The 227,758-nt window shown below is 71.0% G+C and carries 201 protein-coding genes and 3 pseudogenes (1 of these 204 cut by a window edge); 101 read left to right on the top strand and 103 right to left on the bottom strand.

Annotated features, from left to right (window positions below; translation table 11 throughout):
* The 8 genes from ABZ893_RS14015 to ABZ893_RS13980 form a co-directional block, all read right to left on the bottom strand.
* Positions 1-191, bottom strand: partial view of a DUF6069 family protein gene (locus ABZ893_RS14015; protein ID WP_361401914.1) — the 5' portion only. The gene continues 376 nt to the left of window position 1, outside the view; 191 of the gene's 567 nt are visible here — the first part of the coding sequence; its start codon is at positions 189-191; the stop codon falls past the left edge of the window.
* Between the two features lie 150 nt (positions 192-341).
* Positions 342-971 carry a TetR family transcriptional regulator gene (locus tag ABZ893_RS14010; RefSeq protein WP_361401911.1) on the bottom strand — a complete coding sequence of 210 codons (630 nt, stop codon included), beginning with the start codon at positions 969-971 and terminating at the stop codon, positions 342-344.
* Between the two features lie 87 nt (positions 972-1,058).
* Complete coding sequence (locus ABZ893_RS14005; protein ID WP_361401908.1) at positions 1,059-1,580, bottom strand: DinB family protein; 522 nt, start codon at positions 1,578-1,580, stop codon at positions 1,059-1,061.
* 94 nt (positions 1,581-1,674) lie between these two features.
* Positions 1,675-2,328, bottom strand: coding sequence for an SRPBCC family protein (locus ABZ893_RS14000; RefSeq protein WP_361401905.1), 654 nt, complete (start codon positions 2,326-2,328; stop codon positions 1,675-1,677).
* 291 nt (positions 2,329-2,619) lie between these two features.
* Entirely contained in the window at positions 2,620-4,302 is a 1,683-nt protein-coding gene (locus ABZ893_RS13995; protein ID WP_361401902.1) for an AMP-binding protein, read from the bottom strand.
* 145 nt (positions 4,303-4,447) lie between these two features.
* Entirely contained in the window at positions 4,448-4,960 is a 513-nt protein-coding gene (locus tag ABZ893_RS13990) for a PaaI family thioesterase (protein ID WP_361401900.1), read from the bottom strand.
* 86 nt (positions 4,961-5,046) lie between these two features.
* On the bottom strand, positions 5,047-6,864 hold the full coding sequence (locus tag ABZ893_RS13985) for an alkyl sulfatase dimerization domain-containing protein (RefSeq protein ID WP_361401897.1): 1,818 nt from the start codon (positions 6,862-6,864) through the stop codon (positions 5,047-5,049).
* 65 nt (positions 6,865-6,929) lie between these two features.
* Positions 6,930-7,313, bottom strand: a complete 384-nt coding sequence (locus tag ABZ893_RS13980) for a DUF488 family protein (protein WP_361401894.1) — start codon at positions 7,311-7,313, stop codon at positions 6,930-6,932.
* Positions 7,314-7,446: 133 nt separating this feature from the next.
* On the opposite strand from ABZ893_RS13980, the gene ABZ893_RS13975 reads away from it, so the two are divergent.
* Positions 7,447-8,079 (top strand): HdeD family acid-resistance protein, encoded by a 633-nt coding sequence (locus ABZ893_RS13975; protein WP_361401892.1) that lies wholly within the window; start codon positions 7,447-7,449, stop codon positions 8,077-8,079.
* A 23-nt stretch (positions 8,080-8,102) separates the two neighbouring features.
* Here ABZ893_RS13975 and ABZ893_RS13970 read toward each other — a convergent pair whose 3' ends face one another.
* Entirely contained in the window at positions 8,103-8,984 is an 882-nt protein-coding gene (locus tag ABZ893_RS13970) for a GNAT family N-acetyltransferase (RefSeq protein ID WP_361401889.1), read from the bottom strand.
* A gap of 183 nt (positions 8,985-9,167) precedes the next feature.
* Between ABZ893_RS13970 and ABZ893_RS13965 the strand changes: the two genes are divergently transcribed.
* The 3 genes from ABZ893_RS13965 to ABZ893_RS13955 all read left to right on the top strand — a co-directional run bounded on the left by ABZ893_RS13965 (position 9,168) and on the right by ABZ893_RS13955 (position 11,919).
* On the top strand, positions 9,168-9,614 hold the full coding sequence (locus tag ABZ893_RS13965; RefSeq protein ID WP_361401886.1) for a ferredoxin: 447 nt from the start codon (positions 9,168-9,170) through the stop codon (positions 9,612-9,614).
* Between the two features lie 191 nt (positions 9,615-9,805).
* Entirely contained in the window at positions 9,806-10,996 is a 1,191-nt protein-coding gene (locus ABZ893_RS13960; protein ID WP_361401883.1) for an acyl-CoA dehydrogenase family protein, read from the top strand.
* 53 nt (positions 10,997-11,049) lie between these two features.
* Positions 11,050-11,919: an oxygenase MpaB family protein gene (locus tag ABZ893_RS13955; RefSeq protein WP_361401880.1), complete on the top strand. Its 870-nt coding sequence runs from the start codon at positions 11,050-11,052 to the stop codon at positions 11,917-11,919.
* Positions 11,920-11,932: 13 nt separating this feature from the next.
* Here the strand turns inward: ABZ893_RS13955 and ABZ893_RS13950 are convergent, their stop codons facing one another.
* Entirely contained in the window at positions 11,933-13,741 is a 1,809-nt protein-coding gene (locus tag ABZ893_RS13950; RefSeq protein ID WP_361401877.1) for a serine hydrolase, read from the bottom strand.
* Positions 13,742-13,903: 162 nt separating this feature from the next.
* Between ABZ893_RS13950 and ABZ893_RS13945 the strand changes: the two genes are divergently transcribed.
* Both ABZ893_RS13945 and ABZ893_RS13940 read left to right on the top strand, forming a co-directional pair.
* On the top strand, positions 13,904-15,004 hold the full coding sequence (locus ABZ893_RS13945; protein WP_361401874.1) for a nitronate monooxygenase family protein: 1,101 nt from the start codon (positions 13,904-13,906) through the stop codon (positions 15,002-15,004).
* Between the two features lie 222 nt (positions 15,005-15,226).
* Positions 15,227-16,783, top strand: coding sequence for an acyl-CoA synthetase (locus ABZ893_RS13940; RefSeq protein ID WP_361401870.1), 1,557 nt, complete (start codon positions 15,227-15,229; stop codon positions 16,781-16,783).
* Between the two features lie 54 nt (positions 16,784-16,837).
* Here the strand turns inward: ABZ893_RS13940 and ABZ893_RS13935 are convergent, their stop codons facing one another.
* The gene (locus ABZ893_RS13935) at positions 16,838-19,261 is read right to left on the bottom strand and encodes a penicillin acylase family protein (RefSeq protein WP_361401867.1); all 2,424 of its coding nucleotides are present in this window, start codon (positions 19,259-19,261) and stop codon (positions 16,838-16,840) included.
* Between the two features lie 136 nt (positions 19,262-19,397).
* On the opposite strand from ABZ893_RS13935, the gene ABZ893_RS13930 reads away from it, so the two are divergent.
* Together ABZ893_RS13930 and thrS are read left to right on the top strand one after the other, a co-directional pair.
* The gene (locus ABZ893_RS13930; RefSeq protein WP_361401864.1) at positions 19,398-20,918 is read left to right on the top strand and encodes an acyl-CoA synthetase; all 1,521 of its coding nucleotides are present in this window, start codon (positions 19,398-19,400) and stop codon (positions 20,916-20,918) included.
* Positions 20,919-21,201: 283 nt separating this feature from the next.
* Positions 21,202-22,464 carry a threonine--tRNA ligase gene (gene thrS, locus ABZ893_RS13925; protein ID WP_361401861.1) on the top strand — a complete coding sequence of 421 codons (1,263 nt, stop codon included), beginning with the start codon at positions 21,202-21,204 and terminating at the stop codon, positions 22,462-22,464.
* A 93-nt stretch (positions 22,465-22,557) separates the two neighbouring features.
* Here thrS and paaK read toward each other — a convergent pair whose 3' ends face one another.
* The 3 genes from paaK to ABZ893_RS13910 all read right to left on the bottom strand — a co-directional run bounded on the left by paaK (position 22,558) and on the right by ABZ893_RS13910 (position 26,562).
* Positions 22,558-23,853, bottom strand: coding sequence for a phenylacetate--CoA ligase PaaK (gene paaK / locus ABZ893_RS13920; protein WP_361401858.1), 1,296 nt, complete (start codon positions 23,851-23,853; stop codon positions 22,558-22,560).
* A gap of 177 nt (positions 23,854-24,030) precedes the next feature.
* Positions 24,031-24,813 carry a GNAT family N-acetyltransferase gene (locus tag ABZ893_RS13915; protein ID WP_361401856.1) on the bottom strand — a complete coding sequence of 261 codons (783 nt, stop codon included), beginning with the start codon at positions 24,811-24,813 and terminating at the stop codon, positions 24,031-24,033.
* A 132-nt stretch (positions 24,814-24,945) separates the two neighbouring features.
* Positions 24,946-26,562: an acyl-CoA synthetase gene (locus ABZ893_RS13910; RefSeq protein ID WP_361401854.1), complete on the bottom strand. Its 1,617-nt coding sequence runs from the start codon at positions 26,560-26,562 to the stop codon at positions 24,946-24,948.
* 205 nt (positions 26,563-26,767) lie between these two features.
* On the opposite strand from ABZ893_RS13910, the gene ABZ893_RS13905 reads away from it, so the two are divergent.
* The 8 genes from ABZ893_RS13905 to ABZ893_RS13870 all read left to right on the top strand — a co-directional run bounded on the left by ABZ893_RS13905 (position 26,768) and on the right by ABZ893_RS13870 (position 33,666).
* Positions 26,768-27,580 carry a crotonase/enoyl-CoA hydratase family protein gene (locus ABZ893_RS13905; RefSeq protein ID WP_361401851.1) on the top strand — a complete coding sequence of 271 codons (813 nt, stop codon included), beginning with the start codon at positions 26,768-26,770 and terminating at the stop codon, positions 27,578-27,580.
* A gap of 78 nt (positions 27,581-27,658) precedes the next feature.
* A complete protein-coding gene (locus ABZ893_RS13900; RefSeq protein ID WP_361401848.1) occupies positions 27,659-28,621 on the top strand; it encodes an OB-fold domain-containing protein in 963 nt (320 codons plus the stop codon).
* Complete coding sequence (locus tag ABZ893_RS13895) at positions 28,622-29,668, top strand: thiolase domain-containing protein (RefSeq protein ID WP_361401846.1); 1,047 nt, start codon at positions 28,622-28,624, stop codon at positions 29,666-29,668.
* Between the two features lie 5 nt (positions 29,669-29,673).
* Entirely contained in the window at positions 29,674-30,840 is a 1,167-nt protein-coding gene (locus ABZ893_RS13890) for a thiolase domain-containing protein (RefSeq protein WP_361401844.1), read from the top strand.
* 83 nt (positions 30,841-30,923) lie between these two features.
* Complete coding sequence (locus ABZ893_RS13885; RefSeq protein WP_361401841.1) at positions 30,924-31,166, top strand: DUF397 domain-containing protein; 243 nt, start codon at positions 30,924-30,926, stop codon at positions 31,164-31,166.
* Positions 31,167-31,288: 122 nt separating this feature from the next.
* Entirely contained in the window at positions 31,289-32,200 is a 912-nt protein-coding gene (locus ABZ893_RS13880; RefSeq protein WP_361401838.1) for a universal stress protein, read from the top strand.
* Positions 32,201-32,335: 135 nt separating this feature from the next.
* Positions 32,336-32,944 carry a CGNR zinc finger domain-containing protein gene (locus ABZ893_RS13875; RefSeq protein ID WP_361401835.1) on the top strand — a complete coding sequence of 203 codons (609 nt, stop codon included), beginning with the start codon at positions 32,336-32,338 and terminating at the stop codon, positions 32,942-32,944.
* Between the two features lie 221 nt (positions 32,945-33,165).
* Positions 33,166-33,666: a hypothetical protein gene (locus ABZ893_RS13870; protein ID WP_361401832.1), complete on the top strand. Its 501-nt coding sequence runs from the start codon at positions 33,166-33,168 to the stop codon at positions 33,664-33,666.
* A gap of 67 nt (positions 33,667-33,733) precedes the next feature.
* Here the strand turns inward: ABZ893_RS13870 and ABZ893_RS13865 are convergent, their stop codons facing one another.
* Positions 33,734-35,626, bottom strand: a complete 1,893-nt coding sequence (locus tag ABZ893_RS13865) for a peptidoglycan recognition family protein (protein ID WP_361402443.1) — start codon at positions 35,624-35,626, stop codon at positions 33,734-33,736.
* Positions 35,627-36,175: 549 nt separating this feature from the next.
* On the bottom strand, positions 36,176-37,342 hold the full coding sequence (locus ABZ893_RS13860) for an aminoglycoside phosphotransferase family protein (RefSeq protein WP_361401829.1): 1,167 nt from the start codon (positions 37,340-37,342) through the stop codon (positions 36,176-36,178).
* A gap of 232 nt (positions 37,343-37,574) precedes the next feature.
* Here ABZ893_RS13860 and ABZ893_RS13855 point away from each other — a divergent pair, with 232 nt between their 5' ends.
* Entirely contained in the window at positions 37,575-39,062 is a 1,488-nt protein-coding gene (locus ABZ893_RS13855) for a hypothetical protein (protein ID WP_361401827.1), read from the top strand.
* A gap of 80 nt (positions 39,063-39,142) precedes the next feature.
* Here the strand turns inward: ABZ893_RS13855 and ABZ893_RS13850 are convergent, their stop codons facing one another.
* Both ABZ893_RS13850 and ABZ893_RS13845 read right to left on the bottom strand, forming a co-directional pair.
* Complete coding sequence (locus ABZ893_RS13850) at positions 39,143-40,567, bottom strand: SpoIIE family protein phosphatase (protein WP_361401824.1); 1,425 nt, start codon at positions 40,565-40,567, stop codon at positions 39,143-39,145.
* A gap of 344 nt (positions 40,568-40,911) precedes the next feature.
* A complete protein-coding gene (locus ABZ893_RS13845; protein ID WP_361401821.1) occupies positions 40,912-41,820 on the bottom strand; it encodes a TIGR03619 family F420-dependent LLM class oxidoreductase in 909 nt (302 codons plus the stop codon).
* Between the two features lie 170 nt (positions 41,821-41,990).
* Between ABZ893_RS13845 and ABZ893_RS13840 the strand changes: the two genes are divergently transcribed.
* Positions 41,991-42,386 carry a nitroreductase/quinone reductase family protein gene (locus ABZ893_RS13840; RefSeq protein ID WP_361401818.1) on the top strand — a complete coding sequence of 132 codons (396 nt, stop codon included), beginning with the start codon at positions 41,991-41,993 and terminating at the stop codon, positions 42,384-42,386.
* 227 nt (positions 42,387-42,613) lie between these two features.
* Positions 42,614-43,336 carry a PP2C family protein-serine/threonine phosphatase gene (locus ABZ893_RS13835; RefSeq protein ID WP_361401815.1) on the top strand — a complete coding sequence of 241 codons (723 nt, stop codon included), beginning with the start codon at positions 42,614-42,616 and terminating at the stop codon, positions 43,334-43,336.
* 23 nt (positions 43,337-43,359) lie between these two features.
* Here the strand turns inward: ABZ893_RS13835 and ABZ893_RS13830 are convergent, their stop codons facing one another.
* A complete protein-coding gene (locus tag ABZ893_RS13830; RefSeq protein WP_361401812.1) occupies positions 43,360-43,890 on the bottom strand; it encodes a DUF4232 domain-containing protein in 531 nt (176 codons plus the stop codon).
* 197 nt (positions 43,891-44,087) lie between these two features.
* Here ABZ893_RS13830 and ABZ893_RS13825 point away from each other — a divergent pair, with 197 nt between their 5' ends.
* Complete coding sequence (locus ABZ893_RS13825) at positions 44,088-44,801, top strand: TetR/AcrR family transcriptional regulator (RefSeq protein WP_361401809.1); 714 nt, start codon at positions 44,088-44,090, stop codon at positions 44,799-44,801.
* Between the two features lie 158 nt (positions 44,802-44,959).
* Positions 44,960-46,567 (top strand): MDR family MFS transporter, encoded by a 1,608-nt coding sequence (locus ABZ893_RS13820; protein ID WP_361401807.1) that lies wholly within the window; start codon positions 44,960-44,962, stop codon positions 46,565-46,567.
* 62 nt (positions 46,568-46,629) lie between these two features.
* Here ABZ893_RS13820 and ABZ893_RS13815 read toward each other — a convergent pair whose 3' ends face one another.
* Positions 46,630-47,094, bottom strand: coding sequence for a pyridoxamine 5'-phosphate oxidase family protein (locus ABZ893_RS13815; protein ID WP_361401805.1), 465 nt, complete (start codon positions 47,092-47,094; stop codon positions 46,630-46,632).
* 115 nt (positions 47,095-47,209) lie between these two features.
* Positions 47,210-47,776, bottom strand: coding sequence for a rhodanese-like domain-containing protein (locus ABZ893_RS13810; RefSeq protein ID WP_361401802.1), 567 nt, complete (start codon positions 47,774-47,776; stop codon positions 47,210-47,212).
* Between the two features lie 247 nt (positions 47,777-48,023).
* Here ABZ893_RS13810 and ABZ893_RS13805 point away from each other — a divergent pair, with 247 nt between their 5' ends.
* Positions 48,024-48,959 (top strand): SDR family oxidoreductase, encoded by a 936-nt coding sequence (locus ABZ893_RS13805; protein WP_361401799.1) that lies wholly within the window; start codon positions 48,024-48,026, stop codon positions 48,957-48,959.
* Between the two features lie 87 nt (positions 48,960-49,046).
* Here the strand turns inward: ABZ893_RS13805 and ABZ893_RS13800 are convergent, their stop codons facing one another.
* Positions 49,047-49,268, bottom strand: a complete 222-nt coding sequence (locus ABZ893_RS13800) for a hypothetical protein (protein WP_361401796.1) — start codon at positions 49,266-49,268, stop codon at positions 49,047-49,049.
* A gap of 180 nt (positions 49,269-49,448) precedes the next feature.
* On the opposite strand from ABZ893_RS13800, the gene ABZ893_RS13795 reads away from it, so the two are divergent.
* From ABZ893_RS13795 to ABZ893_RS13780, 4 genes are all read left to right on the top strand, one after another.
* A complete protein-coding gene (locus ABZ893_RS13795; protein ID WP_361401794.1) occupies positions 49,449-50,618 on the top strand; it encodes a hypothetical protein in 1,170 nt (389 codons plus the stop codon).
* A 328-nt stretch (positions 50,619-50,946) separates the two neighbouring features.
* Positions 50,947-51,441: a DUF5709 domain-containing protein gene (locus ABZ893_RS13790; RefSeq protein WP_361401792.1), complete on the top strand. Its 495-nt coding sequence runs from the start codon at positions 50,947-50,949 to the stop codon at positions 51,439-51,441.
* 130 nt (positions 51,442-51,571) lie between these two features.
* The gene (locus ABZ893_RS13785) at positions 51,572-52,615 is read left to right on the top strand and encodes a Dyp-type peroxidase (protein ID WP_361401789.1); all 1,044 of its coding nucleotides are present in this window, start codon (positions 51,572-51,574) and stop codon (positions 52,613-52,615) included.
* Positions 52,612-53,409 carry a family 1 encapsulin nanocompartment shell protein gene (locus ABZ893_RS13780; protein ID WP_361401786.1) on the top strand — a complete coding sequence of 266 codons (798 nt, stop codon included), beginning with the start codon at positions 52,612-52,614 and terminating at the stop codon, positions 53,407-53,409. Before ABZ893_RS13785 ends, ABZ893_RS13780 begins: the two co-directional genes overlap by 4 nt.
* A 61-nt stretch (positions 53,410-53,470) precedes the next feature.
* Here the strand turns inward: ABZ893_RS13780 and ABZ893_RS13775 are convergent, their stop codons facing one another.
* From ABZ893_RS13775 to ABZ893_RS13750, 6 genes are all read right to left on the bottom strand, one after another.
* Positions 53,471-54,046: a hypothetical protein gene (locus ABZ893_RS13775; protein ID WP_361401783.1), complete on the bottom strand. Its 576-nt coding sequence runs from the start codon at positions 54,044-54,046 to the stop codon at positions 53,471-53,473.
* An 18-nt stretch (positions 54,047-54,064) separates the two neighbouring features.
* The gene (gene htpX / locus ABZ893_RS13770; protein WP_361401780.1) at positions 54,065-54,991 is read right to left on the bottom strand and encodes a zinc metalloprotease HtpX; all 927 of its coding nucleotides are present in this window, start codon (positions 54,989-54,991) and stop codon (positions 54,065-54,067) included.
* Between the two features lie 138 nt (positions 54,992-55,129).
* Complete coding sequence (locus tag ABZ893_RS13765) at positions 55,130-56,779, bottom strand: glycosyltransferase family 2 protein (RefSeq protein WP_361401777.1); 1,650 nt, start codon at positions 56,777-56,779, stop codon at positions 55,130-55,132.
* Between the two features lie 42 nt (positions 56,780-56,821).
* Entirely contained in the window at positions 56,822-59,083 is a 2,262-nt protein-coding gene (locus tag ABZ893_RS13760; protein ID WP_361401774.1) for a bifunctional glycosyltransferase family 2 protein/CDP-glycerol:glycerophosphate glycerophosphotransferase, read from the bottom strand.
* Complete coding sequence (locus ABZ893_RS13755) at positions 59,080-60,861, bottom strand: glycosyltransferase family 2 protein (protein WP_361401771.1); 1,782 nt, start codon at positions 60,859-60,861, stop codon at positions 59,080-59,082. The genes ABZ893_RS13760 and ABZ893_RS13755 overlap by 4 nt, the downstream gene beginning before the upstream one ends.
* 145 nt (positions 60,862-61,006) lie before the next feature.
* A complete protein-coding gene (locus ABZ893_RS13750; protein ID WP_361401768.1) occupies positions 61,007-61,732 on the bottom strand; it encodes a pyridoxamine 5'-phosphate oxidase family protein in 726 nt (241 codons plus the stop codon).
* Positions 61,733-61,951: 219 nt separating this feature from the next.
* Between ABZ893_RS13750 and ABZ893_RS13745 the strand changes: the two genes are divergently transcribed.
* From ABZ893_RS13745 to ABZ893_RS13735, 3 genes are all read left to right on the top strand, one after another.
* A complete protein-coding gene (locus ABZ893_RS13745; RefSeq protein ID WP_361401765.1) occupies positions 61,952-63,157 on the top strand; it encodes a Gfo/Idh/MocA family oxidoreductase in 1,206 nt (401 codons plus the stop codon).
* Between the two features lie 103 nt (positions 63,158-63,260).
* Positions 63,261-63,905 carry an LAETG motif-containing sortase-dependent surface protein gene (locus ABZ893_RS13740; protein WP_361401762.1) on the top strand — a complete coding sequence of 215 codons (645 nt, stop codon included), beginning with the start codon at positions 63,261-63,263 and terminating at the stop codon, positions 63,903-63,905.
* Between the two features lie 52 nt (positions 63,906-63,957).
* Entirely contained in the window at positions 63,958-64,515 is a 558-nt protein-coding gene (locus ABZ893_RS13735; RefSeq protein ID WP_361401759.1) for a 2'-5' RNA ligase family protein, read from the top strand.
* Positions 64,516-64,533: 18 nt separating this feature from the next.
* Here ABZ893_RS13735 and ABZ893_RS13730 read toward each other — a convergent pair whose 3' ends face one another.
* Positions 64,534-64,842 (bottom strand): zinc-ribbon domain-containing protein, encoded by a 309-nt coding sequence (locus tag ABZ893_RS13730; RefSeq protein WP_361401756.1) that lies wholly within the window; start codon positions 64,840-64,842, stop codon positions 64,534-64,536.
* 302 nt (positions 64,843-65,144) lie between these two features.
* Here ABZ893_RS13730 and ABZ893_RS13725 point away from each other — a divergent pair, with 302 nt between their 5' ends.
* The 3 genes from ABZ893_RS13725 to ABZ893_RS13715 all read left to right on the top strand — a co-directional run bounded on the left by ABZ893_RS13725 (position 65,145) and on the right by ABZ893_RS13715 (position 68,178).
* Positions 65,145-66,656 (top strand): hydrolase, encoded by a 1,512-nt coding sequence (locus ABZ893_RS13725; RefSeq protein WP_361401753.1) that lies wholly within the window; start codon positions 65,145-65,147, stop codon positions 66,654-66,656.
* A gap of 152 nt (positions 66,657-66,808) precedes the next feature.
* Entirely contained in the window at positions 66,809-67,588 is a 780-nt protein-coding gene (locus ABZ893_RS13720; RefSeq protein ID WP_361401750.1) for an SAM-dependent methyltransferase, read from the top strand.
* Between the two features lie 77 nt (positions 67,589-67,665).
* Positions 67,666-68,178 carry a hypothetical protein gene (locus tag ABZ893_RS13715; RefSeq protein ID WP_361401747.1) on the top strand — a complete coding sequence of 171 codons (513 nt, stop codon included), beginning with the start codon at positions 67,666-67,668 and terminating at the stop codon, positions 68,176-68,178.
* 72 nt (positions 68,179-68,250) lie between these two features.
* Here ABZ893_RS13715 and ABZ893_RS13710 read toward each other — a convergent pair whose 3' ends face one another.
* Complete coding sequence (locus tag ABZ893_RS13710; protein WP_361401744.1) at positions 68,251-68,961, bottom strand: GntR family transcriptional regulator; 711 nt, start codon at positions 68,959-68,961, stop codon at positions 68,251-68,253.
* A gap of 139 nt (positions 68,962-69,100) precedes the next feature.
* On the opposite strand from ABZ893_RS13710, the gene ABZ893_RS13705 reads away from it, so the two are divergent.
* From ABZ893_RS13705 to hemC, 8 genes are all read left to right on the top strand, one after another.
* Positions 69,101-70,441, top strand: coding sequence for an MFS transporter (locus ABZ893_RS13705; protein WP_361401741.1), 1,341 nt, complete (start codon positions 69,101-69,103; stop codon positions 70,439-70,441).
* Positions 70,438-71,589 carry a GAF domain-containing protein gene (locus ABZ893_RS13700; RefSeq protein ID WP_361401738.1) on the top strand — a complete coding sequence of 384 codons (1,152 nt, stop codon included), beginning with the start codon at positions 70,438-70,440 and terminating at the stop codon, positions 71,587-71,589. Before ABZ893_RS13705 ends, ABZ893_RS13700 begins: the two co-directional genes overlap by 4 nt.
* A gap of 17 nt (positions 71,590-71,606) precedes the next feature.
* The gene (locus ABZ893_RS13695) at positions 71,607-72,509 is read left to right on the top strand and encodes a polysaccharide deacetylase (RefSeq protein WP_361401735.1); all 903 of its coding nucleotides are present in this window, start codon (positions 71,607-71,609) and stop codon (positions 72,507-72,509) included.
* 115 nt (positions 72,510-72,624) lie between these two features.
* A complete protein-coding gene (locus tag ABZ893_RS13690) occupies positions 72,625-73,314 on the top strand; it encodes an alpha/beta fold hydrolase (protein ID WP_361401732.1) in 690 nt (229 codons plus the stop codon).
* A 51-nt stretch (positions 73,315-73,365) separates the two neighbouring features.
* Positions 73,366-74,013, top strand: coding sequence for a GPP34 family phosphoprotein (locus ABZ893_RS13685; RefSeq protein WP_361401731.1), 648 nt, complete (start codon positions 73,366-73,368; stop codon positions 74,011-74,013).
* Between the two features lie 262 nt (positions 74,014-74,275).
* Complete coding sequence (locus tag ABZ893_RS13680) at positions 74,276-75,694, top strand: M60 family metallopeptidase (protein ID WP_361401728.1); 1,419 nt, start codon at positions 74,276-74,278, stop codon at positions 75,692-75,694.
* Positions 75,695-75,734: 40 nt separating this feature from the next.
* Positions 75,735-76,484, top strand: coding sequence for a hypothetical protein (locus tag ABZ893_RS13675; protein WP_361401726.1), 750 nt, complete (start codon positions 75,735-75,737; stop codon positions 76,482-76,484).
* Between the two features lie 53 nt (positions 76,485-76,537).
* Positions 76,538-77,473 carry a hydroxymethylbilane synthase gene (gene hemC / locus ABZ893_RS13670; protein ID WP_361401723.1) on the top strand — a complete coding sequence of 312 codons (936 nt, stop codon included), beginning with the start codon at positions 76,538-76,540 and terminating at the stop codon, positions 77,471-77,473.
* 76 nt (positions 77,474-77,549) lie between these two features.
* Here the strand turns inward: hemC and ABZ893_RS13665 are convergent, their stop codons facing one another.
* Positions 77,550-78,701, bottom strand: a complete 1,152-nt coding sequence (locus ABZ893_RS13665) for a serine hydrolase domain-containing protein (RefSeq protein WP_361401720.1) — start codon at positions 78,699-78,701, stop codon at positions 77,550-77,552.
* Positions 78,702-78,830: 129 nt separating this feature from the next.
* On the opposite strand from ABZ893_RS13665, the gene ABZ893_RS13660 reads away from it, so the two are divergent.
* Both ABZ893_RS13660 and ABZ893_RS13655 read left to right on the top strand, forming a co-directional pair.
* Positions 78,831-80,000: an MFS transporter gene (locus ABZ893_RS13660; protein ID WP_361401717.1), complete on the top strand. Its 1,170-nt coding sequence runs from the start codon at positions 78,831-78,833 to the stop codon at positions 79,998-80,000.
* 138 nt (positions 80,001-80,138) lie between these two features.
* On the top strand, positions 80,139-80,933 hold the full coding sequence (locus tag ABZ893_RS13655; protein WP_361401714.1) for a hypothetical protein: 795 nt from the start codon (positions 80,139-80,141) through the stop codon (positions 80,931-80,933).
* Positions 80,934-80,938: 5 nt separating this feature from the next.
* Here the strand turns inward: ABZ893_RS13655 and ABZ893_RS13650 are convergent, their stop codons facing one another.
* From ABZ893_RS13650 to ABZ893_RS13630, 5 genes and pseudogenes are all read right to left on the bottom strand, one after another.
* Positions 80,939-81,415, bottom strand: a complete 477-nt coding sequence (locus ABZ893_RS13650; RefSeq protein ID WP_361401711.1) for a (2Fe-2S)-binding protein — start codon at positions 81,413-81,415, stop codon at positions 80,939-80,941.
* A gap of 13 nt (positions 81,416-81,428) precedes the next feature.
* Positions 81,429-83,777 (bottom strand): molybdopterin cofactor-binding domain-containing protein, encoded by a 2,349-nt coding sequence (locus ABZ893_RS13645; protein WP_361401708.1) that lies wholly within the window; start codon positions 83,775-83,777, stop codon positions 81,429-81,431.
* A 76-nt stretch (positions 83,778-83,853) separates the two neighbouring features.
* Positions 83,854-84,203, bottom strand: a pseudogene (locus ABZ893_RS13640) (aldehyde dehydrogenase family protein); the annotation flags it as partial.
* Between the two features lie 77 nt (positions 84,204-84,280).
* Positions 84,281-84,892, bottom strand: a complete 612-nt coding sequence (locus ABZ893_RS13635; protein ID WP_361401706.1) for a hypothetical protein — start codon at positions 84,890-84,892, stop codon at positions 84,281-84,283.
* Positions 84,893-85,076: 184 nt separating this feature from the next.
* Positions 85,077-85,727 carry a hypothetical protein gene (locus ABZ893_RS13630; RefSeq protein WP_361401703.1) on the bottom strand — a complete coding sequence of 217 codons (651 nt, stop codon included), beginning with the start codon at positions 85,725-85,727 and terminating at the stop codon, positions 85,077-85,079.
* A gap of 315 nt (positions 85,728-86,042) precedes the next feature.
* On the opposite strand from ABZ893_RS13630, the gene ABZ893_RS13625 reads away from it, so the two are divergent.
* Positions 86,043-88,007, top strand: a complete 1,965-nt coding sequence (locus tag ABZ893_RS13625; RefSeq protein ID WP_361401700.1) for a M13-type metalloendopeptidase — start codon at positions 86,043-86,045, stop codon at positions 88,005-88,007.
* A gap of 56 nt (positions 88,008-88,063) precedes the next feature.
* Here ABZ893_RS13625 and ABZ893_RS13620 read toward each other — a convergent pair whose 3' ends face one another.
* The 5 genes from ABZ893_RS13620 to ABZ893_RS13600 form a co-directional block, all read right to left on the bottom strand.
* Complete coding sequence (locus ABZ893_RS13620; protein ID WP_361401697.1) at positions 88,064-88,870, bottom strand: hypothetical protein; 807 nt, start codon at positions 88,868-88,870, stop codon at positions 88,064-88,066.
* Between the two features lie 69 nt (positions 88,871-88,939).
* Positions 88,940-89,710, bottom strand: coding sequence for an MBL fold metallo-hydrolase (locus tag ABZ893_RS13615; protein ID WP_361401694.1), 771 nt, complete (start codon positions 89,708-89,710; stop codon positions 88,940-88,942).
* A gap of 39 nt (positions 89,711-89,749) precedes the next feature.
* Positions 89,750-90,397 carry a CatB-related O-acetyltransferase gene (locus tag ABZ893_RS13610; RefSeq protein WP_361401691.1) on the bottom strand — a complete coding sequence of 216 codons (648 nt, stop codon included), beginning with the start codon at positions 90,395-90,397 and terminating at the stop codon, positions 89,750-89,752.
* Positions 90,398-90,436: 39 nt separating this feature from the next.
* Positions 90,437-91,186 carry a peptidoglycan-binding domain-containing protein gene (locus tag ABZ893_RS13605; RefSeq protein WP_361401688.1) on the bottom strand — a complete coding sequence of 250 codons (750 nt, stop codon included), beginning with the start codon at positions 91,184-91,186 and terminating at the stop codon, positions 90,437-90,439.
* A 259-nt stretch (positions 91,187-91,445) separates the two neighbouring features.
* Positions 91,446-91,730, bottom strand: coding sequence for a hypothetical protein (locus tag ABZ893_RS13600; protein ID WP_361401686.1), 285 nt, complete (start codon positions 91,728-91,730; stop codon positions 91,446-91,448).
* A gap of 276 nt (positions 91,731-92,006) precedes the next feature.
* Here ABZ893_RS13600 and lpdA point away from each other — a divergent pair, with 276 nt between their 5' ends.
* On the top strand, positions 92,007-93,416 hold the full coding sequence (gene lpdA / locus ABZ893_RS13595) for a dihydrolipoyl dehydrogenase (protein ID WP_361401683.1): 1,410 nt from the start codon (positions 92,007-92,009) through the stop codon (positions 93,414-93,416).
* Positions 93,417-93,479: 63 nt separating this feature from the next.
* Here the strand turns inward: lpdA and ABZ893_RS13590 are convergent, their stop codons facing one another.
* The gene (locus ABZ893_RS13590; protein ID WP_361401680.1) at positions 93,480-93,956 is read right to left on the bottom strand and encodes a GNAT family N-acetyltransferase; all 477 of its coding nucleotides are present in this window, start codon (positions 93,954-93,956) and stop codon (positions 93,480-93,482) included.
* A gap of 140 nt (positions 93,957-94,096) precedes the next feature.
* On the bottom strand, positions 94,097-96,637 hold the full coding sequence (locus tag ABZ893_RS13585) for a SpoIIE family protein phosphatase (RefSeq protein ID WP_361401678.1): 2,541 nt from the start codon (positions 96,635-96,637) through the stop codon (positions 94,097-94,099).
* A gap of 188 nt (positions 96,638-96,825) precedes the next feature.
* On the opposite strand from ABZ893_RS13585, the gene ABZ893_RS13580 reads away from it, so the two are divergent.
* The 3 genes from ABZ893_RS13580 (at position 96,826) to ABZ893_RS13570 (ending at position 99,128) form a co-directional block, all read left to right on the top strand.
* Positions 96,826-97,236, top strand: a complete 411-nt coding sequence (locus ABZ893_RS13580; protein WP_361401675.1) for a Rid family hydrolase — start codon at positions 96,826-96,828, stop codon at positions 97,234-97,236.
* A gap of 80 nt (positions 97,237-97,316) precedes the next feature.
* Positions 97,317-97,979 (top strand): DUF1707 domain-containing protein, encoded by a 663-nt coding sequence (locus ABZ893_RS13575; RefSeq protein WP_361401672.1) that lies wholly within the window; start codon positions 97,317-97,319, stop codon positions 97,977-97,979.
* A 303-nt stretch (positions 97,980-98,282) separates the two neighbouring features.
* Positions 98,283-99,128 (top strand): alpha/beta hydrolase, encoded by an 846-nt coding sequence (locus ABZ893_RS13570; RefSeq protein WP_361401669.1) that lies wholly within the window; start codon positions 98,283-98,285, stop codon positions 99,126-99,128.
* Between the two features lie 2 nt (positions 99,129-99,130).
* Here ABZ893_RS13570 and ABZ893_RS13565 read toward each other — a convergent pair whose 3' ends face one another.
* From ABZ893_RS13565 to ABZ893_RS13550, 4 genes are all read right to left on the bottom strand, one after another.
* The gene (locus ABZ893_RS13565; RefSeq protein WP_361401666.1) at positions 99,131-100,438 is read right to left on the bottom strand and encodes a DUF6596 domain-containing protein; all 1,308 of its coding nucleotides are present in this window, start codon (positions 100,436-100,438) and stop codon (positions 99,131-99,133) included.
* 6 nt (positions 100,439-100,444) lie between these two features.
* Positions 100,445-100,792 carry a YciI family protein gene (locus ABZ893_RS13560; protein ID WP_361401663.1) on the bottom strand — a complete coding sequence of 116 codons (348 nt, stop codon included), beginning with the start codon at positions 100,790-100,792 and terminating at the stop codon, positions 100,445-100,447.
* A 127-nt stretch (positions 100,793-100,919) separates the two neighbouring features.
* On the bottom strand, positions 100,920-101,729 hold the full coding sequence (locus ABZ893_RS13555; RefSeq protein WP_361401660.1) for a cache domain-containing protein: 810 nt from the start codon (positions 101,727-101,729) through the stop codon (positions 100,920-100,922).
* Entirely contained in the window at positions 101,683-102,501 is an 819-nt protein-coding gene (locus ABZ893_RS13550; protein ID WP_361401657.1) for a GntR family transcriptional regulator, read from the bottom strand. The genes ABZ893_RS13555 and ABZ893_RS13550 overlap by 47 nt, the downstream gene beginning before the upstream one ends.
* A gap of 112 nt (positions 102,502-102,613) precedes the next feature.
* Between ABZ893_RS13550 and ABZ893_RS13545 the strand changes: the two genes are divergently transcribed.
* The 5 genes from ABZ893_RS13545 to glsA all read left to right on the top strand — a co-directional run bounded on the left by ABZ893_RS13545 (position 102,614) and on the right by glsA (position 108,598).
* Positions 102,614-103,687, top strand: a complete 1,074-nt coding sequence (locus ABZ893_RS13545; RefSeq protein ID WP_361401654.1) for an ABC transporter ATP-binding protein — start codon at positions 102,614-102,616, stop codon at positions 103,685-103,687.
* A 69-nt stretch (positions 103,688-103,756) separates the two neighbouring features.
* Positions 103,757-104,956, top strand: a complete 1,200-nt coding sequence (locus tag ABZ893_RS13540; RefSeq protein ID WP_361401651.1) for an ABC transporter substrate-binding protein — start codon at positions 103,757-103,759, stop codon at positions 104,954-104,956.
* 12 nt (positions 104,957-104,968) lie between these two features.
* The gene (locus ABZ893_RS13535; protein ID WP_361401648.1) at positions 104,969-105,853 is read left to right on the top strand and encodes an ABC transporter permease; all 885 of its coding nucleotides are present in this window, start codon (positions 104,969-104,971) and stop codon (positions 105,851-105,853) included.
* A gap of 77 nt (positions 105,854-105,930) precedes the next feature.
* On the top strand, positions 105,931-106,746 hold the full coding sequence (locus ABZ893_RS13530) for an ABC transporter permease (protein ID WP_361401645.1): 816 nt from the start codon (positions 105,931-105,933) through the stop codon (positions 106,744-106,746).
* A gap of 67 nt (positions 106,747-106,813) precedes the next feature.
* Positions 106,814-108,598: a glutaminase A gene (gene glsA, locus ABZ893_RS13525; RefSeq protein WP_361401642.1), complete on the top strand. Its 1,785-nt coding sequence runs from the start codon at positions 106,814-106,816 to the stop codon at positions 108,596-108,598.
* A gap of 53 nt (positions 108,599-108,651) precedes the next feature.
* Here glsA and ABZ893_RS13520 read toward each other — a convergent pair whose 3' ends face one another.
* Positions 108,652-109,056: a DUF5997 family protein gene (locus tag ABZ893_RS13520; RefSeq protein ID WP_361401639.1), complete on the bottom strand. Its 405-nt coding sequence runs from the start codon at positions 109,054-109,056 to the stop codon at positions 108,652-108,654.
* 59 nt (positions 109,057-109,115) lie between these two features.
* Between ABZ893_RS13520 and ABZ893_RS13515 the strand changes: the two genes are divergently transcribed.
* A complete protein-coding gene (locus ABZ893_RS13515) occupies positions 109,116-109,928 on the top strand; it encodes a LysR family substrate-binding domain-containing protein (protein WP_361401636.1) in 813 nt (270 codons plus the stop codon).
* Positions 109,929-110,247: 319 nt separating this feature from the next.
* Here the strand turns inward: ABZ893_RS13515 and ABZ893_RS13510 are convergent, their stop codons facing one another.
* The 5 genes and pseudogenes from ABZ893_RS13510 to ABZ893_RS13490 all read right to left on the bottom strand — a co-directional run bounded on the left by ABZ893_RS13510 (position 110,248) and on the right by ABZ893_RS13490 (position 114,726).
* A complete protein-coding gene (locus ABZ893_RS13510; RefSeq protein WP_361401634.1) occupies positions 110,248-110,445 on the bottom strand; it encodes a hypothetical protein in 198 nt (65 codons plus the stop codon).
* Between the two features lie 407 nt (positions 110,446-110,852).
* A complete protein-coding gene (locus tag ABZ893_RS13505) occupies positions 110,853-111,044 on the bottom strand; it encodes a CsbD family protein (protein WP_361401631.1) in 192 nt (63 codons plus the stop codon).
* Between the two features lie 74 nt (positions 111,045-111,118).
* Positions 111,119-111,347, bottom strand: a pseudogene (locus tag ABZ893_RS13500) (hypothetical protein); the annotation flags it as partial.
* A 402-nt stretch (positions 111,348-111,749) separates the two neighbouring features.
* Positions 111,750-114,140, bottom strand: coding sequence for an excinuclease ABC subunit UvrA (locus ABZ893_RS13495; RefSeq protein WP_361401628.1), 2,391 nt, complete (start codon positions 114,138-114,140; stop codon positions 111,750-111,752).
* Between the two features lie 229 nt (positions 114,141-114,369).
* Positions 114,370-114,726, bottom strand: a complete 357-nt coding sequence (locus ABZ893_RS13490; protein WP_361401626.1) for a VOC family protein — start codon at positions 114,724-114,726, stop codon at positions 114,370-114,372.
* A gap of 387 nt (positions 114,727-115,113) precedes the next feature.
* Between ABZ893_RS13490 and ABZ893_RS13485 the strand changes: the two genes are divergently transcribed.
* On the top strand, positions 115,114-117,108 hold the full coding sequence (locus tag ABZ893_RS13485; protein ID WP_361401623.1) for a hypothetical protein: 1,995 nt from the start codon (positions 115,114-115,116) through the stop codon (positions 117,106-117,108).
* Between the two features lie 95 nt (positions 117,109-117,203).
* On the opposite strand, the gene cynS is transcribed toward ABZ893_RS13485, so the two are convergent.
* Both cynS and ABZ893_RS13475 read right to left on the bottom strand, forming a co-directional pair.
* Entirely contained in the window at positions 117,204-117,674 is a 471-nt protein-coding gene (gene cynS, locus ABZ893_RS13480) for a cyanase (RefSeq protein WP_361401620.1), read from the bottom strand.
* Between the two features lie 141 nt (positions 117,675-117,815).
* Positions 117,816-118,415, bottom strand: coding sequence for a carbonic anhydrase (locus ABZ893_RS13475; protein ID WP_361401617.1), 600 nt, complete (start codon positions 118,413-118,415; stop codon positions 117,816-117,818).
* A 135-nt stretch (positions 118,416-118,550) separates the two neighbouring features.
* On the opposite strand from ABZ893_RS13475, the gene cynR reads away from it, so the two are divergent.
* The 3 genes from cynR to ABZ893_RS13460 all read left to right on the top strand — a co-directional run bounded on the left by cynR (position 118,551) and on the right by ABZ893_RS13460 (position 122,199).
* Positions 118,551-119,459, top strand: coding sequence for a transcriptional regulator CynR (cynR, locus tag ABZ893_RS13470; RefSeq protein WP_361401614.1), 909 nt, complete (start codon positions 118,551-118,553; stop codon positions 119,457-119,459).
* Between the two features lie 162 nt (positions 119,460-119,621).
* Positions 119,622-120,536: a diiron oxygenase gene (locus ABZ893_RS13465; RefSeq protein ID WP_361401611.1), complete on the top strand. Its 915-nt coding sequence runs from the start codon at positions 119,622-119,624 to the stop codon at positions 120,534-120,536.
* Positions 120,537-120,555: 19 nt separating this feature from the next.
* The gene (locus ABZ893_RS13460) at positions 120,556-122,199 is read left to right on the top strand and encodes an FAD-dependent oxidoreductase (protein WP_361401609.1); all 1,644 of its coding nucleotides are present in this window, start codon (positions 120,556-120,558) and stop codon (positions 122,197-122,199) included.
* A 58-nt stretch (positions 122,200-122,257) separates the two neighbouring features.
* Here ABZ893_RS13460 and ABZ893_RS13455 read toward each other — a convergent pair whose 3' ends face one another.
* Positions 122,258-123,697 (bottom strand): cytosine permease, encoded by a 1,440-nt coding sequence (locus ABZ893_RS13455; RefSeq protein ID WP_361401607.1) that lies wholly within the window; start codon positions 123,695-123,697, stop codon positions 122,258-122,260.
* Between the two features lie 97 nt (positions 123,698-123,794).
* Here ABZ893_RS13455 and ABZ893_RS13450 point away from each other — a divergent pair, with 97 nt between their 5' ends.
* A complete protein-coding gene (locus tag ABZ893_RS13450; protein ID WP_361401605.1) occupies positions 123,795-124,481 on the top strand; it encodes a TetR family transcriptional regulator C-terminal domain-containing protein in 687 nt (228 codons plus the stop codon).
* A 45-nt stretch (positions 124,482-124,526) separates the two neighbouring features.
* On the opposite strand, the gene ABZ893_RS13445 is transcribed toward ABZ893_RS13450, so the two are convergent.
* A complete protein-coding gene (locus tag ABZ893_RS13445) occupies positions 124,527-125,708 on the bottom strand; it encodes a M20 family metallopeptidase (RefSeq protein ID WP_361401602.1) in 1,182 nt (393 codons plus the stop codon).
* Positions 125,709-125,928: 220 nt separating this feature from the next.
* Here ABZ893_RS13445 and ABZ893_RS13440 point away from each other — a divergent pair, with 220 nt between their 5' ends.
* Positions 125,929-126,543, top strand: a complete 615-nt coding sequence (locus ABZ893_RS13440; protein WP_361401599.1) for a TetR/AcrR family transcriptional regulator — start codon at positions 125,929-125,931, stop codon at positions 126,541-126,543.
* A 188-nt stretch (positions 126,544-126,731) separates the two neighbouring features.
* Positions 126,732-128,198, top strand: coding sequence for an MFS transporter (locus tag ABZ893_RS13435; protein WP_361401596.1), 1,467 nt, complete (start codon positions 126,732-126,734; stop codon positions 128,196-128,198).
* A 71-nt stretch (positions 128,199-128,269) separates the two neighbouring features.
* Here ABZ893_RS13435 and ABZ893_RS13430 read toward each other — a convergent pair whose 3' ends face one another.
* The 3 genes from ABZ893_RS13430 to ABZ893_RS13420 all read right to left on the bottom strand — a co-directional run bounded on the left by ABZ893_RS13430 (position 128,270) and on the right by ABZ893_RS13420 (position 131,484).
* Positions 128,270-128,668 carry a hypothetical protein gene (locus tag ABZ893_RS13430; protein WP_361401593.1) on the bottom strand — a complete coding sequence of 133 codons (399 nt, stop codon included), beginning with the start codon at positions 128,666-128,668 and terminating at the stop codon, positions 128,270-128,272.
* 37 nt (positions 128,669-128,705) lie between these two features.
* Positions 128,706-130,232 carry an FAD-dependent oxidoreductase gene (locus ABZ893_RS13425; RefSeq protein WP_361402440.1) on the bottom strand — a complete coding sequence of 509 codons (1,527 nt, stop codon included), beginning with the start codon at positions 130,230-130,232 and terminating at the stop codon, positions 128,706-128,708.
* Positions 130,233-130,638: 406 nt separating this feature from the next.
* On the bottom strand, positions 130,639-131,484 hold the full coding sequence (locus ABZ893_RS13420) for a SigB/SigF/SigG family RNA polymerase sigma factor (protein WP_361401590.1): 846 nt from the start codon (positions 131,482-131,484) through the stop codon (positions 130,639-130,641).
* Positions 131,485-131,788: 304 nt separating this feature from the next.
* On the opposite strand from ABZ893_RS13420, the gene ABZ893_RS13415 reads away from it, so the two are divergent.
* Positions 131,789-132,595 carry a VOC family protein gene (locus ABZ893_RS13415; protein ID WP_361401587.1) on the top strand — a complete coding sequence of 269 codons (807 nt, stop codon included), beginning with the start codon at positions 131,789-131,791 and terminating at the stop codon, positions 132,593-132,595.
* Between the two features lie 7 nt (positions 132,596-132,602).
* Here ABZ893_RS13415 and ABZ893_RS13410 read toward each other — a convergent pair whose 3' ends face one another.
* Positions 132,603-133,097, bottom strand: a complete 495-nt coding sequence (locus tag ABZ893_RS13410) for a MaoC family dehydratase (RefSeq protein WP_361401584.1) — start codon at positions 133,095-133,097, stop codon at positions 132,603-132,605.
* A complete protein-coding gene (locus tag ABZ893_RS13405; RefSeq protein WP_361401581.1) occupies positions 133,094-134,422 on the bottom strand; it encodes an MFS transporter in 1,329 nt (442 codons plus the stop codon). Before ABZ893_RS13405 ends, ABZ893_RS13410 begins: the two co-directional genes overlap by 4 nt.
* Positions 134,423-134,479: 57 nt before the next feature.
* Between ABZ893_RS13405 and ABZ893_RS13400 the strand changes: the two genes are divergently transcribed.
* The 3 genes from ABZ893_RS13400 to ABZ893_RS13390 are packed head-to-tail and all read left to right on the top strand — an operon-like array spanning position 134,480 to position 137,294.
* Positions 134,480-135,460 (top strand): helix-turn-helix domain-containing protein, encoded by a 981-nt coding sequence (locus ABZ893_RS13400; protein ID WP_361401578.1) that lies wholly within the window; start codon positions 134,480-134,482, stop codon positions 135,458-135,460.
* 27 nt (positions 135,461-135,487) lie between these two features.
* On the top strand, positions 135,488-136,375 hold the full coding sequence (locus tag ABZ893_RS13395; protein WP_361401575.1) for an aminoglycoside phosphotransferase family protein: 888 nt from the start codon (positions 135,488-135,490) through the stop codon (positions 136,373-136,375).
* A gap of 58 nt (positions 136,376-136,433) precedes the next feature.
* Complete coding sequence (locus ABZ893_RS13390; RefSeq protein WP_361401572.1) at positions 136,434-137,294, top strand: hypothetical protein; 861 nt, start codon at positions 136,434-136,436, stop codon at positions 137,292-137,294.
* 432 nt (positions 137,295-137,726) lie between these two features.
* On the opposite strand, the gene ABZ893_RS13385 is transcribed toward ABZ893_RS13390, so the two are convergent.
* Both ABZ893_RS13385 and ABZ893_RS13380 read right to left on the bottom strand, forming a co-directional pair.
* Positions 137,727-138,839: a hypothetical protein gene (locus ABZ893_RS13385; RefSeq protein WP_361401569.1), complete on the bottom strand. Its 1,113-nt coding sequence runs from the start codon at positions 138,837-138,839 to the stop codon at positions 137,727-137,729.
* Positions 138,836-139,432 (bottom strand): ankyrin repeat domain-containing protein, encoded by a 597-nt coding sequence (locus ABZ893_RS13380; RefSeq protein ID WP_361401566.1) that lies wholly within the window; start codon positions 139,430-139,432, stop codon positions 138,836-138,838. Before ABZ893_RS13380 ends, ABZ893_RS13385 begins: the two co-directional genes overlap by 4 nt.
* Positions 139,433-139,967: 535 nt before the next feature.
* Here ABZ893_RS13380 and ABZ893_RS13375 point away from each other — a divergent pair.
* Both ABZ893_RS13375 and ABZ893_RS13370 read left to right on the top strand, forming a co-directional pair.
* Complete coding sequence (locus ABZ893_RS13375) at positions 139,968-140,384, top strand: NUDIX domain-containing protein (protein WP_361401563.1); 417 nt, start codon at positions 139,968-139,970, stop codon at positions 140,382-140,384.
* Positions 140,385-140,844: 460 nt separating this feature from the next.
* Positions 140,845-142,932, top strand: coding sequence for a SpoIIE family protein phosphatase (locus ABZ893_RS13370; protein WP_361401560.1), 2,088 nt, complete (start codon positions 140,845-140,847; stop codon positions 142,930-142,932).
* A gap of 42 nt (positions 142,933-142,974) precedes the next feature.
* Here the strand turns inward: ABZ893_RS13370 and ABZ893_RS13365 are convergent, their stop codons facing one another.
* Together ABZ893_RS13365 and ABZ893_RS13360 are read right to left on the bottom strand one after the other, a co-directional pair.
* Positions 142,975-143,184, bottom strand: coding sequence for a hypothetical protein (locus tag ABZ893_RS13365; RefSeq protein ID WP_361401557.1), 210 nt, complete (start codon positions 143,182-143,184; stop codon positions 142,975-142,977).
* 200 nt (positions 143,185-143,384) lie between these two features.
* A complete protein-coding gene (locus tag ABZ893_RS13360) occupies positions 143,385-143,717 on the bottom strand; it encodes a DUF6233 domain-containing protein (RefSeq protein WP_361401554.1) in 333 nt (110 codons plus the stop codon).
* Positions 143,718-143,832: 115 nt separating this feature from the next.
* Between ABZ893_RS13360 and ABZ893_RS13355 the strand changes: the two genes are divergently transcribed.
* Positions 143,833-145,062, top strand: a complete 1,230-nt coding sequence (locus ABZ893_RS13355; protein ID WP_361401551.1) for an MFS transporter — start codon at positions 143,833-143,835, stop codon at positions 145,060-145,062.
* A 19-nt stretch (positions 145,063-145,081) separates the two neighbouring features.
* Here the strand turns inward: ABZ893_RS13355 and ABZ893_RS13350 are convergent, their stop codons facing one another.
* Positions 145,082-145,354, bottom strand: coding sequence for a hypothetical protein (locus tag ABZ893_RS13350; protein ID WP_361401548.1), 273 nt, complete (start codon positions 145,352-145,354; stop codon positions 145,082-145,084).
* 425 nt (positions 145,355-145,779) lie between these two features.
* On the opposite strand from ABZ893_RS13350, the gene ABZ893_RS13345 reads away from it, so the two are divergent.
* Positions 145,780-146,349, top strand: coding sequence for a WHG domain-containing protein (locus ABZ893_RS13345; RefSeq protein ID WP_361401546.1), 570 nt, complete (start codon positions 145,780-145,782; stop codon positions 146,347-146,349).
* 51 nt (positions 146,350-146,400) lie between these two features.
* Positions 146,401-147,570 carry a GDSL-type esterase/lipase family protein gene (locus ABZ893_RS13340; RefSeq protein ID WP_361401544.1) on the top strand — a complete coding sequence of 390 codons (1,170 nt, stop codon included), beginning with the start codon at positions 146,401-146,403 and terminating at the stop codon, positions 147,568-147,570.
* Here the strand turns inward: ABZ893_RS13340 and ABZ893_RS13335 are convergent.
* Positions 147,560-147,931: an ANTAR domain-containing protein gene (locus ABZ893_RS13335; protein WP_361401541.1), complete on the bottom strand. Its 372-nt coding sequence runs from the start codon at positions 147,929-147,931 to the stop codon at positions 147,560-147,562. The genes ABZ893_RS13340 and ABZ893_RS13335 overlap by 11 nt on opposite strands.
* Before the next feature lie 498 nt (positions 147,932-148,429).
* On the opposite strand from ABZ893_RS13335, the gene ABZ893_RS13330 reads away from it, so the two are divergent.
* The 6 genes from ABZ893_RS13330 (at position 148,430) to ABZ893_RS13305 (ending at position 154,091) form a co-directional block, all read left to right on the top strand.
* Positions 148,430-149,908, top strand: a complete 1,479-nt coding sequence (locus ABZ893_RS13330) for a hypothetical protein (protein WP_361401538.1) — start codon at positions 148,430-148,432, stop codon at positions 149,906-149,908.
* Positions 149,909-150,371: 463 nt separating this feature from the next.
* Positions 150,372-152,084 (top strand): ATP-binding protein, encoded by a 1,713-nt coding sequence (locus ABZ893_RS13325; RefSeq protein WP_361401535.1) that lies wholly within the window; start codon positions 150,372-150,374, stop codon positions 152,082-152,084.
* Positions 152,081-152,506, top strand: a complete 426-nt coding sequence (locus tag ABZ893_RS13320; RefSeq protein ID WP_361401532.1) for a roadblock/LC7 domain-containing protein — start codon at positions 152,081-152,083, stop codon at positions 152,504-152,506. Before ABZ893_RS13325 ends, ABZ893_RS13320 begins: the two co-directional genes overlap by 4 nt.
* A gap of 2 nt (positions 152,507-152,508) precedes the next feature.
* On the top strand, positions 152,509-152,886 hold the full coding sequence (locus tag ABZ893_RS13315) for a DUF742 domain-containing protein (protein WP_361401529.1): 378 nt from the start codon (positions 152,509-152,511) through the stop codon (positions 152,884-152,886).
* Positions 152,864-153,529, top strand: coding sequence for an ATP/GTP-binding protein (locus ABZ893_RS13310; protein ID WP_361401526.1), 666 nt, complete (start codon positions 152,864-152,866; stop codon positions 153,527-153,529). Before ABZ893_RS13315 ends, ABZ893_RS13310 begins: the two co-directional genes overlap by 23 nt.
* On the top strand, positions 153,519-154,091 hold the full coding sequence (locus ABZ893_RS13305; protein WP_361401523.1) for a GAF domain-containing protein: 573 nt from the start codon (positions 153,519-153,521) through the stop codon (positions 154,089-154,091). The genes ABZ893_RS13310 and ABZ893_RS13305 overlap by 11 nt, the downstream gene beginning before the upstream one ends.
* A gap of 4 nt (positions 154,092-154,095) precedes the next feature.
* Here the strand turns inward: ABZ893_RS13305 and ABZ893_RS13300 are convergent, their stop codons facing one another.
* Both ABZ893_RS13300 and ABZ893_RS13295 read right to left on the bottom strand, forming a co-directional pair.
* Positions 154,096-155,295 carry an acyl-CoA dehydrogenase family protein gene (locus ABZ893_RS13300; protein ID WP_361401519.1) on the bottom strand — a complete coding sequence of 400 codons (1,200 nt, stop codon included), beginning with the start codon at positions 155,293-155,295 and terminating at the stop codon, positions 154,096-154,098.
* Positions 155,296-155,921: 626 nt separating this feature from the next.
* Positions 155,922-156,524 carry an XRE family transcriptional regulator gene (locus ABZ893_RS13295; protein ID WP_361401516.1) on the bottom strand — a complete coding sequence of 201 codons (603 nt, stop codon included), beginning with the start codon at positions 156,522-156,524 and terminating at the stop codon, positions 155,922-155,924.
* 77 nt (positions 156,525-156,601) lie between these two features.
* On the opposite strand from ABZ893_RS13295, the gene ABZ893_RS13290 reads away from it, so the two are divergent.
* Together ABZ893_RS13290 and ABZ893_RS13285 are read left to right on the top strand one after the other, a co-directional pair.
* Positions 156,602-157,639 carry a class I SAM-dependent methyltransferase gene (locus tag ABZ893_RS13290; RefSeq protein ID WP_361401513.1) on the top strand — a complete coding sequence of 346 codons (1,038 nt, stop codon included), beginning with the start codon at positions 156,602-156,604 and terminating at the stop codon, positions 157,637-157,639.
* Between the two features lie 131 nt (positions 157,640-157,770).
* Positions 157,771-157,953: a hypothetical protein gene (locus tag ABZ893_RS13285; protein ID WP_361401509.1), complete on the top strand. Its 183-nt coding sequence runs from the start codon at positions 157,771-157,773 to the stop codon at positions 157,951-157,953.
* Positions 157,954-158,004: 51 nt separating this feature from the next.
* On the opposite strand, the gene ABZ893_RS13280 is transcribed toward ABZ893_RS13285, so the two are convergent.
* From ABZ893_RS13280 to ABZ893_RS13270, 3 genes are all read right to left on the bottom strand, one after another.
* Positions 158,005-159,186: a serine hydrolase domain-containing protein gene (locus ABZ893_RS13280; protein WP_361401506.1), complete on the bottom strand. Its 1,182-nt coding sequence runs from the start codon at positions 159,184-159,186 to the stop codon at positions 158,005-158,007.
* A gap of 162 nt (positions 159,187-159,348) precedes the next feature.
* The gene (locus tag ABZ893_RS13275) at positions 159,349-159,636 is read right to left on the bottom strand and encodes a hypothetical protein (RefSeq protein ID WP_361401503.1); all 288 of its coding nucleotides are present in this window, start codon (positions 159,634-159,636) and stop codon (positions 159,349-159,351) included.
* A gap of 197 nt (positions 159,637-159,833) precedes the next feature.
* Complete coding sequence (locus tag ABZ893_RS13270) at positions 159,834-160,085, bottom strand: helix-turn-helix domain-containing protein (protein ID WP_361402437.1); 252 nt, start codon at positions 160,083-160,085, stop codon at positions 159,834-159,836.
* Here ABZ893_RS13270 and lysA point away from each other — a divergent pair.
* The 4 genes from lysA to ABZ893_RS13250 all read left to right on the top strand — a co-directional run bounded on the left by lysA (position 160,084) and on the right by ABZ893_RS13250 (position 164,619).
* Positions 160,084-161,361 carry a diaminopimelate decarboxylase gene (gene lysA, locus ABZ893_RS13265; RefSeq protein WP_361401501.1) on the top strand — a complete coding sequence of 426 codons (1,278 nt, stop codon included), beginning with the start codon at positions 160,084-160,086 and terminating at the stop codon, positions 161,359-161,361. The two genes, ABZ893_RS13270 and lysA, sit on opposite strands and share 2 nt — an antisense overlap.
* Positions 161,362-161,495: 134 nt before the next feature.
* Complete coding sequence (locus tag ABZ893_RS13260; protein ID WP_361401498.1) at positions 161,496-162,365, top strand: oxygenase MpaB family protein; 870 nt, start codon at positions 161,496-161,498, stop codon at positions 162,363-162,365.
* 10 nt (positions 162,366-162,375) lie between these two features.
* Entirely contained in the window at positions 162,376-162,780 is a 405-nt protein-coding gene (locus ABZ893_RS13255; RefSeq protein ID WP_361401495.1) for an ACT domain-containing protein, read from the top strand.
* 156 nt (positions 162,781-162,936) lie between these two features.
* Positions 162,937-164,619, top strand: a complete 1,683-nt coding sequence (locus ABZ893_RS13250) for a molybdopterin-dependent oxidoreductase (protein WP_361401492.1) — start codon at positions 162,937-162,939, stop codon at positions 164,617-164,619.
* 55 nt (positions 164,620-164,674) lie between these two features.
* Here the strand turns inward: ABZ893_RS13250 and ABZ893_RS13245 are convergent, their stop codons facing one another.
* The 4 genes from ABZ893_RS13245 to ABZ893_RS13230 all read right to left on the bottom strand — a co-directional run bounded on the left by ABZ893_RS13245 (position 164,675) and on the right by ABZ893_RS13230 (position 168,401).
* Positions 164,675-165,034: a hypothetical protein gene (locus tag ABZ893_RS13245; protein ID WP_361401489.1), complete on the bottom strand. Its 360-nt coding sequence runs from the start codon at positions 165,032-165,034 to the stop codon at positions 164,675-164,677.
* A gap of 146 nt (positions 165,035-165,180) precedes the next feature.
* On the bottom strand, positions 165,181-165,873 hold the full coding sequence (locus ABZ893_RS13240) for an alpha/beta hydrolase (protein WP_361401486.1): 693 nt from the start codon (positions 165,871-165,873) through the stop codon (positions 165,181-165,183).
* 104 nt (positions 165,874-165,977) lie between these two features.
* Complete coding sequence (locus ABZ893_RS13235) at positions 165,978-166,664, bottom strand: pyridoxamine 5'-phosphate oxidase family protein (protein WP_361402434.1); 687 nt, start codon at positions 166,662-166,664, stop codon at positions 165,978-165,980.
* Between the two features lie 288 nt (positions 166,665-166,952).
* Positions 166,953-168,401, bottom strand: a complete 1,449-nt coding sequence (locus tag ABZ893_RS13230; RefSeq protein ID WP_361401483.1) for an MFS transporter — start codon at positions 168,399-168,401, stop codon at positions 166,953-166,955.
* A 183-nt stretch (positions 168,402-168,584) separates the two neighbouring features.
* On the opposite strand from ABZ893_RS13230, the gene ABZ893_RS13225 reads away from it, so the two are divergent.
* From ABZ893_RS13225 to ABZ893_RS13215, 3 genes are all read left to right on the top strand, one after another.
* On the top strand, positions 168,585-169,040 hold the full coding sequence (locus ABZ893_RS13225; protein WP_361401480.1) for a MarR family transcriptional regulator: 456 nt from the start codon (positions 168,585-168,587) through the stop codon (positions 169,038-169,040).
* A gap of 115 nt (positions 169,041-169,155) precedes the next feature.
* Positions 169,156-169,530: a hypothetical protein gene (locus ABZ893_RS13220; protein ID WP_361401477.1), complete on the top strand. Its 375-nt coding sequence runs from the start codon at positions 169,156-169,158 to the stop codon at positions 169,528-169,530.
* Positions 169,531-169,716: 186 nt separating this feature from the next.
* The gene (locus ABZ893_RS13215) at positions 169,717-171,081 is read left to right on the top strand and encodes an FAD-dependent oxidoreductase (protein ID WP_361401474.1); all 1,365 of its coding nucleotides are present in this window, start codon (positions 169,717-169,719) and stop codon (positions 171,079-171,081) included.
* Between the two features lie 73 nt (positions 171,082-171,154).
* Here ABZ893_RS13215 and ABZ893_RS13210 read toward each other — a convergent pair whose 3' ends face one another.
* Positions 171,155-173,209, bottom strand: coding sequence for an APC family permease (locus ABZ893_RS13210; protein WP_361402431.1), 2,055 nt, complete (start codon positions 173,207-173,209; stop codon positions 171,155-171,157).
* A 129-nt stretch (positions 173,210-173,338) separates the two neighbouring features.
* Positions 173,339-175,363, bottom strand: coding sequence for an NB-ARC domain-containing protein (locus ABZ893_RS13205; RefSeq protein ID WP_361401471.1), 2,025 nt, complete (start codon positions 175,361-175,363; stop codon positions 173,339-173,341).
* Between the two features lie 343 nt (positions 175,364-175,706).
* Between ABZ893_RS13205 and ABZ893_RS13200 the strand changes: the two genes are divergently transcribed.
* Positions 175,707-176,261 (top strand): DUF6529 family protein, encoded by a 555-nt coding sequence (locus ABZ893_RS13200; RefSeq protein ID WP_361401468.1) that lies wholly within the window; start codon positions 175,707-175,709, stop codon positions 176,259-176,261.
* 28 nt (positions 176,262-176,289) lie between these two features.
* Here ABZ893_RS13200 and ABZ893_RS13195 read toward each other — a convergent pair whose 3' ends face one another.
* The 4 genes from ABZ893_RS13195 to ABZ893_RS13180 all read right to left on the bottom strand — a co-directional run bounded on the left by ABZ893_RS13195 (position 176,290) and on the right by ABZ893_RS13180 (position 183,230).
* Positions 176,290-178,302 (bottom strand): phosphocholine-specific phospholipase C, encoded by a 2,013-nt coding sequence (locus tag ABZ893_RS13195; protein WP_361401465.1) that lies wholly within the window; start codon positions 178,300-178,302, stop codon positions 176,290-176,292.
* A gap of 108 nt (positions 178,303-178,410) precedes the next feature.
* Entirely contained in the window at positions 178,411-180,450 is a 2,040-nt protein-coding gene (locus ABZ893_RS13190; protein WP_361401463.1) for an acetate--CoA ligase family protein, read from the bottom strand.
* A complete protein-coding gene (locus ABZ893_RS13185; RefSeq protein ID WP_361401460.1) occupies positions 180,447-181,613 on the bottom strand; it encodes an acyl-CoA dehydrogenase family protein in 1,167 nt (388 codons plus the stop codon). The genes ABZ893_RS13190 and ABZ893_RS13185 overlap by 4 nt, the downstream gene beginning before the upstream one ends.
* A 30-nt stretch (positions 181,614-181,643) precedes the next feature.
* Complete coding sequence (locus ABZ893_RS13180) at positions 181,644-183,230, bottom strand: APC family permease (RefSeq protein ID WP_361401458.1); 1,587 nt, start codon at positions 183,228-183,230, stop codon at positions 181,644-181,646.
* A 149-nt stretch (positions 183,231-183,379) separates the two neighbouring features.
* On the opposite strand from ABZ893_RS13180, the gene ABZ893_RS13175 reads away from it, so the two are divergent.
* Complete coding sequence (locus tag ABZ893_RS13175; protein WP_361401455.1) at positions 183,380-184,774, top strand: FAD-dependent oxidoreductase; 1,395 nt, start codon at positions 183,380-183,382, stop codon at positions 184,772-184,774.
* Between the two features lie 13 nt (positions 184,775-184,787).
* Positions 184,788-185,699 carry a TetR/AcrR family transcriptional regulator gene (locus ABZ893_RS13170; RefSeq protein ID WP_361401452.1) on the top strand — a complete coding sequence of 304 codons (912 nt, stop codon included), beginning with the start codon at positions 184,788-184,790 and terminating at the stop codon, positions 185,697-185,699.
* Between the two features lie 136 nt (positions 185,700-185,835).
* Here ABZ893_RS13170 and ABZ893_RS13165 read toward each other — a convergent pair whose 3' ends face one another.
* A complete protein-coding gene (locus ABZ893_RS13165; protein ID WP_361401449.1) occupies positions 185,836-187,917 on the bottom strand; it encodes a SpoIIE family protein phosphatase in 2,082 nt (693 codons plus the stop codon).
* A gap of 106 nt (positions 187,918-188,023) precedes the next feature.
* Positions 188,024-189,229 (bottom strand): serine hydrolase, encoded by a 1,206-nt coding sequence (locus ABZ893_RS13160; RefSeq protein ID WP_361401447.1) that lies wholly within the window; start codon positions 189,227-189,229, stop codon positions 188,024-188,026.
* A 277-nt stretch (positions 189,230-189,506) separates the two neighbouring features.
* Here ABZ893_RS13160 and ABZ893_RS13155 point away from each other — a divergent pair, with 277 nt between their 5' ends.
* Entirely contained in the window at positions 189,507-191,003 is a 1,497-nt protein-coding gene (locus tag ABZ893_RS13155) for a hypothetical protein (RefSeq protein WP_361401445.1), read from the top strand.
* A 6-nt stretch (positions 191,004-191,009) separates the two neighbouring features.
* Here ABZ893_RS13155 and ABZ893_RS13150 read toward each other — a convergent pair whose 3' ends face one another.
* Together ABZ893_RS13150 and ABZ893_RS13145 are read right to left on the bottom strand one after the other, a co-directional pair.
* Entirely contained in the window at positions 191,010-191,783 is a 774-nt protein-coding gene (locus tag ABZ893_RS13150; protein WP_361401442.1) for a class I SAM-dependent methyltransferase, read from the bottom strand.
* Between the two features lie 139 nt (positions 191,784-191,922).
* The gene (locus ABZ893_RS13145; protein WP_361401439.1) at positions 191,923-193,902 is read right to left on the bottom strand and encodes a heavy metal translocating P-type ATPase; all 1,980 of its coding nucleotides are present in this window, start codon (positions 193,900-193,902) and stop codon (positions 191,923-191,925) included.
* A gap of 95 nt (positions 193,903-193,997) precedes the next feature.
* Here ABZ893_RS13145 and ABZ893_RS13140 point away from each other — a divergent pair, with 95 nt between their 5' ends.
* Positions 193,998-194,372 carry a metalloregulator ArsR/SmtB family transcription factor gene (locus ABZ893_RS13140; RefSeq protein WP_361401436.1) on the top strand — a complete coding sequence of 125 codons (375 nt, stop codon included), beginning with the start codon at positions 193,998-194,000 and terminating at the stop codon, positions 194,370-194,372.
* Between the two features lie 31 nt (positions 194,373-194,403).
* Here ABZ893_RS13140 and ABZ893_RS13135 read toward each other — a convergent pair whose 3' ends face one another.
* A complete protein-coding gene (locus ABZ893_RS13135; protein ID WP_361401433.1) occupies positions 194,404-194,997 on the bottom strand; it encodes a hypothetical protein in 594 nt (197 codons plus the stop codon).
* Between the two features lie 591 nt (positions 194,998-195,588).
* Positions 195,589-196,404, bottom strand: coding sequence for an SAM-dependent methyltransferase (locus ABZ893_RS13130; protein ID WP_361401430.1), 816 nt, complete (start codon positions 196,402-196,404; stop codon positions 195,589-195,591).
* Between the two features lie 174 nt (positions 196,405-196,578).
* Here ABZ893_RS13130 and ABZ893_RS13125 point away from each other — a divergent pair, with 174 nt between their 5' ends.
* Positions 196,579-197,103: a GNAT family protein gene (locus ABZ893_RS13125; RefSeq protein ID WP_361401427.1), complete on the top strand. Its 525-nt coding sequence runs from the start codon at positions 196,579-196,581 to the stop codon at positions 197,101-197,103.
* 13 nt (positions 197,104-197,116) lie between these two features.
* On the opposite strand, the pseudogene ABZ893_RS13120 reads toward ABZ893_RS13125, so the two are convergent.
* Positions 197,117-198,049: pseudogene (locus ABZ893_RS13120) on the bottom strand (endonuclease/exonuclease/phosphatase family protein); the annotation flags it as partial.
* A 379-nt stretch (positions 198,050-198,428) separates the two neighbouring features.
* On the opposite strand from ABZ893_RS13120, the gene ABZ893_RS13115 reads away from it, so the two are divergent.
* The 3 genes from ABZ893_RS13115 to ABZ893_RS13105 are packed head-to-tail and all read left to right on the top strand — an operon-like array spanning position 198,429 to position 202,710.
* Positions 198,429-199,886: a cytosine permease gene (locus ABZ893_RS13115; RefSeq protein WP_361401424.1), complete on the top strand. Its 1,458-nt coding sequence runs from the start codon at positions 198,429-198,431 to the stop codon at positions 199,884-199,886.
* 56 nt (positions 199,887-199,942) lie between these two features.
* Positions 199,943-201,613 (top strand): amidohydrolase, encoded by a 1,671-nt coding sequence (locus tag ABZ893_RS13110; RefSeq protein WP_361401421.1) that lies wholly within the window; start codon positions 199,943-199,945, stop codon positions 201,611-201,613.
* Positions 201,610-202,710, top strand: a complete 1,101-nt coding sequence (locus tag ABZ893_RS13105) for a C45 family peptidase (protein WP_361401418.1) — start codon at positions 201,610-201,612, stop codon at positions 202,708-202,710. Before ABZ893_RS13110 ends, ABZ893_RS13105 begins: the two co-directional genes overlap by 4 nt.
* A gap of 157 nt (positions 202,711-202,867) precedes the next feature.
* Here ABZ893_RS13105 and ABZ893_RS13100 read toward each other — a convergent pair whose 3' ends face one another.
* The 3 genes from ABZ893_RS13100 to ABZ893_RS13090 all read right to left on the bottom strand — a co-directional run bounded on the left by ABZ893_RS13100 (position 202,868) and on the right by ABZ893_RS13090 (position 208,215).
* Positions 202,868-203,080 carry a hypothetical protein gene (locus ABZ893_RS13100; protein ID WP_361401415.1) on the bottom strand — a complete coding sequence of 71 codons (213 nt, stop codon included), beginning with the start codon at positions 203,078-203,080 and terminating at the stop codon, positions 202,868-202,870.
* A 102-nt stretch (positions 203,081-203,182) separates the two neighbouring features.
* The gene (locus ABZ893_RS13095; RefSeq protein WP_361401412.1) at positions 203,183-204,601 is read right to left on the bottom strand and encodes an NAD-binding protein; all 1,419 of its coding nucleotides are present in this window, start codon (positions 204,599-204,601) and stop codon (positions 203,183-203,185) included.
* Positions 204,602-205,314: 713 nt separating this feature from the next.
* Positions 205,315-208,215, bottom strand: a complete 2,901-nt coding sequence (locus ABZ893_RS13090) for a BTAD domain-containing putative transcriptional regulator (protein ID WP_361401409.1) — start codon at positions 208,213-208,215, stop codon at positions 205,315-205,317.
* Between the two features lie 431 nt (positions 208,216-208,646).
* Between ABZ893_RS13090 and ABZ893_RS13085 the strand changes: the two genes are divergently transcribed.
* From ABZ893_RS13085 to ABZ893_RS13075, 3 genes are all read left to right on the top strand, one after another.
* On the top strand, positions 208,647-209,219 hold the full coding sequence (locus ABZ893_RS13085; RefSeq protein WP_361401406.1) for a dihydrofolate reductase family protein: 573 nt from the start codon (positions 208,647-208,649) through the stop codon (positions 209,217-209,219).
* Between the two features lie 65 nt (positions 209,220-209,284).
* Entirely contained in the window at positions 209,285-210,070 is a 786-nt protein-coding gene (locus tag ABZ893_RS13080) for an SAM-dependent methyltransferase (RefSeq protein ID WP_361401403.1), read from the top strand.
* 25 nt (positions 210,071-210,095) lie between these two features.
* Positions 210,096-210,572 (top strand): hypothetical protein, encoded by a 477-nt coding sequence (locus ABZ893_RS13075; protein WP_361401400.1) that lies wholly within the window; start codon positions 210,096-210,098, stop codon positions 210,570-210,572.
* Positions 210,573-210,711: 139 nt separating this feature from the next.
* On the opposite strand, the gene ABZ893_RS13070 is transcribed toward ABZ893_RS13075, so the two are convergent.
* The 6 genes from ABZ893_RS13070 to ABZ893_RS13045 are packed head-to-tail and all read right to left on the bottom strand — an operon-like array spanning position 210,712 to position 217,168.
* Positions 210,712-211,509: an ATP-binding cassette domain-containing protein gene (locus ABZ893_RS13070; RefSeq protein WP_361401397.1), complete on the bottom strand. Its 798-nt coding sequence runs from the start codon at positions 211,507-211,509 to the stop codon at positions 210,712-210,714.
* A complete protein-coding gene (locus ABZ893_RS13065) occupies positions 211,506-212,513 on the bottom strand; it encodes an ABC transporter ATP-binding protein (protein ID WP_361401394.1) in 1,008 nt (335 codons plus the stop codon). The genes ABZ893_RS13070 and ABZ893_RS13065 overlap by 4 nt, the downstream gene beginning before the upstream one ends.
* Positions 212,510-213,388 carry an ABC transporter permease gene (locus ABZ893_RS13060; RefSeq protein ID WP_361401391.1) on the bottom strand — a complete coding sequence of 293 codons (879 nt, stop codon included), beginning with the start codon at positions 213,386-213,388 and terminating at the stop codon, positions 212,510-212,512. Before ABZ893_RS13060 ends, ABZ893_RS13065 begins: the two co-directional genes overlap by 4 nt.
* On the bottom strand, positions 213,385-214,317 hold the full coding sequence (locus tag ABZ893_RS13055) for an ABC transporter permease (RefSeq protein ID WP_361401388.1): 933 nt from the start codon (positions 214,315-214,317) through the stop codon (positions 213,385-213,387). Before ABZ893_RS13055 ends, ABZ893_RS13060 begins: the two co-directional genes overlap by 4 nt.
* The gene (locus ABZ893_RS13050; protein WP_361401386.1) at positions 214,314-215,936 is read right to left on the bottom strand and encodes an ABC transporter substrate-binding protein; all 1,623 of its coding nucleotides are present in this window, start codon (positions 215,934-215,936) and stop codon (positions 214,314-214,316) included. Before ABZ893_RS13050 ends, ABZ893_RS13055 begins: the two co-directional genes overlap by 4 nt.
* A complete protein-coding gene (locus tag ABZ893_RS13045; protein ID WP_361401383.1) occupies positions 215,933-217,168 on the bottom strand; it encodes an amidohydrolase family protein in 1,236 nt (411 codons plus the stop codon). The genes ABZ893_RS13050 and ABZ893_RS13045 overlap by 4 nt, the downstream gene beginning before the upstream one ends.
* Before the next feature lie 79 nt (positions 217,169-217,247).
* Between ABZ893_RS13045 and ABZ893_RS13040 the strand changes: the two genes are divergently transcribed.
* Positions 217,248-217,934: a FadR/GntR family transcriptional regulator gene (locus tag ABZ893_RS13040; protein WP_361401380.1), complete on the top strand. Its 687-nt coding sequence runs from the start codon at positions 217,248-217,250 to the stop codon at positions 217,932-217,934.
* 434 nt (positions 217,935-218,368) lie between these two features.
* Positions 218,369-219,313, top strand: a complete 945-nt coding sequence (locus ABZ893_RS13035; protein WP_361401378.1) for a TauD/TfdA family dioxygenase — start codon at positions 218,369-218,371, stop codon at positions 219,311-219,313.
* A 76-nt stretch (positions 219,314-219,389) separates the two neighbouring features.
* Here the strand turns inward: ABZ893_RS13035 and ABZ893_RS13030 are convergent, their stop codons facing one another.
* Positions 219,390-220,106: a DUF4232 domain-containing protein gene (locus ABZ893_RS13030; RefSeq protein ID WP_361401375.1), complete on the bottom strand. Its 717-nt coding sequence runs from the start codon at positions 220,104-220,106 to the stop codon at positions 219,390-219,392.
* A 352-nt stretch (positions 220,107-220,458) separates the two neighbouring features.
* Here ABZ893_RS13030 and ABZ893_RS13025 point away from each other — a divergent pair, with 352 nt between their 5' ends.
* Positions 220,459-221,262, top strand: coding sequence for an IclR family transcriptional regulator (locus tag ABZ893_RS13025; RefSeq protein ID WP_361401372.1), 804 nt, complete (start codon positions 220,459-220,461; stop codon positions 221,260-221,262).
* 149 nt (positions 221,263-221,411) lie between these two features.
* On the opposite strand, the gene hutH is transcribed toward ABZ893_RS13025, so the two are convergent.
* Together hutH and ABZ893_RS13015 are read right to left on the bottom strand one after the other, a co-directional pair.
* Complete coding sequence (gene hutH / locus ABZ893_RS13020; RefSeq protein ID WP_361401369.1) at positions 221,412-222,965, bottom strand: histidine ammonia-lyase; 1,554 nt, start codon at positions 222,963-222,965, stop codon at positions 221,412-221,414.
* Positions 222,966-223,314: 349 nt separating this feature from the next.
* On the bottom strand, positions 223,315-224,781 hold the full coding sequence (locus ABZ893_RS13015) for an amino acid permease (RefSeq protein WP_361401366.1): 1,467 nt from the start codon (positions 224,779-224,781) through the stop codon (positions 223,315-223,317).
* Between the two features lie 138 nt (positions 224,782-224,919).
* Here ABZ893_RS13015 and ABZ893_RS13010 point away from each other — a divergent pair, with 138 nt between their 5' ends.
* Complete coding sequence (locus ABZ893_RS13010) at positions 224,920-225,753, top strand: IclR family transcriptional regulator (RefSeq protein ID WP_361401363.1); 834 nt, start codon at positions 224,920-224,922, stop codon at positions 225,751-225,753.
* Between the two features lie 107 nt (positions 225,754-225,860).
* On the opposite strand, the gene hutC is transcribed toward ABZ893_RS13010, so the two are convergent.
* Positions 225,861-226,628 carry a histidine utilization repressor gene (gene hutC, locus ABZ893_RS13005; protein WP_361401360.1) on the bottom strand — a complete coding sequence of 256 codons (768 nt, stop codon included), beginning with the start codon at positions 226,626-226,628 and terminating at the stop codon, positions 225,861-225,863.
* Between the two features lie 228 nt (positions 226,629-226,856).
* Between hutC and hutU the strand changes: the two genes are divergently transcribed.
* A partial coding sequence (gene hutU / locus ABZ893_RS13000; protein ID WP_361401357.1) for a urocanate hydratase occupies positions 226,857-227,758 on the top strand: 902 nt, incomplete at its 3' end.

Raw genomic sequence — 227,758 nt, 5'->3', positions numbered from 1 at the left:
ATCACGCCGCCGGACCAGATCCGGCGGGCGTCGACGCGGGACTGCGGGCGCTGTGCCGCCGGGCCGTCGAGGGGCGACCCGTAGGGCGGGTAGCCGGTGTACTCGGGGTGCGTCGGGTCGGGACCGTAGAGCTGCTGGGAATCCTGCCCGTAGCCGGGGTTCTGGCTGTAGGGCGCACGCGGTGTCTCCATGAGGAACTTCCCACTCCGTCCGACGCTTCGATCAGGCCGACACATGATCGTCTTGACCAAGCGAACACATGATCACGGGCGGCGCGCGACCGGGAGGGGGCCGTACGGGCGACGGGGCGAGACGTTCTCGACGGTCCGGGCGAGGGTCCCTCAGGCGCGGGGCATGAGCGTGTGCAGCAGCTCCACGCACCGGCGCAGGTCCGGTTCGGGGGAGGCGTGGTCTTCGTCGGTGCCGAGTGACCACTGCTCCAGGGCGGTGCGGGCCACGGAGAGGGCGATGCCGGTGAGCAGCCGGGGCTGAGGATCGCCGGGCGGCGCGGCGATCCGCTCGGCCACCGCCTCCCGCACCTGTTCCTCGAAGGCGTCGAACCCGGCGTGGAGCGCGGCCCGCAGCTCGGGGTGCCGTTCGGCAATCCGGAAGGTGGCCCGGACCAGTTCGCGGTCGGGCACGACGCTGTCCGTGATGTGTTCGGCCAGTACGTCGACTAGTTCGGCGAGCGTGGCCCGGGGCTCCGGGTCACCGTGCGTGAGCCGCCGGCGGAGCGTGTCCGGCAGCGGGCGCGGGCTGCTGGTGAGCGCCGATTCCTTGCTCGGGAAGTAGTTGAAGAACGTGCGCTGGGAGATCCCGGCGGCGGCACTGATCATGTCGACCGTGACCCCGGCCGGACCGTGGGTCTCCACGAGCCGCACCGCCGAGGCGTGGATCGTGTGCTCGGTCTCGCGGCGGCGCCTCGCGCGAAGACCCTCGCCTGTGGCGGACGTCCGGGCCGGACTGGGCATGGCGACAGTCTGGCAGGTCGGGTGGCGGCGGCCCATAGCGGCTGGTGCCCCATGAGGCCCGCCACCGGTCCCCGTCAGCAACAGCCCTTAGTAATAACCCTTCTCGCCGTCCAGGAGTTCGCGGATCGTGTCCAGGTGACCGACGTGCCGGGCCGTCTCCTCGATCATGTGCAGCAGGATCCAGCGGAGGTTCGCGGAGCCGTCGCGGAAGTCGGGGTGCCGGCCCGCCCGGTCGAGGGGGTGCGCGGCGGTGATCTCGTTCGACCGCGCGTACTGGCTCCCGTACTCGTCGAGGAGCTGCTTGAGGGGAACGCCGTCGACGAGCATGTCGGCGTCCTCGGGGCCGTCGTCGAACTGGGGGCCGGTGGCCGGGCCGCCGAGGAAAACGACCTCGAACCAGCAGTGCTCGACCCACCGCAGATGCGACACGACCCCCGCGAGCGTCATCGCGGGGGAGTCGGGGAGGACGGAGCGATGGGCGTCCTCCTCGGAGACGCCCTCGCACTTCCACTCGACGACGGCGCGCTGCATGTCCAGCCAGCCGACCAACTGCGTGCGCTCGTCCGCGTCGTACGGCGGTCGTACGCGTCGTGTGCCAGGAGAAGTCATGGACGCCGACGCTACTGCCCGCATCGCCCCGGGCGCACGGGGTTTTCCCATGCGCGCGGGGCGGGTTCGCGGCGCCGTGAGCGTACGGCGGAGATCAGGCCGCGGGGCGCGTCGCGCGCTCCTGGGCGGCCGGGACCGCGGCGGGCCGTGGCTCGGGGCGGACCTGCGGGCTGGGAGGGACGGCCGGTGCGAGGGCGGGAGCGGGCGGAACGGCCGGCCATGCGGGGCCGGGCTTTGGGGTCGGCGGGGCCGCGGTGAGCGGCGGCACGGGCAGGCGTATTCGGCGCGGGGCGTCTATGACGTGGCAGTGCGGGGCGCCGAGGCGCTCGCCGAGCCGGCGGACGTCCCTCGGCAGATCGCGCCGCCAGGCCATCGAGACCACCGGCGCGAGCAGCGCCAGGGCACCCACGAGACGGCACTGGACGGTCAGGCGCAGGAGCGTGCCGCGGCGGCGCGGGGAGAGCGTGAACGAGTAGACCGGCGTCTGGGCGCCGAGCGGGTTCCACATGCGGTCGCCGCGGAAGACGAGGTGCTCCCCGGGCACGTACGCCACGCACTGGATCAGATGGTCACGATGGCGTCCGGGAAAGCGGTACGCATGGGCCACACCGGGTCCGACGGGCCCTTGGCTCTCGGCGACGGTGTCGACCCCGGAGAACCAGAGTTCAAGATTGCGTGCGTCGGACAGGAAGTCGTACACCTCTGTGACGGATCGGCCGATGTGGACGTCCACGGATATCTCGGGCATTGACGCACCTCCCCGGCGCCCGTCCGGTCGTCGGCGCGGTTGCCGACGGGTACCGACCCCACGGGCTCTACGTTCCAAACGTGCGTGCGGATCGGCTCCACGACATCTCGGGTTAGCCCGATCGGGTGAGGGGGTCTGCACGTACGGTGGTCGCCTGCCCGGGACGCCGCAGGCCATGCGGACCAGGGACGGAAGAGCTGCGCCGACGGCCGGTGCGGGGTCGCCCACGCGAGTGGGTCGTCCGGGGCGAACTAAACACCCGTTAAGCTGACGGCCGCTATGCCCCCGGGGCTACGGCCTGTACGCCCGTCGGAGCTCCCCCTTGAGCACCTTCCCGGCCGCCGAGGTCGGCAGCGCCTCCAGGAACCGGACCTCCCGCACGCGCTGGTACGGCGCGACGCGGGCGGACACATGCGTCATCAGCTCCTCCCCGAGCGCGGGACCGGCCGCCGGCGAGGCGTCGGGCCGGGCCACGACGTACGCCACCGGGATCTCGCCCGCGTCCGCCGACGGGACGCCGATCACGGACACCTGCGCGACGGCCGGATGACCGCTGATGATCTCCTCCAACTGACCCGGATAGATGTTGTAACCCTTGTAGATGAGCATGTCCTTGGCGCGGCCAACGATGTAGAGATGACCGCGTTCGTCGCATCGGGCCAGGTCACCGGTGCGCAGCCAGCCGTCGGTGAACTGCTCCGCCGTCAGTTCCGGGTGCCCGTGATAGCCCGCAGCGATCTGCGGGCCGCGCGCCCACAGCTCGCCCGTCTCGCCGTCCGGCACGCACAGGGAGGCGTCCGTGAGGTCACGGATCTCGACCTCGGTGTCGAAGACCGGCAGGCCGACGGAGCCGACCGGGACGAGGTCGTCGGGGTCGACGATCCCTGACGTGAGCGCCATCGTGGCCTCCGTCAGCCCGTACCCCTCGACGACACATGCTCGCGGGAACAGCGTGCGCAGCGCCCGGAGCGTCGTCGTGTCGATGGGCGCGGCGCCCGAGTTGACCGCGCGGACCGTGCGCAGGGAACGGCCTTGCGCGGAGGGGGCGGCGAGCAGGGCGTGGAACAGCGCGGGGGACCCGGCGATCTGCGTGGCCGCGAACTTCTCGGCCTGGTCGAGGAAACGCTCGGGGTCGAACCGCCCGTGCAGCACGACCATCGACCCGGCGAGTACGCCGATGGACAGCCCGACCAGGCCCATGGCGTGGAAGAACGGCGCCACGGCTATGGACGCTCCCTCGCCCGGCGCGGTGGTGTACTCGTTGGCCGCCCCGGGCACCGGATCGAGGAAGACGCCCCCGTCGGAGTCCACCGCGGGCAGTGCGGCGGCACGCCAGCAGGTGAACTGCAGGCAGTTCGCGACGACATGACGGTGTCGCACCTCAACTGCCTTGGACCTGCCCGTCGTTCCGCCGGTGAACGAGAGATGGGCGACGGCGTCGGGTGAAATCCGTGGGCCTGGCTCGGGGGCGGACGCCAGGAGTGTGGTGAGTGGAACGGTGCCGCCGACGGGAGCGGGATCGCCGGGCGCGGCGTCCGACGGCGGTACGAGGACGACGAGTTGGAGTCCGTCGGCTCCTGCCTCGCGGAGCGCGGAGGCCGTGGCGGGGTGCGTCACCGCGGCCCGTGCTCCCGCCTCGTCCAGCTGCGTGCGCAGGGCGGCGGGAGGAAGCGTCGGGTTCACGGGCGCCACGACCGCGCCAGCCAGAAGGGTCCCGTAGTAAGTCACAGGGAACCAGAGGGAGTTGGGCTGATTCAGCGCCACGACGTCGCCCTCGGAGATCCCGTGCTCGCGCAGTCCTCGCGCGAAGCGGAGCGCCTGGTCGTGGAGTTGCGCGAACGTCAGCGTCTGGTCGCCGTCGCGTAACGCGACACGGTCCGGGAAGCGTCTGGCGGAGCCGGCGAGGATGTCGGCGACGCAGGCCTCCGGGTAGGAGAGGCCGGGCGGCATACCTTTGGGGTGGCGACGGATCACGCGGCAACTCCCTTGTCGGTGGGGGCGACAGGTGCGACGGACGCGGTGCCGGAACAGGCGCGAGGTCAGAGCAGACGTGGTGCCGGAGCAGATGTGGTGCCGGGGCAGTCGTGGTGCTGGAGCGGGTGTGGCGCTGGAGCAACCGTCAAGCTACGGTCCCCGTCGACCCGTGTCCAGACCGCTCAAGCAGCGCGTGGTTGGGGGTCATCGCGGCGGTGCCCTCCGCGCACAGCCTGCCCGTGTCGTCCTCGACGGTCGCGCGGACCAGCGTCCGGACCCGGCCCGGCTTGAGCACGCGCCCGATCACCGTGTAGGTGGCGCCCGCCCGGACAGGGCGCAGGTACTCGACGTTCAGACTCATCGTGAGGTACGGCGTGAGCGGCTCGCTGCCCGACATCACGGCCACGCCGCAGGTCTCGTCGAGAGTGGTGGCGATGAAGCCGCCGTGCACGACGCGGCCACGGTTGAGCAGGGTCTCGCCGGGCGTCCAGGACAGCTCCACGATCCCCTTGCCGGCCCGGGTGATCCGCAGCCCGAACTGCGTGTACGGGACGTGCGGGGCGTGGTCCAGCTCCTCGGCGAGCAGACGTATGCGGTCGAGCCCGGTGCCGGTACCCCAGGCGTAGGCGTGCGTGTCATTGCTTCCGTGGGCACCCATATCGGCATCGTGCCAGCCCAGGAGGCGCGCGGGGCTGTGACGGTGGTCACGCGGAGCCCTCACCTGCCCGCGCGCCACAGGCACCGTCACGGAGTGACGACGGCGAAATCCGGGTCGTTCTCGTCGAGGACCGAGAGGAGGGTGTCGAGGACCTCCGTGTCGCCCGAGTGGTGGACGCCGCCGAGCCCCTTTCCGTCCAGTACGCGCAGGAGTTGGGGCTTGGTCAGCGTCAGCGAGAGGTCCGCGCCGTCGGCTGGACGAGTCGTACGGGTGTGGACCAGCACCCCGTTGTGCAGCGTCATCCGGTACATCTCCCCGAGGTCCGACACATGCCAGTGCAGGGTGAGCGAGTGGTCCCAGGCCCTCGGCCCGTCGACCCGGATCGCCAGCGAGTCGAAGAGCTGCTCGACGCTCAGGGCGGCGGCCATGCTGCCCGCCTTGAGGCCCGTCTTCACGACGCCGTGGCGCAGCTCCTGGGCGCCGGTGAGATAGCAGTTGCGCCAGGTCGCGTTCTCGGCGCCGTGCGCGAGCCGCTCGAAGGTCCGCGCAAGGAGTTCCCGCGCGTCGGTGCTGTCAGGATCGGCGAACACGGCGTGCCGCAACAGCTGCGCGGCGAACCGCAGATCCCCGTCCTCCATGTACGTACGCGCCTTGCCGAGGACCGTGTCGAGTCCGCCCATGCAGTCGACGTAACGCCGCGCGCTCTCGGTCGGGGTGTGCTCCCACAGGGACGCGGGATTGCCGTCGTACCAGCCCATGTAGCGCTGGTAGATCGCCTTCACGTTGTGGCTGACGGAGCCGTAGTAGCCGCGCGCGTGCCAGGCCGAGGCGAGCGCGGGCGGCATCTCGATCCGCTCGGCGATCTCCGCGCCCGTGTACCCCTGGTTGAGCAGGCGCAGCGTCTGGTCGTGCAGATACGCGTACAGGTCGCGCTGTTCGGCGAGGAAGGACCTGATGCGCTCGCCGCCCCAGGTCGGCCAGTGGTGGGAGGCGAACAGGACGTCCGCGTCGTGGCCGAACAGCTCGATCGCCTCGTTGAGATAGCGCGCCCAGATCCGGGCGTCGCGCACGACGGCGCCGCGCAGGGTCAGGATGTTGTGCAGGTTGTGGGTGGCGTTCTCCGCCATGCACAGGGCGCGGCGCTGCGGGAGGAGGAAGTTCATCTCCGACGGCGCCTCCGTGCCGGGCGTCATCTGGAAGCGGAACACGACGCCGTCGATGGTCAGTTCCTGCCCGGTGTGCCGGATCTCGATGTTGGGCGGGACGAGGCCCGGCGTGCCGGTGGACGTGGTGAAGCCGAGGCCCATGCCCACCAGACCCTCGGGGCCGCGCTCCAGGTTGGCGCCCGAGTAGTACATGCCGCGCCGCAGCATCGCCGTACCCGCGTACACGTTCTCCGCGACCGCGTTCTCCATGAAGCCGAGCGGGGCGACGACGGGGACGCCGTCGTCCGGGCCGATGACGCCGAGTACGCCGCCGAAGTGGTCGAGGTGGGAGTGCGTGAAGATGACGCCGGCCACCGGACGGTCGCCGCGCTGCGAGCGGTACAGGGCGAGCGCGGCGGCCGAGGTCTCGGCCGACACGAGCGGGTCGACGACCACGACGCCGTGGTCCCCCTCGATCAGGGTCATGTTCGAGAGGTCGAACCCGCGTACCTGGTACACGCCCTCGGTGACCTCGAACAAGCCTGCCCGCGCGCAGAGTTGGGACTGCCGCCACAGGTGCGGGTGCGCGGTGTCGGGGCAGTCCGCGTCGAGGAACGCGGTGTCGCCGAAGTTCCACACGACCCGCCCGTCCGCGTCCGTGATCGTCGCTGACGGTGGGGGAGCGAGCAGCCCCCGGTCCGCCTCCTCGAAGTCGGAACGGTCGGCGAAGTCGGGTGCGGGGGCGTCGGTCGTGGTCACGTCGGTCTCCCGAGATGTGGGATGCAGGAGGTGGAAAGTGTGTCGTCCGGCGGGGCGCGCGCCGGTCAGTCGCCGTCGAGGTGCCGTACCAGCACCGGCACATGGCTGTGCTCGATGTCCTTCACCGAGGTCACCAGCGTGACGGTGTGCTCCTGGGCCAGCTCGCGCAGCCGGTCGGTCTCCTCGACGCGGTCCGGCAGCTCCAGCTCGTCTCGGTAGCGGCGCTCGAACTCGGGGAAGCGGGAGTCCCGGTCCTCGTGGTACCAGGAACGCAGCTCGGCGGACGGTGTCAGCTCCTTCAGCCACTCCTGGACGTCGGCCTTTTCCTTGGACACGCCGCGCGGCCAGAGGCGGTCCACCAGGACCCGGACGCCGTCGTCGGGCGACGGCGGATCGTAGACCCGGCGGACCCGGAAGTGCGGCTCGTTCTTCTTGGTACGTTCGGTCATGGCCCCAATTGTGCTGACTTCGCACGCTTCGCGTCGGCCGTGACGGCCGGTCGGGCTACGGCGGCCGTCCGGCCCGTACGTCGTTCGCCTGCCCCGAGTGGTGGCGGCGCCGTCGCCGTGTGAACAGTCGGACATGACGCATGCACCCCATGAACACCGAACCCCGGCGGCCGGAGCGACCCGCGAGGACCAGCCGTTCATGCCGCAGGGACCGCTCGCACGCCTCGCTCAGTCCGTGTGGCAGGTCGTGCTCCTCGCGGGCACCGCCGCCCTCGTCCTGGGCGCCCTCGTCCTCGCCTGGCCCGGGGCCTCCCTGTTCGCCGCCGGAGTGCTCTTCGGCGTATATCTCCTGATCACCGGCGTCTTCCAGCTGGTGGCCGCGTTCGGCACGCACGTCACGACCGGGCTGCGCGTCATGGCGTTCATCAGCGGCGCGCTGTCGATCCTCCTCGGCCTCTTCTGCTTCCGCGGAGTCACGCAGTCCATCCTGCTGCTCGCGCTGTGGATCGGGATCGGCTGGCTGTTCCGCGGCATCACCCAGACCATGGCCGCCGCCTCCGACCCCGCCATGCCGGCGCGCGGCTGGCAGGGCTTCCTCGGCGTCGTGAGCGCGCTGGCGGGTGTGGTCCTGATCGTGTCGCCGTTCAAGTCCGTCGCCGTACTCACGCTGGTCGTCGGCTGCTGGCTGATCGTCGTGGGCGTCGTCGAGATCGTCACGGCGATCCAGCTGCGCGGCAAGGCGAAGCGGCTCCCGCAGGGGGTCTGACCAGCTGAACCGTGTGCCGGGCTCTACCGCAGGTCGAACTGGTACTGGTACGTCCGATGCGTCGGCGCGTAGCCGAGCGAGTCGTTCACCGCGCGCATGTACGTATTGCTGTCCGCGGTGTCCGTGAGGAGGCCGCCGAGATGCGGGTGGCGGACGCGGGCGCGGAGGATCGCCTCGGCCTTCATCCAGCGGGCGAGACCGTGCCCCCGGTGCTCGGGCAGCACCCCCGTTCCGTAGTGCTGCCCGTCGCCCGTGCCGTCGCCGGGGACGACGAGCTCGGTGAACCCCACGATGCTGCCGTCGGCGTCGACCGCCGCGACCGTGTCGAGCAGTTCACCACGCTTCTCGACCGCCGCCGCGGCGGCGCGGACGCGGTCGACGGTCCACTCGACCCTGCCGTAGTCGGTGTCGTCCATCGGCATGTCGTCCATGGCCCGGCGCGACGCGGCGAACGTCTGCGCCAGACGGTCCGGAACCGTCCCCTCCCACGCGATCAGCCGGTACCCGGCGTGGGCCGTGCCGGCCGTCCGCTTCAGGGCCGGCACGTCCGCGTCCGCGAGCGGCAGGCGCGCGTACGTCAGGCTCAGCACCCGGCGGAACCCGCGTGCGGCCAGGAACGGGTCGGCCGGTGACCCGTCGTCGGCCGGGGCGATGAGCGAACGCCGCCCGTCCTCCCTGGCGGCCGTCGTCGCCGCGTCCAGGAGCCGCGTGCCCACGCCCCGGCGGCGCTCCGCCGGATGGACCTGGAGGGACAGCTCGGCGAGATGCCGCTGCCCGTCCCGGTCGATGAGCCGCAGAAACGCGGACCCAACGGGATTCCCGTCGGCGTCGGACGCCAGCCAGGCGAGACGGCGGGAGTCGGGACCGCAAGCCGGGTCCGTCAGAGGAGTGAGGCGAGGCGTCAAGTGGGCTCCAGGCAAGGTGAGTTCAGGACCCGCAGAACGTAGCCGCCCGGCCCGCCGGCCGCAAAGGAATTGATCGCGCGCGGTCCGGAGGCGCGGACCGTGTTTGGGCGGCGGCCGTACGGCAACCCGTTCAGGATGCGGACCATGCACGGGGGCGTGAGCCCTGTTCGGAAGGAGCCGACCGTGACCGTCACCCCGAGCCCCCTGGTCCGGTTCCTGGAGGACCGCTTCGCCTGCGCTCTGGCCTGCGTCGAATGCGCCCGCGCCTGCGCGGCCCGCGTGAGCTTCGTGGCGCTCGAACCTGCCGCCGTCACGGGTGACCCCAGGGCCGCCTCGTGTCTGGAAGAGCACCTCGAGGAGCAGTGGCGCCCGCTGCGCGGGGGCGAGCTGCGCCGCCGGGCCCTGCTGTGCGTGGAGGTCTGCGACGTGACCGCCCGCCTCCTGTCCGAGGACTCGTGGCGCGACGAGCACACGATCCGGGTCCAGGTCGAGTGGTGCCGGGCCGTCGCACTGGAATGCGCCCATGTCTGCGACCGCACCCCGGGACCGGAGTCGGACCTGTGCGGCGACGCGTGCCGCGCTTGTGCGCGCGCCTGTACGGAGTTTCTGGCGACGCTGAGCGAGGAGTGACGGGGCGCCTGACCGCCGAGCCGGGGTCGTGCCCGCACCTCTGTACGCCCCCGCCCAACGTCTCCGCACGCCCCCGGCCGGCCCCGACTTGAGACCCGCACGCCCCTGCCCATTCCCTATTTCTGAAACGCGTTCTACTGTGTGCGCCGTCAAGACCGGGACCCGGTGTGCCAGCGACCGCAGGAGGGGCCGTGCACCTCGAATACACGCCCGAGCAGCAGCAGTTGCGCGCGGAGCTGCGCGCCTACTTCGCGGAGCTGGTGCCGGACAACGCGTACGCCCGCTACGAGGATCCGGCCGCGCAGAAGCGGTTCTACCGCGAGACGGTGCGCCGGCTCGGGGCGGACGGCTGGCTCGGCGTCGGGTGGCCGAAGGAGTACGGCGGGCGCGGCCTCACGCCCATGGAACAGTTCATCTTCTTCGACGAGGCCGCCCAGGCGGGCGTACCGCTGCCGCTCATGGCGCTGAACACGGTCGGCCCCACGATCATGCAGTTCGGCACGGACGAGCAGAAGGCGTACTTCCTGCCGAAGATCCTCTCCGGCGAGCTGGACTTCGCGATCGGCTACAGCGAGCCGGACGCGGGCACCGACCTCGCTGCGCTCAAGACCCGCGCGGTGCGGGAGGGCGACGAGGAGACCGGCCACTACACGGTCAACGGGCAGAAGATCTGGACCACCAACGGCGACACCGCCGACTGGGTCTGGCTCGCGGTGCGCACCGACCCGGACGCCCCGCCGCACAAGGGCATCACCATGCTCCTCGTGCCGACGTCGGACCCCGGCTACTCGTGCACCGTCATCAACACCCTCGCCTCGCACGACACCACCGCGAGCTACTACGAGAACGTCCGCGTCCCCATGAACCGCCGCGTCGGCGAGGAGAACAAGGGCTGGCGGCTGATCACCAACCAGCTCAACCACGAGCGCGTGACTCTCGCCGCACACGGCACGATGGCCATCCGCGCCCTGCGTGACGTGCAGCGCTGGGCCATGGACACCAAGCTGGCCGACGGGCGCCGCGTCATCGACCTCGGCTGGGTGCGCAAGCGCCTCGCGCAGACCCACACCAAGCTCGACGCGATGAAGCTCCTCAACTGGCAGATGGTGAACGCCGTCCAGGACGGCACCCTCACCCCCCAGGACGCCTCCGCCGTGAAGGTCTACGGCTCCGAGGCGCGCCGCGAGGCGTACGGGTGGCTGATGGAGGTCGTCGCCGCGGCGGGCGCGCTCAAGGAAGGTTCGGCCGGCGCCGTCCTGCACGGCGAACTCGAACGCGGCTACCGCTCGGCCGTGATCTTCACCTTCGGCGGCGGCAACAACGAGATCCAGCGCGAGATCATCTCCTGGATCGGCCTGGGAATGCCCCGCGTACGCCGCTGATCACCGGAACCGGCACCGTCGCCAGGCGGCCGACCGTGGTGGACACTGACGGCGTGGGCGGAACCGGAACCGGACGGGCTGAGACGACGGATGCGGACCCGGGGCTCTTCGGCCCCGGGTCGGTGACCTGGCAGGTGCACGCGGACCCGATGATGTGGGTCGCCGGTGTGCGTGCCCTCTACTATCAGGCGCTCCTGCCCCGTGCCGTGCGCGGAGTCATGCAGAACTCGGACTTCAGGCAGGACGCCTGGGGCCGGCTCATGCGGACGGCGAACTTCGTCGGCACGACCACATACGGCACCGCCGAGGCCGCCGAGCGGGCCGGTGCGCGCGTGCGGAAGATCCACAGTCGCCTGAGCGCCACCGCCCCCGACACCGGGGAGCGGTACGGCGTAGACGAGCCCGACCTGCTCCTCTGGGTGCACTGCGCCGAGATCGACTCCTACCTCCATGTCGCACGCCGCTCCGGCTTCCGCCTCACGGACGCGCAGACCGACCGTTACGTCGCCGAACACCGCACCAGCGCACGCCTGGTGGGACTCGACCCCGACGGCGTGCCCGGCAGCGTCGCCCAACTCGCCGCATATCTGGAGGAGATGAAGCCGCGCCTCGCCGTCGGCCCGGAGGCGCGGGACGTCGACGACTTCCTGCGCCGCCCACCCGTGCACCCCCTCCTCGTCCCCGCACGGGCGACCCTCTGGCGACGCGCCTCGCACCTCGCGTACGGCTCCCTGCCGTCGTACGCCCACGAGTTGTACGGCAGGCCAGCGCCGTCGCCCGCCGCCGTGACCCGTGGACTGCGGACCACCGGCACACTCCTGCGCTGCGTTCCCGCACGGGTGCGCTGGCAGCTGCCGCCGAAGAACGTCCTGCGGGCCGTGGCGCGGCTCGGGCCCGGCAGCCGTCCGATCCGGTACCGGTGACCAGCCGGCCCGCTCAGTCCTGTGAAGGCGCCCACCCCACGGCCGTGATCCTCGCCGTGTCGGCCGGGCGGGCCTCGTCGAACACGGTGCGGCCGCCGTCGCTGACGCGGATCCCGTCGACGTACACCCCGCGCCCCACGTACAGCTGGTCCGTCGCGTAGCGCCAGCGGAGGCGGACCCGGCCGGCCTGGAAAGCTCCGAGGTCGGCGGTGAGGCGGTGCCAGACGCGGCCCGACCAGCCGTCGGCCGTGCCCGTGGGGTGGTCCTCGGCCGCCTCGCCCTCGCGGGTGGTCGTGAAGGGCAAGGGCTGCCAGGTGGCCCCTTCGTCCGGTGAAGCCTCCAGGTAGAGGAAGTCGGAGTGCGGCTCCGTGTCCCACCACAGGTCGCACGTGAGGCGCGCGACGGAGGACGTGAGGGCCAGGTCCGGGAGGGTGAGTGTGGCCGACTTGGAGCTTGCCATGCCGGAGAACCAGGCGGTACGGCCGCGGGCGGGGCGTACGGCGACGGCGCGGGCGAGGTTGTTCGCCGCGGCGACCCGGGGAGCGGAGCCGGAACGCCAATTGCGCACGGGGTGAACGGAGTTGCCGAGCACGATGAGGAACGAGTCGGTCGTCGGATCGAGCACGAGGGACGTGCCGGTGAATCCGGTGTGTCCCGCTGTGCGGGGCGTCGCCATCGCGCCCATGTACCAGTGCTGGTAGAGCTCGAAGCCGAGGCCGTGCTCGTCGCCGGGGAAGTCCTGGTTGAAGTCCGTGAACAGCAGTCGTACCGACTCCTCGGACAGGATGCGGGCCGTGCCGTACGAGCCGCCGTTGAGGAGGGTACGGCCGAGAATCGCCAGGTCCCACGCGCAGGAGAAGACGCCTGCGTGCCCCGCCACGCCGCCGAGCCCGTACGCGTTCTCGTCGTGCACCTCGCCCCAGACGAGGCCGCGGTTCAGGCCGGACCAGGGCAAGCGGGCGTCCTCCGTCGCGGCGATCTTCGGCTTCCAGGACGCGGGCGGGTTGTAGCGGGTCCGGCGCATACCGAGGGGGCCGGTGATCCGCTCGAGCAGGAGCACGTCGAGGGTCTTCCCGGTGAGCTTCTCCAGGACCAGCTGGAGGGAGATCAGGTTGAGGTCGGAGTAGAGGTACGTGGTGCCGGGCGCATTCAGTGGTGCCTCGTTCCAGATGAGGCGGAGCTGGCCTTCGCGCGTCGTCTCCTTGTAGAGGGGTATCCAGGCGCGGAACCCCGAGGTGTGCGTGAGGAGTTGACGGACCGTGATGTCCTGCTTGCCCGCGCCCGCGAAGTCCGGCAGATACGAGGCGACGGTGGCCCCGAGCTCCAGGGCGCCGCGCTCGATCTCCTGCACGGCGAGGAGTGACGTGAACAGCTTCGACACGGACGCCAGGTCGTAGACCGTGTCCTCAGCCGCCGCGATCTGCTGCTCGGCGGGGAACTCCACGCCCGTGTCGGTCTTGTCGTCGTACGCGGCGTAGCGCACCGCCATGCCGATCGGCTGATGCAGCGCGACCGTGCCGCCGCGGCCCGCGAGCAGTACGGCCCCCGCGTACCAAGGGTGTTTGGGGGAGGGGCCGAGGTACTTCTCCGCGTCGGCCACGAGCTGGCGCAGATGCCCCGCGATGAGCCCGGCCTGCTCCGCGGTCCCGCGGCGCAGGGTGCGCCCGTTCTCGTCCCCCTGGGTGTCCGCCGCGGCGGCCGGTCCCGCCGGGAAGGGGGCGATGGCCAGTGCACCGCCCAACGCCAGTACACCCGCGCCCAGTTGGCGGCGGCTGAGACCGCCGCCCGCTCCGTGCAGTCTGTCCGCCGCGCCGTCCGTCATGAACGAACCCCTTCTGAAAGAATCTTTCGGGATCTGGCTCAACGCATGAAACTTTCAAGTCACGTTCGGGTTCGTGTCAAGCATCGGAAATGCGTCGCAGAAATCTGACGCAGCATCAGAAACGCTCTTCCTTCGTTCGGACGAGTGCGGCATTCTGCGGCCATGCAGACGGAACTGAGCAAGAAACTGGGGATCGAGCACGCCATCTTCGGCTTCACGCCCTTCCCGGCGGTGGCCGCCGCCATCAGCAGGGCCGGGGGCTTCGGCGTGCTCGGTGCGGTCCGCTACACCGCGCCCGACGACCTGGCCCGCGACCTCGACTGGATGGAAGAGCACGTCGACGGCAAGCCGTACGGGCTCGATGTCGTCATGCCCGCGAAGAAGGTGGAAGGCGTCACCGAGGCCGACGTCGAGGCGATGATCCCCGAGGAGCACCGCCGGTTCGTCGCCGACACCCTTGCCAAGCACGGCGTGCCCGAACTCGCCGAGGGCGAGGCCTCCGGGTGGCGCATCACCGGCTGGATGGAGGAGGTCGCCCGTAACCAGCTGGACGTAGCCTTCGACTACCCGATCAAGCTCCTCGCCAACGCGCTCGGCTCGCCGCCCGCCGACGTCATCCAGCGCGCCCATGACAACAACGTTCTCGTTGCCGCGCTCGCCGGCAGCGCCCGGCACGCCCGGAAGCACGCCGAGGCGGGCATCGACATCGTGGTGGCGCAGGGGTACGAGGCCGGCGGCCACACCGGCGAGATCGGCTCGATGGTGCTCACGCCCGACGCGGTCGACGCCGTCGCCCCCCTGCCCGTCCTCGCGGCCGGCGGCATCGGCAGCGGTCAGCAGATCGCCGCCGCTCTCGCGCTCGGCGCCCAGGGTGTCTGGCTCGGCTCCCTCTGGCTCACCACCACCGAGGCCGACCTCCACTCGCCCGCCCTCACCCAAAAGCTGCTCGCGGCGGGCGCGGGCGACACGGTGCGCTCTCGCGCCCTGACCGGCAAGCCCGCACGTCAGCTCCGTACGGAGTGGACGGACGCGTGGGACGACCCGGCGGGGCCCGGTCCGCTCCCGATGCCGCTCCAGGGCCTGCTTGTCGCGGAGGCGGTCTCGCGGATCCAGAAGTACGAGGTCGATCCGCTGCTTGGCACTCCCGTGGGGCAGATCGTGGGGCGGATGAACGAGGAACGGAGTGTGCAGGCGGTCTTCGACGATCTGACGCGGGGGTTTGAGCGGGCGATTGACCGGGTGAACCGGATCGCGGGGCGGTAGCGGGTCGCGGGGGTGCGGGTGTGTTGCCGGGTGCGGCATTCGTCGTGGCTGGTCGCGCAGTTCCCCGCGCCCCTGGAAGGCGTGCGCTGCGCGCAGCCTTCATCGGAGAGATGCCGCCCGAAGGGCGTGCATCTCAGGGGCGCGGGGAACTGCGCGACCAGCCCCCACCCACCCGCACCTACCCCCCCGGCACAGAACAGCCCTCCGAAGGAAGGACCCCCCATGCCCAACCAGACCGCCCCGAACGGCTTCTGGGCGCAAGCGAACGCCGACCCCGACCGCATCGCCCTCGTCGCCCCCGACGGGGAGGAATGGACCGCCGGCCGGCTCCACGCCGACGTCAACCGGCTCGTGCACGGGCTGCGCGCCGCCGGGCTCGAACGAGGCGACGCGTTCGCCGTCGTCCTGCCGAACGGCGTGGAGTTCTTCACCGCGTACCTCGCCGCCGCCCAGGCCGGTTTCTACCTCGTCCCGGTCAACCACCACCTCGTCGGCCCCGAGATCGCCTGGATCGTCGCCGACTCGGGCGCGAAGGTCCTCATCGCGCACGAGCGCTTCGCCGAACAGGCCGTCGCCGCCGCCGACGAGGCCAAGCTCCCCGCCGACCACCGGTACGCCGTCGGAACCGTCGACGGATTCCGTCCCTACGGTGAACTCCTCGACGGACAGCCCGAGTCGGTGCCGGACGACCGCACCCTCGGCTGGGTCATGAACTACACCTCCGGCACAACCGGCCGCCCCCGAGGCATCCGCCGCCCACTCGCCGGCAAGCTCCCGGAGGAGTCCTACCTCGGCGGCTTCCTCGGCATCTTCGGCATCAAGCCGTTCGACGACAACGTCCACCTCGTGTGCTCGCCGCTCTACCACACGGCCGTGCTCCAGTTCGCGGGCGCGTCCCTGCACATCGGTCACCGCCTCGTCCTGATGGACAAGTGGACCCCCGAGGACATGCTGAGCCTCATCGACACCCACAAGTGCACGCACACGCACATGGTGCCGACCCAGTTCCACCGCCTCCTCGCCCTGCCGGAAGCCGTCAGGAACTCCTACGACGTGTCGTCCATGCGGCACGCCATCCACGGCGCCGCGCCCTGCCCCGACCACGTCAAGCGCGCGATGATCGACTGGTGGGGCCACTGCGTCGAGGAGTACTACGCGGCCAGCGAGGGCGGCGGCGCCTTCGCCACCGCCGAGGACTGGCTGAAGAAGCCGGGTACGGTCGGCAAGGCCTGGCCCATCAGTGAACTCGCCGTGTTCGACGACGACGGCAACCGGCTCGCCCCCGGCGAACTCGGCACCGTCTACATGAAGATGAGCACCGGCGGCTTCTCGTACCACAAGGACGACGACAAGACGAAGAAGAACCGCATCGGCGACTTCTTCACCGTCGGCGACCTCGGCATCCTCGACGAGGACGGGTACCTCTTCCTGCGTGACCGCAAGATCGACATGATCATCTCGGGTGGTGTCAACATCTACCCCGCCGAGATCGAGTCCGCGCTCCTCACCCACCCGGCCGTCGCCGACGCGGCCGCCTTCGGCATCCCCCACGACGACTGGGGCGAGCAGGTCAAGGCGGTCGTCGAACCGGCCGAGGGCTACACGGCCGGGGAGGCACTCGCCAACGAGATCCTGGCCCACTGCGAGACCCAACTCGCCGGCTACAAGCGGCCCAAGAGCGTCGACTTCATCGAAGTCATGCCGCGCGACCCCAACGGCAAGCTCTACAAGCGCCGCCTGCGCGACCCGTACTGGGAGGGGCGCACACGCGCCATGTGACAAACGGGGCGGTCCGAGTCCCTAGGGGACACCCGGACCGCCCCGCCGCGTGTCTCAGCCGCGCACCCGCACCACCTTCAGCGCGGGCGACCGCATGATGTCCTTCTCGCAGAACCGCGACGTCACCCACTCACCCTTCGAGAACAGCCGCGTCTGGTCGCTGTAGTGCGGCGAGTTCGGGTTCTGGGACTGGGAGTACGTCAGCAGCGTGCGGGCCACCGGGCAGCGCCCGCCGTCCCAGCCGACGGCCTGGATGTAGCTGGAGCCGGTGACGACCTCCGTGTAACCACCGGCCTTCGCGTCCCACACCGGCTCGACCTTGTTCCACACACCGAGCGACTCCGTGCCGCCCTGCATCGGGATGCGCTCGCCGCCCCGCACCACGAACTGATGGGCGCCGAGCGGCTCGTCCAACCCGATCCCCGCCGCCCGCAGTTCGCCCACCGCGTCGGCGAGCGCCGTCGCGAATCCGGGCGCGTCCGTGTCGAGCGTGTTCGGCGTACGTACCGGATCGGTCGCCGAGAACGGCACCTTCCACAGCTTGGCACTCGGCACGGCCGCCGTGAACTTCCGCCAGAACCGGTCGAACAGCAACGCCCCACGACTCGACGTCGTCATGGCGTGATCCCACTTCCCGATCACGCCACAGGCCTCTTGTACGTCAACGGTCTTGCCATCACTGCCAGTTGCCGTACCGCCAGGCAGCGCCGCGCACGCCCGCGCCACATCCGCAGCCGCCAGATCACCCGCGGGAACCCGGTCGGTGAACTGCTGCCGTTGGAGGTCACGGACCGTCAGCCCGCCCTTGTGCGCCATGGCCGAGACATCCTCGACGGCGCCGCGCGTACGCATCGACCGCTGCGTGCCGATCGTCCCGAAGACCCGCTCGTAACCCGTGACCGGCCGGTCGGCGTTGGCCAGCCAGGCGCTGTCGTTCGAGTTTTCGGCGTACGGGGCGTTCTTGAGGACCGGCATCTTCGACGGCCCGAAGATGCCCGGCTGCACGGCATCCTTGTCGGAACCGAGCGCGCAGTCGCTGCGCGAACCGTCTAGCACGGCCACCCCGGCCGCCGGATACGTGACCTGGCCGAGCGGGGTCGAACAGCGCGTGGCCAGGTCGTCCGTGATGCGCGGAAGCACCTGCGACTGAGTGAAGAGTGAGTGCCCGGACGCGTCGGCGGCGATCGTGTTCACCCACGGCAGCCCCTGCGTACGCCGCAGCGAGTCCAGCACGTCGTCCGTGGAACGCGCCTTGCTGAATCCGAGCGCCGTGTCGGACGCGCGCAGGTTGAGGGCGTTCGGGTCGTTCAGCGCGTACGCCGTCGAGGCCGTCCAGGGCAGGGGCAGTGAAGCCCCGAGCGAGTTCACGACGGGCCCATAACGCGTCCACCACTGGGTGTGGGTCACCGGGGCGCCGTCCTTGACCGGGACGGTCACGGTCCGCTGCGTCATGCGCTCGGGCCGGCCGTCCACGAGGTACGAGGTGGGGTCGGTCGGGTCGAGGGTGAGTTGGTGCAGGTTGAGCGTGACGCCGGTCGCGACCGTGTGGCTCCAGGCGATACGGGAGTTGTGGCCGATCGAGATCGTCGGCGAGCCGAGCAGCGAGCCGCCCGAGACGTTCAGCTCGCCGGGGATCGTCTGCTGCGACTGCCAGAACCGCCGGCCGCCCTGCCAGGGGTAGTGCGGGTTACCGAGGAGCAGACCCCGGCCGTTCGCGGTGGCCGCACCGCTGAACGCCACGGCGTTGGAACCCATGTCGGAGTCATCGGCGGAGAACAACTCGCGTGCGGCTGCGGCTACTTCGGACTTGTCCGGCGTACCGGTCGAGGCGGGCGCACCTGCGGCCGGCGGCTGTGCGGCCGTGATGCCGTCGGCGCCGCGCCCCTGTCCGCCGAGCACGGCGAGCGCGAAGCCGTGCGCCGCGACGTCGAGCGTCGTCACAGGGCGCACCCAGTCCGCGCCCTTGCACGCCGGGTCCGTGATCTTGTTCTGCTTCAGCCACGCGTTGTACCCGGCGGCGAAGCCCCGCATCGTCTCCTTGACCTCCCGGCTGGGGCCGGCGGGCGCGGGTTCGGCGAGCAGCTTCTCCACCGTGCCCGCCTCCCGTACGCCCCGGAAGTACAGGTCGCTGGAGAGGTTCTTGGTGGCCGAGGACAGCGAGCCGTCGGGGGCCGCGTCCGGCCCGAAGTAGCGCGAGCGTTCGCCGCGCACGGTGAGGAACCCGTCGGCGAGAACGCACACCTGGTCCTCGGCCTGTGCCCACCCGGTGCCGAAGCCCAGGTCCGCGTAGTCCTTGGCGACGATGTGCGGAATGCCGTACTCGGTGTACCGGATCGTGGCGGACAGGCCGCCGCCGCGCGGGTTGTTCCCTGGTCGGCCTGGGCCGTCGGCGGCGGCCGACGGGAGCGAAGCAGTGGTGCTGAGCGCGGTCAGCAGGGCGAAACCCATGACCGCGAGGCGTCTCGGGCGCGTGCGCATCGTGCTCCCAACTGCTGTGAGGACAGAGGCAGTTGAGCGTACCAACGGGTATGCGTGGCGGAGCGGGATCCGGCGGCACCTTCCGGCCCACGTCACCTGCCTTGATTTCGGGTCGGCGGGGGCACAGGATCACGCCATGACGGGAGCAGGCAAGGAACGAGATGTACACGCGAGCACGGTCGACGGGACGCTGCGCCGCAGTGCGCGACGCACCCCGGACCGGGTCGCCGTCCGCTACGGCGCGCGTACCTGGACGTACGCCGAACTTGACGAGGCGGTCTCACGCGCGGCCGCGGTGCTGCGCGGACTCGGCCTCGAACCGGGCGACCGCGTCGGCGCCTACGGGCACAACTCCGACGCCTATCTGATCGGCTTCCTGGCCTGCTCACGCGCCGGGCTCGTGCACGTGCCGGTCAACCAGAACCTCACCGGCGACGACCTCGCCTACATCGTCGGCCAGTCCGGCAGCACGCTCGTCATGACCGACCCCGACCTCGCCGGCCGACTTCCGGCCGGTGTGCGCACCCTGGCCCTGCGCGACACTGACGACTCCCTGCTCGCCCGCATCCCGTCCGCCGCGCCGTACGACGGCCCGCAGCCGGACGGCGACGACCTCGTGCAACTCCTCTACACCTCCGGCACGACGGCGCTCCCCAAGGGCGCGATGATGTCGCACCGCGCACTCGTGCACGAGTACGTGAGCGCGATCCACGCCCTCGGCCTCAAGGAGACCGACCGGCCCGTCCACTCGCTCCCGCTCTACCACTCGGCGCAGATGCACGTCTTCCTGCTGCCGTACCTCGCCGTGGGCGCCCAGAACACCATCCTCGACGCGCCCGACGCCGCGAAGATCTTCGACCTGGTGGAGGCGGGCGACGCCGACAGCCTGTTCGCGCCGCCCACCGTCTGGATCGGCCTCTCCCAGCACCCGGACTTCGCCCACCGCGACCTGAGCGCCCTGCGCAAGGCCTTCTACGGCGCGTCGATCATGCCGGTGCCGGTCCTGGAGCGGCTCCGCGCACGGCTGCCCGGACTCGCCTTCTACAACTGCTTCGGCCAGAGCGAGATCGGCCCGCTCGCCACCGTCCTCGGACCCGACGAGCACGAGGGGCGCATGGACTCCTGCGGGCGGCCCGTCCTCTTCGTCGAGGCGCGGGTCGTCGACGACGACGGCAAGGACGTGGCCGACGGCACGCCGGGCGAAGTCGTCTACCGCTCACCGCAGTTGTGCGACGGCTACTGGGACAAGCCGGAGGAGACCGAGGCGGCGTTCCGCGACGGCTGGTTCCGCTCCGGTGACCTCGCGGTCCGCGACAGCGAGGGCTACTTCACCGTCGTCGACCGGGTGAAGGACGTCATCAACTCCGGGGGAGTGCTCGTGGCCTCCCGGCAGGTGGAGGACGCTCTCTACACCCACCCGGCGGTCGCCGAGGCGGCCGTCGTCGGACTGCCCGACGAGCGCTGGATCGAGGCCGTCACCGCGATCGTCGTCAGCAACGCGGACGTCACCGAGGCGGAACTCATCGACCACGCCCGCGAAATGCTCGCCGCGTTCAAGGCCCCCAAGCGCGTCGTCTTCGTCCCCGAACTCCCGCGCAACGCCAGCGGGAAGATCCTCAAGCGGGAACTGCGGGATCGCTTCGCGACGACGGACTGAGCGTGCGGACGAGCTGAGCTCGCGGGCTGGACTCGCCGACGGACGGGCTGAGCTCGCCGACGGGCTGGGCGCGCCGACGGACTGGGCCCGCGAATAAATGGGGCGCGCGGCCGGCCAGGGCCCTGTTACGGTCTCCGGCATGAAGCGACGTGCCGCTGCCATGACGACGACGCCGGAGAGTGTCCCGGCGCGCTGACAGCTGTGCTTGTCCGAAGCCCCGGGGCGATGGCCCCGGGGCTTCGCCATTGGGGTCACTCGCCCGCAGAACCGCGAGGAGAACCCCATGAGTGACCAGCAGCAGACCCCCGCCCCAGGCGCCCACCGCCACGACCACCGCAGGCTCGGCCGTGAACTCGGCCTGTTCGACACCGACCCCCTGATCGGCGCGGGCCTGCCGTACTGGCTCCCCGACGGCGCCGCCGTACGCCTCGCCCTGGAGGACTACATCCGCACCGCCGAGCGGCGCGCGGGCTACCGGCACGTGTACTCGCCCGTCCTGGGCAAGCGCGAGCTGTACGAGATCTCCGGGCACTGGGCGCACTACAGCGACGACATGTTCCCGCCCATGGACCTCGGTAGCGAGCAGGTCGTCCTGCGGCCCAGCCTGTGTCCCCACCACGCGGTGATCTACCGCTCCCGCTCCCACAGCTACCGCGAACTACCTCTGCGCATGGCCGAGTTGGGTGCCATGTACCGCTCCGAGCTGTCGGGCGTCCTCGGCGGACTGACCCGCGTGCGGTCCATCCAGCTCAACGACGCGCACATCTTCTGCACCCTCGACCAGGTCGCCGACGAGGTCGCGGCGGCCCTGGAGATGATCCGCGCCGCGTACAAGGCGCTCGGGATCGACGCGGCCCGCTACCGGCTCTCCCTGCCGGGGCCGGGCGGAAAGTACGTCGCCGCACCCGAGAAGTGGAAACGCTCCACCGAGCTGCTCACCGACGTCCTCGACCGCTCGGGCCTCGCCTACGAGGCGGCGGATGGGGAGGCCGCGTTCTACGGCCCCAAGATCGACGTCCAGGTCGTCGACGGCGCGGGGCGCGAGTCCACCCTGTCCACCGTCCAGGTCGACTTCCACCAGCCTGAGCAGTTCGACCTGCACTACATCGGCGCGGACGGCGCGAAGCACCGGCCGGTGATGGTCCACCGCAGCGTCATCGGCAGCGTGGAACGGGCGGTGGCGCACCTCGTCGAACAGCACGGCGGCGCCTTCCCCGCCTGGCTCGCCCCGGTCCAGGTGGCGATCCTGCCGATCTCGGACGCTGAACTCCCGGACGCGGAGGCCCTGTTGGGGCGGTGCGTGGAGCAGGGCCTGCGCGCCGAGATCGCCGGCCCGGAACGCGGCACCCTCGGCGCCCGAGTCCGGGAGAGCCGGCTCGCCCCCTACCAGGCCGTGATCGGCGCGAAGGAGGCCGCCGAGGGTCATGTGGCCCTGCGTCTGCGTGACGGCCGCCGGCTCGCCCCGCTCCCGGCCGAGGAGGCGCTGGCCCGGATCTCGGCACGGGTCGAGGCGTACGCGGGTGAACTGTGGGACGACGTGAGCTGACCGCCCACGGGAGGGCCGGGGGAGGGAAGGTGCTCACCGGGGAGGCGCCAGCCGGAGAGGTACCCACCGGGGAGGTGCCTGCCGGAGAGGCGCTTACCCTTCCTTCCCCCGCAGGTCCACGATCCGCTTGATCTTGCCCACCGAGCGTTCCAGCGTCTCCGGGTCGACGACCTCGACAGCCACCGAGACACCGATGCCGTCCTTCACCCCGGCCGCGATCGCGCGGGCGGCGGCGGCCCGGTCCTCGGGGCTCGCGTCGGCGCGGGCCTCGGCCCGGATCGTCAGCGCGTCCATCCGGCCCTCGCGCGTCAGGCGCAGCTGGAAGTGCGGCGCGACGGCCGGGGTGCGCAGCACGATCTCCTCGACCTGGGTCGGGAAGAGGTTCACGCCGCGCAGGATCACCATGTCGTCGCTGCGGCCGGTGACCTTCTCCATCCGGCGGAACGCGGGGCGCGCCGTGCCGGGCAGGAGCCGCGTCAGGTCCCGCGTCCGGTAGCGGATCACCGGCATGGCCTCCTTGGTGAGCGAGGTGAAGACCAGCTCACCCTGCTCGCCGTCGGGCAGCACCTCGCCGGTGAACGGGTCCACGATCTCCGGAAAGAAGTGGTCCTCCCAGATGTGCAGCCCGTCCTTCGTCTCCACGCACTCCTGCGAGACGCCGGGTCCCATCACCTCGGAGAGGCCGTAGATGTCGACCGCGTCGATCGCGAACCGTTCCTCGATCTCGCGGCGCATCTCCTCGGTCCACGGCTCGGCCCCGAAGACGCCCACCTTCAGCGACGTACCGCGCGGATCGACACCCTGCCGCTCGAACTCGTCGAGGATCGTGAGCATGTACGAGGGCGTGACCATGATGATCTCCGGGCGGAGATCCTGGATCAGCCGCACCTGGCGCGCCGTCATGCCGCCGGACGCGGGGATGACCGTACAGCCGAGCCGTTCGGCTCCGTAGTGGGCGCCGAGGCCGCCGGTGAACAGGCCGTAGCCGTACGCCACATGGACCTTGTGGCCGGGCCGGGCGCCGGCGGCGCGGAGGGAGCGGGCGACGAGGTCGGCCCACATGGACAGGTCGTTCTCCGTGTAGCCGACGACGGTGGGCAGGCCGGTCGTGCCGCTCGACGCGTGCAGCCGACGCACGTCGGCGTCGGGTACGGCGAACATCCCGAAGGGGTAGTTGTCGCGCAGGTCGGCCTTCGTCGTGAACGGGAACCGGGCCAGGTCCGCGAGCGAGCGGCAGTCGTCGGGGTGCACGCCCGCCCGGTCGAAGGACTCGCGGTAGAACGGCACCCGCTCGTACACGCGGCGCAGTGTCGCCCGCAGCCGCTCCAGCTGCGCCGCCCGCAGCTCCTCCGCGCCGAGCCTTTCCCCTGCGTCCAGCAGCTCTGTCATGTTCGACCGATCGTTCGTTCGGTTGATCTGTCCAGGGTCAGTAATGCAAGGGGCGGGGGTGTGCGTCAAGGGGGGTGCGGGGAATCTCGCCGTCCAGGGCGCGCGGGGCCGGGCCCACGTGGGAGTGTCAGGCCTGGCCCGCGTGGACGTATCAGGCCTGGCCCCGCGTGGGATGTATCAGGCCCGGCCCGCGTGCACGTACGGCGTCGTCGTGCTCAGCGCGGCGAAGCCGAGGCGTTCCAGGATCGGGCGGCTCATGAGGGAGGCGTCGACCTGGAGGTAGCGGTGGCCGCGCTCGGCGGCGATGCGGGTGCGGAACGCGACGAGGCTGCGGTAGATCCCGCGCCCGCGCCACTCGGCGACCGTGCCGCCGCCCCATAGGCTCGCGAAGTCCGTACCGGGGTGCAGCTCCATCCGGGCGGCGCTCACCGGGGTGTCCCCGGCCATGGCGAGGACCGCCGGCACGGCGTCGGGGTCGGCGGCGAGCTGGGTGAGGAGCTGGTGCCGGGTGAGCCCGAGGCGCCTGCCGAACGCCTTCTCGTGGACGTCGGCCATCATGTCGACGCGCGCCTCGTCCGTGACGGGCAGCAGCCGGATCCCGTCGGGCGGCGACACATCCGTGGGCAGGTCCGCGATCTCGGCCACGAGGAGCGTCTCGACCGGCTCGGCGACGAACCCGGCGGCCGTGAGGCGCTGCGGGAGATCGTGCGGCAGGTCGTGCCCGTACAGCTTCCACTCGAACTCGCGGCCCAGTTCGGTGAAATGGCGCACCTGGGCGGCGATCGCGGCATCGGCGGAGTCCTCGTCGAGGTCCGACCAGAGCACTCCGCTCCAGCCGTCCCCGGGTTCCGTCCGCCGCACCACGCCGTCCACGCGCTCGACCCGCACGCCGGGGGCGTCGGGCCCGGCGTCGCGTCTCAGCTGGCGGTCGAAAAGGGCCAGTACCTCGTCGTGATCCATCCGGTCACTTCAGCACCGGGAGGGTGGCCCGGCAACCGGGTTTCTCCGTTGAGAATCACGCCCCGGACACGCCGGAAGCCGGCCTCGAGGCCACCGCCCCGAAACCGGCTCCACGCCGCTGACCTGCGAGCTTTACGCCCCCTCCGCCGCCACCGCCCGCGCCCACCGGTAGTCCGCCTTGCCGCTGGGCGAACGCTGGATCGTGTCCGTAAGCACCAGCCGGCGGGGAATCTTGTAACCGGCGAGCCGCGTACGGCAGTGCGTCTGTATGTCGTCCAGCGAAGGCCGCTCCGCTCCCTCGCGCAGCTGCACGACCGCCGCCACGTGGTTGCCCCACTTCGGGTCGGGCACGCCCGCCACCAGCGCGTCGTAAACGTCAGGATGCGACTTGAGGGCCTGCTCGACCTCCTCCGGGTACACCTTCTCGCCGCCCGTGTTGATGCACTGGGAGCCGCGGCCGAGGACGGTGACCACACCGTCGTCGTCCACCGTCGCCATGTCACCGAGCAGCACCCACCGCTCGTCGCCCTTCTGGAAGAACGTCTCGGCGGTCTTCTTCGGGTCGTTGTAGTACCCGAGCGGGACATGTCCGCGCTGCGCGAGACGGCCGGGCTCACCGGGCGCGACCGGCTCATAAGTCGCCGGATCCACCACCTGCGTACGGGAGTTGACCCGCAGCCGGAACCCCTTCTCCGGGCCCGAGTCGGCCGTCGCCGTGCCGTTGAACCCGGACTCGGAGGAGCCGAAGTTGTTCAGGAGCATCACGTTCGGGACGAGCTCCTGGAACTGCGCGCGCACCGTGTCCGACATGATCGCGCCGGACGACGAGACGCTGAACAGGGACGAGCAGTCGGTGCCCTTGAGCGGCCCGTTCAGCGCGTCGATGAGGGGCCGCAGCATCGCGTCCCCGACGAGCGACACGCTCGTCACCTTCTCCTTCTCGATCGTGCGCAGGACCTCTTCGGGCACGTACTTCGAGTGGACGACGATGCGCTGCCCGAAGTTGAAGCCGATGAAGGCGGTCAGCGTCGAGGTGCCGTGCATCAGGGGAGGGGTCGGGAAGAACGTGATGCCGTCACCGCCCGCGGCGACGCGCTCCGCCAACTCCTCCGGGCGGCTGATCGGCTCACCCGTCGGGGCGCCGCCGCCGAGACCCGAGAAGAACAGGTCCTCCTGGCGCCACATGACGCCCTTGGGCATACCGGTCGTGCCGCCGGTGTAGATGATGAACTGGTCGTCGGCCGAGCGGGGCGCGAACCCGCGCTCCGGCGAGCCTGCCGCCTCCGCCTCCCTGATGTCCACGGCCTTGAGGGGCGGGGCACCGGCCGGCGGGGTGCCGACGCGCACGAGGTGCCGCAGCTTCTCCGTCCGGGGAAGGACGGCCGCGACGCGCTCCGTGAACTCCGCGTCGAAGACGAGCGCTGCGAGGTCCGCGTCTTGGTAGAGGTAGACCAACTCCTCTTCCACGTAACGGTAGTTGACGTTCACCGGGACGATCCTGGCCTTGAGACAGGCCAGTACCGTCTGGAGGTATTCGATGCCGTTGTAGAGGTGCAGGCCCAGGTGTTCGCCCGGCTTGATCCCGTTGTCGATCAGGTGGTGCGCGAGACGGTTGGCCGCCTCGTCGAGCCCGGCATAGGTGAGCCGCCGCTCGACGCCCGTGCCGGGGTGGTCGATGTGTACGAGCGCCTCGCGGTCGGGGACCACGTCGACGACCGACTCGAACAGGTCGGCAATGTTGTACTCCACCGCTCCTCCTGACTCAGGGCGCCATATCGATATGGCCGTATCTCGATGGGCCGTCATCACAGCAGAGCCGTACGGAACAAGGAAGGGCCCCTGCCCAAGAAATCTGACTGAGTGTCAGGAAACTATTGAACTGACCACCCGCCTACTGCAACCTGTTCTCGTTCATCCGGGACGTACGCGACGGATCCGAGACGGGAGTACGGCAATGGGTGGGACGGAACAAGGGACGGAACACCTCACGGTGCGGCGCGAGGGAGCCACTCTGGTACTCACGCTCAACAGGCCCGAGGCCAAGAACGCGCTCTCCCTTCCGATGCTGGTCGGCCTGTACGACGGCTGGCTCGCCGCCGACGCGGACGACGACATCCGCTCGATCGTCCTGACGGGCTCGGGCGGCAGCTTCTGCGCGGGCATGGACCTCAAGGCCCTCGCGGGCAAGGGCATGGCGGGCCAGGGGTACCGGGACCGGATGAAGGAGGACCCCGACCTGCACTGGAAGGCGATGCTGCGCCACCACCGGCCGCGCAAGCCCGTGATCGCCGCCGTCGAGGGGTACTGCGTGGCGGGCGGCACGGAGATCCTCCAGGGCACCGACATCCGCGTGGCCGGCGAATCCGCCACGTTCGGGCTCTTCGAGGTCAAGCGGGGACTCTTCCCCATCGGCGGCTCCACCGTGCGCCTGCCGCGCCAGATCCCCCGCACGCACGCCCTGGAGATGCTGCTCACCGGACGGCCCTACTCCGCGCAGGAGGCTGCCGGCATCGGACTCATCGGCCACGTCGTCCCCGACGGCACCGCGCTCGACAAGGCCCTCGCCATCGCCGAGCAGATCAACGCCTGCGGCCCCCTCGCCGTCGAAGCCGTCAAAGCCTCCGTCTACGAGACCGCCGAGATGGCCGAGTCGGACGGCCTCGCCGCCGAACTCAAGCGCGGCTGGCCCGTGTTCGACACCGCCGACGCCAAGGAGGGCTCCCGCGCCTTCGCCGAGAAGCGGGCGCCGGTGTTCCGGCGGGAGTAGTCACGGGTCACCGACCCGCGTACCCCCTCCGGCTCCGCACGCCCCGTCCCATACCCCCTGCACCCACAAGGAGCCCCGATGACAGCCGCGCCCGAACCGGACGTACTCCGCGCTCCGCTGGTCGTGGAGTTCCCCTTCACCCGCTCGCTCGGACCCGTCCAGAGCGCGTTCCTGACCGGCCTGCGCGAACACACCGTCCTCGGCGTCAGGACCAGCGACGGCAGGGTCATGGTCCCGCCCGTCGAGTACGACCCCGTCACCGCCGACGAACTGCGGGACATGGTCGAGGTCGCCGCCACCGGCACCGTCACCACCTGGGCCTGGAACCCCGAGCCCCGCCGGGGCCAGCCCCTCGACACCCCCTTCGCCTGGGTCCTCGTACGCCTCGACGGCGCCGACACGGCGATCCTCCACGCCCTCGACGCGAGCGGCCCCGACGCCGTGCGCACCGGGATGCGCGTCCGCATCCGCTGGGCCGCCGAACCCACCGGCGCGATCACCGACATCGCCTGCTTCGAGCCGTCCGAAGACGCCGAGGAAGCCGGTCAAGTCGCCCCGCACTCAGGCGAGTTCACGGACCCGGTGACCGGCATCGTCGCCCCCGCCCGCCTGGACTACACGTACTCGCCCGGCCGAGCCCAGACCGCGTACATCAACGCCCTCGCCGACCAGCGCATCGTCGGCGAACGCTGCCCCTCCTGCACCAAGGTCTACGTCCCGCCGCGCGGCGCCTGCCCCACCTGCGGCGTCGCCACGACCGACCGCGTCGAGGTCGGCCCGGCCGGCACGGTCACGACGTTCTGCATCGTCAACATCAAGGCCAAGAACCTCGACATCGAAGTGCCGTACGTCTACGCGCACATCGCGCTCGACGGCGCCGGCCTCGCCCTGCACGGCCGCATCGGCGGCATCCCGTACGACCAGGTGCGCATGGGCCTGCGCGTCGAACCCGTGTGGACCGAGGGCGGCCGCTACCCCGACCACTACCGGCCCACCGGTGAGCCGGACGCCGACTACGACACGTACAAGGAGCTGGTGTAGATGCGAGAGGTGGCGGTCGTCGCCTTCGCGCAGAGCGACCATCTGCGCACGACGGACGAAGTCTCCGAGGTCGAGATGGTCATGCCGGTCCTGCACCAGGTCCAGGCGCAGACCGGCCTCAAGGCCAGTGACATCGGCTTCACCTGTTCCGGCTCCTCCGACTATCTCGCGGGCCGCGCGTTCTCCTTCACCATGGCCCTCGACGGCGTCGGCGCCTGGCCGCCGATCTCCGAGTCGCACGTCGAGATGGACGGCGCCTGGGCGATGTACGAGGCCTGGGTGAAGCTCCTCACCGGCGAGGTGGACACGGCGCTCGTCTACTCGTACGGCAAGTCCTCGCCCGGCTCGGTGCGCGATGTGCTGACCCGGCAGCTCGACCCGTACTACGTGGCCCCGCTGTGGCCCGACTCGGTCGCCCTCGCCGCGCTGCAGGCACAGGCCCTGATCGACGCGGGCGACACGGACGAGCCCGCGCTCGCCGGGATCGCCTCCCGCAGCCGGGAGTCGGCGGCGGCCAACTCCCATGCGCAGCTGAAGGGTTCGGTGCCGCAGGGTGACTACCTGGTGCGGCCGCTGCGCAAGGGTGACTGCCCGCCCGTCGGCGACGGCGCCGTCGCGGTGATCCTCGCCGCCGGTGACAAGGCGCGGGAGCTGTGCGAGCGGCCCGCCTGGATCCGCGGCATGGACCACCGCATCGAGGCGCACTCCCTCGGCGTGCGCGACCTCACCGACTCGCCGTCCACGCGGCTCGCCGCCGAGCGGGCCGGGGCCTTCGAGCGGCCGGTGGACACCGCCGAGCTGCACGCCCCGTTCACCTCGCAGGAGGTCGTCCTGCGCAAGGCGCTGAAGCTGGGCGACGACGTGAACGTGAACCCGTCCGGAGGGGCGCTCGCCGCCAACCCGGTCATGGCCGCCGGTCTGCTGCGGATCGGCGAGGCCGCCGCCCGTATCCACCGCGGTGAGTCCGACCGGGCGCTCGCCCACGCCACGTCCGGCCCCTGCCTGCAGCAGAACCTGGTCGCCGTCCTGGAAGGGGAGCCCCGATGACAAAGATGAGCAAAGAACCCGTGGCCGTCGTCGGTATCGGCCAGACCAAGCATGTCGCGGCCCGCAAGGACGTATCGATCGCCGGACTCGTCCGCGAGGCCGCCCAACGCGCCCTCGAAGACGCCGAGTTGACGTGGGCCGACATCGACGCCGTCGTCATCGGCAAGGCCCCCGACTTCTTCGAGGGCCTGATGATGCCGGAGCTCTATCTCGCCGACGCCCTCGGCGCGGTCGGCAAGCCGATGCTCCGGGTACACACGGCCGGCTCCGTCGGCGGCTCGACGGCACTCGTCGCGTCCAACCTGGTCGCCTCCCGCGTCCACCGGACCGTCCTCACCCTCGCCTTCGAGAAGCAGTCCGAGTCGAACGCGATGTGGGGCCTGTCGCTGCCCATCCCCTTCACACAGCCGCTCCTCGCCGGCGCCGGCGGTTTCTTCGCCCCGCACGTGCGCGCGTACATGAAGCGCACCGGCGCGCCCGACACCGTCGGCTCCCTCGTCGCGTACAAGGACCGCCGCAACGCGCTCAAGAACCCGTACGCCCACCTCCACGAGCACGACATCACCCTGGAGAAGGTCCAGGCGTCGCCCATGCTGTGGGACCCGGTCCGCTACTCGGAGACGTGCCCGTCGTCCGACGGCGCCTGCGCCATGATCCTCACGGACCGGGCCGGGGCGGAACGGTCACCGAAGCCGCCCGCCTGGATGCACGGCGGCGCCATGCGCAGCGAGCCGACCCTCTTCGCCGGCAAGGACTTCGTCTCCCCGCAGGCCGGCAAGGACTGCGCCGCCGACGTCTACCGGCAGGCCGGCATCACCGACCCGCGCCGCGAGATCGACGCCGTCGAGATGTACGTGCCGTTCTCCTGGTACGAGCCGATGTGGCTGGAGAACCTCGGCTTCGCCGACGAGGGCGAGGGCTGGAAGCTCACCGAGGCCGGCGTCACCGAGCTCGACGGGGACCTTCCCGTCAACATGTCGGGCGGTGTCCTCTCCACGAATCCCATCGGCGCCTCCGGCATGATCCGCTTCGCGGAGGCCGCGCTCCAGGTCCGCGGCCAGGCCGGAGAACACCAGGTCGACGGCGCGCGGAAGGTCCTCGGGCACGCCTACGGGGGCGGCGCGCAGTTCTTCTCGATGTGGCTCGTGGGGGCGGAGGCGCCCACGTCCTGAACCGGCTCGCCGCAGCGGCCTGTCCGGCACGCGGACCGGTCGCTAGGCTGGCGGACGGACGACGAACCGGGAGGAGCACGGACGTGGCCGAGAGCACCATCGAGCAGCAGCCGCTCACGGGTTGGGACAAGCCGGATCTCGACCTGAGCAGCGCGGACTGGCATTCGAGCAGCAAGGGCGTGGGCGATGTCCAGATCGCCTTCGTCGAAGGCTTCATCGCGATGCGCAACGGCGGCAGCCCGCAGAACCCGTCCCTGATCTTCACGCCCGCGGAATGGGGCGCGTTCGTGCTGGGGGCACGCGAGGGCGAGTTCGACCTGACCTGAGCGGGTCCCTGCGGGGGCTCCTCGCGGTGCCGGCCTCCGACACGTGACCTGCGGTCCTGCCCCCTCGCCCCGCTCTGCGCGAGGGTGGGGGCAGGAACATTCGATCGTGCCGGAGGTTGGACATGAGCACCCCGCGCCCCCTGCCCGTCGTGGCCGCCGTCGACGGATCCGAGGACAGCCTGCGCGCCCTGGAATGGGCGCTCACCGAGGCCGTCCGGCGCGGGGCGCCCCTGCGGATCGTCCATGTGCGCCAGTACGCCCCCTGGACCCAGCCCGGCGTCCTCGTGGCGGGACCCGAGCCGGCGGACGACCGGGTCATCGACGAGGTCCGCGCCTCGCTGGCCGGACGCGACGGTCTGCCGCCGGTGGAGTACGTGACCCGGGAGGGCGCTCCGGCGGCCCTCATTCCCCAACTCGGCCTGGACGCACAGCTGTTGGTCCTGGGTTCGCGGGGTCGCGGCGGGTTCGCCAGTCTGCTGCTCGGTTCGAACGGCGTGGCGACGGCACGTGACGCCGCCTGCCCTGTCGTCGTGGTGCCGAGGCCGGGGCGTGACGTGCAGGGCGACGACGACGCACCGCCCGGACCGCGGGTCGTCGTCGGCGTGAACGTCGACGACCCCGATGACACCGCCCTCGCCTTCGCCTTCGGTCAGGCGGAACGGGGTGGCGCGCGGCTCCAGGTGATCGCCGCCTTCCCGTGGCCGGCCCTCGCCTGGTCGACGTTCGGCGACTTCACACCCACGACCGTCGACCAGGACGCGGCGGAGAGCGAGACGCTGACCTTGGCGAACGCGGCGGTCGCGCGGTGGCGCAAGGCACACCCGGACGTACAGGTGGACCTCTACGTGGCCCCGGGCGACGCGGCCGGCCACCTGGTCGAAAACTCCCGCGAGGCCGCCCTGGTGGTAGTAGGCCGCCACCGCCGCCGCCTCACGAGGCCGGCCCCGATGCTGGGCTCGGTCACCAATGCGGTCCTCTTGCACGCGGCAAGCCCGATCGCGGTGGTACCGCCGGTGCCGGGCGGTGAGTCGTAGCGGTCAGAGGAGCACCACACATCCGCGTGCGGCGAGGGCATCGAGGAGCGCGGTGAGCGCATTGTCGGCCAGAGGGAGGTCCTCCAGGCGAGAGGGTGGGATCTAATGGATTCGCGGGACCTTACCATTAGCCCCATGAGCGACATCAGCACCGGCGCGCACGGCACGCAGCTTGCCCTCGATCTTGCACTCACCATTCGGCACGACGGGCACGGTGGTGTCGCGGATGATCTCGAACGGGCCGAGGGGCTGACCGCTTGGGTGCGGGAGCGTGTTGGTGCGCTGCCGGAGGCGGGCGGGTTCGTGGCGGATGTGGTGGCGGTCGACGCTGTGCGTGAGTTGCGGGCCGCCGTCCGTGCGCTGTTCGCCCATGCCGTGCGGCCCGCCGCGCCCAGCTCCGCCGATGCTCATCGGCTGCTTTCCGTGGACGAGGCCGTGCTGCGGGTGAACGCGGCTGCGGCGCTCGCCCTGGCCGTGCCGGTCCTTGCGTGGGACGAGGGCGCCGACCCCGTCGTGCGCCAGGAAGCGCAGGGGTCCGCGCTCGATCTGATCATCGCGGCCCTGGCCCGTGCCGCCGTCGGATTCCTCGCGAGCGACGACCGCGAGCGGCTGCGCGCCTGCCACGCTCCCCGCTGTGTCCGCTACTTCCTCAAGGAGCACCCGCGCCAGGAGTGGTGCAAGCCGTCCTGCGGAAACCGTGCGCGTGTCGCCCGTCACCACGAGCGCCACCGGGTGCAGGCCTGACGGCCCGACCCGGACCATCGCCGTAACGGTCACCGCACCCAGCCGTGCCCGCGCGAGCCTGAACGCGCCGTGCCGGAAGACACATCACCGGCCCCGCATTCATCGACCCCACATGCCCCACTCACCGGCCCCACACCTCCCCGCCCCGCACCCCTCCCGCGCGCCCCCGCCCGGCCAGGGCCCCGCTCCGCGGAACGCCGTCGTGCACGTACCATTGCCGCATGTCCTTCCTCCGCCGACGCAGCTCCGCCACACCCGCGGGTCCTGACTTCGATGTCCTCGCCATGGACCCGGGTGACTGGCCGGGCAATCTCGGCGCGGGTCTGCTGCCCGCCCCCGACGGCAGCTGCCAGGGCGTGTTCCTGCGCTACGACCTGTTCGGTGGCCGCGGCCCCGCGATGATCATCGGCAACCTCCCCGAGGGCTCGCCCGCCCGTGAGGTGACCGAGGGCGAGATCCCCTTCGAGGTCGCCCAGCTGCTCCTGGCGCTGGAGAACGACGAAGAGGTCACCGTCGTCGACACCGAGGACGTCCCCGTGATGCAGGGCGACAACCTCCTCATCGTGCGCCGCCTCAAGCTCTCCGAGAGCCGTATCTCCTGCGTGCAGTTCGACCGCAGCGACAACGTCCTCGTGACGATCGCGGCCTGGGACCGTCCCATCACGGACGACCTCTACGCCCTCCTGAAGCCCCTGCCTCCCGAGCTGTTCCAGCAGGGCTGACAAGCCAAGAACGGCCGGGCCCGGATCTGCTCCCCGCAGATCCGGGCCCGGCCGTTCCGCTGACTGGCTACGCGGCCGACTCCACCACATTCACGTCCGCCGCCCGCACGTACGCGATCCGGTGACCGAACTGGATCTCGTAGTAGACGTCGTTGCCCCGAACCACCCGGTGCGACGTCGTGTCGAACGTCGGCGAGTAGAAGTACTCACCGTTCGTCCGGCCCCCGAGCACGTACCGCTGCCCCTCGAGCAGCTTGTACGGGAGCGGGGTGATCGCCTGCGGGGTGATGCCCGCCGGGTACGCCTCCTTCTCCGGGTAGGCGCGCCCGTACACCGGGACATCGGTGAGGCCGGGCTTCGGCTCGACGACGAGGCCCGCCGCGTTCAGGGCCGTGGGCTGCTTCCTCGGGTTCTTGAACCAGGCCTTCTGGCCGAGGTACCAGACCGCCGTCCAGTCCCCGTCGCGCTCCGCGACCGCGTACTGCTGGCCGGTCGACAGGCGCGCGCCCATGTCGTTCACGCCGGTCGTCGAGGGTTCACCGCCGGGCCGCAGACCGATGTCCTTGATCAGCGGAGCGTCCTCGCTGGGCTCGGTGTAGACGCGGACCGCGCTGGAGCCATGGGGCTCGCAGGTGTCGCCCGCCTTGACGCAGCCGGTGTACGTGGGCCGGTTCACGGCGTAGTCGGGATCCACGGTGACGAGCCCGCCCCGCGGACCCGCCGACGGCTCGAACGGCTTGCCCATCAGCGTGAAGTAGTGCGCCCAGTCCCAGTAGGGGCCCGGATCCGTGTGCATCGCCTTGATCCCGGCGGGCGTCGTCCCCGGCACGGTGTCGTGGCCGAGGATGTGCTGCCGGTCCAGCGGGATGTCGTACTTCTTCGCCAGGTACTTCACCAGGCGCGCCGAGGCGCGGTACATCTCCTCCGTGTACCAGGAGTCGGGCTGCGCGAGGAAACCCTCGTGTTCGAGGCCGACGGACTTGGCGTTGACGTACCAGTTGCCCGCGTGCCAGCCGACGTCCTTGGCCTTCACGTGCTGCGCGATGTGCCCGTCCGTGGACCGCAGCGTGTAGTGCCACGCCAGATACGTCTTGTCCTGCACGAGCTTCAGCGTCGTGTCCCACGACCCCTCGGTGTCGTGGACGACGATGTAGTCGATGCTCTGGTCGTTGGGCCGGTCCGCCAGGTCGTGGTTGCCGTAGTCGCCGTCCCCGAACTCCTCGTAGGGGGCCGGCACCCACTCGCAGGACACGGTCCGCGGACACTCCGTGCCGGTCTCGTCAGAGGCACGCAGCCCCATGCGCCGCACCTGCGCCGCGTCGGGCTTCACGCTCCGGTCGGCCGCGAGGTTCACCCGCTGCCCGGCGTCCGTCGTACGGCGCTCGCCGTCGTGGATCACGGCGAACACATCGTTCGCGTACGTCGCCGCCGTGGCGGTGTCGTCGGCACCGGAGAACTTCGCGACCGCGCCGTACCAGTCGGCGGGGTTCGAGCTGAAGGGCTTGCCGAGGGACTTCTGCGCCTCGGCGAGCAGCGCGGCGCCACCGCGCACATTGGCCGCGGGGTCCGTGCGCAGCTCCTCGGGAGGGATGCCGCTCAGCTCGGCAGCGCGGGGCAACGACTTGAGACGGGCCGGGAGTTGGGACTCGCGCGGCACCTTCGTCGTAGGAGCGAGCGCCCGTCGTGAGGAGTCTCCGCGCGGATCGCCCTCGGCCTCGCTGTGCGCGGCCGCCCCGGCGAGTGCGGCGCGGGCGTCGGTGAGGTGCATCGGGCCGTAACCCCCGGTGACGCTGGGCGCACCGTCGTGCGCGTCCCAGCGGGACTGGAGGTAGGACACACCGAGCAGGACGCTCTGGGGCACCCGGTACTCGGCCGCCGCGGTCGCGAACGCGCTCTGGAGCCGTGCCGACGACGCCTCGGCGGCCGCGTCGGGCGGCGCCGCGCCGAGGAGGGGGAACAGGAGGGCCGCCGTCGCGAGCGTCCCCGCCGCACGGGCCGCCTGGTGGGTTCGTCTGCGGGCGGCCGGCGAGCGGCCGTTGGTGGTCGAGGGCAAAGCGGCCTCCTGGGAACGGTCCTGGGACGGATGAGCTCGACGGGAGTGCGGGGGCGATCGTGGGTCAGTGGTACCGGCTCCCCGACGATCCGTCAATCATGCTCAGCGCGGGGGATTTCCCATGTCAGGGCGTGTTCCGCGGGCTTTCGCCGGGCAGGCCCCACCGCCTGCGACGCGTCAGTGGAGTGGACCAATGTCCGTATAGGGGAAGCGGGTTCACCGTGTCGGCGGACGGCAGAATGGCCCGAAATCACCCACGTACTCCACCTGATCGGAGGATGCTCCGCGCGAGTGTTCCCGGACCGCGACCGGGCGCCCCCGGAAGGGCCACGTACACAGAAAGAAGTCCGCGGTGCGCCCCTGTCCTGGCGCACCGCGGACCCCTGTCTCCGTCCCTCCCGATACCGTCCCTCCCGATACCGTCCCTCCCGATACCGTCCCTGTCTCTTCGTCCCGTCAGCGCGTACCGACCGCCGCGCGCACCGCGCGCCGGGCCAGCTGGCAGTCGTCGTGCAGCCGCCGCAGCAGCAGCCGCTGCTCCTCACCCGTCGACACGGCACCCTGCGCCGCCGCCGGACCCGTGGCCTGCATCGACCGCTGCACGGCCGTCTCGTACGTCCGGATCTCCCGCGTCAGTACGAGCATCAGGTTCACCAGGAACGCGTCCCGGGCCGCCGGGCCGCCGGACTGCGCGAGCTGGCTGATCTGACGCCGCGCCACCGGCGCGTCACCGAGCACCGACCACAGGGTCGCCAGGTCGTACCCCGGCAGGTACCAGCCCGCGTGCTCCCAGTCCACGAGCACCGGGCCCGCGGGGGACAGCAGGATGTTCGACAGGAGCGCGTCCCCGTGACAGAACTGGCCCATGCCCTGGCGTCCCGACGAGTGGGCGATGCCGTGCAGCAGCTTCTGCAGGTCACCCATGTCCCGGTCGGTGAGCAGCCCGAGATCGTGGAAGCGGGAGATCCGCTCCGCGTAGTCGAGCGGCGCGTTGAACGTACCGGCCGGCGGGCGCCAGGCGTTGAGCCGGCAGATCGCGCCGAGCGCGGCCCGCACGTCTGCTCGGGGCGGTGCCTCGGCCGGGTGCCGCTGGAGGGCGGCGGCCCGGCCGGGCATCCGCTCGATCACCAGCGTGCAGTTGTCGGGGTCCGCGGCGATGAGCCGCGGCGCCCGGACCGGAGGCCGGTGCCGGACGAACGAGCGGTATGCCGCTATCTCGTGCCGGATCTGCTCGGTCCAGACGGGCGACTGGTCGACTAAACACTTGGCGACGGCGGTGCTGCGTCCTGTGGTGCCGACGAGCAGTACGGACCGGCCGCTCCTGCGGAGCACCTGAACCGGGTTGAACTCCGGGCAGATCCGGTGCACCGAGGCGATCGCCGTGCGCAGCTGCGCGCCCTGCGGACCGGACAAGTCGAGTCTCCCGCTGAGCGGTTGAGTGCCGATCCCCGGAACACGCCTGGTCCGAGGGGCGCCCAGCGCCGCGGCCGCAGTTCGCGCGGGGTCGAGATACGGGCCGCTGCCCGCCGCGTGTGCCTCCCCGGCGCGGCCGTTGCCGCGGGCCGGAGGCCGGGCGTAGAGCGGCCGGGGCGGGGCGGACACGGAGGACGATGCTGCGTACATGGGGAACAGATCCCTTCGTGTGCCTGCGAGTTGACCGGCGCCCACCCGCCCCGGAGCCGAGGTGCACCCTGGGGAGTGAGCCGCGGCAACCGGGTCGGGGTGGCGCATTCCTACCTGACACCCGGTGCCCACTGGCACACCATCTGGCGCACCCTGGCGAACCCTGGCGAATAGTCGCTCCGCAACTGACAGAGGGTTACTGTCGACTCAGCCGAGAACCTGGGGGCTTGACGTGAACGGACAACCCAACACCCGCCTGAACGACCTGTTCGGCCTCGCCGGCTGGTCCAAGGGGGAGCTCGCGAGGCTGGTCAACCGGCAGGCGGCGGCCATGGGCCACCCGCAGCTGGCGACCGACACCTCACGGGTGCGGCGTTGGATCGACATGGGAGAGATCCCGCGCGATCCCGTGCCACGGGTGCTGGCGGCTCTGTTCACCGAGCGGCTCGGCCGTGTCGTGACCATCGAGGATCTCGGTCTGGTCCGGCAGGGGCGCACGGGGAAACGGCGAGCCGACAAGGGTGTGGAACACCCCGACGGAATGCCGTGGGCGCCCGACCGGACTGCTGCGGTCCTCACCGAATTCACGGGAATGGACCTCATGCTCAACCGACGCGGCTTGGTGGGCGCGGGTGCCGCGCTCGCCGCAGGATCTGCACTCAGCAGCGCCATGTACGACTGGCTGCACACCGACCCGGCTCTCGCTGCCGACGCTCCACGTACCGACAATCCCCTGCACGCCGACCCCGCTGGGTTCGACCGCTACGAGGCCGCCCCCATCGGGTCGCAGGAGATCGAGGAACTGGAGCGCTCGGTCGAGGTGTTCCGGGCCTGGGACGCGGCCCGCGGTGGCGGTCTGCAGCGCAAGGCTGTGGTGGGCCAGCTCAACGAAGTGGGCGGCATCCTCAGCTACCGGCACCCCGACCACCTCCAGCGACGCCTGTGGGGCGTCGCCGCCAACCTGGCCGTCCTCGCGGGCTGGATGTCTCACGACGTCGGCCTCGAACCCACGGCCCAGAAGTACTTCGTGATCGCCGCGCACGCGGCCCGTGAGGGCGGCGACCGGCCGCGCGCCGGGGAGGCCCTGTCCAGGGCGGCCCGTCAGATGGTGCACCTCGGCCGGCCCGACGACGCCCTCGACCTGATGAAGCTCGCCAAGTCCGGCTCCGGCGACGAGACTCTGCCGCGCACGCGCGCCATGCTCTACACCATCGAGGCCTGGGCACAGGCGTCGATGGGCAAGGGCCAGGCCATGCGGCGCACGCTCGGCCAGGCGGAGGACCTCTTCGTCTCCGACAAGGGCGATGTCCCGCCGCCGAGTTGGATGCAGATGTTCGACGAGGCGGATCTGCACGGGATGCAGGCCCTGGCGTACCGCACCCTCGCCGACCACGAGCCCGCCGCGGCGAACACGGCGCAGCGCCACGCGCGCGAAGCCCTCGCGCTGCGGGTGGGCGGCCGGCAGCGGTCGCAGATCTTCGACTACATCTCGCTGGCGTCGGCGCTGTTCATCGCCGACGACCCGGAGCAGGCCGACCGGTACGCACGCCTCGCCCTGGTGTCGATGGGCGCCAACTCGTCTCACCGCACATGGGACCGGCTCCGCGAGATGTACCGCCTGACCGGCCAGTACGCGGGCTACCCGAAGATCGTGGACCTGCGCGAGGAGATCGAACTCGTCCTGCCGAAGGCCCAGGGAGGCAAGCGCGCCCAGGCATGAGCCTGGGCGCGTGGCGCCCAGGCGGAAACGGGGGATGGAGGAGACGGGGGGGGACGATAACTCGGCGGCGTCAGGCCGCGTCAGGAACCGATCCTGGCGATCAGCAGACACGCGTCGTCCGCGCGCTCGGAGGTGGCGAACTCCTCGACGACCGTCCGCACGCAGTCCTGCGCGGTGGCGGCCCCGGCGAGCCGTGGCGCGAGGTCGAGGAGCTTGTTCGCCGCGGCCTCGCCGGTGAGGTGGGGGACCAGACCGTCGGTGTGCAGCAGCAGGAGATCACCCGCGCGGAGCTGCTCCTCGGCCTGCCCGTACTCGGCCCCGCGGGTCGCCCCGAGGAGTACGCCCTCCGGCGCCGTCAGCGCGCGGCCCACCCCGTCGCGGAACAGCAGCGGGGCGGGGTGGCCGGCCTGTGCCCAGGTGAGCATCCGGGACCGGGGGTCGTAACTGCAGCAGACCGCGCTGCCCAGCGTGGGCTGCGCGGAGCTGTCGGCCAGCTGGTTCAGCCAGCCCATCAGCTTGTGGGGCGGGGTGCCCGAGACGGCCATGCCGCGCATGGCTCCCAGGAGCATGGCCATGCCGGAGGTCACGGCCACGCCGTGCCCGGTCAGCCCGCCCACGCTGAGCAGTGTCTGCCCGTCGGACAGCTCCAGCGCGTCGTACCAGTCGCCGCCCGCGGGCTCGTTCGTGGACGACGGGAGGTGGTGGGCCGCGAGGTCGAGGCCCTGCGGCGCGCCCTGGGAGTACCGCAGGGAACCGCCCCACGGCGGAAGGACCGCCTCCTGGAGCTGGGCGGCGAGCCGCTGCTCCGTCTGCTCCCGGTGCCGTCGGCGCTGCAGCGAGTCATGGGTCTCACGCACCGTGCGCTCGGTGCGGCGCAGTTCGCTGACGTCGCGCAGGACCGCCCACATCGAGGCCGTGGACCCCTGCTCGTCGAGCACGGGCTCGCCCATCATGTGCACCGTCCGCGCGGTGCCGTCGGGGCGCACGACCCGGAACTCGCCGTCGATCGGCTTCCCCTCGATGAGGCAGTCCGTCACCATCCTGGTGAGCATGGCCTGGTCATCGGAGTGCACGACGGACGGCAGCTCGTCGAGGGTCAGCGGGGGAGCGTCCTGGCTGCGGCCGAGGATCTCGTACAGCTCCCCGGACCAGCTCGCCTCGTCCGTGAGGAGGTTCCACTCGGCGCTGCCGACGCGGCTGAGCAGGGATTCACCCTGGGGCGCGGCGGCGTCACGGGCCTGCGGGACCAGGGTGTCCACGGTCGGGCGCGGCAGTCCGTCGCGCAGCTGCGCCAAGTGCGTGTCAAGATCGCTGAGTTGGTGCACCGCGAGCTCGTACAGCGCGCGCTGCCAGCGCCGCTCGGGGTCACCGTCGTCCGAGATGGCCTCGCGCCGCACCGCGTCCACGTCACCGAGCAGCCGACGTGTCTGTGAGATCAGCGCGTCGACGGAACCGGGCTCCGGCGGTTGAGCGGCGGGGCGGTCCATGAAGGCATGGGGCGGCATGACGTACTCCGATACAGGCGCGGTACGACCAAGACTGACGGAAGGACCGGTATTGACTGTGGCACAGCTGGGCAAGCGCCGTAAGGGCTTTGGCAACACCTGACGCGGTGATGCTTCTGACATATGCCTGAGTCCTCCCGGCGGCGCGGCCGGGATACGGAACCGTTCCATCGGGTCCGACAGCACCCGTCCAGCAGGGAGCACGGGGCCGTTGGCCAGCGGAAAACCCAGGTGGCGCGGGGTGGCGACAGGCCGGCCGGCGACGCCGAGGACGACGGCCCGGCCCTCGCCGGGGGCAAGAGCCGGGCCGTTACTACTGCGTCAGTGGGACTGGTGATGCGCCGTCAGCGCACCTCACCGGTGGACGTGTCGACCACCTTTTCGACGATGGTTTCGAGCACCTGACGATCGTCTTCCGCCGTGCCGCGGGCCGCCGGGTCGCCCGGGTAGGTGTCGAACAGCACGTGCGTGGCGCCGAGTTCGGCCAGGGCGTGCAGATCACCGCGGATCTGGTCGACGCTGCCGTGGCCGAGCGGGCGGTCCTCCGTGTCGGGCCGCTCGTCGAGCACGATCTGGAGCCGCGGTACGAGCTCCGGCACCGGACGCCCGGCCTCCTCGGCCGCGGCGGCGAGCACCGGCAGCTTCGCGCGCAGGCCCTGAAGGGTCGGCATGAACGGGTGCCAGCCCTCGCCGAGCCGGCCGGCCCTGCGCAGCGCGGCGGGGGAGTCGCCGCCGACCCAGACGGGAAGCTGCGCGGAAGCGGGGGCGGGGGTCGTGCGGATGCCCTCGTAGGAGACGTAACGCCCCTCGAAGCTGCACGGGTCCTCGGTCCAGGCTGCGCGGATCGCGGCCAGGTACTCGTCGGTGATCGCGCCGCGCTCCTCGAAGGGGACGCCCAGCGTGCGGTACTCCGCGGCCGACCAGCCCACGCCCGCGCCGAGGATGAAGCCGGCGTCGTTGAGCTGGTCGATGTTGGCCGCCATGCGCGCCGTCTGCAGCGGGTGCCGGTACGGGATGACGGTGATGGTGGTGCCGAGCTGCAGCCCGGGGACGCGTCCCGCGAGATGCGCCGCCAGCACGAACTGGTCGTAGAACGGGGCGGGGTACACCTCGTGCACGTCGGGGGTGACGGCTATGTGGTCGGAGATCATCGCGAACGTGAAGCCGAGCGCGCGGGCGTCCGTCGCCTGACGCTCGAGGTTTCGCGGGGTGGTGCCGGGGCCGAAGTTCAGAAGGTTAACGCCGTATCGCATGAGCCCCAGTCTCGATGATCATTACGGCGATTGTCGAACCGGGGGTAACCACGGCACCCCTCAACTGCCGTGGTCGGCAAGGACGTCGGTGGGCCGAGCGGTGTCACCTACAGTGCGATGGCCGAAGGCGCCGGGCGCGGGCGCCGGTCACATCGAGCCGAAGGACGCGTATGTCGCGATTCAGCGAGGTCAAGTTCAAAGCCGTCACGTCGTTCCAGCGGCGTCTCGCCAATCCGCTCTCCACCCGGATGCCGGGCCAGATCCTGCTGGAGACGACGGGCCGCACATCCGGGCTGCCCCGGCTGACCCCCGTCGGCGGGCGTCTGATCGGGCGAGAGTTCTGGTGGGTCTCCGAGTACGGCGAGAAGTCGCAGTACGTGCGCAACATCCAGGCCGACCCCAAGGTCCGGGTGCGCATCAACGGGATGTGGCACACCGCCACCGCCCACCTGCTGCCGGACGACGACGCCCGCGCGCGGCTCAAGTCCCTCCCGTCGTACAACAGTGCGGTCGTTCGGGCGCTCGGTACGAATCTGCTGACCCTCCGGGCCGACCTCGACGACTGAGGCACGCCGTGCGCGTGGGGTGCCTATGGCGCCCGGCGCGCGTGGGCCGATCGGTGTGATGACCGGGCCAACTGACCTGCAGAGTAAAGAAGTTGACCTCTCAAGATCCGCGCCGGTCGGATGGTCGGATTCGGTGACGGCCCGTCACTCACGGCGCTCGAATGGCTACACTTGCGCGGCGCGTCACGCCGGGCAGCACGTCCGGCCGTACTCCGGAAGGCCCCCGCATGACAGCCCGTTCAAAGTCGCTCTCGCCCCTCCCCGAGCGGGTCGGCACGCTGCAGGTCAGCGCCCGGCACCTGCACAGCGGCGGCGCCGGGCCGCTGGAGAGCAGCCGCGCGGGGGCGGGCGGCGACGTGTACGGAGTGGTCGAATCGCCCTTCGGCACCCGCCTGTTAATGGGCGATGTGATGGGCAAAGGGCGTGAGCTCGCCCGGACGGCGGACAGCGTCCTGAGAGCCTGGCGCGATCTCGCCTTCTGCGAGGCGAGACTCGAGGGCGTCGCCGTACGGCTGCACGCGCTGGTCGCGCACTCGGACGAACCCGACCGCTTCGTGACGGCGACCCTGCTCAGTGTCGAGCCCGACGGCTCCGCCCAGCTGGTCTGCTGTGGGCACCCGCCGCCCGTCCTCCTGCGCGACGGGTCCGCCGTGCACGCGGCGGTCCCCGCGCCCGCGCCCCCGCTCGGCCTCCTCGACCTGCACTCGGGCTGGTGCGCGGCCCAGCCGGTGCCGGCCACGGCCTGGGAGTGCATGTTGCTCTATACGGACGGGGTCAGCGAGGCGAGGGATGCGCGCGGAGTGTTCTACCCGCTGGCGGAACGTGCCGCCGCACTGCCGACCGAGGTCCTCGACGACTTCACCGGCGCCCTCGCCGCCGACCTGCTCGACTACTCGGCGGGCGCGCTCCAGGACGACGCGTCGCTCCTCGCGGTTCGGTCGGCCGGCTAGGCCTTTCTGAGGGCGGGCCGGGGTCAGACCTTCAGGATCCCCGCGCCGTCGGCCTCGGCCAGGACCTCGTCCGCGCGGACGCGCGTCGGCTGCCACAGCGTCGTCAACGGCTCCCAGACGCGCAGTCCGTGCGGCTCGCCGAGCGACGCGGCGCTGAACTTGCTGCCGTTGTGCTCCGGGTTCGCGGCCACCACGATGTACCCGACCGACCGCGCGTCGCCCCCGCTCAGGGAGACCGACCGCACGGCCGCGTGGGCGGTCTTCCCCGCTTCGAGCGTGTACGGGGCGTCGCCGGAAGGCGGGTACGGGACGGCGGCCCCGTCCAGATTCCCGTAGGCGATGAGCGGGATGCTGTCGACCAGGCAGGTCTGCTTGGTGTGGTTCTTGACGGTCAGGTACAGGACGTTGTCCTGGCCGGAGGGGGTGGCCCGCAGGGTGAGCGCGTTCTCCGCGCACACCTCGGGGGTGGCGGCCGGGGTGGCGTCGGCCGGCCCAGTGGGGGCGGACACGAGCAGCGCGGCGGCGGAGGCCGCCAGAACGGTGCGTACGAGCATCTGTGTCTCTCCCGGCGAGCTGGGGGATATCGCATTTCACCCGAAACAAACCGAAACAACGCTTAAGGAGCGTATCCCGGAAGGGTGTGCCTCTGCCTGTCGCGCGGGGTGCGGCCAGGCTTGTCGCGACCGTAGGTGTGGTCGTAGGCGTAGGTGCAGTGCGCGCAAAGTTTGCAGTATGTGCAAGAATCTTTGGTGTGACGACATCAGGCATAGCGACGGCGGCGGAAGCCAGGGAGCAGCCCCTCAAGGACCAGGCCCCCGTCGAAGGGCTGCGCGCCCGGCGGCGGCGCCGGACCCGGGCGGACCTGCACGCCGCCACCGTCCGCCTGACCCGTGAACACGGCATCGAACACGTCACCGTCGAGATGATCAGCAAGGAGGCCGGCGTCTCCCCGCGGACCTTCTTCAACTACTTCCGCACCAAAGAGACCGCGCTCTTCTCCTGGCACGGCGGTCTGACGGACGCCGAGGCCGACCAGTTCGCCGCCGCGCCCGGCCGCGACGCGGACTCCGTACTGCGCGACCTGGGCGATGTCTTCGCCCTGCACGTGGATGAGATGGCGCCCGACCCCGGCATGTTCGAGGACGTCATCGCCGTCGTCGAGAACGTGCCCTCCGCGCTCGGCGCGTTCCTCGCCGAGTGCGACGCGGTCGAACGGAACCTCGCCCGCGCCATCGCCCGCCGCACCGGCGACGCCCCCGACGGACAGAGCGTGACGCTGCTCGCCGGCATCGCCATGACCGCCGTACGCGACGGACTCATGCGCTGGGGCCACGACAAGCGGCACTGTCAGGGCCCGGCGGCCTCGGTGAGGGACTCCTTCACCGCGCTGCGCAAGCTCTTCCCTTCACCAACGGGTGCTTCTCCGGCCGGTGTCGCGTGCGCCACCCCCGGCCGGGAGGCCTGACGCCCGGCTCGCGCCGCGCTCACCACGGCTCGCATCGCCGGTCCGCGCGCCCCCTGCGCCCCCGGCCCCCACGCGACTCCCCACCCCTCCCCGAGACTCCCCGAGCGGCGACCGCTCTGCGCCGCGCATCCCATCCCTTCACGTACGGAGACCCGAGCATGACCCACGCCCCCGCGCAGGCGGGCACCGGACCGGCCACCGAGGACGGCCTGGCCAAGCCGCACAACTTCGGGCTGATCTTCGCGGCGCTGATGCTCACGATGCTGCTCGGCGCGCTCGACCAGACCATCGTCAGCACGGCCCTGCCGACCATCGTCGGCGAACTCAACGGCATCGAGCACATGGCGTGGATCACCACCGCGTACATCCTCGCCGCCACGATAGGTATGCCGGTCTACGGCAAACTCGGCGACCTCATGGGCCGCAAGAACATCTTTCTCGCGGGCATCGCGCTGTTCCTGATCGGCTCCGTGGTCTGCGGGCTCGCCCAGGACATGGGCACCCTCGTCGCCGGGCGCGCCCTCCAGGGCCTCGGTGGCGGTGGCCTCATGATCACCTCGCAGGCGATCATCGCCGACCTCGTACCGCCGCGTGAGCGCGCCAAGTACATGGCCCCCATGGGTGCCGTCTTCGGTCTCTCCTCGGTCGTCGGGCCGCTGCTCGGCGGCTGGTTCACCGACGACCTCTCGTGGCGCTGGGCGTTCTGGGTCAACCTGCCGCTCGGTGTCCTGGCGTTCTTCGTCGCCGCGATCGCCATCAAGATCCCGCGCGAGGCCGTCGAGGTCACCCTCGACTACCTCGGCACCGCCCTGATGGCCGCGGCCGTCACCTGCACCGTCCTGTTCGCCAGCTGGGGCGGCACGCAGTACGAGTGGTCCGACCCGCTGGTCATCGGCCTGGGCGTCGGCGCGATCGTCTCGTGGGCGCTGTTCTTCCTCGCCGAGAAGCGGGCCACCGAGCCGGTCATCCCGCTGCACCTGTTCCGCAGCCCGATCTTCAACGTCGCCACGCTGCTCGCCATGATCGTGATCGGCCTCGGCATGTTCGCGATCGTCGGCTACATGCCGACCTACCTGCAGATGGTCTACGGCAAGACGGCCACCGAGTCGGGGCTGCTGCTGATCCCGATGGTCATCGGCATCATGGCCACCGCCCTGCCGTCCGGCGCGGTCATGAGCAAGACCGGCCGGTACAAGACCTATCCGATCGTCGGCACCGCCATCATCATGGTCGTCGCGTTCCTCATGTCCCGCCTCGAAGTCAGCGACCCGGTCTGGCTGGTGTGCCTGTACGTCGGTCTCGCGGGTGCGGGCGTCGGACTGATGATGCAGACCCTCGTCCTCGCCGTCCAGAACGACTTCCCGACCTCCGAGGTCGGCACGGCCACGTCCGCCAACAACTTCTTCCGCGAGATCGGCGCGACGCTCGGCACGGCCGTAGTCGGAGCGGTCTTCGCCGGGCGGCTCACTGACCAGCTCGCCGCGCGCCTGCCGGCTCAGGCGGCGTCGAAGGTCGGCGACAGCGACTCGCTCACGCCCGCGCTCGTCCGCGCGCTCCCCGCGGACCTGCGGGCCACGGTCGTCACCTCGTACCAGGAAGCACTCGTGCCGATCTTCCTGTATCTGATGCCGGTCTTCGCGGTCGGCCTGGTCCTCGCCCTCGCCCTGAAGGAGAAGCCGCTCGCCGACAACGACGACTGGCACGCCCAGAACGGGGCGGCGGGGCCGGACGGCGAGAAGGAGAAGCAGCTGGAGCCGACGGGCTGAGCTGAGGCTTCGTACGAAACGCGCCCGCCGGAGTTCATTCCGGCGGGCGCGTTTTGGTGTTCCTAGGGCGCGTCGACCCAGGCGCCGTCGTGCATCAGGTCGCGGCCCGCGATTTCATTGGCCTCGCGCCAGGCCTGGATCCGCCTGGGCGTGATGCGGAAGTACAGGTAGGGCGAGGCCAGGGTGCGCGGGTCGAACCCGGTCTTCTCGGCGAAGGCGTCACCGACGCCGTCCGGGAGCTCTGCAGCCGTCAGCGTCTGCGCCGTGCCCTCGATCATGACGACGTCACGCGTCGGCCCGACGGCGAGCCGGGTCCGGCCCGTGTCCCGGAGGTTGCGCCCCGTGGGACTGGCCGCCGGGGTGGCGACCAGCAGCGTGGACCCGTCCCACAGGAACGACAGCGGGACGAGATACGGCGTCGCGCTCTCCTCGTCGGCTGTGGACACCCACACGTCCTCATCGCGTTCGAGCCGATCGAGGGTGTCCTGCTTGCGCTGCTCAGTCGTGCGGGCCGGTGGCATCGGCATCTCCCTGTCGCATCGGGCGGATCACTCGCGTCGTGGTGCTGACACGGTTATGACACGCCACGGCGCGGAAAGGTGACCGATCGGCGAAGACAAGCCCGGCTCAGTGCGCCGGCTCTCAGGCCGTCAGTGCCGCTCGGGCCGCGTCGAGTGCCTCCGGGGCCGGGCGGTTGAAGGGGAGCTTGCCGAGCATGACCGCCATGCCGCACGTGTTGCTGAGGCCCGAGTACACCAGGCCGGAGGCGACGCCCGCGGCGACCAGGCGGCCGCGCGGGGCGCGGCGGCCGAGCGCGAGGCCGAGCAGCACCAGGGAGCCGGCGGCGAAGCGGACCTGGCGGTCCATCGCCCACACCTTGCGGCCCTGCGCCGGCGCGGTGTTCACCGGGAGACCGTCCGCGGACCAGCCCTGCGTGCCGCCCTCCAGGCCCACCGCCTCGATCCCGGCCTCGGCGAGGCGGTCGCAGGCCGCGGCGGACCGCTGGCCCGCCGCGCACACGACGACGATCCGGCGCTTCTCGGCGGCGGCACGCAGCTCCGGGAGGAGCGTGTCGAGGTGCTCGGACGGGATGTTGAGGGCGCCGGGGACGTGCCCGGCGGCGTACTCACCCGGTGCCCGGACGTCGATCACGAGCGTGTCGTCGGCGGGGCGGGCGTGCAGCTCGGCGGGGGCGAGGGTGCTGCTCATGCGGTGGGGTCTCCTCGTACGAAGCGGGCTTCTCGGCGGAGTGGTGCGGGGGCCCGAGCGTTCCAGCATACGGGTAGGGGTATCGAACGCGGGAAAATCGTCCGTACGGGGCGGGAAAGGCGACGGGGGTTGTCCGGATTCCGGGCCATGCTCGATCGGCGGGGTCATGGAGGCCTCGGCTGGGGCCAGGAGGGTCTCGGGAGGGGCCCGAGGGTTCCTTTCCGCGGTCAGGGAGGCGGGCGGTTCGATGACGTGGGAACTCGGGAGCGGTGCGTCCCGGCTGGACGGCAAGGTCGCGCTGGTGGCGGGGGCGACCCGTGGCGCGGGCCGGGGGATCGCCGTGGAGCTCGGCGCGGCCGGGGCCACCGTGTACGTGACCGGCCGCACCACGCGGGCGCGGCGCTCGGAGTACGACCGGCCGGAGACCATCGAGGACACGGCGGACCTGGTGACCGAGGCGGGCGGGCGTGGCAACGCGGTGCCCACCGACCACCTGGAATCCGCCCAGGTCAAGGCGCTCGTCGACCGCATCGCGGCCGAGCAGGGCCGGCTCGACGTCCTGGTCAACGACATCTGGGGCGGCGAGCACCTCTTCGCCTGGGACACCCCGGTCTGGGAGCACGACCTCGACAAGGGGCTGCGCCTGCTGCGCCTCGCCGTCGAGACGCACGCGATCACCAGCCATCACGCCCTGCCGCTGCTGCTGCGCAACCCGGGCGGCCTCGTCGTGGAGGTGACCGACGGCACGGCCGAGTACAACCGGGACAACTACCGCGTCTCGTTCTTCTACGACCTCGCCAAGAACTCCGTCCTGCGAATGGGCTTCGCCCTCGGGCAGGAGCTGGGCCCGCGCGGTGCCACGGCGCTCACCCTCACGCCCGGCTGGCTGCGCTCGGAGATCATGCTCGGCCACTTCGGCGTCACCGAGGAGAACTGGCGCGACGCCCTCGACGAGGTCCCGCACTTCTGTATCTCAGAGACACCGTTCTACGTGGGCCGGGCCGTCGCCGCCCTCGCCGCCGACCCCGAAGTGGCGCGCTGGAACGGCAGGTCGACGTCAAGCGGGGAGCTGGCCCAGGTGTACGGGTTCACGGACGTCGACGGGAGCCGGCCCGACGCGTGGCGCTACCTCGTCGAGGTTCAGGACCCGGGCAGGCCGGCGGACGCGAGCGGGTATCGCTGACGGGCGCCGCCGCTTATGGGTGGGATCGCTCACGGAACGGGTGGCCCAGGCTCGGATTCCGCTCACGGAACATGCGTGGGCCCGCGTTCAGATCTGCGCCGGCCACACCTTCGTACCGCCTCCGCGCCACTCGACCAGCTCGGGGTCGTCGAGCCGGAGGTCCTCCATCCCGGCGCGCCGCATCAGCACGAGCACGTCCTCCTGGCTGGTCGCGAGCCCGGCGTCCTCGCCTCGGATGGTCACGCGCCGCCCGCCGGGCTGGGAGGCGTGCACGACGACAGGGGGAAAGCCTTCGGATTCGTCCATCATGGTCCTCAGCTTCCGCGACGGGATTCACCTCCGCACCCGGACAGGCGCCGGTGCGCGCAACGCTTACGCGCGGAGGGGGTGCCCGCGTACCGGATTCGCCCCAAATCACCCTGTATGGGCGCCAGTCGGGCCCGCACCACCGGCCGCACGGCCGACAGGGGGACCGGTTACGGTGCTGTCGTGTTGAACAACCAGCAGGACAACGGGGCAGAGGCGGTGACCGGGACCGCGCTGCTTCTCGCGGCGGCTCCGGCGAACAAGAGCTGCCTCATCGACGCGGCCTCGGTACTGCCCGCCCTGGCGGCCGTACCCCCGAGCGCGCTGGCCGGCACGGCCGCCGCGACCGTCGTCGAACTCGCCGACCCCGTGGACCCGCAGACGGTCCTCACACGCGTACGCACCGCCGCCGCGGCCCCCGGCCCCCTCACCGTCTACGTGGCAGGACAGCTCCACCTGGACACGCGCCAGCGCCTCCTCCACCTCGCCCTCGCCCGGACCACCCCGGCGACCCTGCGCTACACCGCCCTGCCCTGGCACTGGCTCACCGGCGAACTCGCCCTGCGCCGCCCCGACACCACCACCGTCGTCCTCGATGTCGTGGCCGACGCGGAGGCGTGGGAGCAGGTGCGGGCGGTCGGCCTGGGCCTCGGCCCGGGGATTCGTGTGTACGGGCGCGTGGCCCCGCCTCCGCAGCGCCGCAAGGTCGCCGCCCCCGCCTACCTCCGGTCGTACGCGTCGACATGGCGCGACGGCCACCGCCCGACGCCGGCGCAGTTGCACGCCCAGGCGGCGGGGGAGTCGGGTCCCGCCGACGCGCTGTTCCTCGCGGTCGACGCGGCTCGTACGCCTGTCGCACCGGCTCCGGCGCCCGAACCGGTGACCGTCGAGCACGCCCCCGGCGCCCCTGCCGCTCCCGACGCCGACCCGCACCCCGCGATCCTCGCCGCCGCTCAGTCCGGGCGGCACGGTGAGGCCGCCGCCCTGGCCGCGATGTGGGAGAGCGACGCGCTGCGCACGCACGGCGCGGGTTCACCGGAGGCGCTGCACTGGCTGGAGGTGCGCGCCGACCTGGCGCGGCTCGCGGAGGAACCGGCCCGCAGCTGCGAACTGTGGATGGCGGCGGCCGAGGCCCGTCTGGCGCGGGGCCAGTCGCCGGCCGACGAGGACGTTGAGGGCGCCGTGGACCGGGCCCACCACCAGTGGGAACAGCTCGGCGACGAGGCGCGGGCCCGCGCGCTCGCCCCGTCCCTGACCCGGCTGCGTCACGCGGTTCCCGGCAGGCGCCCCGGCGCGCTGGAGGCGATCGGCCGCCGCATCGAGGCGATGGGGAAGGCGCCGGTGGCGCACTGAGCGGTGCCGTCTCCGGCGACGCCCGGAGCGCGACGAATTCCCAGGCCCGGAGGCCGAAAACGGGAATTCTCCGAGGGGCTTCTTCGTTTTAAAAAATGTAGACGCTGACGCAACTGTGTCGGCGCATTCTGAGCCGCCCCGACCGTGATCCCCCGTCGCGGTCGGGGCTCTCCCGTCTCCGCACCCCGCCCCGAGCAGTCCTCGCACCCGGCCCCGAGCAGGAATGCTCCCCCCTTCAGCAGGACGCGCCCTGACTCCCCGCCGACAATGGAGGCAAAGGTCACCGCGAGCTCGCCGGCCGAGCCCCGGCATCACTAAGGAGGCGAGCGTGGACATCGACGATCAAGGACGGGGCGACGACGTCTATCAGCCCGACGGGTCCGAGGTGCAGGACGACGAGGGTCTCCTCGATCAGGAGGACACCCTGATGGGCGGCGGTGTCACCGACCCGCTCGACGAGGGGTACTCCCCGCCCGAGCGGCCCTGGGGGGTCGAGCACACCGGCGTCACCTGTTCGGAGCAGCGGCACGGTGAGTCGCTCGACGAGCGGCTGTCCGAAGAGGTCCCCGACGCGGCCTTCCCGGAGGGGGACGGCATAGGCGACACCTGGGACACCGACGGAGAACCGCTCGACGACGAGGTGGGAGCCACGCGATCAGGGAGGCTCGTGGCGCCCGACGAGGGGGTGCGCGAGGACGACGACGCCGAGTTGTTCGCGGAGGACGTCGGCATCGACGGCGCAGCCGCGTCCGCCGAGGAAGCCGCGATGCACCTGGTCGAGGACGTCCGTAGAGGACGCGACCCACGGCGGATCACCGACTGACCGCGCTGACAGCGCTGACCGCATTGACCGCGCTGACCGTGCGGGCGGGTTGGGTCCGGCTTACGGTGACGGAAGTCAGCCGACCGTAGACGCACCTGCGCACACCTGGGCCAGCCCGGCGGGAGAGTCAGTGACGCAACCGCAGCCTGTCATCGCGCCGCACACGACAGCGGCCGTATTCCTCGTGATGACCGTCGTCCCCGGCGCCGAACAGCGGGTCCGGGACGAACTCGGCGGTCTGAACGGGCTGGTGCGTTCGGTGGCGTTCCGCTCGCCCGACTCCGTCCTGACGTGCGTCGCCGGCATCGGCTCCCGCGTCTGGGACCAACTGTTCGACGGACCGCGCCCCGCGGAATTACACCCCTTCCGTGAGCTGACCGGCGACCGCCACCACGCCGTCGCCACCCCGGGGGACCTCCTGTTCCACGTACGGGCGCGGCGCATGGACCTGTGCTTCGAGCTGGCCGGCCACCTCGCCGGGCGGCTCGGTGACGCCGTGAACGTGGTCGACGAGGTGCACGGCTTCACCTACTTCGACGACCGCGACCTGCTCGGCTTCGTCGACGGCAGCGAGAACCCGACCGGCGAGGCGGCGCGCGCCTCCGTCTTCGTCGGCGACGAGGACGCCCCGTTCGCGGGCGGCAGTTACGTCGTCGTGCAGAAGTACCTGCACGACATGGCGGCCTGGAACGCCCTGTCCACGGAGGAGCAGGAGAAGGTGATCGGCCGCTCCAAGTCGGACAACATCGAGATGTCCGACGAGACGAAGCCCGCCGACTCCCATGTCGCGCTCAACACCATCACCGGCGACGACGGCGAGGAACGCAGGATCGTCCGCCAGAACATGCCGTTCGGGACCGTCGGACGCGGCGAGTTCGGCACGTACTTCATCGGCTACGCGCGCACCCCGGCCGTCACCGAGCAGATGCTCGAGAACATGTTCATCGGCAGCCCGCCCGGTAACACCGACCGGATTCTCGACTTCTCCACCGCCGTCACCGGCAATCTGTTCTTCGTCCCGACGGCGGACTTCCTCGACGACCTGCCGGATCCGCCCGCCGTGCGAGACGCCGCCAGGGAACGTCCCGCCCCCGTCGCCACGCCCGAGCCGGTCGCCGCCCCGTCCGACGGCTCGCTGGGCATCGGCGGCCTCAAAGGAGCCCCCGCGTTATGAACAACCTGCACCGCGAACTCGCCCCCATCAGCGACGCCGCCTGGGCGGAGATCGAGCAGGAGGCCGGCCGCACGTTCCAGCGCCATGTCGCCGGACGCCGTGTCCTCGACGTCACAGGCCCCGACGGCCCAGAACTCGCCGCCGTCGGCACCGGCCACCTCCGCTCCGTCACACCCCCCGCCCCCGGCGTCACGGCCCGCCTGCGCGAGGCCCAGCCGCTCGTGGAACTGCGCGTCCCGTTCACCGTCAGCCGCGAAGCCGTGGACGACGTGGCGCGCGGCTCCGACGACTCCGACTGGCAGCCGGTCAAGGACGCGGCCCGCACCATGGCGTTCGCCGAGGACCAGGCGATCTTCGACGGGTACGCCGCCGCGCAGATCGCGGGACTGCGCGAACGCACCTCCAACCCGGTCCTGAGCCTCCCCGCCGAGCCCCGCGACTACCCCGACACCATCAGCCGCGCCCTCAGCGCGCTGCGCCTCGCCGGCGTGGACGGCCCGTACTCGCTGCTGCTCGGCGCGGAGGCGTACACCGCCGTCAGCGAGACCACCGACCACGGCTTCCCCGTGTCGGGCCACATCGCCCGGCTCCTGGACGGCGAACTGATCTGGGCGCCCGCGATCAACGGCGCGTTCGTCCTGTCCACCCGGGGCGGCGACTACGAACTCCGTATCGGACAGGATCTGTCCATCGGCTACTCCTCGCACGACGCGACCGGCGTCGAGCTGTACTTCCAGGAGACGCTGACGTTCATGGTCTACACGGACGAGGCGGTCGTCGCGCTCCGTGCCTGATACCCCCTGACAGCCGGGGCCCACGCGGCTAAAGCCTCCACGCGGCTAAAGCCCCCACGCGCTAGAGCCCCGGCGCGCCCCACACCGGGAACCACCGCTCCAGATCCTGCTCGATCCGCAGATCGTCCCCGACGACCGCGCGGATCCGCAGTTCGACCGAGTTGTCGCGCTTCTCGCCCGGCCGTGGCGCGAACGGGTAGAACGTGCCCCGCTTGTACAGGTACACCAGGGCCAGCGCCTGCCCCTCCGCGTTCCGGAAGCCGACCAGGGAGCACAGGAGCTGCGGGCCGAATCCGCTGCTCTCGAGGGACGTGTTCACGGCGTGCAGATCGCCGACGAGCGCGGGCAGGTCGGAGGGCGGGCGGCGGGACAGGAGCCAGGTGTAGCCGTACTCGTCCTGGCTGAACTCGACCGTGGCGTCCCGCTCGGTGTCGGCGTTCAGGAGCTCCCCGACCTCCTCACGGATCCCGTCGAACGCGGTGCCCTCCACCGACGTGAAACACACCGAGCCCTGCCCGGTGGGCACGAACCCGGCGGCCGCCTCCAGAGTGACCGCCGCCGACGGGAGCCCGAACAGCTGGTCCAGGTCCGGCGGGGCGGGCCTGGTGCGTCCGAGCAGGATGTCCAGGAATCCCATGGCGGTCCCTTCGGGCGCTCAGGCCGGACGGCCCAGCTCGGCGGAGATCGCCGCGAGCTGGTCGAGCCGCTTCTCGAGCGACGGGTGGGTGGAGAACAGACCCGGCAGCGGGGAGTTCTTGTTGAGCGCCGGGATGAAGTAGAACGCGTTGAACGCCCGCGCCGTCCGCAGATCCTTGTTCGGGATGCGCGCGATGTCGCCTTCGAGCTTCGTCAGCGCCGAGGCCAGTGCCGACGGACGGCCGGTGAGCAGCGCCGCCGCACGGTCGGCGGCCAGTTCCCGGTACCGGGACAGCGCCCGGATCAGGACGAAGCTGATCGCGTAGACGGCGACCGAGACGCCCACCACGATGCCCAGGATCACCAGTGTGTTCTGGTCGGTCCTGCGGCGGCCGCCGAGCATCTCGGAGTAGAACGCGAACCGGATGACGATGCCCGCGATCACGCCGAGGAACGAGGCCACGGTGATCACGGCGACGTCGCGGTGCGCCACGTGGGACAGCTCGTGCGCGAGGACGCCCTCCAGCTCGTCGGGCTCCATGCGGCGCAGCAGTCCCTTGGTCACGCAGAGCACCGCGTGATCGGCGTTGCGGCCGGTGGCGAACGCGTTCGGCAGGTCGGTCTCGGCGATGGCGACCTGCGGTTTCGGCATGTCGGCCGTGGCACACAGCCGGTCGACGACGCCGTGCAGCTGAGGGGCCTCCTCACGCGTGACGATGTGCCCGTGCATGGCGTACAGGGCGATCTTGTCGGAGAACCAGTACTGCGAGATGAGGAAGCCCGCGGCGACCACGATGACCACGAAGGTCGACTTCAGCAGGACCAGCAGCGCGGCGATGAACGCCACGTAGAGCAGGCCCAGCAGGAACACCGTGAGCAACATGCGCGCGGTCAGCTGCCGGTCCGGCCTGAACCGGCGCTCTCCGGCCTTGAGGGTGGTTGCCACTGCCGTCACCGCCTTTGCTTCGCAGCGGCGCGCTGTGCCGTGGGTTCCGCTCACATCGAGCGGAACCCACGACTCGTGCGCTCACCTTCCACGATGCCACTTTCCTGGCGTCTTTCGACCAGTAGGGCACGGAAGGTGTCAGTTCTTCGTCAGTCCCCGCCACAGTTTGCGCGCCCGCCGCAGCTGGGGCCCGGCCGTACGGCGCAGCGGGACGAGCAGCGGCTCGACCTTGGCCGCCGTTCCCTGCCGCTCCCACACGGTCTGGAGGCGGCCCGCGCCCCTGCCCTCCGGCTCGACCGTGACGGCGTGACCCGAGATGTGTCCGCGGTGCCGGGGGAAGTCGAGCGGCGCGAGCAGGGGGCCGCTGTTGCGCTCCCCGCGGTGGGTGAGGGTCAGCGCGGGGTGGCGGGTTCCGGCGAAGCCATGCGGGGGCATCTTCACGGATCCGAGGTCGAGGCGGACCGACCCCTCGTAGAGACCGGGGCGTACCGCGTCGAGGCGGAACGACGTGCTCAGCCCGCGGCCGGCGGCGAGTCGCAGGGTGGCCGCGACCGGGCCCACCGGGAGCTGGAGCCCGGGGTCATAGGTCCGCACCGCCAGGTCGAGGGTCGCGCCGGGGCCCTGCTCGATCCGGGTGATCTCGTGGCGCAGGAGCGCCCGCGAGAAGCGACGCGTCGTCAACTCCAGGTCGCTGACGTCGAGTTCGGACTCCAGGGCAGGATCGGCCGGGAGCGAGTCGCCCCAGAACACCCGGCCCGCCTCGTCCCGCGTCACCTCGCGCGGGGCGACCGCGCGGCCGAGCGAGCGCGCCGCGAGCCGTGCCTCGTCCAGACGCCCCGACCGCAGCAGGCCGAGCAGTACGCGCTGGTCACGCGGCAGACGCGCGTAGGCGGCGGGCGCGAGCGTGTCCAGGTAGGGGCACATCTCGTCGGCGAACTGCTTGATCCAGTCCGGGTCGCGCTGCGGCAGGTCGCCCGCGTACATGCGGACGTCGTGCTTGAGGAACTTGTAGTCCTTGTCCGGCCGCAGCCCCTCCTGGCCGTGCTCCGCGAGGAACGTGTCGATGAGCCGGGCGACGCCGACCCGGTCGCGCACGTTCTCGATGCGGTGGCGCTGGTTGGAGATCGACAGGGCGTCCTCGGCCTCGTACGGCGAGATGTACCAGCGGTACACCGGCTCCGGGACGACCGTGAACGAGCGGGCGAGGCAGTAGGCCTGCGCCGAGAAGAGCTGGTCCTCGTAGTGGATCTTGACCGGGAAGCGCAGGTCGCAGCGGTCGATGAAGTCCCGCGTGTACATCTTGTTCGTCGACAGGTGGTCGAAGAGGAACTCGGGGCTCTCCTGGATGCCGCGTACGGTCCGCTGTTCGGCGAACAGATGCGGATGCCAGCGCGTGACGCGGCCCGTGTCGGTGCGGACCCGGTCCACACCGCCCATCGCGAAGTCGGCGCCGCTGCCCTTGAGGGCTTCGAGCAGCGTCCGGGCCGCGTCCTCGGGCAGCTCGTCGTCACTGTCGAGGAACATCAGGTACGGAGCGCTGGACGCCTCGATCGCCGCGTTGCGCGGAGCGCCGCAGCCGCCGCTGTTCTCGGGGAGCCGCAGGAACCGGATCCGCGAGTCCTGCGCCGCCAACTCCCTCGCGACCTCAGGGGTGTTGTCGGTCGAGTGGTCGTCGCTGATGATGATCTCGACGTCGCGCAGGGTCTGCCGGCGCAGCGAGGCGACGGCACGCGGCAGCCGGTGCGCGTCGTTGTGGACGATCACCGTGAGGGTGACTTCGGGAGCCATGGATGTGGATTCTCCGGGAGAGTGGGGTTCCGGGCGTTCGGGTCAGTGCGAGGCGTGCGACGCGCTCTGGCGCGTGGCGGGGATACGGGCCGCGCTCGCGGCCTCGGCAGGCGTCGGCGCGGGCGTGCGCTCGGCGACCGGCACGACCGGCGGCAGCCGGGTCTCGCCGAGGAACACCCGCCGCACGACGCGCTCGGCGGCGTTGCCGTCGTCGAACTCGCAGAACCGCTCCCGGAACCGGTCGAGCCGCCGGGCCGCCTCCGCGCCCTGCCACTCCCCGCTCAGCAGCGCCTCCTGAAGCTCGTCCTGCGTGCGCGCGACGACACCGGGAGCCTCCTCGGTGATGTCGAAGTACACGCCACGGGTCGTCGCGTACGTCTCCCAGTCGTCGGCGAACACGAGGATCGGCCGGTTGAGGTTGGCGTAGTCGAACATCAGCGACGAGTAGTCCGTCACGAGCGCGTCCGACGCGAGTGCCAGCTCCTCCACGCTGTCGTGGTCCGACACGTCGATGATCGAGCCGTCGCGGTGCAGCGCGTTCAGCGGTGAGGCGCCGCGGTCGTAGAAGTAGTGGCCGCGGACCAGGAGTTTGAAGCCGGGGCCCAGGGTGCGGGCGAAGCGCTCCAGGTCGATGCGGGGCGTCCAGCCCGCCTCGTGGTCGCGGTGCGTCGGGGCGTACAGGAGTGCGGTGGTGCCGGGTTCGAGGCCGAGGCGGGCGCGGGCGCGCAGCACGTCGTCGGCCGTGGCCCGGTAGTAGATGTCGTTGCGCGGGCTGCCGGTGTCCAGCGACGTGAAGCCGACCGGGTACGCGCGCTCCCACACCTCCGACGAGTGGCGGTTCGCGGAGACGCTGAAGTCCCAGCGGGAACAGCGCGCCAGCAGCGCGTCGTAGTCGACACCGCGCGAAGTGGCCGGGTGCGCGAGCTGGTCGACACCCATGCGCTTGAGCGGGGTGCCGTGATGCGTCTGGACGTGGATCTGGCCCGGCCGCTTGACCAGGGAGTCCGGGAAGTTGACGTTGTTCACGAAGTACGTGGCCCGCGCCAGGGTGTCCCAGTAGCCGCGCTCACCGGGCGACACCACGGTGGTGCCCGGCGCCACGAGCGCGCGGCCCGCGCGGCGCACCGTCCACACCTGCCGGATGTGCGGGGCGAGTTCGGTGAGCTTGGCGGAAATGGCGGCGGGGTTGCAGGTGACACCCCGGTCCCAGTACGCGGAGAACACCGCGAGGTCCGGGTCGAGCGGAGCCTTCGAACGGGCCTGGTAGAAGAGCCCTTCGGCGCGCCCCTTCGCGCCCTTCTTGGCCGCGCCCACCGCGCCGAGCAGCCGTCGGCGGCTCCGATTCGCCTGCTGGAGCACGGGGTAACCGGCGTAGTTGTCGCGTTCGAGCAGGGCGTGCCGGATCCCGGTGAGACCGTCGGGGCGCCGGTAGTCCTCCGGCCGGTGCCGGGTGAACTCGGCCGAGGCGCGGTGGAAGAACCGGGCCCGGTCCGCGCGCGGCAGCTCCTCTCCCGCGACCACCGCCAGGTAGTGACGGACCATCAGGTCGAACAGCGTGTTCCGCACGGCCGTTTCCTCGGCGTACGCCAGCAGCAGCTCGTAGTCGTCGAAGAGCTCGAAGTACGGATCGGCGGGCACGGCGGAGCGCCGGTCGCCCGTCGGCTCGTGACGCAGCACGCAGACGTGGTCGAGGCAGGCGACCTCCTCCGCGGCCAGCAGGCTCCCGTACGCGGCGAGCGCCTCGTCGGGGCCTTCCCGCTCGAACAGGTCCCGGTGCGCCAGGTGCAGGTCCCGCCGGATCAGGCGGTTGGCGAGGACACGGGCGGTACGCAGCAGCCACGGGCGCTGTGCCAGGGGAGCGGCCGTGCGGCCGGCCCGCGCCAGGCGCCAGCTGTCGCCGCCGGGCGTCCGGTCGCCGCGCCAGTCGACGCCCGCGTGGTCGAACAGCAGGACATCGGGCTCACCGGCCTCGGCCAGGCGCTCGCCGAGCGCGTCCAGCGCACCCGGCGTGAGCTCGTCGCCGCCGTCGAGGAACAGCAGGTACCGGCCGCGCGCGAGCTGCGCACCGGCCTCACGCGCCGCGCCCGGCGATCGGGGCTCGGTCAGGCGCAGGGCGCGTACCGAGGCGTGCTCGGCCGCCAGCTCGTCGGCGATGGAGCCGGTGAGGTCGGTCGAACGGTTGTCGACGACGATCACCTCGGACTCCAGGGCCGCCCGCTGGCCGAGCAGACTGCCGACACCGGCGCGCAGCCGTCCCTGGGCGTTGTGGGCGGTGACGACGAAGGTGACGTCGGGGCAGGTCATGTGGGGTCTCCGGCGGGACGAACGGGTGTGGTGGGGGTGGCGGGCTGTGTGGGGTCGGGGCGGGCGGGGAGACGGTCGCGCAGGACGCGTCCGGCCCGTGCGCCCGCGATGCGCAGGGCTCCCCGGACGCCGGGCGCGACACGGAAGGCGAGCGAGCCGTCGTGCGTGGCGTACGGCTGGAGGAGTACGAGGATGCGGCGCGGGTGGGGCACGGCGACGCGACGCAGGCCCGCGCGCACGGCGCGCACGGTGGTCTCGTTCACAGAGCCGTCCCGGAAGTGGAGGCGGGCGCGTACGTCCCATGCGGCGACGGGGCCGGAGGCGGTGAGACCGGCGAGTTCGAGGCCGTCTATGCGGGCGGTCCAGCTGCCGGGGGCATTGGTGGGGCAGGAGGCGTCGCCGGGCGCCGTGGGGGTGGGCGCGTGGGCGGGTATCTGCGTGTCGCCGTCGGCCCCCGTCGTGGCGGTCCACGTCGCGCGGACCGTCAGGCCCACCCGGTCCGTCGCCCGGTCCACCAGTTCCAGCTCGACGCTCTCGGGCCCGGCCGCACCCAGGCCGCCGTACAGGTCGTGCAGGGTGAGGTCGACGCGGGTGCGCGCGCCGGGGGTGACCTTGGCGTCGACGGTGACGGGCAGGTCGCAAGCGGCGAGCGTGTCGAGCCCGGCCAGCTCCGTGGGTAGCGTCTCGGACCACACCGGCGCGCCCGACGGCCCGACGGCGTACGGCGGCAGCAGCCGTCCCGGCTTCCCCGCGAGCGCCGCGAGCCGCCGCAGGCCGTCGTCCGGCAGCGGGCCCGGCGCGGCCAGCACCGTCAGCGCGGCCCAACGCGCGGGCGCCGAGGCCGAGTTGACCGCCTGCTCCATGCGCGCGTCGCCTTCGAGGAGTGACCGCGTGTCGCGCCACCAATCCTCGCGGTAGTCGGGGGAGCGCAGCGGCAGCTCCCGCAGGTACATGCGCAGGTCGTGCTCCAGGAACCGCACGCGCGCCGCGTCCGCGAGCAGGCCGTGGCCCCCGTGCTCCAGGGTGTGGACGGCGAACCGCTGGGCCGCGACCCGGCTGCGCCAGTTGCCGATCGTGTCGCGGGCCAGCGAGATGGACAGCCGACGGGCCTGGCGGCGCACCTGCCACACGTAGACCGGATCGGGCACGACCACGAGCCGCGCGGCGGCGGCGTAGAGGCGGGCCGTGAAGACGAAGTCCTCGTACGGGAACCTGCCGTCCGGGAAACGGATGCCGTGCCGGTCCAGGAACTCGCGCGCGTACAGCTTGTTCACGGAGACCGTGTCGCGCAGCAGCTCGGGGCAGGCGGACGTGTCCTCGTGCAGGGCCTCGGCCTCGTAGAGCTGGGGCTGCCAGCGCACCTCGCGCCCGTCCGGGATCTCCCGGCGCAGGCACGCGCCGGCGACGACGTCGGCGGAGTGCAGGGTGGCGGCGCCGAGCAGCCGGTCGATCGCTCCGGGCGGGAGCACGTCGTCGCTGTCCAGGAACATCACCCAGGGCGCGGTGGCCAGCCGCAGGCCGGTGTTGCGGGGCGTTCCGCAGCCCCCGCTGTTCACCGTGTGGTGGACGACCCTCACGCGGGGGTCCTTGCGCGCGATCCGGTCGAGGACCTCGCCGGTGTCGTCGCCGGACGCGTCGTCCACGGCGATGACCTCGGCGACGTGCTCGCCCTGGGCCAGCGCGGACCGCACGGCGTCAGGTACGTGCACGGCGTCGTCGTGCGCGATCACGACCACGCTCACTCGCTGTGTCGGCTGGTGTCCATCTGTCAATCGCACGGCAGGACGCTAATTGCGGCCGGTGAGAGGGGGCCTACGGTCTGTCAAGAGATGGTTGTGAGACGGGTAAGAGGGTGATCAACGGCAGGGGTCCCACCGGCGTGGGGCGCGGGGTCCGTCCGCTCACGGAGGTAAGGAATTCCGCTCAGCGGTCGCTCGCCTCTTCCCGCGGCTCGTACGGCGTGTCCAGGTCCAGGGAACTGATCACCCGGCGCCCGGTCGTCCGCCGCGGTGTCACCACCAGCCACATGTTCCGGTCGCCGCCCGCCCAGGGCGTCGAGTACGCGAGCTCGGCCAGCTCACGCGCGGTGGCCGGGTCCCGTACGGCGGTCGCGGGGCCGACGACGAGCACGCTCCAGCCCTCGCTCATCGCGTCGTCGATCCGGTCCACCTCGAACGCGACGACCTGGCCCTCGGCGGCGGCCGTGACGGTACCGGGATCGGTACGGAACGCGATCGAGCCGTCACGGGCGACCGTGTAGTTCACGGGCAGGATCAGCGGCCCGTCGGCCCGCTGGAGACCGATCCGGCCCACCCCGTGCGTGGACAGGAGGGCCCGGCACTCCTCCTCGGACAGCTTCACGAGGCGGGGCGACCGGGACGCGTCGGCGACGCCGGGCGGCGTCTCGTACGTGCCTCCGGCGAGCTCGTCCGTGGTCGTGTTCAGGGCGTCCGCCAACCGCGTGACGAACCCGCTCCCCGGGCGGGCCGGCTGGGTCTCGACGTAACGCACGTAGGACTCGGAGGCGCCCACGCGCTCGGCCAGCTGCGGGACCGACAGGCCGAGAGCTTCCCGCCGTGTCGCCACACGCCGCCCGAAGTCGCTGCGCTGAACCTCCACGCCGTCGGATGCCCTCGGGGTCCCGGCCATCGTTCACACTCCCTGTCTGCTTCCCCCGCCACGGACATTTCCGGCACCACCACCATGCGCCGAGCCGTGCGGGGCAGCCACCGCGCGCCGCCGGGAACGTGCGCGAAGTGCAGGCCCGCCGGAGGTGTGACGCGTACACGTCTGGACCAATCCCGCCCGGGCCTTCATCGTGGGCACCGGTTGTGACCCGAAGTGCGTACCCCGTGTGAAGGGATCCGTATGACGTTCTCCGTCGGCATCGTCGGTGCCGGGCAGTTCTCCGGGCAGTTCGCCAAGTTGTTCCACGCTCATCCGGGTGTGAGCGATGTGTACGTCACTGATCTGCTGCCCGAGCGGGCCGAGCGGCTTGTCGGTGCTGAGGGGCTTGCCGGGACGTTTGTGTCGTTCGACGCCATGCTCGAGTCCGATGCTGTGGACGCCGTCGCCGTGTTCACCCAGCGGTGGACCCATGGGCCGCTCGTCCTCAAGGCGCTGCGGGCCGGGAAGCATGTCTACTCGGCCGTGCCCATGGCGGTCAGCCAGGACGAGATCGCCGCCATCGTCGGTGCCGTGCGTGACACGGGGCTGACGTACATGATGGGCGAGACCAGCCAGTACAACCCCGCCACCGTGCACGCCCGCAACCAGATCGCCGAGGGCGCGTTCGGCCGGCTCTTCTACGCCGAGGGCGACTACGTCCACGACATGGACCTCGGGTTCTACGACGCCTACCGCTACAGCGGCGGCCCCGGCTGGAAGGCCACCGCCAGCTATCCGCCCATGCTGTACCCGACGCACTCCGTCGGCGGCGTCCTCGGCGCCTGGCAGACCCGCGCCGTCAGCGTCTCCGCGATCGGTGTGCCCGACGAGCGGGGCGACGGCGTCTTCGACAAGGAGATCAGCCAGTTCGGCAACGATCTGTCGAACGCGACCGCGCTCTTCGAGGTCGCCGGCGGCGGATCGTTCCGTACCAACGAGTTCCGCCGTGTCGGCTACCCATCACACATCAGGGAATCGCGTTTCCGGTTCTTCGGGACGGACGCCAGCATGGAGCAGCTCGCCACCGTCAGCTTCTGGCAGGACAAGAAGGGGGTGCGGGACATCTCCGAACTCCTCCTGCCCAAGCCGACGTTGGCCGCCGACGACCCGTCGCTCCAGCACATCTCGCCCGCCCTCAGAGACGCCTTCACCTCCGGCTCCGCCCCCGTCCACGACCGCGCCCGGCTCCCCAGGGTGTACGACCACATGCCCAACGGCCATGAAGGGAGCCACCACTTCCTCGCCGACGACTTCGTCACCGCCGTCACCACGCGGACCCTGCCGCCGGTCAACGCCTGGGTCGCCGCCCGCTACACGCTGCCCGGCATCATCGCCCACGAGTCGGCCCTCCGCGGCGGTGTGCGCCTGGACATCCCGGACTTCGGTGACGCTCCCAACTCCTTTTGATCCAGGGGGATATGAGAAAGGGGGAGGTGGTCGCGAGCCCCGTGCGCGCCAGGAGTAGGGTGCGCGCACCATCAAACGGGGCGACACCACGGAGGACAATTCGGTGACCGAGAACAAGAAGACGTGGCGGACGTCGGGCGCTCTCATAGCGGCCGCCACGGCAGGTGCGTTCGGCGTGGGGCTCTTCGCGGCCCCCGCCCAGGCGCACACACCCGTATGGGAGGTGACCTGCTCCCAGGTCACCCTCGACCTGACCAGGTACGGGACCAAGGCCGACAACACGGTGAACGTCACGGTGGACGGAAAGGACCTGCTGCCCACCGAGTCGTTCAAGGGGGAATTCCACAAGAAGCTCGAACTCCCCGAGCACAGCAAGGAGTTGACCGTCCGTCTCGTCGTCAAGGCGAGCGACGGCGACCAGTACTCGCGCGACGAGACGAAGACGGCCCCGGTGTGCGCCGACACTCCGAAGCCGTCGGACACCCCGAAGCCGACCCCGACCGAGTCGAGCCCGGCCGAGTCGAGCCCCGCGCCGTCCGCTTCGGCGCCGAGCACCGAGCCCAGCACGGCCACCAGCTCCGCGGCCGCCGTGCCGTCGGCCAAGCCGAGCACCGGCTCGGGTGACCTCGCCGAGACGGGTTCGTCGAGCGCCACGCCGATCATCGCCGGGGCCGCGGCCGTGGTGATCGTGGCGGGCGGCGGCCTCGTGTGGGCGACGCGCAAGCGCCGCGGTTCCGCGCGGGGCTGAGAACATGTGTGGGGGCGGACCGTTCCCGGTCCGCCCCCACACGCGTACGCACGTGAGAAGTGAGGTGGCCATGGCGGCCGTCCGCGAGGGGCGCACCCCGGAGGACCGGAGCGCGCTGGTCATCATCCTGCCCGAGGCGAACCCGCTGCTCGAAGCCGCGGCGCAGGTCACCCCGCACCTCGTCAGGAAGGGCCTGCCCGCCCACGTGTCGCTGCTCTACCCGTTCCTGCCCACGGAGGAGGTGACGGCCGGCGTCGACGCCGAGGTGCGTGACCTCGCGGCATCGCTGCGCACCGTCGAGACAGAGCTGACGGACTTCGCCGAAGCGCCGGGCTTCGTCGGCATGGCCGTACCCGCGCTGCGCCCCCTGGCCGACGCGTTCTACGCACGGTGGCCGCACATCGCGCCCTACGGCGGCCGGTTCGGTCAGCGCCCCGAACCGCACGTCACGCTCGTGACGGGGGCGAGCCCCGAAGAGGCGGAGCTCGTACGGGAGAAGGTGCGGCCGCTGCTCCCGCTGCGGGTGACCGCCTGGCGCGCGGACCTGGTGGTCCGCACCGACCGGGACTGGCGGCTGCGCCTCACGGCCCCGTTCGCCGCCCGCCCCTGACCGGCTGCTCTGTCGCTTTTAGCGCTGGTACGGGTTCTGGCCGTATGCCTGGCCCGGCTGCTGCTGGCCCTGCGCCGGGTACGCGGCGGGCGCGGCGGCCTGCGCGAGAAGCGCCTCGGCCTGCTCCTTGGCGATCTGGTGCTCGATCCCGCAGAACGTGCACTGCGACCGGTACTTGGTCGAGATGGGGAACAGCGGGACGAAGAACAGGGTGAACTTCGTGACGTACTTGCGCAGCGCGTGCGCCGCGGGGTTGCCGCAGTTGCCGCACACGAACGTGAGCATCGCGAGCTGGTACAGATATCCCCGCGTACCGAAAATGATCATTGCTGGCCTCTCCCGACCCCGACCGGTGATCCGCCGTCTCAAGGGCGGCTTCCGGTCATCGTAAAGGTCGGCGGCAGCGGTCCTTCCGCCGCCCACGGCCTACGGGCGCCCAAGGGGAAGGCCCGCGCGTGGGGCCGCGGGCGCCAACGGGGAAACCCGCTCCTGCCGAGGCCCTGTCCGGGCATCTGATTGCCATGTACTGTTCAATCGCGCGTGACTCCGTCTCCCCGCGGACGAAGTTCTACGCGCGCAGACTCGACGCCCGTACCACCTTCATCCCACCCCTCACGGAGGTATGACGGATGCTCGGATCCAGACGTCCCCGCCGCCGCGTCGCCTGCGCGGCCGCCGTCTTCGGAATGCTGCTCGCCGGCGTGACCGCAGCCCAGGCCGGCGCCACACCGGCCATGACCGGTAGCCAGGCCGACGCCGCACCGACCGGGACCGCACCCCAGGCCCACGCCGCACCCGCCGCCCTCGCGACCCCCCACCGCGTGCTCTTCGACAACACCAAGGCCGAGACCGCCGGCAACGCCGACTGGATCATCGGCACCAGCCAGCCCGACCCGCTCGGCCAGAAGGCGAACCCGACGGCCGAGACCGACTGGACCGGAGCCATCTCGGCCTGGGGCGTCGGCCTCCAGAAGACCGGCAACTACTCGCTCAAGACGCTGCCCGCCGGAAACACCATCACCTACGGGACGTCGTCCGCGCTCGACCTCAAGAACTTCGACACGTTCGTCCTGCCCGAGCCGAACGTCCTGCTCAGCGCGGCCGAGAAGACCGCCGTCATGACGTTCGTGAAGAACGGCGGCGGCCTCTTCCTCATCTCCGACCACAACGGCGCGGACCGCAACAACGACGGCGCCGACGCGCTCAAGGTCATCAACGACGTCATGACCAACAACAGCGTCGACTCCACCGACCCCTTCGGCTTCTCCGTCGACGTGCTGAACATCGCCACCGACAACCCGAAGGCCATCACCTCCAGCACCGACCCCGTCATCAACGGGTCGTTCGGCAAGGTCGGCGGAAGCATCATCCGCAACGGCACCACGGCCACCCTCAAGCCGGCCGACAACCCCGCCGTCAAGGGTCTCGTCTACCGCACCGGCTACTCCGGCAACACCGGCGCCTTCTTCGCGACCAGCACGTTCGGCAGCGGACGCGTCGCGTTCTGGGGCGACAGCTCCCCGATCGACGACGGAACCGGCCAGCCGGGCAACACCCTCTACAACGGCTGGGACGACCCCGCCGGAACGGACGCGGCCCTCGCCCTCAACGCCACCGAATGGCTCTCCGGCGCGAGCGGCAGCAGCGGAGGAGACGGCGGCGGCACCACCTGCACCGCCGCCCAGATCCTCGGCAACCCGGGCTTCGAGTCGGGCGACACCACCTGGACCGCCTCCGCCGGCGTCATCACCAACGACCCCGCCGAACCAGCCCGCACCGGCACCTACAAGGCCTGGCTCGGCGGCTACGGCACGGCCCACACCGACACCCTCTCCCAGACGGTGACCATCCCGACGGGCTGCGCGGCGACCCTCCGCCTCTACCTCCACATCGACACCGCCGAGACGACCACCACCTCCGCGTACGACACCCTCAAGGTGCAGGTCCTCAACAGCGCCGGCACCGTCCTGTCGACGCTCGGCACGTACTCGAACCTCGACGCGGCCTCCGGCTACGCCCTCAAGACGTACAACCTGGGCGCGTACGCGGGGCAGTCCGTGAAGGTGCAGCTCACCGGCACCGAAGGGTCCAAGCTCGAGACGTCCTTCGTCGTCGACGACACCGCGCTCAGCGTGAGCTGACCGGTCCCGGGTCGCCCGCCAACCACCCGTACAGACAATCGAGTTGCTGTGGCAGACTGCGTGATCACAGTGATTCCCCGGGCCGGGGCGGACGCGGGCGACCCGGCCACGACACGCCTCCTCCCCTCCGCCCTCGCGCTACGGAGTTCGTCATGACGGCAGCACCCAGCCCCCGGATCGACACCAGCAGGCCCCACCCGGCCCGCGTCTACGACTGGCTCCTGGGCGGCAAGGACAACTACCCCGTGGACGAGGCGGTGGGGGAGCAGCTGCCGCCCGAGGCGAAGGACGCGGCGCGCCAGAACCGCGAGTTCATGCACCGTGCCGTCGCCTGGCTCGCGGCCGACGGCGTCGACCAGTTCCTCGACATCGGCACGGGCATCCCGACCGCGCCGAACCTGCACCAGATCGTGCAGAAGATCCGGCCCGCCTCCCGCGTCGTCTACACGGACAACGACCCCATCGTCCTGCGGCACGCCGAGGCCCTGCTGGTCAGCCACCCCGAGGGCATGACCGACTACATCCAGGCCGATGTGCGCTCGCCCGCCGAGATCCTCGACCACGCCCGCAAGCTGCTCGACTTCGACCGGCCGATAGCGCTCTCGCTCATCGCGCTCATGCACTTCATCTCCGAGAAGCAGCAGCCGTACGAGATCGTCTCCACGCTGCTCGACGCGCTGCCGTCCGGCAGTTACCTCGTGCTGTCGCACGCGTCGTCCGACATCTTCCCGGAGCTGTCGGAGCAGATCACGGCTGAGTACGCGAAGGGCGGCATCGAGCTCGGGTTCCGTTCGCGCGAGGGGGTCAGCCGCTTCTTCGAGGGGCTCGAACTCGTGCAGCCCGGCCTGGTGACGGCGACGGAGTGGTACCAGGGCGACGCGCCGCGCCAGGAGAACGGCGGAATCTACGCCGGAGTGGCCCGCCTGCCGTAGAGCGGCCGAAAAAAGCTACTGGTGCAGCGTCCAGGGGGAGAGGATCTCCCGTTGGGCGCTGCACTTATTGTTCGGCCATGGCTGGAGAGACAGAGAAGAACGGTGCGCTGCTCGACACGCTGCGCGAGCGGCTGAAAGAGCGCATCTACGCGGCGATCACCATGGTCGCCGTGGTCGTCGGGCTCGCGCAGAACCCGCACACGGAGCACTGGACCGCCGCCGTCTACGTGGCGGGCACGGCGGTCGGCCTGTGGCTGGCCACGCTCGTGGCGGACGTGCAGTCGCACCGGGTGGTGAACAAGGGATTCCCGGACCGCGCCGAGGTGCGGCACATGCTGTTCGTCTCCAGCCCTCTGCTGTCCTCCGCCGCGGGCCCGCTGCTGATGGACGTGCTGTCGGCGGCCGGGGTCCTGCATCTCACCACGGCCTTGTGGACCGCGGTCGGCGCGGACATCGCGGGGCTCGCCCTCTGGGGTTTCGCGGGCGGCCGCCGGATGGGCGGGGGGCTTCTCGTGTCGTGCCTGGCCGCCGGGGTCGACGCGGCGATCGGCCTCGGAGTCGTGGGGGTGAAGCTGGTCGCCGGTCACTGAGCGCGAGAGCGGGCTGCTGCCAGCCGTACGCTCAGTGACCAGACCGGCCGGGCCGGGAGTCGGCCCGCCGAATCAGCTCACGACGGGAGCCGCATCGGCGGGCGTCAGCGCGTTCGCCCCGTCGAACAGGAGGGTCAGGGCCACCTTCCGGTAGTGGCGCACATGCCTCAGCGCGCACGCGGCCGCCGCCTCCGCGTCGGCCGCGGCGATCGTCTCGTACAGGCAGCGGTGCTCGTCCCACACCGAGCTGGGGTCGTCGATCTGGTGGAACAGCCAGTGCAGCCGGCCCTCCAGAGGTTCGAGGGTGGCGGCGAGGAGTTCGTTGCCCGCGATCTCGACGATGTGGTGGTGGAAGGCGGTGTTGGCATGGGAGACCCGCTCGGGACGCCCGGCGAGCGTGGCCTTGCGGGCGCTCTCCAACAGGCGCTTCAACTGACGTAGTTGGGTCTCGTCCGCGTTCTCCGCGGCGCGCCGCGCGGCGAGCACCTCGAGGGCCTCGCGCATGTCGAAGAGGTTCACGACATCCTGGCGCGAGAGCTCCTTGACGACGATCCGCCGTGGTGAGAGGGCCTGGAGGAAACCCTCGCTCATCAGGATGCGGATGGCCTCGCGCACCGGGATCCGGGAGACACCGAACTCCTCGGCCACATCCCGCTCCACCAGGCGGTCGCCCGGCTTGAGCCGGCCGGTGATGATCCGGTCGCGGATCCCCTCGCAGACCTGATCGCGCAGCCACACGGTCCCGGTCAGGGGTGTGGCGCCCGGCGTCTGGGCCTGTGTCATCTGTCCTCCCCGAAAAGTTGCTCTTACGGTATACCAAACGCTTGACGAGGCCCTGGAGTTCCCTTCATTGTTTGGGATGCCATAACGCGGAAGTTGCACGTCAGCACGTACCCGATGTCTGCCGAATAGAGGGTCCGCCATGTCGCAGGTCAACCCAAGCTCCACCGCAAGAGAGAGAGCCGAGACCGATGGAGGGTCCGCCCCCTCCGCCGTCCGGCCCTCCCGCACCCGCTGGAAGGTTTTCCTCCTTCTGCTGGGCGTAGTCTCGCTCAACTACATCGACCGCGGTTCAGTCTCCGTGGCATTGCCGCTCATCACCAAGGACCTCCACCTCACGAAGGAGGTCACCGGCTTCGTCCTCAGCGCCTTCTTCTGGACGTACGCCCTGATGCAGATCCCCAGCGGCTGGCTCATCGACCGCTTCGGCCCCCGGTACATGGCCGGCGGCGCCTGCGTCGGCTGGGGCCTCGCGACCGGTCTGACCGGCATGGCCTCCGGCGTCGGTTCCCTCCTCGGGTTCCGCCTGCTCCTGGGCGCCGTCGAGGCCCCGGTCATGCCCGCCGGCGGCAAGCTCAACGCCACCTGGCTGCCCGCCAAGGAGCGCGGCCGCGGCGCCGTGCTGATGGACGGCGGCGCGCCCCTGGGCTCCGCGCTCGGCGGCATCGCGATCTCCGGCCTCATAGCCTGGACCGGCAGCTGGCGCATCAGCTTCGTCATCGCCGGTATTCTCACCGCCGCCATCGGCATCTTCGCCCTCTGGTTCCTGCGCGACACCCCGCGCGCCCACCGCGGTGTCAACCAGGCCGAGGCCGACTTCATCGAGCGCGCCCACGCCTCCGAGGACGCCGAGGTCGGCACCGACAAGCGCAACCCCCTCAGCGCCTACCTCAAGTACCGCTCCTTCTGGGGCATGTGTCTCGGCTGGATGGGCTTCAACGGCGTCTTCTACGGCATCCTCACGTGGGGCCCGCTGTACCTGTCGGAGTCCAAGGGCTTCGACATCAAGACCATCGGCTGGTCGACCCTCGCCATCTTCGGCGCCGGCTTCGTGGGTGAGCTCATCGGCGGCTGGATCTCCGACCGCTGGCAGGCCGCCGGCGCGAGCTGCAACCTTGTGATGCGCACCCTGATGGGAATCGCCGGCGTTGCCGTAGTCGCCGGACTCCTCGGTGTCATCCTCGTCCCGGACGCCATGACCGCCGTCGCGCTGCTCTCCGTCGTCCTGTTCTTCCTGCGCTGGGCCGGCCTCTTCTGGTCCCTCCCGTCGATCCTCGGCGGCCGCGCCAACGCCGGCGTCGTCGGCGCCGCCATGAACCTCTCCGGCAACATCGCCGGAATCGTCACCCCGATCGCCGTCGGCTTCATCGTGGGCGGCACCGGGTCCTACACCTGGGCTCTGATGTACTTCGTCGGCGCAGGTGTCCTGTTCACCCTCTCGTCCCTCGTCATCGACTACTCGAAGAGGCTTGCCACCGGATGACCAACAATCCGCCCCGTCTGGGAATGCTCACCCCGTCGTCCAACACCGCCCTTGAGCCGGAGACCTACAAGCTCCTGCACGGCACGGACGCCGCGACCGCCCACTTCGCCCGCGTCCCGGTCACCCGCATCGCCCTCGACGGCGACAGCGACTCGCAGTTCGACCTGGAGCCGATGCTCGCCGCCGCCCGCCAGCTCGCCGACGCCAAGGTCGACGTGATCGCGTGGAACGGCACCTCGGGCTCGTGGCTCGGCATCGAACGCGACCGCGCGCTCGCCGCCGCGATCACCGCCGAGACCGGCATCCCCGCGACCACCTCCACCCTCGCGCTCCTCGACGCCTGCAAGGCCTACGGCGTCACCCGGCTCGGACTCGCCGCGCCCTACACCCAGGACGTGTGCGACCAGATCGTCGCGACGTACGCCAAGGAAGGCATCGAGCTCTCCCTCGCCGAGCCGTTCGGTGAGGACGACAACGAGGCCTTCGGCCGGATCCCCGCCGCCGACGTCGCCCGCCAGATCGAGCAGGCCGCCGAGGGCGACGTCCACGCCGTCACCGTCCTGTGCACCAACGTGCACGGCGCCGGCGAGGCCGAGCGCCTCGAGAAGACCCTGAACATCCCGGTGTTCGACTCGGTCACCGTCACCCTCTGGAAGGCCCTCGACCTCGCGGGCGCCGCGCCCAAGATCACCGGCCACGGCGACCTGCTGCGCTCGGGCAGCCTGCGGGCCCTGATCCAGGACACCCTCACCGGCCTGCTCGCCGAGACCGGCGCCGACCGCACCACGTTCCGTGTGGACCTGCCGGAGCACGACCTGAACGTCGGCATCACCGCAGGTGAGGCCCTCGGCGAGGGCGTCCGCTCGATCCGCCGCGACTCCTCGCTCGACCAGCGCCGCCTGAACACCGTCGAGTGGCTCGAAGAGCACCGCAAGACGCTGATCCAGCCCCACTTCCGGGACGCCCCGAACCCGCCGCAGGCCCTGATCGACGTTTACGGCGTCAAGGCCCAGACGCTCGCCCCCGTCGAGACCGGCGGCGACATGACCGGCTGGATCTCCGTCCACAGCCTCTCGGAGCGCGAGTGGACCCCGGCCGACCTCGCCGCGGTCGACGCCGCCGTCATCCGTATCCGTTCCGCCCTCTGACCGAAGGAACCGTTCCCATGAAGGACATCAAGATCGCACTCGGCGTCGACGTCGACGCCGTCGCCGGCTGGCTCGGCTCGTACGGCGGCGAGGACTCGCCCAACGACATCCAGCGCGGCGTCTTCGCCGGCGAGGTCGGCACCCCCCGCATGCTCAAGCTGTTCGAGCGCTACGACATCCGCACCTCGTGGTTCATCCCCGGCCACTCGATCGAGACGTTCCCCGAGCAGACGCAGATGGTCGTCGAGGCGGGCCACGAGGTCGGCGCGCACGGCTACTCGCACGAGAACCCCATCGCGATGACGCCGCAGCAGGAGGAGGACGTCCTCGCCAAGTCCGTCGAGCTCATCGAGCAGTTCACGGGCCGCAAGCCCAAGGGCTACGTCGCCCCCTGGTGGGAGATGTCCGAGTCGACCGCCGCCCTGCTCCACAAGTACGGCTTCAGCTACGACCACTCGCAGAACTACCGGGACTTCACCCCGTTCTACGCCCGCGTCGGTGACTCCTGGACGAAGATCGACTACAAGGCCGAGGCCAAGGACTGGATGAAGCCCCTCATCCACGGCCAGGAGGTCGACCTGGTCGAATTCTGCGGTAACTGGTACGTCGACGACCTGCCGCCCATGATGTTCAACAAGCACTCCCACAACAGCCACGGCTACGTGTCCCCGCGTGCCCTGGAGCAGGACTGGAAGGACCAGTTCGACTGGGTTCACCGCGAGCTCGACTACGCGGTCATCCCCGTCACCCTGCACCCGGACGTCTCCGGCCGCCCGCAGGTGCTGCTGATGCTGGAGCGCTTCATCGAGTACGTCCGCGGGCACGAGGGCGTCTCGTTCGTGACCCTTGAGGACGCGGCCGACGACTTCCGCCGCCGCTTCCCCTTCGAGTCCAAGGAGCGCCCCGTCGACATGCGATGACTTCCGCCGGGGCCGAGAGTCACCTAGGGTCTTTCGTTTGGATCACGCCGGGCTCGCGGGGCCTGATCCAAACGAAAGACCCTGGAGGACCGACGGCCCTATCGCGGAGGTACCCATGACCACGTACGTACTGATCCCCGGAGCCGGCGGCTCGGCCTGGTACTGGCATCTCGCCGGTCAGGAACTGAGCCGCCGGGGGCGCGACGTGGTCGCCGTCGACCTCCCCGGCCCCGACACCGGGGCCGGACTCGCGCGGTACGCCGACGTAGTCGCCGACGCGGTCGGTGACCGCACCGATCTGGTGGTCGTGGGGCAGTCCCTCGGCGCGTTCACGGCGCCGCTCGTCTGCGTGCGGCTCCCCGTGTCGCTCCTGGTCCTCGTCAACGGGATGATCCCGAAGCCGGGCGAGACGGCGGGCCAGTGGTGGGAACACACCGGCCATGAGGCGGCCCGCCGCGCGAACGACGTGCGGGAGGGCCGCGACCCCGACGGGGAGTTCGACCCGGTGACGTACTTCCTGCACGACCTGTCACAGGAGCTGATCGACGAGTCGGCCGACCACATGCAGGACGAGTCCGACGCGGCCTTCGCGGAGCCGTTCCCCCTCGACGTGTGGCCGGCGGTGCCTACCCGCGTGATCGCAGCCCGCGACGACCGCCTTTTCCCCGCCGACTTCCAGCGCCGGGTGGCCCAGGACCGGCTCGGCATCACCCCCGACGAAGTCCCGGGCGGACATCTGGCGGCGCTGAGTCACCCGAAAGAACTCGCCGACCTCCTGGAGTCCTACGTCCGCGAGCTCGCCTGACAACTGCCGGCCGGACCACACGCGGGCCACGACCGTCGTAGCGTCGATGTCATGACGCAGCATCTCTACGGCCGGATGTACCTCACCGCCTATGACACCGCCGCGCACGATCTCTACGACCGCACGCGGACCGGCTTCCTGCTCCGCGCCGCGGTCCTGGCCGAACTGGCGATCCGGGGGAACGTCGTCGAATCCGACGGGAACGTGTCGGCGGCCCGGCCGGGCCCGACCGGCGACCCGGTCCTCGATCTGGCCCTCGGCCACATCGCGCAGGACCGGCGCGGCTGGAAGTCCTGGATCAGGCACGACCGCAAGGAGACCCTGCACGCCGTCGAGGACCGGCTCGTCGCCCAAGGGGTGCTGGACGTGGCCGAGCGGACGAAGCCCTTCGGCCGGACCCGGCGCGTGGTCACCGTACGGGACGCGTCCGCCGTCACGTCCCTCCAGGCCACGGCCACCGGATTCCTGCACGGCACCGGACCCGTCGAGCAGATCGACCCCGCCGACGCCGCACTCGTCGCCCTCGCCGCCGCCGGAAGCATCCGCTCCGTCGTCTCCCGCGCCGACGCCCACGCCCGCAAACATCGCATCGAAGAACTGACGGCACGCCTCGACACATTGGCCCCCGGCCTGGGCAAGGCGATCGGCGGCCTCGGCGTGACGATGGTGGCGGCGCAGGGCGGGATGGGCGGAGGGTGACACGGCTGATCCGAGCCGTCGCTCGCACGGGACCATCGCTCGTGCCGCCTGGGAAAGGGCGGGCGCGTGACGGGGGGGGCGGGTGAAGGGGGAGGCACCAAAACCCGTCCGAATGTGAGCGGTTACTACCCGCCGCACCACCGCCGCCATAGTAAAAGACAGTAACTTCACGGGCCCCCTTGCGGGCGGGTAGCAAACGCTTACATGCTGTCGCGCAGCCGGCACGCCCCCCGATGTCCTTTCCTCTCACGGGAGTTCACCGATGCGCCCTGCCCGACGGCCCCTTCTGTCCCCGGCCGCCACCGCACGCCCGTCCGCCCTCCTGGCCCCCGGCCGCCGCGCCGTGCTCGCCGGCCTCGTCGGCGCCGGGGCTGCCGCCTTCCTCGGGACGGGCACCGCCGTAGCCGACGCAGGGGCCCCAGGTCCCGGCGGCGACACCCTCCTGATCAAGGCGTTCGCGGACGCCGAGACGGAACGCAAGCGCCTCGCCCGCTCGCTCCGCGCCAGCGACTTCATTCCCACGGGCCGCTACGCCCGGCCCGGCACCCCCGTCACTGTGACCGTCCGCCCCGCCGGCGACGCCGTACCGACCCTGCACATCGGCACGCACGACGGCTACAACCCCGACACCACCATCCGCAGGCCCCGTCCCTACCCGCTGCGGCCCGGCCGGAACACCGTCACCGACGCCCACGGCGGCCCCGTCTACCTGAGCTTCGCCGGGCACGGGCAGGCCGCCACCGTCACCTTCGGGGCGGACACCGCGCGCATGGCGGCCTTCGAGCTCGGACGCACCGACGAGGCCACGTTCCAGAGGCAGTTGGACGAGATCACCGACGTGCCGTGGGTGGAACTGACCTCCGGTCATGCCATCCTCACGCTGACCCGCGAGGGCGCGCTGCTCTACCGGGGTGAGGACCACACCGCCCTGATGCGGCTCTTCGACACGGTCATCGAGTCCCACGCCCGCATCAGCGGACTCGACGGAAGCGGGCCGCTCGACAAGCCCAAGGCGGGCCGCTACGTCTTCCACGAGGTCAGCGTCGTGCCGAGCGGCGTCGGCGCGTTCGCGTGGCACGGCTACAACGGCTTCCCCCGTGCGTACATGGACCGCCTGTGCACCGTGGACGGGCTCGCCAACCGGGGCTGGGGTCTCTACCACGAGCTCGGCCACCTCCATCAGCAAGGTGCTTACCAGGCCGACCAGTTGACCGAGGTCACCGTCAACATCTACTCCCTGGCCGCGCAGCGCACCCTCGGCCAGCCCACCAACCTCCTCACCGTCGACCCCAAGACCGGCCTGAACTACTACCAGACCGCCCTCGCCAAGCTCGGCACCCCCGGTCTGGCCTACGAGAAGTCCTTCGGTGCGTACGAAAGGCTGGTCCCGCTGCGGCAGTTGGAGCTCGCCTTCGGGGAGGACTTCTGGCCGAAGCTGCACCAGCTCGTGCGCGCCGAGCACCAGGACGACGCACCCGTCGAGGACTACACCAACGACCCCGTCATCAACGGCCGCCAGTACCTCGCCCTGGCCTCCTACGCGAGCCGCGTCGCCGGCCACGACCTGACCGACTTCTTCGTCCACAAGTGGGCCCTCCCCATCGACGCCGCGGGCGTCGACGCCCTGGCCGCGCTGAAGCTGCCGCAGCCGCCCGTGGACCCCAGCACGCTCACCGACTGACCCGGAAGCCGTACCCCACAACGAGATCCGAGGAGAGACGATGAAGCTGTCACGTCTGGCCACCGCCGCCGGAGCCGCCGCGCTGCTCACCCTGGGCGCCGCGGGACAGTCCTGGGCCTCCACGCCCACCGTCCGCTGGTCGACGGGCGCCCCCACCCCCGTCACGAAGCTGACCCTGCCGATGTCGTTCGAGTCGGCCCCCGACGCGTCCGGCATGTACTTCGCGTACCTCCTCACCATGGAGAGCGGGACCCGGCCGTACGCGGGCTTCCAGCCCAAGCCGGCCGTCAACGGCAAGCCCACCCTCCAGGCGATCTTCAGCTCCTTCAACGCCAACGCCACGACCACCGACAGCCACTGCAAGTACGGCGCCGACGGCGGCGCGGGCGTCAGCTGCGCCGTCCAGTTCCCGTACACCAAGGGCACGATGTACGCCGTCGAGCTGGAGCGAGTCAGCGACGACGGGACGACGCAGCTCATGAACGGTGAGGTCGTCAACACCGCGACGGGCGCGAACGTCGCGCACATCGGCAGTTTCCGCCTGCCGATCGCCTCGGGCCGGTTCAAGGCCTCCGACCAAGGATTCATCGAGCCCTATCTGACGGCGGGCTGCTCACAGCAGGTCAAGGTCACCTATGGCAAGCCCGTCGGGACCGAGGCCGGCACCAAGTACACCGGCAGCCTCCCCACCGTCACCGACCCCGCGTCGGGCAGCTGCCTCAGCAGTACGTCCACCGACACCTCGGCCGGACGCCAGGTCACGGTGACGGGTGACAAGTTCACGCCCTGAAGCTGACCCCGTCACGTGAAGAGGGGCGGGCGTGACCCCCTATCGTGGGGGGCATGTCCGCCCCTGAACTGATCCGTATCGTGTCCCGCGACTCGCCCATGGCGCTGGCCCAGGTGGAACGCGTACGCACCGAACTCGCCGCCCTCCACCCGGAGATCCGCACCACGGTCGTCCCCGTCAAGACGACCGGCGACAAGTGGATGGGCGATCTGTCCCTGGTCGAGGGGAAGGGGGCGTTCACCAAGGAGGTGGACGCCGCCCTGCTCGCCGGTGAGGCAGACCTCGCGGTGCACTGCGTCAAGGACGTCCCCGCCGACCGGCCGCTGCCCGCCGGCACGGTGTTCGCCGCGTTCCTCAAGCGGGACGACATCCGGGACGCCCTCATCCACCCCGGCGGCCTGACGCTCGCCGAGCTCCCGCCCGGCACGCGCATCGGCACCTCGTCCGTGCGGCGCATCGCCCAGCTCGCCGCCGCGTACCCGCACCTCGAATGCGTGCCGATGCGGGGCAACGCGAACCGGCGTCTGGAGAAGCTCGCGGCGGGCGAAGCCGACGCGCTCCTGCTGGCCGCCGCGGGCCTCGAACGCATCGGGCGGACCGACGTGATCACCGAGATCCTGTCGACGGAGGTCATGTGCCCGCCGATCGGCGCGGGGATCCTGGCGCTCCAGTGCCGTGAGGGCGACACCGAGCTGATCGACACGATCTCCGGGCTCGGCGACCCCGACGCCTACCGCGAGGCGAACGCGGAGCGCATGTTCCTGCACGTGCTCCAGGGCCACTGCAACAGCCCGATCGCCGGATTCGCCAGGGCGGAGCGCGGCGGCGGCCTGTCGCTGCGGGCCTGCGTGTTCACGCCCGACGGGAAGACCGTGATCAACGCGCACGAGTGGGCGGGTCCGCTCGACCCGGCGACGCTCGGCACGTCCGTCGCGGTGGCGCTGCTGCGGCAGGGGGCGCGTGAGCTGATCGACTCGATCGCGCACTGACAGATCGAGTTCCTGAGTCATTGGGCCCCCGGCGCCGATCTCGCGCCGGGGGCCTTGTGCTGCCGGGGGGGACCCGTTATCCGGCAAAGCCCGCCGCGTACCCCCAGAACTCCCGCATCAGCGGCGGCGGGACGGGCCCGGTCATCTCCACCTGCGTGAGCAGGACGCTGACCGTGCCCGTCGACGGGACGAGGTGCGCCGACGTGCCCGTGCCGCCGACCCAGCCGTAGCGGCCCGGCACGTTCCACGGGTCGACGGGTGCGATGTCGACCGAGCCGCCGTAGCCCCAGCCCTGCCCTTCCAGGAACAGACTCGCGGCCTCGCGCTGCGCGGGCGTCAGCTGGTCCGTCGTCATCTGCCGCACGGCGTCGGCCGACAGCAGACGCCTGCCGCCGACGGTCCCTTCCGCGAGCAGCATCCTGGCGAAGGCGTGCCAGTCGTCGACCGTCGAGACGAGACCACCCCCACCGGACGCGAACTTCGGCAGGCTGCTCCACTGCCCGTCGCGGGTGTCCGCCACTTCGAGCCCGCCCTCAGGACGCGGACGGTACGACGTGGTGAACCGGTCGAGCTTGCCCGCCGGCACCTCGAACCCGGTGTCGGCCATCCCCAGCGGCTCGAAGACACGCTCGGCCAGGAAGTCCGGCAGCGTACTCCCCGACACCCGGGCGATCAGCACACCCTGGATGTCGGAGCATGTGTTGTACAGCCATGCCTCACCGGGCTGCCCGAGCAGAGGGATGTGGGACAGGTCTGCCATCCAGTCGTCCGGCGGCGGTACGAGCAGCGGCCTGAGGGTGTTCTTCTGCAGGGCGAACAGCGGCTGGACCGCAGGCAGCGAGAAGTCGGACGGGAAGCCCCACCCCGCGCGGGACGTCAGCACGTCGGCCACCGTGATCGGGCGGGCCGCGGGGACCACGTCGTCGGCCGGGGCGTCCGGTGCGCGGACCACGACCGGCTCCGCGATCTCGGGCAGCCACCGGCCGACCGGGTCGGCGAGCGCGACGCGTCCTTCGTCGACCAGCATCATCAGCGCCGCGGCCACGACAGGCTTGGTCAGGGAGGCGATCCGGAAGATCGAGTCCCGCGCCATCGGAGCGCCGCCGTCCACATCGGCCGAGCCGACGGACTCCACCCGCACCCGGTCACCCCGGGCCACCAGAGCCACCGCTCCCGGCAACGAGCCGTCACGGACGCGCGGCGCGAGAATGTCCTGCAAGCTGGTCATCGGTCCACCTTCTTCAGTGTGTGGTCGAAGGGAAGACTCCCCGCACGGCGCGGAATCATCGGTCCGGGCGCGCCCGCCACACCCGAAAGACGGCGGGCGGGAAGCCGGATGAGCGAAGAGGCGACAGTCATGAGGCCCTGGCGGTTCGTGATCTGGTTCGGCACGATCAGCCTGCTCGCCGACTGGGTGTACGAGGGCGCCCGCTCGGTGACCGGCCCCCTCCTCGCCTCGCTGGGCGCGTCGGCGGCCCTCATCGGCATCGTGACCGGGGCGGGGGAGGCCGCGGCTCTCGTCCTGCGGCTCGGCTCGGGGCCCATGGCCGACCGCAGCGGCCGGTTCTGGGCCTGGGCCATCAGCGGCTACGCGCTGACCGTCGTCAGTGTCCCCGTGCTCGGTGTGTCCGGGGTGCTGTGGGTGACGTGCGCTCTGGTGATCGCCGAGCGCGTCGGCAAGGCGGTGCGCTCACCCGCCAAGGACACACTCCTGTCCCATGCGACGGCGGCCACCGGGCGTGGCCGGGGCTTCGGCGTGCACGAGGCGATGGACCAGGTGGGAGCGCTGCTCGGCCCGTTGACGGTGGCCGGGATGCTGGCCCTGACGGGCAACGACTACGCGCCCTCGCTCGGGATCCTCGCGCTGCCCGGCATCGCCGTGCTCGCCGTGCTGACGTGGCTGCGCCGGAAGGTCCCCGACCCGGCGGCCTACGAACGCGCCGTGACCCCCGAGGCCGCACCGCAGGAACCCGGCGCCCGCCTGCCCCGCGCCTTCTGGGTGTACGCGAGCTTCACCGCGGCCACCATGACGGGCTTCGCGACGTTCGGCGTGCTCTCCTACCACCTGGTCGCCCGCGGCCTCCTGCCGACGGCGGCCGTCCCCCTGATCTACGCGGCCGCGATGGCCGTCGCCGCGGTCGCGGCCCTCGCCACCGGGTGGATGTACGACCGGGTCGGGCCTCGTGTGCTGATCGTCCTGCCGTTCCTCTCGGCGGCCGTGCCCGCGCTCGCGTTCACCGCGTCCCTCACCCCGGTCGTCCTCGGCTCCCTCGTGTGGGGCGCGGCGACCGGCGTACAGGAGTCCACCCTGCGGGCGACCGTCGCCGACCTCGTGGCGCCCGGCCGCAGGGCCACGGCGTACGGGGTCTTCGCGGCGGTCGTGGGCGCGGCGGCGTTCGCCGGAGGCACGCTGACCGGGGTGCTGTACGACGTGTCGATTCCCCTGCTCATCACCGTCGTCGCCGCGATCCAGGCCGCCGCCGTCGCCCTCCTCGCCCTGAGCGGAGGGATGCTCCGCCACGCGTGAGGGACAAGGCCAACCACTCGGTGGTCTTTCCCAGTTGACGCGGGGGCCGGGTGACCGGCGGATGTTCCGCCACACGCGATGAAAGGATTGCGCCGCACGTCTCGGCGCGGGCGGTGGGTAACGCATAGGCTCTGCGCCATGCTGCACCTCGTCGATGCCCCCTCGGGCCGTCCTGTAGCTCCCGTCATGCATCGGAGCGTGGTGCGCATCGGTGTGCCCGTGCGGCTCCCTGGCGGCGGCGGGACACTCTCCGACGTACGGGCGATGCTGACCGCGGACGTCCTGACGCGCGTCCTCGAACTGGCGGGAACCATCGCGTACACGGGCCTGATCTGCCCCGACGGGTCCGACGAGCGGCGCGAGGCGCTTCAGGCGCGGGCCGCGGAGCTCGGGATGCACCCGGCCGCCGCGCACGGCGACGAGCATGGCACGGCGCAGGAACTCGGCGGCCCGTTCGCCGTCCGGGTCGTCGACACCCACCAAGCGGCGAACGAGACGGACGAGGCGGGGGACGTCATCCGTATCGCTGTCGGCGACACCCACACCGTGGAGCGCGCCACGGAGCGGAGCGACGACCCGCTGTCGCTGCGCCTCGCACTGCTGACCCAGCCGCGTACCGAGCCCTTCCACCTCACGCCGCACGCCGTGTCCGCCGCCCACCACACCCTGCTGCGTTGGCGCCACGCGGTGGCCACCTGGGCGGACAGCCCGTCCCGGCCCATGCCGGGCCCGGCCCGTGACAGCATCCGCGACTGCCTGGAGGACGACCTCGACGTGCCGGGTGTGCTGCGCACCCTGCACCGCCTCGAACACTCCGGCGACGCCCCGGCCGGCGCGCTCTTCGAGACGTTCGCGTACGTGGACCGGGTGCTCGGCCTGGACCTCGTACGCGACGTCGGCCGGGGCCCCGCGCCGCCCCGGCCGCTCACCTGAGACGGTCACATGTTCTTGGCGCCCGCCTTGATCGCCTCGCGGATGCGGGTGTACGTGCCGCAGCGGCAGATGTTGCGGATCTCGTCGAGGTCCGCGTCGGTTATCTCACGGCCGGCCTCGGCCGCCTGACGCACCTTGGCCACCGCGGTCATGATCTGTCCCGGCTGGCAGTACCCGCACTGCGCGACGTCGATGTCGAGCCAGGCCTCCTGCATCGGGTGCAGGTCCTTGCCCACGGTGGCGGGCAGGCCCTCGATCGTGGTGACCTCGTCCTCGGCGCCGATCTTCGACACCGGCACCGAACACGGATTGAACGCCTTGCCGTTGATGTGCGACGTACAGGCCTGGCAGACACCGAGGCCGCAGCCGTACTTGGGTCCCGTGACGCCGAGCAGGTCGCGCAGGACCCACAGGAGCCGTACGTCGTCCTCGGCCTCGACCGTGATCTGCTCGCCGTTGAGCTTGAAGGTGTGACTGGGCATGAAAGGGAACTCCTCAGAAGGCGCGGTCGAGACCGTCGGTGGGGGACTGCGGCGTGGACGGTTCGAGCGGCAGCGGGTCGAAGGAGAGCGTGGCGTGGTTGATCGGGAAGCTGGTCGGCAGCGTGCCCGTGGCGCGCGCGTACGCGCAGGCGATCGCGGCGAACGCGGGCGCGACACCCAGCTCGCCCGCCCCCGAGGGCCTGTCACCGCTGGACGGCATGACGATGACGCGCAGCTCGGGCGGGGTGTTCCACTGCCGCGTGTAGAAGTAGTTGTCCCAGCTGCCTTCGAGCGGGATGCCGTCCTTGAAGTGCAGGCTGGACGTCAGCGCCATCGCCAGCGCGTCGTTCAGGCCGCCCATCATCTGGGCCTCCACACCACGCGGGTTGATGGCGAAACCGGCGTCCACGACCATCAGGGCCCGGGTCACGCGCGGGCCGGTCACACCGTCCCTGACCTTCCGGTTCACCGTCTCGGGCCGGCAGTCGATCTCCACGAGTGTGGCGACCGCGCCCCGGTACTCGGTGTGCAGCGCGATGCCCTGCGCGACACCGGCCGGCAGCTTCCTGCCCCACTCACCGGCCTCGGCCGCCTTGTCGAGGACGGCACGCAGCCGCTCCTCCTTGACGAACTCCCGCCGGAACGCGACAGGGTCCTTGCCCATCTTGTCGGCGAGCTGGTCGACGATCAGCTCCCGCGCACACGCCACGTTGGGCGAGTAGATGTTGCGCATACTGCCGGTGTTGAACTTCAGCGGCACCTCGTTGAGGAGCTGCGTGACGGCACCGAAGTTGTACGGCGTGGACTGCGTCAGCTGGAAGATCGTCTCGGCGAACGTGAGGTTGCCCGCCACCGGAAGCTTCGCCGCCGTCGACGTGATCATCTCGCCGAGCCCGTGCCCGAAGTCGGTCTCGGAGCTGGTGTGGCGGTGCTCGTAGCTGAGGACGTTGCCGAGCGCGTAGGTGGCACGCACCCGTGAGACACACATCGGGTGGGTCCTGCCCTGCCGGAAGTTGTCGGTCCGCGACCACGACAGCTTGACCGGCTTGCCCATCTTCTGCGAGATCTCCGCGGCCTCGGCGGCCACGTCGTGGAAGAGGTGCCGGCCGAACGAGCCGCCGCCCTCCACCACATGCACCTTGACGGCGGTCAGCGGCAGCCCGAGCCGGGCCGCGATGTCGCCCTGCGCCACGATCGGCGACTTGAGACTCGCCCAGATCTCGGCCCGGTCGGACCGCACGTCGGCGATCGCGTTGTCCGGCTCCAGCGGGCTGTTGCTGGCGAACGCGAAGGTGAACTCCGCGTCGATCTTCTTGGTGAGGAGCGGTGGTACGACCATGGGCAGCGTCGCCGCCTTGAGCTTGGCGAGGACGGTGGCGTCCGACTCCTTGTCGACGGTGCCGGGGCCCCACGTCACGTCGAGCGCCCGGAGCGCGTCGATGCACTGGCCGAACGTCTCGCCCCGGACGGCCACGCCGTGCTTGAGCGTGGCGACGTCGGTGATGCCGGGCATGGCCTTGACCGCGGCGGCGTTGGCGACGGACACCACCGTGCCGTTGACCGTGGGCGGCCTGCGCACCATCGTCGGCTTGGCGTCGGGGACCTGGATGTCCATGCCGAACTTCTTGCGTCCGGTCACGATGTCGCGCGCGTCGATGCGGTTGCGCGGGGTGCCGAGCACCTTGAACTCGGACCGGGCCTTGAGGTGGGCGCCGACGGTGACGGTGACCGTGCTCGCGGCGGCCTCGGCCAGCGACCCGTACGTCGCGCTCCGGCCCGAGCTGTGCTTGATCACGCCGTCCGCGGTGGTGAGTTCGGACTCCGGCACGCCCCAGCGCAGCGCGGCCGTGGCGACGAGGCGCTGCCGGGCGACGGCCGCCGCCGACCGCACCGGGAGGTACATGCTGCGCATCGAGTTGGAGCCGCCGGTCATCTGGTTCATCAGGAGTTCCGGGCGGGCGTCGGCCAGCGACACCCGCACCTTCTCCAGCGGGAGGTCCATCTCCTCGGCGATCATCATGGCGACCGCGGTCGTCATGCCCTGGCCGACCTCGGCGCGCGGCACCGCGAACGAGGCCGTGCCGTCCGCGTGCACCTGGACCGAGATGAGACCGGACGTGGGCGCCGCCGCCAGGTTCTGCATGTCACCGAGGTCGAACAGCTCCTCGGGCTGCGGCAGCGACGGCACCGCCGCCTCGGCGGACTCACCGCCGGCCGCGTCCAGACCGATGCGTGCCGCGACCGCGAGCGTCGGCGCGGCGAGCAGATACGCCAGCACCCTGCGCCGTCCGGGACCGCCGGGGCGGTCGGGTTCCGCGTGGTCTCCCACGGGTTCGCGTGGCGAACGGCTCGGTTCTGCCATGAGGTTGCCTCCCGGCGCACTGATTGAGTTGATCAACCGGGCAGCTTACGGCAACTGGGGGTAACCCCATACCGGTTCAGCGCAGCGGCACGTCGAGCCGAGCCTTGCGATGGCTGAACGTGACGAGCGAGCGCGGCCCATGGCAGCTGCCGAACCCGCTCGCACCGACCCCGCCGAACGGCAGCTCAGGGACGCGGAGTTGGGCGTCGGCAGCCCGAACCCGAGACCGCCCGAGGACGTCTCCTCGGCGAGACGGCGCCGGGTGGTCTCGCTCTCGGTGAAGGCGTAGAGGGCGAGCGGCTTGTCGCGGTCGTTGATGAAGGCGATGGCCTCGTCCAGGTCAGCCAATTCGACGATGGGCAGGACTGGGCCGAAGATTTCTTCCCGCATGACCGGCTCGTCGGGCTTCACGCCGGTGAGGACGGTGCGTGGGGTGAGCCGACTCTGGAGGTCCCGCAGAGCCGGGTGGCCCGTGCCTGAACTGGGGTGCAGGGCGCCACGTGTCACCGCTCCGTGAGCGGTAGCCGCATGTACGTGTGTGCCGGGTCGGTGGGGGCGTCGTGCGGGGCGCCGTCGACCATGACGTCGGCCCTGTCCCGGGTGCGGTCCTCGGCGAAGTGGCGGTCCTCCTCGGCCATCCATACATGCCACTGCGGCAGCGCGTCCTCGCCGTCGCGGACGAGTCCTCTGCGCAGGCGTTCCGTCTCGCCGGTCTCGATCCACACGGCACACGTGAGCCGCCCGGCGACGGCGCGGCGAGCCGACGACACACCTTCGATGACGAGTGCCGGGGCGAGGGGCACGTCGTGCCACTCGGCGAGTTCACGCCGGACCCAGTCGTACCGCTGATACCGGCCCGCCGAGCCACGCTCGAGGGGTCCGAGCACCTGTTCCTCGAGGCGGGGCCACCAGCCCACCTGGTTGTCCCACGAGGCGAAGTCGTCGGTGTGCACGATCTGGGCGGAGCCGAGGGCGCGGGCCAGGTGCTCGGCGAACGTGCTCTTGCCCGCGCCGCCCGGCCCGTCCACTGCGACGAGCCGGACCGGGCCGCAACGTGGTGGCTCCGCCAGAATGCGGGCCGCCAGTGCCAGGTAGGTCTCGGGTCTGGGTTCCATGGCTGTGCACGGTAGCGGCGGACCCACCGGCCCGGCCGGGCATTTTTGTCCGCCCGCGCCTCCTCGCACCCCGCTGCCTCCGCGCCGCCGCCCGCTGCTCCTGGCAGCCCCGTTGCCCCTCACCGCTCATGGCTCCGGAGAGGGGCAGACGGCCGCTTCGTCGTGCCGGCGGGTACCCCATGTGTCACGCGCCGGCCGGGGCGGTCTCCTTGGCGGGGTCGGTGCCGGAGTCCTTGGTGGTGTTCTCGGCGGGGACGGCCGGCGGAAGCGAGGTGTAGAACACCGACTTGTTCTGCTTGGTGCGCTCGGCCTGGCCGCGGGCGACGAGCGACTCAAGGGTGTTGCGCACGACGGTGCCGCCCGCCTTGCGGTCCGGGTGGGTCTCACCGAGCGCCGCGGTGACCTCGGCGGCCGAACGCGGCTCCGTGCTCGACGTCAGGAGGGCCAGGACCAGCTCCCGCAGGGTGGGCGCGCCCGGCGTCCGGGTCTTCGCCGCGGCAGGTGCATTCTTCGCTGCGGCGGCCTGCTTGCCCGTCGCCTTCTTCGCGCGCTGCTTGGGCGCCGCGCTCTCGCCCTTCGGCTTACGTGCCTTGGGGAGCCCGACGGATCGTGCGGCCTTCGGCGCGACGGGTGTCACCCCGGCCGGGACGTCCCCCGGCACCGCGAGCGCCTCACGCATCCCCACCAGCAGCGTGCGGTCGTGGTCGAGGGTCTTGAGCTGCTCCTGGAGGGCGGTCAGTTCGGCGTTGATACGTTCCTGTTCCTTGGCGTTGCGCTCCAGGTCGGCCTCTACCTGTGCGGAGTACTGGGACTTGAGCGTGTTCCTGTCCGTCATGACTGCCCGCTTCCTGTGGTCGTGGGGCTGTGTTGGTGCCGAAGGTTACTCACACCACATACCCCTGTGCATCGTGCTTCGACGCATTGCCGCTGGACATCGCAGGTGGGTTGCACCATGAACGGCCCGGTCGGCACCTCAGGTGTCATCCGTACGACGTGATTAACACCCGTACGTGGAAAGCAGGTTGGGCCACACATGGCCGGCGTGGCATCCGGTGCCGTACACCACGTACGAGATCGGTCCGGCGGGCCCGGGACGGCGGGGCCGGGAGAATTCGGAACGTCCCGGCCCCACCTCGCATAAGCTGCATCGATGAGCATTCTTGATGACGCCCGCCCGGGAATGAACCCTGAGATCCGGCCGCAGGACGACCTGTTCGGCCATGTCAACGGTCACTGGCTGGACACCGAGCCGATCCCCGAGGACCGCTCGAGCTGGGGCCCCTTCGTGCAGCTCGCCGACACCGCCGAGGAGCAGGTCAAGGCGATCATCGAGGAACTCGCCGCGGGAGCCGAGGCGACCTCGGCCGACGCCGGCGAGGCACGGAAGATCGCCGCCCTCTACGCCTCCTTCATGGACGAGCAGGCCATCGCGGCCCTCGGCCTCGCGCCGGTGCGCCCGCTGATCGACGAGATCGCGAGCATTTCCGACCTGCGCGCGCTCGCCGCGTTCCTCGGCCGCCTGGAGCGGGTCGGCGGCTCGGGCCTCTTCGGCTCGTACGTCGACACCGACGACCGCAACTCCGACCGCTACCTCGTGAACATCGTGCAGGGCGGCCTCGGCCTGCCCGACGAGTCGTACTACCGCGAGGACAAGTTCGCCGAGGTCCGCGACAAGTACCTCACCTACCTCACCGACCTCCTGACCCTCGCCGAGCACGCCGACCCGGCCGGCGCCGCCCGCAACGTCCTCGCCATCGAGACCAGGCTGGCCGCGGGCCACTGGGAGCGCGCCGAGACCCGCGACGTCCAGAAGACGTACAACCTCACCGCCCTGGACGACCTGAAGACGCTGGCCCCCGAGTTCGACTGGCACGGCTACGCCGCCGGGTTCGGCGGCAGCGACGCGACCATCGCCGAGACCTGCGTCCGGCAGCCGTCGTACCTCTCGCACCTCTCCCAGGTCCTGACCGAGTTCCCCGTCGAGCAGTGGCGCGACTGGACGCTGGTCCGCCTGCTGCGCTCCTCCGCGCCGTACCTCTCCGACGACTTCGTCCAGAACAACTTCGACTTCTACGGCCGTACGCTCAACGGCACCCCGGAGCTGCGCGCCCGCTGGAAGCGGGCCGTCGCGTTCGTCGAGGGCGCGATGGGCGAGGCCGTCGGCAAGGAGTACGTGGCCCGGCACTTCCCGCCGGCGTCCAAGGCGATGATGGACGAGCTCGTCGCCAACCTCCTCGAGGCCTACCGCCAGTCGATCGCCCAGCTCGACTGGATGACCGACGAGACGAAGGAGCGGGCGTACGAGAAGCTCGCCACCTTCCGGCCCAAGATCGGCTACCCCGACAAGTTCCGCGACTACTCCACGCTCCAGGTCACGGCCGACGACCTGCTCGCCAACGTGCACGCGGCGACCGCGTTCGAGACGGACCGAGAGCTCGCCAAGATCGGTTCGCCGGTCGACCGCGACGAGTGGTTCATGCTGCCGCAGACGGTGAACGCGTACTACAACCCGGGCACGAACGAGATCTGCTTCCCCGCGGGCATCCTGCAGAAGCCGTTCTTCTCGCCCGACGCCGACGCGGCCGAGAACTACGGCGGCATCGGCTCCGTGATCGGGCACGAGATCGGCCACGGCTTCGACGACCAGGGCGCACAGTACGACGGCGCGGGCAACCTGAACGACTGGTGGACCGCCGCCGACAAGACCGCGTTCGAGGCCAAGTCGAAGGCCCTCGTCGAGCAGTACGACGGCTTCTCCCCGCGCAACCTGCCCGGCGAGAACGTCAACGGCGCGCTCACCGTCGGCGAGAACATCGGCGACCTCGGCGGCCTCACCATCGGCCACAAGGCGTACGTCATCTCCCGCGGCGACACCCCGACGCCGGAGCACGAGGCCACCGACGGTTCCCAGCGGCTGTTCCTGAACTGGGCGTACTGCTGGCGCACCAAGCGGCGCAAGGAGCAGGAGCAGCAGTACCTGACCATCGACCCGCACTCGCCGCCGGAGTTCCGCGCGAACATCGTGCGCAACCTGGACGAGTTCCACGACGCGTTCGGCACGGCGGCGGGCGACGGGCTGTGGCTGGACCCGACGGACCGCGTGCGCATCTGGTAGCGCCTGACGCGTGCCCGTGGCCCGTTCCCTCTTGGAGGGGACGGGCCACATGCGGTTCATGTGCGTTCGGCGGTACTCCGGTCGCTGCGGTCCGGCGCCGAACCTAGCGTTCCCAGCGGCAAGGGGCATTTCTGTCGATCACGGATATCACGGACACGTTTCGTGAGTGCCTCTTGCGGATCTGGAGGATTCACGTGCGTTCCATATATGCCAGGCATTCCAAGCAATCGATACGTGCGGCTTCGGCGGCGCTGCTCGCCGCCGCCGTGCTGTCCGTGGCCGCACCGGCTGCCGGGGCGGCCGACGGCGCTCCCGGCGACATCGGTCTCAGGGGCAGTGCGCAGGGCGACGTCGGCCGAAGTGACGTCGGTCTGAGCGACGTCGGTCAGGTCGACAACCGTCCGGCCGCCAGTGGCCGTGATGACAGTGGTCGGAGCGACGGAGACGGTGGCCGCGGTGACGCCGGTCGCAATGACGGCGGTGGCAACGGCCGAGGTCGCGATGACTCCGGCCGTGGCGACCAGGGCCGCGGTGACCAGGGCCGCGGTGACCAGGGCCGCGGTGACCAGGGCCGCGGTGACCAGGGCCGCGGTGACCAAGGCCGCGGTGACCAAGGCCGGAACGAGCAGGGTCGCAATGACCAGGGCCGCGGCAACCGGGATCGTGACGACCAGGGCCGCGACGACCAGGGCCGCAACGACAACCGCACCTCCGAGGGCGTGCCGCGGGGTGTGCGGGGCGGTGTCGGCGGCAGTATCGCCCAGGCCGACCCCAAGCAACTGGCCGCGGGCAGCGCCCTCGTGGCCGGTGCGCTCGGCGCCGGTGTGTACACCCTGCGCAAGCGGCGTTCCGGCATGCGGCATTGAGTCCAGGCTCGTTCACGGGTGTGCCGGGACCGCCACGGCGTGGTCCCGGCACACCCTTCGCCGAGCTTACGGAGCCTGCCGGCCCCCCGGAGTCGCCCGTACGCGTGCCGTGCGGGCGGCCTCGCCGACGTCGCCTCGGTGCAGCGGGCCGTGTCCCGGGAGCAGGGTGTCGGCCGCGAGTCGCTCGATGACGTGCAGGGAGTCGCGAGTGCGGGCGCGGTGCGTGTCGAACATGGTGGGGAGCAACTGCGGCCCGCGCGTACGGGAGATGGGATGCCCGGTGACCAGGCCGTCGCCGGAGATGACGATGCCCGCGTCGGGCAGGTGGTAGGCACAGTGACCCGCGGTGTGTCCGGGCGTGTGGACCGGGACGGGGCGGCCCGGCAGGTCGAGGGCACCCTCGTTCGGGAACGGCTCGGGACGGCTGACGCGGACGTCGGCCGTGCCTCCGGAGCGCACGGCGTGGACGGCCCACGGGATGACACCCGGGCGCCAGCTGTTGCGCAGGACCCGGCCGATCGAGACCTGGTGCAGGAACTCGCGCCGGGCGTGCGGTACTTCGGCGGGGTGCGCGTACACGGGGGCGCCGAAGGTGTGGCTGAGGTACTCGGCGTTCCCGAGGTGGTCGGCGTGCGCATGGGTGAGCAGGACGGCCGTCACGGCCTCGGGGGAGTGGCCCGCCGCGGCCAGTGAGTCGAGGACCTGTCGGCGGTCGCCCGGGTAGCCGGAGTCGATGAGCGTGACGGCGTCGCCTTCGCTCAGGATGACCCAGTTGGTGTTGCTGCCGTGGACCAGGTGAACGCCGGTGGCGGCGTGGACGAGGGTGTCTTCGCGCATGACGGACAGCATCTCGCGGGACGCGGCGTCGGACGCGAACTACTGCGGTTTCGGTGCCGCCGCCTCCAGCGCGTCGACGCTGCCCGACATGACGGTGCGGATGTGTTCCGTGAGGTGGTCGGTGGGCCAGTCCCACCACGCGAGCGCGAGAAGGCGCTCGACGTCGGCGTCCGAGTAGCGGCGGCGGATGAGTTTCGCCGGGTTTCCGCCGACGATGCCGTAGTCGGGCACGTCGTCGACGACCACGGACCCCGAGGCGATGACCGCTCCGTGCCCGATGCGTACGCCGGGCATGACCATGGTGCCGTAGCCGAACCACACGTCGTTGCCGACCACCGTGTCACCCCGGCCGGGCAGCCCGCTGATCAGGTCGAAGTGGTCCGCCCACGAACCGCCCATGATGGGGAAGGGGAACGTCGACGGGCCGTCCATCCGGTGGTTGGCGCCGTTCATGATGAACCGCACACCCTCGCCCAGCGCGCAGAACTTGCCGATGACCAGCTTCTCCGGCCCGTAGTGGTACAGCACGTTCCGCGTCTCGAACGCGGTCGGGTCGTCCGGGTCGTCGTAGTACGAGAACTCGCCGACCTCGATCAGCGGCGAGGTGACCAGCGGCTTGAGCAGGACGACACGCGGCTGTTCCGGCATGGGGTGCAGCACGGTCGGGTCGGCGGGAACGAAGGCCATACGGGATCGGATTCCTCACGTAGCAGGGGCTGTGCTCGGTCAGTCGGTCTCCGACTCCAGGGCGGCGCGCGTCGCCGGGCCGTACACCCCGGGTTCGTCCCCGTTGATCCCGCGCGCGAGCTGGTAGCGCTTCACGGAGTCCGCGACCTCGGTCGTGTAGTTGCCGTCGCGCGGGCCGGTGTAGAGGTTCAGCAGGATCAGCCGGCGCTGAAGGTTCTTGACCTGACCGCCGTGGCTGCCGACGGACAGGGAACGGGAGCCGGGCGCCGGAGGGCCGACGGACCGCGATACGGACGGGTGCTGGGACGGTGTGTGTGCCGGGGCCGCGGAGGTGGAGGTGTGCGCCGAACTGTCCGATGACGGGGAGGAGTTGGCGGATGCGGCGGCTTCGGAAGCCGTGGACGACGGGTCCACGGACGGGCCGGCGGCGGCCGTGCCGTCGCTGCTGTTCACGGGGGAGGGGGAGGCGGAAGGGGCCGCCCCGGACCCGGTCGGTACGGGCATCGCTGACCCGTCCGCCGTCGACACGGTCTGACTCGGACCGGCGTCGGAGTCGAACACCCCGCTCGCCACGGTGACGGCGACGGCCGCCCCCACCCCGACCACCGCCGCCCCGACGAACAGCCATGGCTTACGTCGCGCACGTGCCCTTCGCCGACGGCCGCCCCCGCCGACAATGCCTAGGTCGCCGAAGACTTCTCCGTCACCAGCACCCGCCGGGGCCGGCCCCTCGAAGAGCAGCAGATCGTCCTGGGCCACCGCCGCGCCGGACTCACCAGGTGCGGCCACCTGCCCGAAAACCGGCCCGGCCTGGGCCGGGCCTGCCGGGGCCGAGCTCGCCAAGACCGGGTTCGCCGCCTGCGCGCTCGTCGCGCACGAGCACGACGGCTGCCGGCCGTCAATGGACCCGGCCCCGCATATGGGGCATCGCTGCGCACTCACTTCTTGTTCGCCCCTCCTCCGAGCGCGCACAGCATAGGCCGATGATCTGGTGAATTGCCCATTCCGGATCGTCGGACCAGCCGGAGCTACGCTCGTCGCGACGCCGTCATGTGTAAGCCACCACCCTGCCGGCCGTGACCTGGGGAGGGTTGGGGAGCAGTGACGCGAGTTTGTCCCGCACGAAGTCCGCGGCCTTCGAGATCGATTCCTCGGCACCGGCCTGGTTCTGGAAGACGCTGGTCGAGACCATCACTCCGTCCCCCGCGTCGATCCAGTAGTAGGCCACGAAACCGGAGACCTGGCGCATGAGCGGCACGAACTCCTCGTCCACGAGACGTCCGGCCGCGGCCGTATCGGTCACCCCGTCGTACCGTCGGACTGCTGCGTACATGGGCAAGCTCCTCACGGTGTTCTGAGTTCGTCGTCTGCTGACACGTCGTACCCCTGCGACGGCCTGCGGGCTCATGCCGGGTCCGGCAATCACCTGAAGGGTCGCCGTGGGTGATCCCAACGGCGGGGTGCGGGGCGCCGTGGCTGAATACCGGTGCGTTCCCCGCTCGCCGGGCGCCTTCCGGGTGTTACCTGTTCGTGTCGGCCACGGCCGTCGTCGTACCGTCATGATCGTCAGCTCCAGACCCGCTTCTCACCGAAACGGCAGGAACGCACCATGAGTACCACGCACTATGACGTCGTCGTCCTGGGCGCCGGGCCCGGTGGCTACACCGCGGCCGTGCGGGCCACGCAGCTCGGCCTGAGCGCCGCGGTCGTCGAGGAGAAGTACTGGGGCGGCGTCTGCCTGAACGTGGGATGCATCCCGTCCAAGGCGCTGCTGCGCAACGCCGAGCTCGCGCACATCGTCACCCGGCAGGCCGACACGTTCGGCATCCGCGTCGACGGGCAGGTCAGCTTCGACTACGGCGAGGCGTTCCGGCGCAGCCGCAAGGTGGCCGAGGGCCGCGTCGCGGGCGTGCACTACCTGATGAAGAAGAACGGCATCACCGAGTACGACGGCCGGGGCACGTTCGTCGACGCGCACACCCTCCGGGTCGACCTCGCCGCCGGCGGCTCCGAGACCGTCACGTTCGGGAACTGCGTCATCGCGACCGGCGCCACCACCCGGCTCCTCCCGGGCACCGCCCTCAGCGACCGCGTGGTCACCTACGAGGAGCAGATCCTCACCGAGTCGCTCCCCGACTCCATCGTCATCGCGGGCGCCGGAGCGATCGGCGTCGAGTTCGCGTACGTCCTGCACAACTACGGCGTCAAGGTGACCGTCGTCGAGTTCCTCGACCGCATGGTGCCCACCGAGGACGCCGACGTGTCCAAGGAACTCGCCCGCCAGTACCGGAAGTTGGGCATCGAAGTGCTCACCGGGACGCGCGTCGAGTCCATCGACGACAGCGACCCGGCGGCCAAGGTGCGCGTCACCGTGTCCAAGGGCGGAGAGCAGCAGGTCCTGGAGACCGACAAGGTCCTCCAGGCCATCGGCTTCGCACCGCGCACCGCCGGTTACGGCCTGGAGAACACCGGCGTACGCCTCACCGAGCGCGGCGCGATCGACGTGGACGGCCGCGGCCGCACCAACGTCCCCCACCTGTACGCGATCGGCGACGTCACCGCGAAGCTGATGCTCGCGCACGCGGCGGAGGCCATGGCGGTCATCGCGGCCGAGACGATCGCCGGCGCGGAGACCATGGAGGTGGACTTCACCATGATCCCGCGCGCCACCTACTGCCAGCCGCAGGTCGCCAGCTTCGGCTGGACCGAGGCGCAGGCCCGTGAGCAGGGCTTCGACGTGAAGGTCACGAAGTTCCCGTTCACCGCCAACGGCAAGGCCCACGGCCTCGGTGACCCGGTCGGCTTCGTCAAGATCATCAGTGACGACAAGTACGGCGAGCTGCTCGGCGCCCACCTCATCGGACCCGAAGTCACCGAACTCCTCCCGGAGTTGACGCTCGCCCAGCAATGGGACCTCACCGTCCACGAGGTCGGCCGCAACGTGCACGCCCACCCGACGCTCGGCGAGGCCGTGAAGGAAGCCATCCATGGGCTGGCCGGTCACATGATCAATATGTGACCGGACCGGGTCCGCCGGGGTACGGGATTTGACGGTGACTCAGGAGTCTTTCAGGGGACCGTTTCACGAACGCGCCTCCTTGAGTCGCATCGTGAACCACAGCGCGGGATCGTCCGGGAGTGCGTATCGCTCGGTCTCCACGAATCCGTGCTTCTCCGCGAACCGCACCCCGGCCACGTTGGACGCGAGGATGACCGTCTCGACGGCGGCGGCCCCCAGCTCGTACGCCCGCTCCAGGCCCTTTCGGTAGAGCAGTTCGCCGAGGCCCCGGCCGCGATGCTCGGGGAGCACCCGGGCGATCACCGTGGCCGTGGCGGTGTCGTCCGCCGGCGGGCGCACCGTCGAGCACCCCACCAAAGTGTCGCCGGTGTAGGCGACTTGGAGATGATTGCGCCCGACCCGCTCCCGTACGTCGTCCAGGGACAGCGGGTCGGCCGGGATGATCAGGTTGTGGACGTGACGCCAGTCCTCGATCTGAGCGTCGCCTCGTACGTCCTCGATGCGGAGGTCTGTGGGGAGATCGCTGTGGAGATCATTCATCGCAGCAGGAAAGCGTCCGCGTAGTCGCACGTCAACTGCATATGAGGCACGTGCCGCATGTCCTGAAGGGAGTACTCGGAAAACTCGTGTGCGCCAGCTCGACGCGAAGCCCGAGGTCCCGGAACCGCGGCACGGCCCGACTACCCGGCGAGTTCCGTCCAGTCGGGCTCCGGCCGCTCCGTGAGTGACTGCTCGGCCCAGATGATCTTTCCTTCGAGGGTGTAGCGCGCCCCCCAGCGTTCGGAGAACTGCGAGACGAGGAAGAGCCCGCGCCCGCCCTCGTCGGTGGTGCGCGGGTGCCGCAGATGCGGAGCGCTCGCGCCCGCGTCGGAGACCTCGCAGATCAGCGCGCGTTCCACGATCAGGCGCAGGCGGATCGGCCCGTCCGCGTACCGGATCGCGTTGGTGACGAGTTCGCTGACGACCAGTTCCGTCGTGAAGGCGAGTTCGTCGAGGCCCCACTCGGACAGTTGGTCGGTGACCTTCTTACGTGCGTCGGCGACCACCGCAGGGTCGCTCTCGACGTCCCACGAGGCGACCTGCCCGGCACCGAGCCGGCGCGTGCGCGCCATCAGCAGGGCCACGTCGTCGGAGGGCCGAGCAGGAACAAGGGCGTCGACCACGGCAAGGCAGCGGTTCTCCAGCGACGGATCGGCCCGTTCCAGGACGTCCCGCAGGCGTTCCCGGCCCGCGGCGAGGTCGGGCTCGGGCATGGGCTCGCGACCGGGTCCGTCCTGGCCGGCCTTGAACAGACCGTCCGTGTACAGGGCCAGCACACTGCCCTCGTCGAGCGCGAACTCGGCCGCCTCGAACGGCAGGCCACCCGTACCGAGCGCGGGCCCGACCGGGATCTCGGGAAACGTGACCGCACCGTCCGGCGCGACCAGCGCCGGCGCCGGATGCGCGGCGCTCCCGACGGCGCACCGGCCGCACACCGGGTCGTACACCACGTAGAGGCAGCTCGCGCCGACGGCCTGGTCCGCGGGGCTGCGGCCGCCCTCCTCGCGCGGGCCTCTGCTGACCAGGTCGTCGAGGTGGGCGAGGACTTCCTCCGGTGGGAGGTCCAGATCGGCGAGCGTCTGCACCGCCGTGCGCAGCCGCCCCATCGCGGCGGCGCCGTCGATGCCGTGACCTGGGACGTCGCCCACCACGAGCGCGACCCTCGCGCCGGACAGCGGGATGACGTCGAACCAGTCGCCGCCGAGGCCGGTCAGCTCGTCCGCAGGGCGGTAGCAGGCCGTGACGTCCACCGCGTCCTGCTCCGGCAGGTGGCTCGGCAGCAGACTGCGCTGGAGCACGAGGGCCGCGTCGCGTTCGCGCGTGTAGCGGCGGGCGTTGTCGACACAGATCGCGGCGCGGGCCACGAACTCCTCCGCGAGCGCGAGGTCGTCGGCGTCGAACGGGTCGGGCCGGTCCCGGCGGAAGAAAAGCGTGACACCCATGGTGATCCCGCGCGAACGGATCGGCACGATCATCATCGAGTGCACCCCGAGCTCCACGAAGGAGGGCGCCTGACGCCCCTTCCCGGCGGCCGCCCAGTCCTTCGCCCCGGGATCCATCCGGGCCTCGTGCCACGCCACACCGCTGCTCAGCACCCGCACGGGCGGGGAGTCCACCGGATAGCGCGCCGTGTCCCGTATGCCGATGACGGTCTCGGGAATCCCGTCCCGCACGGACCGGTGCCCCGCGCGCCGCAGCACGATGGTCGTCGTGTCGCCCGGCGGAACAGCCGCCGGCTCCGCCCCTTCGAGCACCGACTCCAGCAGATCCACCGCCACATAGTCCGCGAGCCCGGGAACGGCCACGTCGGCCAGCTCCTGCGCGGTCTGTACGACGTCCAGGCTGCGGCCGATGTGCTCACCGGCCCGGCTCAGCAGGGCGAGGCGCCGCCGCGCCATGTACCGCTCAGTGATGTCCATCGCCGTGTAGTACACGCCCAGCGGATTCCCGTTGTCGTCGCTGAGCGGCGTGAACGACATGGCGTGCGCGGTCTCGTGGTGGGGCGTCGAGCGGACGCGGCCCACATGCTCGTAGCCCACGACGCCTTCGCCCGTCTCCAGGACCTCGCGCATCTTCGCCTCGAGCCGTTCGGCGTCGAGCCCCGGCTGGATGTCCGCCAGCCTGTGTCCGAGGCGCTCGTGCGCGGGGCCGCCGCCGTACAGCTCCAGCGCCGCGTTCGACCACACGTACCGCAGATCCGTGTCCACGATGGCGATGCCCAGCGGGGAGCGCGTGGCCATCTGTTCGAGTACGGAACGGCTCATGGCCCAGCCCGGCGCGCCGTCCATGCCGGAGACGAGCGCGATCCAGCGGGTGGGCCCGGGGCTGTTCTGCGCCTCCACGACGCGCACCATCACGGGGACCTGGTGCCCGTCGCGATGTATCGCGGTCAGGAGTCCCGACCAGCAGCCGTTCCGCAGGCATCGCTCGGACAGCTCGGGGAACCGGGCCGCGTCGGCGGGCAGCAGCAGCTCGGCCGCCTCCCGGCCGACCACGTCGGCGGCCTCGTACCCGAGCAGCCGTGCGCCTCCGCCGGACCAGCCGGTGACCACCCCGTGAGTATCGAGGAGCACCGGCGCGGCGTCCGCCACGTCGAAGCCCTGCTGGCCGGCATCGCTCCGCTCGCTCGTCCCCACAGCGACCCGCTCCGTCCTGAGAGTGGCCTGTCCCTCGCGTCCCATTCTTCACCTTGTGTGACGAGTACGGCGCCCGATCGCGGCGTCGCGCGCCCCTGGGATCCCCCTATCCCGCCCCTGGCCTGCCGGTTTCCCCGCCCGGAAAACCAGGGGTGCCCGCCATGAAAATCAGGGGTGCCCGCCGACGTTTCCTGCCACGATGACGGCCCGCCGCATCCGCCCCGGAGGAACTCATGCCCCGCGCCGTCACGCTCATCCGCTCCTCGTCGCTCTCGGACGTCGCCGAGTACGCCTACGCGGCCACGGCCCCCGCCGAGGCACGCCTCGTCTTCCTCGCGGGGGCGTGCCCGCTCAATGAGGACGGTTCGACAGCGGCCGTCGGCGATTACGCCGGTCAGGCGGCCAAAGCCGTGGAAAACATGCGCACGGCGCTCGCTGATGCAGGCGCCACGCTCGACGACGTGATCAGCACCCGCGTCCTCGTGGCGTCCACGCGTCAGGAGGACCTGGTGGCGGCGTGGAAGGTCGTCCGCGACGCGTTCGGCGACCACGACGTGCCCAGCACGCTGATGGGCGTCACGGTGCTCGGGTACGACAAACAGCTGGTCGAGATCGAGGGCGTCGCGGCCGTGCTCGACTCCTGACGGACGCCGGCGCACGTGCCTGTACGCGCGGCCCGGCCCGTGGTTACCGCCGCCCTCGGCGACGCCACTAGAGTGCGTCCATGCCCGGTGAAATGGTGCCCGAACGCCGCGATCTGCGTGCGTCGCACGAGGACCGCGACCAGGTGGTGGAGCGGCTGACCGTCGCCGCGGCCGACGGCCGGCTGACCACGGAGGAACTGGACGAGCGGCTGGAGGCCGCGCTGACGGCCCGTACCTACGGAGACCTGGCGGCGCTCCTCGCCGACCTCCCCGAAGCCGGCCGCACGTGGGCCGCCGGAATCGAGGCCGCCGCCCCGAAGGACGTGTCGCGGATCGTCGTCGGCAGCGCGAGCGCGAGACGCGACGGCGACTGGGTCGTCCCGAAACGCCTGGAGATCGAGTCGCGAAGCGGTTCCGTCCTGCTCGACTTCACCCGGGCCGTCATCTCGCTGCCCACCCTGGAGATCGAGGTGGCGGTACGCAGCGGATCGGTGACGCTGCTCGTGCCGCCGGACGTCGTCGCCGACGTCGACGACGTACGGGTAGGCAGCGGCAGCGTGCGCCACCAGGCACAGGCGGACCCCGGGACATCGCCCCGGCTGCGGATCCAGGTGACCGGCGAGGTCGGCAGCGGGAGCGTCACGATACGGCCGCCGAGGCCGTCCCGGCGGAGCTTCTGGCAGTGGTTGCTGCGGCGCCCCCGTCCGGCGCCGACGCTGTCGCGGTTGCCGGGGGCGGGGTAGGGCGCGGGTTTTGACTGCGGGCCGTGTGTGGCTTGTCGCGCAGTTCCTCGCGCCCCTGTGGGGGCGTGGTCCATGGCAGGTCAATCCGCTTGCCGTGGCCGGTTCTTGGCCGTGAGGATCACGCTATGCCCACCTTCACCGCCCCCGGCGCTGTCGCGGTTGCCGGGAGGGGGGTAGGGCGCGGGTTTTTGACTGCGGGCCGTGTGTGGCTTGTCGCGCAGTTCCCCGCGCCCCTTCGGGGGCGCCGCCCGGGGCAGGCCAATCCGCTTGCTGTGGCCGGTTCTTGGCCGTGAGGATCATGCCATGCCCACCTTCACCGCCCCCGACGGAACCCGCCTCGCCTACCACCCCGTGGGCGACGGCGAGCCGCTGATCTGCCTGCCCGGCGGGCCCATGCGCGCGTCCGCGTACCTCGGGGACCTCGGCGGCCTCGCGAAGCGGCGCCGGCTCGTCCTGGTCGACCTGCGCGGCACCGGTGACTCGGGCGTCCCGGCGGACCCCGCCACGTACCGCTGCGACCGGCAGGTCGGCGATGTCGAGGCGCTGCGCGTCCGGCTCGGGCTCGAGCGGATCGACCTGCTCGCGCACTCGGCGGCCGGTGATCTCGCCCTGCTTTACGCGGCCCGGCATCCACGGCGCGTCCGAACGCTCACGCTGGTCACCGGCCGTGCGCGGGCCCTCGGCGTCGACTTCACCACCGAGCAGCGCCTCGAAGCGGCCGACCTGCGCGCCGGAGAACCGTGGTTCGCGTCCGCCCGCGAGGCCTTCGGCAGGGTGTGGGACGGCTCCGCGACCGACGCCGACTTCGACACGGCGACCCCGTTCTTCTACGGGCGCTGGGACGCCGCCGCCGAGGCGCACGCGGCCGGAGAGGTCGGGCAGACCAATGAGGCGGCTGCGGAGGTCTACGCGTCCGCCGGAGCCTTCGATCCGGAGGTGGCGCGCGCCGCGTTGAGCGGCTGGGATGCGCGGGTTCTCGTGCTGGCGGGGGAGCGGGACGGGGGCCCGACGCCCCGGGTCGCCGCCGGTATCGCCGAGCTGTTCCCGCACGCCCAACTCGTCGTCCAGGAAGGGGCGGGCCACTTTCCGTGGGTGGACGATCCGGGCCGGTTCACGGAGACGGTCGATACGTTTCTCGGTGGCGGGTGACATCAACTGCTCGACGGTTCGCCACTGTTGTCGAGTCGATCCGACTCGACCGCCTCCAACTGGCGCCGCAGATAGGACCGTTCAGGTTCCGTAGGGGCGAGGTCCAGCGCCCGGCGGTAGGCCTCGGCCGCCTCCCGATTCCGCCCGAGCCGGGCCAGCAGGTCGGCCCGTGCGGCCGCGTACGGGTGGTGGTTCCGCAACTGCGGCTCGTCGGCGAGTGCGTCGAGCAGCGCGAGGCCCGCCTCGGGCCCGTCGCGCATGGCCACCGCTGCCGCCCTGTTCAGCCGGACGACGGGAGAGGGGGCGAGCGTCAGCAGGACGTCGTAGAGGGCCACGATCTGGGGCCAGTCGGTGGTGGCCGGGTCCATGGCCTCGTCGTGCAGCGCGGCGATCGCGGCCTGTACGCCGTACGGGCCGGGCGGGCCGCCGGTGAGCGCGGTGACGACCAGGGCGCGGCCCTCCTCGATCATGTCGTGGTCCCAGCGGGTGCGGTCCTGGTTCTGGAGGAGCACGGGCGTGCCGTCGGCGTCCGTGCGGGCGTCGTGCCGGGCGTGGGTGAGCAGCATGAGCGCGAGCAGGCCCGCGGTCTCGCGCTCGGCGGGCAGCAGCCGACGCAGGATGCGGCCGAGCCGGATGGCCTCCTGGGAGAGGTCGAGGCGCTGCAACAAGGGCCCGGCCGTGGCCGCGTACCCCTCGGTGAAGATCGAGTAGACGGCCTGGAGCACGCCGGGGAGGCGTTCGGGCAGTTCGTCGGGGCGGGGGACGCGGAACGGGATGCGGGCCTGGGAGATCTTCTTCTTCGCCCTGACCAGGCGCTGGGCCATGGTCGGGACCGGCACGAGGAAGGCGCGGGCGACCTCGGGGGTGGTGAGGCCGCCCAGGTAGCGCAGGGTGAGGGCCGTGCGGTCCTCGGTGGCGAGCGCGGGGTGGGCGCAGGTGAAGAACAGCTGGAGCCGTTCGTCGGGGAGGTCGTCGCCGGTGCCCGCGTCGGCGGGTGGTGCCGGGTCGGCGCGTTCGGCCTCGGCCTGGAGGACGGCGAGCCGGGCGGCGTACGCCTGGTCGCGGCGGAGGCGGTCGACGGCCTTGCGCCGGGCGGTGGTCAGGAGCCAGGCGCCGGGCCGTGCCGGGACCCCGTCGGCGGGCCAGTGCACGAGCGCCGCCTCGACGGCCTCGGACGCGACCTCCTCGGCCAGGTCGAGGTCGCCGAAGCGACGGACGAGGGAGGCGAGGAGCCGGCCGTGTTCCTCGCGGAACACCGACTCCACGCCCGCGGTGACGGCTGCGGCGGCGCGGGTGCCTTCCTCGTCCATCGCCGGTCAGCCGAAGTCGGCGACGGGCCGCACGACGACGGAACCGCTGCCACGGGATCCCGGACAGCGGGCCGCCCAGTCGAGCGCGGCGTCGAGGTCCGGTACGTCGATGACGTAGAAACCGCCGAGGACCTCGCGGGTCTCGGCGAACGGGCCGTCGGTGACGGTCCTCTCTCCGGCCGGGCCCACGCGGACCGTGGTGGCGGTGACGAGATCGGCCAGGGACTCGCCCGAGACGAAGATCCCGGCGTCCTTGACCTCCTTGTCGTAGATCATCCAGTCCTCGACCGTGCACTCGGCGGCCCCGCCGCTCTCGTCGACGGCACCGGCCTGGATCAGCAGCATGTACTTCATGGTCGGACTCCTGTCACTTCGATGGTGCTCCTGTGCGGCGAAGTGCCGCACACCATGACGACGAACAGGATGCCGCCCGATCGACACGTGACCTGAAATTTTTTCGGGGCAGTGCGGGCCACGACCGTCAGGCCGGCGACGTCGTCCTGCTGTGCGCCAGGACGAGGGGGACGCCGGCGCAGGGCAGCAGGCGCAGCCCGTCCCGGGCGGTGCCGTCCGCGGGCCCGGCCAGGACGGCGGCGAGGTCGTGGTCCCGGGTGAGGTCCTTGGTGAGAGCGCCGACGAGGTGGCCGGGGTCCGTGGAGGCAGCGACGCGGCCGCGGGCGTTGACCAGGCGGGCCGGCCCGGGAAGGCGCTGGAGCAGTGGCATGACGACCGCCTCGAAGCGCCGCAGGTACACGTCGGCCGCGGCCACGCCCATGAAGCGCCCGCCGACCGTCACCGGCGCGGACAGGGTGAGGCTGTACTCGTCGGAGCAGAGGTAGTCGACGTAGGGGCCGGCGACCGCCCGCTGCCCGGTGTCGCGGGGCAGCGTGAACCAGTCCCAGTGGGTGTAGTCGGAGTAGGCCGAGCGCTCCGGGTCCAGGTCGAGGAGCAGTGGCTGCACGGACCCGTCCGCGGCCTTCTGCCACCACTCCAGCCAGGCGGGTACGTCGTCGAGCAGCCCCGGCGCCGCGACGAAGCCGATACCGGACACGAGGTCGTACCCGGCGAGGCGGTCATGCAGGCCGGGGCGGAGCGAGGCCAGGTCGCCCGACTCCGGGCGGCGGCCCTCATTGAGGACGGCGGAGAGCAGTGACTCGATGTCCGCGCCGGTGGCCCCGACGGCGTCGAAGACTCCTTCGAGCGCGTCGCGTACGCGCGCGGCCGCGTCTGCTGCCGACACGTCGTCAGGCAGTGCCGGCCCGGCGCTCGCGGGACGGGGGTTGCTGCCCATCGGGGGCCTCCTTCGGACGGGGACCGCGCACGCCGTCGGCAGGGCCGAGGCGGAGCTCGATCAGACGCGCCATGGAGGTCTGCACGCACTGTTCGGCCAGGTCCCTGGCACGGTCGTCGGCACCATCATGCACGGCGGAGATCACGGCGCGATGACGGTCCGCGGCGTCCTGAAGGCACTGGTCGTCGTGGAGCACGAGCCGCAGCAGCGCGCCGACTTCGGTCTGCAGGGTGACTTCTTCCCTGGTCAGACGGGCGGACTGGGCGGCCGCGGCCAGCTCGACATGGAAGCGTCCGTAGACGCGGCTGCGGGTCCCGGAGTCCTTCGCGTCCACCAACTCTTCGACAGACCTCTTCAGTTGGCGCAGATCGCCGGGCTCCGTACGCCGGGCCGCGAGGCGGGCGGCGGCCCCGGAGACGGCGGCCCAGTGGTCGGCGAGATCGCGCAGCTCCTCGGTGCTCCACTCGGCGAGACGGGCCAGGAGCCGTTCCTCGGCGGGACCCTCGGGCACGGTGACGAAGCTGCCCCCGCCGCGCCCCCTGCGCGTGGTGACCAGACCGCGCTGGCGCAGCGCCATGAGGGCTTCCCGCAGGGTCACGGTGGAGACCCCGAGCTGGGCGGCGAGGTCGCTCTCGCCGGGCAACTGCTCGCCGTCGGCGAGCAGCCCGAGGTCGATGGCATCGCCGAGCCGGCGCACCACGGCGTCGACGCGGGCGAGCGTGTCGACGGGCGTGAAGACGGTTCTGCGGACGCCGGTTTTGTCGCGGTTCACGGTCACCACCTTGCCACTTGGCACAGCCTTTACCTCGGCGGGGCCTTGAAATTAGAACTATGGCTTCATATGTTTACGGTCAACTCCCCACGCACCAGAAAGGTTCCCGCCCATGGAGGGAATGGCCGTCCGGCTGCAGAACTTGCGCAAGACCTTCGGCAGGACGGAGGCTGTGGCCGGGGTCGACCTGGAGATCGCGGACGGCGAGTTCTTCTCGATGCTCGGGCCCTCCGGCTCCGGCAAGACCACCGTGCTCCGGATGATCGCCGGCTTCGAGGCGCCCACCGGCGGCACCATCGAGCTCGCCGGCGCCGACGTCACCCGCCGGGCGCCCTTCGAGCGCGACGTGCACACCGTCTTCCAGGACTACGCGCTGTTCCCGCACATGACCCTGGAGCAGAACGTCGCCTACAGCCTCAAGGTCCGCAAGGTACCCAAGGCCGAACGCCTCGCCCGCGCGCGCGAGGCCCTGGCGAGCGTGCGCCTCGCGGACCTCGGCACCCGCCGCCCCGCCCAGCTGTCCGGCGGCCAGCGCCAGCGCGTGGCCCTGGCCCGCGCCCTCGTCGGCCGCCCGAAGGTGCTCCTGCTCGACGAACCGCTCGGCGCCCTCGACCTCAAACTCCGCGAGCAGATGCAGGTCGAACTCAAGGCGATCCAGCGCGAGTCCGGCATCACCTTCGTCTTCGTCACGCACGACCAGGAGGAGGCCCTGACCATGAGCGACCGCATCGCGGTCTTCAACCAGGGCCGCGTCGAACAGGTCGGCACCCCGGCCCAGATCTACGAACGCCCCGCCACTCCGTTCGTCGCGGGCTTCGTCGGCACCTCCAACCTGCTCTCCGGCGACGCGGCCGAGCAGGTCGTGGGGGACCGGGCGACGTACAGCGTCCGCCCGGAGAAGATCCATGTGCTCAAGGAGTCCGCCGCCGCCGAACCGGAGCACGCCAGTGCCACCGGCACCGTCGCGGAGGTCGTCTACCTGGGAGGCGCGACCCGTTTCCTCGTCGACCTCGACGCCGGCGGCCGGCTCACCGCCCTCCAGCAGAACCTGGAGACCTCGTCCGAGGACGTGGCCGCCCTGCGCGGCTCACGGGTCAGGCTCCAGTGGCACCGGCGGCACAACTTCCCGGTCCCCCATGGCCCGTCGACCGCCGACCCGCTGGCCAAGGACCCGGCACGTTCCTGACTCGCGCGCAGCGCCGCGAACCCGTACGACCCGAATCATCCGACCGCCCCCCACCCCGTGGAGAACCCCGTGCGTCTGACCCGAACGTCCCGAGCAGCGGCCGCGCTCGGCGCCTTGCTCCTCGCCTCCGCCTGCGGCTCGTCGGACACCGCCGGGTCGCCCGGCGGCAGCGACTTCACCCCGCCCAAACTCTCCGCGCGGAAGAGCCTCGGCAAGGGCGAGGGCCAGGTCAACCTGATCGCCTGGGCCGGCTACGCCGAGGACGGCTCGAACGACCCGAAGGTCGACTGGGTCTCCGGCTTCGAGAAGCAGACGGGGTGCCAGGTCAACACGAAGACCGCGGGCACCTCCGACGAGATGGTCAGCCTGATGAAGACCGGCCAGTACGACGCGGTCTCCGCCTCCGGCGACGCGTCGCTGCGGCTGATCGCCTCGGGCGACGCCGCACCCGTGAACACGAAGCTGGTGCCCAACTACAAGGACGTCTTCGCCGGCCTCAAGAACCAGCAGTGGAACTCCGTCAAGGGTGTCTCCTACGGCATCCCGCACGGCCGCGGCGCCAACCTCCTGATGTACAACACCAAGAAGGTCTCCCCGGCCCCCGACTCCTGGTCCGCGGTCTTCGACCAGGCCGCCGCCCACCGGGGAAAGATCACCGCGTACGACTCGCCGATCTACATCGCGGACGCCGCCCTGTACCTGATGAAGACCAAGCCCTCCCTCGGCATCAAGGACCCGTACGCCCTGGACCAGAAGCAGTTCGACGCGGCGGTCGCCCTGCTCAAGGCGCAGAACAAGAACGTGGGCGAGTACTGGAGCGACTACCTCAAGGAGGTCTCGGCCTTCAAGAGCGGAGACTCCGTCGTCGGCACCAGCTGGCAGGTCATCCTCAACACCGCCCAGTCCGAGAAGGTCCCGGTGAAGGCCGTCCTGCCCAAGGAGGGCGCCACCGGCTGGTCCGACACCTGGATGATCGCCGCCAAGGCCAAGCACCCCAACTGCGCCTACAAGTGGCTGGACTGGATCATCTCGCCGAAGGTCAACGCCCAGGTCGCCGAGTACTTCGGCGAGGCGCCGTCCAATGCGAAGTCCTGTGACGAGACTGCCGACAAGAACCACTGCGCCACGTACCACGCGGCCGACGAGGCGTACTGGAAGAACGTCCACTTCTGGACCACGCCGATCGCCCAGTGCATCGACGGCCGCAAGGACGCCACTTGCGTCCCGTACGCCAAGTGGGTCCAGGCCTGGACCGAGATCAAGGGCTAGGACCTGCCGCCGATGACCGACACCGCGCCTGCCGCCGGACCCGTCCGGCGGCTCGCCGGGGCCCTGTACCGCCGTCCCCGGCTGCAGTTGTCCCTGCTGCTCTCCGCGCCGCTGGCCTGGCTCGTCCTCGCCTACCTCGGCTCCCTCACCGTCCTGTTCCTGTCCGCGTTCTGGACCACGGACTCCTTCACCTCGAACGTCGTGAAGATCTGGAACACGGACAACTTCACCGCCCTGTTCACCACCGACGTCTACCGCCAGGTCGCCCTGCGCAGCGTCGGCGTCGCCCTCGCGGTCACCGCGCTGTGCGTACTGATCGCGTTCCCGATCGCGTTCTACACGGCCCGTATCGCGAACCCCCGGTGGCGGCCGCTCCTCGTCGTCGCGATCCTCACCCCGCTGTGGGCCAGCTACCTCGTCAAGGCGTACGCGTGGCGGCTCATCCTCGCCCAAGGCGGCCTGCTGGACTGGGTGTTGGGGCCGTTCGGCATCAAGGGGCCCGGTTACGGCCTCACCGCGACGATCCTCGTCCTCACCTATCTGTGGCTGCCGTACATGATCCTGCCGATCCACGCCGGACTCGAACAGCTCCCGGCGAGCCTCCTCGACGCCTCCGCGGACCTGGGCGCCCGCACGGGCCGCACCTTCCGCTCCGTGGTCCTGCCGATGATCCTGCCGTCCGTCGCGGCCGGCTCGGTCTTCACCTTCTCGCTCAGCCTCGGCGACTACATCGCCGTGCAGATCGTCGGCGGCAAGACCCAGCTGATCGGCAACATCATCTACTCCAACATCACCCTCGACCTGCCGCTCGCCGCCGCGCTCGGCACCGTCCCCGTGGTGATCATCGTGCTCTACCTGCTCGCGGTGCGCCGCACAGGGGCCCTCAGCAGCCTGTGACGCCCCCAAGTCCCCGAAGTCCCGGGCCTAGGGCCGCCCGACGGCCCTCCGGACCACGCACAGCGAAGGTCACTCCGATGAATCTCTCCCGCCCCGCGCGCATCGCCCTGCGCGTCGCCGCCGCGCTCGGCTTCGCGGTGATCTACGTCCCGCTGCTCCTGGTCCTCGTCAACTCCCTCAACCCGGACCGCAGTTCGGGCTGGCCGCCGCCCGGGCTCACCTTCGACTGGTGGACCGATGCCTGGCACAGCTCCGGCGCCCGGGCCGCGCTGTGGACCTCCGTCAAGGCGGGGCTCGGCGCGACCGCCATCGCCCTGGTCCTCGGCACGCTCGTCGCCTTCGCCTGCCAGCGGTTCAGGTTCTTCGGCCGCGACGCGATCTCCTTCGTCGTCGTCCTGCCGATCGCCCTGCCCGGCATCGTCACCGGCGTCGCCCTCAACACCGCCTTCCGCACGGTCCTCGAACCGCTCGGCGTGGGCCTCGGCCTCTTCACCGTCATCGTCGGCCACGCCACGTTCTGCATCGTGGTCGTCTTCAACAACGTCATCGCCCGGCTGCGACGGATGCCGGGATCGTACGAGGAGGCCGCCGCCGACCTCGGCGCGCACTCCTTCCGCACCTTCGTCGACATCACCTTCCCGCTCGTGCGCTCCGCCCTGGTCGCGGGCGCGCTGCTGGCCTTCGCGCTCTCCTTCGACGAGATCGTCGTGACGACCTTCACCGCCGGGCCCGGCATCCAGACCCTCCCCGTCTGGATCTTCTCCAACATGGCGCGCCCCCAGCAGGCCCCCGTCGTCAACGTCGTCGCCGCAGTCCTCGTCCTGCTCTCCGTCATCCCGATCTACCTCGCCCAGCGGCTCTCCTCGGACACGGCATCCGGCAGCCGTATCTGAGCCGCGCGAACGTCCGCGGGCGGTGTCTGGGAAGGCGCCTTCGCCAGGAGTGGTGTTCGATTGCCGGGTGAGGCAGAACATCCCGCCGGGCGACCCCCTCGTCGCGCTCCTGGACCGCGTACGCCTCAGGCTGCGCGGCCTCACCGAGGGGGAGCCGGCCTCGTACATCCCGGAGCTGAGCAGGGCGGACCCGGAGCTGTTCGGGATCGCCCTGTGCGCGCTCGACGGGCAGGTCTACAGCTGCGGTGACAGCGACGTGCCGTTCACGGTGCAGTCGGTGTCGAAGCCCTTCGTGTTCGCGCTGGCCCTCGCCGACCAGGGCCTGGAGGACGTCCTCGCGCGCGTCGGCGCCGAGCCCAGCGGCGAGGGCTTCAGCTCGATCCGCCTCGAACCCGGCACCGGCCGCCCGCCCAACCCCATGGTCAACGCCGGTGCCATCGTGACCAGTTCACTCGTCGCGGGGGCCACCCCGGACGAGCGTTTCGCCCGCATCCTGGAGGGCCTGAGCGCCTTCGCGGGCCGGGATCTGACCGTCGACGAGGCGGTCTACGCCTCCGAACGCGCCACCAGCGACCGCAACCGCGCCCTCGCCTACCTCATGCACAACGCGGGATCCCTCACCGGCGACGTCGAGGAACAGCTCGCCGTCTACTTCCGCCAGTGCTCCGTGCTCGTGACCTGCGACGACCTCGCCGTGATGCACGCGACGCTGGCAGGCGGCGGCACCAACCCGCTCACCGGCGAACGGGTACTCGCCGCCGGCCACGCCCAGCACGTCCTCGCCGTCATGGCCACCTGCGGGATGTACGACGCGTCCGGGCAGTGGATGCTGCGCGTGGGCCTGCCCGCGAAGAGCGGAGTCTCCGGCGGGATCGGCGTCGCGCTGCCCGGCCAGTTCGGCATCGGCGTGTTCAGCCCGCCGCTGGACGAGAAGGGCAACAGCGTGCGCGCCATCGCCGCCTGCCACCTGCTGTCGGAACAGTTCGGGCTGCATCTGATGCGGGGCACCGGCACCAGCGTCCGCCCGCTCCCGCCGCGCTCCCTCGACCCGGGCCCGCTGCGCTCCCTGCGCCACCGCCCTCGCGACCAGCGCGCCGCGCTCGATGAACGCCCCGACCGCATCCGCGTCCACGTCCTCCAGGGCGACCTGGACTTCGCCACCGCCGAACAGACGCTGCGCGCGGCTCGAGATCTCCCGCCCGCCGCCCGCTGGTTCGTCCTGGACCTCGCACGGGTGGGCCGCATCGAACCCGTCGCGGCGGACCTCCTCCGCGCCCTCGGCCATGACCTGCGCGAACGCGGAATCCGCATGGTCATCGCGGACCCGTCGGCCCGCCCGGTCACACACACCGAAGACGAGTACGCGGACCTCGGAAGCGCCGTCGAATCCTGCGAGGACGAACTCCTCGCGAGCCTCGGAATCGACCCCGCGGCACCGGTTCCCCTGACGTCCAGCGACCTGTTCGGCAAGGCCGGCGAGGCGGCGGCGAGCGCCGTGTCCGACTGCTTCGGAACGCTGTCCCTGCCGGCGGGCGAGACGGTCGTCCCGCCGCGCGCGGAGCCCGTGGTGCTCTGGTACGTGGAGTCAGGGCGCCTGGCGGTGTGCGCCCACGCGTCCCGGCCGGGGCCACCGGGGCGCACCTGGTCGGCGGGCCCCGGCGCGGCGCTCACCCCGGCGGACTTCCACGCCCGACTCGGTCAGCGCGTCATGGCCGAGCGGGACTCGGTGTGCCGCACCCTGACCGCGGCGGACCTGCTGCGGCTGCGCGACGCGGTCCCGGCGGCCGCCGCCTTCCTGGAACGCAGCCCCCTCGACGGCGCGGAAACGGTGGACCGGCCAGAGGGGGCGTGACGGACAGCTGCCGGAGGGGCGTGACGGACAGCTGAGGAGCGGTTGCGGAGAGGTCAGGAGGACTGGTCGCCGGACTTCGCCGCGCGCTGAGCGTTCCGCTCCTTGATGCGGGCCGCCTCCTTGCGGACGTCGGCCTGCGTGGCGCGCTCCTGCTGGAGCCACTCGGGGTTGTCGGTCTTGATGGTCTCGATCTGCTCGGTGGTGAGCGCCTCGGTGACCCCGCCGCGGGCGAGACCGGAGATCGAGACGCCGAGCTTGGCGGCGACCACGGGCCGGGGGTGCGGGCCGTTGCGGCGCAGCTCCTGCAGCCAAGCGGGAGGATCGGCCTGCAGCGCGTTGAGCTCGCTGCGCGAGACGACACCCTCCCGGAACTCGGCGGGGGTGGCCTCGAGGTACACACCCAGCTTCTTCGCCGCGGTCGCGGGCTTCATGGTCTGGGCGGTCTGGTGCGACGTCATGGTGTCCAGGGTATCGACTGCGTGCGATGGCTCCGACCACGGACCGGTAACCTGGCGGCGTGACAGGCTCGGATGTATCCCCTTCGTTCCGGCTCGCGTATGTCCCGGGAGTGACACCCGCCAAGTGGGTGCGGATCTGGAACGAGCGGCTGCCCGACGTTCCCCTGACCCTCATGGCGACGCCCGCCGACGAGGCCTCCGATCTCCTCCGGGACCGGGGCGCCGACGCCGGCCTCGTACGGCTGCCGGTCGACCGGACCGTCCTCAGCGCGATCCCCCTCTACACCGAGACGACCGTGGTCGTGGTCCCCAAGGACCACATCGTGGCCGCGGTCGAGGAGGTGTCACTCGCCGACCTCGCGGACGAGACCGTGCTGCACCCCCTCGACGACACGCTCGGCTGGGAACAGCCGCCGGGGCAGCCCGCGTTCGAGCGTCCCGCGACGACGGCCGACGCCGTCGAGCTGGTGGCCGCCGGGATCGGTGTGCTGCTGGTCCCGCAGTCCCTCGCCCGCCTGCACCACCGCAAGGACCTCACGTACCGTCCGCTGACGGACGCCCCCGAGTCCCAGGTCGCGCTGTCCTGGCCGGAGGACGAAACGACGGACCTCGTCGAGGAGTTCATCGGCATCGTCCGCGGCCGTACGGTCAACAGCTCGCGTGGCCGTACGAAGACCCCGCCGCAGCCGAAGAAGCCGGCCGCAGGAAAAAACCCGCGGTCCGGAGGCGCCAAGGCGGGTGCCAAGGGCGGCGCCAAGCCGGGCCCTAAGGGCGTGGCGAAGGGCGGCCCGAAGGGTGGGGCGAAAGGCGGGGCGGCCAAGGGCGGTCCCAAGGGCGGCGCCAAGCGCGGGAAGCCGCGCCGTAAGCCGTAACGGGGCCTGCCTTCCCAGCGTCCGCGCCGCGTGATGACGGCGACGCCATCCCGGCTTGTCTCCTCGGCGTACGTCGACCTTCGGGTCCACGTGCGGCCGAGCGGGAGCCGCCACGGCTGACGGCGAAGGAGTGACGCGAAGGCCTGAGCGCCCGAGCGGCCGGCTCTCGCGGGAACTGCGCGAGGCGGGCTGTTCGGGTGACGGGCCCTAGGGGGAGGCCCTGAGGATGATCCCCAGGGGGCGGCCTCAGGGGGATAAACCCCCAGGGGATGGACCCAAGGGGCGCCCGGCGTGAAACGCCGGGGCCGGGAGGTGTCCCCTAGAGGCCGCGTACGCCGCTGTTGAGCGCGGGTGCGGACGACGGGGCCGGCGGCTGCTGGCGCGGAAGCGGCGCCGGCATCACTCGTTCCAGGTCGCGCAGGGTCTGTTCGGCGGCGGCCCGGACCTGGGCGGGGATGTCACCGCGTTCCTGGATGAGCCGGCTGTAGATCGGAGCTTCGTGCTGTGCGGCCCACACGTCGAGACTTCCCTCTTTCCTTGGCTTGTGACGCCCCCGGCACCGGAGGAATCAGCCAGCGAGTCTACCGGTGACGCGTCCGGCCCCGGGCAGGTGTCCACATCGGAGGACGTGGAACCCTCCGAGACGATATAAGGGCTCGCGGTCCGACGCGCCGGGCGGCCGGTACCGGTTCGGACACCACCCGATCACGAAATGTCCGCCGGCCGTGGCCCGGCGAGCTCGCGGCGACCTCGCGCTGACCCCCGTTCTGCTCCGGAGAGTGACGATGGGCCGTGCCGCCCGTTCGGCGGCACGGCCCCGCGACGTTCACCGCGTCGGCGGTCTCAATTCCCGGCCGGCGCCTAGCGGATGACGGCAGCGAGAAGCCCCCGCGTGGCAGACGCGGGGGCTCCTTCAGGCTCAGGTCAGGAGCCGTCGTGCGCCATGGAGTCCTGGACTCCGCGGGCGTGGTCGCGGGCTTCGCCCATGGCCTTCTTGGCTTCGCCCTTCGCGTGTTCGGCCTTGCCGGCAGCCTCCCTGCGGCGGTCGCCGGTGGCCTTGCCGGCCGTCTGCTTGGACTTGCCCTTGACCTTGTTCATGCTGCCCTTGTCAGGCATTTCGACTCCTTTGTCGTGAGGGGGTCTTGCTCCTCCAACGTAGGACGGCGCAGCCGGAGCCGCCCGCCGAGCGATTACGCTGCGTGACCTTCAGGGGTGTCGGGCAGGTCCGGTCGCGGCGGGGTCCGGTCCGCGTGACGCGGACCGCGCGGACCGTGACGCGCGAGACGGGGTGAGCCGGATCTCGTCATTGCGCAGGCCGATCGCCAGGGGGTGGCTGCGCTGCCGGCCCATGCGCCCGCCAGGCCCGAGGTTCGGCGTCGTGGCGTGGGCAGCGTCGCCGAGAAGCGCGACGCGGCCCACCTCCGCGTACTGCCGCACCCGGCAGGCGCTGCTCACCGCCCTCGTGCGGCGGCTGATGGAACGCGACCAGGCCGAACTCCGGGCGTCGGGAGCGGAGTTGCCGCCGCTGCGGGACGCGGGCCAACTCGCCTTGCATCTCTGCGAGTTCGTCGAGCGGCGGCTCGCGCCGGGGGAGGGGGCGGCGCTCGCCCGCTCGGTACGCGTGCGCCACCCTGAGCCGCACGACATCCTCGTCCCCCGCGAGAACACGGCGCGCGACGCCGTACGGGACTTCCTGGCCCCGTACGGCGTCGCCGACCCCGAGGACCGCAGCCTCACCCTGCTCGCCTGCGTCGACGGACTGGTGGCCGGAGGTCGCGGGGTTGGTCGCGGTGGCGCTGCGCTACGCCGCAGGGCGCCCGCTCATCCCCCGACGTACGCCGCCAAGTGCTCCCCCGTAAGCGTCGACCGGTCCGCGACCAGCTCCGCAGGCGTCCCCTCGAAGACGATTCGGCCGCCGTCGTGGCCGGCGCCCGGGCCGAGGTCGATGATGCGGTCGGCGTGGGCCATGACCGCCTGGTGGTGCTCGATCACGATGACCGACTTACCGGAGTCGACGAGCCGGTCGAGCAGGCCCAGCAACTGCTCCACGTCGGCGAGGTGCAGACCGGTCGTCGGCTCGTCGAGCACGTACACGCCGCCCTTCTCGCCCATGTGCGTCGCCAGCTTGAGGCGCTGCCGCTCACCGCCGGACAGCGTGGGCAGCGGCTGCCCGAGCGTCAGGTAGCCGAGTCCGACGTCCGCGAGCCGGTCGAGGATCTTGTGCGCGGCCGGCGTCTTCGCCTCGCCGTCCGCGAAGAACGCCTCCGCCTCGGTCACCGACATCGCGAGCACCTCACTGATGTCCTTGCCGCCGAACTTGTACTCGAGTACCTCGGCCTGGAACCGCTTGCCGTCGCACTCCTCGCACACCGTCGACACCCCGGCCATCATCGCCAGGTCCGTATAGATGACGCCGGCGCCGTTGCAGGTCTGGCAGGCGCCCTCCGAGTTGGCGCTGAACAGCGCCGGCTTCACACCGTTGGCCTTGGCGAACGCCTTGCGGATCGGGTCGAGAAGGCCGGTGTACGTCGCCGGGTTGCTGCGCCTCGACCCCTTGATCGCCGACTGGTCGACGGTCACCACCCCCTCGCGGCCCGACACCGAGCCGTTGATGAGGGAGCTCTTGCCCGACCCGGCCACGCCCGTCACCACGGTGAGCACGCCGAGCGGAACGTCGACGTCGACATTCTGGAGGTTGTGCTCCGTCGCGCCGCGGATCTCCAGTACGCCGTCGGGCTCGCGCACCGTCTCCTTCACCTTGGCGCGGTCGTCGAAGTGGCGGCCGGTGACCGTGCCGGAGGCCCGTAGACCCTCGACCCCGCCCTCGAAGCAGATCGTGCCGCCCGCCGTACCGGCGCCGGGACCGAGGTCCACGACATGGTCGGCGATCGCGATCGCCTCCGGCTTGTGCTCCACGACGAGCACGGTGTTGCCCTTGTCGCGCAGCTGGAGCAGCAGGTCGTTCATCCGCTGGATGTCGTGCGGGTGCAGACCGATCGTCGGCTCGTCAAAGACGTACGTCGTGTCGGTGAGCGACGAGCCGAGGTGGCGGATCATCTTGACGCGCTGCGCCTCACCGCCCGACAGGGTGCCCGCGGGCCGGTCGAGCGAGAGATAACCGAGGCCGATCTCGACGAACGAGTCCAGCGTCGCCCGCAGGTTGGCGAGCAGCGGGGCCACCGACGGCTCGTCGAGCCCGCCGACCCACTTGGCCAGGTCGCTGATCTGCATCGCGCAGGCGTCCGCGATGCTGATCTTCTTGATCTTCGACGAGCGGGCCAGCTCGCTGAGCCGGGTGCCGTCGCAGTCCGGGCACGTGGCGAAGGCGATCGCGCGCTCCACGAAGGCACGGATGTGGGGCTGCATCGCCTCGACGTCCTTGGAGAGCATCGACTTCTGGATCCTCGGGATCAGCCCCTCGTACGTGAGGTTGACCCCCTCGACCTTGATCTTGGTCGGCGCCTTGTGGAGGAGGTCGTTCAGCTCCTTCTTGGTGTACTTGCTGATCGGCTTGTCCGGGTCGAAGAACCCGGAGCCGATGTAGATCCGGCCGTACCAGCCGTCCATGCTGTAGCCGGGGATCGTGATCGCGCCCTCGCTCAGCGACTTGCTGTCGTCGTAGAGCGCGGTCAGGTCGAAGTCGGATACCGAGCCCCGGCCTTCGCAGCGCGGGCACATGCCGCCCGTGACGGAGAAGCTCCGCCGCTCCTTCACTGTGGCGCCGCCGCGCTCGACGGTGACCGCGCCCGCGCCCGACATGGAGGCGATGTTGAACGAGTAGGCCTTGGGCGAGCCGATGTGCGGCTTGCCGAGCCGGCTGAAGAGGATGCGCAGCATCGCGTTGGCGTCGGTGGCGGTACCGACGGTGGAGCGCGGGTCGGCGCCGAGACGCTCCTGGTCGACGATGATCGCGGTCGTCAGGCCGTCGAGGACGTCCACCTCGGGCCGGGCGAGGCTCGGCATGAAGCCCTGCACGAAGGTGCTGTACGTCTCGTTGATCAGCCGCTGCGACTCCGCGGCGATCGTGCCGAAGACGAGCGAGCTCTTGCCCGAGCCGGAGACACCGGTGAACACGGTCAGGCGGCGCTTCGGGATCACCACGCTGACGTCCTTGAGGTTGTTCACCCGGGCGCCGTGCACGCGGATCAGGTCGTGGCTGTCGGCGGGGTGCGGCTCGGACGCCTGCGCCTGCTTCCTCGTGGCCATACTCATCATGTCTCCATCTGCGTCTGTCACGCGGACCGTCTGTCACGCGGACCGTCTGTCACGCGGACCGTCTGTCATGCGCGATCTGCTGTGCGGCCCCTGTCACGCGGCCCACCGGTCGGTGCGGACCGCGCCCGCGGTCTCCGTCCGCGTCGCCGGCTCGATCCAACCAGCTTCGTGCCGTCCGTCCGACCCGATTTCCCGCATCCGCGGCGGGCCCCCGAGGCCCCGCAGGTCAGCTGTCCTGGAGCAGCCCGAGCACATTGCCGTCGGGGTCGGTGAACGTCGCCACCAGGCGGCCCCCGCCGACGTCGTGCGCCGCCTCCTTCACCGCGCCGCCCGCCGCCGTGACCTCGGCGAGCTTCGCCTCGATGTCCGGTACGTGCCAGTAGGCGACCGGCCCGGTCATGCCCTGCGAACCGCCGCCCGGCACGAGCCCGATCTGCTGGCCCGCGACATCGAAGCCGACGTAGTACGCCGACTCGACCTGCGGCTCGGTGCCGAGCAGGGCCGCGTACACCGGCTTGGCCTTCGCCACATCCGTGACGGGGTGCAGCACGGTCTTGATTCCCTGGGTGGAAGAGCTGGTCATGATCACTCCTGAATGACGTGGGTGGGGGTCGCGGACTCCCGTGCGGGGCTGTCCACGCAGTTCAGGCTAGGCGCGGCGTATCTCCGGCGCTTCTCCAAAACTGCTCGGTTGCGACCGGCTCTGCGAGTGCGACCGGCCCGCCCCTCCGACGGCCTCGTGCTCGCCCCTCCGACCGCCCCTTCGTCCACCCCGCGCCCCTCCACGGAGTCGTGCTCGCGTTCGAGGGTTCCGCGCGTCGGGTGGACCCTGGCCCGCTGACGACACCAGGGGGCCGCTGAGGCGTTGGGGTTGCCGAGGAGCGGGTGCAGTGACGGTTCTGCACAGAGCTGGAGCGGGTCACGGACGGGCGGTCACCGTCGGAGGACAAGGGGCAGGACAGTGCGGAGAGTGGCGGACGTGTGGACACTCATGGGCGGCGACGGCGTGCCCTCGGCCGACGGTGACGGGACGCCCGCGCGCCTGGTCGGCCGAGAACACGAGTCGGAGACGCTGCACACGCTCCTCGAGAAGCAGCGCCTGGTGACCGTCGCCGGCGGGGTCGGCGTGGGCAAGAGCCGGCTCGCCGCCGACGCGGTCGCCGAGGCCGCCGCGCGCCGCCCGGGGACGCGCCTCATGCTCGTACGCTGGCCGGAGGCCGGGCAGCCCGGGGCGCCCGAGTCGCTGACCGCGGCGGTGATCGAGGCGGCGGCCGGGATCCGCGGACGGCGCGGCGCCACCCTCGCCGACCGGCTGCGCGCCACCGACGTGCTGCTCTTCCTCGACGACATCGACCCCGTCCACGCCGAGTGCGTGGGCCTGGTGCAGACGCTCCTCGAGTTCGTGCCGACGCTGCGCGTCCTGGTGACCGCGCGCCGCCCCCTCGGCCTCGGTGCCGAAACGGTCCTGCGCCTGAAGCCGCTCGCGGTCGAGCCCCCGGCCGGGCAGCGGACCGCACCCGCCGTCGAACTGTTCCTGGAGACGGCGGCCGCTGTGCGGGAGGGCTTCACGGCCGACGGCGCGGACCTGCGGGCGGTCGCCGACATCTGCCGGTCCCTGGGCGGCCTTCCCCTCGCCGTCGAACTGGCCGCGCGGCAGGTCGTGAACGGTGGCGGTCGGGAGGCCGTGAACGGAGGCGTGCGGGAACTCGCCGGCCGGCTGCGGGAACGCCAGTGCTGGCTGAGCGCGCCGGACATGGCCGTACCCCGGCACCGTTCGCTCAGGGACGCCGTCGCCGCGGCCTACGTGCTGTGCGACCGTGACGAGCGGATCGTGTGGGCCCGCGCCAGCATCCTGCCCGGCGCCTTCGACGAGTCGACGGCCGCGTTCGTCTGCGCGGGCGGCGGCCTCGAACCGGCCCGGGTCCCCGCCTGCCTGGCCCGCCTCGCCGCGATCGGCGTCCTCACCCCCGTACGCGACCCCGGCGGCATCCGCGAACCCCGCTACCGGATGACCCTCGTCGCCCACGACTTCGGCGGTGAACGGCTGCGTGAGGCAAGGGAGTTCGAGGTCGCCGCCGAGCGCCGTGCGATCCACTTCCAGCGGGTAGCCGCCCTCGCCGAGAACCTGTGGAGCCTCGGCAGCCAGCCACAGGCCGTACGCCTCGTCATGGAGGAGGCCGAGGGGCTGAGCGCCATGCTGGCGTACGCGCCCCGGCAGCCCGAACTCGCGGCCGCCGCCCTGGAGTCCGTCCTGAACCTGTGGTTCTGGTGGGCGGTCTACGACCGGGTCGACGAGGGGCGCCGCCATCTGCTGCGGCTGCTCCCGATGTGCCGGGAGGACGGGCTCCTCACCGCGCGCGGCCTGTGCCTCACGGCCTGGCTCACGGCGTACGGGGACCCGTACGGGGCGAGCGAGCTGCTGCGGCACGCGTGGCCGGCCGCCGTCCTCGCGGGGGACGACGCGACCATCGGCAGGATCGCGCACGTCCAGGGAATGCTCGCGCTGCACCGAGGTGATCTGGAGCGGGCCACCGAACAGTTCCAGGAGGCGGCCCGGACGATCCCGCCGCAGGCGCCCGGGGGGCTGTCACCCGTGGTGAGCCTGGCCGCCCTCGCCGTGACGCAGGCGGGCCGCACGCCCCGGGCGGCGCGGCGGAGCGCGCGCAGCGCCCTGCGGCAGCCCGGCATCCGAGGCGACGCCTGGGCCTGCCTCGTCGCGCGTTACGCCCAGGCGTTCGTCGACCAGAGCGACGGCCGCAGCGCCCGGGCCCGGCAGCGCGCGCACCGCGCACTCGCCGCCCTCGACGACCGGCTGCCCGCTCCGCACGGCTGCCGGGCCCTGCGGGATCTGCTCACGGACATCGACCGGGGGAGCCGGAGCGACGGTGTGCCGTCGGCGCTGGTGCCGCGCGGGCGGGCGGCCGTCTCGCTGTCGGCGCTCGTGGGGAGCGGTGTGCCGGGGTGACTTTCAGGCGGCAGACAGAATAGACGGGCGAGGACCGGAGGTCGTGGGGCCCTCCGGTCCTCGCCCGCCTCATTGTGGGGGGAGGTGATGGTTGATCAGAAAGGCTTCGTCGGCAGGTACTTGCCGTCGAGGGTGATGACGGCGCGCTCGCCGCCCTCGGGGTCGGCGACCTTCTTCACGTCGAGCTTGAAGTTGATCGCGCTGATGATGCCGTCGCCGAACTGCTCGTGGACGAGCGCCTTCAGCGTGGTGCCGTAGACCTGGAGCATCTCGTAGAAGCGGTAGATCGTCGGGTCGGTCGGGATGCCGCCGGGGATCGATCCGCGGGTCGGGATGGTCTGGAGCAGGAGGACGGCGTCCTCGTCGAGGCCGAGGAGGGCCGCGACGGCCTCGGCGGAGGCCTTCGGCAGGGCGTGCTGGCCGAGGACGGCGGCGGTGACGAAGGCCGGCGACAGCTCGGCGGCGTCGGCGATCTGCTGCCAGGTCAGGTCCTTGCGGACCTTGGCGTCGACGGCGGCGACAGCGAGGGACTCGCGGGCGGTGGGGTCGAACTGGGCCTGCGGCATGTTCTGCGTTCCTTCTCTCTCGTCGGCGCCCCGTCCGTGGCGCCCTGATGGCGCCGCGGTGGTGGCGTCGTGGCTTCCGGCCGGGTCGGCCGGAAGACGCGGTGGTTCCGCGGGGTGTGTGGTTCTGGTGGGTGGGGCGGGTCAGGCGGCGACCATGGTGGCGCCGATCTTCTCGACGTCGCCGGTGGCGATGTCGAAGACCCAGCCGTGCAGCGTCAGCGTGCCGTCCGCCAGGGCGCGGGCCACCGCGGGGTGGGTGGCCAGGTTCTGGAGCTGGGCGGACACGTTCGCCCGGACCAGGGCGATGACACGGTCGGCGCCCGAGGTGTCGGGGCCGGCCGCGGCGCGTGCCTGGGCGGCGTCCGCGTGGCGCAGCCAGTTGGCGATGACCGGCGCTCCGCTGAGGTCGTGGCCCTCCGCGAGGGCGGTCATCGCCCCGCACGCGGAGTGACCGCACACGACTATCTCGCTCACGTGCAGCACGGACACGGCGTACTCGATGCTCGCCGCGACACCGTCGGGGCCCGACGTGTAGGCGGGGATCAGGTTGCCGGCGGTGCGGATGACGAACAGGTCGCCCGGCTCGCTCTGGGTGATCAGTTCGGGGACGACGCGGGCGTCCGAGCAGCCGATGAAGAGCGTGGTCGGGCTGTGGGTCGTGGCGAGCTCGGCGAAGAGCCCGGCCTTCGCGGGAAAGACGTCGCGGTGGAACTGCGCGAGGCCGTCCGAGATGTTGTGCACGGGTCGCTCCCTTCGATGACTGCCTGCCCGGCGGGCTGACGGGATCCACCTTGCACGACCAGCCCCTATAGCGTCCAAGACCTGATGACCATGACTGCGATTGATGGCATCTATAGGTGCTCCTATAGTCGGGGTATGGGCCCTGAACTACGTCACCTCCGCTATCTGACCGCGGTGGTCGAGCACGGCAATTTCACCCGGGCGGCCGAGGAACTGCGCATATCCCAGCCGACGCTGTCGCAGCAGATCAAGCAGATGGAACGGGCCGTCGGAGCGCAGCTCCTCGACCGCAGCGGGCGCACCGTCCGCCCCACGGACGCCGGCGAGGTCTACGTGTACTTCGCGAAGCGCGTGCTGAGGGACATGGCCGCCGCCGACCGTGCCGTCCTCGATGTCGCGGACCTCTCGCGCGGACACTTCCGCCTCGCGGTGACGCCCACCTTCACCGTCTATCTCATCGGCCCCCTCGTCGACTCGTTCCGCAGCCGCCACCCCGGCGTCACCGTGGATGTGCGGGAGATGACGCAGGACCGCGTCGAGGCGAGTCTGCTGGCCGACGAACTCGATCTGGGGATCGCCTTCGAAGGGCCGTACCAGGCGGGCATCTCCGCCACGGAGCTGTTCACCGAGCGGCTGAGTCTCGTCGTGAGCACCGGCGGTCATGAGGTGCGGGGCGACCGCCCGCTGCCGGTGCACGAGCTGGCTGACCGTCAACTCGCCCTGCTCAGCGGTGACTTCGCGACACGCGGTCACATCGACGCCTATCTCGCCGCGCACCGCGTCGAGCCGCGCGTCGCCGTCGAGGCCAACAGCATTCCGGCGCTCACCGAGATCGTGCGGCGCTCCTCGCTGCTCGCCACCGTGCTCCCCGACGCCATCGCCGACGACCACCCGCACCTGCGGCCCGTACCCCTCGATCCGCCGCTGCCCGCCCGCACCGCCGTGCTCCTGCGCCGCGAGAGCGCCTACGAGAGCGCGGCCGCGCGCGCCTTCACCCGGCTCGCCCACGAGCTGGTCGATGAGCGGGGGTACGGGCGGCCCTGACGCGTCCGCGGAGACCTACTTACCGAGGGGTAGGCCAAGGCGCCCCCCTTGTTATACGGTCCGTCTAACAAGCGGGCGGGTGGCCCTTGCCTGGCCCCCGTCCACCTGGGCTGACCTGGTGTCTTCGCAAGAACGCGCACGTCTGATCCAAGGAGCCGCAGCATGGCAAGCAGCACTGTTCGGCCGGCATCGCACGATCTCCCCGACGAGCGCGGCGTCTCGGCGCGGCTGCTCGAATCGGCCGCCGTGCTGGCGTACGACCCGGCCACCGAGGTGGACTGGGAGACGCCCCTGGACAAGGACTTCCACGGCGCGAGCCCGGAGTGGAGCACGCTCTACGGCACCGCCTACTGGGCCGAGCTGACCGAGGCACAGCGCAAGGAGCTGACGCGACAGGAAGCAGCATCGGTGGCCAGCACCGGCATCTGGTTCGAGATGATCCTCCAGCAGATGGTGCTGCGCGACATCTACGCGAAGGACCCGACGGGAGCCGACTTCCAGTGGGCGCTCACCGAGGTCGCCGAGGAGTGCCGGCACTCGATCATGTTCGCGCGCGGCGCGCAGAAACTGGGAGCCCCGGCCTACCGGCCGCACCGGCTCGTCCTCGAACTCGGCCGGGCGTTCAAGACGGTGGCCTTCGGAGAGGCGGCCTACGCCGCGATCCTGGTGGCCGAGGAAGTCCTCGACGTCATGCAGCGCGACTGGATGCGCGACGAGCGCGTCGTGCCGTTCGTCCGCACGATCAACAACATCCATGTCGTCGAGGAATCACGGCACATGAAGTTCGCCCGCGAGCAGACACGCAAGCGCCTCACCGGCGCGGGCCGCGTCCGCCGCCACATCAACGCCTTCGTGGTCGCGATGGCGTCCTACTTCATCGTGACGAGCATGGTCCGCAAGCAGGTCTACGAGTGCGCCGGACTCGACGTCGAACGGGCGGTGATCGAGGCGAAGGCCAACGAGCACCACAAGTCCATGATGCGGGCGAGCTGTTCGGGCCTTATGGAGTTCCTGGCCTCCGCACGGCTGCTCACCCGGCCGGCGCTGGCGTTCTACAAGCGTGCCAACCTCATCTGAAACCACGTGAGTTGACGACATGACGTACGCCATCACCCAGACCTGCTGCAGTGACGCGACCTGTGTCGCCGTGTGCCCGGTCAACTGCATCCACCCCACCCCCGAGGAGCGGGCGTTCGGCAGCACCGAGATGCTGCACATCGACCCCGAGACCTGCATCGACTGCGGCGCGTGCGCCGACGCCTGCCCCGTCGACGCCATCTTCCCGGTCGACCGTCTGTCCACGTCGCAGCGCGAGTACGCCGAGATCAACGCCGCGTACTACCGCGACGCCGAGCGGGAACCGGTCGACGACAGCCCCAACTTCCATACGTGGGGCACCCCTTCGTTCCCGCGCGTCCTGCCGTCCGACCTCGCACCGCTCAAGATCGCGGTCGTCGGCACCGGACCGGCGGGGATGTACGCCGTGCAGGACCTGCTGCTGCACACCAACGCGGAGGTCACCCTCATCGACCGGCTCCCCGTGGCCGACGGCCTCGTGCGCTACGGCGTCGCTCCGGACCACCCCGCCACCAAGAAGGTCGGCGAGACCTTCGCCCGGTTCCACGGCCACCACCGCGTACGGATGCACCTCGGCCTCGACGTCGGCAACGACGTCACCCCGCAGGAGATCGCCGACCACCACGACGCGGTCGTCTACGCGGTCGGGGCCGCCGCAGACCGCCGCCTGTCCGTCCCCGGCGAGGATCTGACCGGCAGCATCTCGGCCCGCACGTTCGTCGCCTGGTACAACGCGCACCCGGACGTGCCGCACGACGCGATCGATCTGTCCGCCGAGCGCGTCGTGGTCGTCGGCAACGGCAACGTCGCCCTCGACGTCGCCCGTATCCTGCTCGCCGACCCGGACACCCTCGCCCGCACCGACATCGCCGACCACGCACTGAAGGCACTGCGCGCCGGATCGGTACGCGAAGTGGTCCTGCTCGGCCGCCGGGGCCCCGAGAACGCCGCGTACACCACGTCGGAACTGCTCGCACTGAAGCACGTACCGGGCCTCCAACTGCTCGTCGACGACCACGATCCCCGCACCGGCGAGGCCATCGACGCGGCCGGTCCGCACGACAAGGCCGCCGTCCTGCGGGGCGTGCCCCGGGGCACCTTCGACGCGGAACGGGCACCTGCACCCGGGCGGCGCATCGTGCTGCGGTTCCACAGCGCGCCGGCGGAAGTGCTCGGCACGGACCGGGTCGAGGGCGTACGTACCGAAGGGGCGTCGGGGGAGCGGGAGATCGCGGCGGGCATGGTGCTGCGAGCGATCGGCTATCGCGGGGGACCGCTGGCTGGTCTCCCGTTCGACGAGGCCACCGGCACCGTTCCGCACGAGGGCGGACGCGTCACAGGGATGCCGGGGACGTACGTCGTGGGCTGGATCAAGCGCGGTCCGAGTGGCGGCATCGGCGCCAACCGCACCTGTGCGGGCGAGACGGTCACGACGCTCCTCGCCGACGCGGTGGCGGGCGCTCTACCGAAGCCGTCGTACGCGCCGAAGGCCTTCCACCGGCTGGCTAGGCGCCGTAACCGGCGCGTCCTCGGCGCGAAGGGTCTGGCGGCGATCGAACGGGCGGAGACTGCGCGGGGGCGGCAGGAGGACCGGCCCCGGGTGAAGCTGGCGACGGTGGAGGAGCTGGTGGCTGCGGCCCGGCGGGGGCGGGTGCTGCGGTGAACCGGTGACGCTTATGGGTCTACCGGCGCGTCTGAGCACTTCGGCCAGGGTGCCCGCGTCAGGGCGAGACAGAGTCTCGCTCCGGACGGGGTGCACGGGTGAGGGCGAGATAGAGGCCCGCCGCCACGACGATCCCAACCGGCAGCGACAGGTCCGCCCCGCCTGCGGCCCGGGCGATCGGGCCGGTGTAGAGGTGTGTATCGCTGCACAGGAAGGCGACGGCGAATGCGGTCAACAGGGCAATCGCACCTGCCCAGTTGACGCCGCCGGTGTACCAGAAGGGACTGTCCCGGCTCTCGTCCGTCAGCTCCCGGCCGTCGTAGCGGTTGCGGCGCCACAGGATGTCGACGGCGTAGATCGCGATGCTCGGGCCGAGGAGCGCCACCATGATTTCGAGGATGTTGCTGACGGTGTCGAGGAAGTCGGAGACCAGCAGTGCGTACAGCGTCATGGCCACGCCGAGCGTGCCGTCCAGAATGACGCTGCGGGACCTGCGGATCCTGACGCCGATCGACTGGAGGGCGAGGCCGGAACTGTAGGCGGTCAGGGCGTTGTTGCAGACGGCGCCCAGGATCACGGCCAGAAGGAACGCCGGCTTGAACCAGGTCGGCAGGATCGTCTCCAGAGCTGTCTGGGGGTCGTGCATATCGAGTGCCGTGGCCGCGAGGGCGCCGAGTGCGGTGAACAGGACGCTGGGCACGAAGCCGCCGAGCGCGGTCCAGCCGGCGACGGCCCCCGGGGAGGTCGTGCGCGGCAGATAGCGGGCGAAGTCGGCGCTGTTGCTGTACGAGAGCGGCGCCGAGGCGACGAGTGTCGTCCCTGCCATCACGGCGGACCACAACTCGACTCCGTTGAGCGGGTGTTGGGGCTCGTATCCCCAGTCGACGTGGCCGAGTACGTAGCCCGCCAGGACGATGAAGACGGCGGTCAGGGCCAGGGTGAACGGCAGATACAGCTTCACGATGGTGGCGTGGCCGTAGACGCTGATGGCGAGTGTCGCGGCGGCCAGCGCGACGATGATGACGACCTTGACGCCCGTGCTCGGGGCGATACCGGCCCTGGCCGCGAGGCTGAACGCGGCGAGCGATGCGGCCGCCCAGCTCAGCGCCAGATAGCAGACCGACACGAACCAGCCGGTCAGGGCGATGTTCGCCCGGTTGCCCAGGACGCCGAACATCGCGCGCATGACGACCTGGCTCGGAGTGCCGGACGCCGGACCGCTGACGGCGACCAGGCCGACGAACGCCCAGAACAGGTTGCCCGCCACGATCACCCCGAGGGCCTGCCACAGGCCGAGGCCCATCAGGATGAGGGCGCCGCCGATCACGAGGCTGAGGTAGCTGACGTTGGGCGCCGCCCACACGGCGAAGAGCTCGCGGGCGTGGCCGTGCCGCTCGTCGTCGGGGATGAAGTCGATGCCGTGCGTCTCGACGCGTCCGGCCTGGTCGGCGGGGGGTGGAGGTGCCGGCTCCGGGTCGTCTGGGATCGTGGGAGCCATGCAGTCCTCCGAACAGGCGAGCACGGGAGCCGACTTGTCTATTGGCCGCAAATCCAATAGTGCGCCCGCGGTGCGGTCGAACACCTCACCTAAGCGGGTGCGGAAGTCTCCGGAGGCCCGCCGCGCCGAGATCGTCTCCGCCGCCGCGACGATCGCGCTCACGGAGGGCCTCGAAATCATCACGATGCGCCGGGTCGCGGACGAGCTCGCGGTGCGCCCCGGCCTGATCAGCCACTACTTCCCCGTCGCGGAGGACCTGGTCGCCGAGGCCTTCGGCGTAGCGGCGACGGCCGAGCTGGACGACCTGATTCCCGCCGACCGGACCAAGGAGGACGCCCTCGCGGACCTGGCCCGGTTCTTCCTCCGTACGACGGGGGAGCGCTACGACGGCATGAGCCGGCTGTGGCTCAACGCCCGCCATCTGAGCCGCTACCGCGACACGCTGCGCGACCGCGTCGGCCACCAGGAAGGGCGGTGGCGCGACCGCCTGACCCACCTCATCCGCGACGGTGTCGAGGCCGGGGTCTTCCGTACGGAGGACCCGCTGCTGGCGTCCATTCAGATCCTGGTCGTCCTGGACGGCCTCGGCGCCCACGCCAACACGGAACGCGGCAACCGGCCTCCGGCGGTCACGGGCATGGCCGTCGCGACCGCCGAACGCGAACTTGATGTGCCGCGCGGGACTCTTGCCGAGCTGATGGCTGCCCCGCACATCGCGGATCGGTCGGGCACGCGCGAGCCGTCGGGTACGCGCGAGCCGTCGGGCACGCCCGAGCCGGAGTGACGGTGGGGGCCCCGGAGTGACGGCGGGGCCGGTCCGATCAGGCCGTCAGCCCAGCCGCGCCGTCACACAGCGCGAGCGCCACTGCGGGTCGGCCGCCAGGTCGAGGCCGGTCCACGCCATCGCGAGCGCCCCGTCCAGCACCGCGGCGTCGCCCGCCGCACCCGAGACCTCCTCGGCGAACTGCCGGGTGTGCGGCATACCTTGCGCGCCGAGCACGCCGAGCATGGGGTGGATCGCGGGCATGACGTGGGTGACGTTGCCCATGTCGGTGGAACCGCCCGTACCCACCGCGTTCTGCCCCGGCGTCACCTCACGGCCGGTGGCCCGCAGGTTGCGCGCGTAGGCGTCCATCAGGGACGGGTCGTGGCACAGGTCCAGGTAGTCGGGCTGGATCCGGCGGACCTCCATCGTGGTGCCGGTGGCGAGCGCGGCGCCGCGGAAGCAGTTCAGGACGCGCTCCTTGAGGTCGCCGAGTTCCTCGCCGGTGGGGGTGCGCACCTCGTACTCGAGCACCGTCCGCTCGGGGATGATGTTGGTGCGCTCGCCGCCGTGCCGGACGATGCCGGCGACCCGGTAGCCGTCCCGCAACTGCTGGCGGAGCTGGCCCACCGCGACCTGGGCGACGACCGCCGCGTCGGCTGCGTTGAGCCCGCCCTCGGGGGCCGCGGCGGCGTGCGAGGCGCGACCGGTGAAGGTGACCTCGAAACGGCCCACCGCGTTGCTGGAGCCGCGCGGGTCCACCATGTCGACGGGGGAGGGGTGCACCATCATCGCCACGGTCACGTCGTCGAAGGCACCGCGGTCCAGCATCAGCACCTTGCCGCCGCCCTCCTCCTCGGCCGGGGTGCCGAGCAGCTTCACACGGAAGCCGAGCTCGTCGGCGGCGGCTGCCAGGGCGATCGCCGCGCCCGCGCCGGCCGCGCAGATGATGTTGTGGCCGCAGGCGTGACCTATCCCCGGCAGCGCGTCGTACTCGGCGCACACCCCGACCGTCAGATCACCGCTGCCGTACGTCGCCGTCAGCGCGGTGGGCAGGTCGCACACCCCGCGCTCCACCGCGAACCCGGCGTCCTCCAGAAGCGCCGCGAGCCGCTCCGCGGACCGGACCTCCTCGAAGGACGTCTCGGGGTCGGCGTGGAGTTCGTGACTGAGCTCCAGCAGCCGGTCCTTGTACTCGTCGAGCCGGGCGGTGACACGGTCGCGGAGGGTCGAGTCGACTGTGGGCATGGGGGAGGTCCTCCACTCGGGGTGAGTGCGTGAGCGGAAAAGGAAACTCACCGTTTCCTTCCGCGGCATTCATGTGTACCAGCTCACCGGAGGCCTGGCTATGAGTCGAAGAGCCGCTTCCACGCGCTGCCTTATGGGGGCTCCGGGGCGGGCGATTTTATTTAGGGAACTTCCCGTTTCCTATTGACGGGAGCGCTCACATGCCCCGAAATGGAACGACATGGCGAGCACAGCGCGGCCGGCAGGCCGACCCCGCAGCGAAGAAGTCCGTGACCGCGTCATCGGCGCGGCCGAGAAACTGCTCGACGAGAGCGGCTACCTCGGAGTCACCATGGACGAGATCGCGGTGCGCGCCAAGGTGTCCAAGAAGACGCTCTACCGGTGGTGGCCGCACAAAGTCGCGGTGATCGCCGACGTGATGGTGGCCCGCGCCGACGTACGCACGGTCCCCGATCTCGGCGACACCCGCGCCGAACTGCTCGTCGTCTGCGACTACATCGACGACTTCAGCCGTGCCCAGGACGTCTTCAGTACCCTTTGTCTGACGGAGGCGGCCACCGAGGAGACGACGGTACTCCGGTCGTTCCTCGACGTGGTGCTCCACCGGCGGGACCAGGCGCGGGCCGCGGTACAGCGCGGTATCGCCCGCGGCGACCTGCCGGCGGACGTGGACGCCGACGCGCTCCTCGACCTGTGGAACGGGTTCTTCGTCTACCGCAGGTCGTTCCGCCCCGCACCCGTCCGTGAGGACACGGTGCACCAGCTCGTCGACATGGCTCTGGCCGGACAGGTACCCCGCCTTCCCGGACAGCGCACGGACGGCACCACCGGCTGAGCCCACCCGCACGCGCGACCCGGGACCACCCCACTCCGGCCACGCCTTCATCTTCATCCGCTCACGTTCATCCGCTCACGTGACCCGGGACCACCCCACCCCCGGCCACACCTCCATCCGCTCCTTCGCACCTCGTCCCCCGGGGCGGGCGCCCCGCCCGTACCCGAGTACGCCTTGGAGACCCCGCAATGCCCCGAAGCGCATCCCCAGGCAGCCTGTCCCCGTCGACCGCGTCCACCGCCTCCGTCGTCGGCTTCCTCGTCTTCATCGAACTGTGCAGCGGCATCCTCCAGGGCGCCGTGCCCGTCGTCGTCCCCCTCATCGGCAACGACCTGCACGTCAGCGCCGGTGACCTGAACTGGGTGAACAGCGTCTTCCTGCTGGTCGCGGGCATCTCCGTACCCCTGCTCTCCCGGCTCGGCGACATCTACGGACACCGGCGGATGATCCGGATCACCATGCTGATCGTCGTCGTGGGCTCGGTGATCGTGGCCACCGCGAACAGCTTCGGCGTCCTCCTCATCGGCCGGGCCCTCCAGGGCGTCTTCGCCTGCTGGCTCCCGCTCGACTTCGCCATCGTCCGCGACCGTGTCCAGAAGGAACGGGTCGGCGCCGCCATCGGGATGCTCGTCGGCGCGCTCACGCTCGGCGCCACCCTCGGCACCCTCGGCATGGGAGTGCTCTCCCGCGAGGTCCACAACGTGCACGGCCTGCTGCTGCTCCCGGTCGGCGCCATTCTGCTCTGCCTGCCCGTCGCGTTCCGGCTGATCCCCGAGTCGGTCACCCGCGCCGTCTGCCGCATCGACTGGGCCGGCGCCGCGCTCCTCAGCTCCGGTCTCGCCGCCGTCATGTTCGGCATGGCCATGGCCAAGAACGCGGGCCTCGGCACCACAGCCGGCGCCCTCGCCCTCGGCGCCGTCCTCCTCGCCCTGTTCGTCCGTACCGAGCTGCGGGCGCCCCAGCCCCTGGTCGACGTACGCCTGATGGCCCGCCCCTCCATGGCGCTGCTCTACGGGCTCAGCTTCCTCACCGGCGCTGTCCTGTACGGGGCGCAGACCGCCAACCCGTCGTTCTTCGCGACGCCGCGCAGCCTGGGCTTCGGGTTCGGGATGTCGGCGTTCGGCATCTCCCTGCTCGCCGCCGTGCCCCTTGTCGCCATGGCGGGCGCAGGCGCCGGTGCCGACCGCGTCGTCCGCCGCTTCGGCCCGCAGCGCACCCTCATCGGCGGCTTCACGCTGGTGGCGGCCGCGTACCTGGGCATGGTCTTCGCCCACCACGCTCCCTGGCAGCTGGCCGTCCTCGGAGGCGTCAGCGGCATCGGTATCGGCACGGCCATCGCCACCCTGCCCACGCTGCTCATGCGGCACCTGCCGGCCGACCAGACCGGTATCGGTACGGGCATGTACAACACGCTCAAGACCCTCGCCGGGTCGATGGCGGGCGCGGCGTTCGCTGCCGCCATGAACCGCCTCGTCGTGGACGCGCACGGCACCCACGTGGCCTCCGAGTCCGCGTACGTCACGGTCTGGGCGTCCTGCGGCGCGCTCGCGCTCCTCGGCGTGGTCGTCGCCCGCCGCGTGGGCCGCACGCGAAGCCGGGCCGAGGGCAGGCCCGCTGCGGAGGCGGCACTGGTGGCGGCGGTCGCCGCGGACTGATGCCGGGAGGACGAGTGGGGCTCAGCGGCCCAGGGTGCGCGCGGCGATCTCCGTTCCTCCTCCAGGGGTGATCAACCCGAAGGGTTGCTGAGGCGTAGCTGGACGTCGACCTCCTGGTCGCCCGAGACGCTGCCTACCTTCTCCATGGCGAACGCCGTGCCAAGGGTCCGGCACACGCGTTCCACGGCCACGGGGCCGCCCTGGAGTTCGGCCGTCACGGTCCCGGCGAGGACCATGGCGGAGACCTCGGCGGGGGAGTGGGCCACGTGGAAGTGGCCCGTCCACGCGGCGGGACGCGGGCCCTCCTCGCCGTGCGGGACGGTCTCGCCCCGGTCGGATTCGAAGTGGTCGCCCAGCAGATGGAAGACCGCGTCGGCGTCCGGCGCGGAACAGTCGCAGAGCACGACCTCCACCTGATCCCGGGACGACGCCTCCTCGGGGGAGGCCGTCGAAGCTGATGCGCTGTTCACGTCGTTCTCCGTTTCTTTCTCTCGGCGCGATGCCCTGTCAGGGGGCCGCGCCTCCGTCGTCCCGCAGATGCAGATGAAGGTTCACCGGCGCCAGCGGCCGGAGTGCCGGGCCCTGGAGCACCGTCCCGTCGGTGGCGAAGCGCGAACCGTGGCACGGGCACTCCCACGTCGTCTCCGCCGCGTTGAACGCGACGAGGCACCCCAGATGCGTACAGCGCGCCGACACGGCGTGGACCGTGCCGTTCTCGGCGCGGTACACGGCGCAGCGGTGTCCGTCGATGTGCACCACCGCGCCCGACCCGGGCGGGATGTCGGTGACCGAGTCGACGTGCGCGGTGTGCAGCCGGTCGGCGACGAAATGCCGTGCCACACCGGCCTGTTGCCTCAGCAGCGCGGGCGCCTCCCGCACCGTGCTCCACACGCGGCGCGGGTCGTACAGCTCGGCCCACGGCACGCTCCGGCCGGTGATCATCCCGGTGAGCATCTGCCCGGCCAGCACGCCACTGCTCATGCCCCAGCCGCCGAACCCCGTCGCCACGTAGGCGTGCCGGGCGCCGGGATGCAGGGGGCCGATCATCGGGATGCCGTCGCCGGAGTCGTTGTCCTGGGCGGCCCAGCGGTACGCCGTGTGCTCGACGGCGAAGTGCTCGCGCATCCACGTGTCGAGGGCCGCGAAGGACGCCGCCGCGTCACCCGTCCCCGGCGTGAAACTCTCGCCGGTCACGATGAGCAGCCGCCGGCCGTCGGCCCCGTACGGCGCGGTGCGCACCGACCGCCGGCCCTCGTCCTCCGTGATGAACATGCCGGGCGGGCCGGGACCGCAGGCGAGCGGGGCGGCGACGACGAGTTCGCGCCGGGGCTGGAGACGCGCGAACAGCAGCGCCCGGTCGAAGATCGGGTAGTGGGTGGCGACGACGACGTCGTGCGAGGTCACCGTGTGCTCCGCCTCGGTCGTCACCGTGCACGGCCGGCCGCCCATCATCTCGACCACACGCGACCGCTCATGGATGACACCGCCCCGGGCGACCAGATCCGCGGCCAGCGCCAGCAGATACGCGCGCGGGTGGAACTGCGCCTGGTCGTCCACCCGCACCGCCCCCGCCACGGCGAAGGGCAGGCCCGTGTCCTCGGTGTACCAGGCCGGGAGCCCGGCCGCGCGGGCCGCCTCGGCCTCGACGCGCAGCGCCTCCGTGCCTTCGGGACGCACCGTGTAGGTGTACGCCGGAGCGCGCTCAAGGTCGCAGTCGATCCCCACCTCGGCACAGATCTCCGCCACGCGTTCCACCGCGCCCTGCTGGGACGTCGCGTACTGGCGGGCCGCCTCCTCGCCGTGCACGCGGCGCAGCCGCTCGTACACGAGGGTGTGCAGCGCGGACACCTTGGCGGTGCTGTAGCCCGTGACTCCCGCCGCGATGCGGTCGGCCTCCAGGACGGCGACGGTCCGGCCGGCGCGCGCCAGCTCCCACGCGGTGCTGAGGCCGGCGATCCCGCCACCGACCACGGCCACGTCGACCTCGACGTCCTCGGCGAGGGGCGGATAGGCGGTCGTAGGACTGGAGTGCATCCAGTACGACTCGCCCCGCCCCGGAAGGTCCAGTCTCGGCGCCACCGTCAAGGCCTCCTTCGCGTCGCCTCGTCGCCTTGTCGCCCGAGATCGGGTTCCCGCGCCGCGCTCCGTAAATCATGGTGACGGCGATGACGTCGGGGCGCGCGCCGAGTGCGCGACGCGGACGCGAGAACACGCGCGGAGGGGATCGCGGTGTCCTCGCGCCCCGCGGCCACCGCTCGACTCATCCCGGCAGCGGCCGCTCCCCGCCGACGGCCACCCCTTGCTCCCGCAGAGGACCGGGGCGGCGGGCGGAGCTCTCGCCCCTCCACCGGACGGCCACCGCGCCAAGGCTGCGCGAACCCGCCCGGCCTCTGCTTCCAGTGTCCTCCCGGGGGCCGGGCGGGTCGCGTCCTCCCGGATATCAGGCCGCGGGCACTCCGTCGGCCGGCTCGCACTCCTGGCAGGCCTCCTCGCGCACCCGCGCACAGCTGTGGTGGATGAGCCGCGAGACATGCATCTGCGAGATGCCGAACCGCTCGGCGATCCGGGCCTGTGTCATCCCCTCGAAGAACCGCAGGTACAGGATGGTCCGCTCCCGCTCGGGCAGATGCCGCAGCCCCGGCTTCGCCGCCTCACGGTCGGTGATCAGGTCGTACGCGGAGTCGGCCGCGCCGAGCGCGTCGACGAGGCTGTGCCCGTCCTGACCCGCCGGGGACAGCTCGGCGTCGAGGGACAGCGCGCTGTAGCTCTCGATCGCCTTGAGCCCGTCGAGCACCTCCTCCTCGGTCAGCCCGGTGTGCGCGGCGATCGCGCCGACGCACGGCTCCGGGCTGCCGGGCCGCTCGATGAGGTCCCGGCGCGCCGAGCGCACCTTGTTCCGCAGGTCCTGCACCCGGCGCGGCACGTGCACGTCCCACATCCGGTCGCGGAAGTGCCGGCGCAGCTCGCCGGTGATGGTGGGCACGGCGTAACACTCGAAGGGGCCGCGCTCGGGCCGGTAGTGGTTGATCGCCTTGACGAGGCCCATGGCGGCGACCTGCTCCAGGTCGTCCATGCTCTCGCCCTTGTTGCGGTAGCGGCGGGCGATGCGGTGCGCCATGGGCAGCCAGGCCTCGACGAGCAGTTCGCACAGGAGCTCCCGCTCGGGACCGTCACCCAGGTCGGCCATCCGCGCGAACGCGGCCGACGTGTCGGGGGCGTCGTCGTGGGGGTGGCGGGAGGTCCGTCGGCGCTGGGTGGTCGTACCCGCAGTGATGTCAGTGAGCATCGCGTTCGCTCCTAGGCGGTGTGCCGGCGCGTGGCCGCGGTAACGGGCACCGGCATCCATCAGGAGCGGAACGCCGCTCGCGGGTAGGTGCCTCCGGTCCGAAGCATCGACATGCGACTGCACTTCGATTCTGCGACCGGCGATGCCCAGGTGGCTAGTCGGAGCGTCACGCCGTCACAGCACGTCAGGGGCGTTCTACGGACGGTTTCCGTGGCGCGGGCATGTGAGGGGTGCGGTACGAGGGGTACCCGGCCATGGGCAGCGCTGACCGAGTCCCCCAAGCAGTGGAAGGGGGCGCCTTTTCATGAGCGGCAAGTTGATCTCCAGACCCGGATCGGACGGCGCCACGTCACAGCACGTACTCGGCTCGCCTTGCTGGGTGAGCCTCGCGGCCCGCGACCTGTCCGCCTCGGAGGCCTTCTACGGGGCGGTACTGGGCTGGACGTTCCGCGCCGCCGCGCTCGGGGAGAAGTTCTCGGTGGCACTCGCCCACGGGCGGGCCGTCGCGGGCATCGGGGCGGTCGCACCGGCCCTGAAGGTCCCCGTCGCGTGGACCCCGTACTTCGCCGTGGCCGACGCGGACGTGACGGCCGGCCGGGTCATCGAGCGCGGCGGCACCGTGGGCGTCGGCCCGATCGCCTTCCCGACGGGCAGGGCGGCACTCGTCTCCGACCGCGCCGGCGCCGTGTTCGGCATCTGGGCCGGCCGGCTCGTCCGCGACTTCACGCAGTGGCGCCGATCGGCACCGCTGTGGCTGCGCCTGATCACGGTCGACGCGTTCGACGCCGCGATCTTCTACGGCGAAGTCCTCGAGTGGACGAGCCCGGGCTGCTGCGACGTGCGGTACGAGGAAGGGGCGGTCGTCCTGGTCTGCGGCGGGGAACCGGTCGCGTCCCTGGGCGGCGGAACCCCGGAACCGGCCGGCGGGAACGCCCTGAGGCCCCACTGGCAGATCCGCTTCACCGTCGACGACACCGCCGAGTGCGCACGCGCCGCCGTGGCGAACGGCGGCACGATCACCGGCGAGGCGATGGACGCGGAGGGCGACTACGTGACGGTCCGCGACCCCGAGGGAGCCGAACTGGTCCTCTTCACACCCCACAGGGCGTAGTCGCAGGTCAGACCGTCCGAGGGCGACAGCGCATGAGGTTCATCGCGGTCATGGTCAGGACAGTCTCACCGTCCTGATTCAGCACCTCGATGTCGGTGTGGATGATCCCCCGGTCCGGCTTGGACCGCGAAGGCCGCGCCGAACGCACCGTCGTACGGATCGAGAGACTGTCCCCGGGCCGCACGGGCCGCGTCCACCGCAACTCGTCCACCCCGGGCGACGCGAGACTCGCCACCGTGCTCACGAAATGGTCGGCGTAGAGCCGCATCATCACGGAAGCGGTGTGCCACCCACTCGCGATCAGCCCCTTGAACGGCCCCCGCTCCGCGGCCTCCGGATCCACATGGATGTCCTGTGGATCGAACTCCCCGGCAAACCGCAGAATGTCCTCCTCGCTCACCGTGATACTCCCGTACACATACGAAACCCCAGGCACATAGTCCTCGAAGTACCGCTCCCCAACAGGGGTGTTGAAGTCCTGCCCGATCGCTGAGGTGCTCATGGTGGGCACGTTAGCCGACGCGGGCGTGAGCGCCTCGGCTTTGCGGGCGGGGGAGGGGCGTCGTGGCCGGACGGTGCGTGGGGCAGTCGGCGTACGGCCGTGCAGGTCAGGGGCAGCAGCATGACCGAGGCGGAGGCGACGCCCGCGGCCAGGGTCACCCGGAACCCGCCGAACGCCTCCGCCAGCGGCCCCACGCAGAGCTGCCCGACCGGGATCGCGACGTACGCCAGCAGATCGTCGTAGGACGCGACGCGCGAGAGTACGTGCGCGGGCACGTGTTCCTGCAGCGACGTGTCCCACGCGATCCCGGTGACGGACGACCCGAGCCCCGCGACGAACGCCCCGACGATCAGCCACACCACAGGAGACCGCGCTCCCAGCGCGAGCAGGGGCAGCGCGCCCAGCACACCTGTCAGCAGCCCGAACCGCAGCAGACGCCGAACCACCAGCCGGTACATCACCAGGCTCGACACGAGCATTCCGGCGCCACGCACACTGAGCACGAACCCCCAGGCCGCCTCGCCGCTGAGCTGCCGCGTGAGCTGCGGCCCGAGAATCTGCCACGTACCGGTCTGGACGAGGTTGAGCAGGCAGAAGGACAAGGTCCCGACCCAGACCCACCGGATGGCACGGAACGCGTCCCAGCCGACGCGAATGTCGGCGAGGGCGGTGGGTCTTCTCTTTGAAATCCCCTTATACGTACGGATGTTGGCGTCTGTCAGCCGTGCGAGGAACCCGGCCGCTACGGCATACGTGACCGCGTCGAACGCGATCGCAGGACCACTTCCGACCGTCACGACCAGTACGCCCGACAGGCTCGGCCCGAGGGTCTTCGTGGCGTTGCGGGCCGAGCCCAGCAGCGAATTCGCCTGACGCAGCCGGGACTTGTCGACGAGCTGGGGGACGATGCCGCGCAGCGCCGGCGTCGTGAACGCGGCGAGGACCCCGTTGAGGAATTCGAGCGTGGCCACGAGCGGAAGCGAGTAGTGGCCGGTGAGGAGCAGCGTGGCGACCGCACCCTGGGTGAGCGCCGCGCCCAGGTGGGCGACCAGCAGGACGGTCCGCCGGGAGAATCGGTCGGCGACGGCACCGCCCACCAGCAGGAACGCGAGCAGCGGCACCATATGGGCGGCGAGGACGACGCCGAGGTCATGAGAGCTGCCGGAGGCGTCGAGGACCGCGAACGCCAGGGCCACCGGAGCCATCGAACTGCCGAGCAGCGACACCAGACACCCCACGAAGAACGAGCGGAACGCGGCCTGCTGAAGAGGAGAGGCGGGCTTTTGAGGAGTTGAGGTGGACCTTTGAAGAGGCGAAGAAGGCACGCGCTGATGGTGGGGAGACCTGGCCGCGCACGCTAACGTTTCGGCAGGAGGCGAAAGATGGTGCTGCTGCGGCTGAGCCCGATGGCCTTGTCACAGTCCCGGTTCGCGCTGTCGCCGAGCGCCGAGACGCTGGGATCGATGAGCGTCCTGATGAGGCCGTGCTCCGATCCGTGGCTCACCCCGTGGTACGTCCGTCACCACGACACATTCCACGCCGCCCTCGACGCGGACCCCTTCGCCAGAGGACTCGTCGAGCTGATCTGCTCGACCAAGTACCTTCCCGGATACGTGAGTCGACCGCCCACCGGCGGTATGCGAACCGCCATCGCCACCGAACTGGCCACCGTCGCCGCCACGCCCGACGACGAGATCCGCGCGGACATCGAGGCGGCCGTGGCCCGCAGCTGGAAGCGGTACGACCTGGCCTGGCTGACCGGGCGCGGCTGGGGCGAAAGGACCGCCGACCTCTTCCAGCACGTGTGGACCACGCATGTACGGCCGGACTGGCCGCGCAGGCGAGCCCTGCTGGAACGCGATGTCACGTACCGGGCGGGTCTGCTCGCCGCGTACGGCTGGCCCCGGGCGCTTCAGCGCATGAACCGGCGCAGCGCGTGGGTGGGGGCCGACGCGATCCGTTTCAGCGACCAGCCGGCGCCCGACCACATCGTCGGCGAAGGCGGGATGCTGTTCGTCCCGATCTGCGTGACGAGCGGCACCTGGCTCGCCGAGGCGCCGCCCGACCGCTACGCCCTCGTCTACCCGGCCCGAGGCTCCGGCGAGCCGACCGAACGGCCGTCGGTGGCCCCCGCCCTGGAACGGCTCATCGGCAGCGGCCGAGCCGCCCTGCTCCATGAGCTGGAACGCCCCGCGACCAGCAGCGAACTCGCCGCCCATCTCGGAATCTCTCTCGGAACCGTCGGGGGCCACCTCGCCGTCCTACGCGACGCGAACATGGTCACCGGCACGCGGGTGGGCAGACGTGTGGTGTACCGGCGTACGAAGACGGGCGACCTCCTCGCCGGGCAGGGCGAAACCTGACCGCGACGCGAAAGGACCACCGCGCACATGGGTGACGACGGGATCGATGAAGTGACGGTGCGAGCGCTGCTCGAGGAGCACCATCCGGACCTCGCCGGTCTCGAGATCCATGGGCCGGTCAGGGGCTGGGACCATCAACTGTGGCGGCTGGGCGGCGAGTTGGCGGTACGCATCCCGTGTACGCCACAGGCCTCGGACCTGTTGCGCAAGGAGTATCGCTGGCTGCCGCTTCTGGCGCCGGGGCTTCCCCTGCCCGTCCCCACCCCGCTGCGGATCACCGAGCCGTCCGCGCTCTTCCCTCGGCCCTGGAACATCGCGGCGTGGGTTCCCGGGGAACCGGCTGACCGGGCGCCCGTCAGTGAGGGCCGGCGGTCCGCTCACGCTCTGGCCGGGTTCCTCGCGGCGCTCCACCAGGCGGCTCCGCGCGACGCGCCGGGCAACCCGGAGCGCGGCGTCGCTCTCGACTCTCTGACGCCCTCCTTCGACAGGGCGCTCCGAGGCGTCGCCTCCCTTGTGCCCGACGGGGTCCAGGAGGTGTGGAACGACGCCGTCGCCGCTCCCGCGTGGGCGGGCCCGCCGGTGTGGCTCCACGGTGACCTGCATCCCGCGAACGTCGTCGTCTCGCAGGGCGCACTCCACGGCGTCGTCGACTTCGGTGACCTCTGCGCCGGTGACCCGGCCACCGACCTCGTGGCCGCCTGGATGCTCCTGCCCGCACCCGCGATCCCGTTGTTCCTCGATGCGTACGGCCGCGCCGACGAGCCGATGATCCGGCGCGCTCGCGGGTGGACCGTATTGCGTGCCCTGGGGCTCATCGCGATCGGCCGGGCGGGCGAAGAGGGGCTGCCGGGTGGCAAGCCGACTTGGGGGCCGGCGGGGCGGTTGGCTCTGGACCGCGTACTGGCTTCGCACTGACAGAGCCGTGACCGGCGCGTCTCGGCGCCGGTCGCCATGTGGGCGGCAGAGTGGACGTGTGGATGTAGATGATGTCGCCGAGGAGCTCTACCGCTTGCCGCCCGCGCAGTTCATTGCGGCGCGTGACGCACGGGCCGCCGAGGCGAAGCAGGCCGGGGACGCGGCCGCCGCGCGCCTGATCTCGCGGCTGCGCAAGCCGACGCTCGCCGCCTGGGTGTCCAACCTCCTGGCGCGCCGGAAGGACGAGGCGGGCCGCCTCCTCCAGCTCGCGGAGGCCATGCGCGACGCGCACCGTACGCTCGATCCCGAGCAGTTCCGCACGCTCAGCCATCAGCAGCACGTGGTCATCGCCGGGCTCGCGCGGGAGGCGGGAGGTCTCGCCCGGGAGGCCGGGCAGCCCGTGAGCGGGAACGTCCTGCAAGAGGTGGAGCAGACCCTGCGCGCCGCCCTGGCCGACCCCGAGGTCGCTGAGCAGTGGGCCACCGGGCGGCTCACGAAGACCCTTGCTGCGCCTACCGAGTTCCCCGGCACCGCACCGTTGGCGCAGGTGAAACACGACGGCGGCGAGAGCAGGCCGCGTGACGCCGCCGCCGACAAACGACGTGCACGTCTGAAGGACGCGATGAAGGCGGCGACCGAGGCCGCGGCCGAGCTGAGCAAGCGTGACGTAGAGGTACGCCGGGCCGAGGAGGCGCACGAGCGGGCCACCGCCCGCCAGTCCGCGGCGGACGAACACGTCGCGCAACTGACGACGAAGCTCGGCGAGGCCGACGACGAGCGGCGCGCCGCCGCCGAGGAAGCGGACGCGGCGGCCCTACGGGTCAAGGACGCAACCCGCGAGCGAAAGGCGGCCCAACGCAAGGCGGACACGACATCGCAGGCTGTCCGACGGCTCTCCGAGCACGAACCGGAACGCTGACCGGCGGCCCGAGACCACGCCCGACGCAAGCCGGAGACGATCCCGCCCTTCGACGGTTCTCCGAGGACGAGCCAGAACGCTGACCGCGGCCCGAGACCACGTCCGACGCAAGCCGGACGCGATGTCCTGCGCCGACCGATGGCTCCCTGAGGAGGGGCCGGAATGCTGACCGGCGCCCCGAGGCCGCGCCCGACGCGAGGCGGACACGACATCCCGCGCCCTCCGACGGCTCTCCGAGCACGAACCGGAACGCTCACGAGGGACCCGAAGCCGGGGCCGACGGTGACGTCATCTCGCCGGTCCGCCCGACGCGGAGTGCCGCATCACACGGAATGCCGCCCGACGCTGACTGCCGCCCGTAATGCCACCTGACGCGGAATACCGGCCCAGCCCCCAAGCCGAACCGGCACTCACCTCGCACCTGCCCCTCCGCTACAGCACCGCGATCCCCAGCGGCCTGTGGCCCGCCGGCAGGCGGTGCGTCTTGCCGCTGTCCATGTCCACGATCGTGATCCCGTCCCAGTACCCGTCCCGGGTGAAGCCTCCGGTGACGTAGGCGGTGTGGCCGTCGCGGGACACGGCGACGTCCTCGTGCGGGCCGTCCAGAGGTACGACCTTCTCCTTGCCGTCGGGGGTCCGGATCGTCAGCGACGCCTCGTTGTCGTCGGAGCCGATCGGGCCCGTGCCCACCGCGAGCAGTGTGCCGTCGGGCGTGATCTGGGCGCCGTGCTGATGCGTGTTCGCGGTCATCGGCTCGACCGTGACCTTGCCGGTGCGCGGGTCGAGGATGGCCAGCTTCTCGCCCTCGAAGGGCAGCAGCAGCTTTCCGTCCGCGCGCACCGCGGCGTAGTGCGGCTTGAGCCAGGAGCCCAGGCCGCCCTCCGTGCCGTACGGAGCGACCTCGAACCGGCGCGCCTTCAGCGTGTCCGTGCGTACCGCCGTCACGTCGAACGAGTCGTGATCGGTGGCGTACACCTCCTTGCCGTCACGCGAGACGTCGACGTCGAAGGGGCGGCGGCCGACCGGAACGGTGTCCGTGACCTTCCGCGTCTTCGTGTCGATGATCTCCAACACCCCAGTGGTGTCAGGGACGTTGACGCCCACGTACACGTGCTCGCCGTCGGGGGCGAGGGCGATGCCCATGCCGCCGCCGCGGTACTCGCCGGTCGTGGCGGGTCCCGTCTTCGTCTTGTAAGGAATGTGGCCGACGTTCTCGCGGGTCTTGGTGTCGACGACGGCCACCCCCTCGGCCGTCGCCACCCAGGCCCTGCCGTCCTTGCCGACGACGAGACCGTACGGTGCGAGGCCCACCTTCACCGAGTCGATGGGACCCCGCTCCGGGTCCACGAACGTGACCGTGTCACTGCCGAAGTCCGCGACCAGCAAGGTGCCTTGGGCGGTCCGGTCCGGTGCGGGAGCGTAGGAGGTGGCGGTCTCCTTCGCCGGTTCGGGAGCGGTGGAACCGGAGGCGTTGGTCGTCGTGCAACCCGCCGCCAGCATCACGACCGCGACCGCTCCGAGCGCGCCACGCGTGAGGGCGCTCATGCGGCGGCCCTCAGCAGCTCGGCCATGGCACGGAAGCCGCGGCTCTCCGCGTGCTCAAGGGCCGTGACGCCGTCCTGGTCCGCCAGATCCGTACGGGCACCCGCCGCGAGCAGCACCTCGATGATCTCCTGGTGCGCGGTGCCGCCGTGGCCGAGGATCACGGCTTCGAGGAGCGCGGTCCAGCCCAGGTCGTTGACGTGGTTGACGTCGATGTCCGTCTCCTTGAGCACGGCCCGTACGTACGCGACGTGCCCGCGCTCGCTGGCGGGAATCACCGAAACGCCGCCGTAGCGGTTGCGCACCGTGACGTCGGGGCCGGCCGGCAGCAGGGCGCGCATCATCGCGACGCTGCCGGTCACGCCGGTGACGAGCCACGCGCTGTCACGGCGGTGGTCCTGCGCGTTCGGGTCCGCGCCCGCCGCGACCAGGACCTGCGCGGCCTCCACGTGATCGTTCAGCGAGGCGAGCAGCAAGGGGGAGCGCAGCTTCTCGTCGCGGGCCTCCACCGAGGCCCCGGCGTCGAGGGCCGCGCGCACGTCCGCGGCGGCACCGCTGCGGGCGGCGTCCAGGAGTCGGCGGTCGAGGTCATCCATCTCGGTACTCCATGTCTGTAGGGAGGAGCGGCTGCGTATCCGGGCCCCGCTCCGCATCCCATTCTCGGGCCGCGTCGCCTGCCCACCGGTCGCCCTAGGGGCTGCCGTACGGAGATCCGACGGATGACACCGGGGTCGACCGATCGGTTGATGCCGGACCGTCACACACGTGGCCTCCGGGCCGTACAAGGGGACGGGCCGGAACAAAGGAGTGGCTCCCTCCGCGCCCGAGAGCGGGCGCGGAGGGAGCCCGTGATGGAGGCCTGCCCTCAGGGTGTGCACCGGTTGCCGTCGCCACGACAGGAACCCGAAGACGTCCTCGGTCGGGTAAACGAGCCGGGATGTGCCACGTTTCGCCACAGTCGTGCACGGCACCCTCACGGAGCTGTTCGGCGTGGTTCGTTGACCTACATGGGATCACCTGGATTCCCGACCGCACGAGGCGTGTGATCGATAAGTTGTTCCCATCGAGTCGGCTGCGTCGGCGTCCCTGGGCGGGAGCCGGCGCCCTGAAGGGTGCTGCGTGGGAGGTCGGATGCGTTCACGGGTCTCGGCATATGCGATAGCCGTGATGGAGGAACAACTGCTCCTCACACAACTCGCCGACAGCTCACCGGTCTTCGAGCCCGGCCTGTGGCACCTGCCCGGCGGCGGGATCGACCCGGGGGAGCAGCCGCGCGAGACGCTGGAGCGCGAACTGTACGAGGAGACAGGACGGGAACTCCTCGACGCCCGGCTCGTCGACTCGCGGGCGTACACCACGCACCGCCTGGGACTGGACTGGCACCTGGTGGGGCTCTTCTACCTAGTCGACATCAAACCCGGCCCACTGAGGGTGACCAAGGCCGACGACTCCACCGACGCCGTCACCTGGATGCCCCTCTCCGGCATGCGGGAATCGCAGTTGTCTCCTGCGGCGGTGGACGGCCTGCGGCTGATCGGCGCCCGGTAGACCGACCGGGCCTGTATACGAGACCGAACCGGAGGCTCCCGCTCGCGTGGCGTCCGAAGTCACCTGGCGGCAAGCGAAGTTGAAGGAACCGCTCCGCCTGCCGCGGGCTCCCTTCGGACGAGTCCGACGCGATGTACGTGCTTCTGCCGGACCCCTGACCGAAGGTTGCGGGGAGCGCGGTCGCGGAGCCGCCGACGACGTCACCCTCGTACCGGACTCGCCAGTACGGAAGGAACCGAACATGACCATCTCCGGGAAAGGGGCATAAAATGCCGTGGGGAGCCTGGAGGCACTATGGCCGAGAAGCTGGTCCGCATCGCACACCGGAGTTCCGGCTGACCGCCGACCCGTCCTCGACGGAATGGACGACGGAATCAACGACGGAATCGACGACATCCCGTAGGGGGCTGATCCCGCTCAGCCGTCCCTCCGACGCCGGCCGAACCGGGGAGGTGTCTGGATGGACGCGATCGGTTCGCCACGGTCGGGAACGGCGCCGGTGAACGTGGAAGCGGAGCCGAGCGGCCTCCTGGACGCCCTAGCGGTGGCCGCGGTGATGCTGGACGCCGAAGGCCGGATCAGCCTGTGGAGCCCCCAGGCCGAGGAACTGTTCGGCTGGAACGCCCACGAAGCCCTGGGACAGCAGGCCGCCCACCTCCTCGTCGCACCCGAGCACGTCGACCTCGTGGTCACCCTCTTCACCCAGGTCATGGAGAGCGGCGAGACCTGGGCGGGCGTCTTCCCCGTACGCAACAAGGACGGCAGCTCGCGCCTCGTTGAGTTCCGCAACATGCGGCTCCTGGATGAGCGGGGCGCCGTCTACGCCCTCGGCATCGCCACCGACCAGGGCCTCGTACGCCAGGTGGAGCAGGACCTCGCCCTGTCCGTGCGCCTGGTGGCCCAGTCACCGATCGGCCTCGCGGTCCTGGACAACGACCTGCGGTACGTGATGGTGAACCCGGCGCTGGAGCGGATCAACGCCCTGCCCGCCGAGCAGCACATCGGCCGCAGCGTCGGCGAGGCCCTGCCGTTCCTGGACACCGACGCCATAGCCGTCACGATGCGCAACGTCCTCGACACGGGCACCCCGCTCCTGAACGAGTACACCGTGAGCCGCCCCGGCGGCGCCTCCGACGTGGAACACGCCTGGTCGGTGTCGTACTACCGCCTTGAGGACTCCTCCGGCCGGGTCCTCGGGCTCGCGATCTCCGTGGTGGACGTGACCGAGCAGCACCAGGCCTCGACGGAGGCCGCCCGCGCCCGGCGCCGCCTCGCCCTCATCGCCGACACGTCGAGGACCGTGGGCACCACCCTGGACGTCGAGCAGACCGCCCACGAACTGGCGGCGGTGGTCGTCCCCGAGCTGGCCGACCTGGCTGCCGTGGACATCCTCGACGCCGTGCTGCAGGGCCGCCGCCAGGCCGCGCCGTCAGGCTCCGGGCCGACCCGGTTCCGCGCCCTCGCGGTACGGGCCGCGTACTCCACCAACGCCCTCCACGCTGCCGACACACCCGGCCAGATCGCGAGCTACGCGGCCGACCGGTACATCACCCAGGCGGTGACCTCCGGGCGCCCCGTGGTGGTCGAGCACGTCAGTGACGAGGACCTGCACCGCATCGCGCCGGACGCGGAGTCCGCCCAGCTCCTGGCGCGCGCGGGCCTGCACTCCTACATGGCGGTGCCGCTGATCGCCCGCGGTGAGGTGCTCGGCGCGCTGGATCTGGGCCGCGCGCGGAACATGGTCCCGTTCGGCCGGGACGACGTCGTCCTCGCCCTGGAACTGGCCGCCCGCGCGGCCGTTTCCATCGACAACGCCCGCTCCTACCAGAGCGAGCGCCGCACCGCCCTCACTCTCCAGCGCCACCTGCTGCCCCCGAAGCCTCCGCCGCGGCCCGGCCTGGAGATCGCCTACCGCTACCAGCCCGCGCAGTCGGCGAGCGAGATCGGCGGCGACTGGTTCGACACCATCCCGGTGGCCGGCGACAAGACCGCCCTTGTGATCGGTGACGTCATGGGCAGCGGCATCAACGCCGCCGCGACCATGGGCCAACTCCGCACCGCCACCCGCACGTTGGCCGACCTCGACCTCGCGCCCGCCGAGGTGCTGCGCCACCTCGATCACACCGCAGCCGAGCTCGACCCAGGGTTCGCGACATGCATATACGCCGTGTACGACCCGCACAACGGCGAGTGCCGGATCGCCGTCGCGGGCCATCTGCCGCCCATCCTCGTCAGGGCCGGCAGGCCACCGGAACTTCTCGACCTGCCCTCCGGGGCGCCCCTCGGCGTCGGTGACGTGGCCTTCACTGCGACGACCGTGAAGCTGGAGACCGGCGACCAACTCGTGCTCTACACCGACGGGTTGATCGAGACGCGCTCCGACGCCATCGACACCCGCCTCAACACTCTTCTCGACCTGCTCTCCGAACCGCGGGAGTCCCTGGACGAGACGTGCGACCACCTTCTCGCCGCGCTGCGGGACCGCGAGGACCACGACGACGTGGCACTCCTGATCTCCCGCACCCAGCCGCTGGACGCCAAGGAGTAACGTCACGGCACCACCGCCGCCGGGCGGTCCGGCGAGGTGGCCTCACGCGGCTTCGTAGTGGTGGGCCCGTCCGCCGCGCCACTTCACCCACGCCGGGTCGTCGAGCAGCATCTCCGCGTCCGGCAGCCCGGCCCGGCGCAGGAACTCGACGACCTCCGAGTCGGAGTGCGCGAGGCCGAGGATCTGTCCGCGCGCCGTGACCCTGCGCCCACCCGTGGGTGAGGGGCGGTGCACGACTATCGGCACGTCCATAGATCCAGGGTCATCCGAATGCCGGGCGAGTGCATCCGCAGGCCGGGAGTATTTGTTGGAAGATGGACACAGAGCCCCGCTCGGCCCACCCCCCCCGGCCGGGCGGGGCTCGCTCTGTATATGTGCGGTCACGCCAGGTGGCTCAGTGCCTGTGCGGTGGCGCCCGGTGGCTCCGTACCTGCGAGGTCACGCCCCGTGGCTCAGTCCAGCACCCCGAGCGCCGCGTCCGGGCCGCAATGCGGGCAGCCGGGCACCTGCTCCCACAACGCGCGCCGCGCCTGTTCCCGGGTCACACCCTGCGACCGTTTGCCCGCCATGTGACAGCCGCCCACATGTACGTACACGGGCGCGCGTCCGCCGAGGCCCATCTCGATCAGCCAGTCCGGGTCCGGCGGCCGCTCCTTCTCGCCGCGCCGCTGCTCGGACTCCTGCCGCTCCGCCTCCGCGATCCTGCGGCGGACCCTGTCCAGGGACAGCACGAGCCAGGTCTCCAGGGTGCGGAGACGTGGCAGGTCAGGAGGTAGTTCGGACACATGTTCGAGTCTACGCGGATTTTCCGGGCCGTAGACGCGCACCCACAAGTGGCCCAACCACATGGCACGGAATTGCCCCAGAGAGCTGGGCCGATGCGCGCGTACCGTCCCTGTCATGCCGCACCTGCTGCCGCCCGCCGGCCCCCAACGCACGTTCGCCCTGGCCCAGTTGAGCAACTCGATCGGCGACGGGGCGTACTACGTGACCTCGGCGCTCTACTTCACCCACGTCGTCGGCCTGCCGCCCGCCCGGATCGGCCTCGGCCTCACCGTGGCCTGGGGGATCGGTTCCGTCGCCGGGGTGCCGCTCGGCCGGATCGCGGACCGCCGGGGCCCGCGCGGAACGGCGGTCCTGCTCGCCCTCGCGACCGCCGCCGCGGTCGCCTCCTTCCTCGTCGTACGCGGCTTCCTCCCCTTCCTCGCCGCCGCCTGCCTCTACGCGACCGCGCAGTCAGGACTCGCCGCCGCCCGCCAGGCGCTGCTCGCCGGCCTGGTGTCCCGGAAGGAGCGCACAGGCGCGCTGGCCCACCTCCAGTCGACGCTCAACGCGGGACTCGCCGTGGGCGCGGCGCTCGGCGGCTGCGCGCTTTCGGCGGGGACCAGGGCGGCGTATCTCGCGGTCTTCGCGGCTGACGCCCTGAGCTTCGTCCTCTGCGCCCTCGTCCTGCTGCGGCTACCGCGCGTCGCACCGGCGCCTGCCGTGCGGGGAGCGCGGCTCGAAGTCCTGCGGGACCGCCCCTACGCCGCCGTGACGCTCCTCAACACCGTCCTGCTCCTGCGGATGCCGCTGCTCAGCCTCGGGCTTCCGCTCTGGATCAACGAGCGTACCGACGCCCCCGCATGGCTCGTCTCCGCGCTCTTCATCCTCAACACCGGCGCCGTGATGCTCTTCCAGGTCCGCACCGCCCGCTCCGTCTCCGGTCTTCCGACGGCGGCCCGCGCCCTCCGCCGGTCGGGCGTGCTGATGCTGCTGGCCTGCGCGGTCTTCGCCGCGTCGGCCATCGGGCCGGTCCGGGCCGCGGTCGCCGCGCTGGTCGGGGGTTCGGTCCTCCTGGTCGCCGCCGAGATGCTCCACTCGGCCGGCTCCTGGCAACTGGGCTTCGACCTCGCACCGCCCGGCCGCATCGGCGAGTACCAGGGCTTCTTCGGTACGGGCGTCACGGTCGCCCGCACGCTCGGCCCCCTCCTGCTCACCGCACTGCTGCTGGGCATGGGCACCGCGGGGTGGCTGCTGCTCGGCGGCCTGGTTCTCGCGGCGTCGTACGCGCTGGGGCCGGTCGCGCGATGGGCGGCGCGCACGCGCAAGGCACCGGCATCCGCGCCGGTCGTGGCCTCGACGGCCTGATCGCGGAGGAAGTGAAGCGCTACGAGGCGCCGCCGCCCGCCTTCGCCTTCACGTCCGCGTCGACGTCGCTCCTGGAGAGGCCCTCGTCCTTGGCGTACTCGGTGACGGCGGCCTGCACGAGGCGGGCCAGGTCGCGCCACGCGCGCCACGCCGTCTCGTACGTCCGGGCCTGCGCCTCGCTCCAGCCTTCGACGGCCGGCGGCCCGTAGGTGTCGCGCAGCCGCAGGACCTCGTGGTGTGCCGCGATCGCGGCCTGCTGTCGTTCGACGAGTTCGTCGAAGGTGTGTGCCACGCAGCGGATCCTAGGTCGCCCTCGTGGCGATCACGGGGACCGCTCGCGCCGGTGACTCGAATGCCGGGGACGGGTGAGCGAAACGGGTGTCGGGGGCGGCACCGTGCGGCGCCGCCCCCGGGTGTCAGGCGAGACCCCTCAGCACTGGGGGCGCTTGCCGTGGTTCGCCCCGTGCTTGCGGCGGGCCTTCTTCTTACGGCGTCGCTTCGAGGACATTGCTACCTCCCGGTGTCGCTGTTCTTCGGTGACGTCGCCCATGCCACCACCCCGGCCACGGATGGACCCGGCGGCGCGCCGCGCCGACGCTCCGCCCCACGCTAGGCCCGTTCTGCGTGGGCCGCCTGATGTCTACCTATGGCTCGTGCTGATTTGCCTATAAGTATTAGGTAACTGCATAATCGAGTTAGCTGACAGGGGAGAGGGCCATGGTGCGCGCAGGACTGACCGCGGAACGTCTCGTCAGGGCAGGCGCCGAACTGGCCGACGAGGTCGGGTTCGACCAGGTGACGGTCTCCGCGCTCGCCCGACGGTTCGACGTGAAGACCGCGAGCCTGTACTCGCACCTCAAGAACTCGCAGGACCTCAAGACCGGGATCGCGCTGCTCGCCCTGGAGGAACTCGCCGACCGGGGCGCCGCCGCCCTCGCCGGACGTGCGGGCAAGGACGCCCTCGCCGCCTTCGCGAACGTCTACCGCGACTACGCCCGCGAGCACCCCGGCCGCTACGCCGCCGCCCAGCTCCGGCTCGACCCGCAAACGGCGGCCGCCAGTGCCGGCGTACGGCACGCGCAGATGACGCGGGCGATCCTCCGTGGCTACGACCTCACGGAACCGGACCAGACCCACGCCGTCCGGCTCCTCGGCAGCGTCTTCCACGGCTACGTGAGCCTTGAGATGAGCGGAGGCTTCAGCCACAGCGCCCCCGACTCGCAGGAGACCTGGACGCGGATCATCGACGCCCTCGACGCCACGCTGCGGAACTGGCCCGCACCCTGACCGGGCCCGGGCCGCACGGACACATTGATCAAACAGGTTGAGGCACCCCACATGGACGACAACTGGACCACCACGCCCGTCACCGCGGACCTCGTGCGCGGCGCGTACGAACTGGAGCGCACCGAGCACGGCGTGCTCCCGCACCGCCTGCCCGCCCGAGCGCGCGCACAGGTCACCGACGGTCAACTCGCCATGGCCGAGGCCCAGCCCTCGGGCGTGCGCCTGGTCTTCCGTACCGAGGCAACCGTCGTGGAACTGGACGCGCTGCGCACCAAGATGGAGTACGTGGGCGCGCCGCCGCGTCCGGACGGCGTGTACGACCTGCTCATCGACGGTGTTCTGGCCGGTCAGGGCCACGTCAGCGGCGGCAACGTCATGTCGGTGGACATGACGACCGGCACCAGGGAGACCCGGCCAGGGCCCGTCGGCACCGTCCGGTTCGCCGGTCTGCCCGAGCGGCTGAAGGACGTCGAGATCTGGCTGCCGTACAACGAGATCACGCAGCTCGTCGCGCTGCGGACGGATGCGCCGGTGGAGTGTGTGCGGGACAGCGGGCGCAAGGTGTGGCTGCACCACGGGAGTTCGATCAGCCATGGCTCGGACGCGGCCGGGCCCAGCTCGACCTGGCCGGCGCTCGCCGCCACGCTCGGCGGCGTGGACCTGGTCAATCTCGGCCTGGGTGGCGGTGCGCTGCTCGATCCGTTCACCGCGCGCGCCATGCGGGACACCGCCGCGGACCTGATCAGCGTCAAGATCGGCGTCAATGTCGTGAACGCCGACCTGATGCGCCTGCGCGCCTTCACCCCGGCGGTGCACGGCTTCCTCGACACGATCCGCGACGGACATCCGACCGCGCCCCTCCTGGTCGTGTCGTCGATCCACTGCCCGATCCACGAGGACACCCCGGGCCCGAGCGTGCCGGACTTCGGCAACCTCATCAACGGCCGGCTCCAGTTCAAGGCAGGCGGGGACCCCGCGGAGCGGGCGGCCGGAAAGCTGACGCTGAACGTCATCCGGGACGAGCTGGCCGCCGTCGTGAAGCAGCGCGCGGCGGACGACCCGCACCTCTACTACCTCGACGGCCGCGACCTCTACGGCGAGGCGGACTTCGCCGAGCTGCCGCTGCCCGACCAGCTCCACCCGGACGCCGCCACCCACCGCCGTATCGGCGAACGCTTCCACGCGCGGGCCTTCGGCACGGACGGGCCGTTCACCCGCTGACGCCCTTCCCGACCTTGGCGACCGTCGCGGCGAGCAGCTCCTGGAACTGCTCCGGGAGCGGGTCGCCCGTGACGGAGTCGACCAGGTCACCGGCCACGCGGTGCAGTTTGGTGTTGGTGTTCTGGGAGACGGAGACCAGCACCTGCCAGGCGTCGTCGGCGCTGAGTCCGTAGGACGCCATCAGGATGCCGCGGGCGAGGTCGATGACCGGCCGCGTCTGCATCGCCCGCCGCAGCTGAGCGAGTTCGGTAGACGGATCCTGAGGGGCTCCGTCACCGGACTGGCCCGGGTCGTGGCCCGGCTCCGCGGGCACGGCGTCGTCGCTCGTGACGATCCGTGCGGGAACTTCGCGTTTCGGCATGGCGACATCCTGGGGCGCGTCGGCCGCGCCGCTACGTCAAGGCTCGCCCCGGCCCGCTTCCCGCGTCAAGCGGTGGAGGCCCGTTCGCCTGGGTCGCGCGAGGCGTGTCCGGGTTCCGCCGCGCGCTGCCCGCTCACCGGACGAGCGGTCCCCGGAGTGGTTCCGGATATGGAATCGGGGGCTCTGAGGTGGGACAGTCGAACTTGTGCACAAAGAACGGCAGTTGACACGGACTCCGATCCCGTCGCGCGTACGTGACCTGGCGTTAGCCCTGTACCGGGCAGGTTCGGGCGTGTACGCCAATTGCACAACTGATAGCCACGGCTTTACGGTCCGTATGCATAATGCTCGGCATGAGGAAGCCGATCTCCGCGTCCGGTGCCCCTCCGGTTCGGGCGTGCCCTGATCCGGACCCGTGACCAGCGGGACCCAACTCCGGCCGAGGAACCGGCGAGCCACGGGGGGCTCGCGACCGAAAAACGTGGAGACAGTTAACCGATGCGCCCCCGGACTCTGTTGCGGGCCCTGCTGACGGAGCGAGGCTGCGGTCACTTCGCTACGTTCGAGGAAGAGTTCACCCGGTCCGCCCAGCTGGCGGCCGCCAAGCTGAACCGACCCGACCTGGCGACGGTGACCGCCTCCCAGGCCACCTGGAAACGCTGGCTCTCCGGGGACCAGATACCGCGCAGTGACGCCGGCGCCGTCCTGGAGTTCATGCTCGGGGTCGACGTCGAGACGCTCCTCCGTCCCGCCGTGGAACGCGGCGTCGTCCTGCCGCAGATCGCGCCCAGCGCCGCGCGCGACGCGGCTCGGCTCCTCAACGCCATGTTCGACACGTCCTACCTGGACCCGATGGGCCGCGCCTCCGGCATGGAAGGCGTCTGGCACCTCGACGGCCAGGGGTTCTTCGACGGCACGTCCGTCGCCGTCCAGCTGTACGAGGCCGCCGAGCAGAGCGGCCGCGTCGTCATCGGCTCCCACCACCACGCCCACGTCAGGGAGTTCACCCGGGCCACCCGCCGCGCCCTGCTCCTCGGCACGCTCGGCGACGAGGGCCTGTACGCGCTGGACGCCGCCCACGCCCGCCGTCAGTTAGCCGTCACCGCCGAGACGCTGCCGATCTCGACCCCGTACAAGATCGACGACCTCACCTACGGGCTGCTGTGGGCGATGCTGAATCTCGACGACAGCCTGCTCGCCAACGACCATGTGCTGCACGCCGAACAGCAGAACCTGGAACCGTTGTGGCAGCAGCGCCGCTCGGCCGTCGCGCGCTCCGCCGTGCCCGAACTCACCAACGTCGGCAGCGCCTGGCTCGGCATGTACTTCTGCTCCGGGCACATCATCCGGCGCCTCGACGAGGGAGGACCGGCGCCCGTCTTCTGGACCCCGGTGCGGACGGGGGAGGAGGCCGCGGTCTGGCTGTTCTTCGCGTCCTGGACGCAGTTCCGGCGCGCCCTGCGGGAGCGCGTCGGCGGGCGGAAGGCCGGCATCGAGCGGGTCCTCTGCATCCCCGCCGGTGACGCCCGGGAGAGCCAGCCCTACGAGCAGATCCTGCTCTGGCTGGCCGTGGCGATGATGGAGCGCGACGGGCAGAAGATCTGGGTGTGCGCCGAGCCCGAGTACCGGCGTATCGACGGCTTCGTGCTGGTGCCCGGACGGCGTGTCATCTCCGCGAACTGGCTGGGTCCCGAAGGCATCTGGCACGTGGACACCACCGACAGCCTGGCCGACGTCAGCGCGTACGCGCAGGTCGTCGAGCACGCCCGCAGCCAGTGCGTCACCAAGGGGGACACGTCGCAGGACCGGCTGCGCGCCCTCGCCGACCACCTCGACCTCGACTGGAGCTGGCTCGTGCGCCGCTGCCGTGAACTGGGCGCTTACGGCATCGCGGGCATGTTGCGCCCGCGCAGCCGCCTCATGGACGTCGAGGAACTCGAGCATGTGCTGCGCTACGTCGGCGAGTTCGAGGACTGACGCAGGCGGACCCGGGGACCGACGCAGGCAGATCCAGGGACCGACGCAGACGGAGGAGGGCTCCGATCGTGACCTGAGCGCGATCGGGCCCTCTCTGGCCGCCGGGGCGACCAGGGTCGTTTCAGGGTCGTTGAGGGGCGCCGCCGCGGCTGTGACCGTCGGTGACACCTCGCGTAGACCGGCCGAAGACCGTAGGCCGGGGCGCCCCGACGGCCTGAATCTCACACCTGGCGGCGGGAAACGACCCCGGAACGACCCTCTCCGCCCATAGCTGAGCCCCGGGCGGACCGGCAGAGTTGATCTGCGTCGCCGAGGCCGTTTTGCCAGGCGACAGTCACCCTGGACAAGATGCACCGCGAGTCACAACGAGCCCCTGTCGCAAGGGGGTTCGGACGACCGCGGGCGCGGCCGACCGTACGTCGGCGCGTGTGCGCTGCCCCTCCGCTCGTCTTCGAGGACGCCTATGTCTCACTACTCGTCGGACGCCAACGCATCCGGCGCCCACCGCAGCGGCCGGAGAGCCGGCAAGGCGGCGTCGGCCGAACTGAGGACCGAGCGCGGCCTGCGCAGGCGCGTCACGCTCCTCGGGACGGCACCCGCCGGCACGGTCGCCGTCCTCGCGGGCGGCGCGTTCGCCGTCTCCGCCGCGGGCGCCTCCGGCCCGCTGGTCTGGGGCGCGGGTGTGGGCGCGGGCGTGTGCTGCGCGGCTGTCCTGGCCGCCGCGCGGCGCGCCGCCAACAGCACCGCCGACGCGCTCACCAAGCAGCGCGCGGAGAACGACGCGGCGGTCGGCGAGTGGATCAGGCACCTGACGGCGCTCGCCGCCGACGGGCACCAGAGCGTGGCCCGTACGGCGGAGCAGCTGCGCGGCGGCGACCGCCCCGAGGCCCCCGCGCCGGTCCCCGACCAGGCACCGGCGACCCACGCGTTCGGCGCCCTCGAACAGCACCTCCAGCACTTCCGCCACACCGCGCAGACCGCCGTCATCCAGGCCGGTACGCGCCAGCAGGTCGATGCCTTCGTCAACATCGCCCGGCGCCTCCAGCTCCTGGTGACGCGCGCCCTGAAGCAGCTCGACGACGCCGAGCGGGTCGTCGAGGACCCCGAGCACCTCGACCGGCTCTACACGATCGACCACCTCGTCACCCGCGTCCACCGCGCGGTGGAGAGCCTCGCCGTCCTCGGCGGAGCCGTGCCCCGTCACTTCAGCTCCCCGGTGCCGCTGGCCACCGTGCTGCGCCAGGCCGTCGCGGAGATCGAGCACTACCCGCGCGTCCGCGTGCTCCCGCCGCCCTCCGGTTACGAGGTCCTCGGCCACGCCGCCGTCGAGACCATCCACCTCATCGCCGAACTCGCCGAGAACGCCACCAAGTTCTCGCCGCCGCACACCCAGGTGATGATCCGCGCCGAGATGGCCTCGTCCGGCATGGTCGTCGAGATCGAGGACCGCGGCCTCGGCATGGCCGCCGAGGTGCGCGAGGAGATGAACCGTCTCCTCGCCCAGCCCGAGCTCTTCGACGTCGACCAGCAGCTCCAGGACGGCCGCACCGGCCTGTTCGTCGTCGCGAAGATAGCCAGGCGCCGCGGCCTCGTGGTGCAGCTCCAGGAGAACCTCTACGGAGGCGTCCAGGCCGTCGTCGTCCTGTCGCACTCGGTCCTCAGCGAGACCCGCGCCGCCCGCGCCGCGGCGCAGAACTCCCCCCAGCAGACCGCCCAGAAGGCGGCGGTCCCGGCGATGGCGGCGCACGCCCCCGCCGCGCCGGAGCCGCACCGGGCCCCCGCGCCGGCCGTGACCCGCCCGGCGCAGCCGTTGCCCCCGGCCGTGGACCCCGCACGGCCCGACACGGCACGGGAGGTTACGGCCGTGACCACCCCGCCCCCGCCCCTTCCCCAGCGGCAGACCCCCAACAGCACCCCTGCCGCCCCCGCCGCGCCCGCCCAGGACGCCACCGGGCGCCCGGTCCTGGCCCAGCGGAACAAGGACCGCCGCTCACACCTCTCCCCCCAACTGCGCGAGCAGGGGCCGGCAGCCGACATCGGCGATGGCGAGTCGATCGACGCAGGCCTGCTCGCCCGCTTCACCGCGGGACTCGAACGGGCCGAGCACGACGACAGGGCCACCCCCGGATCTGCGGTGGCACCCACTCAGCGCCATGAATCCCAGGAGTACCGATGACCCAGCCCTCATTCGACCAGGACCTGGACTGGCTGCTCGCCGACCTCGCCGCCAGAGTGCCCGCTGTCACGGGCGCGGTCCTCGCGTCCAGCGACGGCGTGATGCGCCACAGCCACGGTCTCGGCTACGACGACGCCGACCGGCTGAGCGCCATCACCACCGGCATGTGCTCCCTCGGCGGCGGACTCGGCACCATCCAGCGGACGTTCGGCGGGGTCGAGCAGGTCATCGTGCAGGGCGAGGGCGGCTACCTCTTCGTCTCCCGGGCCGGCGTCAACGGCGTGCTCGGCGTCCTGACCGACAAGAGCGCCGACGTCGGCGTGGTCGGCTACGAGATAGCCATGCTCGTGAAGAGCGTCAGGGGTCACCTCGGTACGCCGGCCCGCACGGCACCTGGGCCCTCCGGCGCCCTGGTCGACTAGCGGTGCCGGACTTCACCGACGAGCCCTGGCTGGCCGAGGACACGGCGCAGCTGCGGCTCTACGCACTCACCGGAGGCCGTACCCGTCCGACGCGGGCCCTCGGGCTCGTGTCCCGGGTAAGGGCCTCCCCGGCCCTCGCGCCGGCGATCGAGGACCGGCTCGGGACGGAGAGCGCCCAGGTACTCGACATGTGCCGCCGCGAACCGCGGTCGGTCGCCGAGATCGCCGGCCGCCTCGCCGTCCCCGTCCAGGTGACCAAGATCCTGCTGTCCGACCTGCTCGACGCACACGTACTCGTTCCCGCGCTTCCTCCGCGAGAGGCGGACGGAAGCGACCCACTCCTCCTGGAGGCGGCACTTGAAGGCCTTCGAAGCCTCTGACGACATCCCCCTGACCGCGCTGAAGATCCTCATCGCCGGCGGTTTCGGGGTGGGCAAGACCACCATGGTCGCCACCGTCAGCGAGATCGAACCGCTGACCACGGAGGAGATCCTCACCACGGCCAGCGCGGCCACCGACAGCCTGGTCGGCGTGGAGAACAAGACCACGACCACCGTGAGCATGGACTTCGGCCGTATCACCCTGTGGCGCCAGCAGTTGCAGCTCCTGCTGTTCGGCACCCCGGGCCAGGACCGCTTCTGGTTCATGTGGGACGACCTCGCCCTCGGCTCCATCGGCGCGGTCGTGCTCGCCGACACCCGCCGCCTCGACGACTGCTTCAGCGCCGTGGAGTTCTTCGAGGACCGGGGTGTGCCCTTCGTCGTGGCCGTCAACGAGTTCGACACCGCCCACCGCTACACGCCGGAGGAGGTGCAGGCCGCGATCGAGCTGAACCCCGACGTCCCCGTCATCATGTTCGACGCGCGCGCCCCTTACTCCACCCAGCAGGTCCTGATCAGGCTCGTCGAGTACGCGCTCACCCTGTCGCTGCGCTCCGCCCCGGCGGCCGAGCCCGTGCTGACGCAGTCCCACCCCACGTCCCCCACCACCACCTTCGACGGGAACTCGCACCGTGCCCTATGACGCAGAGACGGGCCTGCACATCGCAGCCCCCGACACCGAGCTCGACGCACGCGTCGGGCGCCTCGCCCAGCTCGGCCTCGGCGAGGCCGACCCCGCCCTGGACGCGCTCGCCTCCGAACTCGCGGAAGCGGCGGGCACCCCGTACGCGATGGTGAACCTCATCACCGACCAGCAGTTCTTCGCCGGTCTGCACACCCCGCAGGGACTGCCCAGCGCTCTCGGCCCGGACGCGATCGCCGGGCCCGAGGTCGGCCGCGTCATGTCCCGCGACCACGGCTACTGCCCCGAGGTCATCAGCCGCCGCATCCCGCTCGTCCTGCCGGACGTGTACGCGGCACCCCGCTTCGCCGGCAACCCCGTGGTCGACGAACTGGGCATACGCGTGTACCTCGGGGCACCGCTCATCGACGAGGAGACCGGCATCGCCCTCGGCACGGTCTGCGCCGTGGGCACCGAGCCCCGCGCGCTCGCGACGGCACGCGGCTCCCTCGAACTGATCAAGCAGTTCCGCGACCTGGCGATGGAGCGCATCTACGAGCGCGCCGGCTACACCCGCCCGTGACCTCCTACACTGCCGCCGCTTCCCGCACACGCGGAGCGGCGAGCCTGCTCGACCAGTCGCTCAGCGACGTGCCGAGCGCGACCTCGGCCAGCCGGTAGAGCTGGATGTCGGACGTGCCGGCGGGCGCGTAGATGTGGGAGGCGTCGCGGACGAACCGCTCGACGGGCCGGTCGGGGAAGAGTCCGCACGCGGCGTGGATCTCCATCGCCGCCCGCGCCGAGTCGATGGCGGACTCGACGTTGAGGAACTTGGCGTTCATCAGCTCCGCGTCGCACGCGAGTCCGGAGTCCAGCAGGTGCACGGCGTGGTAGGCGGCCAGGCGTGCGGTCATCAGACGCGACTGCATCTGACCCAGCTTCTGACGGATCGTCGGCAGTGCGCTGAGGGGCTTGCCGTACCGGAGCTGCCCGGTGACGTAACGGGTCGTCTCCTCCAGGAGCGCCTGGTGGATGCCGAGCGACACGGCGGTCAGGTTCGGCCGTCCGTAGAGCACGCTGGACGAGTACGCTACGTCGAGGCCCTGGCCCTCGACACCCAGCAGGTTCTCGGCGGGGACGCGGCACTCGTCGTAACGGATCTCGCCGAAGCTGAAACCGTGCAGGCCCATCGCAGGCTGATGCGGGGCCAGTGTGAAGCCGGGGCGGTCGGACTCGACGAGGAACGCGGACAGACCGTTCGATCCCTCGCCGGTGCGCACCACGACGCCGTGCACGTCACCGACGTGGCTGTTGCCGACGAACACCTTGCGGCCGTTCAGGACGTACTCGTCGCCCTCGCGCCGCGCGGTCGACTCCATCCCGAGGACGTGGCCACCCGACTGGGGCTCGGTCACCGCGATGGTGGGGAGGCAGTCGCCGGACGCGACCGCGGGGAGCCACTTCAGCTTCTGCTCTTCGTCGCCGAAGTGGATGATCTTGGCGACGCCCAGCTGGGAGGCCTGGACCATGGCGCCCATGGCGCCGCTGACGCGGGACAGCTCCTCGATGATGATCGTTTTCGCGAGGTGTCCCATGCCCATGCCGCCGTAGCCCTGGTCGACGGTGACGCCGATCCAGCCCTCCTTGGCGATGAGCCGGGACAGTTCGTGCTCGACGGCCCGCGAATCCTCCATGTCCGCGATCCGGGGCGCCACCTTGGTCTCGGCGAAGGCGCGTACCTCCGCCCTCAATAGCTCGTGACGCTCCGTCAGGAAGTAGCCGTCCATCTGTAACCCTTTCTTACACACAAGCCGCTCTGATCCCGGCCCGGCACCCGATCGGCGCGCGGTAGTGGGGCGGCCCTTGGGTGGACATACGAAATCGAGGAACAGGAAGACGTGGAAATGCGCACGGGCGCTCGCGGTCCGGCCCGCCGCACCACGCGGCGGAGCCGGCCGACGGCCCGTCGGTCAGGGGGTGAACAGGGTGTTCGCCCATGACTGGCTGATCGCGGCCACCCGCCGCAGGCCTCTCATCCGGAGGGTCTCCAGGAAAAGAGGAACCCGGCGGGAGCGGGACGGGGCGTGCCTGTGCGCACGGCGCGGACATTCGCGTCGCCGGCGCGCACCTGGATCACGATTCGCCTCACACTCACTCCCGTAGTCGGACCGGCACATGCTCGTGGACCACGGGTGTGACCACTGCCGGAACAGCCGTTCGGTCCCCGTTCCTGGAAGCGTTGCCGCAGTTCGGAGGAGGACCTGTCTCTACGGTGACCATCCGGAGGCCTGTTTTCACCACATGCCCGGGGTCGTTTGAGGGTCGTTCTGCCGAAGGCGGCGCGACGAGATGCCCGGTTGATGCCAAATGGCGACACGTCGGGTCTCCGACCCGGGCTTTTTTTACGTGCGGGTCACCGGGGTCCGGCGCTCGGCTTGGCGCGCACGTGGATGCGCTCTCCCTGCCGCCCGAAAAGGCTGAGGAGTTCGACGGGCCGCCCGTCCGCGCTGGTGAACCAGTGGGGGACCCGGGTGTCGAACTCGGCGGCCTCACCCGGGCCGAGAACCAGATCGTGCTCGGCGAGCACGAGCCGGAGCCGCCCGTCCAGCACGTACAGCCACTCGTAACCCTCGTGCGTACGCGGATCGGGCTCGCGGCCCCGGTCGGTGATGACGAGCTTGTACGCCTGGAGCGGGCCGGGAGTGCGGGTGAGCGGGACGAACGTGCCGCCGTCCGGCATCGGGCGGGGCGAAAGCCTGACCCGGGGATCGCCCACCTCGGGAGCGCCGACCAGCTCGTCCAGGGGGACGCCGTACGCGCCGGCCAGCGGCAGCAGCAGTTCGAGGCTCGGGCGGCGCTGTCCGGACTCGAGCCGGGACAGGGTGCTCTTGGAGATGCCGGTGGCGTCCGAGAGTGCCGTGAGGGTCAGGCCGCGCTGGTCGCGCAGCCGTCGCAGCCGGGGGCCGACCTCGTCGAGGACCGCGCGGTAGGGCTCTGCTTCGTCCTTGTCGTCCACGCGGGCATTTCACCCCGCTGTCCCGGAAATGGCAACACAGATTGCCATCGGTGCCGGGTGGGTGCACGCTCCAGCCCATGAGCACACACAGCAGTTCCGAGCAGAGCCACGGCGATGGATCCGGGCAGGGGCACGGCTCCGGTCATGGCCACGGCCACGGCGACGGATCCGGGCACCGTCATGGACACGGGCACGGCGATGGCCATGGCCAGAAGCACGGCCACGGTCACAGTCATGACCACGGCGACATCGACTGGGGTGCCATGGCGGACATGCTGGAGGAGAACGGCGACCTCCACCTCCCCGCCCTGCGCCAGGTCGCGGCCCGGCTCGGCGGACTCTTCGGATCCGGTACGTCCGTCCGCCGCGTCCTCGACATCGGCAGCGGACCCGGCGTCATGACCTGCGCGCTCGCCGAAGCCTTCCCGGACGCCGAGGCCGTCGCCGTCGACGGCGCCCCCGCACTCCTCGACCGCGCCCTCGCCCGCGCCGAACGCACCGGACTCGGCGGCCGGGTCACCGTCCGCCACGCGGAACTGCCCGGAGACCTGGAGGCCGACGAGAACGGGCTCCCCGGTCTCGGCGAGGCCGACCTGATCTGGAGCAAGCAGGCCGTCCACCACCTCGGCGACCAGCAGGGCGCGCTCGACGCGCTCGCCGGCACGCTGCGCCCCGGCGGCGTGCTCGCCGTCGCCGAGGGCGGACTCCCCATGCGTTTCCTGCCGCGCGACTTCGGCCTCGGCAGGCCCGGCCTCCAGGCGCGTCTCGACGTCGTGCACGAGGACTGGTTCGAGATCATGAGGTCCGAACTGCCCGGCAGCGTCGGCACGGTCGAGGACTGGCCCGCGATGATGAGCCGCGCCGGGCTCACCGAGGTCACCGCCTTCACGTACCTGGTCGACCTGCCGGCGCCGCTCGACCCCGCGGCCCGCGCCTTCCTGCGGGATCACCTGACCCGTATGCGCGACGTGATGAGCGAGCTCCTGGACGCGGACGACATCAAGACCCTCGACGTGCTGGTCGACCCCACGGCGCCCGAAGGCATCATGCGGCGCCCGGACGTCTTCATGCTCTCCGCCACCACCGTCGTCGCGGGTGTGCGCCCGGCGTCCTGACACCGTCCGGCGCGGGTGCTCCGTCCGCGTGGATCGTGCGGGCTCCTTTGTGTGACGCGCCTGTGTGGCTGTCACGGTCCCCGTTCCCGGCTGTGTTTACCGTGGACGCCCGTCGAGGGTTGGGAGCCCGCATGGCCGAGCAGGATCGTGAGTCGGAACCGCGCCGGGAGCCGTCCGTGCGGCTGGGCGTCGGGGTGCGGCGGGCCACACTGGCCGACGGTCGTGTCGTGACCATCGTGTGCGAGGCGGGGCTTCCCCAGGACGAGGTGAACGCGATCGCCGAGCGGGTGGCGGAGACGGGCCTGCGGCGCTGACGGTTCCGGGTGCGCCCTCGCGGGGGCGTCGGCACCGGACAGCGTGGGCGGTCAGCGCCGGAGCAGGGCGCACACGAAGTTCTCCTGGACGGCGCGGACCCTGGCCAGCAGCGCGGGCCTGACGTCCTTGCTGGTCTGGGTGCTGATCGAGAAGGTCGGAGACCGCTTGCCGTCCGCGGTCGCGGCCGCGAGCTGCGTGTAGCCGGGGGTGTTGCCCGTGTGGCCGTACACCGTGCCGCAGCGGGTCCGGTAGCGGAAGATCGCGAGCCCGGCCGCGTTGGTGCCGGGCCCGGCCGGCTCGGAGGCGCCCGGCACGAACCGCAGTTGCTGGTCACGTGTCCGCTCGGACAGGAGCCGCCCGCCCGCGTACCCCCGGATGAACCTGGTCAGGTCGTTGGACGTGGCCACCGCCGCACCCGAGGCCCAGACCCCGGAACCGCTCAGGAGCTCACTCACGTCCACCGGCGGTTCCGTCGGCGAGACGTCGTAGCCGTGCAGCGCCGGTCCGGGCAGCCGGAAGCCCTGGGGAAGGCTCGTGTGCCGGAGGCGGAGGGGCTCGTACACGAGACGTTCGAGCAGCCGCTCGTAGCGGAGGCCGGTCGCCGCCTCGGCCATCAGGGCCACGGCGATGTTGTCGGAGTTCGAGTACGCGTACTGCGAACCGGGCTTGAAGGCGAGGACCTTGTCTGCGACGAAGTCGAGCAGCTTGCGTGAGTCGAACCGGTGGTGCGGGTCCGCGATCACGATCTTGAGGAACTCCGGCGCACGCGAGTAGTCGGGCAGCCCACTGGTGTGGTTCAGCAACTGCCGCAGGGTTACGTGGTGCCAGGCCGCCGACAGCGTGGCGAGCCGCTCGCCGATGGTCTCGTCGAGCCGCAGCCGCCGTCGGTCCACGAGGCTCAGAGCCACGGCCCCGCTGTACGCCTTGGACACGCTCGCGAGACGCATGTGGTCGTACGGGTTCGGTGGCCGGCGCGTCTCCGTGTCCGCGACGCCGGCGCGGTACACCACGGTCCGGTGACCGTCGCGGAGCAGGGCGATGACGCCGGGCGGGCCGTCGGACCTGGCGACGAGCTGGTCCAGCTGCCGCTGGAGGGCCTTGTCGCGGGGTGCCGGAGGAGTCCCGGCGGCCTGTGCGGGCAGGACCGCGCCGACGAGGGCGGCGACGGCGAGGGCGGCGAGGGAGAGGCGTCGGCCCGGCCGGGGGCGGCGGGTCCGCTGGGGTGCCAGCACGGGTTCCTCCTGAGGGGTGGCATCGGGCGGCGTGACCCGATCCGGCCGACCCAGCATCAGATGTCCCCGTGCCGCGCGCCCTTCGTGGTGCGCCAACCGGCCCATGCGGCCGCCTCGCGGAGACCGGAGCCTCAGCCTCGGTCGACGCCGCCCTTCCGCGCGTCACCTGAGCAGGGTCAGGGGGCGGGAGGTGAGCCAGCGGTGGACGGCGAGCGCGACCCTGTCGTCGAGAGCGCTGAGCTCGTCGATGGCCCGCATGTCGTCGGGGTGGGGCGGGATCCCGGCCGCGGTGAGCGTGGCGTTCAGGCTGAGCCGGTGCTGGTCGCGGGACGTCAGCAGCGAGGCCGGCGCCTCCAGGTCGAGGCGCTCGCCCGGGTCGGGCAGGGGGAGCAGGCAGTCCTCGTCCGCATCCCAGTAAGTGGTCGGCAGGACGGTGGCAAAAGTGGTCATGGCACTTCCTCACGACGTTCGGTCGGTCAGTCTCTTGGCGCGTCTGTTTCTGCGTGTGTGCGGATCCTGTGTAGACCATGAACGTGTGCGGGAGGTTCTGCGGTTGCGGCTGATCCGGGACGACACCCGAACGCCGTAAAAGAAACCCGGTGAGGGATATCAACTGCCTTTTGGCGCGGCCATATTGTGTGCCCCAACTACCGCTGTGCGACCCGGAGTTCGAGCCACGCGGCCAGTCGCACCTCGGGGTCGTTGAGGTCCAGTCCGAAGAGTTCACGTACGCGCCGCAGGCGGTGGCGCAGGGTGTTCGGATGGACCCGCACATGTGCCGCGGCGCTCGCGATGTCGCCGGTCGCGTCGAGCCAGGCCGTGACGCGGCGCGGCGTCTGAACGCGACACGGGCAGCCGTCAGGATAGGCAGATCGACCAGGACAGGAGCCGCCGCCCATGAGCACCACGACCGCCACCGAAGACCTCGTCGGACTCTTCCCCAAGGGGACGCGTCTTGCCTCCGACGGCGAGATCGTCGTCGGCGAGTGCCGTCTCGACGACCTCGCCGAGCGCTTCGGAACCCCGGCCGTCGTCGTCGACGAAGGTGCGCTCAGGGCCCGCGCGCGCGAGTACGTCGAGGCGCTGCAACGCCATTGGCCGAACGGACAAGTGGTCTTCGCGTCGAAGTCCTTCCCGTGCACGGCCGTCGTGCGCGTGATGACCGAGGAAGGGCTCGGGGTGGATGTCGCGGGCGGCGGGGAACTGGTGGCCGCGCTCGCCGCGGGCGCCGACCCGGCCCGGCTCGTCGTCCACGGCAACGCCAAGACCGACGAGGAACTCTCCATGGCCGTCGGCGCCGGGGCGGGCACGATCGTCGTCGACAACTTCGACGACATCGACCGCCTGGAGAAGATCGTCACGGACGGCGAGCAGCACGTCCTGATCCGCGTCATCCCCGACGTCGAGGCCGACACCCACGAGGCCATGGCGACGGGCCACGCCGGCTCCAAGTTCGGCCTCTCCGTGCCCGACGCGGTCCGCGCCGCCGAACGCATCCGCGCCGGCGAGCGGCTGCGCCTCGACGGCGTGCACGTCCACGTCGGCTCGCAGCTCCTCGACACCACACCGTTCGCACGCGCCGTCGAGGCGATCGCCTCCCTCGGCGAACTGGGCGAGCACGCGGTGTACGACCTCGGCGGCGGCCTCGGCGTCCGCTACACCTACGCCGATCACGCGCCGACGGTCGACGAGTACGTACGCACCCTCACCGACGCGGCCCGCGCCCACCTCCCCGCGAACGCCCGCCTGATCATCGAGCCGGGACGCTCCCTGGTCGCCGAGTCGGCCCTCACCCTCTACCGCGCGGTCACCGTCAAGCGGGGCCGTCCGCGCACCCTGGTCGCGGTCGACGGCGGCATGGGCGACAACCTCGAACCGATGCTGTACGGCCAGCGCTTCGAGGCAACGGTCACGTCCCGCGTCGGCGGGGGAGAGCCCTGCGACCTGGTCGGCCGCCACTGCGAGTCGGGCGACACCCTGATCCGCGACGTCCCGCTGCGCGCCCCGACCGTCGGCGACCTGATCGCCGTCCCGGTCACCGGCGCCTACTGCTACTCACTCTCCAACAACTACAACGGCGCCCGCCGCCCCCCGGTCGTCTTCTGCCACGACGGCGAAGCCCGCACGGTGGTGCGGCGCGAGACGTACGAGGACTTGCTGCGACGGGACATGTGACACACGCTGCCGCGCTTACGCGCACCGGGCCACCACCCGGGCGATGGCCCGGCCGCGTCACGTACGGACACAACGGCCCACCGCCCGGCAAAGTAGGCTGGACACGCGAATCCGAAGGGAGACGCCGCGACGCCATGAGACTGACCGGACCGGACGACGACGGGGTGCGGGAGCGGCTGGGCAAGGGGCTCTTCGCCCGGGTCGCGGGCCCGGAGGGGCCGCGGAACCGTGCCCTCATCCACGACACCCCGGGACCCCGCTGGTTCGGCCCCGACCGCCCCATACGCACCGTCCACGGCGACGCGTCCATGTTCATCGGCGGCATCTCGGCCCTCCTGCTCCAGTCGCTCCACCCGCTCGCCATGGCCGCCGTCTCCGCCCACTCCGGCTTCCGCGGTGACCCCTGGGGCAGGCTCCAGCGCACGAGCACCTTTCTGGCGATGACCACGTACGGTCCCGCCGACGGCGCACAACAGGCCTGTGACAAGGTGCGGGGCATCCACGCGCGCGTGCGTGGCGTGACCGCGGAGGGCGAGAGATATCGCGCCGCCGACCCCCATCTGCTCGGCTGGGTCCACATCGCCGAGGTCGACAGCTTCCTGCGGGCGCATCAGCGGTACGGCGCCCGTCCGCTGACCCGGTACCAGTACGACGAGTACGTGGGAGACGCGGCGCGGGTCGCCGCCGCCCTCGGCGTCCTGGACCCGCCGACGAACTGCGCTGAGCTCACCGCCCGGTTCGCGTCGTACCGGAGCGAACTCCGCGCCACCCCCGAGGCCCGCGCCGCCGCCCGTTTCCTCCTCTTCAACCCACCCGTGCCCCTGGTCGCCCGCCTCCCGTACAGCGTCCTCGCCGCGAACGCGGTCTCGCTGCTCCCACCCTGGGCAGCGGCCGAACTGCGCCTGCCCCGGGTCGCGTTGATCGACACCGTCGCTGTGCGCCCGCTCGGCCGGGGCGTCACGTCACTGGTCCGCTGGGCCATGGCGCCCATGCGCCGCGACTAACCTGTTGATCATGAGTGGCGAGACTGACTTGAGGAAACTGCTGAGCGGTATGCGACCGGAACTGAATCCCGGACGCTACGTCTTCACCACGGCCGACGGCGCCGTTCCGCCCGGCGTCACACCCGTCGTCACCGTCGCCGAGCCGGAGGCACTGACGCTGGTGGTACGGCAGGAGGAGGCCGACGCGTCGGGGCTCGCGTACGACTACGTCGCCGGATGGATCACCCTGCGCGTCCACTCCGCCCTTGAGGCCGTGGGCCTGACCGCGGCCGTCGCCCAGGAACTCGCCGCCGCGGAACTGAGCTGCAACGTCGTCGCCGGCTTCCACCACGACCACCTCTTCGTCCCCCACGAGCGGGCGGAGGAAGCGGTGTCCCTGCTGGCGGGTCTCGCCCGCCGGTCGGCCAAGGAGTGACGAACGGCCTGCCCACGCCGGCCACCTGAGAAATCCGGTCACCCAGCAATTCCGGTCAACCGGGAAAGCCGGTCACCCGGCAACGCCGGTCACCCAAAAACTGGTCACCTGAAAACGGCACCCCCGTTCCGCCAAGCGTTTTGCCCCCGTACGCTCGTGCATGTCCGCTTGAACCCGCGCCGCGTCGCCCCCAGCATGGTCGGGCTGACGAAGCTCAAGGGTGCGGCGGCCTGCCGCGAGGAGGGGTGCCCCATTTCTGGAGCGGGCGAGAGCCGCGACACCCCGGAACGGCGCCGTACGCGGCGCCTCAGACACCTCGGCGCGCTGAGTGGACTGCTCGCCGGGTACGCGGCCGTGGCTGTCGCCCAGTTGGCGGCCACCGTCTACCGCCCCGAGGCGAGCCCCGTCGTGGCCGTCGGCGGCGCGACCATCGACCGTACGCCCGGCTGGCTCAAGGACTGGGCGATCCGGCACTTCGGCACGCACGACAAGCTGGTGCTCCAGCTCGGCATCCTCGTGGTCCTCGCACTCCTCGCGATGATCCTCGGCGTCGTGGCGTCCCGTCACCGCCGCGCCGGGTCCGCCGGTGTCCTGCTGTTCGGGGCGCTCGGCGCGCTGGCGGCGACCACGCGCCCCGGCTCCACGAGCCCCGTCGACGCGCTGCCGTCCGTGATCGGCGCGCTGATCGGCGCCTGGCTCCTGTACGCGCTCACCGGCCGGGCGGCGACCCCGGCCCTCGGGGATCCTGACTGGGACCGGCGCGGATTCGTCAAGGTCGCGGTGGGCGCGGCCGTGATCTCGACGGGCGCGAGCCTCCTGGCCCGTTCCTCCGGCGGCCTCCAGCAGCAGAACGCCGTGTCCTCACGCGACGGCGTCAAACTGCCCGCACCCGCCTCTCCGGCCAGGCCCACACCGGCCAACTCCCAGCTCCGGATCCCCGGCATCAGCTCGTTCATCACGCCGAACAAGTCCTTCTACCGCATCGACACGGCTCTCGTGGTGCCGATGCTGGACGCCGCGCAATGGCGCCTGAAGATCCACGGCAAGGGCGTCACCCGCCCCGTCACACTCACCTTCGACGACCTCCTGCGCAGGCCGCTCATCGAGCGCGACATCACGATGACCTGCGTGTCGAACGAGGTGGGCGGATCCCTCGTGGGCAACGCCCGCTGGATCGGCGTACCCCTCGCGCCGCTGCTCGCCGAGAGCGGTGTCCGGCCGCCGTCGAAGGGCGGCCCGGCGAACCAGCTGGTCGCGCGGTCCGTCGACGGCATGACGATCGGCAGCCCCGTAGAGGACGTCATGGACGGGCGGGACGCGATGCTGGCCCTCGGGATGAACGGTCAGCCACTCCCGTTCAAGCACGGCTTCCCCGTACGGATGCTCGTCCCCGGTCTGTACGGCTATGTGTCGGCCTGCAAGTGGATCAAGGACATCGAACTGACCACCTTCGACGCCTACGACGCGTACTGGGTCCAGCGGGGCTGGGCCCAGCGGGCGCCCATCAAGACGCAGTCCCGTATCGACACCCCGAAGTCCTTCGACCATCGCAAGGCCGGCACGGTCATGGTCGCCGGGGTGGCCTGGGCGCAGCATCGCGGGATCGAGAAGGTGGAGGTCCGCGTGGACGACGGGCCGTGGCAGCAGGCCACGCTCGCAGCCGTCGACACCAGCGACACCTGGCGCCAGTGGTCGTACCAGTGGCAGGCGACCCACGGCAAGCACCACCTCACGGTCCGCGCGACCGACGACACGGGCCGGACCCAGCCGGCGAAACGCACGGGTCCCGTCCCGTCGGGCGCGACCGGCTGGCACTCGATCGAAGTCGAGATCGACTGACGCGGAAGGGCGGCGAGCTACTGCTCGCCGCCCTCGGTCATGGATTCAGTACAGGTCAGCCCTGCGGCGAGGTCAGGAACACGGAGCGCAGCTTCAGGAAGTCGGTCGCCGGACGGCCGTGCGGACGAAGCGTCCACGAGGCCCCCTCGCAGTCGGGGCCCGTGAAGACGACGGCGTACTCGTCCGTGTCGTTGTGCGGCGCGAAGGCGGGCTCGGAGGAGTTCGGGTCCGCGGCCTCCGGCAGGGTCACGCACTGACGGCTCGGCAGGTCGTTCAGGGTGACCGACCGCGCGGTGCCGTCCATGCCGACGAACTTGTAGGAGAAGCCGCCGGTCGCGGCCTGGGCGGACGCCGGCAGGGCCAGCGCGAGAGCGAAGGCGGCGAAGGAAGCGGCGACGGTGGTGCTACGGCGCATGAAGGGCCTCGTTCATTCGGTACGGGGAGATCGGGCCCTGGCAGCTTCACCCATGCGTTCGCCGGTCACGCGGTCGACAGAAGCCGAAAGGATTCACTGTCGCCCGTACGGAGGCACGTCCGCACACCCGAGCGATGCCCCGCCGCTCATGCCACGCGGTCGTCGACGGCCAGACGGTCGGCGACCCTCGTGGGGAGCGGGGCGAACCCCAGCAGGCCGCTCACGACCCGGCCCGTCTGCCGGTGCCAGGAATCGGCATGCCGCAGCATCGCGTGATCGCCGCCCGGCAGCAGCAGCGTGCAGGTCCGGGCGTCCTCGGCCGCAGCTCGCGCGGCGAAGTCGAGCGTGTCCCGGGGGTCGCAGGTGCGGTCCCTGTCGCCGTGCAGGAGCACCACGCTCCGGCCGCGCAGCTGGGTCACCGGCTCACCCTCCGGACACCAGGGCGCGAGCCCCACCACCCCTCGGACGAGCCGATGCCCGCCGGCGCGCAACGCCGCCCGGCCGCCCATCGAGTGACCGACGAGCACGGTCGGCACGTCCCCGAAGCGCAGAGCCAGGTCGTCCAACGCACTCAGGGTGTCCCGGAGCGGGTCCTCGCGGTCACCGTTCCAGCCCCGGCAGCGATAGCGGACGCTCCCCACAAGGACGTCGTGGCCGGCGCACGCCCGCTCGACGGCGCGGGCGAACGGACGCATCCGCGCACGGGCGGGATTCCACTGCGGCACCGACCCGACGCCCTCCTCGCGACCGCCGTGCAGCAGGAGCACCGCGGCCCGGGGCGACCCGGCGCCGTGGCGCACCACGAGTGCCGATCGCGGATCGTCGTTCCGTACGAGCACGCTCTCTCCTTCGTCGCCGGGCCCGGCCGCGCGGAGCGGAGCGGGGAAACAAGCTCTGTTCCCGCGTCATTCCTGCGTCAGACAGTCATTCCTGCGTCAGACAGTCATTCCTGCGTCAGATAGGCGTGCGCTGAAGGCCGCGGTCGCTGGCGGGGCAGCGGCTGCGAGGGAGCGTACTGCTCCTGCTCGGGCTGAGGCTCCGTGAAGTAGTCGGGGTCCTTGGGGCGCCCCGTGGAGCGCCGGTTCGGCTGGTGCGCCGGTTCGAGGTGGGGGATGTGCTTGGAGCAGTGCACGTACGCCTCGTGGACCGTGATCTGGATCCAGAACTCGGCCTGCCGCCCGGGGGCCGTGTCCTGGGGGAGCGCCGGGCAGGACGCCCGCAGCTCCTGGTCGGTGACCAGCCGGGCCGATCCGTTGACGTGCAGGCCTATGTGGTCGTGGGTGAAGTCGACGAAGAGCATCCCCACATGGGGGTTCTCGTTGATGTTGCCCGCGCTGGCCATCACTCCGTTGCCCCGGTACTCCGGGTAGGCCAGGTGGAGTTCGTCGAGGACCGAGACGAACCCGGGCGGCCCCGCCCGGAAGCTGGCATCGCAGTTGCCGCGCCCGTCCGCCGTGGACAGGAACACCATGCTCTGCCGGCCGATGAACTCGCTCATCGCCGGCCTCAGCCGGGGCTGCACCTGACGGTCGTAGAATTCGGCCGCACGCTCGCTCGTACCGAGGTGCGCCTGCAGGGCGAGCTCGCCCTGGGACGGCGCGCTGTGGGGGGCGTTGGGGCGGTGGTGCATACGGTGATCACGTCGCAATCGCAGAAGGTGAGCATCGAACGTGGGGCGGGCCGGGCTCGAACTGTGGAGCCACGCTAGGCCATTGGGCGCCCGCGTGGGTTCGCCCACAACGAATCGAACACGACCACACCCGCGCGAAACGAAGACGAAAACCTCTGCTCACCGGCGATGACGACATCGGCACGGCTCGGTCCCGTTCGGTCCCGTAAGGGACGTTCAAAACCGAACCCGAACGGTCCGGCTACGCCTCGACCTCGGCACGTCCGGAACCGTTCGGAACCGGTCCGGCTACGCCTTGACCTCGGCCGGAGCGGCCGTCGCGCCGGCTCCGCCTTCGACGGCCGTGGCGCGCGCGGCCGGGATGACCGCCGCGATCACCGCGGCCACGATGGCGACGCCGCCGCCGACCATCAGCGCGGTACGGAACCCGTCCTCGGACGGGAAGGTGTAGCCGCCCATGGTGGTCGTCATCTGCGAGAGGATCACGCCGATCACCGCGGCGCCGGTCGACGTGCCGAGGGAGCGCATCAGCGTGTTGAAGCCGTTGGCGGCGGCGGTCTCCGAGAGGGGAACCGAACCCATGATGAGCGCGGGCATGGAACCGTAGGCGAGACCGACACCGCTGCTGGTGATCATGCAGACGGCCATGAGGCCGGGGGCGGACCCCATCAGGGCGAGCGCGAGGCCGTATCCGGCGGCGATCACGAGGATGCCGCAGACGAGCGTGAACTTCGGGCCGCGGGCGTCGGTGAGCTTCCCGCCGAGCGGGGAGACGATCATCATCATGATGCCGCCGGGCGCCATCCACAGGCCGGCCGCGAGCATCGACTGGCCCAGGCCGTAGCCGGTGGCCTCGGGGAACTGCAGGAGCTGCGGCAGGACGAGCATGGTCGCGTACATGCCGAAGCCGACGAAGACCGAGGCGATGTTCGTGAAGAGCACGCGCGGGCGGGCGGTGGTCCGCAGGTCGATCAGCGGGTCACGGGTGCGCATCTCCCACCAGCCCCAGCCGAGCAGGACGAGCACGGCGGCGGCGAAGAGTATGAGCGTCGTCGCCGAACCCCAGCCCCACTCGGCTCCCTTGGACACCGCGAGCAGCAGGCAGACGAGGCCCACGCCGAGGCCGATCGCGCCGACCGCGTCGAAGCGCTGGCCCTTGGCGCTGGCCGGGACGTCGGGGATCACGAACCAGATCAGTACGGCGATGACCACGGCGAGCACGGCCGAGGCCCAGAACAGCACACGCCAGTCGGCGTACTGGGCCACCGCGGCCGCGATGGGCAGGCCGAGGCCGCCGCCGATGCCCATGGACGCGCTGACCAGGGCGATCGAGGAGCTGAGCTTCTCCTTGGCCACCACGTCCCGCAGCAGCGCGATGCCCAGCGGCACCATGCCCATCCCCATGCCCTGCAGGCCGCGGCCCACGATCATGGGTACGACGGAGGACGCGAGCGCGCACACGACGGAACCCGCCATGAGCGGCACGGAGCACGCCAGCAACATGCGCCGCTTGCCGACGAGGTCACCGAGGCGTCCGGTCACCGGCACGCAGACGGCACCGACGAGCAGGGTCACGGTGATGACCCAGGCGGAGTTCGACGACGTCGTGTGGAGGATCTGGGGGAGTTCCGCGATGAGCGGGGTGACCAGGGTCTGCATGACCGCGGCGGTGGTGCCGGCGAAGGCCAGCGTGGCGACCACGCCACCGGCGCGGTTCGTCGGCTGGGGGGCGTCCATCAGGGGACTCCTCTAGGTGTTGTGTGCGAACGCGGCGCGTCTGCGAAAATTGCTGTGCATCGTACACATCGTATGTAGAGCACACATTGTGTGGTGGATGCATGCACTTGTGCGAGCATGGCCCGGGGGTGGAGCGAACGCGCGGCGTGTGGCCGCGGCAGGACAGCAGGAGGCGGCAAGCGCATGGCCAGGCCCACGCACGATCTGGAGTACGAGCAGATGCTGCTCAGTCGGCACAGCCTCGTCCACCGCAAGGGAGGACGGCCCAAGAACGGCACTCTGGAGCGCAGTGCCTACATCCTGCTGAGCCGCATCCGCATCCAGGGCCCCATGTCCATCGGGGAGCTGAGCGAGGCCTTCGAGCTCGACGCGTCCACGCTGAACCGGCAGACCGCCGCCGCGATGCGTGCGGGGCTCGTCGAACGCATCCCGGACCCCGAGGGCGGCATGGCCCGTAAGTTCCGGATCACGGACGACGGCGCGCGCATCCTCGACGAGGAGCGCGAACTCATGGTGGGCGGCCTGGACCGGGTCATGGCCGACTGGGCGGACGACGACATCGCCGCCTTCACCGCCTATCTGAGGCGCTTCAACATGGACATCGAGCGGCTCGCGGGCCGCCCGTGGCCCCGCCCCTGACCAGGTGTGGGCGGCCTTTGGGCGTCGGTGCCGGTGAATACGAAGGGGCCAACAGGCGGAGAGAATTGAGGCGTCGGGCCCGTCCGGGCGGCCGCGCCGATTACAATCCCCTGCCATGTCGAACCCTGACGAACTGCTCGTCGACATCGCCGGCATGGTGGAGTCCGGGCAGAGTAATCAGATGTCCCTGACGGTGATCACCAGCGGCGCCGTGATCACCGGACGCCTCGCTCCGGAGGCCGTGTGGCGGAAGCGGGTCTCGGAGGTCCTGACGGACTCCGAACGCCTCGGCTCCTTCTCGGGGATCTTCACCGGCGACGGGAAAGGCGACGAGTCCGGCGGCCGCGCCGTACCCACCCACCTGCACTTCCACGTGGCCCGCATCCTTCAGGGCACCGTCGGAATCCCCGAGACGGGCGGCATGTACCGCGTCGCGATCGATGACGTGAGCGCCTGGACGGTGGGGGACTTCAGCTACTCCGACCACTGACGATTTCCGGCCCTTGTTCGCGGGCCGGGCGTGGATCCCTTCGAAGTGCCGGCACCAGTCATAAGGCTCACCCATGACCACCCATAAGTTGGCCTTATGGCGTCATAGGTCCAGCCCGACTACTGACTAAGGCTTGCCTTAGCTTAGGGTTGCCGTCGAGTGACCAGCCACGAAGGGAACCTGAACATGTCTCGCCCTCTGCGGGTAGCCGTCGTGGGTGCCGGCCCCGCCGGTATCTACGCTGCTGACGCGCTGCTGAAATCCGCGGTGGCCGAAGACCCTGGTGTGTCCATCGACATCTTCGAGCGGATGCCCGCCCCCTTCGGTCTGATCCGGTACGGCGTCGCCCCCGACCACCCCCGGATCAAGGGCATCATCACCGCCCTGCACCAGGTCCTCGACAAGCCGCAGGTCCGCCTCTTCGGCAACGTCGACTACCCGGGTGACATCAGCCTGGACGACCTGCGCGCCTTCTACGACGCGGTGATCTTCTCCACCGGCGCCACGGCCGACCGCGCGCTCGACATACCGGGCATCGGCCTCGACGGTTCGTACGGCGCGGCCGACTTCGTCTCCTGGTACGACGGCCACCCGGACGTCCCGCGCACCTGGCCGCTGGAGGCCGAGAAGGTCGCGGTGCTCGGCGTCGGCAACGTCGCCCTCGACGTGGCCCGCATCCTCGCCAAGACCGCGGACGAGCTGCTGCCCACGGAGATCCCGCCGAACGTCCACGACGGCCTCAAGGCGAACAAGGCCCTGGAGGTCCACGTCTTCGGCCGCCGTGGTCCGGCGCAGGCGAAGTTCAGCCCGATGGAGCTGCGCGAGCTCGACCACTCGCCGAACATCGAGGTCATCGTCGACCCCGAGGACATCGACTACGACGACGGCTCGATCGCGACCCGGCGCTCGAACAAGCAGGCCGACATGGTCGCCAAGACGCTCGAGAACTGGGCGATCCGCGACGCCGGCGACCGCCCCCACAAGCTGTTCCTGCACTTCTTCGAGTCGCCCGCCGAGATCCTCGGCGAGAACGGCGAGGTCGTCGGCCTGCGCACCGAGCGCACCGCCCTCGACGGCACCGGGAACGTCAAGGGCACCGGCGAGTTCAAGGACTGGGACGTCACGGCCGTCTACCGCGCCGTCGGCTACCTCTCCGACGAACTGCCCAAGCTGCCCTGGGACATCGCGTCCGGCACCGTCCCGGACGAGGGTGGCCGCGTGATCGAGGACTCCGGCGAGCACCTGCAGTCGACGTACGTCACCGGCTGGATCCGGCGTGGGCCCATCGGGCTCATCGGGCACACCAAGGGTGACGCCAACGAGACGGTCGCGAACCTCCTGGACGACCACGCGAACGGCCGTCTGCACACGCCCGCCGCGCCCGAGCCGGAGGCCGTCGAGGCGTTCCTCGGCGAGCGGAACATCCGCTTCACCACGTGGGACGGCTGGTACCGCCTCGACGCCGCGGAGAAGGCGCTGGGCGAGCCCGAGGGCCGCGAGCGCGTGAAGATCGTCGAGCGCGAGGACATGCTCAAGGCGAGCGGCGCGTAGTAGCTGACGCTTGATCAGGCCGGAACCGGGTGCGGGCACCTGGTTCCGGCCTGATGCGTAAGCCGGGCACAAGTCACCTTCGTGAAGAGCGAGTTGGTCCGTCGTTTCTGGGCCCGGACGAGTTGTTCGAGCCGGGCCCCCGGGGCTCGCCCCGCCGTACCCAACCCGGCGCGCGCCCGACCGGACGGGCCGCGCGCGCAGACGACGTCAGCTGCCACGGCACGCTCGTCACCATCACCCCCGGCGTGAACAGCAGCCGGCTCTTGAGCCAGAGCGCGGACTGGTTGTGCAGCAGGTTCTCCCACCAGTGGCCGACGACGTACTCGGGGATGAACACCGCGACGATGTCGCGCGGGCTCTCGCGGCGGATGGCGCGCACGTACTCGAGGACGGGCCGTGTCACTTCGCGGTACGGGGAGTCGACCACCTTGAGCGGTACGTCGACCCCGTACTCGTCCCAGCGCTCGCGCAGCGCGGCGGTCTCGTCGTGGTCGACGGAGACCGTCAGCGCCTCCAGATGGTTGGGGTGAGCGGCCCGCGCGTAAGCGAGGGCGCGCATCGTGGGCTTGTGCAGCGTCGAGACCAGGACGACCGCCAACACCCTTGGCGGTGACGTGAGTTCGGCGGCGGGATCTTCCACGGCCAGCTCTGCCGACGTCGTGTCGTAGTGGCGGTGGATGCCCCGCATCATCACCCACAGCACCGTCGCCGCGAGCACGGCCAGCCACGCGCCCTGGGTGAACTTGGTGGCGAGCACGATCACCAGGACGAGGCCGGTGACAAACCCGCCGACGGTGTTGATGGCGCGGGCCGAATGATGGCGGCGGCGCAGCGCCGGGTCGCGCTCGGTCCGCAGCTCCCCGTTCCAGTGCCGGACCATGCCCAGCTGCGAGAGGGTGAACGAGGTGAACACACCGAGGATGTAGAGGTGGATGAGGCTGGTGACGTTCGCCTTGTAGCCCCACAGCAGTGCGGCCGAGAACAAGGCCAGGGCGAGGATGCCGTTCGAGAACGCGAGCCGGTCGCCCCGGTTGTGCAACTGGTGCGGCAGATAACGGTCCCTGGACAGGATCGACGCCAGCATCGGGAAGCCGTTGAACGCGGTGTTCGCGGCCAGGATCAGGACGAGGGCGGTCGCGGCCTGGACGAAGTAGAACCCGACGCTGTGCTCCCCGCCGAACACGGCGGCCGCCACCTGTGCGATGACCGTGCGCTGCGTGTAGCTCGTGCAACTCTGGCCGAGACCGGTCAGCCGGCAGGGGTCGTCGGTGAGATGCACCTTCGAGATCAGCGCGAGCGCCGTCACGCCGACGAACATGACGATCGCGATGAGGCCCATGGCCGCGAGAGTGGTCGCGGCGTTCGTCGACTTGGGCTTACGGAACGCCGGCACTCCGTTGGAGATCGCCTCCACCCCCGTGAGGGCGGTACACCCCGAGGAGAACGACCGCAGCACCAGCATGACCAGGGCCAGACCCATGAGATGCGCGTCGCCGGGCCGGGGCACGATGCCGTACGCGGCGCTCTCGGCCACCGGCGCGGCCCCGACGACGTAACGGATCAGACCCGTGATGACCATGATCAGTACGCCGCCGATGAAGAGGTACGTGGGGGCGGCGAAGGCGCGGCCCGACTCGCGGACGCCGCGCAGGTTCATCGCCGTCAGAATCGCGACGAAGCCGACGGCCATCAGGACGCGGTACTCGGCGAGCGCCGGGAGCGCCGAGATGATGTTGTCCACGCCGGACGCGACGGAGACCGTCACCGTCATCACGTAGTCGACCAGCAGCGACGCGGCGACCACGAGCCCGGCCGACGGGCCCAGGTTGGTCGACACCACCTCGTACGAGCCACCGCCGCTCGGATACGCGTACACGACCTGCCGGTACGAGAGCACGACCACCGTCATCAGCGTCACCACCGCGGCGGCGATCCACGGGGTGAAGTGCAGATACGAGAGTCCGCCGAGCGTGAGCACGAGCAGGATCTCCTGCGTCGCGTACGCCACCGACGAGAGCGGGTCGGAGGCGAAGATCGGCAGGGCAAGGCGCTTGGGGAGCAGCGTCTCGTGCAGCTCCTCGCTGCGCATGGCGCGGCCGATCAACAGGCGTTTGAGTAGACCCGGCATGTTGAACACGGCGTGAGCGTATGGCGGACCGTGCCTCCGTTCGAGCCTGCGGGTACTCGTGTCGGAGGACGGGACGCGCCCCCGGACCGGTGGTCCGGGGGCGCGACGAGCGGCGGCACACTCACGGTCTCAGAGGCCGGGGTGCCCCTGGAGCGCCAGCGCGAGCCCCTGTTCGGCGTCGTCGGTCAGAGCCCGGTGGTACGCCGTCTCGTAGGCGTTGTCCCCGGCTGACGCGCGCGCCAGCTGCTCCCACTGGTCGCGGATCTCGGACAGCTCCGGCGTGCCGCGGTTCGGGTGGCCGAGCATCCGCCAGTAGGCGTGGCCGGTACCGGAGGTGCGGGCCGCCTCGACTCCGTGACCCTGCGCCGCGTTGGCCCCCGTGAGGAGGTCGAGGCCGAGGGCGATGCCCAGGTTGTCGTTGAGGTTGTGCTTGCTCTCCAGCATCGCGCGGGCGTGGATCTCGGCCTCGTGGGGGCGGCCCTGGAGGAGGTTTATGAACGCGAGCTGGTGGTCCGCGTAGGCGCGCGCCCAGTGCTCGCCGTACTCGTGGCTGAGCTTGCGCAGGCTGGTCGCCTTGTCCAGCGCCTCGTCGAGGCGGCCGAGTGCGGAGAGGGCGAAGGTTCTGATGACCAGGCAGCACAGCTGCGGGGCGCCGGTCGGCGGGTCGGTGGCACACGTGCTGAGAGCGTGCTCGCTCACGTCGTACGCGTCCTGCGGGTTCCCGGTCATGAGGTGGGTGAGACCGAGCGTGTGGGCCGCGAAGAGGATCGACTGGGGAGAGCCGTCCCGCTGGGCGGCGAGCGCGCACTCCTCGCCGACGCGCAGGGCGGTCTGGTGGTCGCCCTGGAGGGTCAGCGTGATCCCGAGCGCCCACAGCGCCCGCGTACGGGACGGGCCTTCGGGGGTGTCGAGGGCGAGCGCGCGCTCCAGGTAGTCCCGGGACTCGTAGAGGTGTCCGCAGCAGGGCCAGAACAGGCCCGTGCGCCCGGCCATCTCCACGGCCCTGTCCACGTCCTCGACGAAGAGGAGGTCGAGCGCGGCGCGTACGTCGGCGTGGCTGTCGGAGATCCGGCTGTACCAGGCGACCTGCTGGTCGCTGAGCCAGCCGGACTCGGCCCGTCCGACGATGTCGGCGAAGTGGGCGGCGTGACGCTCGGCCAGGATCTGCTGCTCGCCCAGCTCCTTCAGCCACAGCTCCCCGTACTCGCGCACGGTGTCGAGCATCCGGTAGCGGTACCCGTCCCGCTGGAGGACCGACTGGTTGGCGAGCCGTTCGAGGATCATCGGGATGTCGTCGGGGTGCAGGGGGCCGCCGGCGCACACGGAGCGGGCGTCGACCTCGTCCACGGGGCCGTGGAAGACGGAGAGCCTGGCCCAGACGAGGCGCTCCAGCGGCGCGCAGAGCTCGTGGCTCCAGCCGATGGCGGTGCGCAGGGCCCGGTGGCGCTTGGGCCAGATGGTCTCGTCGACGAGGGTGTCGAGGCGCGAGGTCAGCCGCTCCTCGATCTCGGTGAGGCTGTTCTCGCGCAGCCGCGCGCAGGCCAGCTCGACGGCGAGGGGGATGCCTTCGAGACGGCGGCAGATACGGGCGATGATCTCGCCGGCTTCGGGGGAGTCGATGGGGACGTCGGGCGCGTCGGTGGCGCACCGCTCGCGGAAGAGCCGGACCGCCTCGTCGTCACCGTCCTCGTCCTCGCCCGTGGACAGCGGAGACACCTCGACGCAGTGCTCGCCGTACACGGAGAGGGGCTGTCTGCTGGTCGCGAGGACCGTCAGGTTCGGGGCGGCGGTGAGGAGTTCGGTGACCAGCTCCCAGCACGCGTTCAGGACGCGCTCGCAGCAGTCGAGGACGAGGAGCACGCGCCGGCCGGCCAGCCACTCGCTCAGGGCCTCGATGGGGTGGCGCGGATTGTGGTCCAGGAGGCCGAGCGCGTCGGAGACGGTGGCGGTGAACAACCGGTCGTCGTAGAGGTGGGACAGATCCGCCCACCACACCCCGTCCGCGTATTCGTCCCGTACCTCCTCGGCGGCGCGCAGCGCGAGCCGGCTCTTTCCCACACCGCCACTGCCGGTGAGGGTGACCAGGCGGTTCATTTTCAATGCCTGTCCGACAGCGGCGAGTTCGCTGTCGCGGCCGACGAAGCTCGTCGTCATGACGGGGAGATTGCCTACCACGGGCCCATCTTGCCGTGTCGTCGCTGGTGGCCACACCCTCTCGCGGGAAACGGTCAGAAATGATCAGAATCGGCCGCCAGTCGATCCGGAGTCTCGGCTTCCCCTGGTGGGGCCGGAAACGCGCTCCTGCCTTGCCTGATCGACTTCCAGGACCCGCGGTCCGTCCGGGCCGGCCCGCTCCACGATCGTGGAGCGCGCCTGTGAGGTGCGTTGACATCCCCGGCGTGTCACCTTCGTAGTGAGGCCAGGCGTGCCGTGCGAGGCAGGCCGCCCGCCACTGGAGGATGGAGACACAGTGACGCGTCGCGGTGACGAATCGCCGATGCCCCGCCCCGGCGCGCGGGTCCTGCCGCTCCTGGCCGGGGCCCTCCTCGTGGCCGCGGTCTTCGGCGGCCTCTACGCGTTCGGCCGGACGCACACCCCCGACTACACCGCGGCCCTGTTCGGCCGGCGCGGCCCCGACGCCAACGAACTCAAGGCCCGGCTCGGCAGCGCGCTCATGGGCCTCGCCGTCGCCCAGGTCCTGCTGGCGCTGTGGATGTACGGACGAATTCCGCGCGTCAGCGCGGCGCCCCACCCGGTCCGCCTCGCCCACCGAACCATCGGGTATGTCGCGTTCCTCCTGTCCGCCCCCATCGCCTACCACTGCATCACCGCGTACGGGGTGTCGTTCCTGACCACCCGGACCGCGCTGCACTCCGTCACGGGGTGCGCCCTCTACGGCGCGTTCGTCGCCAAGGTGCTCGTCGTGCGCAGCCGCCGGCTGCCGGGCTGGGCGCTCCCGGTGGCCGGCGGCGTGCTCTTCCTGGCGATCGGCGTGCTCTGGTACACGGCCGCGCTCTGGTACCTCAACGGGGACCAGGTGCCCGGCTTCTAGGGGTGGTGCTTTATGCGGGGGTGCAGCCTCAGCCGCTGACGGACGCCGCGCCGGTCTCGATGTGGCCCGTGTAGCGACGGGACCACGTCGAGTCCGTGCTCGACGTGACCGTGAAGTCGTACCAGCCGTTCTGGTACGCCACGGCGTTGAAGAAGTCCTCGGTCGAGCCGCCGGCGGGAACGGTGTACGTCCAGGGGCCGTCCGTGCGGTAGTTGTTCGACGTGATCGTGAACTGGGCCGCAGCAGTACCGGAGTTGGTCATCTTGAAATAGACCGCAAGCTTGCCGGTGCCGGGCTCGACCGCATACCGGGCCGCCACCTCGATCGCCTTGCCCGCCTTCGTGGCGTCGCCCTTGAAGCGGCGCAGGAAGCGGTTCGGGCCCACCATCGTGAGGTCGTACGCGCCGGAGCCGTACCCCGTACCGATGTTGAAGAAGTCTGTGGCCGTGCCGCCCGCGTCGAGCGTGTACTGCCACGGTGTCGTGTCGCGGTAGGCGTTCGGGTGGATGGAGAGGTGGGCGGCGCTGCGGGCCGGGGCGCCCTGGTTGGCCATGGCGAACCAGGCGAGGATCTTGCCGCCTGCGCCGAACTCGAAGTGGTCGAGGTTGCCGTTGGGCTGGTACGGCAGGGCGCGGGCGGGGCGGGTGCCGGGTTCCTGGGCGGGCAGCGCGTTGGTCTGCGGGACCGGGTTGGGGAGCGGGCCGCAGGTGCCGTAGCCGATGACCTTGGTGGCGGGGAGGCCCGACGGCACGCCGTACACCGGTCTGGTGAAGTCGAACACGCCGGTCAGGTCGCCCGTGACCTTACGGCGCCACGCGCTGATGTTCGGGCAGGACGCCGGGGTGCCGAGCGCGGCAGACCATGTCTCCAGGAACCGCAGTACGGAGGTGTGGTCGAAGACCTCCGATGAGACCCAACCGCCCCTGGTCCAGGGAGACATGACGAGCATCGGGACGCGGAACCCGAGACCGAACGCGGTCGAGTTGAGGAACTCACCGGCCGTACCGGCGGGCGGGGACGGCGGCGGGACGTGGTCGAAGAAGCCGTCGTTCTCGTCGTAGTTGAGGAAGAGGACGGTCGAGTCGAACACCTCGGGCGAGGCGGCCAGCGCGCGGTACACCAGGTCCACGAAGTGGGCGCCGTCGCCGGGCGGGGCGTAGGGGTGCTCGGAGAACGCCTGGTTGGCGACGACCCAGGACACCTGGGGAAGTGTTCCCGCCAGGGCGTCCGCCTTGATCGCGGCGGCGATGTCGTCGGGCGTGGAGCCGCTCACCGGGGGGACGGATCCCATGCCGAGGTCGTGCAGCGGGTCGCCGGGCGGGGCGGAGGTGAACTTCGAGAAGTAGGCGAGCCCGTTGTCCCCGTAGTTGTCGTTGGCGTTCTGGTAGACCTTCCAGCTCACCCCGGCCCGCTGGAGGGCCTCGGCGTACGTCTCCCAGGTCAGCCCCTTCTCCTCGCCGCCGTCGTAACTGGTGCCGTCGACCTTGCCGCTCCACAGGTAGGTGCGGTTCGGGCCGGTCGCGCTGAGCGTGGCGCTGAAGTAGGCGTCACAGATGGTGTAGTTGTCGGCCAGGGCGTAGTGGAACGGTATGTCGTCGCGGTCCAGGTAGCCGAGCGTACGGATGTTGCCGACGCCGGAGACCCAGTTGTCGAGCCGGCCCTTGTTCCACGCGGAGTGCTGGGACGACCAGCTGTGCGGCAGGTCGCCGTTGCACTGGGCGAGGGTCTCGCCGTCGGCACCGCCCGCCGGTGGGGTGGAGCTGAGCTTCCACGGGTACTGGCGTCCGGTGCCGTTCGGCTGGTTGAAGACGGGCTGGCCGCCGGAGAGCGTGATGCCGCTGCCGTCGCCGAATCCCCGGACGCCCTTGAGCCGCCCGAAGTAGTGGTCGAAGCTGCGGTTCTCCTGCATGAGGATCACCACGTGCCTGACGTCCTTGATGGTGCCCGTGGTGGCCGCGCTCGCCCTGGTGGCGGGCAGCGCGGCCCCCGCCGCGATCCCGGCGCCCAGCGCGACAAAACCTCTGCGACTGATCGGTGTCATCGATTCACCCCTTGTCTCACGCGCGATGTACGGCCTGACACAACGGGCAGCAGAGTGCCGACACTCAAAGGTCTGCGGCTAGACCTCTACGGGGTCGAGTTTATGAACTCAGTCTGTATGTGCGGGAGTTGTAGTGACGACGAGGGCGTCGACCGCGAGTGCTCCTTCCGGTGAGACGCGGACCGGGTTGATCTCGATCTCGGCGATGTCGTCACGGTCGGCGATGACCTCGGCGACGGTGACGACGGGCGCGGCCAGCGAGTCGACGTCGACCGGCCGGCTGCCGCGCCAGCCGTCGAGCAGCGGCCACGACCGGAGCCGGCGGATCACCGCGTGTGCGGTGGCGGGGGTGCAGGGGGTCAGGCCGAGGGCGAGATCCTGGGTGAGTTCCGCCTGTACGCCACCGGCGCCCACCATGACGACGGGGCCGAACGACGGGTCGCGCCGCGCGCCGACGATGACTTCGACCACGCCGGGACGCCGGTCCATCTCCTCGACCACGTACCGGTGCGGCCCGAGCCGGGCCACCATGTCGGCGTAGGCGGCGGCGAGTTCGGCGGGACCGTGCAGCGAGGTGGCCACTCCGCCGTGCTCCGACTTGTGCTCCAGCCAGTCGGCCTTGAGTACGACGGGGGTGGACAGGGTGCGGAGCGCTTCGCGGGGATCCCGTGTGCCGGGGGTGATCTCGACCGCGCGCGGGAACGGGACGCCCGCGTCGGCCAGGAGGCGTCGGGCGGCCCAGTATCCGGTGCCTGGCGGAACCGTGGATGTGTGTGGGGGTTGCCTTCGTGCCCTCGGCTCGGGTGCCCGGCTGAAGCGATGCGCCGTCGCTATGGCCCGCATTGCCGACTCGATATCGACGTACGTCGGTACTCCGGCTGCTCGCAACTCCCTTGTGGTGTCAGTGTTTTCGGCCATCGAGTGCACGGCGATCGGCATCCCACGTGCGGCGGCCGTCGCGCCGATGGCACGCGCCACCTCCGACTCCGCCGCCTGATGCGCGGGGATGTCGCGCCCGTAGCTGCCGAAGTACCCGCTCAGGACCACGGTGTCAGCGACGTCCGTGAGTGCCTCCGGAATCGTGGCGTACGTGGTGATGTCCTCCTCGCCCGCACCCGCGAGGTCGACCGGGTTGGCCACGGCCGCGTGCGCAGGGAGGTGCCGTGACAGCCGCTGCTGGACCTCCGAGGGGAACTGCCCGACGGCCAGGCCCAGGCGGGCCGCCGTGTCGGCGGCGACGGCACCCTGCCCGCCACTGTCGGCCACGATCGCGACCCGGCGGCCCCGCACGGGAGCTGCGCGCACCAACAGCTGTGCTGCATCGACGAGTTGGGCTGGTGTATCGACCCGCACGGCACCGACCGCACGGCACGCCGCGTCCACGACGTCGAGGGCGGAGGTCATGGACCCGGTATGCGAACGGGCGGCCTGGCGCGCCGCCGGGCTGGCCCCGACCGTCAGCAGAAGCACCGGCTTGCCCGCCTCCCGCAGAAGCTCCAAGGCGTCGAGCAGTCGCTCACCGTCACCGAAGCTCTCCAGGTACAGGGCGACGACGCGCGTGGCCTCATGATGCGCCAGGTCCGCGAGCAGTTCGGCGGCACACACGTCGAGCTGGCTGCCGACCGAGACGAACCTGGAAACACCGATCCCGGCGTCCGCCGCCATCCCGGCGAGTTCAAGGCCGAGTTGCCCGCTCTGCGACACGATGGCGAGGGAGCCAGGCGTGAACTGCCCCCAGGCCAGCTCCAGTTCGCTCGACGCGTCGTAGAGCCCGAGGCAGTTCGGGCCGACCAGACGGGTCGGGCCCGCCGAGACCAGCACGCGGAGCGCGGCCTCGTCCTCGACACCCCCGGTGATCGCGAGCAGTCCTGGCACCCCCAGCTCGACGGCACGCGCCACACCGGAGGCGAGAGCGGCGGCGGGCACCGCGAAGGCGACCAGGTCGGGGACCTCGGGCAGCGCGTCGAGGCCGAGGTGGGTGCGGCGTCCCAGAACTTGGCCGCCGCGCGAGTTCACCAGATGCACGCGGCGCCGGTGCTCGCCCGAGACGGCGCCCCGGGCGAGCCAGTGGCCCCACTTGGCCGGATTGTCGGTCGCGCCGACGACGGCGACCGACCCCGGGGCGCGGAAGGCGTCGAGAGTCGTCATGACTTGGCGAGCGCCCGGGAGATGACGAGCCGCTGGATGTCCGAGGTGCCTTCCTCTATTTCCTCCAGCTTCGCGTCACGCATCCACTTCTCCGCGAGAAACTCCTGCGAGTAGCCCCAGCCGCCCAGCGTCTGCACGGCGGCCCAGGTGTTGAACATGGCGTTCTCCGAGCCGGTCAGCTTGGCCATGGCGGACTCCGCCGTGACCTTCTCGCCCTGGTCGAACAGGCGGGCCGCGCGCATCGTCATCAGGTGGGCGGTGTCGGCCCGCGCCGCCATGTCCGCGAGCCGGAAGGCGACCGCCTGGTGCTCGATGATCGGCACGCCGAACTGCACGCGTTCGCGGGCGTAGTCGACGGCGAGGTCGAGAGCGGCTTGGCACAGGCCCGCGCAGGACGCGCCGATCAGGATCCGCGAGGCGTCGAAGGTCCGCATCAGGCCGGAGAAGCCCTGGCCCTCCTCGCCGAGCCGGTCGGCGACGGGCACCCGGACGTTGTCGAGGAACACCTCGGCGTTGACGATCGCGCGCTGTCCCATCTTGCGCATCGGTTTGCCCACGGTCAGCCCGGGGGTGTCCCGGTCGACGACGAACGCCGTCACACCGCGCGACCGCAGCGCCGGGTCGACCGTGGCGAAGACGACGAACCGTTGCGCGTAAGGGGCGTTGGAGATCCACGCCTTCTGGCCGCTGAGCACATAGTGGTCGCCGTCGCGCACCGCGCGGGTGCGGATGCCGGCGGCGTCGGAGCCGTGGTCGGGTTCGGTGACGGCGAGCGCGGTCAGCGGGGGAGTGTCGGTGGTGAGGGGCCGCAGCCAGCGCTCCTTCTGCTCGGGTGTGCCGAGTTCGAGTACCGGGTCGGCGAAGAAGCCGCTGGACGTCAGCAGGTTGCCGATGCCGATGTCGCCGTGGCACAGCTTCTGCTGCACGAGCACCTGCGTGACCATGTCGGTGACTCCGCCGCCGCCGAACTCCGCCGGGATCATGAAGGCGGCGAGGCCGGTCTTGGCGGCCTTGTCCCACAGGTCGAGGGGCGACTCGGTCTGGGCGTCGTCGACGGCGCGGGCGCGCGGGCGGATCTCGGCGGCGGCGAAGTCGCGGGCGAGCCGGATGAAGTCGTGCTGCTCGGGCGAGAGGCCGAGCACGTCACGTACGGGGAAGGGCATGGTGAACTCCAGGAGGGGGCACTCGGAGGGTCACTGGGGGACGGTCTGGTGGGGCGGCGCGGGCGATTCAGCGATGGGCTCGGGCTCCTGGGGCGCGCCGGTGAAGAACCCCGGTGCGCGTCGCGCGTACGCCAGCATCAGCAGATAGCCGAGAACAAGCGTGCCCACGCCGATCACGAACACGCCGCCGACGTGCCAGTGGGGAGAGAACGGGAGGGTCCAGGACGTGTAGCTGTTGGCCGGGTCCCAGTCGTTCTTGAGGCTCCACACACCGGCCGCCACGAGGATGAGACCGCCGAGCGCGGGCAGGGTGACGCGGAGCCAGAAGTCGGCGGCGCTGCGCCGCCATTGACCGCGGTACGCCCAGGCCGAGGTGATACCGGTGAGCCCGTAGTAGAACGCGATCATGAGGCCGCACGAGGACACCGCGTCGCCGATGACCTGCCCGTGGCTCAGGAAGTTCATGACGATGTAGGCGAGGGCGCCGGTGACGCCGATGGCGACGGTGCCGAACTGCGGGATCGAGTAGCGCGGGTGGACCTTCGCGAAGGCGCGGGGTGCGGCTCCCCGGCCGCCCATGGCCAGGAGCGTACGGCCGAGAGAGAGCACGGTCGTCTCGGTGGACGCGGCGGCGGAGGACAGCACCATCAGGACGAGCAGGTGCCAGAGGAACGAGCCGAAGCCGCTGTCACCGAAGACCGACCTGCCGATGGCGGAGAAGACATCACCGAAGTTGGCGGGGTTGCCGAGGCCCGTGCCGGTCGTGCCGATGCCGGCGTAGGACAGCGTGGCCACGGTCGCGACCAGGTAGAGCACGAGCAGCATGACCGTGGAAGCGATGGCGGCGACGCCGGGGGTGCGGTGCCGGTCGGTGGTCTCCTCGTTGACGCTGAGGGCGGTCTCCCAGCCCCAGTAGATGAACAGCATCAGGACCAGGCCGCTGACGAAGGCACTGGGGGACGGGATCTCGAAGGGGTTGAGCCACGACAGGTGCGGACGGCGCGCGCCGGGCGGGGCGTCGCCGGTGTAGACGCGTACGAGGGCGACCACCGAGAAGACGGCGAGCATCGCGAACTCGAGGAAGAGCAGGGCGCGTTGGACCGCCGCCGCCACCTCGATGCCGCGATAGCAGACGGCCGTCATGAGCGCGATCCAGCCGAGTCCGACCAGGAGGACCCAGGGGCTGGCCGGGTCGTTCCCGATGCCCTTCGCGCCGAAGAGGATGAACACGTACTGGCCGGCGACCTGGGCCAGGCTGGCCACCACCAGGATGAACGAGGTGATGACGGCCCAGCCGCCCATGAAGCCGACGCGCGGGCCGAGCACGCGGCTCGCCCAGGTGAAGATGGTTCCGCAGTCCGGCTCCTGCCGGTTGAGTGCGGCGTAACCGAAGGAGACGAAGAGGATCGGGACGAACGCCAGCAGGACGATCGACGGTGCCTGGAAGCCGACGAAGGCCACGATGAACGCGAGCGTCGCGGCGAGGCTGTAGGCGGGGGCGGCTGAGGCCACCGAGAGGATCAGGCTGGTGGTCATGCCGAGTGCGCCGGTGCGCAGGCCCTTGCCCTGCGCGCTGTCCGGTGCGGTTTCTCGGGTGGTGCCCGGGGACGTTGCCATGAATCGGACCCCCTGTCCGGGGTGGGCGGCTGATCGCAAGATTGATTCGTGGGTCAATGATGCTGGCGCGCTGAGGCCTGTCAAGGTTTCCGGCCAGACCTTTCGCAAGTATTGACTAGCTGTTCAGTCTTGCGACAAGCTCTGCGGCCATGTGGGAACAGACCGAAATGGACCTGGTCGAATCCGAGGTCGTCATCGTGGGCGGCGGTTACGCGGGACTGGCCGCGGCCCTCCAACTCCACGACAGCGGAATCGACTTCACGCTCATCGAGGCCGCCGACCGGGTCGGTGGCCGCGTACTCACCGAGACCACACCCACCGGCGTCACCCTCGACCACGGCGGACAGTGGATCGGCCCGACCCAGACACACCTGCGCGCCCTAGCCGACCGCTTCGGCTGCGGCACCTTCCCCACCTGGGAGACCGGCAAGCACGTCGAGGTGTGGCACGACGGCCGGACCGTCCCCTACGTCGGCGCCGCGCCCGACGACGGCCCCGGCATCGCCGAGTACAACCGCGTCGCCGACCTCCTCGACGAACTCGCCCGCACCGTCGACACCACCCACCCCTGGCTCACACCCCGCTTCGCCGAGTGGGACGGGCAGACCGCCGACTCGTTCTTCCGCGCACAGACCGACGACGCCGACGCCCGGCGCCGGCTGGCCCTCTCCGTCCAGGGCCTGTGGTGCGCGGAACCGTACGAGATCTCTCTGTTCCACGTGCTGTTCTACATCGCGGCGGCCGGCGGCTACGAGCAGCTCATGGAGACCCGCGACTGCGCCCAGGACAGCCGGTTCACGGGCGGCGCGGCCGGTCCCGCCCGCGCGGTCGCGGACCTCCTCGGCGACCGCGTCCGCCTGAACACGCAGGCCCGCTCCATCGAGTACGACGGCGACGGCGTCCGCGTCCATACCGCGACCACCGTCTTCGAGGCCCGCCGCGCGATCATCGCGATGCCGCCGCAGGCCGTCCGGTCTCTGCACTTCATGCCCGGACTGCCCGTCAGCAGGGAGGGCTGGCTCTCGCACAGCCCGATGGGCCGCGTAGCCAAGGTCCACGCGATCTACGACACCCCGTTCTGGCGCGACGCGGGACTCTCCGGCGTCGCCACCCTCTACGACGACGGCCCCGTGGGCGTCGTGTTCGACAACTCCCCGGAGGACGCTTCGCACGGTGTGCTCGTCGGCTTCGTGTACGGGGACCGGGTCACCGGCTGGTGCGGCCTGGACGACGCCCGCCGTCGCGAGACCGTCCTCGCGAGCTTCACCTCCGTCGTCGGCGAACGTGCCGCCCGCCCGCTCGACTACACCGAGAAGACCTGGTCGCAGGACCCCTTCGCGAAGGGCGGGTACGAGGCCTACGTAACTCCCGGCGGCTGGACGGGATATGGGCGGCGCGGCTGGCGCGAACCCACCGGCACCCTGCACTGGGCCGGAACGGAGACGGCTACTGTGTGGAACGGCTACATCGACGGTGCGATCTCGTCGGGCCGGCGCGCGGCGGACGAAGTGGCCGCCGCACTCTCCACTCAAGCGGAAGGCTGAACGGACCAGCGCGATGACGGCGATCCACGGGGTGACGGAGGGCGGCGCGGGCGACACCGCGACGGATGCGGGGGACACCGCGACCCTGGCGGAGCGGGCGCGCCTCGTGGTGCTGTCGGCGCCCATCAGCCAGCGGGAGTTCGCCGGCCGCGTGGGCATGGACCCCACCGCGCTGTCCAAGGCCCTGCGCGGCAACCGCCGGCTGCGGGACCACGAGATCGCCGCCATCGCGCAGGTGGGCAAGGTGTCGCAGCGGTACCTGCGGACCGGTGAGGGAAAGCCCCCCGCCGCTCGCGGAGGTGCCGGCGGCGGGCAGCCCGTGCGCCGCCGCGCCGACGCCGTGGACGCAGACCTCCGCCGCGCCCAGATCCTCGAAGCCACCGCCCGGCTCATCGCCCGTCGAGGGTTCCACAAGGTACGGGTGGCCGACATCGCCCGCGCGTGCGGCACCAGCACCGGCACCGTCCACTACCACTTCCCGACGAAGGACGACGCGCTGCGCTCCGCCCTCGTCTTCTACGCGGAACGCTTCCACACGCGCCTGGAAGAGGAGTTCAAGACCGCCGACACCACGGTCGAGAAGCTGCGCAGGCTGATCGAGGTACAGCTGACGACCACCGAGGAGGACGCCGACGAGTGGTCGGTGTGGGTCCAGTCGTGGAACGAGGCTGTCCTCGACCCGACCCTGCGGGAAGGCCAGCGCGGGGTGTACAACCGCTGGCGGCAGATCGTCGTCGACCTGCTGCGGACCTGCCAGCGGGAGGGCATGGCCGAGGGCGCGGACGCGGAGGCCATGGCCAGCCGCTTCACCAGCATGGTGGACGGCCTCGCGATCCAAGTGCTCGCGGGGACAGGGGACATGGACGCGGCACGGATGCGCGACCTGCTGCTGGACGCGTTCGAGCCGTACATCACGCTTCGCTGAGGGAGCTGGGCGGGCATCCGGTGCGGGCTTCCGGTGCGGGGCTTGTCTGTTGAGGCGGGGCTTGCTGGATGAGGCGGGCTCACCGCACGAGGCCGGGTTCACAGCACCACGCTTGGCTCACCGCACCGCGCGAGGCTCAGCGCATCAGGTCGAGGGACAGCTCGCACCACACCGTCTTGCCGTTGCCCCGGGGCTCCACGCCCCAGGCGGTGGCCAGTTCCTCGACGAGCATCATGCCGCGCCCGGACGTGCTCTGTTCCGTCGCGGCCCGGCGGCGGGGCGACTCCGTCGACGTGTCGCTGACGGCCAGGCGCAGGCCCCGGCCGCTGTGCCGGACCGGCCGGGCCGTCAGGGTGGCATGGCCGTCGGTGTGCAGCAGCGCGTTGGTGGCCAGCTCGCAGGCGAGAAGTTCCGCCGTGTCGCACAGCGCCTCGAGCGACCAGCTGTGCAACGCCTCGCGCAGGGCGGTCCGGGCGTCGCGCAGGGCGTCCGGGTCGCTGGGGGAGATGACGGCCTCCAGCCGCGCGACCGGGCTGGCCTCGCCCCGGCCGCGCCGCAGCACCAGCAGCGCCACGTCGTCCTCCTCACCGGTGTAGGCCGCCATGACGTCAAGGAGATGGTCGGCCAGCGCGTCGGGCGTACCAGGTGCGGCCGCCAGCGCGTCGAGCAGCCGCGCCCGCCCCTCGTCCAGGTCCTGGGCCCGCGCCTCGATGAGTCCGTCCGTGCACAGCACCAGCGTCGAACCCGGGTCGAGCACCGTCTCGAAGACCGGGTACGCGACCTGCTCGCCCGGCGCCGACAGACCCAGCGGCAGCCCACCGGGCGTGTCGAGCCAGACGCAGCGCCCGTCGGGGCAGCGGAGGACCGGCTCGGGATGGCCGGCGCGCACGATCGACGTGAGCCCGGTGACCGGGTCGATGAGCGCGAGGAGACACGTGGCGAAGCGGTCCGTGTCGAGCTCGGCGAGGAACGCGGAGGCACGCGCCATGGCCGTGGACGGCGGATGCCCCTCGGCCGCGTAAGCGCGCAGGGCGATGCGCAGCTGGCCCATCACGGCGGCGGCCGTCACGTCGTGGCCCTGTACGTCGCCCACGATGACGGCGATCCGGCCGTCCGGCAGCGTCAGCGCGTCGTACCAGTCGCCGCCGATGCCGCCCCGGGCGCGCGTGGGCCGGTAGCGGGTCGCGAGGTGCAGGCCGGGCACGTGCGGCAGGATCCCGGGGAGCATCGCGGTCTGCAGGCCCGCGGCCAGCTCGTGCTCCTGGTCGTAGAGCAGCGCCCGCTGGAGGGACTGCGCGATGACTTTGCCGAGCGCCGTGAGTACGGCACGCTCGTCGGGCGGGAAGCTCGCCCGGCCCTCGTAGGAGAGCCCGACGGCACCGATCGGGGTGTCCTGGGCTATGAGCGGCAGGTACACGGCCGCCGCGGCCTCGGGGAACTTCGACAGGTACGGCGTGAGTGCCGGGTAGCGGGCGATGAATTCGAGGCGGTTGGTGACGAACACCGGCTCGCGGGTGCGGACCGCCTCGGTGAGGGGCAGCGGCTCGGTCAGCCGCGACAGGTGGAAGTCCTGGATGAGGCTCTCATGGACGCCGTTGGAACCGACCAGTTCCATCCGGCCGTTGTCGATCATCCCCAGGATGATGCTGGACGCTCCGATGCGCTCCAGGAGCCGGGAGTCGGTGAGGGCGTCGGCGACGTCCTCCACGGTGACGGTCGGTACGAGCGCGTCGCTGACGTGGACGACGAGGTCGGACGGGCGGCGGCTGTCCTCCAGCGCCTGGCGCAGCTGCTCGCTCTGGTCCACCGCGCGCAGTTCCTGACTGGCGTCCCGGATGATGCCGATGACCCGGAGCGGCCGGTTCTGCTCGTCTCGGACGATGTGGCCCTGCGTGTGCGTCCACTGGAGCCGCCCGCTGGGATGCCGTACGCGGAAGTAGAGGCTGAAGCCGGAGCGCTCGCGCAGCGCGCGGTCCACCAGCTCTCCCACGGCCTGCAGTTCGCTGACCACCATCCGCTCACCCAGCGTGGCCAGCCGCCCGTCGAACTCGCCGGGCCGGAACCCCATCACCGCGAGGCCGCCGTCGTCGTAGCGCATCAGACCGCTGGCGACGTCCCAGGAGAACGTGCCCATGCCGTTGACCGCCAGGGCGACATGGGCGGCGGCCTCGGAGTGACTGTCCGTGTCGGGCCCGCCTCTCGGTTCGATGTGAGCCACCCGCTCATTCTGCGCGGGTTCGTGCGGGGGCGCCCGTCCTGCGCGGCCGGCGGGGGCGGCGTTCACCAGGGTGCCGGGCGTGCGCAGGTGTCGGGCGTGCGGCCGTTCACTCGGCTGCGGCCTTGCGCTTGCGGCGGACGATCCTGACGACGAAGGGGACCGCCGCGAGGGTGAGCAGGGCGGCGGCCGTACCGAGGTGCCGGGCGAGGTCGGACGACGAGTGGCCGGACGCTGCGGAAGCCTGCGCGGGCACGGCTCCGGCCTGGGCCGGATCGGGGCGGTGAGACGCGCCGTACGAGGCCATCCCGCGCATAAAACCCGCGGTCACGGCAGAGGGAGCCGCGTCGAACCCCCAGTCCAGGAGCTCACGGCTCTCGTCGTAGACCGCGTTGGGCGCCCCTCCCTGCGGATTCATGATGGTGACCAGGATCGTGCGGCCGTCGCGGGTGGCGGCGGTGACGAGGGTGTTGCCTGCCTCCGAGGTGTAGCCGTTCTTCACACCGATCAGCCCCGGATAGGGCTCCACCCCATGGGATCCGACCAGGAGACGGTTGGTGTTCTGGATGCCGAAGGAGTCGGGCCCGCCGGCCTCCGGGAACTGCGCCCACTTCGTCGAGCAGTAGCGCCGGAAGTCAGCGTTCCGCAGCCCAGCCCGCGCGAAGAGGGACAGGTCGTACGCGGAGGAGTACTGCCCCGGGGTGTCGAAGCCGTCGGGGGAGCGCACCTGGGTGTCGTGGGCGCCGAGCTTCTCCGCCGTGGTCTGCATCTGCGCGAGCGTGTGCGGCAGTCCGCCGTTCATCCGGGCGAGGGTGTTCACCGCGTCGTTGCCGGAGCTGAGGAAGACGCCCCGCCACAGGTCGCCGACGGTGTAGCTGGTGCCCTCGTGGACACCGACCATGCTGCTGCCGGGTGCCACGGAGTCGATGTCGGAGGTGACGGCCGTGTGCTCGGCGTTCGCGGGCAGCTCGGGCAGGAGAGTCACCGCGAAGAGTGTCTTGAGGGTGCTGGCGGGCGGAAGGTGGCGGTGCGGGGCCTTGGCTGCCAGCATGTTGCCCGTTTCGACGTCGGTCACCGTCCACGACAGCGCCGACACGTCTGGCGTGTCCGGCGTTCCTGGCGCGCTCGGGAACTGGCTGTCCGGCCCGTCGGCATGGGGCGGCACCCCGACCGCAGCGCCCCCGACCGCCCCTACGGCTGCGCCGGCCGCGCCCGCGGCCGGGCCGACAGCGATCGCCGCACCGGCACACGTGGCGACCACCGTCTTGGTAACTGCCTTGGTAATACAGGGGTAAAAGCGTACGAATCGCGTCATGGCGGAAACGTAGGGGCGTTCCACCCACCTCGCCATCGCGGGTACGCCAACCGGCCGGACGGGGTGCGCGCGACTTTCTGACGAACGGAAAGCCGACGGGTGTGAGCTGACCCATCCTCAGCGCGACAGAGCCGCCTGAACGGGGGACAGGGCGCTGCGCCTCCGCGAGCCGCGGGTTAGCTTGGCCGTGTTCCGACCTCTCGCCCTCGCCCACACCCCCGCACCTCGCAGGGGTGCACATCGCTGCCCTACGAGCCGTAGGGGTGAAGGGTTGCGGATGCCCAGGACCGTGAAGACCGAGCCCGGCCACACCTCGCCGGGCGAGCAGGCACGCTCAGCCGAGGCCCGCTGGTGCCGCCGGCAGAACAGCTGGCTGGCCCTCGTCGCCGGGACCTTCGTCCTCGCCCAAATCGCCCTCGTCCGGCCCGGCATGGGCCTCGGCTGGGACGAGACGGTGTACGTCAGCCAGGTGAGCGCACATGCCCCCGCGGCCTACTTCAGCGCGCCGCGCGCTCGTGGCGTCCCCGTGCTGGTGGCACCGGTCGCCGCCTGGTCGTCGTCCACTCCACTGCTGCGGATCTACCTGGCCCTGCTGTCCGGACTGGCGCTGTTCCTCGCCCTGCGCGTCTGGCGCGGCCTGTTCCCCGCCCGCGTCCTCGCGATCGGCGGCGCGTTGTTCGCGTCCTTGTGGGTGACGCTCTACTACGGCCCTCAGGCCATGCCCAACTTCTGGGTGGCGATGGGCGCGCTCGCCGGTGCGGGTTGCTTCCTGCGGGCCCAGGAGGACAGGGCCCGGCGCGCTCCGGTGTGGGGCCTCGCGGCGAGCGCGGCACTGATGGCGCTGATGCGTCCGACGGACGCGGTCTGGGTGTGCCTGCCGCTGCTGGTCGCCCTGATCGCCGTACGCCGTTGGCGGCACTGGCGATTGCTGGTGGGGCTGGTGGCGGGACTGGTCGCCGGGGCGGGTGAGTGGGTCGTCGAGGCGTACGTCAGCTACGGCGGCCTGGCGCAGCGGCTGGCCGACGGCTCCGGCATCCAGGGCGGGCTCGGCTGGAACGTGGCCGTGGCCGACCAGATGCGGAGCCTCGTCGGCCGTTCACTGTGCCGCCCGTGCGTGGGCGCACTGCCGAACCCGACGTTGTACGCCTGGTGGTTCGCGCTCCCCGTGCTCGCGGTACTCGCCCTGGTGGTCGCGGTCCGGGCCGGGCGCACGGCGCGCACACTCGTGCCGCTGGCCTGCGCCGCCGCGGCCGCGTTCCCGTATCTCTTCCTGATCGACTACGCCGCTCCTCGCTTCCTGCTCCCGGCCTACGCGCTGCTGGCGATCCCGGTCGCCGACGGCGTCGCGCACACGGTCGCCGCGGCGCCCCGGGCCTGGCGCCCGGCGGCGGTGACGCTGGTGGCGCTCGTTGTCGTCGGCCATCTGGCCGTGCAGTACGCCGTGCTCGACCGTCTGGTCGGCCGGGCCACCGCCGGGCACCGCGACTGGGCGCGCACCGCACAGACGCTCAACCGCCTGGGAGTACGGGCGCCCTGTCTGGTCGCCGGCGGCAACAACGTCCCGATCGCCTTCCGGGCCGGATGCGCCTCCATCGACACCACCGGCTACAACGCCAACATGACGGCCGCCGCGCTCACCCGGACGGCCGGGCGGACACCGGTCGCGGTCCTGACGGACGGGACGGGTGCGCCGCCCTCGTACGCCCGCACCTGGACGTCGGTCCGGTGGGAAGGGCTGCGGATCTACCTGTCGCCCGCGGCACGCGCGTCCTGAGCGTGGCTACGCGTGCGTGACCCGGATCTTCGACTGGCCGTGCGGCCGCCGTTCCCAGTCGTCCATGAAACGGGCGGTCAGGCCGTGCCGTTCGGCCAGCGCGAGGAGCGTCTCGGTGCGGTAGTAGAAGTCCTCGCGGAGCACCTGGTGTTCGGTGCCTTCCGTACGGTCGTACGTGAAGTCGAAGAACCCGCCCGGCGCCAGCACCCGCCCGACGTTGGCCAGGCACTCGTCGATGACTTTCAGCGGTGAGTGCGAGAAGACGCTGTGGGCGTGCACGACCGTGAACCAGCCCGATGGCAGGAAGTCGAGCGTCAGGTTCTCGACCAGGGCCAGCCGGGCGAGGCGGTCCTGGAGACCCCGGCGTACGAGGGTGCGCTGCGCCTCGACGAGGATGTCAGGCGAGATGTCGATCCCGTAGTAGTGGCCGGGTTCGAGGTGGTCGATGAACCGCCACCCGGCGCGCAGGTTCCCGCAGCCGATCTCCAGCATCCGGTCGCGCGGCGTCAGACCGTGTTCGAGCAGGTAGTCGAACTGCATCTGCCCGAGCGCCAGCCAGCGGTCCTCCGAGCGGCTGCCGACGGCGAGTTCGGGGCTGCGTGCGGTGTCGGAGGCCATGACGGCGCGGTAGTACGCGACGTGGTCGCGGTGCCGCATTCGCAGCCAGGTGTCGCGCGCGGTGCGGCGCAGGTAGGGCGGGATCCGGTCGGGATGCTGTACGGCGTAGTGGAGTTTGTGCCGTACGGACGAACGGTTCTTCGACAACTCGGACTTCGGCATGGCTGACTCCGTGGTCGCTCACTCCGTGGTGGTCGGTCGACAGCCCACCGTACGGCAGCGTGGCCCGGTGCCTCCATTTGCTTATGTGGTCCTTTCGGCTCACATCCGGGCGCCGGTGCGCCGGTGCGCCGGGGACGGATCACTCAGCCGTTCCGCCGCGGGCCCGACGCCAGGCGCGATCTGTCAGCAGCCGCAGCCCGTTCAGCCCCACGATCACCGTCGAGCCCTCGTGGCCGGCGACGCCCAGCGGCAGCGGCAGCGTGCCGATCAGGTCCCAGGCGACCAGGAGGGTGATGAACGTGCCTGCGATCACCAGGTTCTGCACGACGAGGCGGCGCGCGCGCCGGGACAGGGACACGGCGGTGGGGATCGCCGCGAGCTCGTCGCGGACGACGACCGCGTCGGCGGCGTCCAGGGCGAGGTCGGACCCGGCGCGGCCCATGGCGATGCCGGTGTGCGCGGCGGCGAGCGCCGGGGCGTCGTTGACCCCGTCGCCCACGACGAGCACGCGCCGCCCGGCCCCCTCCAGCTCCCGCACGGCCGCCACCTTGTCCTGCGGCAGCAGCCCGGCCCGTACGTCCGTGATGCCGAGCCCGGAGGCCAACCGCTGGGCGGCGCGCGGGTTGTCGCCGGTCAGGAGTACGGGCGCGCTGCCGGTGAGCGCGGTGAGATCGCGGGTCGCCTCGGCGGCGTCGGGGCGCGGCCGGTCGGCGATGCCGAGCACGCCGGCGGGCTTGCCGTCGAGGGTGACCAGGACGGCGGTGCGGCCCTGCTTCTCCAGGCGGGCGGCCTCGTCCAGCGCCGGATCGTCCGCGCCCGCCAGCCGATGGGGTGCGCCGACGGCCACACGTGTGCCGTCGACGGTGGCCACGACACCGGTGCCCGGCCGGGAGGCGAAGTCCATTGCCGTCGGCAGGGCCCGCAGCTCACGGGCGTCCGCGGCATCCAGTACGGCGCGCGCCAGCGGGTGCTCACTGGGATGCTCGGCGGCGGCGGCCCACCGCAGCAACTCGTCCTCGCCCAGGCCCGATCCGGCGAACGGACGGACGTCGACGACGCGCGGCGCGCCCTCGGTCAGTGTCCCCGTCTTGTCCAGCGCGACCGCGTCGACCTGCCCCAACCGCTCCATCACGACAGCCGACTTGATGAGAACGCCGTGCCGCCCCGCGTTCGCCATCGCGGACAGCAGCGGCGGCATCGTCGCAAGCACCACGGCACACGGCGAGGCGACGATCATGAACGTCATCGCCCGCAGGAGCGCTTCCCGCACACCCGAAGCGAACAGCAGCGGCACCATGAAGATCAGCACGGTCGCGGCCACCATGCCCAGGCTGTAGCGCTGCTCGACCTTCTCGATGAACAGCTGTGTGGGCGCCTTGGTCTCGGCGGCCTCCTCGACCATCTTGACGATCCGCGCGAGCACCGAGTCGGCGGGATCACGCTCGACGCGCACCCGCAGCGCCCCCGTGCCGTTCAGCGTCCCGGCGAACACCTCGTCCCCGACGTACTTGGCGACAGGCAGCGGTTCACCCGTGATCGTGGCCTGGTCGACATCGCTGGACCCGTCCACCACCTGCCCGTCACCACCGATGCGCTCTCCGGGCCGTACGAGGACGACGTCCCCCACGGCGAGCTGCTCGACGGGTACGACCTCCTCGCCGCCGTCGGGCCGGATCCGGGTCGCCGTGCTCGGGGCGAGATCCAGCAGCCCGCGCACCGAGTCCGCCGTACGCGCGGTGGCCACCGCCTCCAGGGCCCCCGAGGTGGCGAAGATGACGATCAGCAGCGCGCCGTCGAGCACCTGCCCGATCGCCGCGGCACCCAGGGCCGCGACGACCATCAACAGGTCCACGTCGAGCGTCTTCTCGCGCAGGGCCTTGAGCCCCTCCCAGCCCGGCTCCCACCCTCCGGTCACGTACACGGCGGCGAACAACGGCCCCCACATCCACCCCGGCGCACCCAGCAGGTCCAGTGTGAGCGCGGCCAGGAACAGCACCAACGCGGCCAGCGCCCACCGCACTTCGGGGAGCGCGAGCAGGCGCGTACGAGCGCTGCGCACGGGTGCGGGCGATGTGCCGCCGACGGCCCGTACCGGCTGCTGATCAAGGGTGGAAGACATGACAAATAGCCCCTTCACGGGCAGATGTGGCTTGCATTCCCACCATACAGGTTCATGTGAACAGGTCTTCATGTATGCCGGGGTATGCTGCCCGCATGGGTCACGGAGCCGTCACGACCAGCAGCGCGACCACCCGCGAGCGCCTGGACGCCGTCGGTGTCGCCGACGTCGCCGCCACACTTCAGGCCCTCGCCACGCCGTCGCGCCTGCGCATCCTCGCCCGCCTGCAGGAGGGCCCCTGCGCGGTCGGCGATCTCGCGACGGCCGTCGACATGGAACCCTCCGCCTGCTCCCACCAACTCCGCCTGCTGCGCAACCTGGGCCTGGTCGCGGGGGAGCGCCAGGGCCGCTCGATCATCTACGCGCTCTACGACAACCACGTGGCGGAACTGCTCGACCAGGCGCTGTATCACGTGGAGCACCTGCGCCTCGGAGTGCGCGACCAGCCGGGCGAGGGTCGCCAGGGCTGACCGCGCTGACCGCCTGGCTGACGATTGCTCGTCAGCAGTGGTTGGTCATGGCCGCCGAGCGGATCTGGGCGGCGCCGGACGGTGCCACTCCGGGAATTGCGTCCCAGAAGACGAAGGGATATTGGGACCCCTCCCACGCCATGGTCATCCCGTCGTGCTGCGGAATGGGATGCCCGATCGGCTCATTCATCCCGTCGTAGAACTGGAGCGCCTTCATCAGCCAGACATCGCCGGAGGAAGAAGAGCTGGTGGTGGCCTGGAAGAAGACCATTCCGTCCGGGTACAGATACAGCAGGGGCCGCTGCATCGTGCAATCCCCGACCCGGATGTCGTTCCACGACATCCAGTAGATCCATCCGTCAGGTACCGAGTACATGACGTGGCTGCGCACCATCGGCGGGAGATAAAGGCCTCGGGCCGAAGTGGCGATGTCCGCGCCGGGAGCGGCCGCTTGGGCCTGCCTCGCCCTGGTGGCGGAGCCATCGGGCAGTGAGCCGGCGAACCCGCCCTGGGCCGACGGCGTACTCGTGGTCTCCTCGGCGGTCGTGGCGGAATGCCTTCCATCTGGCGGCAGTGTGTCCGTGGAACCGCCCCGTGCGGAATTCGACGTTACATCCCGGTCCATACGGGCCTCCCTCTGGATGACGTTTTCCGCATTCCATGGAAGCTCCGGACCTGAAAGATCGCATCTTGGTGCCGGGTGATTAAGTTGGCTTTTCCACTGTTGAATCGACTGATAGTGGAAGGGGAATTGTTCCGAGCGTGCATCCGGTGTGTATTCAGGTGCGTATCCGGTAGAATTCCGACGCCCTGGCATTCCCGGCAAAATGAGGGGAAAGGCGGGGTGCTCCCCTTGGGGACGCCTCGGTGACCTGCCAGACTCTCCCGGTGAGCCAAATCCGCCGCCCCCTGGGCACCGGCCCCCGCCCCGACGAGCCGTCAGGGCCTTCCGAACCTTCGCGGCCTTCGCGCCCGGCGCGAGGCCGCACGGCCGCGGAACGCGCGGGCGCCGCGGAGCCGTCGCCGGAGGCCGGACCGGCGGACACGCCGGACCCCGCCGCGCCCGGCCGGCGGCGACTCGGCATCGGCCAGGCACGGAACGAGGACCCGGCCGGTTGACCGGATGCGGGCACGCGCGCCCGGAAGGATGCGGACGCGTGCGTGCCCGGCCGAATGCGGACGCGCTCGCGCGCACCCGGCCGATCGCGCTGAGTGGTCAGGCCTTGCGGGCCAGGCCGCCGTGCTCGGCGATGAGTTCCGGCGCGGGGGAGTCCGCGTCGGGCCGCCAGAACGGCACCGAGACCACGCCGGGCTCAAGCAGTTCGAGGCCGTCGAAGAACGCCGTGATCTGCTCGACGGGACGCAGGAAGTAGGGGACGGCGCCGGAGCTGTTGTAACCGTCCTGGGCCTGCTCGAAGACCGGGTCGATGCCGCGTGAACCGTCGTTGATGGACAGGTAGCTGCCCGACGGCAGCCCGTCCAGCAGACGCTTCACGATCGTGCGGGCCTGCTCGTAGTCGCCCATGTGCCCGAGGATGTTGCTGAGGATCAGGGCGGTGGGCTTGCTGAAGTCCAGCGTCTCGGCGGCGGCCGCGAGGATGCGGTCGGGGTCGGCCAGGTTGGCGTCGACGTACGCGGTCGCTCCCTCGGGGGTCGAGGTGAGCAGGGCGCGGGCGTGCGCGAGGACCATCGGGTCGTGGTCGACGTACACGATCTTGGTCTCGGGGGCGATGCGCTGGGCGACCTCGTGGGTGTTGTCCTCGGTCGGCAGGCCGGTGCCGATGTCGAGGAACTGGCGGATGCCCGCCTCGGCGACCAGGTACGTGATGTTGCGGCGGAGGAACGCGCGACTGCTGCGGGCGATCGTGGTGATACCGGGGAAGAGGGCGCTGTACGAGTCGCCCGCCTCCTCGTCGACCGGGTAGTTGTCCTTGCCGCCGAGCCAGTAGTTCCAGATACGGGCCGAGTGCGGGACCGACGTGTCGATCTTCTCGTGGGCCGCAGGTCCGGGGGTCGCCGCTTGGTCCGTCATGGGTACCGTCCGTCTTCCAGGCGTGGCGTGAACTATTTCATCGCACAACCTACGTCCCAACAATCATGATGTGCACACCAGTTCAGGCATTAGGTGGCCGGATCACCAGTTCTTTCCTGACGCTTCACCGTGTGGGGGTTGGGTGATCGGCGCTACGGAGAGGGGGAACGGGCGATGACGGCCTCGGTGGAATTGCGGAACGTGGACGAGGGGAACCTCGAACGGCTCCTGGTGGTGGCGGTCGCCGACGCGGATCCGGAGGAGGTCATGCCGCCCGTCGCCGGCCCGCCGGGGTGGACGACGGGGCGTCAGGAGGCGTTCCGGGCATGGCACCGGGCCCGGCGCCCCGGACTCGACGGTCCCCTCGGGGAACGTACTTTCGCGATCGTCTGTGAAGGGGAGATCGTGGGCTCGGCGCGACTCGCGGCCCGCGCAACCGGCCAGGTCCTGGAGACAGGCATGTGGCTGGCCCGTTCACATCGCGGGCAAGGTCTCGGCACCGCCACCCTCCGCCAACTCCTCGACGCGGCAGCCGAAACGGGTGCGCACTCCGTGGTCGCCGACACCAAGACCCACAACGCGGCGGCCCTCTCGGCACTGCGGCGCAACGGCGCGACGCTCCGCCCCGGAGAGGGCTCGTCGGACGACGTTCACGCGGAACTGATGCCCCACCAGGTGCGGCCACCTCAGGGCACGTGACGGTACTTACGTTGATGTTGGCGATGACCGGCACATGGTCGCTTCCCGTGGCCGGGAGGGTGCGGATGTGGGTGACGGTCGCCGAGCGGGCCATGACCTGGTCGATACGGGCCACGGGAAAGGCTGAAGGAAAACTGAAGGCGAGGCCGCGCTGTGCCGTGCTCAAACGGGACGTCAGCGGGGCGAGCCCCTGGTCGTCGACCGTGCCGTTCAGGTCGCCGAGCAGGATCACCGTCTCGATTTCCTCGGCCGCCACGGCTCGGCCCAGCATGGCCGCGCTCTCGTCGCGCCGGTCGGACGCGAGGCCACTGGCGCGAACCCGTATGGAGGGCAGGTGTGCGACGAATACGGCGACGGGGCCCTGCGGTGTGCGCACCGCGGCGCGTAGCCCACGCTGCCACGTCGCCCGGAATCGCTGCGGCTTGATGTCCACGAGCCGGGCGCCGGACAGCGGATGCTTCGACCAGAGCCCGACTGTGCCCCGGACCACGTGGTACGGGTAGCGCGGGGCGAGGCCCGTGACGTATGTCGGCAGTGCTGTCGGCACCAATTCCTCCAGCGCGATGAGGTCGGGCCCGGCATCGGCGAGCGCACGGGCGGTGCCCGCCGGGTCCACGTTCTCGTCGCTGACGTTGTGCTGCACGACGACAAGATCACGGGAGTGACCAGGTTTCGCGGGCAGTAGCAACCCGCCACACACGTAGGTCCATGCGGCCGCAGGCAGGAGCAGGGCCACCAGAGCGGTCACCGATCGCCGGATCAGCGCCAGCACGAACAGCACGACGACCACGAGGCCGAGCCACGGCAGGAACAACTCCAGCAGACTGCCGACATGTCCGGGAGAGTTGGGCACGCCCCGGTGGAACACCAGCAGCCCGGCCGTCACCAGGGCAACCCCGACGAGCCCACGCCCCCGAGCCCAGATCGAAGGCTCCGACTTCACCATGGCTACCTGTCTACTCAGGTGCTTCGCGTCGCCTTCCAGGACGTGCCGTGAGGGGACGAGGGTTCCCATGTGTGCCCAGAGCGGAAGAGCTCCTCCTCGAATGCGTCCATCACCTGCCCGCGCGGGGAGGCCCGGCACCCGTACCCGGTACGGCCTCGGGGGTCCCGCGCCGGTAAGCCGGTACGCGCTCCCGCGCCTCGCGCCGGTAAGCCGGTACGCGCTGCCTCGCCCCGCGTCCACCCCCATCACCAGCCGTATTGCGAATTTATCTCCCGAGAAACCTTGACGTCACGCTCCCCTCGGCTATTAGATCTCCCCTATTGGGCGCATGGCCAATAACGATCGCCCGGTCGTAAGTGACACTTCTTGGGAGGATGCGATGGCGGTAAGAGACCTGACAGCCACCGTCGACGGCGATGAGGCCATGACCGCGGGAGAGCCCGGGGAACAGGCGGGACAGCTTGAATCCCACGGGATCGACTACATCCCCGAGGAGGAGCGGCAGGGCCGTGCCCGGGAGCTGTTCGCGGTGTGGGCGGCGCCCAACGTGAGCTACCTGAGCCTCGTCGTGGGCGCGGCGATGATCCTGATGGGTCTCACTCTCGTCCAGGCGCTCGCCGTCATCGTGGCCGGAAACCTGCTGTGGGTGCTCACCGGAGTACTCGCGGTGAGCGGCCCCGCCGCCGGCACCACCGGCTCGGTGATCTCCCGCGCGATGTACGGCATCCGCGGCAACAAGGTGATGGTCGCCCTCACCGGCTGGCTGATCTCCGCCGCCTACCTCGCGCTGAACTGGTCCGGCGCCTCGGTCGCCGCGATCGGCCTCGCAACACGCCTCGGCGCCCCCAAGAGCCCGGTGATCGACGGCGTGATCATCTGCGCCATCGCCGCCGCGACCCTCGTGGTCAGCGTGTACGGCCACGCCACGATCATGCGGCTCTACTCCTTCCTGAGCGTCGCCCTCACGATCGTGTTCGTGGTGGTCAGCGGCTATGTCCTCGCGCACACCGACTGGTCGTACCGGCCCGCCCAGTCGCTGCACGGTGCCCAGCTCTGGGTGACCCTCATCGGCGGGTTCGCCATCATCGCGTCCACCCCGCTCTCGTACGGCAACAGCCCGGACCTGGCGCGCTACCTGCCGCGCGACAGCAAGCCGCGGGCCGTGGCCGGGTGGACCGCGCTCGGCGCGTTCCTGCCCAGCGTCCTGTTCACCGCCGTCGGCGCCCTCGCCGCCACCGCCCTGAACATGAGCGACCCGGAGGCGGCCCTGGAGGGCATCCTCCCGGCCTGGTTCATCCCCGTCTTCGTCATCGCGGTCGTCCTGAACACCGTCGCCAACAACGGCCTCACCGCGTACAGCGCCGGTCTCGCGCTCCAGTCGATCGGCGTGCGCCTCGGCCGCGTCTGGGCCGTGCTCATCATCGGCATCATCGCCACGGCCATGACGCTCTACGCCCTCCTCGTCTTCGACTTCCTGACCAGTGTGAACACCATGCTGGAGCTCGTCGTGGTGGTCACCGGACCCGCCGTCGGCGTGTACGTCGCCGACATCTGGATCTGCCGCAACCGCTACGACGGCCCGAAGCTCCTCGACGAGAGCCGCGGCAGCACGTTCTGGTACGACGCGGGCGTCAACGGCGCCGGAGTCACCGCGTTCCTCGCCGGTGCGCTCACGGGCGTCCTGTGCGTGAGCACGAGCTTCTGGACCGGCCCGGTGTCGTCGCTGCTCGGCGGCGCGAACCTGTCCCTCGTCGCCGGCCTCGTGGTCTCCGCCCTCGTCTACGTGGCACTGGGCCGCACCCGGCGCCGCGCGGCCGTCACCAAGCCCGCCGCCTGACACCTCCGGACCCCGGGGCGTTCAAGACACCGCCGCCCCGGGGAACCGTAGAACCGATGCACCAAGCACCCGAGAAGAAGAAGGCAGTCATGCAAGCCGATGCCCTTGTGCGCGTGGCGCACGTCGAGACCCTCGACGGCGCCGACGCCACCTCGCGACCCGGGCCGCAGGTCGTGGCGATCCGCGACGGGCGCGTCCTCGCCGTCGGGGGCGAGGAGGTCACGGCCGCGTACAGCGGCCCCACGACCACGGTGCACGACTTTCCGGACGCCGTGCTGCTGCCCGGCCTGACCGACGCCCACGCGCACCCCGTCTGGGGCTCGATCGAGATCGGCAGCGGCATCGACCTGTCCGGCGCCGAGAGCCTGGAGGACGTACTCGACCTCGTGGGCGACGCCCTGCGCAGCCGCCCCGATGACGCCTGGGTGACCGGCTACGACCTCGACCTGAACCACTTCCCGGGAGCCCCCGGCGGAGCCGTCCTGGGCGAGCGTTTCCCGGGCCGCGCCGTCTCCCTGATGACCCAGGACGCGCACGCCCTCGTGGTGAGCCCGCGCGTCCTGGAGATCGCCGGCCTCACCGGCAGGGAGACCTTCAGCGACAAGTCCTGCGTCGAGGTCGGCCCCGACGGACTGCCCACCGGCTACATCCTCGAACTCCAGGCCATGGACCTGGTCTTCGCGCACTACCCCGAGGTCAGCACCGAGAACGCGGCCGCGTACGTCCTCGAGCAACTGGACATCCTCGCCGCCGGCGGGCTCACCGGCCTGCACGCGCTGGACTTCACCGACCCCAGCGAGGCGGTGTACCGGAAGATCGAGGAGGACGGCGAACTTCCGCTCCGCATCCGCTGCTCGCCCCTCGTCCCCGCCGACTCCGGCCCGGACGACTGGGCACCGGTCGCCGAACTGCAGGGCACGCGCGGCCGCCGCTGGTGGGTCGAGGGCGTCAAGTTCATGCTCGACGGCACCGCCGACAACGGCACGGCGTGGTTCGACCACCCCGACACCCACGGCGAGAACGACACCTCGCTGTGGCGTGACGTGGACGCGTACCGCAGGGCCGTGCGCTACTTCGCCGAACGCGGCATCGCCACCGCGACCCACGCCATCGGCGACCAGGCCGTACGCGTCGCCCTCGACGTGATCGCCGAGGCCGGTCCCGCGGCTCAGGGGCCCCACCGGATCGAGCACATCGAGTCCATCCCGGACGACCTCCTCGACCGCTTCGCCGAACTCGGCGTCGTGGCCAGCCTCCAGCCCGTGCACGGCACCCGGCACACTCGCGCCGACGGCGACGACAACTGGTCGAAGCGCATCGGACCCGACCGGGCCGCCCGCGGCTGGCGCACCCGTGACCTGCTGAGTCACGGCGCCGTCGTCGCCCTCGGCTCCGACTGGCCCATCGGGCCCGGCGACCCCCGGGTCGCCCTCGCGGACTGCCAGCTCCGTCGCCCCGTCGAAACCCCGGCGACCCCGCCCGTGCAGCCCGAGCAGGCCCTGACCGCGCTCGAGGCGTACCGCGGGATGACCCGCGCCACCGCCGAGGCCGCCGGCATGTCCGGCGAGCTCGGCCGCATCGAGCCGGGGCACCTCGCGGACTTCACCCTCTTCGCCGCGAACCCGCTCGACCTCAGCCCCGAAGAGCAAGCCGCCAACACCGTCGTCGCCACGGTCGTCGGGGGCGAACCGATCCACCACACCACCGTGACCGAAGGACTCCTGTGAGCACGCCGATCGCCCGCCCCGCCGAACGCCTCCACATCGCGGTCGCCTCGTCCGACCCGTTCGCGCGCGGAGCCGCCCGCGGTGAGCTCCTGCGCGACGCCCTCCCCGGCGGGATCGCCGGCTACGACCGGTTCTTCCGGCTCGGCGGCATCAGCCCGGAGCAGGTCCGCGAGGACGCCGAGCGCGCCCTTGAGGCGATCGACGCGTTCCGCCCCAAGGCCCGCACCGAGATCGAGGGCATCGCCCACGGTGCCGGTCTCGACGTCTGGCGCATCGCCGCGCTCAACGCCCGCACCGAGATCCTCGCCCGCAGCGCCACCGTGCCGCCCGGCGAATGCTCGACGATCGTCCGGCGCACCGGCGGTGAAAGCCCCGCCCCGGGCACCTTCGGCATCCAGACCTGGGACTGGCACGTCGAGCTGAACCCGTTCTGGCACACCCTCGAATCGCGCGGCGGCCGGCACGACGTCGTCGGCCTCACCGAGCACGGCATCCTCGGCAAGATCGGCGTCAACAGCGCCGGTGTCGCCCTGCACTTCAACATCCTCGGCCACCGCCGCGACGGCATCGGCGGCATCCCCATGCACGTCCTGGCCGCCCTGGTCCTGGAAGAGGCCGGCAGCGTCGCCGAGGCCGTCGAGATCGTGCGCAGCGCCCCGATCGCGTCCTCCGGGTCGTTCGCCCTGTTCGACACGACCGAGGCCGTGCTGCTCGACATCAGCCCCGAGGGCGTGTTCGCCATGACGCCCGAGCGCGGGACGCTGGTGCGCACCAACCACTTCCTCACGCCCGTCCCCGCGGCGAACGAGAAGTCCTGGCTGTACCAGCCCGATTCGGGCGAGCGTTTCGACCTCATCCAGAAGCGGCTGGCCGAGACGGGCGAGCTGCCGGGCTCGGCGGACGAACTCGTCGGCTTCCTCGTGTCGGGTGAGGGCGAGGCCGCCCTCACCTGCATCCCCGACATGAACCTCCCCGAGGGCCAGCGGTGGGCGAGCCTCGCCACGATCCTCCTCGAACCGGCCACCCGCACCGCCCGCATCCTGGACGGCACCCCGGTGGACGCCGGTTCGCAGCCCTGGAAGCTCCTCGCGGCCTAGTCCGCGGCCCTGGAAGCTCCTCGCCGCGTAGTCGGCGGCTGATTCCACTCCCGGCCCCTCACCGGGCGACTTCTCCGTCGCCGGGTGAGGGGTCGTCGTCGTCACGCTGCACGGCGTGACCGACTCGTCCGGCCCCGAAGGCCGGTGCCGCCCGGTGTCACCTGGGCGGGTGGTGGCGGTCCCGTACGCGCCGTGGGGGCGGGTGCCCGGGGTGGCGGCCGTGTTCGACCACGCCGCTCGGGCCCACGACGGACTCGGGTATGCCGGACGCCCACACGGTGTCGCACGCGGTGCACGCGAACCGCTCCCACAGACCGTCGGTGTGACGGCCGCAGGTCGGGCACTGCTCCGTGGTGAAGTACGAACTCACGAGCGGTGACGTTACCCGCGCATTCCGGTGATACGGCAGCGAATTCAAGCCCCGGTCGGGAGTTGGCGCGACTTGGGGGGAGTGCTCTGCCGGCCCGGAAGCTCAGACTCCGGACGGTGTCAGGTCGGGTCCTGACTCACGCTCGGACGACTGAGGATCGTCGTCACGCGTGTCCCACGTCGCCAGGTCGACGACCTGGCCGTCGGGGAAGAGGGCGCAGGTGCGGCCCTCGGCGACGAAGACGCTGGACGGCTCGGCACCCAGCACCGACGCGGCGACGAACGCGCCGACGATCCGCGGGAAGTCGCACACCGCGCCGATCCGGAAAAGGACCTGCGACTCCGTCGAGACCTCGTCGCTCCCGGCCCGCAGAATGATCCGCTGGTCGTGCGCGACCGCTCGGGCCGCGACGGCGACCGCCATGTTCTCCAGGCTGTCCGAACCGACGGCGGCCACACCGCGGGCCTGTCGGACCGAGAGCCGTTCGAGCAGGAAGCGGTCACCGCCCCGGCCGAGCACGACCGGGATCTTGAGCGAGCGGGCCAGCGGCAGGCACTCGGCCTGCGCGTTGCGCTCCACGGCGACGACCTTGACGCCGAGCGCCTTCAGGCGGACCGACAGGCGCAGGCCCACCTGCCCGAGGCCGACCACGATGACGTGCCCGCGGCGCGGTATGGAGCGGGCGCCGAGAATGCTGGTCATACGGTGCCCGGTGAACCGGTCGACGACGCTCGCCGTGAAGATCGCCGCGAGCACCAGGACGATCAGCATCGAGACGGCGGACACGACCTTGTACCAGGCGGGCCCGTGCTCGGCGGCGGGCGAGGAACCGATAGTGGTCAGCGCACGGGCGGCGTTCCACATCGACTCGCTCCAGTGCTCGTGCAGCACGGTGACGCCGAGCGCGATGTCCAGGGAGAAGGCGATCGACAGCGCCGCGAGGCTCGCCACGAGCGCCTTCGCCGAGGTCCCGAGCGAGCGCAGCCAGGCTCTGGGGGACGCCGGGCGGTGCGCGGCGGCGTGTGCGGACAGGGCGCGGCCCGACAGGTGCTCGACCGTCGTCTCGCCGCCGTCCCGGCGCACCGCGACGACGCCGTTGCCGTCCGGCTGGAGCGCCGCGTAGCTCGGCGCGAGGCAGCCGGCGAGCAGGCTGGGCACGATGGCGTCGGTCATGCTCAGGACGGTGCAGTTGGGCACGGTCCGGGAGACCTCGGCGGCGACGGTGCGGTCGAACAGGGTCACCACGAGGCGGATGCCCGGCTTGATGTGTTCGGCCAGCAGTGCGTAGCGCAGGGCCACGATGTCGTCACGGGAGACCACCGCGACGGCGTCCACCGGGTGCTCCAGGTACTGCCGCAGCGTGTCGTCGTCGGGCTTGGGCAGGCGGTGCACCGTGCCGTACCAGCGGCCGATGTGGGCCGCGGCGGAACGACCGAGGGCCTCGTCGTCCTCGATGATCACGATGTGCTGACCCGGCGACGGTATGTGCTGCGTCTCGTCGCGGGGTGTCTGCGGGTTCAAGCCATGGGCCTTTCTGCACGGGCGGGGCGGCGAACCGCCCCGGGGGTGGTCCCGGCAATGCCTGGTCGAGGCTTGATGCGGGCGCTTCGGCACGGGCCGGCTCTGGTGTCGGCACGTCTGCCTCGAACGCCGCGCCCGAGGAGTGGGGCACGGGTGTGGGAGGAGCCGAGCGGTCTTCTTTGTACCAGGTCGGTACGTGTCTGTTCGAGGCGTTTTCGGGCGTCAGCGCCCGGAACTGTCCGAAATCCCGGACACGGGGCCGGTGACCCGGATCGCGGGGGCCGGTGATCCCGGATGCGGGGCTGGTGACGCGGGTCGTGAGGCTGGTGATCTCGGATGCGGGGGTGGTGATGCGGGTCGTGAGGCGGACGACCACGGACGCGGGGCTGGCGCACCCGGACGCGATGCCGATGGTCGCGGTCGCGGGGCCGGTGGCCCGGGCCGCCGGGCCGATGACCTCGGACGCGGGGCTCGTGACGCGGGTCGTGAGGCCGGTGGCCTCGGACGCGGGGTTGGCGCTCCCGGACGTGATGCCGAAGACCTCGGACACGCGACCGGTGACCCGAGCCGCGAGGCCGGCGGCCCCGGACACGGGACCTGAGACTTTGGACGCGAGGCCGATGCTCCCGGGACACAGGACCGGAGACCTCAGGCGCGCCGCCGGTAACCCCGCACACGAACCTGGCCGCCCGCGCAAAACGCGCCCCCCGACCTCAGCCCTGCGCCCGCCCCGACGCCAGGTTCGCCCCCATGCGCTCCGCCGCCGCATCGCGGCGCTGCGTGCGGTAGAGGTCGAGCGCCGCCGTCCACGCCTCGCGGGCCCGGTCCGCTTCGCCGCGCTCCGTATAGATGTCGCCGAGCGCCGACCACGTGTCGGCCTCGCGGTTGGCGTTGCCGATGGCCTGGTAGTGGGTGAGCGCTTCGCCGTACGCGTGGAGGGCGCGGTCGGTGCATCCGGTGTGCCGGGCGATGTAGGCCAACGTGTCCCACGTGGACGCCAGGCCCTCGCCGTCGCGATGGTGCTGGAGCAGGGGCAGCGCCTGAAGGCAGTGCTCCTCGCCCTCCGCGAAGCGGCCGAGGCGGGCGAGCGCCCAGCCCGTCCCGTTGAGGATGTTGGACTCGCCGACCTGGTTGCCGAGCCGCCGGTAGCCGTCGAGCGCCTCCGCGAAATGCGGAAGGGCGCTCTCGTAGGCGGCCAGCCGGACGTGAACTTCCGCCAGAGCATGGTGAGTTCGCGTGAGCCCCGTCGTGTCACCGCTCTCGGCGAAACAGGAGCGGGCCTCCGCGAGGTGGGGCAGGGCTTCCTCGTAACGCCCCGCCTGGGCCAGAGCCACCGCCAGCCGCTGACGCGTGTGCGCGGCCAGCGACGCGTCCTCCAGCGCACACGCCGCGTCCAGCGCCGACTGCCAGGCCCGGATGCTCTCCGCGAAGAGCCCGCGCCGCCACCGGAACGTGTGCAGCGACCACGTCAGCCCGCAGACGGCGGCATCGAGGCGATGCCGCTGCGCCGTCTCGGCGATCTCTTCCAGCGCGGTGTACTCGGCCTCGAACCAGGCCAGCGCGCTGTCCGCGTCGTCGAACGTCCGGGGCGCCGACTCCGGTGACCTGGTCGGCAGCGGATCCTCGGTGCTCCGGTGGGGATCGAGCACCCGGTGTGCCGCGTGCGCGGTCTCCACGTAGAAGTCGACCAGGCGGCGGGTGAGTTGGTCGCGCACCTCCGCCGGCAGCCCGGCCGCCTGTTCCTCGGCGTACAGCCTGACCAGGTCGTGCATGTGGTAGCGGCCGGGGAGGTGCTGGCGTACGAGGCAGGCTTCCTGGAGGACGCGCAGCGCGCGCCGCGTCTGCGCCGGGGTGCGCTCGACGAGGTGGGCGAGCGCGGGGAGCGCGATGTCCTGGAGGGGCGAGAGGCCCATCAGGCGGAAGACGTGGGCCGACTCCGGGTCCAGGGCATGGTGCGAGGCCGAGAACAGCACCCGCAGGTTCGTCGAGACGTCACCCGCGTCCAGCGCGTCGAGGCGCGTACTCGGGTCCCGCAGCTCCTGCGCCAGATCGTCAAGGGCGTCCACCGGCAGGCCGACCGCGTGTGCGGCGGCGATGTCGAGGGCCAGCGGAAGCCCGGCGCACGAACGGACGATGTCCCGCATCGCGGGCTCCGCCGCCGCCCGGGCGGTGCCCATGCGCCGGGCGAAGAGCCGCGAGGACTCCATGTCGGGCAGCACACCGAGGTCGACCGAGCCCGCGCCGCTGCGCACCTTGAGGCCGCTCAGCCGGTTCCTGCTGGTCACCAGGGTCAGGCAGCCGGGGGAGCCGGGCAGCAGCGGCAGGACCTGAGCGCTGTCCCGGGCGTTGTCGAGGAGTACGAGGATCCGGCGCCGGGCCACGAGTGTGCGGTAGAGCGCCGCCCTGCCCTCCGTGTCCGCGGGCATCTCGTGCTCGACGGCGCCCAGGGCGACGAGGAACGCGTGGAGCACGTCGTGCGGGCGCGCCGGTTCCGCACCGGGGCTGAACCCGTTGAGCTGCGCGTACAGCTGTCCGTCCGGGAACTCGTCCCCGTGCTCGTGCGCCCACCGCAGCGCGAGCCACGTCTTGCCGATGCCGCCCATGCCGCCGATCACGGACACCGTGGGCGTGTTCTCGTCGGCGTGCGACACGGCCTGCTCGTCCAGGAGCTTCAACGCGTCGTCCCGGCCGATGAACCCCGTCGGACTCGCGGGGAGCTGACGTGGAACGCGCGGAGACGGCTCGGTGTCCTGTACGGCACGGCCGGGCGTGACGGTGACGGCCAGCAACTCGTCGTCCGACACCAGCATCCGCTGGTGGAGCTCCTGGAGCCGGGTGCCCGGATCGGTCCCCAGTTCGTCGGCGAGCAGCGAGCGCAGCTGCTCGTACGCCGCGAGCGCCGCCGCCGGCTGGCCGCTCCGGTACAGGGCGAGGATGTGCTGGTGCGCGATGCGCTCGTCCAGCGGATGCGCGGCCGAGAGCGCGGCGAGGGGCTGGACGAGATCGGCGTGCCGGCCCTCGGCGAGCAGGAGTTCGTTGAATTCGAGCCGGACGCCGAGGTGTTCGGCCTCCAGGGTGAGGCGGTACCCGTCCAGCCACTCGGACCTGAGACCGGCGAACGGCCGGCCGCGCCACACGGCCAGGGCATCCTCGTAACGCCCCCGCGCCTCTTCGGGCGGACCGGTGCGCGCCTGGCCGACCAGGGTGCGGAACCGGACGAGGTCCAGGTGGCGCTCGTCGGTCCGCAGCACGTACCCGGCCGGCGTCCGCACGATGTCCCACGCCTCCTGCTCGGCGGGCGTCACCCGCAGGGCGCGCAGCCGGGAGATGTAGCTGTAGAGCGTGGCGGAGGCCTGCCGTGGAGGCGAGGCTCCCCAGATCCGCTCGACGAGGGTGTCCAGGGACAGCGGCCGGTTCACATCGACGAGCAACAGGGCCAGAACGGCTCGCTGACGCGGCGAACCAGGGACGATCTCGGATCTCCGGCCCGGCGAACCGGGTACGACCTCGTGACCGTTTCCGTGACTGTGCCCCGGAGAACCGGGTTCGACGTCGGACTCCGGGGAACGGATGACCACGTCACCGAGGACCGCGAACCCGATGCCCGTACCCATACAGCGTCCCTGCCTCATCCCTTGCTCACGTGCCTCGCCGAACAGTGACCGTCCGTGCGTCGACTCGGGATGCGGTGCTGCTCATCTTGCAGTTGCAAGAAAGTATCAAGGTCGCTGCATGGCGTGTAGGAGAGCCTGGTCACGCGCGTACTGCCGCGTCTTCGGACCTGTCGGCGGTGGCGGCCGGGGGGCCGCGCCGCCGGCCACACGTCCGGCTCTCCGTCCACGGGGGTGGCGGGGAGCCGGGCGGGGGAATCCGGGCACGGGCAGGACGCGCACCCAAGAGTTTCTACGTGCACCCAAGAGTTTCGACACGCGCCGATGAGTTTCCCCGTGGCTCGCGGTCATTCAGTCAGTCAGACTCGGTGAGCCGGTGGTTCACTCGCTCACCTGCTCACTCACTGAAATCAGCTGTAACGGGAGATTCCGAGATGCGTACTCTGATCAGCACCGCCTTCGTCTCGCTCGACGGTGTCGTCGAGGCCCCCGGCGGAGAGCCCGGTTACCGGAACGCGGGATGGACCTTCAAGGACATCGAGTTCCTGCCGGAGGCGTTCGAGATCAAGGGCCGTGAGCAGCAGGAAGCCACGGCCATGCTGATGGGCCGGGTCAGCTACGAGGCGTTCAGCCCGGTCTGGCCCGACATGGAGGACTTCGCCGACTACAAGGAGATGCCGAAGTACGTCGTCTCCACCACTCTCTCCCCCGACGACCTCGTGACCAACTGGGGCGAGACGACGATCCTGCGCTCGGTCGACGAGGTCGCCGCGCTCAAGGAGACCGAGGGCGGCCCGATCATCGTCCACGGCAGCGCCACCCTCAACCACGCGCTCTCCGACGCCGGCCTGATCGACCGCTACCACCTGCTCGTCTTCCCGTTCCTCCTCGGCGCCGGCAAGCGGCTGTTCAGCGCCACGGACAAGGACGCCCAGAAGCTGAAGCTCGTCGAGCAGGAGGCGTACGCGAACGGCGTGCAGAAGCAGGTCTTCGACGTCGTCCGCTGACCGGGCACCCTTGCGACTGGCAGGGAACCCTCGCGAACGAACGCCGACAGGAAGCTGAGTCACGGATGACCCCGGAAGACGCCGGACCTTTCATCGACACGAGCAAGCCGCACCCCGCGCGTGTCTACGACTGGCTTCTCGGCGGCAAGGACAACTACCCGGTCGACCAGGCGATGGGCGAGAAGCTGCCGGGCGAGGCACGGGCGAACGCGGCGCGGAACCGGGCGTTCATGCGCCGCGCCGCCGCCTGGCTGGCGCACGGCGGAATCCGCCAGTTCCTCGACATCGGCACGGGCATACCCACCGCCCCGAACCTGCACCAGATCGTCCAGGAGATCGCCCCCGACTCCCGGATCGTCTACGCGGACAACGACCCCATCGTGCTGCGCCACGCGGAGGCGCTGCTCGTCAGCACCCAGGAGGGCGCGACGCACTACCTCCAGGCCGACGTGCGCAGGCCGGAAGAAATCCTCCAACGCGCCCGCGCCCGCCTGGACTTCGACCGACCTATCGCCCTGTCCCTCATCGCGCTGCTGCACTTCATCACCGACGACGAGGACCCGTACGCGCTCACTCGCACCCTCGTCGACGCGCTTCCGTCGGGCAGTTACCTGGTGCTGTCGCACGGCACCACCGACGAGCACCCGGAGCTGGCGGAGTCCGTCAGCAACACGTACAAGGCCGGGCAGGTACCGCTGCGGATGCGGCGGCGCGCGGAGGTCGAGCGCTTCTTCGAGGGGCTCGACCTGGTCGACCCGGGACTGGTCACGGCCACGTACTGGTACAAGGACTCGCCCGCGCCGGAGGAGGAGCTGAGCGGGTTCTACGTGGGCGTGGCGCGGGTTCCGTAGCTCGGAACGGGGGAAGGGTCTGCCCGTGAATCGACGATGGGCGACAACCATGGGCGCGTCCGCGCTGATCGGTGTGTTCGCGGTCGGCGGCTGCGGCGGCCCGGCAGGGACCGACGGCGCCTCGTCATCGAGTTCCGAGCCGACCACATCCTCCGCCCGCCTTTCTGACGAACCCGACGCCTGCGCGGACGGCAACTGCGAGATCACGGTGTCGAAGCCGGTGACCGTCCGGTTCAAGGGGCCGGACGGACCGGTGACGCTGACCGTGAACAAGGTCGGGCCGAACGAGGCCGATTACATGCTGAAGGGCGGCAACGGGCTGGCCCAGGGCGGGGCGTCGGGGGAGCGGAGCGGATGCGTCACCGTTCTCCGCAGCAACGGCAGCAGCACCTCGTGCGGACGGGCCTCCGACACCGGGCCGAGCGCCGAGCCCGGAACGGTGGCGATTCAGCTGGCGACGGGCGAGGACGGCACGGCGACCCTCCGGATCGCGTCGGACTGAACGCCTCCGCGGCCTGCCCATAGAGTCTCCAGCCAGCGCAGCACGAGGCCGCCGGTGCTCCTCGCGGAGAACCGGCGGCCTCGTCTATGCCGAGCGCCGAGCGCCGAGCGCCGAGCGCCGAGCGCCGAGAGCGTCGGCGTCAGGCCGAAGCCTGCTGCCTCCGCGTCGGCTTCCAGCCGGGGCGAGGCACCGCGGCGCGCAGGGTCCGCGTGTACTCCTCCTGCGGGTCGCGCAGCAGGTCGGCCGTGTTGCCCTTCTCGACGATCCGGCCGTTCGACATCACGATCGCGGTGTCGCTGATCTGGTGGACCACGGCGAGGTCGTGCGAGATGAACACGTAACTGATGCCGCTGCGTTCACGGATGTCGGCGAGCAGATTGAGGATCTGCGCCTGGATGGAGACGTCGAGCGCCGCCACCGCCTCGTCCAGGACGAGCACCTCGGGCTCGACGGCGATGGCGCGGGCGATGGCGACACGCTGCCGCTGACCGCCGGAGAGCTGGCGCGGCAGCATGTCCGCGTGCCGCTCCGCCAGACCGACGGCCTCCAGCAACTCCAGGGAACGCTTGCGGCGTTCGGCCTGAGTGAGCGGGAAGTGCAGCGCGAGACTGGTCTCCACGACGTCGCCGATCCGCTGGAGCTTGTCGAGCGACGAGTACGGGTCCTGGAACACGATCTGGATCTCGCGGGCCCGCTTGCGGCGCTCCCGCGACGACACGCGACCGCTGCCACGCGGCCGGCCGCAGACGTCGATCGACCCGGCCGTGGGTGTCTCCAGGCCGACCAGCATCCGCGCGACCGTCGTCTTGCCCGACCCGGACTCGCCGACGACCGCGAGGGACTGGCCGCGTTCGAGCGTGAAGGACACGTCGTCGACCGCGACCGCCGTGCCGAACTCCTTACGCAGGCCCGACGCCTCGATGACGATGTCGCTCATGACTCTCCCTGCAGCGTGAGTTCCCCGGCCCGCACGCACGCCACGCGTGCCCCGTCCAGCTCCAGCACGGGAGGCCGGCTGTCATGGCAGTGCCCCTGCGCGTGGGCGCAGCGCGGAGCGAACGCGCACCCGTCCTCCGCCTCGAACGCGGCGAGCGGCCGACCGGGAATGACGGGCAGCCGGTGCACGACCGCGTCGATGCTCGGACGCGACAGCATCAGGCCCGAGGTGTACGGATGCCGGGGCGCCGCCGTCAGGGCCTCGGCCGGCTGGGTCTCGACGATCCGTCCGGCGTACATGACGGCGAGGCGGTCGCAGGTGGCCGCGGCCAGCTCCAGGTCGTGCGTGATCAGCAGCATGGCCATGCCGTGCTCCTGGCGCAGTTCGTCGAGAATGGCCATGACCTCGGACTGCGTGGTGACGTCCAGGGCCGTGGTCGGCTCGTCGGCGAGCACCAGATCGGGCTCGACGGCGAGCACCGACGCGATCATGACGCGCTGGAGCAGACCGCCGGACAGCTCGTGCGGATACTGGCGCATCCGCCGCTCGCCGTCCATGATGCCGACGTCCGCGAGCAGTTGCACGGCACGCTTCGCCGCCTCGGGGGCGGGCACGTCCAGGTTGGCGATCATCGCCTCGGTGAGGAAGTCGCCGATGCTGCGTACCGGATTGATGTGGGCCCGCGGGTCCTGGAAGATCATCGCGATCCGTCGGGTACGGAGGCCGCGCAGGACCTTGTGGTCCGCTCCGGTCACCTGGGTGCCGTCGAAGACGATCTCGCCGGTGACGCGGGCGCCCGGTGGTGTCAGGCCGAGGATCGTGCGGGCGGTCATGGACTTGCCCGAGCCCGACTCGCCGACCAGGCCCACGGCTTCGCCCCGGCCGATGGACAGGTCGACCTCTTCGACGAGCGGCCGCCACTCCTTGCCCGCGGGGACGGCCAGGCCGACCTTGCGCAGGCGGAGCAGTTCACCGTCGGAGACGGGATTCTTGTCGAGGCTCATCGCCGGCCACCTTCTTCCTGGCCGAGACGGTCGCCGAGCACGATCACCGCGGCGACCACAAGGACGATCAACAGGCCTGCGCCCAGCGCCTCCAGAGGCTGTCCGCGGGTCGCGCTGTCGAGACCGCTCTTGACCATGAGGCCCCAGTCGGCGGTCGGCGGCTGTACGCCGAGGCCGAGGAACGAGATGGCCGCGAGGTCGATCACGGCGAACCCGAGCGCGGACACCGACTGAGCGATGATCAGCGGACGCAGGTTGGGCAGCAGATGCCGTACGCAGATGGCGAAGGCCGACCGGCCCTGCACCCAAGCCGCAGCGACGTAGGGCAGGTTGCGCTCACGCAGCGCGGCGCTGCGCACCACGCGGGCCACGTACGGGGTGTACGCGACGGCCAGACCGAGGACGACGCCGGTGACGCCGGGCCCGACCACCGCCACGGTGATGAGGGCGAAGACGATGCCCGGCACCGCGAACAGGACGTCGAGGAGCCGCGACACGACCGCGTCCACCTTGCCGCCCGCCCACGCCGCCGTGATCGCCAGCGTGGTGCCGATGACCGTCGACAGGACGATGATGAGGAGCGGCCCGCTCAGTGTCGTACGGGCGCCCCACATCAGCCGCGACAGGACGTCACGGCCCAGCGCGTCACCGCCCAGCGGGTGGGCGCCCGACGCGTGGCCGAGCGCGTTGAACAGGTCCGGCTGGTCGGGGTCGTAGGGAGCGATGAAGGGGGCCAGCAGCGTCACCAGGGCCACGAGGACCAGGAGCGCCGCGGCCGTGACACCGAGCGGACCGAGTGAGCGCACCGCGCGGGACGCGCCGCCCTTGGCGCGCGATCCGAGTGACCCGCGGACGCGGGTGGTGATCGCGGTCATCGGGACATCCGGGGATCGAGGGCTTTGTAGCACAGGTCCACCACGAGATTGACGAGGACGAAGGCGGTGACGAGCACCAGGACGACGGCCTGCACGACCGCGAAGTCCCGCTGGAGGATGGCTCGTACGAACAGGGAGCCGAGGCCGTCGAGAGCGAAGACGTTCTCGACGACGACGGAGCCGGCGATGAGGCTGGCGATGGTGAGTCCGGTGACGGTGATGACCGGGATCGACGCGTTGCGCAGCACGTGACGGCGGATGACGAGCGACTCGGCGAGCCCTCGGCTGCGCGCCGTCTCGACGTGTTCACGGCCCAGTTCCTCGCGGACCGAGGCCCGGGTGATCCGGGCCAGGAACGCGGCGCTGCCGAGGCTGAGTGTGATCGCCGGGAGCGTCAGGTGGTACAGCCGGTCGCCGAAGCCGTCACCCGGCCCGAAGACCGGGAACCAGCCGAGGCCGAGGGCGAAGACGATGACCAGGACGACGCCGATGACGAACGTGGGCGTGGCGAGGAACGCCGAGGAGATCGCGCTGACGACGGCGTCGACACGGCCCTTGCGGAGCCCGGCGAGCGTGCCCGCCGCCACGCCGACCACGACGATCAGGACGGTGGAGTACGCCACCAGAAACGTCGTGGTCGTCGCGCGGGCGGACATCAGGGCCGACACGTCCTGCCGGTACACCAGGGAGCTGCCGAAGTCGCCGCGCACGGCGTCCCCCAGCCACGTGGCGTACCTGACGAGGAACGGGTCGTCCAGGTGGTACTGCGCCCGGATCGCCGCTATCTGCTCGGGCGTGCCGCTCCGGTTGCCCAGGAGGAAGGCCATCGGCCCGCCCGGGACGAGGTAGAGCAGCCCGTACACGAGGAACGACGCGACGAGGAGGACGACCGCCAGACCGACCAGGCGGCGGAGCAGGAAGACCGTCACTTGGCCCCCAGCCCCACGGCCCACGGGTAGTACAGGTACGGGGAGGACGGCACGGCGCCGGTCACCCTGTTGTTCATGTACATGATCACGGGGAGGTTGTTCAGGGGCATCCAGGTGACGTCACGGGTGACCTTGTCCTGGATCCCGGTGACGAGCGCCGCGCGCTTCTTCGGGTCGCCCTCGCCGCGCGCCTTGTTGATGTCGTCGTTCACGCCCATGAAGTCGCTGAAGTTGGTCCGGCCGCCCTTGCGGAAGACGGTGTAGACGTCCAGCGGGTCCGGCACGTTGCCGTACCAGGTGCTGAGGAACGCGTCGATGCCCTTGCGCGCCTTCGGGTCGCTGTAGAGGTTGCCGTACTGCTCGACCGGGATGACCTTGATCTCGATGTCGACGCCGAGCGCCTGACCGGTGGCCTTGAGGAGGTTGGCGGTCTGCTCGTGCACGGCCGAGCTGCCCTGGACGCCGATGACGATCGGCTTGCTGGGCTTGCCCGCCTCGGAGAGGAGCTTCTTGGCCTTGGCCAGGTCGACGTTCTCCGGCGGCAGGGCGTCGTAGGCCTTCTTGAACGTGTCGCGCTCGTAGCCCCAGTAGTCACTGCCGGTCAGGGCGCGCTGCGGGGCGGCGGTGCCCTGGAAGACGACCTTGGAGATCGCGGCCCGGTCGAGCGCGAGGGACAGCGCCTGACGCACCTTCGGGTCGGCGTACGGACCGGACTTTGCCGAGCCGAGCAGCGCCCAGAACGTCAGCGAGTGGCCCAGGGTGACCTTGCCGCTCTTGGACTTGCGGAGCTGGTCGAGACCCGCCGGCGGCAGGTAGAAGTACTGGCCGTCGACCTCGCCGGAACGCAGGGCGTTGACGGCGGTCGTCTCGTCGGCGATGAACTTCAGGACCAGCGAGGAGGACTTGGCCTTGAGGTTCGTGTCCCAGTAGTTCTCGTTGCGGGTGAGGGTCATCGAGTCACCCGACTTCCAGTTCTTGAACTGGAACGGGCCGGTGCACATCACGCCGCCGGACGGGGTGCCGACCGACTTGCCGGCCTTGTCGAGGAACTTCTTCTCCACGACCGCGCCGGCGGCGGTGGCCATCGCCTGGTTGAACAGGGCGTCCGGCTGCTTGAGGGTGACCGTGACCTGCATCTTGCCGGTCGCCTTGATGGACTTGACCGTGCTGAAGTAGTCGCCCCACCACGTGCCCAGCTTCGGGTCGAGGTGACGGTTCAGGCTCGCGGCGACATCCGCCGCGGTCAGCGGGGCACCGTCCCAGAACTTCACGCCGTCGCGGATGGTGTACACCCACGTGGTCGGCGTCGGGTTCTCGGACTTGGTGGCGAGACCCGGCGTGATCTTGAAGTCCGGGTTCATCCGCAGGAGGCTCTCGCACATGTTCGAAAGCGCGGTGTTCTCCGCGTAGTTGAAGGACCGGATCGGGTCCAGCGTCTGCGGCTCGTACGGGAGGTTCCACGTCACCTTGGCCAGCCCCTTGGTGGCGATGGGCGTGGTGCTCTTCAGGTCGAGCTTCGCCGGCGCGGCGTCCTTGCCGGACGTGTCGGCTCCGGAGGAGCAGGCGGAGAGGGTGAGTGCGAGCCCGAGTCCGAGGACGGGCAGGGTACGGCGCTTCATCGGGAAGCTCCTTCCGGGATGGGGGTGCCCTCAGCGAGTGGTTGTGCGGTCTCGACGAGCTGTCCGTCTCGTGCGATCACCCGCCCGCCGCGCACGACGAGGCTGGGTACGGGCCGGTCGACCACGATCTGGGCGACCGATTCGCCGGGAAGCAGGACGAAGTCGGCGGTGTCACCGATGCGCAGGTCCGTCCGCTCAAGGCCCAGGAGCGCGGCGCCGCCGTGGGCCACGACGTCGTAGCACGCGGCGAGTTCGGCGTCCGTGCGGGCGTCGGTGCGGTACGCGAGAAGGTGAGCGCGGTTGATCATGTCCCCGTCGCCGAACGGGGTCCACGGGTCGCGGATGCCGTCCGATCCGGCCGCGACCAGCACGTTCCGCTCGCCGAGCGGGCCGAACGGGACGACCGGGTCGGCGCCCAGGGCGCAGGTAGCCAGGGACACCCCCGCCTCGGCGAGGATGTCGCCCATGCGGGCCAGTTCGTCACCGGCGAGCTCGCCCAGGCAGAAGACATGGCTCACGGTCACGCGGCCCCGCATTCCGTGTGCCACCGTGCGCCGGGCGATCTCGGTGACCTGCTCGACCCCGGACGGCCCGCGGTCGTGCAGATGGATGTCGATCGGCACCGACGCCTTCTCGGCGAGACCGAACAGGACGTCCAGATGACCGTGCAGGTCACCGTCGACACCCACCGGATCCAGGCCGCCCAGCACGTCGGCACCTTCGGACAGGGACTTTTCCAAAAGTTCGGCGGTCCCGGGCTCGGTCAAAAGGCCGAGCTGGGGAAACGCCACGATCTGAACATCGAGCAGGCCGGCGCGTGCGGACGCGGCGGCGCGGACACCGTGGACATTGGAAAGGCCGTGCACAGGAGCGACGTCGACATGGGCCCGCATCGCCCGCGTACCCCGGACGACGGCCCGGTCCATGAGCGCGCCGGCGCGCTCCTCGACCGGTTTCGTCATCCGGGCCCGGGCGGCGACCTCGCCGTCGATGAGCTCTCTCAAAGTGTCAGCGGGCTCGCGGCTGAGCCACGGCCCGCCCCACGTGGTCTTGTCGGGATGAATGTGCGCGTCGACAGGGGAGGGCAGCGCCAACGCGCCACCACCGTCGACGATTTCGCAGCCTTCGGGCAGAGCGGGAGGGGATATCGCGGCGATACGGCCATCAGCGACCAGAAGGTCGCACGGCTGCCCGCCATGAAGTCGAACTGCGGTGAACAAGACGTGCGTCATGAGCGGCATTACTCCTTCGTTGGAGAAGAACCGACGGATAGAGTTACCAGGTCATCTGATGACTAGAGAAGAGGTGGGGATGAAAAACGTTGAGCGTGCCCCGTCGCTCGTCGACTCGGTGATCGCCGCTCTGCGGCAGGAGATCGAGACCGGGGCCTGGAAGCTCGGTGACAAAATCCCGTCGGAGACCCGGCTGGCCGAGACCCTCGGCGTCAGCCGCCTGTCCGTCCGAGAGGCCGTACGAGTCCTGGTGCACTCGGGCCTGCTGGTGACCCGGCAGGGCAACGGCACCTACGTGACCGCCACCGACGAGTCCCAGGTCGCACTGCGCCGCCAACTCGACCGCGCCGGAGCCCAGGACATCATCGACGTGCGCCGCGGCCTCGACATCGTCGCCGCCAGGCTCGCCGCGACGCGGCGCACGGCGGACGACCTCCGACTGATCCAGAAGGCACTCGACGATCGGGCGGCGGCGAGTCGTGACGCCGACGTCGAAGCCTTCGCCGACGCTGATGTCGACTTCCACCTCCATATCGCCGAGGCCTCCCGCAATCCCGTACTCCGCGATCTCTACCGGGGGATGAGCGACGCGCTGCGCGACAGCGTCAAGGCCGACCAGTGCATGAAGCACGCCCTCGACGGACACGACACGTCGCACGAGGACCTGCATCAGGCCGTCAAGGACGGGGACGCGGGTGCCGCGGCGGCCATCGCGCTCGCCATCCTCGACAGCCAGGAGCACGACGGCGGACGGCCGCCCGCCTGACCGTCAGCCGCAGGCGTGTTCCCGCACAGAATCCGCCTGCCCCGGTGGCTGTCGTCGTGCCCGCGTCCCCCGTGGGGGGCACGACGACGGCCGCCCGGCGGAAACGTCGTACATGAGCGTGAGGTATCGGACCACGGCTCTCTGCGCTACGGTGACCGACATGCAGACGCACGCGAACTTCCGTGAGAGTGAGCCGCAGTACAGCGGCCCCCACGGTGTGTGCGCGCCCCGCGGATACGGCTTTCTGCGCCGCCGCGGCCGGGTGGGTTCCCCGCCCGCCTCTTCGTGTCGCTGAACCCGCACGCTGACTCTGCTCGCTGAATCTCCTTGCTGGATCAGCTCTCTGAGGCCGTGTCAGGTCCGCGCACCTGCCTTAGCCCGAGCCGCCCGAACCAATTCCCACCCACGGCTTCCCATGCTCGAAGGAGTTCGCCATGTCGCTCACCCGTGACGTCGCCCCCGTGGCAGCCCTGCGTGACCACCGCATCCCCGCCGACGGCCTCTACGAGGGCGCGCGCATCCTGAACCGCCTGCCGGAAGGTGTGGGGGAGCGGCCCTACGAGCGGTTCGAACTCGTACCGCAGAGCCGTGTCATCGGCGCCGAGATCCGCGGCCTCGACCTGTCGCGTCCCCTGTCCGACGCGTTGCGGGAGGAGCTGAACCGAGCGCTCCTCGAATGGAAGGTGCTCTTCTTCCGGGGCCAGCACCTCACCTCCGACGAACAACGCCAATTCGCTCTCAACTGGGGCGAGTTGGAGACCAATCCACTACTCGCAACCGGTGACGCGGACGACGTGGTCCGCTTCGACAAGTCGGCCGGCGCCGTCCCCACCTTCGAGAACGTGTGGCACGCGGACGTCACCTTCCGCGAACGCCCGGCCCTGGGCGCAGTGTTGCAACTGCGGGAGGTGCCACCGCTGGGCGGCGACACGATGTGGGCCGACATGGCGGCCGCGTACGACAACCTGCCGGCGGAGGTGCGGGAGCGGATCGACGGCTTGAGTGCCGTCCACGACTTCCTGCCGGGCTTCGCGCGCTTCTACTCGGCGGAGCAACTCGCCCCTTTCCAGGAGCAGTTCCCGCCCGTTCAGCACCCGGTCGTGCGCCGCCACCCCGAGACCGGGCGCCGGATGCTGTTCGTCAACACGTCCTTCACCACCCGGATCGTCGGCCTCGGACGCGAGGAGAGCGACCGGTTGCTCCGACTGCTCTTCCAGCAGGCTCACGTCCCGGAGTTCCAGGTGCGTTTCCGATGGCAGGCGGGTGACATCGCCTTCTGGGACAACCGTGCCACCCAGCACTACGCCGTCAACGACTATGCGCCGTACCCGCGCGTCGCGGAACGGGTGGCGATCGCGGGGGACCGCCCGTTCGGCTGAGTGGACGCGCGAAGGTGTGTGGTTGACTGTCGCCAACTCCTCATTTGTCCTGGGGAGTTGGCGACAGTCGTACGTCTTACTGGCCCGCGCCCGGCTTGGTGCTCACCGGGTGGACGTACGTGCCCGAGCGCGAAGCGCCGTCCTGGAGCAGGATGTTGCCCCACGGCCAGTCGAGGGTCACCGAACGGGTCTCGTTCGGCGGGGTGATCTCGACCTGCTTCGGGTACCAGCCGTCCTTGTCGCCGTCCTCGTTCTCGGAGAGGAACGTCAGCGGGGTCCACGCCTGCTTGCCCGGCTGCAGCGTCACCGGCTCGGCCTTGTCACCCGAGCGCGGCAGGGCCCAGTCGGTCTTGCCGGTGTTGTCCGCCGGGTCCTTCTTCTTGCCGCCCACGAAGGTGACACCCGGGAAGCCGTTCAGCACACACGCGTGGTCGGACGTGTTCTTCATGCCGACCGACGTGTGCTGCTGCTCGGTCTTGCGGGCCACCGCCGGCTCACTGCCGTCCTTGGACTGCGAGAACCCCTTGATGTCGAGGTCGGACGTCTTGCAGTTGGGAACGTTGCCGCCGGCCTTCTTCATCCCCGGGTCCGAGTCCGAGCTGGGCTGCCCCGCCAGGTCGGCGCTCTGCTTGGGCGCCGTGTCGTAGGTGACCCCGGCCTTGGCGTCCTCCTTCTGGGCGCCGTTGCAAGCTGTCGTGGTCAGCGACAGGGTCGCGAGCGCCGCGACGGCCAGAACGACGTGCTTCCGGCGGCCGCGAAGGGTGCTCTGCGTGCGGTCTGCGGTCGAGCTCATGAACTAACTGCCCCGATTCATATGGTGCACGTGTGATGTACGCGTACGTACCCAAGTGCCAGTCGATCGCACTTGCATACGCATGGACGAGAATACGAGGCACCACACACCGACCTGTGAGAGGGGGGTGTGCGGGCACACGTGGGAGCCCTCAACTCGCCCCGGGCACACGTGTGCTGACGGGTGGTCGAGACAGATGTCGGCGCCCCGGCACCCTTCTCGCGGGCACCCACGCACCGAGCCACCACACACACCGACCCGGGAGACGTTCCGGGTCGTGAAGAGTCTCGGATGGCAGACGTGGTGAGGGCCGGAGCGCGAGGTCTGCCGGGCGGCGGCGTACGCTCGCGGCATGTCCACCGTCCCCGCTGCCGCGCAGGTGCTCGCCATCCTCCGGTATCTCGCCGCGCAGGCCGGTCCCGTACCGGCCGCGGCCATCAGCCGCGATGTGCAGCTGCCCCGATCGACGACGTACCACCTGCTCGACACGCTCGCCCGCGAGGGATTCGTCGTGCACCTGCCCGAGGAGCGTCGCTACGGGCTCGGCGTCAGCGCCTTCGAGCTGGGTTCCGGTTACAGCCGTCAGGCGCCCTTCCAGCGCCTCGCCCGGGTCCCGCTCGCCAAGCTCGTCGACCGCACCGGGCACAACGCCCACCTCGCCGTGCTGCACGGCCGTGAGGTCATCTACGTCATCGAGGAGCGGGCGCCGGGCCGCTCGCCGCTGGTCACCGAGGTCGGTGTGCGGCTGCCGGCGCATCTGACCGCGAGCGGCCGCGCGCTGCTTGCCGGGCTGCCGCAGGCGCAGGTGCGGGCGCTGTTCCCGGACGCCTCGGCGTTCGTCATGCGCAACGAGTTCGGCCCGGGGTCACCGTCCGCGCTGCGGAACCTCCTCGTGGAGGTGCGACGCCGCGGCTACGCGACGGAGGACGGCGAGATCACTCCGGGATTCGCGTCGGTGGCCGCCGCCGTTCTCGACCACACCGCCCACCCCATCGCGGGTGTGGCCGTCACCTTCCCCGCCGAGGACGTGGATCCGGATCAGCAGGTGGAGATCGCCAAGCAGGTGGCCCGTACCGCCGCGGAGGTGACCCGCCGGGTGGGCGGTGTGACCGACCCGGCACGTGTTCCGGGACGCGGCACGTCGCCCACGCGCTGAAACACCCCTGGCGGGCCGAAACGCCCCGGAGCTGAGGCGCGCCCCAGAGCTGAGGTGTGCCCTGAAAACACGTCCGGCCCGGCGCACCTGTGCGGGGTGCGCCGGGCCGTGACCGTTGTGTGATGCCTACCTATCGGAGGCGTCCGCTATTAGCTGAGGCGACCGGCCTTGGACTCGGCGGCGGCCAGCGCGCGACCGGAAGCCACGTACTGCACGGCCTCCTCGATCTCCGGGGCGAGCCAGCGGTCCGTGCCGGGACCCTCGACGGTCTCACGCAGACCGGCGACGACGGCGGCGGTGGCCGGGGCCGGGGTCAGCGGGGCGCGCAGGTCCAGGGCGCGAGCGGCGGTGTACAGCTCGACGGCGATGACGCGGGTCAGACCGTCGATGGCCTTGCGCAGCTTGCGGGCGGCGGACCAGCCCATCGACACGTGGTCCTCCTGCATGGCGCTGGAGGGGATCGAGTCGACCGAGGCCGGCGCGGCGAGGCGCTTGAGCTCGGACACGATGGCCGCCTGGGTGTACTGGGCGATCATGTGGCCGGAGTCGACGCCCGGGTCGTCCGCGAGGAACGCGTTCAGGCCGTGGTTACGGGCCACGTCCAGGAAGCGGTCGGTGCGGCGCTCGGAGAGCGAGGCCAGGTCGGCGACGCTGATGGCGAGGAAGTCCAGGACGGCGGCGACGGGCGCACCGTGGAAGTTGCCGTTCGACTCGACGCGGCCGTCGAGCGTGACGACCGGGTTGTCGACGGCGCTCGCGAGCTCACGGGAGGCGACCAGCTCGGCGTGGCCGAGGGTGTCACGGACGGTGCCGTGGACCTGCGGGGTGCAGCGCAGCGAGTACGCGTCCTGGACGCGGGTGCACTCGGGGCCGCGGTGGCTGGCGACGATGCCGGAGTCGGCGAGCAGGGCGCGCAGGTTGCCGGCGCTGTCGGCCTGGCCCGGGTGCGGGCGCAGGGCCTGGAGGTCGGCGGCGAACACGGCGTCGGTGCCGAGCTGGCCCTCGACGCTCATCGCGGCGCTGATGTCGGCGGTGCGGAGCAGCAGGCGCAGGTCGTGGGCGGCCAGGACCAGCATCCCGAGCATTCCGTCGGTGCCGTTGATGAGGGCCAGGCCCTCCTTCTCCTGCAGCACGACCGGCGTGATGCCGGCCTCGGCGAGGGCCTCGCCGGCGGGGCGCAGCACGCCCTGGGCGTCGCGGACCGTGCCCTCACCCATGATGGCGAGCGCGCAGTGGGCGAGCGGCGCGAGGTCGCCGGAGCAGCCGAGCGAGCCGTACTCGTGGACCACGGGGGTGATGCCGGCGTTCAGAAGCTTGGCGTAGGCCTCGGCGGTCTCCACGCGGACACCGGTGCGGCCGGTGGCGAGGGTGGAGAGGCGGAGCAGCATGAGGGCGCGGACGACCTCGCGCTCGACCTCGGGGCCCGAGCCCGCGGCGTGCGAGCGGACCAGGCTGCGCTGGAGCTGCTGGCGCAGGGCGTGCGGGATGTGGCGGGTGGCGAGGGCACCGAAGCCCGTGGAGACGCCGTAGTGAGGCTTGACGTCCTCGGCCAGGGCCTCGATGACCTCGCGGCTCCGGGCGATTTCCTTCAGCGCCTCGGGGGCGAGGGTGATGGGCTCGTTGTGACGAGCGACGGCGACGACATCGTCGGCGGACAGGGCGTTGACATTCACAACTACGGTCATGTCTCTATGAAGCGCCATGCCGGACCCCTTGCGCGACCATTTCAAGGGACAACTTGTCTGGTATCCCAGACGTTCGCCGACGGCCGGGGGCGGGGCGCGGCGCATCGAGCGGGGTCAACGGGGTGATGGGCGTCAGGCATCTGGGATCTCAGACGTTTGGTGTACATGTCAGCGACGTACCGGCCCGTGAACGGACGGCGTGCGGGCCGGTGAACGGAGGGTGCGCGGGCCGGTGGACGGACGGTGTGCGGGCCGGTGGACGGAGGGTGCGCGGGCCCGGAAACGTCCCGAACGCAAGACGCACCATGACGAGCACATCGGCTGTGCTCGTCATGGTGCGTCCACGGGGTGGTGCGCGGTGGCGACGCTAGGACTGTGCCGCCGAGACCGTCTCCAGGTCCTCGGCGTCCTCGGCCGGAGCCTCGTCCACCGCGGGCTGCGCCTGCGTCTGCGAGGCGTCCTGCGTCAGGCCCGCTCCGGGCTTACGGGGGCGGCCCCACAGGAAGAAGATGCCGGCCAGCAGCGCGAGCCAGACGACGCCGACCAGGAGGGCGACGCGGGTGTCGGACGAGAAGGCCAGCAGCACGAGCACGGCGACCATGAACGCGATGGTGATGATCTGGCCGTAGGGCCAGAACGGCGCCGGGTACTTCAGCTTCGACGCTTCCTCGGCCGACATCTTGCGACGGGCCGCGACCTGCGAGAACAGGATCATCATCCAGACCCAGACCGTCGCGAACGTGGCGATCGAGGCGATGATCAGGAAGATGTTCTGCGGCATCAGGTAGTTCAGCAGGACGCCGAGGAGCAGGGCGCCGATCATGATCAGGGTCGTCAGCCACGGCGCGCCGGTGCGGGTGACCTTGCGCATGGCGGCCGGAGCCTGACCACGCTCGGCCATGCCGTACATGATGCGGCCGGCGGCGAAGATGTCGCTGTTGATCGCGGACAGGGCGGCCACGATGACGACGATGTTCAGCACGGTGGCGGCGGAGCCGACGCCGAGGGACGAGAAGATCTGGACGAACGGGCTGCCGCCGCCGTCGACGTTCTGCCACGGGTTGAGCGACATGATGACCGCGAGCGCCAGCACGTAGAAGAGCACGATGCGCACGGGGATCCAGTTGACCGCGCTCGGGATCGTCTTCTCGGGGTCCTCCGCCTCACCGGCCGTGACACCGATGATCTCGGTGCCGCCGAAGGCGAACATGACGACCGCGAAGGACATGATGAAGCCGTGGCCGCCCTTCGCGAAGAAGCCGCCGTGGTTCCACAGGTTCGAGATGCTGACCTGGTGGCCGCTGTGCAGGCCGAAGACGATGATCGCGATACCGGCCACGATCATCGCGATGATCGCGACGACCTTGGCGAGGGAGAGCCAGAACTCCAGCTCACCGAAGACCTTCACGCTGAACAGGTTCATCGCGCCCACGACGAGCACGACGGCGAGCACCCAGATCCAGCGGGGTACGTCGGGGAACCAGAAGCTCATGTACACGCCGAAGGCGGTGACGTCCGCGAGACAGACGATCACCATCTCGAAGGCGTAGGTCCATCCGGTCGTGAAACCGGCCAGCGGGCCGAGATACTTGGTGGCGTACTCGCCGAACGAGCCCGCCACGGGGTCGCTCACGGCCATTTCACCGAGCGAGCGCAGCACCAGGAAGACCGCTGCTCCGCCGATCAGATACGCCAGGAGGACCGCGGGTCCGGCGGTTTTGATCGAGTCGGAGGAACCATAGAAGAGCCCGGTGCCGATGGCTGAACCGAGAGCGATGAAGCGAATGTGGCGGGACTTCAGTCCCCTGCTCAGGGTCGCCGCTTTTTCAGTCAACGAATTGCCCTCCTTGGGACGGTGTCCCGGACGGGGTGGGGGGTGCTTGTTGTCGGTCTTCGCGACCGGGAACACGCCCGCATTAACGGAGGCGTCTTGTATATTCCTGTCTATACAGGCCCGTCAAGAGGTGAATCGGTGAGTGAACGCGAGGTTACGACCAGTAGTAGTTCACCGGCTGCCAGCAGCACGTCACCCGCGGTCGGACGGGCCCTGGACATCCTCCTGCACCTCGCGGGCCGCCCCGGCCTCGTACGCGCGGGCGCGATCGCGCGGGATTTGGGCATCCCGCGGTCGTCCGTCTACCACATCCTCGCGGTGCTGGTGGAGCGCGGTTTCGTGACCTATGTCGCAAAGGAGCAGGCGTACGGACTGGGGGTCTCGTCGTTCGAGATCGGCTCCGCGTATTTGCGCCACGAACCACTGGAACGCATCGCGCGGCCCATCCTGCGCACCCTGTCGAACCGCCTCGGCCAGACGGTCCACCTCGGCATCCTCTACGGCGCCGAGACGGTCTACCTGCTCAAGGAGCGCCCCACCACGGGCCGCTCCGGTGATGTCGACACCCCGCTCGTCACCGACATCGGCGTCCGCTTGCCGGCGCACCTCACGGCAAACGGCCGCGCCCTGCTCTCTTATTCCGGCGAGGCGCAGCTGCGCGCGCTCTTCCCCCGCCCGGGAAGCCTGATCACCCGCACCGGCAAGGGCCCGCGGTCGCTGCCGGAGCTCATCGCGCTGCTCGCCCGGGACCGTGAGCGCGGCTGGTCGGAGGAGATCGAGCTGGTGTCGGAGGGGCTCAGGTCGATCGGCGTGGCCGCGTTCGACCACAACGAGCACCCGGTCGCCGCCCTCAGCAGTACCTGGCACCGCCACTACTCGCGGCACGATGTGGACGAGGTGCGGGAGGCCCTTCAGGAGGGCGCGACGCGGCTGACATCGGCGGTGTCGGGACGGGCTCCCAGGAACGGGTGAGCGTGTTCCGGGGGTGCCACGCAACCTTCCGGGGGTGCCCACGCAAGCTTCCGCACGTAAAAAGGCGACCCCACACCACGTGTGAGGTCGCCCTTGTGCGTCGGCGCTCAGTGCGTGTCGAACGTGCCCTCGAGCCGGTACCGGGATCCGGGGTGCAGCAGCCGCGCGATGCTCACCAGCGCTTCCTGGGACCAGGTGCGGCGGTGGATCCGCAGACACGGCTCCGACTCCGCGATGCCGAGGATCTCCGCCTCCTCCGCGGACGGCAGCACCGCCTCGACGATGTGCTCGCCCCGGCCCAGCGGAGCCGCCTCCGAGAGGTACGTGAACGGGGTGCGCCGGGTGAAGTCCTGCTCCAGGTAGTGCGGCGCGAACACCGGATTGACGTACCGGTCCTCCAGCTGGACGGCCACGTCGTCCTCGAAGTGCACCACCCGCGAGCGGAAGACCGGCGCGTGGGCGTCGAGCCCGAACTGGCCGTTGATCTCCAGGCCCGCGTCCTCCTCGCGGAGCAGCAGCACCCGCGCGTGATAGTGGCGGCCGCGGTGCTGGACCTCGTCGGCGATGTTCTGCACCTCGGCGAGTGCGGCGCTGCCCTTCTCGACGTGCACGAAAGTTCCCACGCCCATGACGCGCCGGAGCATCCCCTGAGCGCTGAGCTCGCGCAGCGCCCGGTTGATCGTCATCCGGGAGAGGCCGAGCGACTCGACGAACTGGTTCTCCGACGGCAGGGCGTCGCCCTCACGCCAGCGGCCACTGGTGATCTCCTCGACCACCAGGTCCTTCACACGCTGATACGCGGGAGCCGAGCTCGACGCCCGCTCCTCGTACAGCCGCGCGAGGTCCGCACCCTCGACGCGCAAGCCGCTCACCATCCTCGTCACCCTTCGTTCCCCCCGGCCCGGGTAGCGGGCGCGCCGAGATTCTAGGCGAAATTGCCTGCTCGGCCCGGGGTTGAGTGCCCCCAGTGATTAGCCGAGACGAGGGCGCGTGGCAAGCATCGTTCTCGGATCCGAGAATCCCCGCCCATCTCGCTGGCCCACGTGCCCGTAATTGCGTGTCATAGGTAGCGAAGAACGAGATCTCCCCTCTCAGGAGCAAGCATGACCGCCGAGTCCCCCCGCACCATCCGCGCTCCGCGCGGCAACGACCTGAACAGCCTCGGCTGGCAGCAGGAGGGTGCCCTCCGGATGCTCATGAACAACCTCGACCCCGAGGTTGCCGAGCACCCCGACAAGCTGGTCGTGTACGGAGGCACCGGCAAGGCTGCCCGCTCCTGGGAGGCGTACGACGCGATCGTGCGCACGCTGAAGACGCTGAAGTCGGACGAGACGCTGCTGGTGCAGTCGGGTAAGCCGGTCGGTGTCATGCGCACCAACGAGTGGGCGCCGCGTGTGCTCCTCGCGAACTCCAACCTGGTCGGCGACTGGGCGAACTGGGAGGAGTTCCGCAAGCTGGAGGCCGAGGGCCTGACGATGTACGGCCAGATGACGGCCGGCTCGTGGATCTACATCGGTTCGCAGGGCATCGTCCAGGGCACGTACGAGACCTTCGGCGCGGTCGCGAAGAAGAAGTTCAACGGCACCCTCGCGGGCACCATCACCCTGACCGCCGGCATGGGCGGCATGGGTGGCGCGCAGCCGCTGGCCGTGACGATGAACGAGGGCGTCGCCCTCTGTGTCGACGTCGACGAGACCCGCATCGACCGCCGCATCGGCACCCGTTACCTGGACGTCAAGGCCGACAACCTGGACCACGCCCTCGAGCTGGCGATCAAGGCCCGTGACGAGCGTCGTGGCCTGTCCATCGGTGTCGTCGGCAATGCCGCCGAGATCTTCCCGGAGCTGCTGCGCCGCGGCGCCCCGATCGACATCGTGACCGACCAGACCTCGGCGCACGACCCGCTGGCCTACCTGCCGGTCGGCATCTCGGTCGAGGACTGGGACAAGGAGCGCGAGGCGGACCCGGCCGGCTTCACGGAGAAGGCCCGCCAGTCGATGCGCCT

Origin of the sequence: Streptomyces sp. NPDC046821, assembly GCF_040645335.1 — a bacterium.
Taxonomy (GTDB): domain Bacteria; phylum Actinomycetota; class Actinomycetes; order Streptomycetales; family Streptomycetaceae; genus Streptomyces.
This window is presented reverse-complemented; position numbering and strand designations above follow the sequence as displayed.

What these genes read in the sequence shown, in the direction of transcription:
- ABZ893_RS13625 (WP_361401700.1), top strand. Translation starts at nt 86,043, where the DNA reads ATGAGCATTCTTGATGACGCCCGCCCGGGAATGAACCCTGAGATCCGG.
- ABZ893_RS13060 (WP_361401391.1), bottom strand. Translation starts at nt 213,388, where the DNA reads ATGACCGCGATCACCACCCGCGTCCGCGGGTCACTCGGATCGCGCGCC.
- ABZ893_RS13600 (WP_361401686.1), bottom strand. Translation starts at nt 91,730, where the DNA reads ATGTACGCAGCAGTCCGACGGTACGACGGGGTGACCGATACGGCCGCG.
- paaK (WP_361401858.1), bottom strand. Translation starts at nt 23,853, where the DNA reads ATGACAGAGCTGCTGGACGCAGGGGAAAGGCTCGGCGCGGAGGAGCTG.
- ABZ893_RS13890 (WP_361401844.1), top strand. Translation starts at nt 29,674, where the DNA reads ATGAGCAAAGAACCCGTGGCCGTCGTCGGTATCGGCCAGACCAAGCAT.
- ABZ893_RS14010 (WP_361401911.1), bottom strand. Translation starts at nt 971, where the DNA reads ATGCCCAGTCCGGCCCGGACGTCCGCCACAGGCGAGGGTCTTCGCGCG.
- ABZ893_RS13420 (WP_361401590.1), bottom strand. Translation starts at nt 131,484, where the DNA reads ATGCTCACTGACATCACTGCGGGTACGACCACCCAGCGCCGACGGACC.
- ABZ893_RS13570 (WP_361401669.1), top strand. Translation starts at nt 98,283, where the DNA reads ATGCCCACCTTCACCGCCCCCGACGGAACCCGCCTCGCCTACCACCCC.
- ABZ893_RS13720 (WP_361401750.1), top strand. Translation starts at nt 66,809, where the DNA reads ATGACGGCAGCACCCAGCCCCCGGATCGACACCAGCAGGCCCCACCCG.
- ABZ893_RS13445 (WP_361401602.1), bottom strand. Translation starts at nt 125,708, where the DNA reads ATGCCCACAGTCGACTCGACCCTCCGCGACCGTGTCACCGCCCGGCTC.
- ABZ893_RS13805 (WP_361401799.1), top strand. Translation starts at nt 48,024, where the DNA reads ATGACGTGGGAACTCGGGAGCGGTGCGTCCCGGCTGGACGGCAAGGTC.
- ABZ893_RS13810 (WP_361401802.1), bottom strand. Translation starts at nt 47,776, where the DNA reads ATGAGCAGCACCCTCGCCCCCGCCGAGCTGCACGCCCGCCCCGCCGAC.
- ABZ893_RS13835 (WP_361401815.1), top strand. Translation starts at nt 42,614, where the DNA reads ATGACAGCCCGTTCAAAGTCGCTCTCGCCCCTCCCCGAGCGGGTCGGC.
- ABZ893_RS13665 (WP_361401720.1), bottom strand. Translation starts at nt 78,701, where the DNA reads ATGACCAGCTTGCAGGACATTCTCGCGCCGCGCGTCCGTGACGGCTCG.
- ABZ893_RS13440 (WP_361401599.1), top strand. Translation starts at nt 125,929, where the DNA reads ATGGCGAGCACAGCGCGGCCGGCAGGCCGACCCCGCAGCGAAGAAGTC.
- ABZ893_RS13190 (WP_361401463.1), bottom strand. Translation starts at nt 180,450, where the DNA reads ATGACGACTCTCGACGCCTTCCGCGCCCCGGGGTCGGTCGCCGTCGTC.
- ABZ893_RS13775 (WP_361401783.1), bottom strand. Translation starts at nt 54,046, where the DNA reads ATGGGATTCCTGGACATCCTGCTCGGACGCACCAGGCCCGCCCCGCCG.
- ABZ893_RS13620 (WP_361401697.1), bottom strand. Translation starts at nt 88,870, where the DNA reads ATGCCGCATGCCGGAACGCCGCTTGCGCAGGGTGTACACACCGGCGCC.
- ABZ893_RS13385 (WP_361401569.1), bottom strand. Translation starts at nt 138,839, where the DNA reads ATGAGCGCCCTCACGCGTGGCGCGCTCGGAGCGGTCGCGGTCGTGATG.
- ABZ893_RS13045 (WP_361401383.1), bottom strand. Translation starts at nt 217,168, where the DNA reads ATGACGCACGTCTTGTTCACCGCAGTTCGACTTCATGGCGGGCAGCCG.
- lysA (WP_361401501.1), top strand. Translation starts at nt 160,084, where the DNA reads ATGAGCACCACGACCGCCACCGAAGACCTCGTCGGACTCTTCCCCAAG.
- ABZ893_RS13215 (WP_361401474.1), top strand. Translation starts at nt 169,717, where the DNA reads ATGTCTCGCCCTCTGCGGGTAGCCGTCGTGGGTGCCGGCCCCGCCGGT.
- ABZ893_RS13845 (WP_361401821.1), bottom strand. Translation starts at nt 41,820, where the DNA reads ATGCGATACGGCGTTAACCTTCTGAACTTCGGCCCCGGCACCACCCCG.
- ABZ893_RS13900 (WP_361401848.1), top strand. Translation starts at nt 27,659, where the DNA reads ATGACAGCCGCGCCCGAACCGGACGTACTCCGCGCTCCGCTGGTCGTG.
- ABZ893_RS13580 (WP_361401675.1), top strand. Translation starts at nt 96,826, where the DNA reads ATGCCCCGCGCCGTCACGCTCATCCGCTCCTCGTCGCTCTCGGACGTC.
- ABZ893_RS13270 (WP_361402437.1), bottom strand. Translation starts at nt 160,085, where the DNA reads ATGGGCGGCGGCTCCTGTCCTGGTCGATCTGCCTATCCTGACGGCTGC.
- ABZ893_RS13705 (WP_361401741.1), top strand. Translation starts at nt 69,101, where the DNA reads ATGTCGCAGGTCAACCCAAGCTCCACCGCAAGAGAGAGAGCCGAGACC.
- ABZ893_RS13760 (WP_361401774.1), bottom strand. Translation starts at nt 59,083, where the DNA reads ATGACCTGCCCCGACGTCACCTTCGTCGTCACCGCCCACAACGCCCAG.
- ABZ893_RS13230 (WP_361401483.1), bottom strand. Translation starts at nt 168,401, where the DNA reads ATGGACGCCCCCCAGCCGACGAACCGCGCCGGTGGCGTGGTCGCCACG.
- ABZ893_RS13070 (WP_361401397.1), bottom strand. Translation starts at nt 211,509, where the DNA reads ATGAGCGACATCGTCATCGAGGCGTCGGGCCTGCGTAAGGAGTTCGGC.
- ABZ893_RS13465 (WP_361401611.1), top strand. Translation starts at nt 119,622, where the DNA reads ATGGCAAGCAGCACTGTTCGGCCGGCATCGCACGATCTCCCCGACGAG.
- ABZ893_RS13930 (WP_361401864.1), top strand. Translation starts at nt 19,398, where the DNA reads ATGACGGGAGCAGGCAAGGAACGAGATGTACACGCGAGCACGGTCGAC.
- ABZ893_RS13425 (WP_361402440.1), bottom strand. Translation starts at nt 130,232, where the DNA reads ATGCACTCCAGTCCTACGACCGCCTATCCGCCCCTCGCCGAGGACGTC.
- ABZ893_RS13945 (WP_361401874.1), top strand. Translation starts at nt 13,904, where the DNA reads ATGCAGACGGAACTGAGCAAGAAACTGGGGATCGAGCACGCCATCTTC.
- ABZ893_RS13460 (WP_361401609.1), top strand. Translation starts at nt 120,556, where the DNA reads ATGACGTACGCCATCACCCAGACCTGCTGCAGTGACGCGACCTGTGTC.
- ABZ893_RS13435 (WP_361401596.1), top strand. Translation starts at nt 126,732, where the DNA reads ATGCCCCGAAGCGCATCCCCAGGCAGCCTGTCCCCGTCGACCGCGTCC.
- ABZ893_RS13490 (WP_361401626.1), bottom strand. Translation starts at nt 114,726, where the DNA reads ATGACCAGCTCTTCCACCCAGGGAATCAAGACCGTGCTGCACCCCGTC.
- ABZ893_RS13575 (WP_361401672.1), top strand. Translation starts at nt 97,317, where the DNA reads ATGCCCGGTGAAATGGTGCCCGAACGCCGCGATCTGCGTGCGTCGCAC.
- ABZ893_RS13035 (WP_361401378.1), top strand. Translation starts at nt 218,369, where the DNA reads ATGTCGCTCACCCGTGACGTCGCCCCCGTGGCAGCCCTGCGTGACCAC.
- ABZ893_RS13750 (WP_361401768.1), bottom strand. Translation starts at nt 61,732, where the DNA reads ATGGCCGGGACCCCGAGGGCATCCGACGGCGTGGAGGTTCAGCGCAGC.
- ABZ893_RS13090 (WP_361401409.1), bottom strand. Translation starts at nt 208,215, where the DNA reads ATGGGTACGGGCATCGGGTTCGCGGTCCTCGGTGACGTGGTCATCCGT.
- ABZ893_RS13675 (WP_361401726.1), top strand. Translation starts at nt 75,735, where the DNA reads ATGAAGCTGTCACGTCTGGCCACCGCCGCCGGAGCCGCCGCGCTGCTC.
- ABZ893_RS13545 (WP_361401654.1), top strand. Translation starts at nt 102,614, where the DNA reads ATGGAGGGAATGGCCGTCCGGCTGCAGAACTTGCGCAAGACCTTCGGC.
- ABZ893_RS13700 (WP_361401738.1), top strand. Translation starts at nt 70,438, where the DNA reads ATGACCAACAATCCGCCCCGTCTGGGAATGCTCACCCCGTCGTCCAAC.
- ABZ893_RS13780 (WP_361401786.1), top strand. Translation starts at nt 52,612, where the DNA reads ATGAACAACCTGCACCGCGAACTCGCCCCCATCAGCGACGCCGCCTGG.
- ABZ893_RS13935 (WP_361401867.1), bottom strand. Translation starts at nt 19,261, where the DNA reads ATGCGCACGCGCCCGAGACGCCTCGCGGTCATGGGTTTCGCCCTGCTG.
- hutH (WP_361401369.1), bottom strand. Translation starts at nt 222,965, where the DNA reads ATGGCGCTTCATAGAGACATGACCGTAGTTGTGAATGTCAACGCCCTG.
- ABZ893_RS13085 (WP_361401406.1), top strand. Translation starts at nt 208,647, where the DNA reads ATGCGTACTCTGATCAGCACCGCCTTCGTCTCGCTCGACGGTGTCGTC.
- ABZ893_RS13355 (WP_361401551.1), top strand. Translation starts at nt 143,833, where the DNA reads ATGCCGCACCTGCTGCCGCCCGCCGGCCCCCAACGCACGTTCGCCCTG.
- ABZ893_RS13730 (WP_361401756.1), bottom strand. Translation starts at nt 64,842, where the DNA reads ATGATCATTTTCGGTACGCGGGGATATCTGTACCAGCTCGCGATGCTC.
- ABZ893_RS13260 (WP_361401498.1), top strand. Translation starts at nt 161,496, where the DNA reads ATGAGACTGACCGGACCGGACGACGACGGGGTGCGGGAGCGGCTGGGC.
- ABZ893_RS13800 (WP_361401796.1), bottom strand. Translation starts at nt 49,268, where the DNA reads ATGATGGACGAATCCGAAGGCTTTCCCCCTGTCGTCGTGCACGCCTCC.
- ABZ893_RS13840 (WP_361401818.1), top strand. Translation starts at nt 41,991, where the DNA reads ATGTCGCGATTCAGCGAGGTCAAGTTCAAAGCCGTCACGTCGTTCCAG.
- cynS (WP_361401620.1), bottom strand. Translation starts at nt 117,674, where the DNA reads ATGCCGCAGGCCCAGTTCGACCCCACCGCCCGCGAGTCCCTCGCTGTC.
- lpdA (WP_361401683.1), top strand. Translation starts at nt 92,007, where the DNA reads ATGAGTACCACGCACTATGACGTCGTCGTCCTGGGCGCCGGGCCCGGT.
- ABZ893_RS13365 (WP_361401557.1), bottom strand. Translation starts at nt 143,184, where the DNA reads ATGGACGTGCCGATAGTCGTGCACCGCCCCTCACCCACGGGTGGGCGC.
- ABZ893_RS13560 (WP_361401663.1), bottom strand. Translation starts at nt 100,792, where the DNA reads ATGAAGTACATGCTGCTGATCCAGGCCGGTGCCGTCGACGAGAGCGGC.
- ABZ893_RS13175 (WP_361401455.1), top strand. Translation starts at nt 183,380, where the DNA reads ATGTGGGAACAGACCGAAATGGACCTGGTCGAATCCGAGGTCGTCATC.
- ABZ893_RS13200 (WP_361401468.1), top strand. Translation starts at nt 175,707, where the DNA reads ATGCCCCGCCCCGGCGCGCGGGTCCTGCCGCTCCTGGCCGGGGCCCTC.
- ABZ893_RS13860 (WP_361401829.1), bottom strand. Translation starts at nt 37,342, where the DNA reads ATGTACGCAGCATCGTCCTCCGTGTCCGCCCCGCCCCGGCCGCTCTAC.
- ABZ893_RS13455 (WP_361401607.1), bottom strand. Translation starts at nt 123,697, where the DNA reads ATGGCTCCCACGATCCCAGACGACCCGGAGCCGGCACCTCCACCCCCC.
- ABZ893_RS13880 (WP_361401838.1), top strand. Translation starts at nt 31,289, where the DNA reads ATGAGCACCCCGCGCCCCCTGCCCGTCGTGGCCGCCGTCGACGGATCC.
- ABZ893_RS13815 (WP_361401805.1), bottom strand. Translation starts at nt 47,094, where the DNA reads ATGCCGATGCCACCGGCCCGCACGACTGAGCAGCGCAAGCAGGACACC.
- ABZ893_RS13610 (WP_361401691.1), bottom strand. Translation starts at nt 90,397, where the DNA reads ATGGCCTTCGTTCCCGCCGACCCGACCGTGCTGCACCCCATGCCGGAA.
- ABZ893_RS13400 (WP_361401578.1), top strand. Translation starts at nt 134,480, where the DNA reads ATGGTGCTGCTGCGGCTGAGCCCGATGGCCTTGTCACAGTCCCGGTTC.
- ABZ893_RS13660 (WP_361401717.1), top strand. Translation starts at nt 78,831, where the DNA reads ATGAGGCCCTGGCGGTTCGTGATCTGGTTCGGCACGATCAGCCTGCTC.
- ABZ893_RS13370 (WP_361401560.1), top strand. Translation starts at nt 140,845, where the DNA reads ATGGACGCGATCGGTTCGCCACGGTCGGGAACGGCGCCGGTGAACGTG.
- ABZ893_RS13655 (WP_361401714.1), top strand. Translation starts at nt 80,139, where the DNA reads ATGCTGCACCTCGTCGATGCCCCCTCGGGCCGTCCTGTAGCTCCCGTC.
- ABZ893_RS13690 (WP_361401732.1), top strand. Translation starts at nt 72,625, where the DNA reads ATGACCACGTACGTACTGATCCCCGGAGCCGGCGGCTCGGCCTGGTAC.
- ABZ893_RS13635 (WP_361401706.1), bottom strand. Translation starts at nt 84,892, where the DNA reads ATGGAACCCAGACCCGAGACCTACCTGGCACTGGCGGCCCGCATTCTG.
- ABZ893_RS13330 (WP_361401538.1), top strand. Translation starts at nt 148,430, where the DNA reads ATGCGCCCCCGGACTCTGTTGCGGGCCCTGCTGACGGAGCGAGGCTGC.
- ABZ893_RS13290 (WP_361401513.1), top strand. Translation starts at nt 156,602, where the DNA reads ATGAGCACACACAGCAGTTCCGAGCAGAGCCACGGCGATGGATCCGGG.
- ABZ893_RS13585 (WP_361401678.1), bottom strand. Translation starts at nt 96,637, where the DNA reads ATGGGACGCGAGGGACAGGCCACTCTCAGGACGGAGCGGGTCGCTGTG.
- ABZ893_RS13520 (WP_361401639.1), bottom strand. Translation starts at nt 109,056, where the DNA reads ATGACGTCGCACCAGACCGCCCAGACCATGAAGCCCGCGACCGCGGCG.
- ABZ893_RS13975 (WP_361401892.1), top strand. Translation starts at nt 7,447, where the DNA reads ATGACGCATGCACCCCATGAACACCGAACCCCGGCGGCCGGAGCGACC.
- ABZ893_RS13980 (WP_361401894.1), bottom strand. Translation starts at nt 7,313, where the DNA reads ATGACCGAACGTACCAAGAAGAACGAGCCGCACTTCCGGGTCCGCCGG.
- ABZ893_RS13940 (WP_361401870.1), top strand. Translation starts at nt 15,227, where the DNA reads ATGCCCAACCAGACCGCCCCGAACGGCTTCTGGGCGCAAGCGAACGCC.
- ABZ893_RS13950 (WP_361401877.1), bottom strand. Translation starts at nt 13,741, where the DNA reads ATGACGGACGGCGCGGCGGACAGACTGCACGGAGCGGGCGGCGGTCTC.
- ABZ893_RS13495 (WP_361401628.1), bottom strand. Translation starts at nt 114,140, where the DNA reads ATGAGTATGGCCACGAGGAAGCAGGCGCAGGCGTCCGAGCCGCACCCC.
- ABZ893_RS13710 (WP_361401744.1), bottom strand. Translation starts at nt 68,961, where the DNA reads ATGACACAGGCCCAGACGCCGGGCGCCACACCCCTGACCGGGACCGTG.
- ABZ893_RS13340 (WP_361401544.1), top strand. Translation starts at nt 146,401, where the DNA reads ATGGACGACAACTGGACCACCACGCCCGTCACCGCGGACCTCGTGCGC.
- ABZ893_RS13380 (WP_361401566.1), bottom strand. Translation starts at nt 139,432, where the DNA reads ATGGATGACCTCGACCGCCGACTCCTGGACGCCGCCCGCAGCGGTGCC.
- ABZ893_RS13110 (WP_361401421.1), top strand. Translation starts at nt 199,943, where the DNA reads ATGCACCAAGCACCCGAGAAGAAGAAGGCAGTCATGCAAGCCGATGCC.
- ABZ893_RS13255 (WP_361401495.1), top strand. Translation starts at nt 162,376, where the DNA reads ATGAGTGGCGAGACTGACTTGAGGAAACTGCTGAGCGGTATGCGACCG.
- ABZ893_RS13615 (WP_361401694.1), bottom strand. Translation starts at nt 89,710, where the DNA reads ATGCGCGAAGACACCCTCGTCCACGCCGCCACCGGCGTTCACCTGGTC.
- ABZ893_RS13535 (WP_361401648.1), top strand. Translation starts at nt 104,969, where the DNA reads ATGACCGACACCGCGCCTGCCGCCGGACCCGTCCGGCGGCTCGCCGGG.
- ABZ893_RS13115 (WP_361401424.1), top strand. Translation starts at nt 198,429, where the DNA reads ATGGCGGTAAGAGACCTGACAGCCACCGTCGACGGCGATGAGGCCATG.
- ABZ893_RS13155 (WP_361401445.1), top strand. Translation starts at nt 189,507, where the DNA reads ATGCCCAGGACCGTGAAGACCGAGCCCGGCCACACCTCGCCGGGCGAG.
- ABZ893_RS13505 (WP_361401631.1), bottom strand. Translation starts at nt 111,044, where the DNA reads ATGCCTGACAAGGGCAGCATGAACAAGGTCAAGGGCAAGTCCAAGCAG.
- ABZ893_RS13195 (WP_361401465.1), bottom strand. Translation starts at nt 178,302, where the DNA reads ATGACACCGATCAGTCGCAGAGGTTTTGTCGCGCTGGGCGCCGGGATC.
- ABZ893_RS13745 (WP_361401765.1), top strand. Translation starts at nt 61,952, where the DNA reads ATGACGTTCTCCGTCGGCATCGTCGGTGCCGGGCAGTTCTCCGGGCAG.
- ABZ893_RS13415 (WP_361401587.1), top strand. Translation starts at nt 131,789, where the DNA reads ATGAGCGGCAAGTTGATCTCCAGACCCGGATCGGACGGCGCCACGTCA.
- ABZ893_RS13170 (WP_361401452.1), top strand. Translation starts at nt 184,788, where the DNA reads ATGACGGCGATCCACGGGGTGACGGAGGGCGGCGCGGGCGACACCGCG.
- ABZ893_RS13345 (WP_361401546.1), top strand. Translation starts at nt 145,780, where the DNA reads ATGGTGCGCGCAGGACTGACCGCGGAACGTCTCGTCAGGGCAGGCGCC.
- ABZ893_RS13830 (WP_361401812.1), bottom strand. Translation starts at nt 43,890, where the DNA reads ATGCTCGTACGCACCGTTCTGGCGGCCTCCGCCGCCGCGCTGCTCGTG.
- ABZ893_RS13285 (WP_361401509.1), top strand. Translation starts at nt 157,771, where the DNA reads ATGGCCGAGCAGGATCGTGAGTCGGAACCGCGCCGGGAGCCGTCCGTG.
- ABZ893_RS13680 (WP_361401728.1), top strand. Translation starts at nt 74,276, where the DNA reads ATGCGCCCTGCCCGACGGCCCCTTCTGTCCCCGGCCGCCACCGCACGC.
- ABZ893_RS13125 (WP_361401427.1), top strand. Translation starts at nt 196,579, where the DNA reads ATGACGGCCTCGGTGGAATTGCGGAACGTGGACGAGGGGAACCTCGAA.
- thrS (WP_361401861.1), top strand. Translation starts at nt 21,202, where the DNA reads ATGAGTGACCAGCAGCAGACCCCCGCCCCAGGCGCCCACCGCCACGAC.
- ABZ893_RS13080 (WP_361401403.1), top strand. Translation starts at nt 209,285, where the DNA reads ATGACCCCGGAAGACGCCGGACCTTTCATCGACACGAGCAAGCCGCAC.
- ABZ893_RS13915 (WP_361401856.1), bottom strand. Translation starts at nt 24,813, where the DNA reads ATGGATCACGACGAGGTACTGGCCCTTTTCGACCGCCAGCTGAGACGC.
- ABZ893_RS13875 (WP_361401835.1), top strand. Translation starts at nt 32,336, where the DNA reads ATGAGCGACATCAGCACCGGCGCGCACGGCACGCAGCTTGCCCTCGAT.
- ABZ893_RS14005 (WP_361401908.1), bottom strand. Translation starts at nt 1,580, where the DNA reads ATGACTTCTCCTGGCACACGACGCGTACGACCGCCGTACGACGCGGAC.
- ABZ893_RS13235 (WP_361402434.1), bottom strand. Translation starts at nt 166,664, where the DNA reads ATGCACCACCGCCCCAACGCCCCCCACAGCGCGCCGTCCCAGGGCGAG.
- ABZ893_RS13325 (WP_361401535.1), top strand. Translation starts at nt 150,372, where the DNA reads ATGTCTCACTACTCGTCGGACGCCAACGCATCCGGCGCCCACCGCAGC.
- ABZ893_RS13040 (WP_361401380.1), top strand. Translation starts at nt 217,248, where the DNA reads ATGAAAAACGTTGAGCGTGCCCCGTCGCTCGTCGACTCGGTGATCGCC.
- ABZ893_RS13715 (WP_361401747.1), top strand. Translation starts at nt 67,666, where the DNA reads ATGGCTGGAGAGACAGAGAAGAACGGTGCGCTGCTCGACACGCTGCGC.
- ABZ893_RS13025 (WP_361401372.1), top strand. Translation starts at nt 220,459, where the DNA reads ATGTCCACCGTCCCCGCTGCCGCGCAGGTGCTCGCCATCCTCCGGTAT.
- ABZ893_RS13300 (WP_361401519.1), bottom strand. Translation starts at nt 155,295, where the DNA reads ATGGACGGCTACTTCCTGACGGAGCGTCACGAGCTATTGAGGGCGGAG.
- ABZ893_RS13850 (WP_361401824.1), bottom strand. Translation starts at nt 40,567, where the DNA reads ATGCCGCCCCATGCCTTCATGGACCGCCCCGCCGCTCAACCGCCGGAG.
- ABZ893_RS13895 (WP_361401846.1), top strand. Translation starts at nt 28,622, where the DNA reads ATGCGAGAGGTGGCGGTCGTCGCCTTCGCGCAGAGCGACCATCTGCGC.
- ABZ893_RS13410 (WP_361401584.1), bottom strand. Translation starts at nt 133,097, where the DNA reads ATGAGCACCTCAGCGATCGGGCAGGACTTCAACACCCCTGTTGGGGAG.
- ABZ893_RS13630 (WP_361401703.1), bottom strand. Translation starts at nt 85,727, where the DNA reads ATGACGGACAGGAACACGCTCAAGTCCCAGTACTCCGCACAGGTAGAG.
- ABZ893_RS13565 (WP_361401666.1), bottom strand. Translation starts at nt 100,438, where the DNA reads ATGGACGAGGAAGGCACCCGCGCCGCCGCAGCCGTCACCGCGGGCGTG.
- ABZ893_RS13050 (WP_361401386.1), bottom strand. Translation starts at nt 215,936, where the DNA reads ATGAAGCGCCGTACCCTGCCCGTCCTCGGACTCGGGCTCGCACTCACC.
- cynR (WP_361401614.1), top strand. Translation starts at nt 118,551, where the DNA reads ATGGGCCCTGAACTACGTCACCTCCGCTATCTGACCGCGGTGGTCGAG.
- ABZ893_RS13650 (WP_361401711.1), bottom strand. Translation starts at nt 81,415, where the DNA reads ATGCCCAGTCACACCTTCAAGCTCAACGGCGAGCAGATCACGGTCGAG.
- ABZ893_RS13555 (WP_361401660.1), bottom strand. Translation starts at nt 101,729, where the DNA reads ATGGGCAGCAACCCCCGTCCCGCGAGCGCCGGGCCGGCACTGCCTGAC.
- ABZ893_RS13905 (WP_361401851.1), top strand. Translation starts at nt 26,768, where the DNA reads ATGGGTGGGACGGAACAAGGGACGGAACACCTCACGGTGCGGCGCGAG.
- ABZ893_RS13320 (WP_361401532.1), top strand. Translation starts at nt 152,081, where the DNA reads ATGACCCAGCCCTCATTCGACCAGGACCTGGACTGGCTGCTCGCCGAC.
- ABZ893_RS13695 (WP_361401735.1), top strand. Translation starts at nt 71,607, where the DNA reads ATGAAGGACATCAAGATCGCACTCGGCGTCGACGTCGACGCCGTCGCC.
- ABZ893_RS13030 (WP_361401375.1), bottom strand. Translation starts at nt 220,106, where the DNA reads ATGAGCTCGACCGCAGACCGCACGCAGAGCACCCTTCGCGGCCGCCGG.
- ABZ893_RS13180 (WP_361401458.1), bottom strand. Translation starts at nt 183,230, where the DNA reads ATGGCAACGTCCCCGGGCACCACCCGAGAAACCGCACCGGACAGCGCG.
- ABZ893_RS13645 (WP_361401708.1), bottom strand. Translation starts at nt 83,777, where the DNA reads ATGGCAGAACCGAGCCGTTCGCCACGCGAACCCGTGGGAGACCACGCG.
- ABZ893_RS13375 (WP_361401563.1), top strand. Translation starts at nt 139,968, where the DNA reads ATGCGTTCACGGGTCTCGGCATATGCGATAGCCGTGATGGAGGAACAA.
- ABZ893_RS13725 (WP_361401753.1), top strand. Translation starts at nt 65,145, where the DNA reads ATGCTCGGATCCAGACGTCCCCGCCGCCGCGTCGCCTGCGCGGCCGCC.
- ABZ893_RS13765 (WP_361401777.1), bottom strand. Translation starts at nt 56,779, where the DNA reads ATGGCTCCCGAAGTCACCCTCACGGTGATCGTCCACAACGACGCGCAC.
- ABZ893_RS14000 (WP_361401905.1), bottom strand. Translation starts at nt 2,328, where the DNA reads ATGCCCGAGATATCCGTGGACGTCCACATCGGCCGATCCGTCACAGAG.
- ABZ893_RS13990 (WP_361401900.1), bottom strand. Translation starts at nt 4,960, where the DNA reads ATGGGTGCCCACGGAAGCAATGACACGCACGCCTACGCCTGGGGTACC.
- ABZ893_RS13395 (WP_361401575.1), top strand. Translation starts at nt 135,488, where the DNA reads ATGGGTGACGACGGGATCGATGAAGTGACGGTGCGAGCGCTGCTCGAG.
- ABZ893_RS13590 (WP_361401680.1), bottom strand. Translation starts at nt 93,956, where the DNA reads ATGAATGATCTCCACAGCGATCTCCCCACAGACCTCCGCATCGAGGAC.
- ABZ893_RS13820 (WP_361401807.1), top strand. Translation starts at nt 44,960, where the DNA reads ATGACCCACGCCCCCGCGCAGGCGGGCACCGGACCGGCCACCGAGGAC.
- ABZ893_RS13065 (WP_361401394.1), bottom strand. Translation starts at nt 212,513, where the DNA reads ATGAGCCTCGACAAGAATCCCGTCTCCGACGGTGAACTGCTCCGCCTG.
- ABZ893_RS13130 (WP_361401430.1), bottom strand. Translation starts at nt 196,404, where the DNA reads ATGACGGACCAAGCGGCGACCCCCGGACCTGCGGCCCACGAGAAGATC.
- ABZ893_RS13870 (WP_361401832.1), top strand. Translation starts at nt 33,166, where the DNA reads ATGTCCTTCCTCCGCCGACGCAGCTCCGCCACACCCGCGGGTCCTGAC.
- ABZ893_RS13530 (WP_361401645.1), top strand. Translation starts at nt 105,931, where the DNA reads ATGAATCTCTCCCGCCCCGCGCGCATCGCCCTGCGCGTCGCCGCCGCG.
- ABZ893_RS13275 (WP_361401503.1), bottom strand. Translation starts at nt 159,636, where the DNA reads ATGACCACTTTTGCCACCGTCCTGCCGACCACTTACTGGGATGCGGAC.
- ABZ893_RS13185 (WP_361401460.1), bottom strand. Translation starts at nt 181,613, where the DNA reads ATGCCCTTCCCCGTACGTGACGTGCTCGGCCTCTCGCCCGAGCAGCAC.
- ABZ893_RS13220 (WP_361401477.1), top strand. Translation starts at nt 169,156, where the DNA reads ATGTCGAACCCTGACGAACTGCTCGTCGACATCGCCGGCATGGTGGAG.
- hutC (WP_361401360.1), bottom strand. Translation starts at nt 226,628, where the DNA reads ATGGTGAGCGGCTTGCGCGTCGAGGGTGCGGACCTCGCGCGGCTGTAC.
- ABZ893_RS13150 (WP_361401442.1), bottom strand. Translation starts at nt 191,783, where the DNA reads ATGCCGAAGTCCGAGTTGTCGAAGAACCGTTCGTCCGTACGGCACAAA.
- ABZ893_RS13135 (WP_361401433.1), bottom strand. Translation starts at nt 194,997, where the DNA reads ATGGACCGGGATGTAACGTCGAATTCCGCACGGGGCGGTTCCACGGAC.
- ABZ893_RS13160 (WP_361401447.1), bottom strand. Translation starts at nt 189,229, where the DNA reads ATGACGCGATTCGTACGCTTTTACCCCTGTATTACCAAGGCAGTTACC.
- hemC (WP_361401723.1), top strand. Translation starts at nt 76,538, where the DNA reads ATGTCCGCCCCTGAACTGATCCGTATCGTGTCCCGCGACTCGCCCATG.
- ABZ893_RS13205 (WP_361401471.1), bottom strand. Translation starts at nt 175,363, where the DNA reads ATGACGACGAGCTTCGTCGGCCGCGACAGCGAACTCGCCGCTGTCGGA.
- ABZ893_RS13210 (WP_361402431.1), bottom strand. Translation starts at nt 173,209, where the DNA reads ATGCCGGGTCTACTCAAACGCCTGTTGATCGGCCGCGCCATGCGCAGC.
- ABZ893_RS13245 (WP_361401489.1), bottom strand. Translation starts at nt 165,034, where the DNA reads ATGCGCCGTAGCACCACCGTCGCCGCTTCCTTCGCCGCCTTCGCTCTC.
- ABZ893_RS13225 (WP_361401480.1), top strand. Translation starts at nt 168,585, where the DNA reads ATGGCCAGGCCCACGCACGATCTGGAGTACGAGCAGATGCTGCTCAGT.
- ABZ893_RS13140 (WP_361401436.1), top strand. Translation starts at nt 193,998, where the DNA reads ATGGGTCACGGAGCCGTCACGACCAGCAGCGCGACCACCCGCGAGCGC.
- ABZ893_RS13335 (WP_361401541.1), bottom strand. Translation starts at nt 147,931, where the DNA reads ATGCCGAAACGCGAAGTTCCCGCACGGATCGTCACGAGCGACGACGCC.
- ABZ893_RS13685 (WP_361401731.1), top strand. Translation starts at nt 73,366, where the DNA reads ATGACGCAGCATCTCTACGGCCGGATGTACCTCACCGCCTATGACACC.
- ABZ893_RS13145 (WP_361401439.1), bottom strand. Translation starts at nt 193,902, where the DNA reads ATGTCTTCCACCCTTGATCAGCAGCCGGTACGGGCCGTCGGCGGCACA.